This window comes from Methylophilus sp. 14 (assembly GCF_015354345.1).
In the GTDB taxonomy this organism is placed as follows: domain Bacteria; phylum Pseudomonadota; class Gammaproteobacteria; order Burkholderiales; family Methylophilaceae; genus Methylophilus.
On sequence record NZ_JADKYS010000001.1, the window covers coordinates 55,933 to 283,633 of the forward strand.

The 227,701-nt window shown below is 51.4% G+C and carries 240 protein-coding genes, 6 tRNA genes and 2 riboswitches (2 of these 248 running past the window's edge); of the genes, 173 read left to right on the top strand and 73 right to left on the bottom strand.

Features of this window, described 5'->3' with window-relative positions; translation table 11 throughout:
• The 3 genes in view from cobT to cobC are tightly spaced (at most 11 nt apart) and all read left to right on the top strand, a layout consistent with a single transcriptional unit that may run on beyond the window.
• Window positions 1-531 carry the 3' portion of a nicotinate-nucleotide--dimethylbenzimidazole phosphoribosyltransferase gene (gene cobT / locus INP78_RS00290; protein ID WP_194740263.1) on the top strand. The gene continues 516 nt to the left of window position 1, outside the view, so 531 of the gene's 1,047 nt are visible here — the last part of the coding sequence; the start codon falls outside the window, past its left edge; its stop codon occupies window positions 529-531.
• 11 nt (window positions 532-542) lie between these two features.
• Window positions 543-1,334, top strand: coding sequence for an adenosylcobinamide-GDP ribazoletransferase (locus INP78_RS00295; protein WP_194740264.1), 792 nt, complete (start codon window positions 543-545; stop codon window positions 1,332-1,334).
• A complete protein-coding gene (gene cobC / locus INP78_RS00300) occupies window positions 1,331-1,897 on the top strand; it encodes an alpha-ribazole phosphatase (RefSeq protein WP_194740265.1) in 567 nt (188 codons plus the stop codon). Before INP78_RS00295 ends, cobC begins: the two co-directional genes overlap by 4 nt.
• Here cobC and INP78_RS00305 read toward each other — a convergent pair.
• Window positions 1,894-3,303 (bottom strand): PLP-dependent aminotransferase family protein, encoded by a 1,410-nt coding sequence (locus INP78_RS00305; RefSeq protein WP_228522572.1) that lies wholly within the window; start codon window positions 3,301-3,303, stop codon window positions 1,894-1,896. The genes cobC and INP78_RS00305 overlap by 4 nt on opposite strands.
• 105 nt (window positions 3,304-3,408) lie before the next feature.
• Here INP78_RS00305 and INP78_RS00310 point away from each other — a divergent pair, with 105 nt between their 5' ends.
• A complete protein-coding gene (locus INP78_RS00310; RefSeq protein ID WP_194740267.1) occupies window positions 3,409-3,657 on the top strand; it encodes a hypothetical protein in 249 nt (82 codons plus the stop codon).
• Between the two features lie 16 nt (window positions 3,658-3,673).
• Complete coding sequence (locus INP78_RS00315) at window positions 3,674-4,306, top strand: FMN-binding negative transcriptional regulator (protein WP_194740268.1); 633 nt, start codon at window positions 3,674-3,676, stop codon at window positions 4,304-4,306.
• Here INP78_RS00315 and cobD read toward each other — a convergent pair.
• Together cobD and cbiB are read right to left on the bottom strand one after the other, a co-directional pair.
• The gene (cobD, locus tag INP78_RS00320; protein ID WP_194740269.1) at window positions 4,287-5,279 is read right to left on the bottom strand and encodes a threonine-phosphate decarboxylase CobD; all 993 of its coding nucleotides are present in this window, start codon (window positions 5,277-5,279) and stop codon (window positions 4,287-4,289) included. The two genes, INP78_RS00315 and cobD, sit on opposite strands and share 20 nt — an antisense overlap.
• On the bottom strand, window positions 5,272-6,225 hold the full coding sequence (gene cbiB, locus INP78_RS00325) for an adenosylcobinamide-phosphate synthase CbiB (protein ID WP_194740270.1): 954 nt from the start codon (window positions 6,223-6,225) through the stop codon (window positions 5,272-5,274). The genes cobD and cbiB overlap by 8 nt, the downstream gene beginning before the upstream one ends.
• Before the next feature lie 2 nt (window positions 6,226-6,227).
• Between cbiB and INP78_RS00330 the strand changes: the two genes are divergently transcribed.
• Window positions 6,228-7,679 (top strand): cobyric acid synthase, encoded by a 1,452-nt coding sequence (locus tag INP78_RS00330; RefSeq protein WP_194741058.1) that lies wholly within the window; start codon window positions 6,228-6,230, stop codon window positions 7,677-7,679.
• On the opposite strand, the gene INP78_RS00335 is transcribed toward INP78_RS00330, so the two are convergent.
• The 10 genes from INP78_RS00335 to INP78_RS00380 all read right to left on the bottom strand — a co-directional run bounded on the left by INP78_RS00335 (window position 7,676) and on the right by INP78_RS00380 (window position 17,158).
• Window positions 7,676-7,894, bottom strand: coding sequence for an RNA-binding S4 domain-containing protein (locus INP78_RS00335; protein ID WP_194740271.1), 219 nt, complete (start codon window positions 7,892-7,894; stop codon window positions 7,676-7,678). The two genes, INP78_RS00330 and INP78_RS00335, sit on opposite strands and share 4 nt — an antisense overlap.
• A 32-nt stretch (window positions 7,895-7,926) precedes the next feature.
• Complete coding sequence (locus INP78_RS00340) at window positions 7,927-8,742, bottom strand: DUF4198 domain-containing protein (protein WP_194740272.1); 816 nt, start codon at window positions 8,740-8,742, stop codon at window positions 7,927-7,929.
• 15 nt (window positions 8,743-8,757) lie between these two features.
• Entirely contained in the window at window positions 8,758-9,282 is a 525-nt protein-coding gene (gene cobU, locus INP78_RS00345) for a bifunctional adenosylcobinamide kinase/adenosylcobinamide-phosphate guanylyltransferase (RefSeq protein ID WP_194740273.1), read from the bottom strand.
• Window positions 9,279-10,085, bottom strand: a complete 807-nt coding sequence (locus INP78_RS00350; protein WP_194740274.1) for a cobalamin-binding protein — start codon at window positions 10,083-10,085, stop codon at window positions 9,279-9,281. The genes cobU and INP78_RS00350 overlap by 4 nt, the downstream gene beginning before the upstream one ends.
• Window positions 10,082-10,753, bottom strand: a complete 672-nt coding sequence (gene bluB / locus INP78_RS00355) for a 5,6-dimethylbenzimidazole synthase (RefSeq protein WP_194740275.1) — start codon at window positions 10,751-10,753, stop codon at window positions 10,082-10,084. Before bluB ends, INP78_RS00350 begins: the two co-directional genes overlap by 4 nt.
• Window positions 10,750-12,030, bottom strand: a complete 1,281-nt coding sequence (locus tag INP78_RS00360) for a cobyrinate a,c-diamide synthase (RefSeq protein ID WP_194740276.1) — start codon at window positions 12,028-12,030, stop codon at window positions 10,750-10,752. Before INP78_RS00360 ends, bluB begins: the two co-directional genes overlap by 4 nt.
• Complete coding sequence (gene cobO / locus INP78_RS00365) at window positions 12,030-12,635, bottom strand: cob(I)yrinic acid a,c-diamide adenosyltransferase (RefSeq protein ID WP_194740277.1); 606 nt, start codon at window positions 12,633-12,635, stop codon at window positions 12,030-12,032. The genes INP78_RS00360 and cobO overlap by 1 nt, the downstream gene beginning before the upstream one ends.
• A 15-nt stretch (window positions 12,636-12,650) precedes the next feature.
• Window positions 12,651-13,220, bottom strand: a complete 570-nt coding sequence (locus INP78_RS00370) for a hypothetical protein (protein WP_194740278.1) — start codon at window positions 13,218-13,220, stop codon at window positions 12,651-12,653.
• 101 nt (window positions 13,221-13,321) lie between these two features.
• Window positions 13,322-15,187, bottom strand: coding sequence for a TonB-dependent receptor (locus INP78_RS00375; RefSeq protein WP_194740279.1), 1,866 nt, complete (start codon window positions 15,185-15,187; stop codon window positions 13,322-13,324).
• An 84-nt stretch (window positions 15,188-15,271) separates the two neighbouring features.
• Entirely contained in the window at window positions 15,272-17,158 is a 1,887-nt protein-coding gene (locus INP78_RS00380) for a TonB-dependent receptor (protein ID WP_194740280.1), read from the bottom strand.
• 136 nt (window positions 17,159-17,294) lie between these two features.
• Window positions 17,295-17,507, bottom strand: a riboswitch (cobalamin riboswitch).
• A gap of 90 nt (window positions 17,508-17,597) precedes the next feature.
• Between INP78_RS00380 and INP78_RS00385 the strand changes: the two genes are divergently transcribed.
• Window positions 17,598-17,834, top strand: a complete 237-nt coding sequence (locus tag INP78_RS00385) for a hypothetical protein (protein WP_194740281.1) — start codon at window positions 17,598-17,600, stop codon at window positions 17,832-17,834.
• A gap of 2 nt (window positions 17,835-17,836) precedes the next feature.
• The gene (locus INP78_RS00390; protein ID WP_194740282.1) at window positions 17,837-18,139 is read left to right on the top strand and encodes a cell division protein ZapA; all 303 of its coding nucleotides are present in this window, start codon (window positions 17,837-17,839) and stop codon (window positions 18,137-18,139) included.
• 269 nt (window positions 18,140-18,408) lie between these two features.
• Here INP78_RS00390 and INP78_RS00395 read toward each other — a convergent pair whose 3' ends face one another.
• The gene (locus INP78_RS00395) at window positions 18,409-18,768 is read right to left on the bottom strand and encodes a DUF2237 family protein (protein ID WP_194740283.1); all 360 of its coding nucleotides are present in this window, start codon (window positions 18,766-18,768) and stop codon (window positions 18,409-18,411) included.
• Window positions 18,769-18,836: 68 nt separating this feature from the next.
• Here INP78_RS00395 and INP78_RS00400 point away from each other — a divergent pair, with 68 nt between their 5' ends.
• From INP78_RS00400 to INP78_RS00420, 5 genes are all read left to right on the top strand, one after another.
• Window positions 18,837-19,301: an EVE domain-containing protein gene (locus INP78_RS00400; RefSeq protein WP_194740284.1), complete on the top strand. Its 465-nt coding sequence runs from the start codon at window positions 18,837-18,839 to the stop codon at window positions 19,299-19,301.
• Between the two features lie 74 nt (window positions 19,302-19,375).
• A complete protein-coding gene (locus INP78_RS00405) occupies window positions 19,376-20,548 on the top strand; it encodes a diguanylate cyclase (protein WP_194740285.1) in 1,173 nt (390 codons plus the stop codon).
• 52 nt (window positions 20,549-20,600) lie between these two features.
• On the top strand, window positions 20,601-21,476 hold the full coding sequence (locus tag INP78_RS00410; protein ID WP_194740286.1) for an alpha/beta hydrolase: 876 nt from the start codon (window positions 20,601-20,603) through the stop codon (window positions 21,474-21,476).
• Window positions 21,466-23,022 (top strand): cryptochrome/deoxyribodipyrimidine photo-lyase family protein, encoded by a 1,557-nt coding sequence (locus tag INP78_RS00415; RefSeq protein ID WP_194740287.1) that lies wholly within the window; start codon window positions 21,466-21,468, stop codon window positions 23,020-23,022. The genes INP78_RS00410 and INP78_RS00415 overlap by 11 nt, the downstream gene beginning before the upstream one ends.
• Window positions 23,023-23,393: 371 nt before the next feature.
• Window positions 23,394-24,401, top strand: a complete 1,008-nt coding sequence (locus tag INP78_RS00420) for a serine protease (protein WP_228522573.1) — start codon at window positions 23,394-23,396, stop codon at window positions 24,399-24,401.
• A gap of 82 nt (window positions 24,402-24,483) precedes the next feature.
• Here INP78_RS00420 and INP78_RS00425 read toward each other — a convergent pair whose 3' ends face one another.
• On the bottom strand, window positions 24,484-24,633 hold the full coding sequence (locus tag INP78_RS00425; protein WP_154650038.1) for a hypothetical protein: 150 nt from the start codon (window positions 24,631-24,633) through the stop codon (window positions 24,484-24,486).
• Window positions 24,634-24,858: 225 nt separating this feature from the next.
• Window positions 24,859-24,941: riboswitch (S-adenosyl-L-homocysteine riboswitch) on the top strand.
• Window positions 24,942-25,033: 92 nt separating this feature from the next.
• Here INP78_RS00425 and ahcY point away from each other — a divergent pair.
• The 3 genes from ahcY (at window position 25,034) to metF (ending at window position 27,752) form a co-directional block, all read left to right on the top strand.
• Complete coding sequence (gene ahcY, locus INP78_RS00430; RefSeq protein ID WP_194740288.1) at window positions 25,034-26,443, top strand: adenosylhomocysteinase; 1,410 nt, start codon at window positions 25,034-25,036, stop codon at window positions 26,441-26,443.
• Window positions 26,444-26,531: 88 nt separating this feature from the next.
• Window positions 26,532-26,882, top strand: coding sequence for a phage holin family protein (locus INP78_RS00435; protein ID WP_194740289.1), 351 nt, complete (start codon window positions 26,532-26,534; stop codon window positions 26,880-26,882).
• 33 nt (window positions 26,883-26,915) lie between these two features.
• Window positions 26,916-27,752, top strand: coding sequence for a methylenetetrahydrofolate reductase [NAD(P)H] (gene metF, locus INP78_RS00440; RefSeq protein WP_194740290.1), 837 nt, complete (start codon window positions 26,916-26,918; stop codon window positions 27,750-27,752).
• Between the two features lie 57 nt (window positions 27,753-27,809).
• Here metF and INP78_RS00445 read toward each other — a convergent pair whose 3' ends face one another.
• The 3 genes from INP78_RS00445 to INP78_RS00455 form a co-directional block, all read right to left on the bottom strand.
• Window positions 27,810-28,277, bottom strand: a complete 468-nt coding sequence (locus INP78_RS00445; protein WP_194740291.1) for a DUF494 family protein — start codon at window positions 28,275-28,277, stop codon at window positions 27,810-27,812.
• Between the two features lie 65 nt (window positions 28,278-28,342).
• Entirely contained in the window at window positions 28,343-29,458 is a 1,116-nt protein-coding gene (dprA, locus tag INP78_RS00450) for a DNA-processing protein DprA (RefSeq protein WP_194740292.1), read from the bottom strand.
• Window positions 29,459-29,470: 12 nt separating this feature from the next.
• Entirely contained in the window at window positions 29,471-30,505 is a 1,035-nt protein-coding gene (locus tag INP78_RS00455; RefSeq protein ID WP_194740293.1) for a LysM peptidoglycan-binding domain-containing protein, read from the bottom strand.
• A gap of 169 nt (window positions 30,506-30,674) precedes the next feature.
• On the opposite strand from INP78_RS00455, the gene def reads away from it, so the two are divergent.
• From def to INP78_RS00490, 7 genes are all read left to right on the top strand, one after another.
• Complete coding sequence (def, locus tag INP78_RS00460; RefSeq protein ID WP_194740294.1) at window positions 30,675-31,190, top strand: peptide deformylase; 516 nt, start codon at window positions 30,675-30,677, stop codon at window positions 31,188-31,190.
• A 15-nt stretch (window positions 31,191-31,205) separates the two neighbouring features.
• Window positions 31,206-32,126: a methionyl-tRNA formyltransferase gene (gene fmt, locus INP78_RS00465; RefSeq protein ID WP_194740295.1), complete on the top strand. Its 921-nt coding sequence runs from the start codon at window positions 31,206-31,208 to the stop codon at window positions 32,124-32,126.
• A gap of 95 nt (window positions 32,127-32,221) precedes the next feature.
• Window positions 32,222-33,094: a zinc metalloprotease HtpX gene (htpX, locus tag INP78_RS00470; RefSeq protein WP_194740296.1), complete on the top strand. Its 873-nt coding sequence runs from the start codon at window positions 32,222-32,224 to the stop codon at window positions 33,092-33,094.
• A gap of 116 nt (window positions 33,095-33,210) precedes the next feature.
• Window positions 33,211-34,500: a 16S rRNA (cytosine(967)-C(5))-methyltransferase RsmB gene (gene rsmB, locus INP78_RS00475; RefSeq protein WP_194740297.1), complete on the top strand. Its 1,290-nt coding sequence runs from the start codon at window positions 33,211-33,213 to the stop codon at window positions 34,498-34,500.
• The gene (locus INP78_RS00480) at window positions 34,478-35,053 is read left to right on the top strand and encodes a DUF4390 domain-containing protein (RefSeq protein ID WP_194740298.1); all 576 of its coding nucleotides are present in this window, start codon (window positions 34,478-34,480) and stop codon (window positions 35,051-35,053) included. The genes rsmB and INP78_RS00480 overlap by 23 nt, the downstream gene beginning before the upstream one ends.
• A gap of 4 nt (window positions 35,054-35,057) precedes the next feature.
• On the top strand, window positions 35,058-37,220 hold the full coding sequence (locus INP78_RS00485; protein WP_194740299.1) for an ATP-binding protein: 2,163 nt from the start codon (window positions 35,058-35,060) through the stop codon (window positions 37,218-37,220).
• Window positions 37,221-37,229: 9 nt separating this feature from the next.
• A complete protein-coding gene (locus INP78_RS00490; RefSeq protein WP_194740300.1) occupies window positions 37,230-38,492 on the top strand; it encodes a sigma-54 dependent transcriptional regulator in 1,263 nt (420 codons plus the stop codon).
• 45 nt (window positions 38,493-38,537) lie between these two features.
• Here INP78_RS00490 and INP78_RS00495 read toward each other — a convergent pair whose 3' ends face one another.
• Window positions 38,538-38,936, bottom strand: coding sequence for a DoxX family protein (locus tag INP78_RS00495; protein WP_194740301.1), 399 nt, complete (start codon window positions 38,934-38,936; stop codon window positions 38,538-38,540).
• A 101-nt stretch (window positions 38,937-39,037) separates the two neighbouring features.
• Between INP78_RS00495 and INP78_RS00500 the strand changes: the two genes are divergently transcribed.
• From INP78_RS00500 to INP78_RS00510, 3 genes are read left to right on the top strand one after another with little or no spacing between them, the layout of a single operon-like run.
• A complete protein-coding gene (locus tag INP78_RS00500; protein WP_194740302.1) occupies window positions 39,038-39,478 on the top strand; it encodes a GNAT family N-acetyltransferase in 441 nt (146 codons plus the stop codon).
• Between the two features lie 47 nt (window positions 39,479-39,525).
• Window positions 39,526-40,068, top strand: coding sequence for a formaldehyde-activating enzyme (gene fae / locus INP78_RS00505; RefSeq protein WP_194740303.1), 543 nt, complete (start codon window positions 39,526-39,528; stop codon window positions 40,066-40,068).
• A gap of 58 nt (window positions 40,069-40,126) precedes the next feature.
• Window positions 40,127-40,531: an RDD family protein gene (locus tag INP78_RS00510; RefSeq protein WP_194740304.1), complete on the top strand. Its 405-nt coding sequence runs from the start codon at window positions 40,127-40,129 to the stop codon at window positions 40,529-40,531.
• Between the two features lie 9 nt (window positions 40,532-40,540).
• Here INP78_RS00510 and lptG read toward each other — a convergent pair whose 3' ends face one another.
• Window positions 40,541-41,635 (bottom strand): LPS export ABC transporter permease LptG, encoded by a 1,095-nt coding sequence (gene lptG / locus INP78_RS00515; RefSeq protein ID WP_194740305.1) that lies wholly within the window; start codon window positions 41,633-41,635, stop codon window positions 40,541-40,543.
• Window positions 41,632-42,741, bottom strand: a complete 1,110-nt coding sequence (lptF, locus tag INP78_RS00520) for an LPS export ABC transporter permease LptF (protein ID WP_194740306.1) — start codon at window positions 42,739-42,741, stop codon at window positions 41,632-41,634. The genes lptG and lptF overlap by 4 nt, the downstream gene beginning before the upstream one ends.
• A gap of 87 nt (window positions 42,742-42,828) precedes the next feature.
• On the opposite strand from lptF, the gene INP78_RS00525 reads away from it, so the two are divergent.
• The 3 genes from INP78_RS00525 to INP78_RS00535 are packed head-to-tail and all read left to right on the top strand — an operon-like array spanning window position 42,829 to window position 45,700.
• Entirely contained in the window at window positions 42,829-44,310 is a 1,482-nt protein-coding gene (locus tag INP78_RS00525; protein ID WP_194740307.1) for a leucyl aminopeptidase, read from the top strand.
• 6 nt (window positions 44,311-44,316) lie between these two features.
• Window positions 44,317-44,739: a DNA polymerase III subunit chi gene (locus INP78_RS00530; RefSeq protein ID WP_194740308.1), complete on the top strand. Its 423-nt coding sequence runs from the start codon at window positions 44,317-44,319 to the stop codon at window positions 44,737-44,739.
• 22 nt (window positions 44,740-44,761) lie between these two features.
• Window positions 44,762-45,700 carry a hypothetical protein gene (locus tag INP78_RS00535; RefSeq protein WP_194740309.1) on the top strand — a complete coding sequence of 313 codons (939 nt, stop codon included), beginning with the start codon at window positions 44,762-44,764 and terminating at the stop codon, window positions 45,698-45,700.
• Window position 45,701: 1 nt separating this feature from the next.
• On the opposite strand, the gene xth is transcribed toward INP78_RS00535, so the two are convergent.
• A complete protein-coding gene (gene xth, locus INP78_RS00540; RefSeq protein WP_194741060.1) occupies window positions 45,702-46,472 on the bottom strand; it encodes an exodeoxyribonuclease III in 771 nt (256 codons plus the stop codon).
• Between the two features lie 195 nt (window positions 46,473-46,667).
• On the opposite strand from xth, the gene INP78_RS00545 reads away from it, so the two are divergent.
• Window positions 46,668-47,864 (top strand): CynX/NimT family MFS transporter, encoded by a 1,197-nt coding sequence (locus tag INP78_RS00545; protein ID WP_228522574.1) that lies wholly within the window; start codon window positions 46,668-46,670, stop codon window positions 47,862-47,864.
• A 195-nt stretch (window positions 47,865-48,059) separates the two neighbouring features.
• Window positions 48,060-51,773, top strand: a complete 3,714-nt coding sequence (locus INP78_RS00550; RefSeq protein WP_194740310.1) for an EAL domain-containing protein — start codon at window positions 48,060-48,062, stop codon at window positions 51,771-51,773.
• A 30-nt stretch (window positions 51,774-51,803) separates the two neighbouring features.
• On the opposite strand, the gene INP78_RS00555 is transcribed toward INP78_RS00550, so the two are convergent.
• From INP78_RS00555 to dapF, 5 genes are all read right to left on the bottom strand, one after another.
• Window positions 51,804-52,256, bottom strand: coding sequence for a YiiD C-terminal domain-containing protein (locus INP78_RS00555; RefSeq protein WP_194740311.1), 453 nt, complete (start codon window positions 52,254-52,256; stop codon window positions 51,804-51,806).
• A gap of 99 nt (window positions 52,257-52,355) precedes the next feature.
• Complete coding sequence (locus INP78_RS00560) at window positions 52,356-52,940, bottom strand: superoxide dismutase (RefSeq protein WP_194740312.1); 585 nt, start codon at window positions 52,938-52,940, stop codon at window positions 52,356-52,358.
• Between the two features lie 169 nt (window positions 52,941-53,109).
• A complete protein-coding gene (gene xerC, locus INP78_RS00565; protein WP_194740313.1) occupies window positions 53,110-53,991 on the bottom strand; it encodes a tyrosine recombinase XerC in 882 nt (293 codons plus the stop codon).
• Between the two features lie 81 nt (window positions 53,992-54,072).
• Window positions 54,073-54,726 carry a DUF484 family protein gene (locus INP78_RS00570; RefSeq protein ID WP_194740314.1) on the bottom strand — a complete coding sequence of 218 codons (654 nt, stop codon included), beginning with the start codon at window positions 54,724-54,726 and terminating at the stop codon, window positions 54,073-54,075.
• Between the two features lie 21 nt (window positions 54,727-54,747).
• Window positions 54,748-55,578, bottom strand: coding sequence for a diaminopimelate epimerase (dapF, locus tag INP78_RS00575; RefSeq protein ID WP_194740315.1), 831 nt, complete (start codon window positions 55,576-55,578; stop codon window positions 54,748-54,750).
• A 166-nt stretch (window positions 55,579-55,744) separates the two neighbouring features.
• Here dapF and metK point away from each other — a divergent pair, with 166 nt between their 5' ends.
• Together metK and INP78_RS00585 are read left to right on the top strand one after the other, a co-directional pair.
• A complete protein-coding gene (metK, locus tag INP78_RS00580; RefSeq protein WP_194740316.1) occupies window positions 55,745-56,908 on the top strand; it encodes a methionine adenosyltransferase in 1,164 nt (387 codons plus the stop codon).
• 138 nt (window positions 56,909-57,046) lie between these two features.
• Window positions 57,047-58,276, top strand: coding sequence for an HD-GYP domain-containing protein (locus tag INP78_RS00585; protein ID WP_194740317.1), 1,230 nt, complete (start codon window positions 57,047-57,049; stop codon window positions 58,274-58,276).
• A gap of 66 nt (window positions 58,277-58,342) precedes the next feature.
• Here the strand turns inward: INP78_RS00585 and topA are convergent, their stop codons facing one another.
• From topA to INP78_RS00605, 4 genes are all read right to left on the bottom strand, one after another.
• A complete protein-coding gene (gene topA, locus INP78_RS00590; protein WP_194740318.1) occupies window positions 58,343-60,958 on the bottom strand; it encodes a type I DNA topoisomerase in 2,616 nt (871 codons plus the stop codon).
• Between the two features lie 110 nt (window positions 60,959-61,068).
• Window positions 61,069-62,013, bottom strand: a complete 945-nt coding sequence (gene ttcA / locus INP78_RS00595; protein WP_194740319.1) for a tRNA 2-thiocytidine(32) synthetase TtcA — start codon at window positions 62,011-62,013, stop codon at window positions 61,069-61,071.
• 64 nt (window positions 62,014-62,077) lie between these two features.
• A complete protein-coding gene (locus INP78_RS00600; RefSeq protein ID WP_228522575.1) occupies window positions 62,078-62,401 on the bottom strand; it encodes a hypothetical protein in 324 nt (107 codons plus the stop codon).
• Window positions 62,402-62,403: 2 nt separating this feature from the next.
• The gene (locus tag INP78_RS00605; RefSeq protein WP_368667952.1) at window positions 62,404-63,156 is read right to left on the bottom strand and encodes a pteridine reductase; all 753 of its coding nucleotides are present in this window, start codon (window positions 63,154-63,156) and stop codon (window positions 62,404-62,406) included.
• Between the two features lie 42 nt (window positions 63,157-63,198).
• On the opposite strand from INP78_RS00605, the gene INP78_RS00610 reads away from it, so the two are divergent.
• Window positions 63,199-64,368, top strand: coding sequence for a class I SAM-dependent methyltransferase (locus INP78_RS00610; RefSeq protein WP_194740320.1), 1,170 nt, complete (start codon window positions 63,199-63,201; stop codon window positions 64,366-64,368).
• A 721-nt stretch (window positions 64,369-65,089) separates the two neighbouring features.
• Window positions 65,090-65,809, top strand: coding sequence for a tRNA (guanosine(46)-N7)-methyltransferase TrmB (trmB, locus tag INP78_RS00615; protein WP_194740321.1), 720 nt, complete (start codon window positions 65,090-65,092; stop codon window positions 65,807-65,809).
• Window positions 65,810-65,854: 45 nt separating this feature from the next.
• On the opposite strand, the gene yihA is transcribed toward trmB, so the two are convergent.
• Complete coding sequence (gene yihA / locus INP78_RS00620; protein ID WP_194740322.1) at window positions 65,855-66,490, bottom strand: ribosome biogenesis GTP-binding protein YihA/YsxC; 636 nt, start codon at window positions 66,488-66,490, stop codon at window positions 65,855-65,857.
• A 112-nt stretch (window positions 66,491-66,602) separates the two neighbouring features.
• On the opposite strand from yihA, the gene INP78_RS00625 reads away from it, so the two are divergent.
• The 28 genes from INP78_RS00625 (at window position 66,603) to tatC (ending at window position 87,976) form a co-directional block, all read left to right on the top strand.
• Window positions 66,603-67,232 (top strand): cytochrome c, encoded by a 630-nt coding sequence (locus INP78_RS00625; protein WP_194740323.1) that lies wholly within the window; start codon window positions 66,603-66,605, stop codon window positions 67,230-67,232.
• Window positions 67,233-67,456: 224 nt separating this feature from the next.
• The gene (locus INP78_RS00630; RefSeq protein ID WP_194741064.1) at window positions 67,457-69,373 is read left to right on the top strand and encodes a cytochrome c biogenesis protein ResB; all 1,917 of its coding nucleotides are present in this window, start codon (window positions 67,457-67,459) and stop codon (window positions 69,371-69,373) included.
• A gap of 21 nt (window positions 69,374-69,394) precedes the next feature.
• Window positions 69,395-70,534: a c-type cytochrome biogenesis protein CcsB gene (ccsB, locus tag INP78_RS00635; RefSeq protein WP_194740324.1), complete on the top strand. Its 1,140-nt coding sequence runs from the start codon at window positions 69,395-69,397 to the stop codon at window positions 70,532-70,534.
• A gap of 194 nt (window positions 70,535-70,728) precedes the next feature.
• Entirely contained in the window at window positions 70,729-71,370 is a 642-nt protein-coding gene (locus INP78_RS00640) for a type II secretion system protein (protein WP_194740325.1), read from the top strand.
• Between the two features lie 130 nt (window positions 71,371-71,500).
• On the top strand, window positions 71,501-72,304 hold the full coding sequence (locus tag INP78_RS00645; protein WP_194740326.1) for an ABC transporter ATP-binding protein: 804 nt from the start codon (window positions 71,501-71,503) through the stop codon (window positions 72,302-72,304).
• Entirely contained in the window at window positions 72,304-73,098 is a 795-nt protein-coding gene (gene mlaE / locus INP78_RS00650) for a lipid asymmetry maintenance ABC transporter permease subunit MlaE (protein ID WP_194740327.1), read from the top strand. Before INP78_RS00645 ends, mlaE begins: the two co-directional genes overlap by 1 nt.
• 36 nt (window positions 73,099-73,134) lie before the next feature.
• Window positions 73,135-73,680, top strand: coding sequence for an outer membrane lipid asymmetry maintenance protein MlaD (gene mlaD, locus INP78_RS00655; protein ID WP_194740328.1), 546 nt, complete (start codon window positions 73,135-73,137; stop codon window positions 73,678-73,680).
• 26 nt (window positions 73,681-73,706) lie between these two features.
• Window positions 73,707-74,309, top strand: a complete 603-nt coding sequence (locus INP78_RS00660) for a phospholipid-binding protein MlaC (protein WP_194740329.1) — start codon at window positions 73,707-73,709, stop codon at window positions 74,307-74,309.
• Between the two features lie 37 nt (window positions 74,310-74,346).
• Window positions 74,347-74,640: a lipid asymmetry maintenance protein MlaB gene (locus INP78_RS00665; RefSeq protein ID WP_368667953.1), complete on the top strand. Its 294-nt coding sequence runs from the start codon at window positions 74,347-74,349 to the stop codon at window positions 74,638-74,640.
• A 75-nt stretch (window positions 74,641-74,715) separates the two neighbouring features.
• On the top strand, window positions 74,716-75,630 hold the full coding sequence (locus INP78_RS00670; RefSeq protein ID WP_194740331.1) for an ABC transporter ATP-binding protein: 915 nt from the start codon (window positions 74,716-74,718) through the stop codon (window positions 75,628-75,630).
• Window positions 75,627-76,433 (top strand): ABC transporter permease, encoded by an 807-nt coding sequence (locus tag INP78_RS00675; protein ID WP_194740332.1) that lies wholly within the window; start codon window positions 75,627-75,629, stop codon window positions 76,431-76,433. Before INP78_RS00670 ends, INP78_RS00675 begins: the two co-directional genes overlap by 4 nt.
• Before the next feature lie 64 nt (window positions 76,434-76,497).
• Window positions 76,498-76,743 (top strand): BolA family protein, encoded by a 246-nt coding sequence (locus INP78_RS00680; RefSeq protein WP_024930457.1) that lies wholly within the window; start codon window positions 76,498-76,500, stop codon window positions 76,741-76,743.
• 31 nt (window positions 76,744-76,774) lie between these two features.
• Window positions 76,775-77,083, top strand: coding sequence for a Grx4 family monothiol glutaredoxin (gene grxD / locus INP78_RS00685; RefSeq protein ID WP_194740333.1), 309 nt, complete (start codon window positions 76,775-76,777; stop codon window positions 77,081-77,083).
• A 2-nt stretch (window positions 77,084-77,085) separates the two neighbouring features.
• Window positions 77,086-78,351 carry a UDP-N-acetylglucosamine 1-carboxyvinyltransferase gene (murA, locus tag INP78_RS00690; protein ID WP_194740334.1) on the top strand — a complete coding sequence of 422 codons (1,266 nt, stop codon included), beginning with the start codon at window positions 77,086-77,088 and terminating at the stop codon, window positions 78,349-78,351.
• 2 nt (window positions 78,352-78,353) lie between these two features.
• Window positions 78,354-78,995 (top strand): ATP phosphoribosyltransferase, encoded by a 642-nt coding sequence (gene hisG, locus INP78_RS00695; protein ID WP_194740335.1) that lies wholly within the window; start codon window positions 78,354-78,356, stop codon window positions 78,993-78,995.
• A 12-nt stretch (window positions 78,996-79,007) separates the two neighbouring features.
• On the top strand, window positions 79,008-80,303 hold the full coding sequence (gene hisD, locus INP78_RS00700; RefSeq protein ID WP_194740336.1) for a histidinol dehydrogenase: 1,296 nt from the start codon (window positions 79,008-79,010) through the stop codon (window positions 80,301-80,303).
• Between the two features lie 24 nt (window positions 80,304-80,327).
• Window positions 80,328-81,392 carry a histidinol-phosphate transaminase gene (hisC, locus tag INP78_RS00705; protein WP_194740337.1) on the top strand — a complete coding sequence of 355 codons (1,065 nt, stop codon included), beginning with the start codon at window positions 80,328-80,330 and terminating at the stop codon, window positions 81,390-81,392.
• Between the two features lie 217 nt (window positions 81,393-81,609).
• A complete protein-coding gene (gene hxlA, locus INP78_RS00710; RefSeq protein WP_194740338.1) occupies window positions 81,610-82,488 on the top strand; it encodes a 3-hexulose-6-phosphate synthase in 879 nt (292 codons plus the stop codon).
• 159 nt (window positions 82,489-82,647) lie between these two features.
• Entirely contained in the window at window positions 82,648-83,238 is a 591-nt protein-coding gene (gene hisB, locus INP78_RS00715) for an imidazoleglycerol-phosphate dehydratase HisB (RefSeq protein ID WP_194740339.1), read from the top strand.
• A gap of 16 nt (window positions 83,239-83,254) precedes the next feature.
• On the top strand, window positions 83,255-83,899 hold the full coding sequence (gene hisH, locus INP78_RS00720; RefSeq protein WP_194740340.1) for an imidazole glycerol phosphate synthase subunit HisH: 645 nt from the start codon (window positions 83,255-83,257) through the stop codon (window positions 83,897-83,899).
• A gap of 53 nt (window positions 83,900-83,952) precedes the next feature.
• Window positions 83,953-84,696 carry a 1-(5-phosphoribosyl)-5-[(5-phosphoribosylamino)methylideneamino]imidazole-4-carboxamide isomerase gene (hisA, locus tag INP78_RS00725; protein WP_194740341.1) on the top strand — a complete coding sequence of 248 codons (744 nt, stop codon included), beginning with the start codon at window positions 83,953-83,955 and terminating at the stop codon, window positions 84,694-84,696.
• Complete coding sequence (gene hisF / locus INP78_RS00730) at window positions 84,696-85,460, top strand: imidazole glycerol phosphate synthase subunit HisF (protein ID WP_194740342.1); 765 nt, start codon at window positions 84,696-84,698, stop codon at window positions 85,458-85,460. Before hisA ends, hisF begins: the two co-directional genes overlap by 1 nt.
• Entirely contained in the window at window positions 85,457-85,840 is a 384-nt protein-coding gene (hisI, locus tag INP78_RS00735) for a phosphoribosyl-AMP cyclohydrolase (protein ID WP_194740343.1), read from the top strand. Before hisF ends, hisI begins: the two co-directional genes overlap by 4 nt.
• Window positions 85,833-86,150, top strand: a complete 318-nt coding sequence (locus INP78_RS00740; RefSeq protein WP_194740344.1) for a phosphoribosyl-ATP diphosphatase — start codon at window positions 85,833-85,835, stop codon at window positions 86,148-86,150. The genes hisI and INP78_RS00740 overlap by 8 nt, the downstream gene beginning before the upstream one ends.
• Complete coding sequence (locus INP78_RS00745; RefSeq protein ID WP_194740345.1) at window positions 86,147-86,476, top strand: histidine triad nucleotide-binding protein; 330 nt, start codon at window positions 86,147-86,149, stop codon at window positions 86,474-86,476. Before INP78_RS00740 ends, INP78_RS00745 begins: the two co-directional genes overlap by 4 nt.
• A 29-nt stretch (window positions 86,477-86,505) precedes the next feature.
• Entirely contained in the window at window positions 86,506-86,688 is a 183-nt protein-coding gene (tatA, locus tag INP78_RS00750) for a Sec-independent protein translocase subunit TatA (protein ID WP_019881194.1), read from the top strand.
• A 13-nt stretch (window positions 86,689-86,701) separates the two neighbouring features.
• Window positions 86,702-87,217: a Sec-independent protein translocase protein TatB gene (gene tatB, locus INP78_RS00755; RefSeq protein WP_194740346.1), complete on the top strand. Its 516-nt coding sequence runs from the start codon at window positions 86,702-86,704 to the stop codon at window positions 87,215-87,217.
• Window positions 87,218-87,238: 21 nt separating this feature from the next.
• Complete coding sequence (tatC, locus tag INP78_RS00760) at window positions 87,239-87,976, top strand: twin-arginine translocase subunit TatC (protein WP_194741065.1); 738 nt, start codon at window positions 87,239-87,241, stop codon at window positions 87,974-87,976.
• On the opposite strand, the gene INP78_RS00765 is transcribed toward tatC, so the two are convergent.
• The gene (locus INP78_RS00765; RefSeq protein WP_194740347.1) at window positions 87,977-89,131 is read right to left on the bottom strand and encodes a S1C family serine protease; all 1,155 of its coding nucleotides are present in this window, start codon (window positions 89,129-89,131) and stop codon (window positions 87,977-87,979) included.
• Between the two features lie 55 nt (window positions 89,132-89,186).
• Here INP78_RS00765 and INP78_RS00770 point away from each other — a divergent pair, with 55 nt between their 5' ends.
• The 53 genes from INP78_RS00770 to rplQ all read left to right on the top strand — a co-directional run bounded on the left by INP78_RS00770 (window position 89,187) and on the right by rplQ (window position 126,545).
• Entirely contained in the window at window positions 89,187-89,933 is a 747-nt protein-coding gene (locus tag INP78_RS00770; RefSeq protein ID WP_194740348.1) for a Nif3-like dinuclear metal center hexameric protein, read from the top strand.
• Window positions 89,934-90,049: 116 nt separating this feature from the next.
• Entirely contained in the window at window positions 90,050-90,670 is a 621-nt protein-coding gene (gene petA, locus INP78_RS00775; RefSeq protein ID WP_194740349.1) for a ubiquinol-cytochrome c reductase iron-sulfur subunit, read from the top strand.
• A gap of 3 nt (window positions 90,671-90,673) precedes the next feature.
• Window positions 90,674-91,960 (top strand): cytochrome bc complex cytochrome b subunit, encoded by a 1,287-nt coding sequence (locus tag INP78_RS00780; protein WP_194740350.1) that lies wholly within the window; start codon window positions 90,674-90,676, stop codon window positions 91,958-91,960.
• Window positions 91,960-92,670, top strand: coding sequence for a cytochrome c1 (locus tag INP78_RS00785; RefSeq protein WP_228522577.1), 711 nt, complete (start codon window positions 91,960-91,962; stop codon window positions 92,668-92,670). Before INP78_RS00780 ends, INP78_RS00785 begins: the two co-directional genes overlap by 1 nt.
• A 65-nt stretch (window positions 92,671-92,735) precedes the next feature.
• Window positions 92,736-93,335, top strand: coding sequence for a glutathione S-transferase N-terminal domain-containing protein (locus tag INP78_RS00790; RefSeq protein ID WP_194740351.1), 600 nt, complete (start codon window positions 92,736-92,738; stop codon window positions 93,333-93,335).
• A gap of 60 nt (window positions 93,336-93,395) precedes the next feature.
• The gene (locus tag INP78_RS00795; RefSeq protein ID WP_194740352.1) at window positions 93,396-93,809 is read left to right on the top strand and encodes a ClpXP protease specificity-enhancing factor; all 414 of its coding nucleotides are present in this window, start codon (window positions 93,396-93,398) and stop codon (window positions 93,807-93,809) included.
• Between the two features lie 142 nt (window positions 93,810-93,951).
• Window positions 93,952-94,027 (top strand) — tRNA-Thr (locus tag INP78_RS00800).
• A gap of 62 nt (window positions 94,028-94,089) precedes the next feature.
• Window positions 94,090-94,174 (top strand) — tRNA-Tyr (locus INP78_RS00805).
• A 70-nt stretch (window positions 94,175-94,244) separates the two neighbouring features.
• Window positions 94,245-94,320: transfer RNA gene (locus INP78_RS00810), tRNA-Gly, on the top strand.
• 20 nt (window positions 94,321-94,340) lie between these two features.
• Window positions 94,341-94,415: transfer RNA gene (locus tag INP78_RS00815), tRNA-Thr, on the top strand.
• 105 nt (window positions 94,416-94,520) lie between these two features.
• Window positions 94,521-95,711, top strand: coding sequence for an elongation factor Tu (gene tuf, locus INP78_RS00820; protein ID WP_194740353.1), 1,191 nt, complete (start codon window positions 94,521-94,523; stop codon window positions 95,709-95,711).
• Between the two features lie 58 nt (window positions 95,712-95,769).
• Window positions 95,770-95,845 (top strand) — tRNA-Trp (locus INP78_RS00825).
• A gap of 43 nt (window positions 95,846-95,888) precedes the next feature.
• Window positions 95,889-96,236 (top strand): preprotein translocase subunit SecE, encoded by a 348-nt coding sequence (secE, locus tag INP78_RS00830; protein WP_019881208.1) that lies wholly within the window; start codon window positions 95,889-95,891, stop codon window positions 96,234-96,236.
• The gene (gene nusG / locus INP78_RS00835; RefSeq protein WP_194740354.1) at window positions 96,236-96,772 is read left to right on the top strand and encodes a transcription termination/antitermination protein NusG; all 537 of its coding nucleotides are present in this window, start codon (window positions 96,236-96,238) and stop codon (window positions 96,770-96,772) included. Before secE ends, nusG begins: the two co-directional genes overlap by 1 nt.
• Before the next feature lie 89 nt (window positions 96,773-96,861).
• Window positions 96,862-97,293: a 50S ribosomal protein L11 gene (gene rplK, locus INP78_RS00840; protein ID WP_018987686.1), complete on the top strand. Its 432-nt coding sequence runs from the start codon at window positions 96,862-96,864 to the stop codon at window positions 97,291-97,293.
• Window position 97,294: 1 nt separating this feature from the next.
• Window positions 97,295-97,981: a 50S ribosomal protein L1 gene (rplA, locus tag INP78_RS00845; RefSeq protein WP_194740355.1), complete on the top strand. Its 687-nt coding sequence runs from the start codon at window positions 97,295-97,297 to the stop codon at window positions 97,979-97,981.
• Window positions 97,982-98,247: 266 nt separating this feature from the next.
• The gene (gene rplJ / locus INP78_RS00850) at window positions 98,248-98,745 is read left to right on the top strand and encodes a 50S ribosomal protein L10 (protein WP_194740356.1); all 498 of its coding nucleotides are present in this window, start codon (window positions 98,248-98,250) and stop codon (window positions 98,743-98,745) included.
• A 33-nt stretch (window positions 98,746-98,778) separates the two neighbouring features.
• Window positions 98,779-99,156, top strand: coding sequence for a 50S ribosomal protein L7/L12 (gene rplL, locus INP78_RS00855; RefSeq protein WP_194740357.1), 378 nt, complete (start codon window positions 98,779-98,781; stop codon window positions 99,154-99,156).
• Between the two features lie 230 nt (window positions 99,157-99,386).
• Complete coding sequence (gene rpoB, locus INP78_RS00860; protein WP_194740358.1) at window positions 99,387-103,559, top strand: DNA-directed RNA polymerase subunit beta; 4,173 nt, start codon at window positions 99,387-99,389, stop codon at window positions 103,557-103,559.
• 24 nt (window positions 103,560-103,583) lie between these two features.
• Complete coding sequence (gene rpoC, locus INP78_RS00865; RefSeq protein WP_194740359.1) at window positions 103,584-107,843, top strand: DNA-directed RNA polymerase subunit beta'; 4,260 nt, start codon at window positions 103,584-103,586, stop codon at window positions 107,841-107,843.
• A gap of 194 nt (window positions 107,844-108,037) precedes the next feature.
• A complete protein-coding gene (gene rpsL, locus INP78_RS00870) occupies window positions 108,038-108,421 on the top strand; it encodes a 30S ribosomal protein S12 (protein WP_019881215.1) in 384 nt (127 codons plus the stop codon).
• A 98-nt stretch (window positions 108,422-108,519) separates the two neighbouring features.
• Window positions 108,520-108,990: a 30S ribosomal protein S7 gene (rpsG, locus tag INP78_RS00875; RefSeq protein ID WP_019881216.1), complete on the top strand. Its 471-nt coding sequence runs from the start codon at window positions 108,520-108,522 to the stop codon at window positions 108,988-108,990.
• Between the two features lie 55 nt (window positions 108,991-109,045).
• The gene (gene fusA, locus INP78_RS00880; RefSeq protein WP_194740360.1) at window positions 109,046-111,139 is read left to right on the top strand and encodes an elongation factor G; all 2,094 of its coding nucleotides are present in this window, start codon (window positions 109,046-109,048) and stop codon (window positions 111,137-111,139) included.
• A gap of 37 nt (window positions 111,140-111,176) precedes the next feature.
• The gene (gene tuf, locus INP78_RS00885; protein ID WP_194740353.1) at window positions 111,177-112,367 is read left to right on the top strand and encodes an elongation factor Tu; all 1,191 of its coding nucleotides are present in this window, start codon (window positions 111,177-111,179) and stop codon (window positions 112,365-112,367) included.
• Between the two features lie 58 nt (window positions 112,368-112,425).
• Complete coding sequence (rpsJ, locus tag INP78_RS00890) at window positions 112,426-112,734, top strand: 30S ribosomal protein S10 (protein ID WP_018986280.1); 309 nt, start codon at window positions 112,426-112,428, stop codon at window positions 112,732-112,734.
• 136 nt (window positions 112,735-112,870) lie between these two features.
• Entirely contained in the window at window positions 112,871-113,521 is a 651-nt protein-coding gene (gene rplC / locus INP78_RS00895) for a 50S ribosomal protein L3 (protein ID WP_019881219.1), read from the top strand.
• Window positions 113,521-114,147, top strand: coding sequence for a 50S ribosomal protein L4 (gene rplD, locus INP78_RS00900; RefSeq protein ID WP_194740361.1), 627 nt, complete (start codon window positions 113,521-113,523; stop codon window positions 114,145-114,147). The genes rplC and rplD overlap by 1 nt, the downstream gene beginning before the upstream one ends.
• Window positions 114,144-114,458: a 50S ribosomal protein L23 gene (rplW, locus tag INP78_RS00905; RefSeq protein WP_019881221.1), complete on the top strand. Its 315-nt coding sequence runs from the start codon at window positions 114,144-114,146 to the stop codon at window positions 114,456-114,458. Before rplD ends, rplW begins: the two co-directional genes overlap by 4 nt.
• An 11-nt stretch (window positions 114,459-114,469) precedes the next feature.
• Window positions 114,470-115,303 carry a 50S ribosomal protein L2 gene (gene rplB, locus INP78_RS00910; RefSeq protein ID WP_019881222.1) on the top strand — a complete coding sequence of 278 codons (834 nt, stop codon included), beginning with the start codon at window positions 114,470-114,472 and terminating at the stop codon, window positions 115,301-115,303.
• A 5-nt stretch (window positions 115,304-115,308) separates the two neighbouring features.
• Entirely contained in the window at window positions 115,309-115,584 is a 276-nt protein-coding gene (gene rpsS, locus INP78_RS00915) for a 30S ribosomal protein S19 (RefSeq protein ID WP_019881223.1), read from the top strand.
• 10 nt (window positions 115,585-115,594) lie between these two features.
• On the top strand, window positions 115,595-115,933 hold the full coding sequence (gene rplV / locus INP78_RS00920; RefSeq protein ID WP_018986274.1) for a 50S ribosomal protein L22: 339 nt from the start codon (window positions 115,595-115,597) through the stop codon (window positions 115,931-115,933).
• 1 nt (window position 115,934) lies between these two features.
• Window positions 115,935-116,648: a 30S ribosomal protein S3 gene (gene rpsC / locus INP78_RS00925; protein WP_019881224.1), complete on the top strand. Its 714-nt coding sequence runs from the start codon at window positions 115,935-115,937 to the stop codon at window positions 116,646-116,648.
• On the top strand, window positions 116,632-117,048 hold the full coding sequence (rplP, locus tag INP78_RS00930; RefSeq protein WP_018986272.1) for a 50S ribosomal protein L16: 417 nt from the start codon (window positions 116,632-116,634) through the stop codon (window positions 117,046-117,048). Before rpsC ends, rplP begins: the two co-directional genes overlap by 17 nt.
• Before the next feature lie 12 nt (window positions 117,049-117,060).
• Complete coding sequence (rpmC, locus tag INP78_RS00935; RefSeq protein WP_019881226.1) at window positions 117,061-117,255, top strand: 50S ribosomal protein L29; 195 nt, start codon at window positions 117,061-117,063, stop codon at window positions 117,253-117,255.
• The gene (gene rpsQ, locus INP78_RS00940; protein ID WP_305076176.1) at window positions 117,252-117,509 is read left to right on the top strand and encodes a 30S ribosomal protein S17; all 258 of its coding nucleotides are present in this window, start codon (window positions 117,252-117,254) and stop codon (window positions 117,507-117,509) included. The genes rpmC and rpsQ overlap by 4 nt, the downstream gene beginning before the upstream one ends.
• Window positions 117,510-117,700: 191 nt before the next feature.
• Window positions 117,701-118,069 carry a 50S ribosomal protein L14 gene (gene rplN, locus INP78_RS00945; RefSeq protein WP_019881229.1) on the top strand — a complete coding sequence of 123 codons (369 nt, stop codon included), beginning with the start codon at window positions 117,701-117,703 and terminating at the stop codon, window positions 118,067-118,069.
• 19 nt (window positions 118,070-118,088) lie between these two features.
• On the top strand, window positions 118,089-118,406 hold the full coding sequence (gene rplX, locus INP78_RS00950) for a 50S ribosomal protein L24 (RefSeq protein WP_019881230.1): 318 nt from the start codon (window positions 118,089-118,091) through the stop codon (window positions 118,404-118,406).
• An 8-nt stretch (window positions 118,407-118,414) separates the two neighbouring features.
• The gene (gene rplE / locus INP78_RS00955) at window positions 118,415-118,954 is read left to right on the top strand and encodes a 50S ribosomal protein L5 (RefSeq protein WP_019881231.1); all 540 of its coding nucleotides are present in this window, start codon (window positions 118,415-118,417) and stop codon (window positions 118,952-118,954) included.
• Between the two features lie 3 nt (window positions 118,955-118,957).
• On the top strand, window positions 118,958-119,263 hold the full coding sequence (gene rpsN / locus INP78_RS00960) for a 30S ribosomal protein S14 (protein WP_024929371.1): 306 nt from the start codon (window positions 118,958-118,960) through the stop codon (window positions 119,261-119,263).
• Window positions 119,264-119,277: 14 nt separating this feature from the next.
• A complete protein-coding gene (rpsH, locus tag INP78_RS00965) occupies window positions 119,278-119,673 on the top strand; it encodes a 30S ribosomal protein S8 (protein WP_019881233.1) in 396 nt (131 codons plus the stop codon).
• Window positions 119,674-119,684: 11 nt separating this feature from the next.
• On the top strand, window positions 119,685-120,218 hold the full coding sequence (gene rplF / locus INP78_RS00970) for a 50S ribosomal protein L6 (RefSeq protein ID WP_194740362.1): 534 nt from the start codon (window positions 119,685-119,687) through the stop codon (window positions 120,216-120,218).
• Window positions 120,219-120,293: 75 nt separating this feature from the next.
• On the top strand, window positions 120,294-120,647 hold the full coding sequence (gene rplR / locus INP78_RS00975; protein WP_019881235.1) for a 50S ribosomal protein L18: 354 nt from the start codon (window positions 120,294-120,296) through the stop codon (window positions 120,645-120,647).
• Between the two features lie 14 nt (window positions 120,648-120,661).
• A complete protein-coding gene (gene rpsE / locus INP78_RS00980) occupies window positions 120,662-121,168 on the top strand; it encodes a 30S ribosomal protein S5 (RefSeq protein WP_019881236.1) in 507 nt (168 codons plus the stop codon).
• A 2-nt stretch (window positions 121,169-121,170) separates the two neighbouring features.
• Window positions 121,171-121,365 (top strand): 50S ribosomal protein L30, encoded by a 195-nt coding sequence (gene rpmD, locus INP78_RS00985; protein ID WP_019881237.1) that lies wholly within the window; start codon window positions 121,171-121,173, stop codon window positions 121,363-121,365.
• A gap of 2 nt (window positions 121,366-121,367) precedes the next feature.
• Window positions 121,368-121,805 carry a 50S ribosomal protein L15 gene (gene rplO / locus INP78_RS00990; protein ID WP_024929372.1) on the top strand — a complete coding sequence of 146 codons (438 nt, stop codon included), beginning with the start codon at window positions 121,368-121,370 and terminating at the stop codon, window positions 121,803-121,805.
• A 25-nt stretch (window positions 121,806-121,830) separates the two neighbouring features.
• Window positions 121,831-123,144 carry a preprotein translocase subunit SecY gene (secY, locus tag INP78_RS00995; protein ID WP_194740363.1) on the top strand — a complete coding sequence of 438 codons (1,314 nt, stop codon included), beginning with the start codon at window positions 121,831-121,833 and terminating at the stop codon, window positions 123,142-123,144.
• Between the two features lie 2 nt (window positions 123,145-123,146).
• Complete coding sequence (gene infA / locus INP78_RS01000; protein WP_019881241.1) at window positions 123,147-123,365, top strand: translation initiation factor IF-1; 219 nt, start codon at window positions 123,147-123,149, stop codon at window positions 123,363-123,365.
• A gap of 24 nt (window positions 123,366-123,389) precedes the next feature.
• A complete protein-coding gene (rpmJ, locus tag INP78_RS01005) occupies window positions 123,390-123,503 on the top strand; it encodes a 50S ribosomal protein L36 (protein ID WP_081620790.1) in 114 nt (37 codons plus the stop codon).
• 109 nt (window positions 123,504-123,612) lie between these two features.
• The gene (rpsM, locus tag INP78_RS01010; RefSeq protein ID WP_194740364.1) at window positions 123,613-123,975 is read left to right on the top strand and encodes a 30S ribosomal protein S13; all 363 of its coding nucleotides are present in this window, start codon (window positions 123,613-123,615) and stop codon (window positions 123,973-123,975) included.
• Between the two features lie 40 nt (window positions 123,976-124,015).
• Window positions 124,016-124,405: a 30S ribosomal protein S11 gene (gene rpsK, locus INP78_RS01015; RefSeq protein WP_018986256.1), complete on the top strand. Its 390-nt coding sequence runs from the start codon at window positions 124,016-124,018 to the stop codon at window positions 124,403-124,405.
• 47 nt (window positions 124,406-124,452) lie between these two features.
• Complete coding sequence (gene rpsD / locus INP78_RS01020) at window positions 124,453-125,082, top strand: 30S ribosomal protein S4 (RefSeq protein ID WP_194740365.1); 630 nt, start codon at window positions 124,453-124,455, stop codon at window positions 125,080-125,082.
• 56 nt (window positions 125,083-125,138) lie between these two features.
• Window positions 125,139-126,125, top strand: a complete 987-nt coding sequence (rpoA, locus tag INP78_RS01025) for a DNA-directed RNA polymerase subunit alpha (RefSeq protein WP_018986254.1) — start codon at window positions 125,139-125,141, stop codon at window positions 126,123-126,125.
• Window positions 126,126-126,158: 33 nt separating this feature from the next.
• Window positions 126,159-126,545 (top strand): 50S ribosomal protein L17, encoded by a 387-nt coding sequence (rplQ, locus tag INP78_RS01030; protein ID WP_019881247.1) that lies wholly within the window; start codon window positions 126,159-126,161, stop codon window positions 126,543-126,545.
• A gap of 62 nt (window positions 126,546-126,607) precedes the next feature.
• Here the strand turns inward: rplQ and INP78_RS01035 are convergent, their stop codons facing one another.
• On the bottom strand, window positions 126,608-126,847 hold the full coding sequence (locus INP78_RS01035; protein ID WP_194740366.1) for a glutaredoxin family protein: 240 nt from the start codon (window positions 126,845-126,847) through the stop codon (window positions 126,608-126,610).
• 77 nt (window positions 126,848-126,924) lie between these two features.
• Between INP78_RS01035 and mgtE the strand changes: the two genes are divergently transcribed.
• The gene (gene mgtE / locus INP78_RS01040) at window positions 126,925-128,382 is read left to right on the top strand and encodes a magnesium transporter (RefSeq protein ID WP_194740367.1); all 1,458 of its coding nucleotides are present in this window, start codon (window positions 126,925-126,927) and stop codon (window positions 128,380-128,382) included.
• Window positions 128,383-128,388: 6 nt separating this feature from the next.
• Window positions 128,389-129,684, top strand: a complete 1,296-nt coding sequence (locus INP78_RS01045) for a mechanosensitive ion channel family protein (RefSeq protein ID WP_194740368.1) — start codon at window positions 128,389-128,391, stop codon at window positions 129,682-129,684.
• A gap of 62 nt (window positions 129,685-129,746) precedes the next feature.
• Here INP78_RS01045 and rpmG read toward each other — a convergent pair whose 3' ends face one another.
• The 5 genes from rpmG to coaBC form a co-directional block, all read right to left on the bottom strand.
• Window positions 129,747-129,902 (bottom strand): 50S ribosomal protein L33, encoded by a 156-nt coding sequence (rpmG, locus tag INP78_RS01050; RefSeq protein WP_013441158.1) that lies wholly within the window; start codon window positions 129,900-129,902, stop codon window positions 129,747-129,749.
• A gap of 32 nt (window positions 129,903-129,934) precedes the next feature.
• Window positions 129,935-130,171 (bottom strand): 50S ribosomal protein L28, encoded by a 237-nt coding sequence (gene rpmB, locus INP78_RS01055; protein WP_018986249.1) that lies wholly within the window; start codon window positions 130,169-130,171, stop codon window positions 129,935-129,937.
• A gap of 95 nt (window positions 130,172-130,266) precedes the next feature.
• Complete coding sequence (dut, locus tag INP78_RS01060; RefSeq protein WP_194740369.1) at window positions 130,267-130,719, bottom strand: dUTP diphosphatase; 453 nt, start codon at window positions 130,717-130,719, stop codon at window positions 130,267-130,269.
• A gap of 123 nt (window positions 130,720-130,842) precedes the next feature.
• A complete protein-coding gene (locus INP78_RS01065) occupies window positions 130,843-132,939 on the bottom strand; it encodes a TonB-dependent receptor (RefSeq protein WP_194740370.1) in 2,097 nt (698 codons plus the stop codon).
• 102 nt (window positions 132,940-133,041) lie between these two features.
• Window positions 133,042-134,238 carry a bifunctional phosphopantothenoylcysteine decarboxylase/phosphopantothenate--cysteine ligase CoaBC gene (gene coaBC, locus INP78_RS01070; protein WP_194740371.1) on the bottom strand — a complete coding sequence of 399 codons (1,197 nt, stop codon included), beginning with the start codon at window positions 134,236-134,238 and terminating at the stop codon, window positions 133,042-133,044.
• A gap of 100 nt (window positions 134,239-134,338) precedes the next feature.
• On the opposite strand from coaBC, the gene INP78_RS01075 reads away from it, so the two are divergent.
• Window positions 134,339-135,106 carry a hypothetical protein gene (locus INP78_RS01075; protein ID WP_194740372.1) on the top strand — a complete coding sequence of 256 codons (768 nt, stop codon included), beginning with the start codon at window positions 134,339-134,341 and terminating at the stop codon, window positions 135,104-135,106.
• Between the two features lie 12 nt (window positions 135,107-135,118).
• Entirely contained in the window at window positions 135,119-135,793 is a 675-nt protein-coding gene (gene radC, locus INP78_RS01080) for a DNA repair protein RadC (protein ID WP_194740373.1), read from the top strand.
• An 18-nt stretch (window positions 135,794-135,811) separates the two neighbouring features.
• Here the strand turns inward: radC and INP78_RS01085 are convergent.
• Both INP78_RS01085 and INP78_RS01090 read right to left on the bottom strand, forming a co-directional pair.
• Window positions 135,812-135,887 (bottom strand) — tRNA-Val (locus tag INP78_RS01085).
• Window positions 135,888-135,995: 108 nt separating this feature from the next.
• A complete protein-coding gene (locus INP78_RS01090; RefSeq protein ID WP_194740374.1) occupies window positions 135,996-136,208 on the bottom strand; it encodes an ANTAR domain-containing protein in 213 nt (70 codons plus the stop codon).
• A 292-nt stretch (window positions 136,209-136,500) separates the two neighbouring features.
• On the opposite strand from INP78_RS01090, the gene INP78_RS01095 reads away from it, so the two are divergent.
• From INP78_RS01095 to INP78_RS01120, 6 genes are all read left to right on the top strand, one after another.
• A complete protein-coding gene (locus INP78_RS01095) occupies window positions 136,501-138,552 on the top strand; it encodes a carbon starvation CstA family protein (RefSeq protein ID WP_194740375.1) in 2,052 nt (683 codons plus the stop codon).
• 13 nt (window positions 138,553-138,565) lie between these two features.
• The gene (locus tag INP78_RS01100; RefSeq protein WP_194740376.1) at window positions 138,566-138,754 is read left to right on the top strand and encodes a YbdD/YjiX family protein; all 189 of its coding nucleotides are present in this window, start codon (window positions 138,566-138,568) and stop codon (window positions 138,752-138,754) included.
• Window positions 138,727-139,002 carry a TIGR03643 family protein gene (locus tag INP78_RS01105; protein WP_228522578.1) on the top strand — a complete coding sequence of 92 codons (276 nt, stop codon included), beginning with the start codon at window positions 138,727-138,729 and terminating at the stop codon, window positions 139,000-139,002. Before INP78_RS01100 ends, INP78_RS01105 begins: the two co-directional genes overlap by 28 nt.
• A gap of 103 nt (window positions 139,003-139,105) precedes the next feature.
• Window positions 139,106-140,962 carry a dihydroxy-acid dehydratase gene (gene ilvD, locus INP78_RS01110; protein WP_194740377.1) on the top strand — a complete coding sequence of 619 codons (1,857 nt, stop codon included), beginning with the start codon at window positions 139,106-139,108 and terminating at the stop codon, window positions 140,960-140,962.
• Window positions 140,962-141,897, top strand: a complete 936-nt coding sequence (locus INP78_RS01115; RefSeq protein WP_194740378.1) for a D-hexose-6-phosphate mutarotase — start codon at window positions 140,962-140,964, stop codon at window positions 141,895-141,897. Before ilvD ends, INP78_RS01115 begins: the two co-directional genes overlap by 1 nt.
• A 204-nt stretch (window positions 141,898-142,101) precedes the next feature.
• The gene (locus tag INP78_RS01120; protein WP_194741069.1) at window positions 142,102-142,425 is read left to right on the top strand and encodes a c-type cytochrome; all 324 of its coding nucleotides are present in this window, start codon (window positions 142,102-142,104) and stop codon (window positions 142,423-142,425) included.
• A gap of 58 nt (window positions 142,426-142,483) precedes the next feature.
• Here the strand turns inward: INP78_RS01120 and INP78_RS01125 are convergent, their stop codons facing one another.
• From INP78_RS01125 to INP78_RS01160, 8 genes are all read right to left on the bottom strand, one after another.
• Entirely contained in the window at window positions 142,484-143,881 is a 1,398-nt protein-coding gene (locus tag INP78_RS01125; protein WP_194740379.1) for an amino acid permease, read from the bottom strand.
• Window positions 143,882-143,950: 69 nt separating this feature from the next.
• Window positions 143,951-145,255 carry a M18 family aminopeptidase gene (locus INP78_RS01130; protein WP_194740380.1) on the bottom strand — a complete coding sequence of 435 codons (1,305 nt, stop codon included), beginning with the start codon at window positions 145,253-145,255 and terminating at the stop codon, window positions 143,951-143,953.
• 2 nt (window positions 145,256-145,257) lie between these two features.
• Entirely contained in the window at window positions 145,258-146,175 is a 918-nt protein-coding gene (hemF, locus tag INP78_RS01135; protein ID WP_194740381.1) for an oxygen-dependent coproporphyrinogen oxidase, read from the bottom strand.
• Window positions 146,176-146,178: 3 nt separating this feature from the next.
• Window positions 146,179-147,447, bottom strand: a complete 1,269-nt coding sequence (gene purD / locus INP78_RS01140) for a phosphoribosylamine--glycine ligase (RefSeq protein ID WP_194740382.1) — start codon at window positions 147,445-147,447, stop codon at window positions 146,179-146,181.
• Window positions 147,448-147,575: 128 nt separating this feature from the next.
• Complete coding sequence (gene purH, locus INP78_RS01145; protein WP_194740383.1) at window positions 147,576-149,180, bottom strand: bifunctional phosphoribosylaminoimidazolecarboxamide formyltransferase/IMP cyclohydrolase; 1,605 nt, start codon at window positions 149,178-149,180, stop codon at window positions 147,576-147,578.
• A gap of 76 nt (window positions 149,181-149,256) precedes the next feature.
• Window positions 149,257-149,493 (bottom strand): helix-turn-helix domain-containing protein, encoded by a 237-nt coding sequence (locus tag INP78_RS01150; protein WP_194740384.1) that lies wholly within the window; start codon window positions 149,491-149,493, stop codon window positions 149,257-149,259.
• On the bottom strand, window positions 149,493-150,536 hold the full coding sequence (dusB, locus tag INP78_RS01155) for a tRNA dihydrouridine synthase DusB (RefSeq protein ID WP_194740385.1): 1,044 nt from the start codon (window positions 150,534-150,536) through the stop codon (window positions 149,493-149,495). The genes INP78_RS01150 and dusB overlap by 1 nt, the downstream gene beginning before the upstream one ends.
• A gap of 79 nt (window positions 150,537-150,615) precedes the next feature.
• Window positions 150,616-151,242, bottom strand: a complete 627-nt coding sequence (locus tag INP78_RS01160; RefSeq protein ID WP_194740386.1) for a TetR family transcriptional regulator — start codon at window positions 151,240-151,242, stop codon at window positions 150,616-150,618.
• Between the two features lie 201 nt (window positions 151,243-151,443).
• On the opposite strand from INP78_RS01160, the gene INP78_RS01165 reads away from it, so the two are divergent.
• The 5 genes from INP78_RS01165 (at window position 151,444) to lgt (ending at window position 159,520) form a co-directional block, all read left to right on the top strand.
• Complete coding sequence (locus INP78_RS01165) at window positions 151,444-152,625, top strand: efflux RND transporter periplasmic adaptor subunit (RefSeq protein ID WP_194740387.1); 1,182 nt, start codon at window positions 151,444-151,446, stop codon at window positions 152,623-152,625.
• A gap of 75 nt (window positions 152,626-152,700) precedes the next feature.
• A complete protein-coding gene (locus INP78_RS01170; RefSeq protein WP_194740388.1) occupies window positions 152,701-155,835 on the top strand; it encodes an efflux RND transporter permease subunit in 3,135 nt (1,044 codons plus the stop codon).
• Complete coding sequence (locus INP78_RS01175; protein ID WP_228522579.1) at window positions 155,832-157,295, top strand: efflux transporter outer membrane subunit; 1,464 nt, start codon at window positions 155,832-155,834, stop codon at window positions 157,293-157,295. Before INP78_RS01170 ends, INP78_RS01175 begins: the two co-directional genes overlap by 4 nt.
• A 117-nt stretch (window positions 157,296-157,412) precedes the next feature.
• Entirely contained in the window at window positions 157,413-158,678 is a 1,266-nt protein-coding gene (locus INP78_RS01180) for an MFS transporter (RefSeq protein ID WP_194740389.1), read from the top strand.
• A 50-nt stretch (window positions 158,679-158,728) separates the two neighbouring features.
• Entirely contained in the window at window positions 158,729-159,520 is a 792-nt protein-coding gene (lgt, locus tag INP78_RS01185) for a prolipoprotein diacylglyceryl transferase (protein ID WP_194740390.1), read from the top strand.
• Here lgt and INP78_RS01190 read toward each other — a convergent pair.
• Both INP78_RS01190 and INP78_RS01195 read right to left on the bottom strand, forming a co-directional pair.
• A complete protein-coding gene (locus tag INP78_RS01190; protein WP_194740391.1) occupies window positions 159,517-159,795 on the bottom strand; it encodes a YkgJ family cysteine cluster protein in 279 nt (92 codons plus the stop codon). The genes lgt and INP78_RS01190 overlap by 4 nt on opposite strands.
• A 5-nt stretch (window positions 159,796-159,800) precedes the next feature.
• Window positions 159,801-160,541: a molybdopterin-binding protein gene (locus INP78_RS01195; RefSeq protein ID WP_194741071.1), complete on the bottom strand. Its 741-nt coding sequence runs from the start codon at window positions 160,539-160,541 to the stop codon at window positions 159,801-159,803.
• A gap of 184 nt (window positions 160,542-160,725) precedes the next feature.
• Here INP78_RS01195 and INP78_RS01200 point away from each other — a divergent pair, with 184 nt between their 5' ends.
• Window positions 160,726-162,402, top strand: coding sequence for a diguanylate cyclase (locus INP78_RS01200; protein ID WP_228522580.1), 1,677 nt, complete (start codon window positions 160,726-160,728; stop codon window positions 162,400-162,402).
• 21 nt (window positions 162,403-162,423) lie between these two features.
• On the opposite strand, the gene INP78_RS01205 is transcribed toward INP78_RS01200, so the two are convergent.
• The 4 genes from INP78_RS01205 to INP78_RS01220 all read right to left on the bottom strand — a co-directional run bounded on the left by INP78_RS01205 (window position 162,424) and on the right by INP78_RS01220 (window position 163,649).
• A complete protein-coding gene (locus INP78_RS01205) occupies window positions 162,424-162,663 on the bottom strand; it encodes a GlsB/YeaQ/YmgE family stress response membrane protein (RefSeq protein WP_194740392.1) in 240 nt (79 codons plus the stop codon).
• A gap of 118 nt (window positions 162,664-162,781) precedes the next feature.
• Entirely contained in the window at window positions 162,782-163,000 is a 219-nt protein-coding gene (locus tag INP78_RS01210) for a hypothetical protein (RefSeq protein ID WP_228522581.1), read from the bottom strand.
• A gap of 94 nt (window positions 163,001-163,094) precedes the next feature.
• Entirely contained in the window at window positions 163,095-163,370 is a 276-nt protein-coding gene (locus INP78_RS01215; RefSeq protein WP_194740393.1) for a plasmid stabilization protein, read from the bottom strand.
• A 12-nt stretch (window positions 163,371-163,382) separates the two neighbouring features.
• On the bottom strand, window positions 163,383-163,649 hold the full coding sequence (locus INP78_RS01220; RefSeq protein WP_194740394.1) for a type II toxin-antitoxin system Phd/YefM family antitoxin: 267 nt from the start codon (window positions 163,647-163,649) through the stop codon (window positions 163,383-163,385).
• A 289-nt stretch (window positions 163,650-163,938) separates the two neighbouring features.
• On the opposite strand from INP78_RS01220, the gene INP78_RS01225 reads away from it, so the two are divergent.
• Entirely contained in the window at window positions 163,939-164,646 is a 708-nt protein-coding gene (locus tag INP78_RS01225) for a hypothetical protein (protein WP_194740395.1), read from the top strand.
• Here INP78_RS01225 and polA read toward each other — a convergent pair.
• Window positions 164,643-167,408: a DNA polymerase I gene (gene polA / locus INP78_RS01230; RefSeq protein ID WP_194740396.1), complete on the bottom strand. Its 2,766-nt coding sequence runs from the start codon at window positions 167,406-167,408 to the stop codon at window positions 164,643-164,645. The two genes, INP78_RS01225 and polA, sit on opposite strands and share 4 nt — an antisense overlap.
• A 95-nt stretch (window positions 167,409-167,503) precedes the next feature.
• On the opposite strand from polA, the gene INP78_RS01235 reads away from it, so the two are divergent.
• The 4 genes from INP78_RS01235 to INP78_RS01250 all read left to right on the top strand — a co-directional run bounded on the left by INP78_RS01235 (window position 167,504) and on the right by INP78_RS01250 (window position 170,482).
• On the top strand, window positions 167,504-168,229 hold the full coding sequence (locus INP78_RS01235; RefSeq protein WP_194740397.1) for a TIGR00730 family Rossman fold protein: 726 nt from the start codon (window positions 167,504-167,506) through the stop codon (window positions 168,227-168,229).
• 123 nt (window positions 168,230-168,352) lie between these two features.
• Entirely contained in the window at window positions 168,353-168,697 is a 345-nt protein-coding gene (locus INP78_RS01240) for a DUF2782 domain-containing protein (RefSeq protein WP_194740398.1), read from the top strand.
• A gap of 40 nt (window positions 168,698-168,737) precedes the next feature.
• Window positions 168,738-169,664, top strand: coding sequence for a homoserine kinase (locus INP78_RS01245; protein WP_194740399.1), 927 nt, complete (start codon window positions 168,738-168,740; stop codon window positions 169,662-169,664).
• Window positions 169,665-169,696: 32 nt separating this feature from the next.
• Complete coding sequence (locus tag INP78_RS01250) at window positions 169,697-170,482, top strand: BPSS1780 family membrane protein (protein WP_194740400.1); 786 nt, start codon at window positions 169,697-169,699, stop codon at window positions 170,480-170,482.
• A 32-nt stretch (window positions 170,483-170,514) separates the two neighbouring features.
• Here INP78_RS01250 and INP78_RS01255 read toward each other — a convergent pair whose 3' ends face one another.
• The 3 genes from INP78_RS01255 to trmL form a co-directional block, all read right to left on the bottom strand.
• A complete protein-coding gene (locus tag INP78_RS01255) occupies window positions 170,515-172,299 on the bottom strand; it encodes a GGDEF domain-containing protein (RefSeq protein ID WP_194740401.1) in 1,785 nt (594 codons plus the stop codon).
• A gap of 121 nt (window positions 172,300-172,420) precedes the next feature.
• Complete coding sequence (locus tag INP78_RS01260; protein WP_194740402.1) at window positions 172,421-174,601, bottom strand: UvrD-helicase domain-containing protein; 2,181 nt, start codon at window positions 174,599-174,601, stop codon at window positions 172,421-172,423.
• A gap of 1,054 nt (window positions 174,602-175,655) precedes the next feature.
• Complete coding sequence (gene trmL / locus INP78_RS01265; protein ID WP_194740403.1) at window positions 175,656-176,120, bottom strand: tRNA (uridine(34)/cytosine(34)/5-carboxymethylaminomethyluridine(34)-2'-O)-methyltransferase TrmL; 465 nt, start codon at window positions 176,118-176,120, stop codon at window positions 175,656-175,658.
• A gap of 142 nt (window positions 176,121-176,262) precedes the next feature.
• On the opposite strand from trmL, the gene INP78_RS01270 reads away from it, so the two are divergent.
• The 15 genes from INP78_RS01270 (at window position 176,263) to INP78_RS01340 (ending at window position 192,290) form a co-directional block, all read left to right on the top strand.
• On the top strand, window positions 176,263-177,915 hold the full coding sequence (locus INP78_RS01270) for a GspE/PulE family protein (protein ID WP_368667954.1): 1,653 nt from the start codon (window positions 176,263-176,265) through the stop codon (window positions 177,913-177,915).
• Between the two features lie 20 nt (window positions 177,916-177,935).
• Entirely contained in the window at window positions 177,936-179,150 is a 1,215-nt protein-coding gene (locus INP78_RS01275; RefSeq protein ID WP_194740405.1) for a type II secretion system F family protein, read from the top strand.
• Window positions 179,151-179,299: 149 nt separating this feature from the next.
• Window positions 179,300-179,749 (top strand): type II secretion system protein, encoded by a 450-nt coding sequence (locus tag INP78_RS14640; RefSeq protein ID WP_194740406.1) that lies wholly within the window; start codon window positions 179,300-179,302, stop codon window positions 179,747-179,749.
• 9 nt (window positions 179,750-179,758) lie between these two features.
• Window positions 179,759-180,229 carry a prepilin-type N-terminal cleavage/methylation domain-containing protein gene (locus INP78_RS01285; RefSeq protein WP_194740407.1) on the top strand — a complete coding sequence of 157 codons (471 nt, stop codon included), beginning with the start codon at window positions 179,759-179,761 and terminating at the stop codon, window positions 180,227-180,229.
• 33 nt (window positions 180,230-180,262) lie between these two features.
• On the top strand, window positions 180,263-180,883 hold the full coding sequence (locus tag INP78_RS01290) for a type II secretion system protein (protein WP_194740408.1): 621 nt from the start codon (window positions 180,263-180,265) through the stop codon (window positions 180,881-180,883).
• Window positions 180,884-180,899: 16 nt separating this feature from the next.
• A complete protein-coding gene (locus INP78_RS01295) occupies window positions 180,900-181,643 on the top strand; it encodes a prepilin-type N-terminal cleavage/methylation domain-containing protein (RefSeq protein WP_194740409.1) in 744 nt (247 codons plus the stop codon).
• On the top strand, window positions 181,640-182,092 hold the full coding sequence (locus tag INP78_RS01300) for a hypothetical protein (RefSeq protein ID WP_194740410.1): 453 nt from the start codon (window positions 181,640-181,642) through the stop codon (window positions 182,090-182,092). Before INP78_RS01295 ends, INP78_RS01300 begins: the two co-directional genes overlap by 4 nt.
• 13 nt (window positions 182,093-182,105) lie before the next feature.
• Window positions 182,106-185,138, top strand: coding sequence for a DUF6701 domain-containing protein (locus INP78_RS14515; RefSeq protein WP_228522582.1), 3,033 nt, complete (start codon window positions 182,106-182,108; stop codon window positions 185,136-185,138).
• Between the two features lie 276 nt (window positions 185,139-185,414).
• Window positions 185,415-186,353, top strand: coding sequence for a hypothetical protein (locus tag INP78_RS01310; protein WP_194740411.1), 939 nt, complete (start codon window positions 185,415-185,417; stop codon window positions 186,351-186,353).
• Entirely contained in the window at window positions 186,350-187,201 is an 852-nt protein-coding gene (locus INP78_RS01315) for a PilN domain-containing protein (RefSeq protein WP_194740412.1), read from the top strand. The genes INP78_RS01310 and INP78_RS01315 overlap by 4 nt, the downstream gene beginning before the upstream one ends.
• Before the next feature lie 2 nt (window positions 187,202-187,203).
• On the top strand, window positions 187,204-187,920 hold the full coding sequence (gspM, locus tag INP78_RS01320; RefSeq protein ID WP_194740413.1) for a type II secretion system protein GspM: 717 nt from the start codon (window positions 187,204-187,206) through the stop codon (window positions 187,918-187,920).
• A 13-nt stretch (window positions 187,921-187,933) separates the two neighbouring features.
• Window positions 187,934-188,332: a hypothetical protein gene (locus tag INP78_RS01325; RefSeq protein ID WP_194740414.1), complete on the top strand. Its 399-nt coding sequence runs from the start codon at window positions 187,934-187,936 to the stop codon at window positions 188,330-188,332.
• A 78-nt stretch (window positions 188,333-188,410) separates the two neighbouring features.
• Window positions 188,411-190,180: a pilus (MSHA type) biogenesis protein MshL gene (mshL, locus tag INP78_RS01330; protein WP_194740415.1), complete on the top strand. Its 1,770-nt coding sequence runs from the start codon at window positions 188,411-188,413 to the stop codon at window positions 190,178-190,180.
• An 8-nt stretch (window positions 190,181-190,188) separates the two neighbouring features.
• Window positions 190,189-191,079 (top strand): ExeA family protein, encoded by an 891-nt coding sequence (locus INP78_RS01335; RefSeq protein WP_194740416.1) that lies wholly within the window; start codon window positions 190,189-190,191, stop codon window positions 191,077-191,079.
• Window positions 191,080-191,099: 20 nt separating this feature from the next.
• Window positions 191,100-192,290, top strand: a complete 1,191-nt coding sequence (locus INP78_RS01340) for a M48 family metallopeptidase (RefSeq protein ID WP_194740417.1) — start codon at window positions 191,100-191,102, stop codon at window positions 192,288-192,290.
• 19 nt (window positions 192,291-192,309) lie between these two features.
• On the opposite strand, the gene INP78_RS01345 is transcribed toward INP78_RS01340, so the two are convergent.
• Window positions 192,310-193,062 (bottom strand): ComF family protein, encoded by a 753-nt coding sequence (locus INP78_RS01345; RefSeq protein WP_194740418.1) that lies wholly within the window; start codon window positions 193,060-193,062, stop codon window positions 192,310-192,312.
• Window positions 193,063-193,125: 63 nt separating this feature from the next.
• Between INP78_RS01345 and bioB the strand changes: the two genes are divergently transcribed.
• Genes bioB through INP78_RS01375 form a run of 6 tightly spaced genes read left to right on the top strand, consistent with a single transcriptional unit; the run spans window position 193,126 to window position 198,701 of the window.
• The gene (bioB, locus tag INP78_RS01350; RefSeq protein ID WP_194740419.1) at window positions 193,126-194,157 is read left to right on the top strand and encodes a biotin synthase BioB; all 1,032 of its coding nucleotides are present in this window, start codon (window positions 193,126-193,128) and stop codon (window positions 194,155-194,157) included.
• Entirely contained in the window at window positions 194,157-195,341 is a 1,185-nt protein-coding gene (gene bioF, locus INP78_RS01355; RefSeq protein ID WP_194740420.1) for an 8-amino-7-oxononanoate synthase, read from the top strand. Before bioB ends, bioF begins: the two co-directional genes overlap by 1 nt.
• The gene (bioH, locus tag INP78_RS01360; RefSeq protein WP_194740421.1) at window positions 195,338-196,129 is read left to right on the top strand and encodes a pimeloyl-ACP methyl ester esterase BioH; all 792 of its coding nucleotides are present in this window, start codon (window positions 195,338-195,340) and stop codon (window positions 196,127-196,129) included. Before bioF ends, bioH begins: the two co-directional genes overlap by 4 nt.
• The gene (bioC, locus tag INP78_RS01365; protein WP_194740422.1) at window positions 196,129-196,995 is read left to right on the top strand and encodes a malonyl-ACP O-methyltransferase BioC; all 867 of its coding nucleotides are present in this window, start codon (window positions 196,129-196,131) and stop codon (window positions 196,993-196,995) included. The genes bioH and bioC overlap by 1 nt, the downstream gene beginning before the upstream one ends.
• Window positions 196,996-197,004: 9 nt before the next feature.
• Window positions 197,005-197,649 carry a dethiobiotin synthase gene (gene bioD / locus INP78_RS01370; protein WP_194740423.1) on the top strand — a complete coding sequence of 215 codons (645 nt, stop codon included), beginning with the start codon at window positions 197,005-197,007 and terminating at the stop codon, window positions 197,647-197,649.
• Window positions 197,649-198,701 carry a rhomboid family intramembrane serine protease gene (locus tag INP78_RS01375; RefSeq protein ID WP_194740424.1) on the top strand — a complete coding sequence of 351 codons (1,053 nt, stop codon included), beginning with the start codon at window positions 197,649-197,651 and terminating at the stop codon, window positions 198,699-198,701. The genes bioD and INP78_RS01375 overlap by 1 nt, the downstream gene beginning before the upstream one ends.
• Here the strand turns inward: INP78_RS01375 and INP78_RS01380 are convergent.
• On the bottom strand, window positions 198,698-199,831 hold the full coding sequence (locus tag INP78_RS01380) for a glycosyltransferase family 4 protein (protein WP_194740425.1): 1,134 nt from the start codon (window positions 199,829-199,831) through the stop codon (window positions 198,698-198,700). The two genes, INP78_RS01375 and INP78_RS01380, sit on opposite strands and share 4 nt — an antisense overlap.
• 3 nt (window positions 199,832-199,834) lie before the next feature.
• Between INP78_RS01380 and waaC the strand changes: the two genes are divergently transcribed.
• The 5 genes from waaC (at window position 199,835) to INP78_RS01405 (ending at window position 205,999) form a co-directional block, all read left to right on the top strand.
• Window positions 199,835-200,827 carry a lipopolysaccharide heptosyltransferase I gene (gene waaC / locus INP78_RS01385; protein WP_194740426.1) on the top strand — a complete coding sequence of 331 codons (993 nt, stop codon included), beginning with the start codon at window positions 199,835-199,837 and terminating at the stop codon, window positions 200,825-200,827.
• Between the two features lie 128 nt (window positions 200,828-200,955).
• Window positions 200,956-201,489 carry a nucleotide exchange factor GrpE gene (gene grpE, locus INP78_RS01390; RefSeq protein ID WP_194740427.1) on the top strand — a complete coding sequence of 178 codons (534 nt, stop codon included), beginning with the start codon at window positions 200,956-200,958 and terminating at the stop codon, window positions 201,487-201,489.
• 93 nt (window positions 201,490-201,582) lie between these two features.
• Window positions 201,583-203,505, top strand: coding sequence for a molecular chaperone DnaK (gene dnaK, locus INP78_RS01395; RefSeq protein ID WP_194740428.1), 1,923 nt, complete (start codon window positions 201,583-201,585; stop codon window positions 203,503-203,505).
• 117 nt (window positions 203,506-203,622) lie between these two features.
• Window positions 203,623-204,750, top strand: coding sequence for a molecular chaperone DnaJ (dnaJ, locus tag INP78_RS01400; protein ID WP_194740429.1), 1,128 nt, complete (start codon window positions 203,623-203,625; stop codon window positions 204,748-204,750).
• A 457-nt stretch (window positions 204,751-205,207) separates the two neighbouring features.
• Window positions 205,208-205,999 carry a ParA family protein gene (locus INP78_RS01405; RefSeq protein ID WP_194740430.1) on the top strand — a complete coding sequence of 264 codons (792 nt, stop codon included), beginning with the start codon at window positions 205,208-205,210 and terminating at the stop codon, window positions 205,997-205,999.
• A gap of 5 nt (window positions 206,000-206,004) precedes the next feature.
• Here the strand turns inward: INP78_RS01405 and corA are convergent, their stop codons facing one another.
• On the bottom strand, window positions 206,005-207,096 hold the full coding sequence (corA, locus tag INP78_RS01410; RefSeq protein WP_194740431.1) for a magnesium/cobalt transporter CorA: 1,092 nt from the start codon (window positions 207,094-207,096) through the stop codon (window positions 206,005-206,007).
• A gap of 121 nt (window positions 207,097-207,217) precedes the next feature.
• Here corA and aroC point away from each other — a divergent pair, with 121 nt between their 5' ends.
• Both aroC and INP78_RS01420 read left to right on the top strand, forming a co-directional pair.
• On the top strand, window positions 207,218-208,309 hold the full coding sequence (gene aroC, locus INP78_RS01415) for a chorismate synthase (RefSeq protein ID WP_194740432.1): 1,092 nt from the start codon (window positions 207,218-207,220) through the stop codon (window positions 208,307-208,309).
• A 57-nt stretch (window positions 208,310-208,366) separates the two neighbouring features.
• Window positions 208,367-209,539, top strand: a complete 1,173-nt coding sequence (locus tag INP78_RS01420) for an MFS transporter (protein WP_194740433.1) — start codon at window positions 208,367-208,369, stop codon at window positions 209,537-209,539.
• A gap of 60 nt (window positions 209,540-209,599) precedes the next feature.
• On the opposite strand, the gene folE2 is transcribed toward INP78_RS01420, so the two are convergent.
• The 8 genes from folE2 to INP78_RS01460 all read right to left on the bottom strand — a co-directional run bounded on the left by folE2 (window position 209,600) and on the right by INP78_RS01460 (window position 216,855).
• Window positions 209,600-210,406 (bottom strand): GTP cyclohydrolase FolE2, encoded by an 807-nt coding sequence (gene folE2 / locus INP78_RS01425; protein WP_194740434.1) that lies wholly within the window; start codon window positions 210,404-210,406, stop codon window positions 209,600-209,602.
• A 49-nt stretch (window positions 210,407-210,455) separates the two neighbouring features.
• The gene (gene dxs / locus INP78_RS01430; RefSeq protein WP_194740435.1) at window positions 210,456-212,300 is read right to left on the bottom strand and encodes a 1-deoxy-D-xylulose-5-phosphate synthase; all 1,845 of its coding nucleotides are present in this window, start codon (window positions 212,298-212,300) and stop codon (window positions 210,456-210,458) included.
• 2 nt (window positions 212,301-212,302) lie between these two features.
• Window positions 212,303-213,193 carry a polyprenyl synthetase family protein gene (locus INP78_RS01435; RefSeq protein WP_194740436.1) on the bottom strand — a complete coding sequence of 297 codons (891 nt, stop codon included), beginning with the start codon at window positions 213,191-213,193 and terminating at the stop codon, window positions 212,303-212,305.
• 25 nt (window positions 213,194-213,218) lie between these two features.
• Window positions 213,219-213,464 (bottom strand): exodeoxyribonuclease VII small subunit, encoded by a 246-nt coding sequence (gene xseB / locus INP78_RS01440; RefSeq protein ID WP_194740437.1) that lies wholly within the window; start codon window positions 213,462-213,464, stop codon window positions 213,219-213,221.
• An 84-nt stretch (window positions 213,465-213,548) separates the two neighbouring features.
• Window positions 213,549-214,202 (bottom strand): alpha/beta hydrolase, encoded by a 654-nt coding sequence (locus INP78_RS01445; RefSeq protein WP_194740438.1) that lies wholly within the window; start codon window positions 214,200-214,202, stop codon window positions 213,549-213,551.
• A 219-nt stretch (window positions 214,203-214,421) separates the two neighbouring features.
• The gene (locus tag INP78_RS14645; RefSeq protein ID WP_194741075.1) at window positions 214,422-214,775 is read right to left on the bottom strand and encodes a prepilin-type N-terminal cleavage/methylation domain-containing protein; all 354 of its coding nucleotides are present in this window, start codon (window positions 214,773-214,775) and stop codon (window positions 214,422-214,424) included.
• A gap of 458 nt (window positions 214,776-215,233) precedes the next feature.
• Window positions 215,234-215,779 (bottom strand): SRPBCC family protein, encoded by a 546-nt coding sequence (locus INP78_RS01455; protein WP_194740439.1) that lies wholly within the window; start codon window positions 215,777-215,779, stop codon window positions 215,234-215,236.
• A gap of 158 nt (window positions 215,780-215,937) precedes the next feature.
• Complete coding sequence (locus INP78_RS01460) at window positions 215,938-216,855, bottom strand: beta-propeller fold lactonase family protein (RefSeq protein WP_228522583.1); 918 nt, start codon at window positions 216,853-216,855, stop codon at window positions 215,938-215,940.
• 292 nt (window positions 216,856-217,147) lie between these two features.
• Between INP78_RS01460 and INP78_RS01465 the strand changes: the two genes are divergently transcribed.
• On the top strand, window positions 217,148-217,870 hold the full coding sequence (locus INP78_RS01465) for a hypothetical protein (RefSeq protein WP_194740440.1): 723 nt from the start codon (window positions 217,148-217,150) through the stop codon (window positions 217,868-217,870).
• A 151-nt stretch (window positions 217,871-218,021) separates the two neighbouring features.
• Window positions 218,022-218,570: an RNA pyrophosphohydrolase gene (locus INP78_RS01470; RefSeq protein ID WP_194740441.1), complete on the top strand. Its 549-nt coding sequence runs from the start codon at window positions 218,022-218,024 to the stop codon at window positions 218,568-218,570.
• Between the two features lies 1 nt (window position 218,571).
• Here the strand turns inward: INP78_RS01470 and msrA are convergent, their stop codons facing one another.
• A complete protein-coding gene (msrA, locus tag INP78_RS01475) occupies window positions 218,572-219,087 on the bottom strand; it encodes a peptide-methionine (S)-S-oxide reductase MsrA (RefSeq protein ID WP_194740442.1) in 516 nt (171 codons plus the stop codon).
• Window positions 219,088-219,251: 164 nt separating this feature from the next.
• On the opposite strand from msrA, the gene gap (INP78_RS01480) reads away from it, so the two are divergent.
• Both gap (INP78_RS01480) and INP78_RS01485 read left to right on the top strand, forming a co-directional pair.
• Window positions 219,252-220,253, top strand: a complete 1,002-nt coding sequence (gene gap / locus INP78_RS01480; RefSeq protein ID WP_194740443.1) for a type I glyceraldehyde-3-phosphate dehydrogenase — start codon at window positions 219,252-219,254, stop codon at window positions 220,251-220,253.
• Window positions 220,254-220,349: 96 nt separating this feature from the next.
• On the top strand, window positions 220,350-221,543 hold the full coding sequence (locus INP78_RS01485) for a phosphoglycerate kinase (protein WP_194740444.1): 1,194 nt from the start codon (window positions 220,350-220,352) through the stop codon (window positions 221,541-221,543).
• A gap of 25 nt (window positions 221,544-221,568) precedes the next feature.
• On the opposite strand, the gene INP78_RS01490 is transcribed toward INP78_RS01485, so the two are convergent.
• Window positions 221,569-222,558: a diguanylate cyclase gene (locus INP78_RS01490; protein ID WP_194740445.1), complete on the bottom strand. Its 990-nt coding sequence runs from the start codon at window positions 222,556-222,558 to the stop codon at window positions 221,569-221,571.
• Window positions 222,559-222,704: 146 nt separating this feature from the next.
• On the opposite strand from INP78_RS01490, the gene gap (INP78_RS01495) reads away from it, so the two are divergent.
• From gap (INP78_RS01495) to ppa, 4 genes are all read left to right on the top strand, one after another.
• The gene (gene gap, locus INP78_RS01495; RefSeq protein WP_194740446.1) at window positions 222,705-223,766 is read left to right on the top strand and encodes a type I glyceraldehyde-3-phosphate dehydrogenase; all 1,062 of its coding nucleotides are present in this window, start codon (window positions 222,705-222,707) and stop codon (window positions 223,764-223,766) included.
• Between the two features lie 77 nt (window positions 223,767-223,843).
• Complete coding sequence (locus INP78_RS01500; protein WP_194740447.1) at window positions 223,844-224,743, top strand: phosphoribosylaminoimidazolesuccinocarboxamide synthase; 900 nt, start codon at window positions 223,844-223,846, stop codon at window positions 224,741-224,743.
• Between the two features lie 6 nt (window positions 224,744-224,749).
• The gene (locus tag INP78_RS01505) at window positions 224,750-225,046 is read left to right on the top strand and encodes a YkvA family protein (protein ID WP_194740448.1); all 297 of its coding nucleotides are present in this window, start codon (window positions 224,750-224,752) and stop codon (window positions 225,044-225,046) included.
• A 71-nt stretch (window positions 225,047-225,117) separates the two neighbouring features.
• On the top strand, window positions 225,118-225,666 hold the full coding sequence (gene ppa / locus INP78_RS01510) for an inorganic diphosphatase (protein WP_194740449.1): 549 nt from the start codon (window positions 225,118-225,120) through the stop codon (window positions 225,664-225,666).
• An 89-nt stretch (window positions 225,667-225,755) separates the two neighbouring features.
• Here ppa and INP78_RS01515 read toward each other — a convergent pair whose 3' ends face one another.
• Window positions 225,756-227,701, bottom strand: the 3' portion of a protein-coding gene (locus INP78_RS01515; RefSeq protein ID WP_194740450.1) for a sodium-translocating pyrophosphatase. 85 nt of this gene lie beyond the right edge of the window; only the last 1,946 of its 2,031 coding nucleotides appear in the window; its start codon lies beyond the right edge, outside the window — the gene reads right to left on this strand; it ends in the stop codon at window positions 225,756-225,758.

Here is a 227,701-nt window from a genome sequence, read left to right on the forward strand (position 1 = left end):
GGCATAGGCAATACGTCTAGTGCCAGTTGCCTCATGAGTGTGCTGTGTGACTTGCCTATGCATCAGTGCGTGGGGCGTGGCACCGGTTTGAGTGACAAAGGCTTGCAGCACAAGCTCTCTGTGCTGACCTCAGCCTTGCAGATGCATCATGTTGCGGCTGACGAACCGTTGCAGGCGTTGGCGGCATTTGGCGGTTTTGAAATTGCCATGATGGTAGGTGCATTGCTGGCTGCCGCAGAGGCCAGGACAACCTTGCTGATTGATGGCTTTATTGCGACCTCTGCCTTGCTGGTGGCTGCCAAACTGTATCCGCAAGTGATTGATTATTGTGTATTTGCCCATTGCTCTGATGAAAGCGGGCATAGCATGATGTTGTCTCACCTCAAGGCACAGCCTTTGCTACATCTGTCCCTGCGTTTGGGGGAGGGCACTGGTGCGGTGCTGGCGTATCCCTTGTTGCAGTCAGCCGTGGCTTTCCTCAATGAAATGGCCAGTTTTGAAAGTGCTGGCGTGAGTGGGCAGTTGCAGTGAGGCTGGCTGTAGTGAAACTGCAATGGCGCTATTTCGTGTTGGCGGTCGGTTTTTTCACGCGACTACCGGTGCCTGCGGTGGTAGATTTTCAAGAGTCAGACCTCAATCACGCTGCCAGATATTTTCCGCTGGTCGGGTTGTTGATTGGCCTGTTGGCTGCCATCGTCTGGTGGCTGGCCAGTTGCGTTTTTCCACCGGCCTTGGCCGTGTTATGCAGCATGGCGGTGACCATTTACCTGACTGGTGCATTTCATGAAGATGGCCTGGCGGATAGCGCTGATGGTCTCGGTGGTGGCATGGACCGCGCGCGCAAGCTAGAAATCATGCAGGATTCGCGTCTTGGCAGTTACGGCGCGATTGCGCTGGTCGGCGTGTTGCTGTTCAAGTTTCAGGCTTTATCTGCGCTCACGCCTGCCATCTTGCCGTTTGCACTCATCTCCGCGCATGCCCTTAGCCGACTGGCGGCGGTGTATATCATGGCGAGTGCTAGCTATGTGCGTTTTGCCGGTAAGTCCAAACCCCTGGCGACTACACTTTCAAAGCAGGATATCTGGTGTGCCAGTGCCTTTGGCCTGGTGTGCTGGCTAGGCTTTTGCCTGATGCTGGGCGTGAATCATTCTGCGCTGAGTACGATACGCTTTGCCCTGATTACAGGGTTGCCTGTGCTCGCCATCTGGTGGTGGTGGCGTCGCCTGATTCTGCGCCATTTGCAGGGCTACACGGGCGACACTTTGGGCGCGACACAACAATTGACTGAGCTGGCCTTTTACTTGGGGTTATTGGCCTGGGAACATTTAGCATGAAACTGACCTTAGTCCGCCATACCAGTTTGCAAGTCGCCGAGGGCATTTGCTATGGTCAGAGTGATATTGATGTCTCGGTTAACTTTGCCAGTGAGTTATCACAACTCAAGCAGAAGCTGATTCACGAACAAATTGATGCGGTCTATGCCAGTCCGCTGCAACGCTGCAGCAAGCTGGCGCATGCCTTGGGTTTCGACGGCATCACGCATGACGAGCGCCTGAAAGAGTTGCATTTTGGCGATTGGGAAATGCAGTCTTGGAACGATATTCCACGTGAGTTGTTTGATGTGTGGGCACAGAACTACGCCGAGCTGGCGCCACCCAATGGTGAAACGTTTGCCGGGTTGCAGCAGCGCGGTGTGGACTTTTTGCAGGAAGTGCAGGCGCGCCATGCAGGTCAGCATGTGTTGGTGGTCACGCATGGCGGCATGATACGCGCCCTCATCGCGCATGTGCTCAATATGCAGCTCAAAGGCCTGTTCCGCTTTCACGTCGATTACGCCAGCCTGACGCGGTTGGATCTGTCGGGCGCGATTCCCAAAATTGAGTTTGTGAACCGCTAAGCTTTTCTCAATAATTCAAATACCTTGTCATGCTCACAATGCGCCACGTTAAAACGTAGCCACGACGACGGCTGCTGGTAAGGCCGGAACAAGTTGCCTGGCGCCAGCATGATGTTCTGTCTGGATGCTTCGCTGGCCACCTCCGCAGCATTTTTGTCGTTGGCCAGTTTGGCCCACACAAACATGCCACCGGCAGGCTCGGCATGAATGCTCAAACCACATTCCTCCAGGGCACGTATTACCTGCGTTCTTTTCAGTTCCAGCCGGTTACGCACTTTCTCCATATGCTTGCGGTACCGGCCTTCGACCAGAATTTGATACATCACGCGCTGGTTGATTTCTGAGCTAGTGAGGCCGGTGAGCAGTTTGAGGTCGAGCAAGCGGCTGGCCAGTTCGGCTTGGCAAGCGATAAAACCCACGCGCAAGCTGGCCGAAATGGTTTTGGAGTAGCTGCTGACGTAAATCACGCGGTTGAGTTGATCCAGTGCCGCCAGGCGCGGCGCATTTTGCGGATGAAAGTCGCCGTAAATATCGTCTTCCACAATATATAAACCGTATTTTTCTGCTAGTTGTAATATCTGGTGCGCCACCGCCAGGCTGGTGCTGGTGCCAGTAGGGTTATGCAATACGGTGTTGGTGAAAAACAGTTTGGGTCTGTGTTCTTGTAGGAGCTGCTGCAAGGCGCTGACGTCCGGGCCATTCAACAGTCGTGGCACCCCCATAATGCGTGCGCCCATGGATTTTAAAAATCCAAACAAAGTGTAGTAGCCAGGGTCGTCTACCAATACCACATCACCAGGTTTGATGAACAGCCGTGCGACTAAATCGAGGCCATGTGAAGCGCCATTGGTCATCAGGATGTGTTGCGCCTCTGCATGGATGCCAATGTCGGCCAGGTTCTTTTGTGCCAATTGTTGCCGTAATGGTAAGTACCCACTCACATCGCCATAACCGGTTAAAAAATACCCCGATTTTCGTGACAACTCATTCAGGCTTTTTTGAATGACTTTTTCATCCAGCCAGTCTTTGGGTAACCAGCCACAGCCAGGCCGGATGGCATCTGGCACGTCCCTGAAAGTGTTATGCAGCAGCCATAACACATCGTCAGCCCTATCCAGGTAAGAGGTGCTTGCAACGCTTTCTTCAGGCTTGTTGAGCGGCGCCACATAAAAGCCTGAGCCGCGCCGTGACAGCAGATAACCCAGCGCTACCAGGCGGTCATAGGCGTCGACCACCGTAAAGCGACTGATGCCATGTTGCAATGCAAAGTCTCGGATGGAAGGCAGGCGCGTGCCTGTACGCAACACGCGTTGCTCCACCAGTTGTTTGATGCCAATGACAACTTGCTCGACCAGCGGTACCGGGTCTTGCAGGTTGATGGTAATGAGTGATTGCGTGACTGGCATGGTATATGGACCTGTACAGTGCTTTATATTGATATGTAAATTGTACATGTAGTGTACATGTGTGGGGCGATAGTATGTGGTTTATATTTTCAGGATAAACCTTCGATGAAATCCTCGCTTGCGCTCTTCATGTTGGCATTGATGACTTTGCCACTGTTGCTAAACGGTCAACATCATCCAGTGCGTGATGCACGTATGGACGCTGCCAATCAACCGGTATGCCTGAGTAATCTACATGGCATGGAGGCGTGTGATGCCGCGGTAATCTCACCGCAAACCATGCAGCCTGCCAGGCAAAAAACCATGGTGCTGGTGAGAGGGCAGTTGCTGCCACTCCAGCCGGACCATCACTAAATACCGCAATCTTCTCATGTATACCCCCAAACATTTTTCTGCCCCCAGTGAGGCGGCGCTACACGAACTGATACGGGCATATCCATTTGCCACCTTGATCATGACCACAGGCAGTGGTCTGGAGGTGAATCATTTGCCGCTGTATTTAGAGGATCAGGGTGTGTTGAGCGGCCACCTGGCGCGTGCAAACCCCTTATGGCAAGCCGTGCCGGTTGAGCAACCGGTGATGGCGATTTTTCATGGGCCGCATACCTATGTAACGTCGTCGTGGTACGCCACCAAAGCCCAAACAGGCAGGGTAGTGCCGACCTGGAATTATGTGGTGGCGCATGTGCGTGGCACGTTGCGGGTGATCGAGGATGCCCACTGGTTGCGCGCCCACCTGGCAGCGCTGACGGCGCAACAGGAAGCGGCATTTGAGCCACCTTGGCAACTGGAAGATTCGCCCGCAGACTTTATAAATCAACTCATGCAGGCAGTGGTGGGCATTGAAATTGAAGTCACGCAACTGACCGGCAAGTGGAAGGTAAGCCAGAATCAGCCGCTGGAGAATCAACTGGGTGTATTACAGGGGTTGGGTGCGAGTGAGGCCGCGCATGGCCAAGCCATGGCTGAGATTGTCCGGGCAGTCAACCACTTATCGACTTAGAGGCTTTGTCTAGCGCTTGTGCTAGTCGTGACCAGGCGGTGGGTGGCGGTAACCCAAATCGCAGTGCTTGCGGCGCTGCAAAATAACGCGTCCATACGCCTTGCTCGGCCAAGGCCTGCTGCAACGTATGGCTGGCAGGGTGCGGCACATATTGGAATAAATCTGTGCCACCTGTCGGAGTCAGTCCATGCTGGCTAAGTAGTTGTGCTAACTGTGCTGATTGTGTCGGCAGATGTTTGCGCATCTGCTGTTGCCAGTCGTGGTCAGCCAGTGCATGACCGGCGATAAATTGACTGGGGCCAGTGATGGTCCATGGACCGAGCAATGATTCCACTTGCGTCAATGCTTCTGGCTCGCCAAGCAGAAAGCCCACCCGTAGCCCGGCTAGGCCAAAAAACTTGCCCAGCGACCGTAACACCCATAACCCTGCTTGCCCGCTATGGCTGGCGAGGCTATGTTGCGGTGTGGTGTCCATAAACGCTTCGTCTACCACCAGCCAGCCGCCGCGTGCGGCCAGTTGGGTATGCCAGTCCAACAGCGTGTCGGTTGGGTATAAGTACCCGGTGGGGTTGTTGGGGTTACATACCAGCAATACGTCCATATCCTGCAACAGATGGTCATCTGGCATCTGGTCAAAAAATTGCACCTGATGCCCGGCACGTTGCCAGGCATGCGCGTGTTCTTGATACATGGTACGTGGCATGGCGACACGGCATGGCGCGCGTAAGGTGGGCAATGCTTGTAGGGCTGCCTGTGAGCCTGCGCAGGCCAGCAGATGTGCGCAACCATAATAAGCACGAGCTGCAGCCTGTAGCGCATCTGGCGCGGGGGGCAAGCGTTGAAACAGCGCGGGTGCTAATGCTGGAATCGGGTAGTGCTGAGGATGAATTCCGGTAGAGATATCCAGCCAGTCTGCCAATGGCCTGCCGTATTGTTGCGCGGCCTGCTGCAGGTTACCGCCATGCTCAAGCATAAGTGATCGCTCCAAGCAGTACCGCAAGTGCTAGCCAACTCAGGATGCCATTACGTACCAATTGCAAGGCACGGGGAATATCCTCTTTGGTGGGCGCAATGTCGGTGCCCAGGCGCGGGCGCTCATGCCACTCACCGTCATAACGGGCGCGTCCGCCCAATTGCACATTCAACGAGCCTGCCCCGGCGGCCATTACCGGGCCTGCATTCGGGCTATCCCATAACGGCGCTTGTTGCCGCCAGGCTTGCCATGCCAGCCGTGTCTGTCCGAGTAATGCATAGGTGAGCGCCGTCAGCCTGGCGGGGACATAGTTCAGCACATCGTCCAGCCGCGCGGCTGCCCAGCCATAGTAAAAATAACGCGGTGTTTTATAACCCCACATGGCGTCCAGCGTGTTTACCAGGCGGTACGCCAATGCGCCCGGCCCGCCAGCAATAAAAAACCAGAACAATGCCCCAAACACACTATCGCTGCCGTTTTCCAGCACCGATTCAATCGTCGCACTGACGGGTTCAATCGCGTCTACATCACGGCTGACCATATAAGAAGTCGCCTGCTGCGCCTCTTGAAACTTGCCATTGTGCAAAGCATGGTAAACCGCCAGACCATGCTGGCGCAGGCTGCGGTGGCCGATGGCAAAGTATAGTAAATAGATATGCAAGGCGAGCGCTAGCCACATGGATAGCTGCATCGCGTAGATGATCAGCAAGATAGGCGGCAGCACGAGTAAAACCACCCCCAAAGCGCCTGCGAGGCGTTGGCGAGCGTGTGGCTGCTGGCTGGGAGGATTTAGGCGTTTTTCAAGTTGTGTCACCAGCCAGCCAAAGCCCACCAGCGGGTGCAAGCGCCTGGGTTCACCCAGCCAGCTATCAAGCACGACCGCACCACAGGCAAGCCCGGCGAGTGTGAGATAATCGAGTGATGGATAAACAGGCAGTGAAAACATTAATGGTTCAGGGCACCACGTCGGATGCCGGTAAAAGTACGCTGGTGGCCGGGTTGTGCCGCGTATTGTACCGCAGCGGGGTGGCGGTGGCGCCATTCAAGCCGCAAAACATGGCGCTCAACGCCGCCGTGACCGCTGATGGTGGCGAGATTGGCCGGGCGCAAGCGGTGCAAGCCATGGCCTGTGGATTGCAGCCACATACCGATATGAATCCGGTGTTGCTCAAGCCGAATTCAGACACTGGTTGCCAAGTGATTATTCACGGCCAGGTGGTGGGTAACCAGGAAGCGAGCACTTACCACGACTATAAAAAAACGGCCATGCAGGCGGTGCTGCAATCTTATCAGCGCCTGCAACAGCAGTATGACTGTGTGGTGGTAGAGGGCGCAGGCAGCCCGGCTGAAATCAATCTGCGCGCCAATGATATTGCCAATATGGGTTTTGCCGAGGCGGTGGATTGCCCGGTGATTCTGGTGGCCGATATTGATAAAGGCGGCGTGTTTGCACACCTGGTTGGCACCCTGGCTTTACTCAGCGAAAGTGAGCAAGCGCGGGTGGTGGGTTTTGTGATTAACAAGTTCCGCGGCGATATTGCCTTGCTGCAGCCTGGGTTGGACTGGCTGGAACAGCGCACGGGCAAACCCGTGCTAGGCGTGTTGCCCTATCTGCATGATTTGCATCTGGAAGCAGAGGATGCCGTGGCCAGGACGAGTAGCAAAAACACCAGTGCGCAATTAAAGGTCGTCGTGCCTGTATTACCGCATATCGCCAACCATACCGACTTTGACGCGCTGCGCCTGCATCCACAGGTAGACTTGCAGTTTGTGCGCTTGAGTGAGCCTGTGCCCGCCGCGGATTTAATTATTTTGCCTGGCAGCAAGAATGTGCGTGGCGATTTGGCGGCTTTGCGCGAGTCTGGCTGGGAGCCTGTCATTGCGCGGCATTTGCGTTACGGCGGCAAAGTGCTGGGGATTTGCGGCGGCTTCCAGATGCTCGGCCAGCAGTTGCATGACCCCATGGCGCTAGAGGGCGAGGCTGGCAGCAGTGCTGGCTTTGGCTGGTTGCCCATGGATACCACACTGGAAGCACATAAGCAGCTCAAACAAGTCTCTGGCAAGCTGGCTTTTGCCGATGCGGAGTTACGGGGTTATGAGATTCATATGGGCGTGAGTAGCGGCGCCGCATTAACGCGCCCGGCGCATCTCATCGCGGGCCAGGCAGAAGGCGCATTGTCAGTCGATGGCCAGGTCGCGGGTAGTTATGTGCATGGTTTGTTTGATCATCCGCAAGCCTGTGCTGCCTGGTTGCAATGGGCGGGGTTGTCTAATCAGGTAGATTACGACTACATGCAATTGCGCGAACAGAGTCTGGAGCAACTGGCAGACAGTGTGTGCCAGCATATGAACTGGTCCGCACTCGCCTCGCATCTGCCAGCAGGATTTAAGCCAGGTTAGCCTGCCACCACTTTAATCGTCTGCTCAAAGGCTTGCACCACTTGCCCGGCGCGGATTTTGGCGGTTTTTCTGCGCTCAATGGCGCCATCGACCTTAATCAAGCCTTCGGCCACCATAGACTTTCCCTGGCCACCACTGTCGGCCACGCCTTCCAGTTTGAGCAAATCACACAGGGCGATAAATTCGCCTCTCAGTTCAAAAGTCGTCGTTGCCATGGTTAGTCCTGTGTTTAGCTTAAAACGTCATTTTAAGGCTTGTTTGCGGTTTCTGGCGGTAAATTCACTTCCAGTGTCAGTGAGGCATTCTGGCTTTCCCACAGGTGTTCATTCAACTGGTGATGCACGGTGACAAACAGAAAATTCAGCCCGGCTTTTTGCGGATGAAAGCTAAACTCACCTTGTTGGTTGGCGTGAATGTTGGAGGTTCTGACGTTGTCGAGATCGTACAAGTCTTCAACTCTGTGTTTAATAAAATGTTCGTTATCCGTCACCACGATAACGCGCGCATCCGGCACCGGTTTGCCGTTCTCTAGCACACGGAAACTGAGTTCACCACCCAGCAGCAGACCATTGGGTGACGCCAGTGGAATAATCTCCAGGCCTTGGTTAAAGGGCTTGGCGGTGTATTTTTGCTGGCCTTTGAAAATATAAGTGTCAGCATAGCTATAGTAGTTCATGGTAGTCGGCTTACCGGTCACGCGCTTCATATCAGCGGCAAAATACAGTTTTTTATCCGCCGTCTCCACCGCTTTATACACCGGCCCCACGCGTTGGCCGGTGCTGATACGATAAGTGCCTTCCTCTTTTAATTCTGGCTCGAGATACACCGCTGCCTTGGTTTTGGCAATCGGCTTGATCGCAGCCGTTGTGCCGTTAGGCGCCGTGATCGTGAAGTTGGGCGAGTCCATGGCAAAGTCAGCCTGAAATGGAAACTCGGTAAACGCCGACTCAATGGTCAGGCGGTGGTGTGTGACATTGAACTGGTTGGGTTTTAAAAACGGTACATGCGCCTCGGCAGCCAGCGAGGCGACCAAAGCGATCATGGCTAAGCAACACTTTTTCATGGAATTTCTTTCTTGTTATTTAAGCTTTAACGGCAAGCCTGCTGCAATAAAACTAACTTGATCAGCAATGGCTGCCACATGCTGGTTCAAGCGGCCTTGTTCATCCTGAAACTGGCGATTAATTTCGCCTAGCGGCACGATGCCCATGCCGACTTCATTGCTGACTAAAAACACCGTGGCTTGTAATTGCGGCAACGCGTCCAGCAAGGCCTGCTTTTCGGCCTGCCAATCCAGGCGTTCTGGTTTGTCGCAGTCGGGGCAAATGCATTGCGCCAGCCACAAGGTGAGGCAATCAACGATTAAGCAGGTATCCGGTGCATCGTTGTCCAGCAACGTTTGCCCAAGGTTAAACGGCGCCTCTACCAGTGCCCAATAGGGTGGACGGCGTTCTTTGTGATGCGACACCCGCTTGGCAAACTCATCGTCATACACTTGCGCGGTGGCGATATAAGTCACGGGCAACTCAAGCGCAGAAGCCAGCCGCTCTGCATAAGCGCTTTTGCCGCTACGTGCACCGCCTAAAATCAAATGGCTGCTCATGAAATACTCCCATGCTGTTGTTGCCAGCGTTGAATAATGGTTTGCAATTGGGGTAGGCCTTCTGTAAACAATGCGGGGCCGGGCTGCAAAATGTCGACGGATTTGATTTCGTAAAGATGGCCGTCTCGTATGGCGGGCATGGCTTGCCAACCTGCACGTGCAGCCACTTTTGTTGGCTGGAATTTTTTGCCGCACCAGGAGCCAATGATGATGTCAGGCTGCACGGCTAACACTTGTTCTGCCGTCACTTGGCGGTCACGTGCGCTGTGAAACTGGCTTAAATGCGGGAAGCAATCGACGCCGCCTGCGGCTTCAATGAGCTCTGCCGCCCAGCGGATGCTGCACATCATGGGCTCGTCCCACTCTTCAAAATAGACCTTGGGTTTACGTGACCAAGCGGTGGCTTGCTGGCGCGCGTCAGTCAATTGTGCCTGGTAGGTTTCTACCAGTTTCTCAGCTTTGTCGCTGGCTCCAACCAAATCGCCAACGGTGAGTATCATTTGCAAAGTTTCGTCCAGGCTGCGCTGGTTAAACACATGCACCTGGCAACCAGCTTTAATCAGTGAGGCGGCAATGTCGGCCTGCAAATTGGAGAAACACAGCACCAGGTCAGGTTGCAGGGCTAGAATTTTTTCGATATTGGCGCTGGTAAACGCACTGATTTTGGGTTTTTCTTTGCGTGCAATGGCTGGGCGGGTGGTGAAGCCGGAAATGCCGACCAGTCGGTCTTGCTGCCCCAACAGGTATAACACCTCTACCGTTTCAGTGGTCAGGCAGACAATGCGTTGTGGCCAACGCTTCATGGCTGCGCCTCGTGATTGTGCCAGCCGTTTTCCATCAGCATGTCTGAGAGTGGTTTTTCGGTAGCCCAGCCTTGTTCTACCAGCATGGGTGATTTATAAAAGGTATTCACATAGCCCAAGCATAAAATCGCCACCGGTTTGGCATCGGCTGGCATGCCTAATAATTGCGCCAGGGCTTGTGGGTCAAACAGGCTGACCCAGCCCATGCCTATGCCTTCGGCGCGCGCTGCCAGCCACAGGTTTTGAATGGCACAACTGACAGAAGCCAGGTCCATCTCGGGCAGTGTGCGACGGCCAAATACATATTTCTCGCGCTGGTCACACAAGGTGGCGATCAGTAATTCGCCACAGTCCAAAATGCCTTCGACTTTTAGCCGCATAAATTCGGCCATACGCGCCGTATTTTCAACTTCGCCAATGGCTTGCGCCGTGCGTTTGCGTTCTTCATCCACCAGCGCATGGATGCGTTTGCGTAAGTCAGTATCGCTGATACGGATAAAGCGCCATGGCTGCATCAGGCCAACGCTGGGGGCATGGTGTGCAGCCTGCAATAGTGTTTGCAATAATTCAGGCGTAATCGGCGTCGGCAAAAAGTGCCGCATATCGCGCCGCTCGGCAATCACTTTGTAAATCGCCGCTTTGTCGGTGTCTGAATAGGCAAAACTCATGGCAGGAAAAATTGTGCGGCCAGCGCCGGGTTGGACGGGAAATAAAAATGCAGAAAACTGGCGGTGATATTCTGGTGGCGATAGACCGCTTCACCCGCGCCATATTTGCCTTTGCCTTGGGCAATGACCGGCAAGTCAGTCTCGAAGCGGCCATAGTGAAAGGTGTGTGCGCCTATGCTGGCAGCGTCGTCATCCGAGGTTGCAAACGAGGCGTGTTGCGTGCCCAGGCCTTGTAGCTTGGGTTGAATCTCACTGTTGCCTGGCAATAGCCCGAACACAGGCTGGCCATTCAGCGTGTCACCTAGCGCCAGCATGCCGCCGCACTCTGCCAGGATAGGTTTACCCGCTTGGGCGGCGGCGTGTAGCCCGTCGCGCATGCTGTGGTTATGTTGCAGTTGGTCCAGATGTAGTTCGGGATAGCCGCCGGGTAGCCAATAAGCATCTGCGGCAGGTAACTGCGCATCGTGCACAGGTGAAAAAAACGCAATATTGGCACCCAGTGTTTGCAGTAAATCCAAATTCGCTTGATAGGTAAAACAGAACGCGGCATCTTTCGCCACGGCAATGGTTTTGCCTTGCAGCAATGGCGTGACAGCAGACTGCTCTGGCGCTTGAAAGCTCACGGTGGGCGGCAAAGGAATCTCTGGCCCCAGTAATTGCGCAGCGGTTTCTATGCGCTGCTCAATATCGTCAATCTCTTGTGCCAGGTGCAGACCAAGGTGGCGCTCTGGCAAACTCAGCTGTGGGTCATGCTTCATGGCACCCAGCCAGGGGATATCGGCTGGCAAGGCGGCTTGGATCATCTTGGCGTGGCCATCGCTGCCAATTTGGTTGGCAAATACGCCTGCGCGTTTCAAGCTTGGCCTAAACGCGTACAAGCCATAGGCAATCGCGGCAAAAGTTTGCGCCATGGCTTTGGCATTAATCACCAAGCCGACGGCAATGCCAAAACGTTCGGCAATATCGGCACAAGACGGCGTGCCGTCATAAAGCCCCATCACGCCTTCGAGCAAAATCACGTCATTTTGCTGGGCGGCTTGGTAGAGTAAGCGCTGCGCATCGGCTTCGCCGCACATGCCGAGGTCGAGGTTATAGACCGGCTTGCCGGTGGCGACTTGCAGAATCATGCCGTCAATAAAGTCCGGGCCGCATTTAAAGGCTTGCACACGCAGGCCACGGTTGCGGTAAGCGCGTGCCAAGGCGGCGGTGGTCATGGTTTTGCCTTGGCCGGAAGCAGGCGCAGCCATGAGCATGGCGTGACAGCTAGCTGCTTGCATTAGAGGTCTATCCCAGCCTGGGCTTTGATGCCTGCGCGCCAGGCGTGTTTGACGTCCATCAGTTCAGTGACGGTATCGGCCGCATTTCTTAATGCCTCAGAAGCACCGCGGCCAGTAATGACCACGTGCTGCATGGGTGGACGCTTGGCAATGGCGTCCAGCACCATCTGCTCATCTAGATAACCGTATTTGAAGGTGTAAGTGAGTTCGTCCAGCACCACGAGATTGATCGCCGGATCTTGCAGCATTTGCGCCACGATTTGCCAGCCACGCATGGCCGTTTCGGTATCGCGCTGGCGGTCTTGTGTATTCCAGGTAAAGCCTTCGCCCAGCACATGCCAGGTGACGGCAGGATGCTGGCGGAAAAAGGCTTCTTCGCCGGTATCTGAACGACCTTTGATAAATTGGGCCACGCCGACACGCATGCCGTGGCCGAGGGAGCGGGCTACCATGCCAAAGGCAGAAGAGCTTTTGCCTTTGCCGTTGCCGGTGAGAATGAGGAGCAGGCCTTTTTCCTGATTAGCCTGCTCGATTTTTTCGTCAATGACCGCTTTTTTGCGGATCATGCGCGCCTTATGGCGGCTGTCACGGTCATTGGTTTCCATGATGCTGTGTAGAGCTTAAGCGTTTTCGCGGACAGAGCGTTTAGCCAGGCCAAACACTACATGCGCAATCAGTGCGACCACCACCCAGAATGCAATCGCTTCGAGTTGTTTAGGGAAGTATTTCACTACACGTGGCACGAATTCGGCAAAGGTCGGGTCAGGGTAACGGCCACCAAAGAAGTAGAAGCCACCACTGGAGAACAGCTCCGCAATCGCAGAAGCGGCAACCACTACGCCAGTCAATTTAAACAGGCTGCTGAATGCCCAGGTCGTGTTGTCCTCCAGCCAGCGGCCAGCCAGCCACATGGTGCCGTAGGCAGGTAACAAAAAGCCGTAGGCAGGCGTCACACAAAAATTGCTCACGCCGCCCCAGGTCACGGCTGCCATATCCAGGCCAGCGCACAAAGCTAACAGGACAACAAACATGATGGTCGAGCGCAGGTAGTAACCGGCAATCAAAAACGCAGCGTAAGAAGCGCTAGGCAAAAAATCGATAGAAGCGAAATGATGACCGCGCGTCAGGATGACCACCAGTGCAATGACAAATGCGATTGCCAGAGATTGAGTTGAAATTTTACGTGGCATGCCAACGACTCCAAAAATAAGATTAATTACATAAGGTTAATGACTAGGGGTGAATTTTAGCCCAATTCGATCAGGCTTGGGCAAAATCCACCCTTATCGGGTTACTTCATGTCGTAGTTCAGGCTGACGAATACGTTGGTGCCCATGGTGTTGTAATCGACAGTGGATGACACAGCTGCCAATACATAGTTTTTATCCAGGATGTTGTTTGCACGTGCTTGTAAGCGCCAGCTTGGGTTGATTTGATAGGCCAACGTTGAGTTAAGCAAGGCATAGCCACCCAGTGGAATCCGATTGGCTGGATCATTGTAACGTTCAGCTGAGGCAGTTAACTCACTTGACCAATCCCAGGCGCCATTTTTGTATTGCACAATGAGGTTGCCATAGCGTTGTGCACGTCTGGCCAGCAGATTGTCCGTGGCATCTATACGCGGAGATTGTACCGTGAGGTTTGCTGTTACCAGCCACTGTTCTGCAATTGGCATACTGCCTTCTATCGTCACGCCTTGAACTTCAACCTTGCCGACATTGACAGCACAACCACTGGTGAAGCCAGCCGGACAGCCTGATGTCACTGTTTGAATAAAGTTACGAATATGGTTATCAAATACCGTGACTTTGGCTTGTAACTCTTGCCCTTGATAGCGCAGGCTGGCTTCAAGATTGTCTGCTTTCTCTGACGGTAAATCTGGATTACCAAATCTGTCAGCATACAATTGGTTGAAGGTAGGCGCCCTGAAAGATGAGCCATATTGAGCCGTCAATCGCCATGCGGGCGTGAATGCATAACCATAGCCAATGCCGCCAGTCGTATAGTTGCCAAACTGGCTATTATGATCTTCACGTAATGACAATTGAGTGCTGTGTGCGGCATAGTTGCCCACATAACCGAGTACAAACGCATCATTATTACGGCTTCTGTCTAGCGTACGTACACCCGTTGATTCAGTCTGCACATCTTGTTCCAGCCTGTCATAAGCAAAGGTGACTGTGCCATGTGTCAGACTGTAATCATGCTGCCAAGACAGTTGGCGCTGCTCTGTTTCGATATTGCTATTGCGGGTGGCACTGCTGACGCTGAAGGACTGGTCTCGACCAATGCTGTATTGTACTTTGCTGTTCCAGTGTTCGGTCAGTGCATTTTTTAGTGTTAGCCCATATCCTTGCTGATGTCGTTCCAAGTAGTTGCCAATGTAACCGCTGTCATATTGGTTTTTCCCCTTACTTTCCAGATATTGCAGGCCTAGAGAGTGGCCGGGTGAAAATTCGAGATCTGCGTATGCGGAGCCACTAAAGTTGTTGTATCCGTCACGATCTTTGTCTACGGTGGCAGTCGGGTTTTTTCTTGCGCTAATGCCGCGAGTGTCGTAATTGCTGACCTGCGCGCCAAACTTGACTGCTTGGTAAGCAGAGTCAAAGCCAGCATTGCCGCTGTAGGCATCATAACTCCCTGCGCCAAGGCTGCCGTAAACATGTGTTTTATTGCTTTGGCCGCGTTTGGTGAAAATCTGAATAATTCCACCAATGCCGTCAGAGCCATAAAGGCTCGAAGCCGGGCTGCGCACAATTTCAATGCGGTCAATCAACGCTAGCGGAATATTCTCAAAAGCGGTGGTGCCTGTGGTGCCAGAGTTCATGCGTACACCATCAACTAATACAATGAGCTGATTGTCGTTAGTGCCGCGCATGGCAATGTTACTGCTTGTCCCCATGCCGCCATTGGTATAGGTTTGTATCCCAGGTTGCAGTCTTAATAAGTCAGTTAAGGATCCACCACGTAGTCTATTGATTTCTTCTCGGTCAATGACAGTGACGTCGCCCGTGATTGTTTTTGTGGATTGTGGAGTTCTGCTGGAAGTGACCACGATTTCATCAAGTGAATTAATGTTGTCTGCGGCAAATAGGCTGCCAGATATACTTAAGATCAGCCCCATCAAGGGGAGGTGATTTTTGATTGTTATTTTCATTTGTGATTCTCGAATACAACCCTTCTACACCGAACTGGTCGGGTGAGAGGGTCGTATGACTAATTGATGTGATTGATTTAGAGGCTACTTAGGTTCGTAACGAATGTTCACGAACAGGTTGGCACCCGGGGTGTTGTAGGCAAAGCCAGTTGTTGCCGGGTTGCCATCCAATGCCAAACGGTAGTTTTTATCAAAAATGTTGTTGGCGCGTGCTTGTACAGTCCAGTCGCGATGGATTTTATATTGCGCAGTCATATTGAAAATAGTGTAACCACCCATGCGCAAAGTATTGGCAGAGTCGTTGTAGCGAGCAGAAGAAGTCACTAACTCCGTGCCAAAACGCCAGTCTTGTACCGTGTAGCCGAGGTTAAACTGGCCATGCCGATTAGCGCGACGCACCAGCATATTGTCGGTGGTATCGTCACGTGGTGACTGAATGTCGATGCTGCCGCCTATGTCCAAGCTCTCCCACCGCTGACTGGCTGCCAGGGTGACACCGCGTATCTTGGCTTTATTCAGGTTGGCCGGAACAAATGCACTATCTAGAATGATCAGGTCTCGAATTTTGTTTTCGTAGGCTGTCAGCGAGGCGCTGGATGTATCGTCGCGGTAGCGTAAGCTGGCTTCCACGTTGTCTGATTTCTCAGGTTTGAGATTCGGATTGCTGGTTGCGAAGCCAAAAGAGTCCGGAAAGAACAAGTCATTAAAAGTAGGTGCTTTGAATGCAGAGCCATAACTACCGGTAATACGCCAAGCGTTGTTAATGTTGTAACCATAGCCTAAGCCACCGGTCACATTGTTACCAAAGCTTGAGTTGTGATCTTCACGTGCGCTGGCTTGAATGGTATGTGCGCCTATATTCGCGACGTAGCTGGCAACGTAACCTTCATTAGTGCGCTTGGTATTGTTGTAAGCCGTCGTGGAGTTCACTTTGTCTTCCAGTTTGTCATACATCAGAGTTAATACGCCAACTGGCAGAGTAATATCGTTTTGCCAGTTCAATTGATCTTGTTTTGTTCTAAACAGGCTTCTGCTTTCGCTGGTAAATGGGCCGAGGGCTGCGTAATTGACAGACTCATCAAAGCCTTGGCTGATGCGTAAGGTGGAGTGCCAGTTGCTTGTTATCTGATTTTTACTAAACAGTGAGTAGGTGTGCTGTTCAATATCTGCATGGTCAGAAAAGGCCGGATTAAAGGCTGGGGATGTTGCATCAATATTAAACCGGTTGTCGTAGCGGGTTCTGCCTTTGCTGTGCATCAAGGTTAATCCGACTTCATGACCTTCTACAATGGTATGCGAGAGGCTACCAGTCACCGCCAAGTTGCGATAGCCATCGTTGTCGTTCAGGTTGGGGTTGCGGGTATCCAATGCGGAGAATCCGTTGGTTTTGTTCGCGGAAACATTCACTGCGTATGCAGTATCATTGTGTTTACCACGTAAACCAGCTTCTGCCAAAGTTGTATCGTAAGCGCCAAAGCCAAGGTTTGCATACGGGTTGAAACCATCGACACCTTTTTTCGTGAAAATCTGGATGACGCCACCAATCGCATCCTGCCCGTACAGGCTGGTCAGTGGCCCCCTGACGATTTCAATGCGATCAATCTGTTGAATAGGGATATTCTCAAATGTTGTTGTACCTGCTGTGGCCGACTGCACACGCACCCCATCAATTAACACCAAGGTATGGCCGGTGTTGGTACCACGCATGAAAATGCCTGATGTTTTGCCTGCGCCGCCGTTGTTGTTGATTTCAATGCCAGGCTGGCGTTGCAATAGCTCAATCAGTGAGCTTTGACCACCGCGCTTGATTTCTTCTGCCGTAATGACAGAAACATCAGCAATGACTGACTCTTGTTGTTGCGGTGTGCGTGTTGCAGTGACGATGACTTCGTCTAGTGTTGCATTGTCTGCAGCATAGGCGAGTTCGCTTAAAGAAAGGCCGATCAGGCCTTTAAGAATGACTTTTTTCATTATCTTATCCCTGTATCACATGCGTCCCCGCATGTGGGTTGTCTATCAATACCTGGAGTTAGGGATAATGAATAAAGGCCTTGCATTTTGAACTGCAAAGCCCGTACATAATCAGACACCGTCACCCCGCGGTATTGCAAATGGTTGGTTGCGAGGCCGGTCTCCGGGCTTGCAAGTTTTGATCTATCGCCTTCCCAAGCTTGCGCTCAGTGGCATATGGATAGACCCGCACTTGCTTACCGTTGCGGGGGCAGCACAGGCTTTGCGAATGGAGGTCCGCGCACCTGTTTCCCAGTTTCACCTTTGCTGCAGTTAATACAGCAAAGACACCTGACAACTGGGCAACAGTGTAGTCTAAAGTTGGCTTTTTTGCCAGTCGGCGTCTATTCAACAGGCATGCTGAATTTGTTAATTTACTTTGAAAAAATGCGCTTAGCTATTGACCACACTCATTTTTTTAAAAGATAATGGCCCGATGGATGCCGATTTAAAAAGTCTTGAAGAGCGTGTGACGAAGCTGATTGCTTTGTGCGGCCAGCTGCGTGACGAAAACGTGGAGTTGCGTCAGGAGGTCACACGGCTGCATCAGGAGTCGCAATCACTTAAAGTCAATATGACGCAAGCCAGTGTACAACTGGAGCGTTTGTTGTCGGCGTTGCCTGAGGAAGGTCGTTAGTCATGGCAAGTAATCCGATTGATATCGAAATTATGGGTCGCGCGCTCAGCGTGACTTGCACTGACGAAGAGCGTGACAGTTTGTTGCAGGCGGTTGGCTATCTTGATGGTAAAATGCGCGAAATTCGTGATGCTGGCAAAATGGTCAGCGTAGAGCGAATTGCGATTATGGCAGCACTCAATATTACCCATGAGTTGTTGAATACGCGCAGCGGCGGTGTGGATGTGGGCGATGTGAAAAAACGCATTTCAACCATGCAGCAGCAGATTGATGATGTATTATCCGGCCAGCATAAACTGTTGTAATCCGCTTCAATTCACAAAATTTTCATCGTCATTTTTACTAATTGGCGTATCATAAAAACGGTGTGCTAAGGCGTTGCCTGAGTCTAAAATTCCTTGAACTAGTCTTTGTTATAGGTTTCGGCTCATCAGGTGCTGTGCGATCGCACTAAGTTGGGTGGTCTTTTAAGGCTCCCTTGGCGTGTGAACCTAATGTACCTTAGGCTGTTACCACCTGAACTTTTTGGTTCAGGATCTCGGCTCAGGTAACCCCTTAGCACATCCTTCATTTTTCAGCGCAATGCGTGATACATCAGGTCGGCCAGGCTGACCACTTCCAGGCAACTTTCATCACAAGATTCCAAAATCACCGGCGGTGCATAGCCTGCTTCACTGGCATCTAACCAGCGTCTTGCACACAAGCACCAGCGATCGCCTGTTTTGAGGCCAGGAAATCCATATTCCGGCATGGGTGTCGATAAGTCATTACCTTGTGCCTGTGAGAAGGCCAGAAACTCATCTGTCATTTCCGCACACACGGTATGCCTGCCCAGGTCTTCAGGGTGAAATCCGCAACAACCATCACGCATAAAGCCGGTGATCGGGCGCATGCTGCAGGGGATGAGTAGGGTGCCAAGAACGTTTTTTGCCATGATTGTCAGCTGTACTGTAACTTGGTTTATGATACTGGCATTTGTTAGACATAAGAAGGTTTTCAGGCATGGCGCGTTACTGGTTGATGAAATCCGAGCCCTCGGATGTTTCGATTGATGATTTGGCAGGGTTCCCGAACCAGACGGTCGATTGGTATGGTGTACGTAATTATCAGGCGCGTAACTTTATGCGTGATCAGATGAAATTGGGCGATGGTGTGCTGTTTTACCACTCCAACTGTGATGCGCCTGGCATTGTCGGCATTTGTGAAGTCAGCCAGTTGGCTTATCCGGACAAGTTCCAGTTTGTCGAAGGCCATAAATATTTTGATCCAAAATCGACACCGGAAAATCCGCGCTGGGTGAATGTGGATGTCAAGCTGGTGCGCAAAACCCGCTTGCTGAGCTTGAAAGAAATGCGCGAGACGCCAGAGCTGGCTAATATGCGTACACTGCAAAAAGGCAACCGCTTGTCGATCACCCCCGTAGACCCCAAAGAGTGGGCGGTTATTTCGGCGTTGTTGGCTGAATAAGGGCTGGCTTGATGGACACCGTTAGTGTCTTGGTTTGCAGTATTCACGAAGCATTATTCAGATAGAGCAGGTTTATGAACAGACAGCGAAAACATGCCGTGTTGTATATTCTGGTTGCCGGATTTCTGATCGCTTTTGTCGGTGTCGTGCTGTTTGTGTGGATTTATTTTTCCAGCATGCGTGAGATGCATCAAACTACGCGCAAGCTCTACGAGCAGCCTTACGCTGTTGCCAATGCGGCATTAGCCTTGGAGTCAGATTTACACCAGATTCGTGGCAGTTTGCTTTATGCCAGCTTGATTCAGGCGGATCGGCAGCAACTGGCCACGACGGTGGCCTTGATTGAGGCGCGTGAGTCGTCAGCCCAACAAAAGATTGCGGCGATAGCGCGCAGTGATGCCAGCGACTCGCAGCATGTGGCGCAACTTAAACAAACGCTGGCTGCGTTGAATCAAGTGCGCGACCAGATTTTGCAGGCACTGAATACTACCCGCTATGCAGAGGCCAATCGCCTCATCGAAACACAGTGGTCAACCCGCTTTAGCGAGGTGGCACGCCTGAATGAACTGGTGCTTAAAACAGCCAATCAGCGCGCCACCCAATATGTGAGCGAAAGCCAGCAACGCCTGGAAAAGCATACGACGCATGGTTTGATGTATGCCGCATTATTACTGGGCTTGTTTTTGGTTGTTGGGGTATTTGTGGCCTGGCGGATTTATCAACTGCATATTGAGGCAGATAAGTTTGCGTTTACTGACTTTTTAACCGGTATCGCCAATCGTCGGCATTTTATCCACGAGCTGGAGTCAGAAATCCGGCGCAGTCAACGCTATGGCTCGGTGTTTGCGTTTGCCATGGTCGATATTGATCACTTTAAAAAAATCAACGATCAACATGGCCATCACGCGGGTGACCTTATTTTGCAGAACTTCTGCCTGCGTTGCGTGAATGCCTTGCGCACCAGTGATATGGTCGGCCGTCTTGGTGGCGAGGAGTTTGGCATTTTGATGCCGATGACAGACTTGCACGAAGCCGCGCGCGTGATTGAGCGCCTGCGCTCAGAAATAGACCACAGCGTGATGAGTGATCATGGCGAGCATATCCACTACACAGCCTCATTCGGGCTGGTGTCTACTTCACAGCTCAGTGATCAACAAGGCTTGGCGCATCTGATGAAAATGGCCGACGCCGCCCTCTATGCGGCTAAACAGCAAGGCCGTAACCGCGTCTTTCTCGCTAATCACTAAATTTTACTGGCCTGAAGGGAATTTTGGGCCGCCTGCATGGTCATCTTTGGCCATGAGTGAGCCTCTTTTTAATGTTGGGCGACGAAGCTGGATCGCCGGTGCGGTCGCGTCTTTGCTGGCGTCTTGCCGGCCCATTAAAGTGCTTAACGCCGTGATTCCAACGGATGGCATGCAGATCACACGCAATATTGCGTTTGGCCCACATCCCAGGCAGCGGTTCGATATTTATCAGCCGCGCCAACCGGGCGCCAGCCCGTTGCCGGTCGTGGTGTTTTTTTACGGCGGTAGCTGGGACTCTGGTGCCAAGCAAGACTATCTATTTGTGGCCGAGGCGTTAACCGCACAGGGCCTGATTGTCGTCATCGCTGATTATCGTCTTTATCCCGAGTTGAAGTTTCCACAACTGATGCAAGATCCGGCATTGGTGGTGGGCTGGGTCAGGCAGCATATTGCGGATTATCAGGGGGCGCCAACCCGTTTGTTTTTAATGGGGCATTCCGCCGGTGCACATTTGGCCATGATGCTTTCGTTAAATGCGGAGTACTTGTCTGCGGTCGGGCTGGAAACCAGCGCGATTCGCGGTAGCATAGGCTTGGCGGGCCCTTACGATTTCCTGCCCCTCACCTCCGACCGGTTGCGTGCTATTTTTGCGCCGCCCGAGCAAGCATGGATGTCTCAACCGGTTCGATTTGTCAGCGGCCAGCAACCGCCGTTGTTGCTGATGACAGGCTTGAAAGACCGCGATGTCTGGCCCAGAAATGCAATCAATCTGGCACAGGCCGTGCAGGCCAAGGGTGGAGACGTTGTCTTGAAAACCTACTCTGATTACGACCATGCTGATCTGGTCGCCAAGCTTGCCCGGCCGTTCCGTCGCCATAGCCCTTTACTAACAGACATCATGACCTGGATGCACCATCATGGCGCTTGAGCCATTACATGTGGTGTGGTTTAAGCGTGACCTGCGTGTAAAAGACCACGCAGCGTTTGCCGCCGCCTGTGCCGCTGGCAAGGTGCTGCCGATGTTTGTCTGGGCGCCACAAGTGTGGGCGGCAGACGATGCCAGTTTCAGTCAGGCCATGTTTGTGCGTGAGTGCCTGCAAGCACTCGCGGCAGCACTACAGACCTTAGGCCTGCAATTGCATGTGTATCATCATGACCCATTGCTGTTATTAAAACGCTTGCATGAAAAGTATGGCGTGGCCGGGCTATATAGCCATGAAGAAACCGGTAATGACCTGACGTTTCAAATCGATAAGCAAGTGCAGGCCTGGTGTAGGCAACAGAGCATTGTCTGGCAGGAGTGGGCGCAAAATGGCGTGGTGAGAAGGTTGGCCGATCGCCAGCAGTGGCAGTCGCAATGGGAGCGACGCATGCAACAGCCGTTGGTGGCTTTACCCGCGCACTGCGTAGGCGCGCAATTGCCTCACCACGGTTTGGAGCAGTTGCCCAAGGTCGCGGGCATTGAGCAATCTAAACGCCAAATCGGCGGCCTGGGGCGTGCTGAGGCCATGATGTCCGGGTTTTTACAGCAGCGTGTACAGCGTTACCAGGGCGGACTTTCCAGTCCGCTCAGTGCGTCGCAAGCCTGTAGCCGGTTGTCTCCCTACCTCGCCTGGGGCGCGCTCAGTTTACGCATGTTGGTGCAGGCAACGCGGGCCAGCGCGCAAGCGGCTGAACATGCGAATTTGCGCCGAAATCTGCATGGCTTTGAGAGTCGTTTGCACTGGCATTGCCATTTTATGCAAAAGCTAGAAAGCGAGCCGGGCATTGAGTTTGACAGTTTTTACCCTGGTTTTGACGCCTTGCAAGGCGCGTTAGCCGACGCGGATCGGTCGGTCAGGCTGCAGGCCTGGCAGACGGGTCAAACCGGTTGGCCGCTGGTCGATGCCTGTATGGAAATGCTCAATCAAACTGGCTGGCTCAATTTTCGTATGCGGGCCATGCTGATGAGTACGGCCAGTTATTTATTACGCCTGCCCTGGCGACAGAGTGGCTTGCATCTGGCGCGTACGTTTATTGATTATGAGCCGGGGATTCATTGGCCGCAGGTGCAAATGCAATCCGGCACCACCGGCATGAATACTTTGCGCATCTATCACCCGGTCAAGCAGGCATTGGTGCAGGACCCCACTGGGCGTTTTGTCCGCCAGTGGCTGCCTGCCTTGCGCGCCGTGCCTGATAGCTGGATTTTTGAACCCTGGCACATGCCTGCCGAGTTGCAGTTGCGCACTGGCTGCGTGATCGGCGGGGATTATCCTGCACCCATGGTGGATATTGCTGCTGCCATGCAGCTTGCCAAACAAGACTGGTTTGCCGTGCGCCAGCAAATACCGCCAGAGGACATGCAAGCCATGTTGCAGCGGCATGCCTCCCGGCGGTCACGCCATTTCCCCAAGGTGGCGCGAGGCATGCGTCGCAAACGCGATTCAATTATCGTCCCGCAGCGCGAAATCCAGCTCACTCTCGAGCTTTAAACCACACGCAGTCAATCCCATCCGTGCAACGCCTTTTCCTGGGGCGTGCGTCTGTTTGCTCGCACTATTTTGGTGCTCTTTGATGGTGTGGCTGTATCCGCATGCGTTGTCGTGCATGGTTTATCAGGCCTGTCGATGCTTGATATTGCGCTGTTTTTGTCCGTAAAAAATTAACTATCTAATTGATTATTAATGACTATTTTGAATTATTTTGCAAATAGTCTTGGTCTTGCTCTATCTCTTTGCACCGGATGAATGCAGCGGTGCTCAGGTTGGAATATGTCTTGCTAAATTAAACCTGACAGGCTTTCCAGTGAATTACCGGCAAGCGGGTAACACCTCCCACTTGCCGCCATAGATTGGAGCACGACATGACAAAATTATTGATCGGATTATGGTTAGGTTGCATGAGCGCATCGCTTATGGCGGAACCGGCAGAGGCACTGGTACATGATTTAAACAGTCGCGTGCTGCGCGTGCAAGTCGGTTTAAAAAACGGTCAATATGGTTTGGGTTCAGGCGTGGTCGTCGCTGAAAACCAGGTGGTGACTAACTGCCACGTGGTCTCCAATGCCAGCAGTATCAGCGTCGTCAGTGGCGGTGCAGCCTATCATGCGGTCGGCGTGAAAGCTGACTGGGAGCATGATGTGTGCATGTTGCAAATGGAAGATTTGCCACTGTCCCCGGTGACCATGAAATCCAGCCGTGAACTCAAGTATGAACAACCCGTGTTCACCATCGGTTACCCTAGCTTTGTCGCCGCGCCAGTGAGCACCAGCGGCGTGGTGAAGGGGTTGTTTACCATGGATGATTCTGTGATTGTGCGGGCGACCAGCAGCTTTAGACAAGGGGCCAGCGGTGGTGGCCTGTTTGATGACAGCGGTGCGCTGGTGGGATTGATTACCCTCAAGAGCCCAGGCAAAGATGCGTATTACTACTACATGTCCGTGGACTGGGTGCAAGCCCTGATCAGCAAACCCGCTGGCCCGATTGTGGTGAAAAGTGAATTGCCTTTCTGGGGTAAACCTGCCGCCCAATGGCCATACTTCATGAAAGTGGTGTTTCCTTATCTGCACAAGGACTGGCAAGGCCTGAAAGTGATTGCTGAACAATGGACAGCAAAAGAGCCACAAAACACCGAAGCCTGGTTTTACCTGGCAGCGGCTGAATATGAAACCAAAGACTTAACCATGGCAGAGCAGCATCTGCACCGCGTGCTGAGTATGAACGACCAACATAGCCAGGCGTTTTACTATCTGGGCATGATTGCTGAAGCGAGTGGCAAACATGGTGAGGCGATGGCTAGCGTGGATGCCTTGAAGCAACTGGATGCAGAAGCGGCTGAAGCGCTGACAGTGGCAATGAAGAGTCTGCCTTAAGCAGATAGCGGCAAAAGAAAAATAGCCCAATAAAAAAGCGCCCAACCGGGCGCTTTTTTATTTAAATCTGGTGTGTAATCGCTTATGCCACTGCCATGTCCAACTCTTCTACATGGTAGTAATGTTCATCATCCCACAGGGTGAAATCTTGTGCGGTGTAAATCGCTTCCTGAAAATGATGAAAGGTTGCGATGCAATGATTCTCTTCGTCCATCACTTGATACATTGTCATACGAGCCACCTTTCCTGATATTGGTTGTCTGTGTATTGCCGTGATGACATCATGGCACAGGTGTATGACGCTGATTTTGCAGAGCAGCAGGGTGTATTAGGCCTAATTTGAGTGATGGCCTTTTCAGGCCTGCAGAGTACTTATTTACGTGGGATTTAGGCCGCTGTTTCACGCTTGGGCGCGGCTGCTTTTTTGTAAAATGCCCGGGTTGGCGTATAATCCGCAACTTCTGAGGAACGCTGCGAGAGTCATCTGACTCCCAGGCTCAGAGCATTTGCTGCAAAGCATCTCAACGGCGTTCACTTTTCACTGTGCGAGCACGGAAAAAAGGTGAACAAACGTTTCCACCGGTTCTTAGAACTTTTCCTGCTCAGTTTTCATCTTTTTAAGGATTTGAAACATGAATACTGTAGCTGATATCAAAGATTACATCGTGGCCGATATGGGCCTGGCCGATTGGGGTCGCAAGGAAATTGCGATTGCCGAAACTGAAATGCCAGGTTTGATGGCGATTCGCGAAGAATATGCTGCTCAACAACCACTGAAGGGCGCGCGTATTACCGGCTCTTTGCATATGACCATCCAGACCGCCGTGTTAATTGAAACACTGAAAGACCTGGGTGCCGATGTGCGTTGGGCATCCTGTAATATTTTCTCTACTCAAGACCACGCTGCTGCTGCGATTGCGGCGACGGGCACTGCCGTATTTGCCGTCAAAGGCGAAACGCTGGAAGAGTACTGGGATTACACCCACCGCATTTTTGAATGGGCCGACGGCGGCTATTCCAACATGATTCTGGACGATGGTGGCGATGCCACTTTGTTGCTGCATTTGGGTAGCCGTGCCGAGAAGGATTTGTCCGTGGTGGCTAATCCGACCTCTGAAGAAGAAATTTGTCTGTTCAACGCGATTAAAGCCAAGCTGAAAACCAATCCAAACTGGTACTCCGTCCGTTTGGCGGCGATTAAAGGCGTGACCGAAGAAACCACCACCGGCGTGCATAGACTGTATCAGATGCACAAAGAGGGCAAACTGGCTTTCCCGGCGATTAACGTCAATGACTCTGTGACCAAATCAAAGTTTGACAACCTGTATGGCTGCCGTGAATCATTGGTTGACGGTATCAAGCGCGCAACTGACGTGATGATTGCCGGCAAGATTGCCGTGGTCGCCGGTTACGGTGACGTGGGTAAAGGCTCTGCACAAGCATTGCGTGCCTTGTCTGCCCAAGTGTGGGTGACTGAAATTGACCCGATTTGCGCCCTGCAAGCGGCGATGGAAGGCTACCGCGTGGTGACCATGGATTACGCCGCGGAGCATGCGGATATTTTCGTCACGGCGACCGGTAACTACCATGTGATTACGCATGACCATATGGCCAAAATGAAAGACCAGGCCATCGTCTGTAACATCGGCCACTTCGACAACGAAATCGACGTTGCTGGCATTGAAAAATACCAGTGGGAAGAGATCAAGCCACAAGTGGATCATGTGATTTTCCCGGATGGCAAACGTATCATCCTGCTGGCCAAAGGCCGTTTGGTGAACCTGGGTTGCGGCACTGGCCATCCAAGCTATGTGATGAGCTCCAGCTTTGCTAACCAGACCATTGCGCAGATTGAGCTGTTTACGCAAACCGACAAGTATCCGGTGGGCGTCTACACCTTGCCTAAGCATCTGGATGAAAAAGTGGCCATCTTGCAGTTGAAAAAACTCAACGCGCAATTGACCACGCTGACAGACGCGCAAGCGGCCTACATCGGCGTGAGCAAAAATGGCCCATACAAGCCAGACCATTATCGTTACTAAGCTGTTTGCATAAACCCCAAATCTGCGTCAGATGTGCTGGCGCGGGTTTGGGTGTACACTCTGCCCATGTGTATCATGGGGAATCAGCATGTTTAAACTGTTGGTCGTATGGGTGTTAAATGCCTTGGCACTGATGGCAGTGGCTTATCTGGTGCCAGGCATTCATGTCGCGAATTTTACGGCTGCCTTGCTGGCGGCAGTAGTGATTGGTTTTGCCAATGTGCTGGTCAAACCGATATTGGTAATTTTAACGTTGCCGATCACCTTGCTGACACTGGGGCTGTTTTTACTGGTGATTAATGGCTTGCTGTTCTGGCTTGTCGGTCACCTGTTGCAAGGTTTCTCGGTGAATAGTGTGCTGACCGGTGTGATTGGTGCGCTGGTGTATAGCGTGATTGCATGGATATTGAGCGCGATTGTGCTAAATGAAAAAGACTAAGCCTAAGCCTTGGTCGCGCAACATAAATAAAAGATGAAACAAGTGAATCCTAAAACCTCTTACAGTTTTGAGTTCTTCCCGCCTAAAACAGCGGAAGGCATGGCAAATCTGCGCAACGTGCGTGATGAGTTGGCCGCGTTTTCACCAGAGTTTTTCTCGGTGACCTTTGGTGCAGGTGGCTCTACGCGTGACCGCACCATGGAAAGTGTGCTTGAGATCCAGGCCGCAGGCCATGGCGCCGCGCCGCATATTTCCTGTATTTCTTCGAGTAAAGAAGAAATCCGCGAGTTGTTACAAACGTATCAAAGCAAAGGCATCAAGCGTTTGGTGACCTTGCGTGGCGATATTCCTTCAGGTGAAGTGAGCGCAGGTGATTTTAAATACGCTAATGAGCTGGTGAGCTTTATCCGCGCCGAAACCGGTGACTGGTTTCACCTTGAAGTGGCGGCCTACCCTGAGTTTCACCCAGAAGCGGGTTCTGCGCAAAAAGACCTCGACAACTTCAAGCGTAAAATCGATGCGGGGGCAGACTCTGCCATCACGCAGTATTTTTACAATGTGGATGCGTATTTCCGCTTTGTTGAGGCTGCGCAAAAGCTGGGTGTGACCGCGCCGATTATTCCGGGCATCATGCCTATCTATAATTACACACAGCTGGCTCGATTCTCCAATGTGTGTGGTGCCGAGATTCCGCGCTGGCTGCGCCTGCGTTTAGAGGCTTATGGCGATGATCTCGCGTCCTTGCGTGCGTTTGGTGCCGATGTTGTCACGGATATTTGTGCCAGGCTGATTGCTGCGGGCGTGGATAAAATGCATTTTTATACGCTGAACCAGGCTGGGATTATTGGCCAGATTATTCGGCAACTATGATGCGATCAAACAAAAAAGCGCGACCTGTATAGGCCGCGCTTTTTTTACGCTGAAGATTTACTGCAGTGAAAGTCCTTGCGGGTTAAACAAGGCGTCTTCAACAAACAGGTAGTCCTGTTTACGTGTTTCATCCCACAGCACCATCATGGTGATCCAGCGGATATCCTCCATGCTCAGTGTTTCCTGCGGTAGCACCATGGCGCGATCCACAATCAAGTCACGCTCATAGGCGGTGATGATGTCACTGCGTTGCAACAGGGTGAGAAAGTTCAAGCTCTCGTCATTGATTTTGCTACGCTCCATCTCGCAAAAAATGCGGATGGCTGCCGGGTCGTGCAGATATTGCGGTTGTTGTACCGAGCGGCGCAGGTCTTTAACCCAGTCTACCGCATGTAAAATGTCCTGATGATTAAATCCTGCCTGGGATAACTCGTAGGCCATGATGGTTTCGTCGGTTTCTTTCAACTCGAGCGCATCATGTTTATCCCAGTAATTTTGATAAATAAATATCAATACTTCCAACATGTATATAGTCTCCTCAAACACGCTGTTGCATAGACAGCGCTGTTGGGGTGGGCCTAGCTTGATCTTTAAGCGAGTCGCTGGAACTGACCGCTGGCGAGATGGCTGACAACACCTTCTAATTCAAGTAGTGTTAGCATGGTGGAAACTTGTTCGGGCGTCAAGCCTGAGCGGGCTGAGATCTGTTCTGCAAACAGGGGGTCAAATCCCATGCAAACCAAGACAGGGCTTGCTTCGGCGGGTAAATTAGTCCAATCGGGTGATGGCCCGTTCGGGCTAATCGCCAACGCCTGGTTTGATCGGCGGATGTGCCGTAATTCACTCAAAATGTCTTCGGTCGATTCGACCAGTTTTGCGCCCTGCTTAATCAGTGCGTGGCAACCTTTGGCCACCGGTGAGTGAATCGAGCCTGGAATGGCAAACACTTCGCGCCCTTGTTCGATGGCTTGTTTGGCCGTGATTAACGAGCCACTATCAATATTGGCCTCTACCACCAGGCAGCCTTCAGATAAGCCGCTGATAATGCGGTTGCGCCGCGGAAAGTTATGCGTGAGTGAGGGTGTACCCAGCGGGTATTCGGAGAGAATCAGCCCGTATTGCGCAATCTGGTGCGCCAATGCCTTGTGCCTGGCCGGGTACACAATATCCAGCCCGGTGCCGACCACGGCAATGGTGGCACCATCTGCTTTCAGCGCACCCCGGTGCGCGGCGCCATCAATGCCCAGCGCCAGGCCACTCACCACCGCAAATCCGGCACGGCATAAGCTTTCGGCAAAGTTCTCGGCCGTGGCTTCGCCTTGTGGTGTGGCATGACGGCTACCGACAATGGCAAGGCCAGGGCGTTTAAGTGTTTGCAGGTTGCCTTTGGCGTATAGCACTGGCGGCGGTTGGTCTGTATCCAGCAGGCGTTGCGGATAATACGCATCCCCCAAAGTGATCAGGTGGTTGTCAGTTTGCGCCAGCCAGGTCAGTGTTTGCGCGATATGCGGGTCGTCCATGGCGCGCTGGATGCCGTCCGCGACCTCTTTGCTGACCAGATCGCGCAGTGCTGAGTAGGGAGCCGCCAGAATAGCTTCGGGCGTTTTAAACTGGAGTAATAGCTGGCAGTAGGTGACGCTGCCCAGCCCGTCGACCAGGCTGAGCGCAATCCATGGGGCGTTTTGTTCAGTGGTGGCGTTGACCATGTAGTGTGTCGGTCATGGTGTACGCACCACATCTTCTGTGTGTATCGGTTGTGATGCTTGCATCACCAGCGCGTAAGAGAGTTTGGCAAAGGTCTTGAATACCATGACCAGGCCAACCGGTTCGTCTGGAAGCTCGATAGTGACCGGATGTTTAGGATCGGATTCAGGGTCAATCATCCTTGCCCCTTTGCGCAGTACGGATAATACGTGACCACGCTCCAGGCCTTGTTCTTCGCCGCGGTTGAGTACTACCACGCGACCATAGCCAGTTTCGTTAATGCCCTCACTTACGCGTGCAATCTGGCCCTGGATTTGTGCCTCTGGTGCATGTGGAATATACGACGGGCTGAGCTCATCCTCCAGCGCAATCAGCTTGTCTTTCACCGCAATTTCTTCTTTGGCCTGCGTCACCGTCAAGGTGGCTGGCTGGCCCGGGCGTAACAGCCTGGCTTCTCCCAGGTAATGTGCTTCATTGCCCAGGATTTCGCCGTTCTCAGGATTTTTAACCGGCTCGCCTTCGCGGTAAATCGCCCAGGCACTTCTGGTCGATTCCGGCAGGTTCTGTACATAAATATGTGTGCCCGGGCTGAGTATCTCGCGTTCTTCCTGTGCGGCAATAATTCTCGGTGCTGCTTTTAGGTCTTCCGGCGAAATCAGCATGGGTTTGGTTAAAAATGGCAGGATCGTGTTCGGCTGTATCGCTGGAATCGCATCGCCTTTAATCGGCGTCACAATCACGCCGGGTTCCAGCGTTACCGATTCACGCACCAGTTTCAATACCGGTTTGCCACTACTGGTGTCGAGTACAATCACATCGCCGGGGTAAATCCAGTGTGGGTTTTTAATGCGCTCGCGGTTGAGTTGCCAGATTTGTGGCCATTGCCAGGGGTTTTTGAGGAACTTGGCCGAAATGTCCCACAGGGTGTCGCCTTTGACCACCACATGGCGGTCAGGATGTTGTGCACGCAAGGGAATTTCTTCGGCATGTACCAACAAGCTGCTACAAGCCAGTGCAAGCGAGGTTATAATTTGAACAATTTTGGTCATGTGGCGTCTCTGTAATATGCAGTGCAAAAGAGGGGCAGCATCAATGGGGCGCACCATCTGCGCAATATCGACCAATCTAGCATGGGTTTAAAGTTCTTATCAAGGTGAAAAAGCGGGCGTTTTACCCTGTTTTTCCCGCAAACTATTTGAATGGAAAGATTTGTAGAGCATGGCACTACTTCCAATTTTGCAATATCCTGACCCGCGCTTGCACACGGTGGCCAAGCCGGTGCAGGTGTTTGACGACGCATTGCAGCAGCTGGTGAGTGATATGGCCGAGACCATGTACGATGCGCCTGGCATCGGGTTGGCCGCGACGCAAATAGATCGCCACATTCAGTTAATTGTGATTGACCTGAGCAAAGAGAAAGATGATTTACTGGTGCTGATTAACCCGAAAATCATTGCGCAGTCTGGTAGCCAGGACTACGAAGAAGGGTGTTTATCTGTGCCCGGCATTTATGAAAATGTCACCCGTGCCGAATTTATCACCGTTGAAGCGCAGGATGCGACCGGTAAAACATTCAGGCTGGATGCCGATGGTTTGCTCAGTGTCTGTATCCAGCACGAGATGGATCACCTCAAGGGCAAGGTATTTGTTGAATACCTGTCAACGCTCAAACGTAACCGCATTCGCAGCAAGATGGTCAAGCACGCGCGCGAAATCGAACGCAATAGTTACTAAGTACGGGGAATCAGCATGCGAATTATTTATGCCGGAACCCCGGAGTTTGCCGTGCCTGCTTTGCAGGGCTTGATCGATGCCGGTCATGAGATTGTGATGGTATTAACACAACCAGACCGCCCCGCTGGTCGTGGCATGCAGTTGAAAGCCAGCCCGGTGAAACAGCTGGCCCTGCAACATGGCTTGCGCGTGTTCCAGCCCGAGAGTCTCAAGCCTGAAGACGTGCAGGCAGAGGTTGCTGCGGTGAATGCCGATGTCATGATCGTGGCGGCTTATGGCCTGATTATCCCGACTGCGGTACTGAATATCCCCAAGTGTGGCTGTTACAACATTCATGGCTCATTGCTGCCGCGCTGGCGCGGTGCGGCACCCATTCATAGAGCGATTTTGGCTGGCGATGCCGAAACCGGCGTCACCATTATGGAGGTGGTGCCCAAGCTGGATGCCGGTAATATGGTCAGCAAATGGGCGGTCGCCATTACCGAGGCAGATACAACACAAAGCCTGCATGATGCCATCAGCCGCGAAGGTGCGCGCTTGATGGTTGAGTCTATGCACACACTGCAAAGCACCGGTGAGCTCCCTTCTGAAATACAGGATGAATCCCTGGTGACGTATGCGCACAAACTGGAAAAATCCGAATCTGCCATAGACTGGACCCTCTCTGCACAGCAATTGTCACGCCAGGTGCGTGCGTTTAATCCTTTTCCGGTGGCGACTGCCAAATTTAAAGAGCAGGTGTGTAAAGTGTGGTTCGCACAGTCTGCAACAGGCAAAGGCCAGCCCGGGGCGGTGGTGGAAACACAGCCTTTGCGCGTGGCTTGCGGCGATGGCGTGCTGGAAATCCACGAGCTGCAAATGCCAGGTGGCAAGCGCCAGACTGCACAGCAGTTTGTGCAGGGGCAGCATGTGCAGGTGGGTGACCAGTTTTCTTGATTGCGGGTCATATCATGACCGAGAGCAGCCATTGAAAAATCGCTGTCATCACCGCATATTAGGATGGAAGTGTTAAGTGTATTCAAGGAGTAAGTATGTTAGGTAACTGGACCAAAACCTTTGTGCTGATGGCGGCGATTACGGCCCTGTTTGTGGCAGTCGGCGGGGCATTGGGTGGCCAGGGTGGCATGTTGATGGCTTTGTTGCTGGCGGGCGGCATGAACTTTTATGCCTACTGGTTTAGCGATCAGGCCGTGCTAAAAATGTATGGCGCGGTAGAAATCAATGCCGAGAACAATTTTGGTAATGGGCAGTTCCGCAACTATTACAACATGGTCAAAGAGCTTGCCGAGCGCGCCGAGTTGCCGATGCCGCGCGTGTTTGTGATGAACGAGAGTCAGCCGAATGCGTTTGCTACCGGCCGTAATCCGGAAAATGCTGCGGTAGCCGCGACGACCGGTATTATGCAGATTTTGAGTGAGCGCGAGTTGCGTGGTGTGATGGCGCATGAACTGGCGCACGTAAAAAACCGCGATACCTTGATTTCAACGATTTCAGCCACCGTAGCTGGTGCGATTTCATCGATTGCACAATTTGGCCTGATGTTTGGTGGCGGTCACCGCGACGGTGAAGACAGGCCTAACCCCATGATTGGTATCCTGATCATGGTGCTGGCGCCTTTGGCGGCATCCTTGATCCAGATGGCGATTTCACGTTCGCGTGAATATGAGGCCGACCGTATGGGCGCTGACATTAGTCGCGATCCGAAAGCCCTGGCCGCGGCTTTGGAAAAAATCCATAATTATGCGCACCAGATTCCTAACATGACTGCGGAGCAGCATCCTGAAACCGGGCAGATGATGATTATCAACCCATTATCTGGTGCGGATTTGAAAGGATTGTTTAGCACCCACCCGCAAACGGAAGAACGTATTCGCCGCTTGCTGGCGTTAGCCAATCAATATTAACTAGCGTGATGATTAAAAAAAGGCTTTCTGAGGAAAGCCTTTTTTATTGTGCGCGTTTTTCACTGCCTAATTGAGACGCATCAAGTAGAATAGCTTTTTTTGCCCAGAGATGATCGTTGCAAGTTGCCCAGCTCATTGCCGCACATGCGGTGGCCGAAGTATTGGCCGGACATAACCTGACTGTTTCCATGCCCAAGGCCTTGCGCAAGGTCAAAGCAGCCACGCCGCAACAACAGGCTGCTGCGCAGGATTACAGCTACCTGACGTTACGTTTTTATGCAGAAGCAGCGGCCTATCTGCAAGCGTTGACGCCTAAGCCAGTGACAGATGAACGTGTGCATGCTTTATTGCTGGTGGCATTGTCACAGCTGTTGCAGAGCACAGATGATGATTTCACTGTAGTCAACCAGGCGGTAGAAGCGGCCGGTAAAACCGGACAACGCTGGGCCAAAGGCCTGGTCAACGCCGTGCTGCGCAACTTTTTGCGTCAGCGTACGGATTTGCAGCCGCAGATCGCCCAGCGCGAAGAAGTGCAATTTAACTACCCGCAATGGTGGATAGATACCCTGAAGCAGCAATACCCGCAGGATTGGCAGGCGATTCTTCAAGTAGGTAATAGCCATCCGCCCATGACCTTGCGTGTCAATGTGCGCAAGACAGATGCAGCGACTTATCTGCAGTTGTTGCAGTCTGTGGGCATCGCCGCTCGCCATTTGGGTGGCACGGCCATACAGTTGCAACATCCTTTGCCGGTGAGCAAGCTGCCGTATTTTGAAGAGGGTTGGGTCAGCGTGCAGGATGCCGGTGCACAATGGGCTGCGCCCTTGCTTGATTTGCAGCCTGGCATGCGTGTGCTGGATGCCTGCAGTGCACCAGGTGGCAAGACTTGCCACGTGCTGGAAACCAGTGATGTGGAGTTGCTTTCGCTGGATGTAGAGGCTGAGCGTTTGCGGCGTGTACACGAAAACCTGCAGCGATTGGGGCTGCAAGCCAAGGTGATCACAGGGGATGCTGCCCAGTCAGACTGGTTTGATGGCCTGCTATTTGACCGTATTTTGGCCGACGTCCCTTGTAGTGCCTCGGGCATTGTGCGCCGCCATGTGGATATGAAGTGGTTGCGTAGACCTCAGGATCTGGCAACATTTGCCCGTACACAGCAGGAAATTTTATCGAATTTGTGGCAAATGCTGGCAAAAGGCGGTAAATTGCTCTACGTGACATGCTCGATATTCCAACAAGAAAACGAAATGCAAATTCAGCAATTTTTAACCACGCACGCTGATGCGACAAGGTTGCCGGTCGCTTTTGATGTGTCGATATTACCTTGTCAGCATCAGATAGGCGGGCAGTTGCTGCCTGCGGCTGCGCATGACGGATTGTTTTATGCACTTTTGCAAAAACATTAATCGCTGGTTATGGATAGGGCTGTTGTTGAGCCTGACCAGCTGGATGGTGTTTGCTGGCGGCAATCACGCGCATATCCGCAGTGCAGAGTTGGTGCTGCGGGATGAAATATGGACACTGGATGCTGACATTGATATCCAGTTCGGTCGCGCGCTGGAAGAGGCACTGAGTAAAGGTGTCGCGCTGACTTTTTTATATGAATTTCAAATTATTAAACCGCTCAAATACTGGTTTGATGATGAGGTAGTGACTGAGCGCCGCGCCGTGACCCTCAATTACCATGCACTCACCAAGCAATACTTGCTCAATTATCCGCAACAACAAAAAGTGTTTGATAGCCTGGGTGAAGCCAGGCGCGAATTGGGTGCTATTCACGACTGGCGGCTGGTGCCGCATGCCACGCTGGAAAAAAACCAGCCTTACCAGGCGGCACTCAAAATGCACCTGGATACCAGCAAGTTGCCCAAGGCCCTGCAACTGGATGCCCTCGGGGAAAGTGACTGGGAACTGGTCACGCCTACCTTTAGCTGGTGGGTGAAGGAAACCCAGCGCTAGCCTTATGCGTTATGTCCTGATTTTGTCTATTGCGCTGGCAGCAGCCCTGCTTTACCTGCTGTCGCTCGCCAGCGCCAATACTGCCATCAGTGGTGATTACTACCTGGTATTACTCTATATCAACGCTGGCCTGGCCTTGCTGTTGTTGGGCGTGATTGCTTACCAGCTGAGACATCTCTACCGCACCACCAAAGCCAAGCAGGTTGGCAGTAAACTCAACTTCAGGTTACTGGTCACCTTTGCGCTCATGGCGCTCATCCCCGGCATGATTGTTTACCTGGTATCGGTGAATTTCCTCTCGCGCTCGATTGAATCCTGGTTTAACGTCAAGGTAGAGTCTGCGCTGGATGGTGGCTTGAATTTGGGCCAGCGGGCGCTGGATATTATGCTGGGGGATGTGAAGGAGAAGGCGCAAAGCATGGCGGTGTCGCTGTCGCTGCAGCCTGCGCGATCTCATTACAGCCAAATCAACGATTTACGCGAAAAAGCAGGCATCCAGGATGCGGCCTTGCTCAGTGCGCAAGGCGCCATCCTCGCGGTGAGCAGCTCTGACCCCAGCAGTTTTTTGCCTGAGTTGCCGTCGGTGCCACAGTTGCGCCAGGCCAGGAGTGGTGTTTACGGCAAGATTGAGCCGATTCCTGGTAAGGGCCTGTATATGCGGGTGCTCACCCCTGTGGAGCCCCTGGGTATTACCGGTGAATTGCGCATTCTGCAATTGATGCAGCCGGTGCCGAAAGCGCTGTCGAATACGGCTGAGTCGGTGCAGGACGTCTATCGCGAGTATCAAACCCTGTCTTATAGCCGTCAGTCCTTGAAAGACATTTTCATGCTGACGCTGACCATGATTCTGTTGTTGTCTATGTTAGGCGCATTGACCATCGCGTTTGCGTTGAGCCGCCGCATGGCACAACCACTTACCGTGCTGGCAGAAGGTACGCGTCTGATTGCCAGTGGTGATTACTCACAGCAACTGCCTTCGTTTGGTAAAGATGAGCTCAGTGTGCTGGTGAAGTCGTTTAACAGTATGACGCGGCAGTTGCAGGAGGCGAAAAATGCCTCTGAGCAGAGCCGTCAGCATGTGGAGTCTGCGCGCGCTTACCTAGAGGCGATTCTGTCGCACTTGAGCTCAGGGGTAATGACCATTAATGAGCGCGCAGAATTGCGTGTGTATAACCTGGCGGCGACCAATATTCTGGGGATTTCGCTAGTCGGCTTTAAAAACAAGATTTTTACCGAGGTGGCTGCTGAGAACAGGTATCTCAGCCCGTTCACCGAGCTGGTGATGCAGCACTACGAAGATACCTTGCAGTTTGACCATCATGAGCGGCACCTGACTAGCCAGATTGAAATTGAGGGCGTGCATGGTACGCAGATACTGATGCTGCGCGTGACACGTTTGCCGGAAGGCGCAGGGCACGGCCTGGTGGTGGTGTTTGATGATGTGACCGCCATGGCGCAGGCGCAGCGTGATGCGGCCTGGGCGGAAGTGGCCAGGCGCTTGGCGCATGAAATCAAAAACCCGCTGACGCCGATACAGCTTTCGGCCGAACGCTTGCAACTTAAGTTGCAGGACAAACTGGATAGCAAAGATGCCGAGATGTTATTCAAGTCGACGGATACCATTGTGAACCAGGTGCAGGCTATGAAGAACATGGTCAACGAATTTAGTGAATACGCCAGAACCCCGGCCGTGCAGTTGGTAAAACTGGATTTAAATGCTTTAATTCGTGATGTCAGCCGCCTGTATAACGCGTCGGCCGTCAAACTGGTATTGTCCCTGCATGAGCAACTGCCAGAGATACATGCCGATGCGACCATGATGCGGCAGATTTTGCATAACCTGCTGCAAAATGCCCAGGATGCGCTGACGCAAGTGAGTGAGCCGCACATTGTTATCTTGACCGATTATGATGGCGAGCGTATAAAATTAACCGTGACCGATAACGGCAGTGGTTTCCCAACCGATGTGATGGCGAGGGTGTTTGAACCCTATGTCACCACCAAGTCTCACGGGACAGGGTTGGGGCTGGCCATTGTGAAAAAAATGATAGAAGAGCAGCGTGGACAGATTCGCATAGACAATCTGCCACAAGGGGGCGCCAGCGTCACCATCAGCTTGCCGGTAGATAAACAACAACAGCGTCGGCGCGTTGAGCGCATCGTGTAAGGAAGTACCATGGCTTCACGTAATATTTTGGTGGTCGATGACGAAATAGGCATCCGGGAGTTGTTGAGCGACATCTTGCGAGATGAAGGGCATATCGTACGCCTGGCGGAGAACGCACAGATTGCCAGGGACGAACGTCTCAAGCAGCGCCCGGACCTGGTTTTGCTGGATATCTGGATGCCGGATTGCGATGGCATCAGCCTGCTCAAAGAGTGGGCCAATGCCGGATTGCTCACCATGCCAGTGATCATGATGTCTGGTCATGGCACGATTGATACCGCCGTAGAGGCGACACGCCTCGGCGCATTCGACTTTCTCGAGAAGCCCATCGCGCTACAAAAGTTACTTAAAACTGTGGGTGCGGCGATTAAACACACTGAGCACCTCGCGCATACCGAAATCAACCTCTCCAGCTTTGGCAAAAGCGCAGTGATCCAGGAGCTGAAGCAGCGTTTGGAGCAGCTGGCCCGCCATAAAAATACCTTGTTCCTGATTGGCAAAAAAGGTGGCAGTGTGCCTTTATGCGCCAAATTCCTGCGTCCGCATAACACGCCCTGGGTGGCACTCACCGAGTATGAAAAACTCGTGACTGCACCGATGGAAATCCTGGAGCAGGCGCGCGAAGGTGTGGTGTTTGTGGATGAAGTCACCAAGCTGGGCAAGACCGAGCAAAAAGGCCTGAGTTTACTGATTAACAAGTCAGAAAAATATGGCGTACGCGTCATTTGTGCCAGTGAGCATGGCTTGCCGCAACTAATTGAAAAAGCCATGCTGGAGCAGTCTTTATTGCAAACGCTGGCGGGTGCTGCGGTGAAAGTACCGTGCCTTGATGAGCACAAGGAAGATATTCCTGACCTGGTGAGTGCGATGGCGACTTTGATGGTGGAAGCCAGCAAGATTGACTATAAGTCGTTTGATGTCGCGGCGCTGAACGCCTTGCGCAATGCCGACTGGCCGGGGGATCTGGATGAACTGGAGTCTGTGGTGCAAAACCTGCTGATGACCAGCCTGGCCGATGTGATTACGCAAGCGGATGTGCAGCGCGTGCTGGCCAACTTTCAGGGTCAGGCCACCGAGTCAGCTGAGCAGCATATGCCGCTTAATCTCGACCAGCCCTTGCGTGAAGCGCGCGATGAGTTTGAGCGTTTTTACTTTCAGTACCACATGCGCCTGGTCAAAAATAATATGAGCCGTTTGTCTGAGATTTCTGGTCTGGAGCGTACGCATTTGTACCGTAAGCTCAAGCAGTTGGGTATCAAGATCAAAGGATAACTTGAGATTGCTGTCAATAAAAAAGCCGGGATTGTCCCGGCTTTTTTATTGGTGATGATTGCTTATTTTTTTGCGGTTATCCAGGCTGCAAGCCGTGTCAGGATAAATGCTCAGCAGCCACATGCCACCGGCGATGCCCATATAAGCAAAGAACGCGTCCAGTGAAGCCTGGGCCAGGATCACGGCCATAAAAGCTGCCAGTACGCCCAATACACGTGCTGACAGGCGGGTTTTAAAGCCGATGATCAGTAACAGGCCAAAGACAAATTGAACCAGGATCAGCAAAGGGGCAAACACGGCTGGCAGTCCAAACTGGCCCAGGGTCATCTGATATTGCAGGTAACCATCAGGCGTATTCAAAATCGCCATCAGTTTTAAAATCACGACCCCAAAAAACACTAGCCCCAGTAAAATCCTGGCCGCTGCGGTTTGAAAACGACACATAGTTTTTCCTCAAATCCTGTTTTTAATAAAGGACGTATGATGCCTGCGGCTAACTACAATTGCAATACAGGTACAATTGCGATATTTGATCCGGAGGGGCGATGGCCGTACAACGTATTCAGCTCAGTATCCATCATCTGGATAGACATCATCCTTTATGGGCGGAGTGTCGCATGATCCGGCAGCGTGTCTTCATAGAAGAGCAACACGTGCCGGTGGATCTGGAATGGGATGCGGCAGATGAAACAGCCATTCATTTGCTGGCATGCCAGGATGATCAATCCCTGGCATGTGCCAGAGTGTTGCCGGACGGTCATATTGGCCGCATGGCGGTGCTCGCAGAGTGGCGTGGGCGCGGGGTTGGAGAGGCATTGTTATTGCAGGCCATACAGGTTTGCCAGCAGTTGGATGTCAGTCATGCGCGGTTATCGGCGCAAATGCATGCCGTCGGTTTTTACCAGCAAGTAGGCTTTGAGGTGTGCAGTGAACCGTACAGTGATGCCGATATATTACATATAGATATGCAACTTGAACTGGTATAATTGCGGTTTCCGTTTTTCTCCAACTTGCAGACATAAAAGGAATTCTCATGTCAAAAATCGTATTTAAAGCCGGTGAAGCAACCGTGTTTTCTGAAGGTAAAGATGTTACCGCCGCGATGCCGGAAATCTTGATCGGTTCTGTAGATGGCCCAGTGGGCGCTGCATTTGCCAATATGATGGCGCAGACCAAAGGTCACACAGCCATGTTTGCCGTACGTGATATCAACCAGATGGTACGCCCAGCGACTATGATGGTGCCAAAAGTGACATTGAAAGACTCACTGAACATTGAATTGTTCGGCGGCGTGGTGCAAGCCGGTGTGGCTGATGGCATTACTGATGCCGTGATCGAAGGCATTATTCCTAAAGAGCTGGTGAACGATCTGTGTATCGTGGCATTGCTGTGGGTTGACCCGGGCTGTGCTAAAGAAGCCAACCTGGACAAAGCTGACCTGTACAAAAACAACTACGAAGCGATCAAGCTGGCATTGAAACGTGCCTTGAACGACGAGCCTAGCATTGATGAACTGATTGCTAACCGTCACAAAATCAGACACTGTATGTGGGAAGATAGCTGGGATCAGAAGTAATCCTGCTGTTTCTGCCTAACCCCGCAATTGCGGGGTTTTTGTTATGTGGACTTAAAACATGAAGCATTTAATGAAACGCTATCTGGCGGTTGTGTATGAAGCGCTGTTGCTGCTGGCGTTGGCGCTGGCACTGACGGCGGCGTACATCATGATCATAGGCGATGCCAGTCATGGCTGGAAAAGACTGGGTTTGCAGGCCTTGCTGTGGCTGGTGATAGGCGCTTATTTTGTACGTTGCTGGGTGGTGACCGGGCAAACCCTGGCCAGCCAGACCTGGAAGTTAAAAGTGGTCGGTCAGCATGGAGAGTTACTCGACCGGCAACAAGCGATGATGCGTTATCTGTTTGCCAGCGTGCTGCTATTGCCCGCTGGGTTGACCTTGTGGTGGGCATTGCTGGATCGCGAGCAACAGTTTTTGCATGACCGCCTGTTAGGCTCGCGCATCATTGCCTTGCCAGTGTAGGCGTTGAGATTAGCGCCGCTCGACGTAGTAAAGCATGCCAAGTCCGGCTGCTAAAAAGAGTAGCGTCGGACTGATGGCGCTGACCAGTGGAGACCAGTCGTTGAGCACGCCCAGATGCACAAACACGCGGTTCATGATCTGGTAGACCACGCCCAGGAAAATCCCGGCAAAGATTTTGGCACTGATGCCACCCGCGCGTTGTTGTAAAAAGCCAAACGGCAGCGCCAGCATCACCATCACCAGGCAGGCCAGTGGATAGACCAGTTTGGACCACAGCGCGACTTGGTAACGGGTGCTTCTCTGGCCATTCTGGTGCAGATACTGGATAAAGCTGTACAGGTTCCAGGCGGACATTTTTTCCGGCAACACCAGCAGTACATTGAGTAACTCCGGCCGGATCAGCGACTCCCATTTGGTCTGCTTGAAAAATTGCGAGGTGACGGAGTTGTTCTGCGCCGATTTGCTGGTGTGCATTTTGGTTTGAGTCACATTGGACAATATCCAGTGGTCATCTTCAAAATAACCTTTGTCGGCATGGCTGATATTGCGCAAACGGAACTGCGCGTCAAAATCATAAATACGGATATCAACCAGGCTGCTATCCGGCATGACCATCGCGACATTGACAAAGCTGCTGCCATCCTTGATCCACAAGCCGGACTGGAAGTCCTGTGCGACCACTGAGTCTGTGGCCTGGATGCGAATGCGTTGCGCCATTTTTTCACTGATAGGCGCAATGATTTCACCGATCAAAAACGTCACCAGTGCGAATACCAAACCAATACTTAACAGCATTTTTGCGATGGTTTGCAGTGAAATGCCACTGGTGCGCATCACAATCAACTCAGAGCTTGAGGCCATGGCGCCTAATGTGTAGACGATGCCCAAGAGCACGGCCACGGGCGCGACCTCATAAATATGCCCAGGAACACTCAGGCCGACATAAATCAGCATGCTGTTGATGCCATAGTGTCCACGTCCCAGGCTGTCCAGTTCCTGCAGCAGGTCAAAGAAAGAAAACATGGCGAGCAGGCCCAGCAACACCAGCATGATGTTGAAGCTGATTTCTTTCCAGAAATAGCGGTTGAGGATAGTCAGCGTCATGTTTTTACACGCTTGCCCTGGCGTTTAAACCAGTCAGGAATGAGTGGTTTGAGATATTTCCGACGGTGATAGAGATACCAGCCGAGCAGGACGAAAATCAGGTGGACCGGCCAGAGGCCTACCAGAATCGATATTTTTCCCTGGGTGATCCAGGCCTGGAAGATACTCAGCATATTGTTGTAAATGATGAATATCAGGATGGCGAACATGATATTCAGCGACCGTCCGGCGCGCGGGTCAACAAAACTCAGCGGAATAGCGAGCAATACCATGACGATGGTCGAAATGGGAATGGCCAAGCGCCAGTGTAGTTCGGCGTGGTCGGCAGTCGTTGCGCCGCTGAGTAATGACTGGGTTGAACGGGTTTGTGCCGTGCTCGACGCCGGGGCGGCTTCCTTGATTTCCACCCGTATGTCGTAACGCTCAAACTCGGTGGTCATGACTTCCAGGGTGTTGGGCGTGATTTCATAGCGTCTGCCATGCTCCATACGCAAGAAATTGTCACCATTGTCTGCTTTATAGCGACTGCCACTGTTGGCCGTGATGATGCCCGTTTTGCCATTCTGCTTGGATTGCACGAAGATGTTTTTAACCACGTAGCCCAACTTGTCGAAGCTTTCAATAAAGTAAATCCGTTCGCCGTTGTTGGATTCTTTGAATGTGCCAGGACTGATGGAAGACAGTTCGTCGCGTTTTTTCAATTGTGCGCGGTAGTTATCTGCTTTTTCATTGGCCCAGGGCAGGATGATCAGGCTGAACACGCTGATGATCAGCACGATGGGCGCGATAAAGCGCATGATAGGCGATACCCATTGCCGCAAGCTGAGCCCGGCATTCATCCAGATCACCATTTCTGAGTCGCGATGCCAGCGGGTCAGGGTTAAAAGCACCGCCAGGAAAATGGCGAGCGACAGCATCATGGGCATGAACTGCACCAGGCTGAAGGTCAGGATAGTGCCAATGGCATCGTTGGGTAAAATGCCTTTAGATACTTGGCGCACGATGTTACCGGCGCGTTGCGCCACAACAATACCCAGGATAATCAGGAAAATGGCAGAGGCTGAGGACATCAGCTCTGCAGACAATGCACGTTTGAATATTTTCAATTTAAATGCACCGCTTTGAAATCAGCATAAAACACTAGATAATACAACCATCACTCAGGCAAATTGCATGAATCACAAAGGATAAAGATGGAATTTAGCATAAAAAGCGCTGCCCCGGAAAAATTGCGTACGGATTGCTTGCTGGTTGGCATTTATGAAGGCCGGAAACTGACGGATTTAGCTAAATCGCTGGATGCCGTGAGCGAAAAAGCCATTTCGGCCGCACTGAAATCCGGTGATATGGAAGGTAAAACCGGAAGCACCCTGATATTGCGTCAACTGTCAGGTGTCGTGGCTCCTAGAGTCATGCTGGTGGGGTTGGGCAAGGCGGACGATGCGAGCCTGAAAAGCTTGCGTAACAGCTTCCGCGCTGCGGTGAAAGCACTGCCTGCGGGTGTGGAGAATGTGGCGACAGATTTTGTCAGCCTGAGTATCAAAAAAACAACGGTGCAGCAAAAAGCGGCTGCCCTGGCTGAAGTAGCGCTGGACGCCACTTATAAAGTGAATGCGGTGAAAGAGAAATCTGTTGAACCGCATCCGCTCAAGCAAGTGAGTGTGTTGGTGGAAAAAACCGATCAAGCGGCTGCGACTGAGGGCGTGAGTCAGGGTAGCAGTGTAGGGCAGGGCGTGGCCTTGGCCAAAGATCTGGGCAATTTGCCACCGAATATTTGCACCCCTAGCTATCTCGGCAAGCAAGCTGAGAAATTGGCCAAAGAATACGGTTTTAAGGTCGAGGTGCTGGAGCAGGCCGCGATTGAGAAGCTCAATATGGGCTCTTTTTTAGGCGTGACGCGTGGCAGCGAAGAGCCGCCACGCTTTATTGTATTGCAGCATCTGCAGGGTAAAAAATCCCAGAAACCAGTAGTACTGGTAGGCAAGGGCATTACGTTTGATACCGGTGGCATTTCGCTTAAACCGGGCGCCGACATGGATGAAATGAAATATGACATGTGCGGTGCGGCCTCTGTGCTGGGTGTGTTTAAAGCCTTGGGCGAGTTGAAATTGCCGCTGAATGTGGTGGGCTTGATTCCGACCTGTGAAAACATGCCGAGTGGCCGCGCGACCAAACCAGGCGATGTGTTGACCAGCATGTCTGGCCAGACCATTGAAGTGCTAAACACGGATGCCGAAGGCCGTTTGATTTTGTGCGACGCGCTGACCTATGCCGAACGCTTTGAGCCAGCGGCGGTGATTGATATTGCCACCCTGACCGGCGCCTGCGTCATTGCGTTAGGCCACCATGTCAGTGGCCTGTTTGCCAATAATGATGCTTTGGCCAAGGCCTTGCTGGCAGCGGGAGAGCAAGCCAATGACCGTGCCTGGCAAATGCCGTTGTGGGACGATTATCAGGGCCAACTGGACAGTAATTTTGCCGATATTGCCAATATCGGTGGCCGTGCCGCAGGCAGTATTACCGCGGCTTGTTTCTTGTCGCGCTTTGCCAAAAAGTATGACTGGGCGCACCTGGATATCGCGGGCACGGCCTGGAAATCTGGCAAGGAAAAAGGCGGCACAGGTCGTCCGGTCCCATTGCTAGTGACATATCTGCTAGAGCAGGCCGCCAAATAACGCGTCATGACCAAAATCCGTTTTTACACTGATGTCACTGATCCACCAGCATTAATACAACACCTGGTGAGCCAGGCGTTATCACGGCAGCGCAGTGTGACCATTTATGTGCCTGACCGTGAGCAGGCGCAAAGGTTGGGTGATCAGTTATGGCAGCAAACGGCGGACAGTTTTTGGCCGAATACATTGGCTGACGCCGAGTACGCCGCATTGACGCCGGTGCAACTCGCCTGGCAGCCAGAGCAGATTCGCCAGGATGATTTGCTGTTTAACTGCCAGGCGGCCCTGCCTAAGTTTTTCAGCCGTTTTCGCCATGTGTTCGAGTTGATAGGCACCGAAGAGGCTGACAAAATAGCCGGGCGACAGCGGTGGGCATTTTATCGTGACCGTGGTTACGAGATTCAGCACATGAATAAGCAAACGCAATAACAAGCCTTGCAAAGGGGATGGTGTGGATATTTCAGAAATTCCGGTATTAACCAAAGTCGTGCATAAAGGGGCAGCGCCTGCGTTTGACATCGACGAACTGGTGGCGCAGCTTAAACAGGCTTTGTTACCGGAAATCACGCAATTGGTGGCTGCGCAACTGGCCGAGCATAGCGCTGGCACACTTGCCGCCGCGCAGCAATCGCTTGCCGACTACGCCAACACCTTGCAACAAGACGTGCTGGCGAAGGCACAGTCGCAGGTCGGCGATAGCATTCAGGCCATAGAACAGGCTTTCCACGAGGCCATGGGCAATGTCAGCAAACAGCAACTACAAGCATTTGAGGCGCAACTAACGCAGTTGACGGCCACCCAGCAAACGCAAATGCAGTCTGCGGAGCAGTCATTCCAGGCCAGCTTGGAAAATAATCTCCAGCAGCAATCACAGGCGGTGGAGGAAAAACTGGCGCAGTTAAGCGCCACGCAACAGCAGTTGCTGGCAGAGACCGAGCAGTCGCTGCGTGACACGGTGCAAAAAACAGGTGCACAATGGCTGGGCGAGACCCTGTCGCCACTGGCAGATGCGCAACAGGCGCAAATGGAAAGCCGTTTGCAATCTTTGCGTGAGCAGCTTGAACAGGGCCTGGTCGATCATTTGCAACAATTGCAAGAAACCAATCAACAAACCTTGTCTGATAGCCAGGCATCAGCTGCTACCACGCTGGTGGCAGACTACAAGCAATCACTGCAAGAGGCATTTGCCGAGTTAAACGCTGCACAAATTGCTGAGTTTAAACAGAGCATGCAAGCCGAGCTTGCGGCATCCGCGCCTGCCTTGGAGGAAAAAGTGGCAGCAGTGGTCGCAGCGCAATTGCAGGAAATGGAGTCCGAGATGAACAAGCGCCTCAAGTCACGTATTCTGGAAGTGTTGCAGGGCATCAAGTTTGTGATGCCTACCGTTTAATTTACGCGTTTGCCAGTGTCAGCATGACTGGTGTGTGATCGCTGGGGCGCTCCAGTTTGCGTGGCGCCTTGTCTATTACGCAGCTATCGCACAGTGGCTTTAAGGCATCACTGACCAGGATGTGGTCTATACGCATGCCCATGTTGCGGCGGAACGCGGCCATGCGGTAATCCCACCAGCTAAACTGCCCGGCCTCGTCGTTAAACAGGCGGAAGCTATCGTGTAATCCCAAGGCTAATAATCGCTCAAAGGCTTCCCGTTCGGGCTGGCTTACCAGCACTTGCCCTTCCCAGGCGGCCGGGTCATGGCAATCTCTATCATCCGGCGCAATATTGTAATCTCCTAACAAGGCGAGTTTTTCGTGTTGCTTCAACTCGTCCGTCACCCAGTTTTGCAGGGCCGCCAGCCAATTGAGTTTGTATTGATATTTATCTGAATCCAGCGCCTGGCCATTCACCACATAGGCGCAAATCACACGTACGCCCTGTATCGTGGCCGCAATAATGCGCTTTTGTTCATCGGCAAAATTTGGCAGGTCAACATGGACATCTTGCAGTGGATGCGGGCTGATAATCGCCACGCCATTGTAGGTTTTCTGGCCATTATGCACCGCATTAAACCCGGCTTCTTGCAAGGCGGCATAGGGAAACTTGCTATCTTCCTGCTTGGTTTCCTGCAGGCAGAGTACATCCGGCTGGTTGGCAGTCAGCCAGTCCAGCACATGCGGCAAGCGCACAGTCAGGGAGTTGACGTTCCAGGTAGCCAGTTTCAACAAAGTTCTCCACAAAAGAATCAGCAAAATGCGCTTGCAATGCGCCAGGGATCACGCGCATTTTACACGACTCTTTTATCGCTGCCTGCCACTTAGGTGTCGACACGCGCTGCCATATCAGACAAATGGCGTATTTTTCAATCACACGCTCCCCGTTACAGTGACGTTTGCATGGTTTGATATCAGGAGCAAAAGATGAAAAATAGCCAGGGAACCGCTGCGGGTTTCTCTAAAACGGAGTGGTGGTTAGTGTTGGCGATTGTGCTGGTGGCGATAGGCCTGCGGCCGGGGATTGTTTCCATGGGGCCTGCGTTGCCTGCCATCATAGCCACCTTTCAATTGAGTCACGCCATGGCCTCAATGATGACGGCAATCCCTGATGTATTAATGGGCGCGTTGGCGTTGCCTACGCCGTGGCTGGTACGCCGATTTGGTGTCAATAACGTGCTGATGTTTGCGTTGAGTGTGCTGAGTCTTTCAATGTTAGTACGCGCTTACTCTGCGGGAAGTGGTTTGCTCATGACCAGTACCGTCGGTGTGGGGGCGGGTATTGCTGTCGCAGGCGCCATGTTTGCCGGCATCGTTAAAGCCAGTTTTGCCAATCGAGCGGCATTCATCATGGGCATTTATGCCACCGCCTTGTCATTGGGCAGCACTTTGTCGGCCGGGCTGACGGGCTGGATATTGCAAACTGCGGGCTGGCGGGTCGCGACCGGCTTGTGGGCAGTGCTGGGGGTGATCGCTATGGTGGCCTGGTGGCAAGTCATACGCAAATCAGTCACCACGCGCGCAGTCAATGTGACTTCGACACAGGCAGCACCCTCGCGCCTGCCTTTGCGCACCCCCGTAGCCTGGATGATTGCCTTGTTCTTTGCCTGCGTTAACTTCCTGTTTTATGCCATCCTCACCTGGACCGCGGCGATGTATCAGGAAAGTGGCATGCCTGCGGCCGAGGCCGGCGCCGTCCTCGCCAGTTTTACATTTTGCTTTATGTTGGCCAGCCCGGTGGTTGGCATGTATAGCCGACACCCTGATCGACGCGGCTGGCTCGCAGGATGTGCCTTGATATCCACCATTGGCCTGGCAGGCATGGCGACACCTGGTGCCTGGCCGTGGTTGTGGGTGCCGCTGACGGCATTTGGTCTCGGCGGGGCATTTACGTTGGCCATGACCTTGCCGCTGGACCATACACATACGCCGGACGCGGCCAATCGCTGGAATGCGTTCGTATTAACGGTTGGCTATCTGATTGCGGCGTGTGGCCCTTTTATTGTGGGGCGTATGCGTGATGTGAGTGGTCACTTCGAGAGTGGTTTTCAATTGTTATGCCTGGTGTCTTGCATGATGTTTTTGCTTGCATTTACCCTAAAGCCTGGCCAGGCCGCAGGGTAGTGATGAATCACGCATGATGCTTTCAGCACGCGTGATGGATTGAGGCTAAAGCGCATAGTCGTCAATTCGATTGATACAGCTATAAATTGTTGTCTGTTTGCTTAATGCGGTCAGCCTGCTGTGCGGTATAAACACAGTTGGATGAGATTGGTTGTAATCGGCCAATCCAATGTTTTTCACGTTGTTCGGATACTCATGAAGCGCGGATTGATTCTTACATTATGCAAATGGCTGCTGGCATGCGTGTGCCTGGCGATTGCGACTGTGGCCGCTGCGTCCGAGCATATCAAGTTACAACTCAAGTGGCATCACCAGTTTCAGTTTGCCGGTTATTATGCGGCCCAGCAACAGGGCTATTACCGTGATGAAGGGCTGGACGTCGAGATCATCGAAGGCAGCAAGGATAGGCCGCCTTTACAGCAGGTGCTGTCAGGCCAGGCAGACTACTCGATTGGGGATTCAGAGATCCTGGTCTCCCGCGTTGCTGGTAAACCTGTGGTCGCGCTGGCTGCCGTTTTTCAGCACTCCCCTTATGTCATGCTCAGCTTGAATGAAAGTGGCATATACCAGCCTGAAGATCTGATCGGCAAACGCATCATGATGTCTGGCGATCAGGGTGGTTTGCAGTTTAAAGCCATGCTGCTCAAACGCAATATAGATATCAGGCAGATGACCATTTTGCCGCATAGCTGGCGTTTACAAGACTTGATTGATGGCAAGGTGGATGCCATCTCGGCCTACGCCATGGATGAACCTGTGCAATTGCAGCAAATGGGATACTCGCCTGCCATCATTAGTAACCAGGGCTATGGCGTGGATTTTTATGGTGATATTTTATTCACGTCCGAGCGAGAGTTGGCCATGCACCCGGAGCGCGTGGAGGCTTTTCTGCGGGCGACTAAAAAAGGGTGGGCATATGCATTCAATCATAAAGAGACGCTGGTCGAGCAGATTGCCGCGATGCCTGGGGTATCCAAACGCGGGATTACCAAGCAAACGCTGATGCAGGAAGCCCGTTTGATGGTGCCCTATGTGCTGTCAGAAGTGGTTCCCTGGGGGCATATGAATGAAGACCGTTGGGATAGTATTGCCAGCACGTTTGCTGAGCTAGGGCTGATTCCGGCGCAATACAGCCTGAAAGGGTTTGTCTATCAGGGCGATGTGCTGGTGAAACGGCCCTATATGCTGTGGTTCACGCGTGGCGTGGCCATTCTGTTGCTGGTATTAGGGGTGACCTTTCTGTGGAACTTGCAGATCAGGCGGCAAGTGGTCCATCGCACCCAGGCATTGCAAAACGAAATTGACCGTCGTACACAAGCGGAATACCTGCTCAAGGTGGCAGGCAGCGTGGCGAAAATCGGCGGTTGGGTGATAGACCTTAAAACCAACCTCATACATTGGTCAGACGAAGTAGCCATTTTGCATGATATGCCGCCAGGCTACTCGCCGACGGTAGAAGAAGGCTTGAGCATGTTTGTGCCTGAGTATCAGGCATTGATGTGCAGTGCGATTCGACAATGTATCGATGAAGGCATGCCTTATGACCTGGAGATGGAAAAGATCACGGCCAATGGCCGCCGTTTCTGGGTGCGCGCCATGGGGCGGCCGGTGCGTGATAGCGAAGGCAAGATCGTTAAACTGCAAGGATCATTGCAGGATATTACCGCACACAAACAGCTCGCGGCCATTAAACAGGGGCAAGATAGAATTCAGGCCATGATGCTGGCCGATGTGGCATTGCCAGACATTTTGCACGCTGCCGTGTTACTCATCGAACAGCATTTCCCGGATGTCAGTTGTGCCATGTTGCTGCTGGATAAAGAAGGCCAGCATTTGCGCCGCACCGCTTCAGCCAAGCTGCCTGCGGCCTATGCAAAAGCCATTGATGGCCTCGAGTTGGGCACCGGTGGCATTGCCGCGCTGACAGAAGGCCGCGTGATTGCTGAAGATATCAGTACGCATCCCTTATGGCAGACATGCAGTGAACTGGCCATCACCCATGGTTTGCGCGCCTGCTGGACCATGCCTATTTTATCGCGCAGCCGCCGTGTACTGGGGCTGCTGGCCATGTATCGCCAGCAACGGCATAGCCCGCACGTGGCAGAACTGGATTTTATCGACAGCTATGCGCAGATCCTCGGGCTGGCGATTGAGCGTGAACAGTCAGACGAGCAACTGCATTTGTTGCGAAATGGGGTGTCCAGGCTCAATGATATTGTGATGATTACCGAATCGCCGCTGCACGCGCCCATGCAGCAAAAAATCGTGTTTTTGAACGACGCATTTACCCGTATTACTGGCCGCTCAGTCGACTTACTGGGGGGTATTTCCCCGTTTGAGTTATTTCAGGAGGCGACGCCAGGGCGCGAACTGGAGCGCATCAAAGAAGCCTTTCAGCACATGCGACCGGTCAAAACCGAGGTGGTGACCGTGAATGAGGACGGTGTAGGCATTTCACTTGAAATGGATGCACTGCCGTTGCTGGATAAAGGGGGCTTGGTCACGCATTGGGTGGCGGTGCTCAGGGATATTACCGAACGCAAACAGGCCGATGCGCAAATTCGTCAGCTGGCTTATTACGACACCATGACCGGCTTGCCTAACCGCATGTTGTTGCAGGAAAAGCTGGCTTCGCATGTGCGCAAAGCCATGCGCAAGGAAACGGGCGGCGCCTTGCTGTTTATTGATATCGATAACTTTAAAACACTCAATGATACGCATGGCCACGATGTGGGGGATGCCTTGCTGGTTGAAGTGGCCAAGCGCATCAAACAGTCCGTGCGACGCTTTGATACTGTGAGTCGTTTAGGCGGCGATGAGTTTGTCGTCGTGCTCGATAGCTTGCATCATGATGCCGCACAGGCTGAAAAGCAGGCCAGACGCGTGTGCGAAAAGATTCTGGCCGCGTTTAAAAAGCCATTTAACCTCAAGCATTACCAACACTACACCACGCCCAGTATCGGCGTTGTGCTGTTTGATCCGGAACACATGAGTCAGACAGACGAACTGCTGCGCCGTGCGGACATGGCGATGTATAAAGCCAAAGAAGCCGGACGCAATGGCTATCAGTTCTTTGATACACAAATGGAAACCGAGCTGCTCCAACGCGCGGCGCTGGAAGCCGATTTGCACATTGCGCTTGAAAAACAGGAGTTCATCCTGCATTTTCAGCCGCAATACGACCAGCAACATCATATCGTGGGGGCTGAAGCACTCGTGCGCTGGCAGCATCCCGACCATGGCGTCATTATGCCCGGGCAATTTATCAGCTTGGCAGAAAATACCGGCCAGATTGTGGCCTTGGGCCGCTGGGTATTGCAAGAAGCCTGCGGCATGTTGCAGCGCTGGGCCGATCACCCAGTGCTACGTCACCTGGTGCTGTCGGTCAACGTCAGTCCCAAGCAATACTTGCAGCCTGAGTTTGTGGCAGAAGTGCAACATATGCTTGCTGAAACAGGCATCAACCCAGGCAATCTCAAGCTGGAGCTGACAGAAAGCATGCTGGTCGATAATGTGGAGGACATCATTGCCAAAATGGCAGCCCTCAAGCAAACCGGTGTCTGCTTCTCGCTGGACGATTTTGGCACGGGGTATTCTTCGCTGTCCTACCTGAAACGCTTGCCATTTGACCAGTTGAAAATCGACCAGTCTTTTGTGCGCGATATGCTCAACGGCCACGACCACGAAAGTATCGTCAATGCCATCATTTCGCTGGCGCAAAGCCTCAAGTTGGAAATCCTGGCCGAAGGTGTCGAAACCGAAGCGCAGCTCAATGTACTGCAAGACCTGGGTTGCGAAATTTTCCAGGGCTATTACTTTACCAAGCCTTTGCCCTTAGAGATGTTTGAAGCCTGGGTTGCGCAGTCGCAACAGCCTGCCAGGAGCAACGCTGCCTTGCAGGCCATATAAGAGCCATATTCAGCGCCGCGTGAAGGTGACTCAGCTCGGTTGGTATAACACAAACACACCTTGAAACGTGGACGTTACTCTGGTGTCGCACAGAATGTGCGCATTGACGATCAGCTTGGCTCGACCGCGCTGCTGGTAACTGTCCAGGAATAATGGCCAGTCCTGCTCGGATTGCAATGACGCCACGCACTCAAAATCGCTATGTATTGGCAACAGAAACTTGATCTCTTGCTGCTTGATCACCAGGCTTCCTATCAGTCCGGCTTGCTGTATTTTGTGTTGCAGTAATGACCAGGCCGTCGTGATCGAAATGGCGGCAATGCTGCCACCAAATACAATATCCAGATGATTTTTATTCAGCGCATAAGAGCCGCGCACGTGCAACTCAGTGTCTGCAATCTGCGTGATCTGGATACCCAGATTCCTGGTTTGCGGGATCAGTTCAAACAGCTTCTGTTCAAATGTTGCTTCAAGCGTGGTCATGGTGAGTCCTTATGGCGGCTGCTTACAAGTAAAAAGCCTCAAGCAAGGCTTGAGGCTTTTTGAGACTAGCCATTGTTGATTGCTCAACAATAGTCGACATTAAGCCGCGAAATTCTTCGCTGCAAATTCCCAGTTCACCAGGTGATTCAGGAACGTTTCGACAAATTTTGGACGCGCATTGCGGTGGTCGATGTAGTAAGCGTGTTCCCATACGTCGATGGTCAGCAAGGCTATGTCGCCAGTCGTCAGTGGGGTGCCTGCGGCGCCCATGTTGACGATATCAACAGAACCGTCGGCTTTTTTCACCAGCCATGTCCAGCCTGAACCGAAGTTACCCACGGCTGAAGCTTGAAATGCCTTTTTGAACTCTTCGTATGAACCCCATTTGGCGTTAATGGCTGCTGCCAAAGCACCGCTTGGCTCGCCGCCACCGTTTGGAGACAGGCAGTTCCAGAAGAACGTGTGGTTCCAAACCTGGGCTGAGTTATTGTAGATGCCAGCAGAAGATTTTTTGATGATGTCTTCCAGCGCCGCATTTTCAAACTCGGTGCCTTTGATCAGGTTGTTGAGGTTGGTCACATACGCTTGGTGATGCTTGCTGTAGTGGTAGTCAAAAGTTTCTTCTGACATGTGTGGGGCCAATGCATTTTTTGCAAATGGCAAAGCTGGTAAGGCGTGTTCCATGGAATTTCCTTTTTTGGTTTGTTGAAATGGTTGCCTGCTTTTGTAAGCTAAGACGTTGCGACATTAGAGTCACGAGACTGGCAAAGGTTTACCAATTTAGTAGGGTTATTTTGCCATATTTTGCGGTCTAGCAAAACCTTGACTGCGCACATCATTGTGCAGAAGGGGATTATTTCTTGCGTGCACGCGGATGGGCCGCGTCGTAAATTTTACTCAAATGTTGAAAGTCTAGATGGGTGTAAACCTGGGTGGTGCTGATATTGGCATGTCCCAGCATTTCTTGCACGGCGCGCAAATCACCGCTGCTCTGCAAAACATGGCTGGCAAAGCTGTGGCGCAGCATGTGCGGGTGCACATGGTTATGCAATCCCTGTTTGGTGACCCAGTGGTTGATACGGGTTTGCACGGTGCGGGCATGGATGCGGCGGCCTTGCTGGCTAACAAAGACGGCCATTTCTGTCGGGCGTTTCGTGAGCCACAGCGGCCTTATGGCCAGCCAGTCTTTGAGCGCAGAGATGGCTTTGCTGCCCAAGGGCACCATGCGGGTTTTGTTGCCTTTACCAATCACTGTGATCAGGCCTTCTTGCAGGTCCAGTCTGTCGAGATTCAAGCCAACCAGCTCGCTCAGGCGCAGGCCTGAGGAGTAAAACAGCTCCAGCATGGCACGGTCGCGTTGCGTAATCGCTTCATCGCCTTCGATTTCGACCAGTTTGATCGTTTGTTCAATCGACAGTGCATGTGGCAAAGATTTTGGTGCTTTAGGTGCGCGCAAACCAATCACAGGATTGGCCGGAAAATTTTTATGTAACACCAGGTAGCGGTAAAAACCACGCCAACTGGACAAAATGCGCGCGATGCTGCGGCCATGCATGCCCTGGCTGTTGAGGTTGGCTATTTGGCGACGAATGTCTTGCGGGGTGAGTGCCTGCAGTTTGTCTGCATGTTGTTGTAACAAGCGCTCAATATCGCGCTGGTAGTTATTGCGCGTGTGCTCGCTGAGTCCACGTTCAAAGTGCAGGAAGTCGAGGTAGTCATCCAGCATCTCATGCATGATGACCGCCTCTAAGAATGGGCCCTACGCTGACAATTGCCGCAAGAATATCCCTCTTGGCGGAAACCTCAGCGGGGGCTTTCATATAATGTATCTGGCCAGAGACGCGCTGACCAACTCTCCGATACGGTTGAGGAAGAGGGTGCCCATGCCCGCGTAGAAGCGGCTGCGTTGTTCACTGGGGATGGCCATCAGGCCAAAAGTGACTTCCTGGTAGCGCATAGGGATCACCGCCAGTGACGCGGGTGTGTCGGTAAACCAGCCGGCGATATCCATAGTCGGCAAGGTGCCGCAATAAGGCTGGCTCAGGTCTTTAGCCCAGTTTTTGAGTGAGTCTTCTGCGTCTATGAACAGGTGGTCAGCGGCATGACTGTCGTTGACCCAGAGCTTGAGTTGCGCATTGGGTAACTGAAAATGCGTCGCCAGAAACTCCACCAGGTGGGTATGCAGTGCGGCGACATCTTTGGCAAATAACAGTCCAAGTGTCAGCTCGTGCACCTTGTTTGCCGTGGCTTCGTTTTCTTCGGCGGTTAAAATCAGCTCGGTAAAGCGTGATTCGAGTACGCGTATTTTGTCGCGCTGGGCAATCTGCTGACGTTCCGCCAGTGAGATGGTGCCTTTGCCATGTGGGCTGGGTAAAAAGAGCTCTGCCAGCAAGTGGGCATGACTTTCGAAAAAGTCTGGATGCGCCTTGAGGTAGTGCTTGATATCGCTTTCGTTAATGCTTTCTTCCATGATGCTGCTGTTCTTGTCTCTCTAAATCTCTATTTCGCCGTCAAAGACAATCTCTGCCGGTCCTGTCATCATGACCGGCGCGTGATCGCCTGTCCATTGAATGGTTAAAATACCGCCACGGGTATGCACTTTGACCGGGCTTTGCAATGCACCCAGCTGTATGCCACTGACCGCCGCGGCACATGCGCCAGTGCCGCAGGCCAAGGTTTCACCACTGCCACGTTCATACACGCGCAGGTTGATTTCATGCTCGTTAAGCACCTGCATAAAACCCGCATTCACCCGTTGCGGAAAGCGTGGGTGAGATTCGATTTGTGGCCCCAGGATAGCGACTTCGGCCGTGTGTACATTGTCTACCAGCATGACGGCATGCGGGTTACCCATGGATACCGCACTCACGGTCACGGTTTCGTTGTTGAGCGGGAGCTCGTAAGAGGTGGCTTGTGCCTCGGCCTCAAATGGAATCTGCTTGGGGACAAAGCGCGGCGCACCCATGTTGACCGTCACTTGCCCATCATCCTGCAGCATCAGCGTAATCACACCGCTGGCAGTTTCTACTTTAATCTCATGTTTCTGCGTCAGGCCTTTTTCAACCACAAAGCGCACAAAGCAACGCGCGCCATTGCCGCATTGCTCGACCTCACCGCCATCGGCATTAAAAATGCGGTAGCGGAAATCCACACCAGCGGTTTCCGTTGATTCGACCATCAGCAACTGGTCGCAACCGACGCCGAAAAAACGGTTGGCGATATGCTGAATTTGGCTATGAGAAAGCTGTACAGGCGTTTTGGTGGCATCAATCACGACAAAGTCATTGCCTGCGCCCTGCATTTTGGTAAATCGTAATTTCATAGCTCAAGATGATACTCCATCGTGCCGTTGAAGGCATCCATAGAACGAAGATTTATTCCTTGGCATAAATAATCTCAGGTAGAATCTTTGTTCCCAATTTTGGGTGCTGGCTTCAGCCTTTAGTCAGTACCATTTATTAACTTTATTACTTTTCAAGGCGTCAAACATGAGTGAATATCTTTTTACTTCGGAATCCGTGTCCGAAGGCCATCCCGACAAATTAGCTGACCAGGTATCTGATAGCATTCTGGATGCGATTTTAGCCCAAGACCCAACTGCGCGTGTCGCCGCAGAAACCCTGGCCAATACCGGCCTGGTGGTGCTGGCCGGTGAAATTACGACCACTGCCAATGTCGACTACATCAAGGTCGCACGTGATGCGATCAAACGCATTGGCTATGACAATACCGAATACGGCATCGACTACAAAGGGTGCGCGGTATTAGTCGCTTATGACAAACAATCCCCAGATATCGCCCAGGGTGTGGATAACGCGAATGATGATCCGCTGGATCAAGGTGCGGGTGACCAGGGCCTGATGTTTGGCTATGCAGTGAATGAAACCCCGCAATTGATGCCATTGCCGATCTGGCTCAGCCACCGTGTGATGGAGCGCCAGTCCCAGTTGCGTAAAGATGGCCGCTTGCCATGGTTGCGCCCGGATGCCAAGTCACAAGTGACCATTCAGTATGTCGATGGTAAGCCGTTCAAAATTGATACCGTCCTGGTGTCCACACAACATGCGCCAGACATGAGCCTGGACGCGATTCGTGAAGCCGTGATCGAAGAAATCATCAAGCCAACCTTGCCTGCCGAGCTGATTAAAGGCGAGATTAAATACCTAGTGAACCCGACTGGCCGTTTTGTGATCGGTGGTCCGCAAGGCGATTGTGGCCTCACTGGCCGCAAGATTATTGTCGACACCTATGGCGGTGCCGCACCTCACGGTGGTGGCGCGTTCTCTGGCAAGGATCCTTCCAAGGTAGATCGTTCAGCCGCATACGCAGGGCGTTATGTGGCAAAAAATATTGTGGCGGCCGGGTTGGCCGACAAGTGCCTGGTGCAGGTCAGCTACGCCATTGGCGTGGCACAGCCAACCTCTATCATGGTAGAAACCTATGGTACAGGCAAAGTTTCAGATGAGCGTCTGACACAGTTGGTGCGCGAGCATTTTGATCTGCGTCCAAAAGGCATCGTGAAGATGCTGGACCTGTTGCGTCCTATCTATAGCAAAACAGCGGCTTATGGCCACTTTGGCCGTGATGAGCCAGAGTTTAGCTGGGAGGCGACGGATAAAGCAGCTGCGTTGCGCGCAGCCGCTGGCTTGTAAATCTGCTATAACCAGACTGCATGTTAAAACATGCATATAAAAGTAATTTTAAAGAGGGCTTTTAGCCCTCTTTTTTTTCAATTTTTTTCCGATAATCAATTATAAGATGTAAACATTATGCGGGGCAGTCAGGGCGATATGTTAAAAACAATAGCAATTAACGAGGTACGTCTGGGGATGTATATCCATGAGCTAAAGGGCCCATGGATGGATCACCCGTTTTGGCGTACCAAGTTTGTATTGAATGACCCTGTCGATTTGCAGAAGCTTCGCGCCAGCTCTCTGAAGGAGGTGGTGATTGATGCCAGCCAGGGCTTGGATGTGGCAGCTGAGCCTGATACGGCTGATCGCCAGCTCACAGACAAAGAAATGGCCATGTTGGAACTGGATGGCCCGGTGGTTGCTGACAATGCGGGGGACGACAAGTTAAAGCCTGCCACCTTGGAAGCAGAACGCGAGCAGGCCGCCAAGATTATTGCCTCCTCACGCCGGGCAATCGAGTCCATGTTTAAAGATTTGCGCATGGGCAAGGCCATTGAAGCAGAAGCGGTGATGCCGTTAGTGGAAGAGATTTCCGCCTCGGTCACGCGCAATGTGCATGCACTGATTAGCCTGGTGCGCCTAAAAACGGTGGATGATTACACCTATATGCATTCGGTGGCGGTCTGTGCGCTGATGACCGCACTCGCCAAAGAACTTAAATTATCTGAGGCAGAAGTCAAACAGGCCGGATTGGCCGGGCTCATGCACGATATGGGCAAGGCGGGGATTCCCCAGCAAATATTGAATAAGCCGGGCTCGCTGACGGATAGTGAGTTTGATGTTATTCGCACGCACCCAAAACTGGGGCATGACATGCTGGTAAAAGCCAATATCTCGGATACGGTGACTTTGGATGTGTGTTTGCATCACCATGAAAAAATGGATGGGTCTGGTTATCCTGAACATTTGAGCGGCGATCAGATGACCATTTTTGCCAAAATGGGGGCCATCTGCGATGTGTATGACGCCGTGACCTCCACGCGTGCGTATAAACCGGCGTGGGAGCCAGGCATGGCCCTCAAGCGCATGGCAAGCTGGAGCGGTCATTTTGACCCCGAGGTATTTAAAGCCTTTGTCAAAAGCTTGGGTATTTATCCGATTGGCACGGTGGTGATGCTGAAATCAGGGCGCTTGGCGGTAGTCGTCAAGCAAACGCCTGATAGCTTGCTCAAGCCAGTCGTCAAGGCATTCTTCTCGACCAAATCGAAAATCCATATCCCGGTGATAGAGCTTGATTTGTCAAAAGGCATGGATGAGATTATCGGTAATGAGTCGGCGGCAACCTGGGGCGTGGGGAATATCGATCACTTATGGTCTAACCACTAAGGTTGGGTCAGCCACGGATTGAGGGCATTAAAAAAGGAGCTTAGCGCTCCTTTTTTAATGGGTTGTTTATTCTTCTGCTGACTTTTTCGTCCGCTTGCTGGCGGCGGCTTTGGTCGTCGTTGCTTTTTTGGCCGCAGGTTTTTTCACGGCTGTTTTTGTGGCAGTGGTTTTAGGCGCTGCGGCTTTTTTTGCTGCTGGTTTTTTAGCGGCGGGCTTCTTGCTGGCACTTTTTCCACCGTCTTTGGCGGCTTTTTCTGCCAGTAATTCCAGAGCTTGTTCTACGTTAAGCTCTTCTGGCGCCACACTCTTAGGCAAGGTAGCACGGATGCCATTATGTTGCACATAAGGGCCAAAGCGGCCAGAAAATACTTCAATACGGCCTTCGCCTGAAGGATGTTCGCCCAAGTCGGCCAACGGGGTCGGCCCATTGGCAGCCGCCAGTAGTTTCACGGCGCCTTCCAGGTCTATGCTAAATACACTCTCGGTTTTGGGGATGGACTTGAACTTGCCATCATGATTCACATAAGGCCCAAAACGGCCGATATTCGCAACAATTTTCTTGCCGGTTTCCGGGTGTTGGCCCAAGTCACGTGGCAAACTCAGCAGCATGTGCGCAGTGTCGATATTCACCTGGCTCAGCGGAATTTCTTTAGGAATGCTGACACGTTTGGGTTTTTTCTTGTCGCCTTCGACTGGCTGACCCACCTGTAAATAAGGACCATACGGACCATTCATCAGGTAAATGTCTTTTTGGGTGTCGACGTCCTGCCCGATCACCACTGGCTCGCTGGCCATATTGGCTTCGCCATCCAGGTTGCGTTTGTAATCGCATTTAGGCGTCGCGTTATAGCCAGTACAGCCGATAAAACTGCCATAACGGCTCAGTTGTTTCTGCAACTGACGGCCACATTTCGGGCACATTTCGTCTATCAGCTCATTGCCCGGGCGTTCAACGTCGGCCTTGACGATGATCTGCTGGTTGAATCCCTGCCAGAACTTGTCCATGACGGGTACCCAGTCCAGATTGCCTTCGGCGATCTCATCCAGCTCGTTTTCCAGCTTAGCGGTAAAGTCGTAATCCACGTACTGCGTGAAGTGCTCAGTGAGGAATTTATTCACCACGCGGCCGACATCGGTGGGCGTAAAGCGCTTTTTATCCAGCACCACATATTCGCGGTCTTGCAGTGTTGAGATAATGCTGGCGTAAGTGGAAGGGCGGCCAATGCCGTACTCTTCGAGCGCTTTGACCAGGCTGGCTTCTGAATAACGCGGTGGCGGTTCGGTAAAGTGTTGTTCGCCGAAAATCTTTTCAACGGTCAAGACTTCGCCGGTTTCCAGATGCGGCAACTTGGCTTCCGCGTCTTCGTCGTCTTTATCGTCGTCTTTGCCTTCCATGTAGACGGCAATAAAACCCGGGAATACCAGCGTTTGACCCGTGGCGCGGAACAGGTTGGCGTCTGTGCCAACGGCCAGGTCCACACTCACTGCATCATATTTGGCTTGCGTCATCTGGCAGGCCAGGGTGCGCTTCCAGATCATTTCATACAGTTTGAACTGTTCGTCGTTCAAGTACTGGCGCACGCTCGCAGGCGTGCGTGTAATGTCAGTCGGGCGAATCGCCTCGTGCGCCTCTTGCGCATTTTTGGCTTTGGTTTTGTACATGATGGGCGACTTGGGCAGGTAGTCTGCATCAAAGTACTTTTTCACGTAATCACGGATTTGCATCACGGCTTCGGCCGCCAGGCTGAACGAGTCAGTACGCATGTAGGTAATCAAACCGACGGTGCCGCTCCCAACGTCCATACCTTCATATAGTTGCTGCGCCACGCGCATGGCGCGGCTGGTGGTAAAGCCGAGTTTACGCACGGCTTCCTGTTGCAAAGTCGACGTCGTGAATGGTGCGGCCGGGCTGCGGCTGCGTTGTTTTTTCTCTACGCGCGTGACGGTGGTTTTGCCCGCTGAGGCCAATAACAGTTTGCCAACGATATCGGCTTGCTGGTCATGGTTGGTGACCGTGAACTGTTCTACCTTCTGGCCATTGAGTTGCACCAGTCTGGCGTCAAAGCCATGGGCATGCTTGAGCGCGCCCATATGGATGCTCCAGTATTCCTGGCTGGTAAAGGCTTCAATTTCCAGCTCGCGCTCTACAATCAGGCGTAGTGCCGGGCTTTGCACGCGGCCTGCTGACAAACCACGACGGATTTTTTTCCACAGCAATGGTGAGAGGTTAAAACCGACCAGGTAATCCAGCGCACGGCGGGCTTGTTGTGCATTGACCAAATCCATGGAAATATCACGTGGGTGGTCAATCGCGTGTTTCACCGCGGTTTGTGTAATTTCGTTGAACTCTACGCGTTTAATCAGCTTGTTTTTGACCAGCTTTTTTTCCGCCAGGATTTCGGCAATATGCCACGAGATAGCCTCGCCTTCGCGGTCCGGGTCGGTTGCCAGATAGATGCTGTCGGCACTCTTCACTGCTTTGGCAATCGCATCTACATGCTTGCTGTTACGATCGATGATGTCGTACTTCATGGCGAACTGCTGCGTCGGGTCGACGGCGCCATTTTTAGGAATCAGGTCGCGCACATGCCCGTAAGAAGCCAAGACCTCAAAATCACCGCCCAAATATTTTTTGAGGGTTTTGGCCTTGGAGGGTGATTCAACGATCAGCAGTTTTGACATTGAGCGGTCTGTGTAAGAGTTGGCTAGATAATAGCAAGCGTTTTAACAACTAGACAATATATCGGTGCGGAAAGTCATGAATTAAAGCCTTTCCACCCCGAAACATTGTGTTATTCCTCAGTGCTGACTGCAACCGGGAACGGTTTGCGCGCAAATTCAATGCGTTTGTCATCCTGAGAGGCAATCGACAATGCCATGTCGTTGCCAGCAGAAAATTTCTCGTGGTCAAACATCGGGTCTTCGTCTTCGTCCTTGGCCTGGCTCAGGTGCTTGAAGTCATACAGATCAAAGTCAGCCAGGTGTGAAGGTTCCACATTGCCAATGGCGCGGAAAATATTATTGATACGTCCCGGTTGCTCGCGCTCCCAGTTGTTGAGCATATCCTTGATTTTCTGGCGTTGCAGATTTTCCTGGCTACCGCACAAATCACACGGAATAATTGGGAACTGCATGCCGCGCGCATACGCTGCAATGTCTTTCTCAGCACAATAAGCCAATGGACGAATCACCATGAATTCACCACGGTTGGTGGCCAGTTTTGGCGGCATGGCTTTCATTTTGGCGCCGTAAAACATATTGAGGAACAAGGTTTGTACGATGTCGTCGCGGTGGTGGCCCAAGGCGATTTTATTGGCACCCAGTTGTTGCGCAGTGGTGTAAATAATGCCGCGACGCAGGCGTGAACACAGGCTGCAGGTGGTTTTACCTTCTGGGATTTTTTCTTTCACAATCGAGTAAGTGTCCGCTTCTACAATGCGGTACTCCACGCCCAGTTTTTCCAGGTAGGCCGGTAAAATATCTGCCGGAAAGCCTGGTTGTTTCTGGTCCAGATTCATCGCGATCAGTTTGAAATTGATCGGTGCACGCTCTTGCAAAGCCAGCAAAATCATCAACATGGCATGGCTGTCTTTACCGCCGCTCATGCACACGAGCACGGTGTCGCCATCTTCAATCATGTTGTAATCGCCAATGGCTTTACCCGTCGCGCTAATCAACTGATTGCGCAGTTTCAAAAAGTTTTGGCTAACGTCGTCTGGATAATGTTTGATCTTCATAGGCGCGCATTATAGCGGAAAGCAAGGCAAAGTCACGCTAAGTCTTTGATTATTCTGATTGATTTTATTCGGTTAGTGCAACATCAGCATCGCAGGCAGTATTCGCCGCGATCCAGCGTTTGAACAGGCGGCTGGCGGCTGCATTCATGCTTGGCGGTAGCCAGCGTAAAAAACGGGCGGGTTCGCTGACCATGCCACATAAATAACGTTGGGCTGAATCGCTCCAAATCAGCGCCCGGCATGGCGCCTGGTGTGGCCAGAGTAACGCCAGGCTGACCGGGCAAGGCTCGGCAGCACAACACACGCCACACCCGTTACATGTGTCACCCAAGGCGGGTTTCGCTGGTGCCTGTGCGTGAATAGTGATGATTTGGGAGCTGGACCCCATTGCTATAAACTTAAATTGCGACCGCCATCCACCGCCAATACATGACCGGTGATAAACGGCGCATCATCAATCAGGAATTTGACTGCCTTGGCAATGTCGGATGGCTCCCCAGTGCGTTTGAGCAAGGTTTGGTTTACCACTTGCTGGCGGTAACCTTCATCAAATTCCTGGTTATCGTCCGGCCATAGCACCGGCCCCGGGGCGACCGCATTCACACGCACGTCAGGCGCCAGTTCCTGTGCCAGAGACTTGGTCAAACTGACCAGGCCAGCTTTTGCAGCGCTGTAAACAATATAGTGCTTTTTCGGCCGCTCAATATGCATGTCGGTAATATTGACGATGCAGCCCTGACTGGCACGCAAGGCGTCGGCCGCCGCCTGGCTTAGAAATAAGGGCGCTTTCAGGTTGCTGCCCATGAGCTCTTCCCACTGTGCTGCATCAATCTGGCCGAGCTGGGTGGGGTAATAGCTGGAAGCATTGTTGACCAGTGCATCCAGGCGGCCGAAGTGCTGCAGTGCCGTGTCTACCAGTGGCGGTAATGCAGCCAGGTCGAGCAGGTTAGCCTGCGCCACCACCACGCTGCCAGCGCGCATCAGGTTGAGTTCGGCTTGCAGCGCAAGTGCTTCTTTGGCGCTGGTGTGGTAATGCAGCAAGATATTGGCACCCTGGCGGTGCAGCTCGCGGGTGATGGCGGCGCCAACACGTTTGGCACCACCGGTAATCAGCACAACTTTGGGAACGGAATGGAAATTCACGGTGGTCTCTTTATTCTGGACTGGTCACATTATAATGGCTGAATGACTGCTCAACCGAATTCTTCTCGCTTACCGGCATTGGATGCCGCGGCGCAACAGCACAGCGACACATTACTCGCACATATTCAACAGCAGGTGCAGCTACAGGGTGGCTGGATCTCGTTTGCCGACTACATGCAAATGGCGTTGTACACGCCCCTCCTTGGCTATTACAGCGGCGAGGCCAATAAGTTCGGTCGTGGCGGCGATTTTGTCACTGCGCCCGAGATCTCACCTTTATTTTCACAAGCCTTGGCCAATCAGGTCGCGCAGGTGCTGCAGGCGACCACGGGTAATGTGCTGGAGCTGGGGGCGGGCACAGGAAAGCTGGCGGCGGCTGTGTTACAGCGGCTGGCAGCGTTGGAGCAACTGCCACAGCATTACTTTATTCTTGAGGTAAGTGCTAACTTGCGCCAAAGGCAGCAAGAATACTTGCAGGGCTTGTTGCCAGAGGACTTGTTCAGGCGTGTGCAATGGCTGGATCGCTTGCCAGAGGCATTTACCGGTGTCGTGGTTGGTAATGAAGTGCTGGATGCGATTCCGGTGCATGTGGTGGAATGGCTGGCTGGGCACTGGCTGGAACGTGGCTTGAGTGTTGATCAGTCATTAGCCTGGCAAACGCGGCCGCTGCAAGATGTATCATTGGTGACCGATATTGACAGCAGCCAGTTGCCTGATGGCTATATTACCGAAGTCTGTCCGGCGGCCACAGGGTTGATTGCCAGCCTGGCAAACATGCTGCAACAAGGCGTGATACTTATGCTGGATTACGGCTTTTCAGCGCGCGAATACTATCACCCACAACGCCGCCAAGGCACGTTGATGTGCCACTTTCAGCATTATGCGCATGATGATCCGTTGATCTATCCTGGCTTGCAGGATATTACGGCGCACGTGAATTTTACCGCCATGGCAGAAGCCGCATTGGCGCAAGGGATTGATTGTGCAGGCTATACCACACAAGCACAGTTTTTAATGAATTGTGGCATTTTGCAATTGCTACAAATGGTCTCGCCGGAGGATAGTGCGCGTTATTTGCCTATGGTCGCAGCGGTGCAAAAACTACTATCTCCGGCGGAAATGGGGGAGTTGTTTAAAGTGCTGGCGCTGAGTAAAGGGTTGGGTGAGTCTTTGTTGGGGTTTGTGAGTGGGGATAAGCGGCATCAGTTGTAGCCGGTGGGTCTATTTGGGCTTGCTTGGGACGGTAATTGTTGTAAGTTGAGAGGTTGCTTTTCGCTTTTTGGCGAGTTACTTTTCTTTGCTTGCACAAGGTTAATTTATGACCGCTGTGTTTCGCCTTGTCGGCGACCATTCTTTCTTATGCTTGTCCATAAGAAAGAAGGCAAAGAACAAGACACCCCAGCTTCCGCTTGTATCCTGCGTTGCTCGTCAAAATAAGCGGTCACGAAACTCAACCTTGTAGCTCACACAGAACGTGAGCTACTGCGGGATTCGAACAGTCGCTCCCTTTTCCCTTATTTTGCCTGTGCTACTCGGCGCGGCAGATGGGGACCCCGAACACCATGCGACTGCAACCGTTAGCGAATTAAAGAAAAAAGAATCTGTTTTTTTGAACTGTCCAAATCCCGACAAGGTTAGTTTGGCGAGATAAATCCCATCCCATCACGCTGAGTGGCGGAGACAAAATAAGAGTAGAGGGAGCGACTGTGTGAGCTCCGCAACAAGCCACGAAGTGTGTGGCTTGTCAGGGCGAGTTTCGTGACCGGCTTATTTTGTTGAGCAACGCAAGGGAGCCGCAGGCCGTGATGGCTGGGTGTCGTCCTCTTTGGTTACTTTCTGGGGGACAAGCACCAGAAAGTGACTCGCCGAGAGGCGAAATAATCTTTTGGGACTCTTTTGCTATTTTCGAAGGAAAACAAGCTCTTAAAGTATAATGCGCCCCATGACTGAAATCGACCAAACCCCAGACTCTTCCGAAGCGCCTTATCAGCGCCGTATCCGCAGTTTTGTCTTGCGCCAGGGGCGTTTGACTAAAGGCCAGGAGCGGGCCTTGCAAACAGCATGGCCGACATTCGGCATTGAATATACGGATCAGGCACTGGATGTAAACCAGGCGTTTGGCCGCACGGAAAGTAAAAAAATTCTCGAAATCGGTTTTGGCATGGGTGATGCCACGGCCAAGATTGCCCAAACTTTGCCGGATTGTGATTTCCTGGCGGTCGAGGTGCATACACCGGGTGTGGGTAGTTTGCTCAAATTGATGCAAGAAGGTGATATTCACAATATCCGTATCATTCAACATGATGCGGTGGAAGTGCTGCAGAATATGCTGGCAGATGGCTCACTGGATGGCGTGCATATTTTCTTCCCTGACCCTTGGCATAAGAAGCGGCACCATAAGCGTCGTTTGATTCAGGCTGAGTTTGTGAAGTTGTTATGTACTAAATTGAAAGCGGGTGCTTACATTCACGTGGCGACTGATTGGCAGGAGTATGCCGAGTGGGTGCTGGAAGTATTGCAGGGTGAGCCGCAATTGCAAAATACCGCGTCGGATTATGCGGAGAAACCGTCTTACCGGCCGTTAACCAAGTTTGAGAATCGTGGCTTGAAGCTTGGGCACGGGGTTTGGGATCTGGTGTTTAAACGCGTGTAATGGTTTGTGTGCAAAATAAAAAAAGCAGACTAATGTCTGCTTTTTTTATTCGCTGCTAGCTGGTTCGTCCTGTGTGTCGGGGTCGTTGCCAAAAAACCATTCTCCGAGGACTTTTTCTGCTTCATCTACGCCCAGTTTTTTCAGGCTGGAGAACAATTGCACGGTAATTTTATCGCCCCAGCCGGTGTGCAGTTCTTTGCGCACTTTGCCGAGCAGGATGGTGGATTCGCTGCGCGACAGTTTGTCGCTCTTGGTCAGTAGTACGTGCACCGGTTTGCCGGAAGGGCAAAACCAGTCCAGCATTTGTCGGTCCAGTGGGGTGAGCGGGTGGCGGCTATCCATGACCAGTACCAGTCCGGCCAGGCTTTGGCGCTCGCTAAGATAGCGCGATAATACGTTTTGCCAATGCATGCGCATGGCTTCGGGGACCTTGGCGTAGCCGTAGCCAGGCAAGTCGACCAGGTGTTTGTCGTCCCCCAGCGTGAAAAAGTTAATGAGCTGTGTACGCCCTGGCTGCTTACTGACAAAAGCCAGCCGGTTATGGTTGGCCAGGGTGTTTAACGCACTGGATTTGCCCGCGTTGGAACGCCCGGCAAAAGCGACTTCGATGCCACTGGCAGGCGGCAGGTCACGGAGATGATGTGCCGACAGGTGAAAGCGGGCATTTTGAAAAACTGGCATGATTGAATTGAGTTGCCTCAAGGTTTTATGGACTATTCAACTGCGCATGCTATCACGAACAGGGTTTGTTTGATAAAATGACGCCCAATAAAAATGTTGGGGCATTATTATCATGTTGAATAGTTTGAAAGCAGGCTTGTTTGTATTGCTGGCCATGGGCGTGCAGCCTGTATTTGCTGAAGAAGCCGCCTCTGCCGAGGCAGCACCAGCAGTGAATGGGCCAGAAAAGATTGTCCAGAACGTGTGTGCGGCCTGTCATGGCGCAGACGGTAATAGTGTGATTACGACCAACCCGAAACTGGCTGGTCAGCATCCTGAGTATTTGCTCAAGCAGTTGAGCAACTTTAAAGATGGCACGCGTGCTAACCCGGTGATGGCTGGGATGGCTGGCGCGTTAAGCCAGGAAGACATGGAAGGTCTGGCGAAATACTTCTCCAGCCAGAGCATCAAGCTGGCCAAGGCTAAAAGCAACGGCAAGGGTTCTTTAGGTGAGAAGATTTACCGTGGCGGTATTGCGGCAACCCAGGTGCCAGCCTGTGCGGCTTGTCATGGTGCGACAGGTGCCGGTTTGCCTAAACAGTTCCCACGTTTGGCTGGTCAGCACACAGATTACACTGTGCAACAGTTGAGAACATTCCGTACGGGTGAGCGTGCCAATGCGCCGATGATGATGACCATCGCGGCAAAAATGAGCGATGCCGAGATGCAAGCGGTTGCAGATTACATTCAAGGTCTGCGCTAGTGCTTGCTGATTGAAAAAAGGTGGCTGCGGCCACCTTTTTTACTGTAGGCCTATGCAACCTTTTATGGTGGATGTCGTCCACAATTGCGCGTCTTGCGTTGTTGTTATGTTTGACGCATCCAATCAAAACCTTAAAAGCACAACCTTAACTAGTCAATTTTAAAGAGATTGTTTTGAAAGCTCCCATTTCCTTATCGCAGCGTGTGTATGAGCTATTGAGCTCCATGCGCTTTGCTGTGAGCCTGTTGACATTGTTGGGTGTGGCTTCGATTATTGGTACCGTGCTCAAACAAAACGAGCCTTATACCAATTACATCGTCAAGTTTGGCCAGTTCTGGTTTGAGCTGTTTGAAATGCTGGGCTTGCTGGATGTCTATCATGCGGCCTGGTTTTTAATCATCCTGCTGTTCCTGGTGGTGTCGACCACATTGTGTGTGATCCGTAATGCACCGCTTATGATCAAGGAGTGGCAGGTCTATAAAGAGCACGCTACTGAAAAATCGCTACGTTTGTTTGGTCATCAGGCCAGTGTGACAACAACGCAGCCAGTGGCGGCGCTACAAACGCAATTAAGTGACTTTTTAACGGCAGAGCGTTATACCTTTAAAACACGCCAGCAAGATAATGGTGATGTGTTAATTGCCGCCAAGCTGGGGACGCACCAGCGCCTGGGCTATATCTTTACCCATGTGGCGATTGTCGTGATCTGTTTTGGTGGTTTGCTGGATGGTAACCTGCCATTCAAAGTGCAGGAGTTACTCGGTTGGAAAAAAATCGAGACGCGTGATATTTCTTCACGCAAGGTGCCCGCAGAAAGCCGCCTGGGTGTCGATAACCTGTCGTTCCGCGCCAATATGACCTTGCCGGAAGGCGAGCGCGATAATGTGGCGTTTGTGCGTGTGCGTGATGGTTACCTGGTGCAGGATTTGCCATTTACAGTAGCGCTCAAGGATTTTCGCATTGAGCATTACGCGACCGGCATGCCGAAGTCGTTTGAGAGTGATATCGTCATCACCGATTCTGAGTTGAGCAAGCCGATCGAAGCGACGATACGCGTCAACCATCCTTATATCTATAAAGGCATTGCCATTTACCAGTCTGACTTTCAGGATGGTGGCTCTGAACTCAAATTCAAATTATGGGATTTGGCCGCCAGCAACCAGGATGGCTTTGATGTCGATGGCGTCGTGTCGCAAAAAGGCTCGCTGGGCGACGGTGCGCAAAAAATGACAGTGGAATTTAACGAGTTCCGCCAGTTTAATATTTTGAATTTGTCTGCCGATGGCAAAGGCAAACCGCATAATGTAGGCCCCAACACGACCTTGAAACTGCGTAACGCCAGCGGCCAGGCACGCGAGTACATGAGCTATATGCAGCCATTACAACTGGATGGCCGTTCTTATTTTGTCTCTGGTATGCGCGAAACCGTGCAGGATGAGTTCAAATATTTGCGGATTCCGGCAGATGATGCACTGGAAATCAATGGCTTTATGCATTTGCGCCAAACCTTGCGTAACGAGCAGGCGATCCGTGATATTGCCAGTCAGGTGGCCAAGCAAATGCCGGGCGATAATGCGGCGTTGAGGGCTCAGTTTGAGCAAAGCCTGCAACATTTGCTGGTGACATTTAAACAGGGCGGGTACAGTGAGTTATCGCGCATTATTGAAAGTGCTGTCCCGAAAGACCAGCGTGAGCAGGCTGCGCAAACGTATTTGAAGTTGCTGAACCGCGCCGCGCTGCAAGGCTACCAGATGAGCCGCGCCCAGCGCCAGTTGCCACCTGTGCCAGAAACCCAGGAAACGGCGATGTTTATTCAGGATAGCCTGAATGCCATGAATGATTTGTTTTTTTATGGCACGCCATATTATTTCCAGCTCAAGAATTACACGCTGAAACAGGCCAGTGGCTTCCAGTTGACACGCTCACCTGGCCAGAACTGGGTATATTTCGGCTCAGTGATGCTGGTGTTGGGTATTTTTGCCATGTTCTATATCAAGGAACGTCGCCTGTGGTTATTGATCAAACCTGCACAGCAAGAAGTATTGCTGGCAATGTCGTCTAACCGTAAAAATATGGATCTGGATCAGGACTTTGCGCGTGTACAGCAGCAATTGACGGCGCTGCTGCACACGACAGCCTGACGGAATGAAGAGGGGAATACGATGAGTACATTATCAGTGAAGCCAACATCGTTTTGGCAATCATTAAGCAAGTTTGACTGGATTTATGCCGTGCTGTTGCTGGCGGGCGGAATTTTCTCTTACCAGCGTTATGCAGGCTTTATGGATATCTATGAAGTCAGTTTTCTGTTTGGTGCGGTCGCCTTGTTTAGTTACCTGGGCTGGCGCTGGTCAGCGATTGCACGGCTGGTACTGGGCGTGGCCGTATTGAGTTTAATCGGCGTCTATAGCTACCACGGTGACCTGGCGAATGGTGGTCAGCGCTTTCTGCTGAAGTTTTTGCTGGCGAGCCAATCGGCGGTTATGTGGATGAATGTGCTGTTTGTGCTGGCCATGCTGACCTATTGGCTGGCGCTGTTCCAGAAGTCGGCGTTTACGGCAAAAGTGGCGTCTGCACTGACGTGGGCAGCGACTCTGTTCGGTTTTGTCGGTCTCATGGTGCGCTGGTATGAATCTTACCTGATTGCGCCGGACGTCGGCCATATCCCAATCAGCAATCTGTATGAAGTCTTTATCCTGTTTTGCCTGATCACGTCTTTGCTGTATTTGCATTACGAAAAATTGTTCAATACACGCCAATTGGGCGGCTTTGTGCTGGTGGTGATTAATGCCGCGGTGGGGTTTATCCTCTGGTACACCTTTGACCGTCATGCCAATGAGATTCAACCGTTGGTGCCTGCTTTGCAAAGCTACTGGATGAAGATACACGTGCCCGCCAACTTTATTGGTTACGGTGCGTTCTCGCTGGCGGCCATGGTGGCCGGTGCTTACCTGCTGGCAAAGCATGGTGTGCTGACCAGCCGCCTGCCTGCACCGCATGTGTTAGATGATTTGATGTACAAGGCGATTGCGGTTGGTTTTGCATTCTTTACTATTGCCACTATTTTGGGCGCGATGTGGGCAGCTGAAGCCTGGGGTGGTTATTGGTCATGGGACCCTAAAGAAACCTGGGCGTTGATTGTCTGGTTGAACTACGCCGCCTGGTTGCATTTGCGCTTAATGAAGGGCCTGCGCGGCACTGTACTGGCCTGGTGGGCGCTGGTTGGTTTGCTGGTCACGACCTTTGCTTTCCTTGGTGTCAATATGTTCCTCAGTGGTTTGCACTCCTACGGCACGCTCTAAGTATTAATAGTTGATTAATGACGGGCGGATGCGGATGCATCTGCCCGTTCTCTTTTGTTTTTCCTGAACCCCATCCATCAAGTAATATTAATATTTATTAATTAATGTTAATATTTCCCAAGTCGGCTTCGTATGAATGCTGATGCCGGCAAGGTGATGCTTCTTACAATGATTCGGTAACAGGAGGATTCAAAATGAAAAAGCCATTAGGATTTAGCTTGATTGAATTGGCCATCGTGCTGGTGATTGCAGGGTTGTTACTCGCCGGGGTGATGCGAGGGCAAGAGTTGATTGCCAATGCCAAAGTGAAAAGTCTGGCCAGTGATTTCAGAAACATACCCACTTACTTTTATGGCTATCAGGACAGGTTCCGCGTGCTGCCTGGTGACGACCATGCAGCAGCTACACATGTCGCAGGCACCAATGCTAGCACCAATGGACAAACGCAGAATGGCTTGATACAAGGTGGCTGGAACTCGACGACCGATACGGACGAGTCATTTTTGTTGTGGCAGCACTTGCGGCTGGCGGGATTGGCAACTGGTACGACTGATATTACTAACCCGGCGCAATATGTGCCGCGCAATAGCGAGGGCGGTCAGTTGGGAGTCACTAGTGTTGCGGCGCTGGCGGCCGTCACTGCGGGCACCTTTAACACCGCACATGCTATGTGTTCAGATGCTATTCTGGGGCGCTACGCGCTGCAACTGGATACCATGCTGGACGATGGCGCAGGTAATACCGGCGTTATGCGCATACTGGTGAATGGGACGCCGGGTAGTGGGGAGGCGGCTCCTGCGGCGGCAAGCCCATATTTAGTCTGCATGAGTTTTTAGTGTAGAATACAACATAAATTTGACACAAAAGGCCTGATTTTTTCAGGCTTTTTGTTTTATGTCGGATACATTCAACGTTTGAGACACATTCTGTTTTAGAATGGTAGCCGTTTTAGATCACCCACTTCCTATGGCAAACGCAATTGTAGAAATTCAAGACCTGTCTTTTGGGTATAAAGGCCGCTTGTTGCATAAAGGCATCAATATGACCTTTCCTAAAGGTAAGGTAGTTGCCATTATGGGCGGCAGCGGCAGCGGCAAGACCACCTTGCTGCGCCTGATTGGCGGCCAGCTCAAGCCCACCAAAGGTCAGGTGCAGGTGGGTGGCGAAGTGGTCCATCAGCAGGACCGTGAAGGCATTTACCGTTTGCGTCGCAAAATGGGCATGCTGTTTCAACACGGCGCCTTGTTCACGGATTTATCCGTGTTTGAAAATGTGGCGTTCCCGATGCGCGAGCATACCAATCTGCCTGAGAGCATGATTCGTGACCTGGTGTTGCTTAAGTTGAACGCCGTCGGTTTGCGTGGCGCACACGCCTTGATGCCGACCGAGCTTTCTGGCGGCATGGCAAGACGTGTCGCCCTGGCGCGCGCGATTGCGCTGGATCCCAGCATTATCATGTATGACGAACCCTTTGCCGGTTTGGACCCGATTTCAATGGCAGTGATTTGTGATCTGATCCGCAGCCTGAATGACGCGTTGGGCGCGACCTCAATTATCGTGACACACGATGTTGAGGAGACTTTTCAGTTTGCCGACTATGTGTATTTTGTGGCAGATGGCGTCGTGGCTGCTGAAGGCACGCCAGATGACCTGCGCAATTCTGAGTTACCGTTTGTACACCAGTTTGTGCATGGCGAAAAAGATGGCCCGGTGCCATTCCATTATGCGGCGCCTGAATATCACGCCAGTTTGTTAAGAGGGGCGCGTTAATGGTGCTGCATAAATTAAAGCGCATGCTGAGCAAATTAGGCGCAGGCTGCATCAATAAAATCTGGCGACTGGGTGCCGGTGGCCGTTTGTTCTGGCTGACGCTGATTTCATCTGGTGAAAGCTTCCGTCGTTTTAGATTAACTATCCGTGAAGTGTATTTCACCGGCGTATTGTCGCTGATTATTATCCTGGTTTCTGCGTTCTTTGTCGGCATGGTGCTGGCGTTGCAGGGCTATCATACTTTGCAAAAATATGGCTCGTCGGAAGCCATTGGTGTGCTGGTGGCATTGGCGCTGGTAAGAGAACTGGGGCCTGTAGTCACTGCGCTGCTGTTCGCAGGACGCGCCGGGACGGCGATTACGGCAGAAATTGGCCTGATGAAGGCGACCGAGCAGTTGTCTGCCATGGAGATGATGGCAGTGAGCCCGATTGCGCGTGTGATTGCGCCACGCTTTTGGGCGGGTGTGATTGCCATGCCTGTGCTAGCGACCTTATTTTCCATGGTCGGTATTTTGGGCGGCTATCTGGTGGCTGTGCCTTTAATCGGGGTCGATGCCGGTGCATTCTGGTCGCAAATGCAGGCCAATGTTGACTGGGAATACGATATTTTGAATGGCGTATTTAAAAGTGTGGTGTTTGGCGTGGCCTGTACCATGATTGCCTTGTTTGAAGGCTATGACGCACCACCAACAGCGGAAGGCGTGAGCCGTGCTACGACCAGGACAGTCGTGACTTCATCACTGGCCGTATTGGGGCTGGATTTTATATTAACGTCGTTCATGATCGCGGTTTAGCATCAGGGCGTACGGGTTACTCGCGGGGAATAAACAATGGAAAGAACAACAATTGATTTGTGGGTGGGCATTTTTGTTGCGCTCGGATTTGCAGCTTTACTTGGCCTGGCCATGAAAGTGGGTAATCTGACCACCAGCAGTATCGGCCAGACGTATCTGGTAACTGCGAACTTTGAGAATATTGGTGGTCTGAAACCACGTGCGCCAGTGAAAAGTGCCGGCGTGGTCGTGGGTCGCGTGAGTGAAATTGTGTTTGATCCGAAAACTTATGAGGCCGTCGTGAGTCTGAACATCGACACGCGCTACAACTTCCCTAAAGATACATTTGCCAATATCTATACGGCTGGCCTGTTAGGTGAGCAATATATCGGTCTGGAAGCAGGTGGTGACGAGGTTAACCTCAAAAATGGCGACAAGATTTCACAAACGCAGGATGCGGTGGTGCTGGAAAAACTGATTAGCCAGTTTCTTTACAGCAAGGCGACTGAAAGTGATGATAAACCTGGTAAAACGGCAGCTACATCAACCGAATCTGGGGTTGATGCGTTAGATGCCAGTCCATTAGACAAAATTGGTAAGTAATTCAATCAATTGATAAAGGGAACACAATGAAAAAGTGGTGGATGGCAGTTGCCATGTGGCTGTTAAGCAGTGTGGCAATGGCTGGCATGACGCCGGATCAACTGGTGAAAAAAACTGCGGATGATGTGATTGAAGTCATTAAAAATGACAAAGACATCCAGGCGGGTAACCAGCAAAAGATTTTTGCCTTGGCAGAAGAGAAAATCCTGCCTAACTTTGACTTTGAGAAAGTGTCTCGCCTGGTGCTGGGTAAAAACTGGACCAATGCAACACCAGAGCAAAAAACCGCTTTCCAGGCTGAGTTCAAGACCTTGTTGCTGCGTACTTACGCCACGGCTTTGTCTAAATATAAAAATCAGACGATTGAGTACAAGCCTTTCCGTATGGAAGCAGGTGCTGAGTCTGCGACCGTGAAAACGGCGATTCAGCAACCTGGTGGTGATCCAATCAGCGTGGATTACAGCCTGGGTAAAAAAGCAGATGACTGGAAAGTATTTGATATCGTGATTGAAGGTGTGAGCCTGGTCACCAACTACCGTAGCCAGTTTGCGCAGGAAATCCGCCAGAATGGTCTGGACAGCCTGACCAAGAAACTGGCTGATAAAAACAAGGCGGCCACTGGTAAGTAATTACCCGGACGGCATTCAGGCAGACTTGGAGAATTTTGTGGCTCAAATTACGCAACAGGAAAACACTTTGCAGTTTAGCGGTAACTTGCTGATTACGAATGTCAGCGAAACCCTGAACCAGTTGCAAACCTTGCGCCTTGAGCCGCCGTTAACCCTGGATTTTTCCAAGGTGAATGAGGTCGATACCGTCGCTGTGAGTTTGATTCTTGAAATCCAGCGACAACTGCATCATCAGCATACCGAAGCCAGTGCAGTGTCGGTGATTGGGGTGCCGGAAAATCTGCGAAGTCTGATGCAACTTTACGGTGTCGACGGATTCTTGTTGAATTAGTTGAAAATCAAGTCTAACAGCCCCAGCTCTGACGAGGTGGGGTTTCGTTTTTTGTGGGATAGCGAAAGGTCATACGTGGCTGCAGCCATTGAGATTTCAGGCATTACCAAGCGCTTCGGCGAGTTCGAGGCGCTACGGGGCGTCGATTTGCGTATTGAGCAAGGCGAGTTTTTTGCCTTGCTGGGCCCGAATGGCGCGGGCAAATCAACCTTGATTAACCTGCTGGCGGGTTTGTTGCAGCCTACCAGCGGCAGCATACGTATCATGGGCCATGATGTGCAGACTGACTATCAGCGTGCGCGCAGTGCCTTGGGCGTGGTGCCGCAAGAGCTGGTGTTTGACCCGTTTTTTAATGTACGCGAAATGTTGCGCTTTCAGGCGGGCTATTTTGGCCGTGGTCCTGAAAATGATGCCTGGGTCGATGAAGTGATTGAAGGGCTGGGCCTGACGGATAAAGCGCATACCAATATGCGTAAACTGTCTGGAGGCATGAAGCGCCGGGCGTTGATTGCGCAAGCCTTGGCGCATAAGCCGCCAGTGATTGTGCTTGATGAGCCGACGGCCGGTGTAGATGTTGAGTTACGGCAAATGCTGTGGGCGTTTATCCAGAAGCTCAATCAGCAAGGGCATACCATTATTTTGACGACGCATTATCTGGAAGAAGCGGAAACGCTGTGTGAGCGCGTCGCCATGATGAAGCAGGGCAAAATCGTTGCGCTGGATACCACGCGTGCTTTGCTCAAGAGTCATGCCGCCAAGCAGCTTTCCTTGCGCCTGGCGGGTGCGTTGCCAACGCAGTTGCAATCTTTGCTCAAGCAGCAGAATGGTGACGAAGTCGTGCTGGCATTATCCGAGTTGTCGCAGGTGGAGATGGTGTTGAGTGTATTGCGTGAAGCCAATGTGGCCATCCAGGATATGCAATTGCAGGAGGCGGATTTGGAAGACGTCTTTTTAAATCTGGTCGGCAACCAGAAAGGGGTGCAAGCATGAAATGGCTAAATCCTTTCTTCTGGCTGGATGACAAAATCAGTCCGCGCTGGCGCGGGGTGTATACGCTGTTCAAAAAAGAGTTGCTGCGCTTTTGGCGTGTGGCGTTTCAAACCATCGCGTCACCTATCCTGACCGCTTTGTTGTACCTGCTGATTTTTTCGCATGTGCTAGAGTCACACGTCAAGGTATATGACCAAGTCAGTTATACCGCTTTTCTGGTGCCTGGCCTGATGATGATGTCTTTGTTGCAAAATGCCTTTGCCAATAGTTCATCCAGCCTGATCCAGTCCAAAGTGATGGGCAATATTGTTTTCTTGCTGCTGACGCCGATTAATACGCTGGAGTTTTTTGCCGCGTTCCTGGCTGCATCGATGATTCGCGGATTGCTGGTTGGCCTGAGTATTTACCTGGTGGCGTTGTGTTTTGTCAGTGTGCCTACGGTTTATCCCGGCTGGATTTTTGCCTTTGCTTTATTGGGCAGCGCCTTGCTGGGGACGTTTGGCATCATTGCCGGTATTTGGGCCGATAAGTTTGACCAGATGGCGGCTTTCCAGAACTTTGTCATTATGCCGCTGACTTTTTTGTCCGGCGTGTTTTACTCTATTCACTCTTTGCCGCCGTTCTGGCAAGCCGTGTCGCAATTGAATCCGTTTTTCTACATGATAGATGGCTTCCGTTACGGCTTCTTTGGCCATGGTGATGTTTCTCCCTGGCTTAGCCTCGCGGTCGTGGGCAGCTTCTTGCTGGCATTAGCGTGGCTATGCCTAAAGATGTTAAAATCCGGTTATAAATTACGCAGTTAGCTGATTCAGCAGGACACGTCTTCCTGCTGAATCGCTCTGTATTTTGTTGAATAAGTGAGGTTTTGTGTTAACAGCAGCGCAACTTGAAGCATACATCCGCAGCGGACTGGAGTGCGACTACCTGAAAGTGAACGGTGATGACGGCACCCATTTTGATGCGGTGATTGTCAGCCCGGCTTTTGAAGGTAAGCGCATGGTTCAGCAGCATCAGCTGGTCTACGCAGCGTTGGGCGACCGTATGCGTGCCGAGATTCACGCGCTGTCTATGCAAACCTATACCCCGACGCAATGGCAGCAACAGCAAGCCTAGCGTTTTAATGAATATTTTTGGAGTCAGTCACATGGATGTACAAGCAAAAATTAAAGACACCGTCAGCAACAATAAAGTGGTGTTGTATATGAAAGGTAGCCCGAAATTCCCACAATGCGGTTTCTCCAGCGTGGCTGCGCAAATTCTGAGCGCCTGTGGTGCCGAGTATGTGGCGATTGACGTGTTGCAAGACATGGATGTCCGTGAAGGCATCAAACAGTACGCTAACTGGCCGACGATTCCGCAATTGTATGTGGATGGCGAATTTATCGGCGGTGCCGACATTATGCGCAGCATGTATCAAAGCGGTGAACTGCAAACCCTGTTGGCGAAAGCGTAATTTTGGACAAACTGATTATTGAAGGTGGCGTGCCACTGCATGGCGAAATTGTCGTGTCTGGTGCAAAGAATGCCGCGTTGCCAATTTTATGTGCCGGGTTGCTGGCAGAAACACCGTTTACCTTAACAGGTGTGCCTGAGTTGCGCGATGTTGCGTCTACGCTCAAGTTGCTGGATACCATGGGCGTCAAGGTCAGCAAAGACGGTGATCAGGTGACGCTGGATGCAAGCGATGTGGCTTCTTTTGAGGCCACCTATGACATGGTGAAAACCATGCGTGCCTCTATTCTGGTGCTTGGGCCGTTGCTGGCGCGTTTTGGTACGGCACGTGTTTCACTGCCGGGCGGCTGTGCCATTGGCTCACGGCCGGTGGATTTGCACATCAAGGGTCTGCAAGCCATGGGTGCTGCCATGCATATCACGCATGGCTATATCCAGGCCAGTACCTTGCACCTGCCAAACCGCCGGTTGCAAGGCGCCAAGTACTATATGGATGTTGTCACTGTCACTGGCACTGAAAACCTGATGATGGCCGCTGCGTTGGCGCAAGGCACGACAGTACTGGAAAACGCGGCCAAAGAGCCGGAAGTGGTCGACCTCGCAGAGTGTCTGAATAAAATGGGTGCCAAAATCACTGGTGCGGGCACCGACACGATTACGATTGAGGGCGTGGAGCGCCTGACCGGTGCGCAACACCATGTGGTGTGCGACCGCATTGAAGCGGGCACCTATATGGTGGCGGCGGCCATGACCGGTGGCGAAGTGACCTTGAAAAATGCCCGTCCTGACTTGCTGGAAGCCGTGATTGAAAAATTGCGCGAAGCCGGCGCGACCATTAGCCATGACAGCAATAGCATTACGGTTAAAAGCAATGGCAAATTAAAAGCAGTCAATGTGCGTACCGCACCACATCCGGCTTTTCCTACCGATATGCAGGCGCAGTTTATGGCCATGAATACGGTGGCAGAAGGCGTGTGTACGGTGATCGAAACCATTTTTGAAAATCGCTTTATGCATGTACAAGAATTGCAGCGCATGGGTGCCAATATCGACGTGCAGGGCAATACTGCTATGGTGCAAGGCGTGCCTGCGCTGGAAGGTGCCAATGTCATGGCGACCGACTTGCGTGCCTCGGCTGGCCTGGTATTGGCTGGCTTGGTAGCTGATGGCGAAACAGTGATTGACCGCATTTACCATCTGGACCGCGGTTACGAAAAGCTGGAAGAAAAACTGAATCAACTGGGCGCCAAAGTGCGCAGATCGAACTAATCATGATTACTATTGCACTCAGCAAAGGGCGCATTTTTGAGGAAACGACACCGTTGTTGGCGGCGGCTGGCATACACGCGTTGGAGGATCCAGAATCTTCCCGCAAGCTGATTCTGCCGACTAACCGTGATGATGTGCGCCTGGTGATTGTGCGCGCGACCGATGTGCCAACCTATGTGCAATATGGCGCGGCAGATTTGGGCATTGCCGGTAAGGATGTGCTGGATGAGCATGGCGGTGAAGGTTTGTACCAGCCGCTGGACCTGAATATTGCCAAGTGCAAAATGATGGTGGCCGTGCGTGAAGACTTCGACTATGAGGCCAGCATCCGCCAGGGCGCACGCCTGAAAGTCGTCACCAAGTATGTGAAAACGGCGCGCGAACATTTTGCTGCCAAAGGCATGCATGTGGACTTGATCAAACTGTATGGCTCAATGGAGTTAGGGCCGTTGGTTGGTTTGGCAGATGCCATTGTCGACTTGGTCAGCACGGGTGGCACCTTGCGTGCCAACAAACTCAAAGCGGTTGAAGATGTAGGCGCGATTAGCTCGCGTCTGGTGGTCAATCAGGCTTCTTACAAAGTGAATCGCCCGCTGTTGCAACCGATTATTGACAGTTTTGCGCGCGCCATTCGTAAAGAGTAATTGATAGAAATCATGAATATTAAACGTTTAAATACACGCGACACCGGGTTTGATGCTGAATTAAAGGCATTGCTGGCTTTTGAAACTGCGCAGGATGACACCATCGACCAGGTGGTCGCCAATATTCTCAAGGATGTCAAAGCCCGTGGTGATGCGGCGGTGCTCGAATACACCAATCGTTTTGATAAAACCAACGCTGCCAGTCTGGCGGCATTGGAGATTCCGCAGGCCGAATTGCATGCCGCTTTAAATGGCCTGCCAGCGGCGCAACGTGAAGCCTTGCAGGCGGCCGCTGATCGTGTGCGCAGTTATCACGAAAAACAAGTGATGCAATCGTGGCAATATACCGAAGCGGACGGTACGCTGCTCGGCCAGCAGGTGACGGCGCTGGACCGTGTTGGTTTGTATGTGCCTGGCGGCAAAGCAGCCTACCCATCCTCGGTGCTGATGAACGCCATTCCGGCCAAAGTCGCGGGTGTGCAAGAGCTGGTGATGGTGGTGCCAACGCCTAACGGTGAAAAAAATCCGCTGGTGCTTGCCGCTGCGGCTGTTTGTGGCGTGGATCGGGTATTCTGTATTGGCGGCGCGCAAGCCGTGGGTGCCTTGGCTTATGGTACTGAGACTGTGCCGCAAGTCGATAAAATTGTCGGCCCGGGTAATGCGTATGTGGCCGCGGCTAAACGACGTGTGTTTGGCGTGGTTGGCATTGATATGGTGGCAGGCCCGTCAGAGATTTTGGTCATCAGCGATGGCCATAGCAATCCGGACTGGACGGCGATGGATTTGTTCAGCCAGGCCGAGCACGATGAATTGGCGCAAGCGATCTTGCTGTCACCGAGTGCGGAGTTTCTTGACCAGGTGCAGGCAAGTATTGAGCGCCAGGTCGGCGAGATGCCGCGCCAGGAAATTATCCGTACCTCGCTGCAAAATCGGGGCGCCTTGATTCAGGTAAAGGATTTGGCCGAGGCTGCCGAGATTTGTAACTTTATTGCGCCCGAGCACTTGGAATTGTCTATGGATGATGCCTTGACGTTCAGCAAGCATATCAAACACGCCGGTGCGATTTTTATGGGTCGCGATACCTGTGAGGCACTGGGTGATTATTGCGCCGGGCCTAACCACGTGCTGCCAACCTCGCGTACCGCGCGCTTCAGCTCGCCGCTGGGTGTGTATGATTTCCAGAAGCGCTCTAGCCTGATTATGGTGTCATCCGCCGGTGCGCAAACGCTAGGCAAAATTGCCGCCACCCTTGCTTATGGCGAAGGCCTGCAGGCGCACGCCCGCAGTGCGGAATATCGCTTGAAATAACTGGCTGAATTTAAGAGTAATGCGATGAGTCAATATTGGAGTAGCCTGGTACACAACCTGACCCCTTATGTGCCGGGCGAGCAGCCCAAACTGCAAAACCTGGTCAAGCTGAATACCAATGAGAATCCTTATGGGCCTAGCCCAGCGGTGATCGCTGCGTTGCAGGCTGAGGCGGCAGACAGTTTACGTTTATACCCAGACCCGGATTCCAGTCGCCTGAAGGCGGCGATTGCCGAATATCATGGCCTGCAAAGCAATCAGGTGTTTGTGGGTAACGGCTCGGATGAAGTGCTGGCGCATGTGTTCCAGGCTTTGCTCAAACATGATTTGCCGCTGCTTTACCCGGATATCACCTATAGCTTCTACCCGGTTTATTGCGGCCTTTACGGCATTGCGTTTGAAACAGTGCCATTGAATGCGCAGTTTGAGATTGCGATTGACGATTACCTGCGTCCCAATGGCGGCATTATTTTCCCTAACCCCAACGCACCCACCGGTATGCCGTTGGCATTGAGCGAAATAGAACGTTTGTTAAAAGCCAATACGCAATCAGTGGTGGTGATTGATGAGGCTTATGTCGATTTCGGTACCGAATCAGCGGTGGCATTGGTCAATCAATATCCCAATTTGCTGGTGACACATACCTATTCAAAATCACGTTCGCTGGCTGGTTTGCGCGTGGGCTATGCCGTCGGTGATGCGGCCTTGATTGAGGCCTTGATTCGCGTGAAGGATAGTTTCAATTCTTATCCGATTGACCGCTTTGCCGAGGCGGGCGCGATTGCTGCCCTGCAAGACGAAGCCTATTTTCAGCAAACCCGTCAGCAAGTGATTGCATCGCGTGATCAGTTGGTGCTGGATTTGCAAAATCTGGGCTTCGAAGTGCTGCCCTCCGGCGCCAACTTTATTTTTGCACGCCATCCAAATTACGCGGGCGAGCAATTAGCCGCCAGTTTGCGTGCGCAGGCGGTGATTGTGCGTCACTTCAAAAAACCGGCGCGTATTGCCGACTTTTTGCGCATTACGATAGGCAATCCTGCTCAAAATCAGGCCTTGATGCAGGCATTGCGTACCTTTCTGTCGGCTTGATGTCGCTAAAATCAAAGTATTTGCCGTAATTTGCTCGCTAATGTGCTGCAAATGATTGCATTGTGGCGTAAAAAAAATCGTCGCAATATTGTCATTTTTTTGAAAATGCGGTTATGATGCACGCTATTGTACATAATGTGCAGTGAGGGTTGCGTTTGCATAATTGCTGCGCATTGATTCATTGGATTTAAAATAGAGCAAACTCGGAGGAAGAAAAATGGCACAAACCCAGATGGCATTGGACTCATTAGATTTCGACGCAACGATCGCCTTGGCAGCTAAAGTAGCGCCATACGTTGATATTTTGGAAATCGGTACACCTTGCATCAAGCATAACGGTATCGAATTGTTGAAAGCATTGCGTTCAAAATTCCCTAACAACAAAATTCTGGTTGACCTGAAAACCATGGATGCTGGCTTCTACGAAGCTGAGCCATTCTACAAAGCAGGTGCTGACATTTGTACCGTTTTGGGTACTGCAGATATCGGTACGATCAAAGGCGTGATCGACGCTGCCAACAAGTATGGCAAAGAAGCGCAAATCGACCTGATCAACGTTAAAGACAAAAAAGCCCGTACGCTGGAAGTGGTTAAACTGGGTGCACACATTATTGGTGTACACACTGGTTTGGACCAACAAGCGGCTGGTCAAACTCCATTTGCTGACCTGGGTCTGGTATCCGGTCTGAAAACAGGCGCTAAAGTGTCTGTGGCTGGTGGCGTTAAAGCTGCAACCACTAAACAAGTAGTGGACGCTGGTGCTGATATCGTTGTAGCTGGTGCTGCAATCTACGGTGCTGCTGATCCTGCTGCTGCTGCAACTGAAATCACTAAAATTGCTCACGGTGCTGGCACTGCGACTAAAGGTGGTAACAAATTGCTGCCATGGATCATTGCTGCTGTTGCTGCAGTATTGGTATTCTCCCTGTTGGGCAAAAAATCTGAAGAAGCTGCGCCTGCTGCTGAAGCACCAGCTGCGGAAGAAGTTGCTCCAGCCGATGCAGCACCTGCTGCTGAAGCGCCAGCGGCCGAAGAGGCTGCTCCAGCTGAAGCTGCACCTGCAGAAGCTGCGCCAGCAACTGAAGAAGCTAAATAATCGACTGCTATCCTTACGGATCGCTTTCTGATTTAAAAAAAGCAGCCCGTGCGGGCTGCTTTTTTGTTTTTGATAACAGCTTTTTGCCAGTGTGGCAGGACTTGCTGTAAAATGAACGCAATATTTGCAAACTCTCTGTGATCACCTTTCCTCTCTTATATGTCACGTCAAGCTGAAGTCACGCGTAATACGCTAGAAACACAAATTACCGTCTCGATTAACCTCGATGGCACCGGTCAATCCGAGTTGCACAGTGGTTTGGGCTTTTTGGACCATATGCTGGATCAAGTTGCCCGTCATGGTATGGTTGATTTGAAAGTGCACGCTAAAGGCGATTTGCATATTGATGGCCACCACACGGTAGAAGATATCGGCATTACGCTGGGCCAGGCCTTTGCCAAGGCGCTGGGTGATAAAAAAGGGTTGACCCGCTATGGCCACAGCTATGTGCCACTGGATGAGGCTTTGAGCCGTGTCGCACTCGACTTGTCTGGCCGTCCAGGGCTGGCGTTTGATTGCACCTTTACGCGTGCCATGATCGGTGAGTTTGATGTCGATCTGTTCCATGAGTTTTTCCAGGGCTTTGTTAATCATGCCTTGGTGACGCTGCACATCGATAACCTCAAAGGTCATAATGCCCATCACCAGGCTGAGACCATATTCAAAGCCTTTGGTCGTGCGCTGCGTATGGCCGCGACCCCAGATCCACGTATGGCTGGATTAATGCCGTCAACCAAGGGTGCGTTATAACGCCTGATTGCTTATCATGAGTCGCTTGCAAGTTGCCATTGTAGATTATGGCATGGGTAATTTAAGATCGGTGGCCAACGCTTTTAAAGCGGTGGCCCCTTCCATTTCTGTCGCCGTCACCAGCGATCCTGAGCAGATTGCACAGGCTGAGCGCGTGGTGTTTCCTGGCCAGGGCGCGATGCCGGATTGTATCCGTGAGCTCGATGCGCGCCATTTACGCCAGGCCGTCGTCGATGCCACACAGCAAAAGCCGTTTCTGGGCATTTGCATCGGTTTGCAAATGCTGTTTGAGCATTCTGAAGAAGGGGATGTCCCCGGCCTAGGTGTCTACCGAGGTGAGGTCAAGCGCTTTCCTGCAGACAAAATGCATGATGAGCAGGGTGCCAAGCTGAAAGTACCGCATATGGGCTGGAGCCAGGTACATCAAACGCAGGCACACCCGCTGTGGTCAGAGATTCCGGATCTGGCACGTTTCTATTATGTGCACAGTTATTATGTCGCACCAGAAGAAGCTGCGTTAACTGCTGCGACAACGGCTTATCCGTTTGATTATACGGGGGCGATCGCACGCGATAATGTATTTGCAGTGCAGTTTCACCCGGAAAAGAGCGCTAATGCAGGCTTGCAACTTTTGCGTAATTTTGTAAACTGGAAACCCTAAACGGATTTTCAGTCGTTTTAGTCACCACTCGTTATTTATCTATTGAAAACAACATGTTAATTATTCCAGCAATTGATTTAAAAGATGGCCACTGCGTCCGTTTGAAGCAGGGCCTGATGGAAGAGTCCACAGTATTTTCCGAAGACCCGGGCGCCATGGCCAGACATTGGGTAGATAAAGGCGGTAAACGTTTGCATCTAGTGGATTTGAATGGTGCTTTTGCTGGTAAGCCAGTCAATGAGGATGCCATCAAGTCTATCGTTGCCGCAGTGGGTGGAGATATCCCTATCCAGTTGGGTGGTGGTATTCGTGACCTCGACACCATTGAACGCTACCTCGATGATGGCATCAGCTATGTCATTATTGGCACAGCAGCGGTGAAGAACCCAGGTTTCTTGCACGAAGCCTGCTACGCTTTCCCTGGCCAGATCATGGTCGGGCTGGATGCCAAAGATGGCAAAGTGGCCGTCGATGGCTGGTCAAAACTGACAGGGCATGACGTGATTGACCTGGCGAAGAAGTTTGAAGACTACGGTGTCGAAAGTATTGTTTATACAGATATTGGCCGTGATGGCATGTTGACTGGTGTCAACATTGAAGCCACTGTTGCCTTGGCGCAGGCATTGACCATTCCTGTGATTGCCAGTGGCGGCGTGACTAACCTGGATGATGTGCGCAAACTGTGTGCGGTACAGGATGAAGGTATTATCGGCAGCATTACCGGTCGCGCCATTTATGAGGGCACGCTGGATTTCGCAGCGGCACAACAGCTGGCTGATGAGCTGAGCAGTCGATAATGGGTTGTGCCAAACGCATTATTCCTTGTCTGGATGTGACCGATGGCCGCGTGGTCAAAGGCGTGAACTTCCTTGAGTTGCGCGATGCCGGGGATCCGGTAGAAATTGCGCAACGTTACAATGACCAGGGCGCGGATGAGCTGACATTTCTGGATATTACGGCCAGTTCTGATAACCGTGACCTGATCTTGCATATTATCGAGCGTGTTGCCGAGCAGATATTTATCCCGCTGACGGTTGGTGGTGGGGTGCGTAAGGTTGAAGATGTCCGCCGCCTGTTGAATGCGGGTGCGGATAAGGTCAGCATCAATACCACGGCAGTGCTCAATCCGCAGGTGGTTGAAGATGCAGCCAGCCGCTTTGGTTCGCAATGTATCGTGGTGGCGATTGATGCTAAAAAAGTCGATAACCAGCCGTTTGAGTGGGAAGTCTTCACGCATGGCGGCCGAAATGCCACAGGCCTGGACGCCGTGAAATGGGCGCAGAAAATGGTGAGCCTGGGCGCTGGCGAATTGCTAGTGACCAGCATGGACCGTGATGGTACTAAAATAGGTTTCAATAACCCGCTGAATAAAGCGATTAGCGACGCCGTAGATGTGCCGCTGATTGCTTCGGGTGGCGTCGGTAATTTGCAGCACCTGGTGGATGGCGTGACCTTGGGTGGCGCTGATGCCGTGTTGGCCGCGAGTATTTTTCACTATGGTGAATTCACGGTGCAACAGGCCAAAGACTATATGCGCGAACACGGGCTGGAAGTAAGATGAGCTGGCTAGATCAAGTTGCCTGGACTGCGGAAGGCCTGGTGCCTGTGATTGCGCAGGAAAAAGACACCGGCAAAATTCTCATGTTTGCCTGGATGAACCGTGAGGCGTTACAGTTGACGCGCGATACCGGCCACGCCGTGTATTTCTCACGTTCCCGCAACAAGTTATGGCACAAGGGCGAAGAGTCTGGCCATACCCAAATCGTGCATGATATTCGCCTCGATTGCGACGACGATGTTGTTTTAATTACCGTCGAACAACTCGGAGGCATTGCCTGTCATACCGGTCGACACAATTGCTTTTTCCAGCAGTTGCAAGACGATGCCTGGGTCACCGTAGAGCCGGTCATCAAAGATCCGAAAGCGATTTACCATGAGTGATGTATTAAATCGACTGTCCGAGTTGATGGAGCAGCGTAAAGCAGCCGATCCGTCTTCTTCTTACGTGGCTAAACTCTATGCCAAAGGCATGGACAGCATCCTGAAAAAAATTGGTGAAGAAGCCACTGAAACCGTGATTGCAGCTAAAGGCGGCAAAGCGGATGAAATTATTTATGAAACGGCCGATTTGTGGTTTCATACCTTGGTCATGTTGAGTCACGCCGGCCTGAGTGCACAGGATGTGCTGGATGAGCTGGCACGCCGTGAAGGCTTGTCGGGCATTGCCGAGAAAGCGAGTAGAACAGAATGAGTGCGGATTGTATTTTTTGCAAAATCGCTGCTGGCACTATTCCGTCTAAAACGCTGTACGAGGACGACGATGTTATTGTGTTTCATGATATTCGTCCCTTGGCAAAAACACATTTTCTGATTGTGCCTAAAGCACATATCGAAACCTTGAAAGACTGTACTGCAGCGCATCAGTCGCTGTTGGGGAAAATGATGTTGTTAGCTGCCAAGTTGGCTGCTGAACAAGGTTTGGTTGGCTATAAAACCATGATGAATGTGGGTCGCGAAGGCGGACAGGAAGTATTTCATATTCATCTACATGTGTTTGGCGGCGGTGCGGTTGCTTAATATCGCCGGACAAGATAAAGGAGATTATCATGGGTTCATTTAGTTTGTGGCATTGGCTGATTGTGTTGCTGATTGTGGTGCTGGTATTTGGTACCAAGAAATTGCGTAATATTGGCGGCGATGTCGGCGGTGCGGTGAATGAATTTAAAAAAGCGGTCAATGAAGGCAAGGCCGAGTCCAAGCCTGAAGAGTTGTCTGATAAAAACAAATAAGTGCTGACGCATTGTGTTTGATATTTCATTCTCAGAATTGCTAGTCATTGCTTTGGTTGCCCTGGTGGTGATCGGGCCGGAAAAATTACCAAAAGTCGCCCGCACTGCGGGCGCTTTTTTTGGTCGCTTGCAACGTTTTGTCACGCAGGTGAAGGACGAAGTGAATCGCGAAACACGTTTTGCCGAACTGCAAACATTGCAACAGGAAGTGCAGTCCGGCTTGCGGCAGGGCTATGATGAAATTGAGCAAAGCATTTTGCCTGACCCAGTGCCAGAGGCTGTGCCTGCGATCATAGAGGCTGAAGTTGTTGCAGTAAAAAAGCCACGTAAACCACGTGTGCGCAAGGCGGCTCCGCCGGTTGCGGAGAGTGCTGCGCAAGCTGATGAGCCATCGCTAGTGCATACGGATCCACAAGCGCAATTGTTTGCGGTGCCTGTCGATGAGAACAAAAAAGGTCGTCGTGCGCGCAAGACTGTTAAAAAAGACGATGACGTCGTGCCTGCGGCGGAACAAAAGCCGCTTGCTTAAGACTTTCCGGATTGCATGATCATGACCCCCACCGAGAGCTTCATTTCACACCTGATCGAATTGCGTAACCGCTTGCTGCGTGCCATTGTTGGTTGGTTGCTGGTGTTTGTGGCCTTGTTCCCGTTTGCCGATAAACTCTATAGCTTGCTGGCGGCGCCGTTGCTAAGCAAGTTGCCGCAAGGGGCGCAAATGATTGCGACGGCGGTGACCACGCCGTTTTTCGTGCCGATGAAAGTCACCATGTTAACGGCATTCCTGATTGCGCTACCCTGGATGATTTATCAGTGCTGGGCATTTGTTTCCCCAGGTTTGTATACGCATGAGAAGCGCCTGATCCGCCCTTTGCTAGCCGCTGCCATCGTGCTGTTTTTTGTCGGCATGGCGTTCGCCTATTTTGTGGTGTTTCCGGTGGTGTTCAGCTTCCTGGTCGGGAGTGCCCCGCAAGGCGTGACCGTGATGACGGATATTGCCGAATACCTGGATTTCGTCATCGGCCTGTTTGTGGCATTTGGCTTTGCGTTTGAAGTGCCGGTCGCTGTGGTGTTGATGGCGCTCATGGGGTGGGTCACGCTGGCGCAGCTGAAAGAGTCACGTTCTTATGTGATTGTGGGCGCTTTTGTGCTGGGGGCAATTTTTACGCCACCGGATATTGTTTCCCAGTGTATGCTCGCCATCCCGCTGTGGCTGCTCTATGAAATTGGATTGCTGGTGGTGCGCTGGCTGCCGCAAGCGCCAGCCAGCGACTCTGCTAAAAGCTAATTATTGCGGGATCTTGTTGGGTAGTGGGCGCTTACCTACCACCAGCGCGATATTCACTTTTTTACCCGCGCGTATGATAGACAAGGTGGCTTTTTCACGTGGCTTGAGCATGGCAATGATGTTCAGCATGGATTGACTGTCTGCCACCGGCTTGTCATCAATGCCTACCAAAATATCCCCAGGGCGCAAACCGGCATGATCAGCCGGGCTGTCCAGCAATACACCGGCAATCAACGACCCGTTAGCTGATTTCAGGTTAAATGACTCTGCCAGTTCTGGCGTGATGTCTTGTGCTTCAATGCCAATCCAGCCGCGGGTGACGGTGCCGCTGGAACTGATTTGTTCCATCACCTGTTTGGCAATGCTGACCGGAATGGCAAAGCCTATGCCCATGCTGCCGCCGTTGCGCGAATAAATCGCACTGTTAATGCCTATGAGGTTGCCGTTGACGTCTATCAGCGCACCACCGGAGTTGCCAGGGTTGATGGAGGCATCGGTCTGGATAAAGTTTTCAAAGGTATTGATACCTAAATGGTTACGGCCCAAAGCGCTGATAATGCCTTGAGTCACCGTCTGGCCGACGCCGAACGGGTTGCCAATGGCCAGCACCACGTCGCCGACTTTCATCTGGTCGCTATTGCTAAACGTAATCGCTGGCAGGTCTTTACGGTCAATTTTAAGCACTGCCAGATCGGTGTCCGGGTCTGTGCCTACAACCGTCGCAGAAGACTTGCTGCCATCGCTGAGCGCCACCTCAATCTGGTCGGCAGAGCTGATCACATGGTTGTTGGTTAAAATCAGGCCGTCAGCACTGACAATCACACCGCTACCCAGGCTGTTTTCCGGCTGCTCATCTTCCTCTTCCATTTCATCGCCAAAAAAATGACGGAATAATGGGTCATTCTTGAGGGCATGGTGCGGGTCCTGGCTGATACGTGCCGTAGTGAATATATTGACCACTGAAGGCATGGCTTTGCTCACTGCCGTGCGGTAGCCGTTTTTGGCAATGGCGGCCGTGGTGTTGGTTGCGACTTGTTTGCTGGCTGGCTGACTGGCGGGTTGTGTGAGCACGCCAGGGTAAAATAGTTTCAACACAAACAAAATGCCCAGGCAAACGGTGACGGCTTGTGAGAAGATAGACCAGAGATGTCGCATAATTGCAAAAGTAAGTGAATGTCTTAACAATGCCTAGTATATATGAGAGTCAGAGATGGAATTAAATCTTCTTGTCACAGAGCTGGCCAATTTTTTACAAGTTGGCAAATTTCAAGATTATTGCCCAAATGGGTTGCAGGTAGAAGGGCGGCCGCAGGTGCGGCGTATCGTTAGCGGTGTCACGGCCAGCCAGGCGTTGATTGAGGCGGCGATCGCTGCAGATGCCGATGCGATTCTGGTGCACCATGGCTACTTCTGGCGTGGAGAGGCGGCCGAAGTGACCGGGCTCAAGCGCAATCGCCTCAAACGTTTGCTGACGCATGACCTGAGTCTGCTGGCTTATCACTTGCCGCTGGATGCGCATGCTGAAGTCGGCAATAACGTGCAGCTGGGGCACGTATTCGAGTGGCCCATCACACATTATCTCGATGATAAGAATATGCTGCCCATGGCTCAGTTGCCGCAAGCAATGACGCTCGCGCAACTTGGCGAGCATGTGAGTGAGTGCCTGGGTCGGCAGGCGCAATTGCTGGGGGATCCGCAAAAGCAGGTGAAAACGGTAGCCTGGTGCACCGGCGCTGCGCAATCCTATATTCAGCAGGCCGTGAATGCCGGGGTGGATGTGTTTATCAGTGGCGAAGTTTCAGAGCAGACCTGGCATACCGTGTGTGAAACCGAGACCGCTTATATCAGTGCTGGCCATCACGCGACTGAGCGCTACGGCGTACAGGCATTGGGTCAGTGGATCGCCGAAAAATATGGTATAGAACACATTTACGTTGAGCTGGATAACCCCGTTTAATTGATTAATATCAATGACTTATTGAATTAAATTTGGCTTGTTTCTGCGAAAAATGTATAATCGCGACTCAAGTTTTGATCACACTGTTACCCCAAAAGGGTAGATTAAGGAAGCCAATGTCAGAAAACAAAATTGACAACAACTGTTTGTCGTTTTGCCAGCCATCTGAGGTGGATTTGCAAAAACGCGATTTCTTGGTAAAAGCCACCGCTGCTACAGGCGCTGTGGGTGTTGCCGCTGTCGCGGTGCCGTTTGTCGGCAGCATGCTGCCGAGTGAGCGCGCCAAAGCGGCCGGTGCACCCGTCGAAGTGGATATCAGCAAGCTGAAACCGGGTGAAAAAATGACGGCCGAATGGCGCGGTCAGCCGGTATGGATTGTGCGTCGTACCCCAGAAATGCTGGCCAAGCTGGTCAAGCACGACGATCAGTTGTCTGATCCAAACCTGGAAGTGCCACAACAGCCTGAATACTGTAAAAACAAAGATCGTTCGATCAAGCCTGAGTTCGCTGTGATGTTGGGTACATGCACGCATTTGGGTTGCTCACCAAACGACAACTTTGTTGCAACAGCAGAGTGGGATGGCGGTTTTGTCTGCCCATGCCACGGCTCTAAATTCGATTTGTCCGGTCGTGTGTTCAAGGGTTCTCCAGCACCAAAAAACCTGCTGATTCCTCCACACCAATACCTGACAGACACAACGCTGCTGATTGGCGAAGACAAAAAGGCGGAGGCTTAATTCATGGCAACTAATAAAAAAACAATTGCCGCTGGTGTGTTGGACTGGGTTGATGCCAGATTTCCACTGACCAGTACTATCAAGGGACACCTGACCGAATATTACGCGCCAAAAAACTTCAATTTCTGGTATTTCTTTGGTTCATTGGCTTTATTGGTGCTGGTGCTGCAAATCGTCACCGGTATCTTTTTAACCATGAACTACAAGCCAGATGCTGAATTGGCATTTGCTTCTGTTGAATACATCATGCGTGATGTGTTTGGTGGCAACATTATTCGCTACATGCACTCTACCGGTGCCTCCATGTTCTTTGTGGTGGTTTACCTGCATATGTTCCGAGGCATCATTTACGGCTCATACAGAACGCCACGTGAACTGATCTGGCTCTTTGGTGTAGGTATTTTCCTGGTGTTAATGGGTGAGGCTTTCTTCGGCTACCTGCTGCCATGGGGTCAAATGTCCTACTGGGGTGCACAAGTGATTGTGAACCTTTTCTCTACCGTGCCATTTATCGGTCCTGACTTGTCCGAGTGGTTGCGTGGTGACTACCTGGTGTCTGATGCCACATTGAACCGTTTCTTCGCTTTCCACGTGATTGCTTTGCCGCTGGTCTTGTTGGGCCTAGTGGCTGTGCACATTGTGGCTTTGCATGAAGTGGGTTCCAATAACCCTGACGGCGTTGAAATTAAAGCCACGAAAGATAAAGCCACCGGTATTCCGTTGGACGGTATTCCTTTCCATCCTTACTACTCAGTGAAAGACCTAGTGGGTGTGGTGGCGTTCCTGATGGTGTTCTTTGCCATCGTGTTCTTTATGCCTGAAATGGGCGGTTACTTCCTGGAAGCCAATAACTTTGTGCCGGCTGACCCGCTGAAAACACCTGCGCACATTGCACCGGTCTGGTATTTCACGCCTTACTACTCCATTTTGCGTGCTGTGCCGCCGATCGGTATTTCACAATTCCCTGGCGTGGTGGCGATGGGCTTGTCTGTGGTCGCCTTTGCTTTCCTGCCTTGGCTGGACAAGAGTCCGGTGAAATCTATCCGTTATCGTGGCAAATTGTACAAGCGCTGGTTAGCTGCGTTTGTGGTGAGTTTCGTGATCCTGGGTTATCTGGGCACGGTGCCAGGGGATATCTGGGGTCAATTCGGATCGTGGTTAGGTCGTGCTGATCGTGCAACAGTGCTTGCCCGTATTTGTAGCGTGGTGTACTTCGCATTCTTTGCCTTGATGCCTTGGTACACTAAAAAAGATCAAACCAAGCCAGTGCCAGAAAGGGTGACATACTAATGATGAAGAAAATGTTTTTGCAGGCTTTTGCTAGCCTGACACTGCTGGTTTCTGGCGTGGCATTGGCCAACGAAGTGCACATTGACGTGAAAGCGCCAATCAGCATGAGCGATAAGGCCTCTTTGCAACGTGGTGCCAAAAACTTTGTGAACTACTGCTTGAACTGCCATAGCGCGAACTACATGCGTTATAACCGTTTGCAGGACATCGGCCTGACCGACAAACAGATTAAAGAGAATTTGCTGTTTGCTGGTGAAAAAGTCGGTGAAACCATGCGCGTCAGCATGAATCCTAAAGATGCCAAGAAATGGTTTGGTGCTGCACCGCCTGACTTGAGCGTTGAAGTGCGTGCGCGTGGTGCGGACTGGGTGTATGCCTACTTGCGTAGTTTCTACAAGGATGACACCCGTCCAACCGGCTGGAATAACCAGGTGTTTGACAAAGTGGCGATGCCGCACGTGCTGTATGAGTTGCAAGGTGTGCAGGTGCTGGATCATGAAACACACACACTGAAGCTGGAAAGGGCTGGTAAATTGAGCCCTCAAGAGTATGACCAGTTTGTGGGTGATCTGACCAACTTCCTAGCCTTTATGGCTGAGCCAGCCAAACAATCCCGTTTGTGGATTGGTGTCGTGGTGTTGCTGTTCCTGTCTGTGCTGTTCGTCTTGGTGAAGAAAATCAAAACCGAATACTGGAAAGATATTCGCTAACTGCAAACCAAGTCCGACACCAAGGCGTGAGGCCTTGGTGTCTTTTTTTATAGGGAAAATAAATTATGATGAGATTGTATTCGGGTACTGTCGATCCTTACAGTCACCGTTGCCGTATCGTATTGTTCGAAAAAGGCATGGACTTTGAAGTCATTGATGTTGATCTGACCAATAAGACCGAAGATTTGGCCATTTTGAATCCGTATGGTGAAGTGCCGGTGTTGGTTGAGCGCGACCTCGTGTTGTCGGAAGCCAATATCATCAATGAGTATATTGATGAGCGTTTTCCGCATCCGCAGTTGATGCCAGCGGATCCTGTGATGCGTGCGCGTGCGCGACTGTTCCTCTACAACTTTGAAAAAGACTTGTTTAGCCATATCAGGGACATTGAGTCCAGCGATGAAGAAACGGCAGACAAGGCGCGTAAAGTGGTACGTGATAACTTGACGCAACTGGTGCCGATTTTTGGCAAGCAAAGCTACCTGATGGGTGATGAGTACTCCATGCTTGACGTGGCCATCACGCCATTGTTGTGGCGCTTGGGTCACTATGGCATTGAGTTGCCTAACCAGGCTTCACCATTGCTGAAATACGCAGAGCGTCTGTTCTCGCGTCCAATGTACGCTGAAGCCATGACGCCTTCTGAAAAGGCCATGCGTAAATAACGTCAGTCAGTCCCCAGGCAGCGCGAATACCCTTCGCGCTGTTTTTTTAAGGAAAGTCGTATGAGCACTTTGATCCCTACCACCGCTTACCTGATACGCGCCATTCATGAGTGGTGTGTTGATAATGGACTCACGCCACATTTGCTGGTGAAGGTTGATGCGCATACGCGGGTGCCTATGGCTTATGTGAAAAATGGCGAAATCGTACTCAACATGAATTACACGGCAGTGAAAGACTTGCATATCGATAATGATGCAGTGGTATTTTCTGCCCGTTTCAGCGGCGTTGCGCAGCATATTTATGTGCCGATTAACCGTGTCGGCGGCGTGTTCGCCCGCGAGAATGGCCAGGGCATGTTCTTTGAGGTGGTTGATGGTCAGGCGCCCGAACCTAAAACCCGCACGGATGCTGCTGCAGGCGCCGCGCCGGAAGGGCCTGCAGCTAAAAAGTCCCACCTCAAAGTAGTGAAGTAATGCCGCTAGCTTGTCATGCTTTGTGGTGTGATTGGCCTGTGAAGATTGGTCCGATAGCCTTTTTTCAGTAAAAAATAAAAAATTCTTAAAAAGCACTAGATTACTTCTCAAAAAAAGTGATATAGTTGCGCCTTCCTGAAATGCCGGGTTAGCTCAGTTGGTAGAGCAGCGCACTTGTAATGCGAAGGTCATCAGTTCGATTCCGATACCCGGCACCAAATTTATGTTTGCTGACATTGACGTCAGTGGCATTAACCGCGATAATCGCGGTCGATTTTTTGGAGAGGTGGCCGAGTGGTTAAAGGCGACGGACTGTAAATCCGTTCTCTCTGAGTACGCTGGTTCGAATCCAGCCCTCTCCACCAAAAAATGATTGCCTGTAGGTATTGCTGTAAAGCGGGTCGGTGAGAGCCCTCCTTGGGTGTTCTGCATAGTGCGGGTGTAGCTCAGTTGGTAGAGCACTTGCCTTCCAAGCAAGATGTCGCGAGTTCGAACCTCGTCGCCCGCTCCAACAATAACAATAGGCAAAACGCCCATGTGGCTCAGTGGTAGAGCACTCCCTTGGTAAGGGAGAGGTCGCGGGTCCGATTCCCGCCATGGGCACCAGATTTGCTCTGTAGCATACGGGGCTTGGTAAGTAGTCGCGTGCAAGGGTGCTGTCATCCGCGTCGCATAATTGGCTTTATTTAGTACTAATAAAGGAAAAACATCATGGCAAAAGGCAAATTTGAACGTACCAAGCCACACGTGAACGTTGGTACGATTGGTCACGTTGACCACGGTAAGACGACATTGACAGCGGCGATCACCACTGTATTGACGAAGAAATTTGGCGGCGAAGCAAAAGCTTACGACCAGATTGACGCGGCACCAGAAGAAAAAGCACGTGGTATTACCATTAACACAGCGCACGTTGAGTACGAGACAGCCACCCGTCACTACGCACACGTTGACTGCCCAGGTCACGCTGACTATGTTAAAAACATGATTACCGGTGCTGCTCAGATGGACGGCGCTATTCTGGTATGTTCAGCTGCTGACGGCCCAATGCCACAAACACGTGAGCACATCCTGTTGGCGCGCCAAGTGGGTGTTCCATACATCGTTGTGTTCCTGAACAAAGCTGACATGGTTGACGACGCTGAGTTGTTGGAACTGGTTGAGATGGAAGTGCGTGACTTGCTGAGCAAGTATGACTTCCCAGGTGATGACACCCCAATCGTTAAAGGTTCTGCAAAATTGGCACTGGAAGGTGACCAATCAGAAATCGGCGAACCAGCAATTTTCGCATTGGCTGACGCATTAGACAGCTACATCCCAACCCCAGAGCGCGCAATCGACGGCGCATTCCTGATGCCAGTAGAAGACGTATTCTCTATCTCTGGTCGTGGTACTGTGGTTACAGGCCGTATCGAGCGTGGTATCGTTAAAGTCGGCGACGAAATCGAAATCGTTGGTATCAAGCCAACCTTGAAAACTACCTGTACTGGTGTTGAAATGTTCCGTAAACTGCTGGACCAAGGTCAAGCAGGCGACAACGTAGGCGTATTGCTGCGTGGTACTAAGCGTGAAGAAGTTGAGCGTGGTCAAGTATTGTCCAAATCAGGTTCTATCAAGCCACACACCAAGTTCACAGCAGAGATCTACGTGTTGGGTAAAGATGAAGGTGGTCGTCATACACCATTCTTCAACGGCTACCGTCCACAGTTCTACTTCCGTACAACTGACGTGACTGGTGCAGTTGAGTTGCCAGCAGGTACCGAAATGGTGATGCCAGGTGACAACGTATCAATCTCAGTTGCACTGATCGCTCCAATCGCGATGGAAGAAGGCTTGCGCTTCGCTATCCGTGAAGGTGGTCGTACCGTTGGTGCTGGCGTTGTTGCCAAAATCATCGAGTAATAGTTGATGTATGTGAAAGCTGCGCTACAACCCGTGCAGCTTTCGCTTTAAAGAGTACAGGCCAATAGCTCAATTGGTAGAGTATCGGTCTCCAAAACCGAGGGTTGGGGGTTCGAGACCCTCTTGGCCTGCCAAACACCCAGAATAAACTGAGGTGTTAATCATAAAGTTAAGTATATGATCGATAAAATCAAACTGGCTTTATCCCTGTTGTTACTAGCTTTAGGGATCGCCGGTTTTTATCTTTTTGAAGATAAAGCAATGGTTATCAGGATACTTGCCGTTTTGGCAGGTATTGTCGCGTCTGTAGCAGTGGCGTGGACTGCGCCACAAGGCAAGCAGGCGCTAGGCTTTTTTAATGAGTCTGTTGCTGAAGCCAAGCGTGTTGTCTGGCCAACGCGTCAGGAAACCCTGCAAACCACACTGGCGGTTGTTGTGCTGGTCGTGATCATGGCGGCTTTCCTGGCGTTGGTAGATATCAGCTTCGCCTACATGGTGCAATGGATTATGGGTAAAGGAGCTTAATGGCTATGCGTTGGTATGCAGTTCAAGCTTTCTCCGGCATGGAAAAATCCGTGAAAGCCGGTTTGGAAGAGCGCATCATCAGATCTAACTTGCAAGATCAGTTCGGTGACATTCTGGTGCCTGTTGAAGAAGTGGTCGAGTTGAAGAATGGTCAGAAGACTATTTCTGAGCGCCGCCTGTATCCTGGCTATGTCCTGGTGCAAATGGAAATGACAGACGAGAGCTGGCACCTGGTGAGAAGTACGCCAAGAGTGACCTCGTTCATCGGTGGTACGGCGCAGCGCCCAACCCCGATTAAAGATAAAGAAGTAGAAATCATTCTGCGCCGCATGGATGACAGCAAGTCGAATCCAACGCAGAAGATGACGTTTGAAAAGGGCGAAAGCGTACGCGTGATCGATGGCCCATTCAAGGATTTCTCTGGTAGCGTTGAAGAAGTGAATTACGACAAAAACAAACTGCGTGTTTCCGTGGTGATTTTTGGTCGCGCGACACCAGTTGAACTGGATTTTGCACAGGTAGAAAAAGAAGTCTAGTTGTGCATTGTTCGACTGCCGTGAACGGTAGTCGATATTTTTAACGGGGAGCCTGCCTCAGGCGCTATTACCCATTTTAGGAGTCAAACATGGCAAAGAAAGTCATTGGCTACATTAAGCTGCAGATCCCTGCAGGTAAAGCCAACCCAAGCCCACCAGTCGGTCCAGCACTGGGTCAACGTGGTCTGAACATCATGGAATTCTGTAAGGCGTTTAACGCTGCAACGCAAGGTGTAGAGCCAGGCTTGCCAATTCCAGTGGTGATCACTGCATTTGCAGACAAGAGCTTCACGTTTGTGATGAAAACCCCACCAGCGACCGTGCTGATCAAAAAAGCGGCCAAGCTGGAAAAAGGCTCTGCACGTCCTCATACAGACAAAGTTGGTAAGATTACTCGCGCACAAGCTGAAGAGATCGCCAAAACAAAACAGCCTGACCTGACGGCTGCTGACCTGGATGCCGCTGTACGCACCATCGCTGGTAGCGCACGTAGCATGGGTATCGAAGTGGAGGGTGTATAACATGGCTAAAAGAATTGATGCATTGCGTGCAAAAATCGACCGCAACAAATTATATCCAGTGACTGAAGCCCTCAGCCTGGTTAAAGAAGGCGCAAATGCCAAATTTAACGAATCTGTGGATGCTGTGATTAACCTGGGTATTGATCCACGTAAATCTGACCAACTGGTTCGTGGCGCAATCGTATTGCCTAACGGTACTGGTAAAACAACTCGCGTGGCTGTGTTTGCACAAGGCGCGCAAGCTGAAGCTGCTAAAGCGGCGGGTGCTGATATTGTTGGTTTCGAAGATCTGGCTGAGCAAGTTAAAGGCGGCATGCTGGACTTTGACGTAGCGATTGCAACCCCTGATGCGATGCGTATCGTGGGTGCGTTGGGTCAAGTGTTGGGTCCACGTGGTTTGATGCCAAACCCAAAAGTGGGTACCGTGACGCCTGATGCAGCGACTGCTGTTAAAAACGCCAAAGCTGGTCAAGTACAATACCGTACTGACAAAGGTGGTATCGTGCATTGCACAATCGGCCGTGCTTCTTTCACCACGGAGCAATTGCAAGGCAACTTGTCTGCGTTGGTTGATGCATTGAACAAAGCCAAGCCAACCAGCTCAAAAGGAGTCTACCTGAAGAAATTGTCCGTTTCCAGCACCATGGGTCCTGGCGTACGTGTCGATCAAGCATCAGTTGTAGCGTAATTGAAAGCCCCGGACGTCATCGTCCGGGCAAAGAACTTTGGGCTTGAGTGCCTGTGATAAGCAAGCACTCAAGAGCATCAAAGACCGTTGGTGGTTAACTTAATAGAGCGTTGAATGTAAATGGGTGAGCAATCCTCTGTTTGCAGCAATGTGAAACCAACGCAGATGGCGATCCCCAGCACAGGATATTTCCATGCCCTGCACAAGGACGCCGTGAGTGGCCAGGTTATTTGACCTGGCTTTCATTAACGGAAGGAGAACAGACCTTGAGTCTTAATCTTACAGAGAAAAAAGAAGTCGTTGCCGAGGTGGCCGCTCAAGTGGCTAACGCACAAGCAATCGTACTTGCTGAGTATCGTGGTATTGGCGTAGCCAATATGACGAAACTGCGTGCTGATGCACGTAATGCAGGTGTGTATCTGCGTGTGTTGAAAAACACCCTGGTTCGTCGTGCAGTAGAAGGTACGCCTTTTGCAGCATTGGCTGACGACATGGTTGGGCCATTGGTATACGGCATTTCTGCCGATCCAGTTGCAGCTGCCAAAGTATTGAACAACTTCGCTAAAGAAAACGAATTGTTCGTACTGAAAGCAGGCGCAATGCCTAATGAGCGTCTTGATGTTGCTGGCGTACAAGCGTTGGCATCTACATTGAGCCGTGATGAGTTGCTGTCCAAACTGGCTGGCATGCTCAACGAAATCCCAACCAAGTTTGCTCGTGCCGTTGCAGCAGTACGCGACGAACAAGAAAAGCAAGCGGCTTAATTTTTAATCAAACTATTTTAGGAAATTTATATCATGGCAATTTCTAATGCTGACATCTTAGATGCAATCGGTGGCATGACCGTATTGGAACTGACTGCATTCATCAAAGAAATCGAAGAGAAGTTCGGTGTTTCTGCTGCTGCTGTTGCAGTAGCTGCTGGCGGCGCTGCTGCTGGTGCTGCTCCAGCTGCTGCTGAGCAAACTGAGTTCAACGTTGTGTTGAACGGCGCTGGCGACAACAAAGTGAGCGTGATTAAAGCTGTTCGTGAACTGACTGGCCTGGGCTTGAAAGAAGCTAAAGACCTGGTTGACGGCGCACCAAAAGCAGTTAAAGAAGGCGTAAGCAAAGCTGACGCTGAAGCAGCTGTGAAGAAATTGATCGAAGCGGGCGCAACTGCTGAGATGAAATAATTCACAATTGTGAATCTGGCTGGGCTGACGGGAGACCGTCGGCCTTCGCCATTTCTGGCGCATGCAGATTATCAACGCGCTGACTTGCCAGAAAAAATGTTGTAAATCCGGTGTTATGGCCACAATATGTGAAAACTAAGTGGTTGATTTTTAATCGAAGTTAGATGTCAAAACATTGCAGTGGATGAAAAGTGTTTTGTCTTCTACCCTCAAAAATTTCAGGAGACGCTATGAGCTATTCCTTTACCGAAAAGAAACGCATCCGCAAAAGCTTTGCCAAGCGCGACAGTGTTCAAGAGGTACCTTACCTGCTAGCCATGCAGTTGGAATCCTACAAATCATTCCTGCAGGAAAACGTTCCACTCGACCAACGTAAAAACGAAGGTCTGGAATCGACTTTCCGTTCCATTTTCCCTATCGTTAGCCATTCTGAGAATGCACGTCTGGATTATGTGAGCTATCAATTAGGCGCTGAGCCATTTGATGTCAAAGAGTGTCAACAACGTGGTTTGACTTATGCCGTGCCTTTGCGCGTCAAAGTCCGTTTGACCATCATGGACCGCGAAGCGTCCAAACCAACCGTGAAAGAAGTCAAAGAACAAGAAGTGTACATGGGCGAATTGCCGCTCATGACCGAAAACGGTTCTTTCGTGATCAACGGTACTGAGCGTGTGATTGTGTCTCAATTGCACCGCAGTCCAGGCGTGTTCTTTGAGCATGACCGTGGTAAAACCCACAGCTCCGGCAAGTTGCTGTTCTCAGCACGTATCATTCCTTACCGTGGTTCCTGGCTGGATTTCGAATTCGATCCAAAAGATTACCTGTACTTCCGCGTTGACCGTCGTCGCAAGATGCCAGTCACTATTTTGCTGAAGGCCTTGGGTTATAACCCTGAACAAATCCTGGAAACTTTCCACGATACAGACACTTTCCACATTGGCCCGAAAGGCGTGGAATTTACACTGGTTGCTGACCGTCTGCGTGGCGAAGTGGCCAAGTTTGATATTACAGACAAAGACGGTAATGTGCTGGTCGCTAAAGACAAGCGTATTACAGTCAAACACATCCGCGATATCGAAAAAGCGGGCGTGACCACCATGGCTGTGCCGACCGACTTCATGATGGGGCGTGCGGTTGCTAAAAATATCATCGATACAGAAACCGGTGAGTTGATTGCCAATGCCAACGATGAAATTACACCTTCATTGCTGGAAAAACTGGTCGCTGCCAAGATTGCTGAAATCGATACGATTTACACCAACGATCTGGATCACGGTAACTTCATTTCGCAAACCTTGCGCAGTGATGAAATTCCTGACCAGTACAGTGCACGTGTCGCGATTTACCGCATGATGCGCCCAGGCGAGCCACCAACCGAAGAAGCCGTAGAAGCGTTGTTTAAAGGCTTGTTCTTCACAGAAGATCGCTATGACCTGTCTGTGGTTGGCCGCATGAAGTTTAACCGCCGTGCTTACCCAAGCAAGCTGGAAGACCGCACTGCCGCCTGGATGCGCCGTTTCTATGAAAACGTTGGTGCACAAGGCGATACCGGCAGCAATGTGCTGTCTAACGAAGACATCCTGGCCGTGATTGGCGTGTTGATCGAGTTGCGCAATGGTCGCGGCGAAATCGACGATATCGATCACTTGGGTAACCGTCGTATCCGTTCCGTGGGTGAATTGGCAGAGAACCAGTTCCGTGCCGGTTTGGTGCGTGTTGAGCGTGCAGTGAAAGAGCGTTTGTCTCAGGCTGAGTCTGAGAACCTGATGCCGCACGACTTGATCAACGCGAAACCAGTGTCCAGCGCGATCCGTGAATTTTTCGGTTCCAGCCAGTTGTCACAGTTTATGGACCAAACCAACCCATTGTCAGAGATTACGCACAAGCGTCGTATTTCTGCCCTTGGCCCAGGCGGTCTGACACGTGAGCGTGCTGGTTTTGAGGTGCGTGACGTACATACCACCCACTATGGCCGTGTGTGTCCAATTGAAACACCGGAAGGTCCAAACATTGGTTTGATCAACTCATTGGCGCTGTATGCACGCACCAATGAATACGGTTTCCTGGAAACTCCATACCGTCTGGTTGAAGAGAACAAGGTATCCGGCAAGATTGATTACCTGTCTGCGATTGAAGAGAGCCAGTATGTGATTGCACAGGCCAACACCGAAGTGTCTAAAGAAGGTGGCTTCAAAGAAGATCTGGTGTCAGCGCGTTTCCATAACGAATTTACCATGACGCAACCTGGTCGCGTACAGTACATGGACGTGGCCCCAGGCCAGATCGTGTCTGTGGCGGCTTCGCTGATTCCGTTCCTGGAACACGATGACGCGAACCGTGCATTGATGGGTGCCAACATGCAACGTCAAGCGGTGCCATGTCTGCGTGCTGAAAAAGCCGTGGTGGGTACAGGTATTGAGCGTACGGTAGCGGTTGACTCCGGTACTGTCGTGACTGCCCGTCGTGGTGGTGTGGTTGACTATGTGGACTCAGGCCGTATCGTGGTCCGCGTGCATGATGCGGAAGCATTGGCAGGCGAAGTCGGTGTGGACATCTACAACCTGACCAAATACACCCGTTCTAACCAGAACACCAACATCAACCAGCGTCCGCTGGTTAAAGTGGGCGACATCATTTCCCGCGGTGACGTGGTGGCGGATGGCGCATCAACTGACATGGGTGAATTGGCGCTGGGCCAGAACATGCTGGTAGGCTTTATGCCATGGAACGGTTATAACTACGAAGACTCGATCTTGATCTCCGAGCGCGTGGTGGCTGATGACCGTTACACGTCTATCCATATTGAAGAACTGTCAGTGGTTGCCCGTGACACCAAGCTGGGACCTGAAGAGATTACACGCGATATTTCCAACCTGTCCGAGCGTATGCTGGGCCGTTTGGATGACTCCGGTATTATCTACATTGGTGCTGAAGTAGAAGCTGGTGACGTACTGGTGGGTAAAGTGACACCAAAAGGTGAAACCACTTTAACGCCAGAAGAAAAATTGCTGCGTGCGATTTTCGGTGAAAAAGCGTCTGACGTAAAAGACACTTCACTGCGCGTGCCATCAGGCATGACAGGTACAGTCATCGACGTACAAGTCTTCACCCGTGAAGGCATAGACCGCGATGCACGTGCACAGCAGATTATTGACGACCAGTTGTCTCACTACAAAAAAGATCTGGGCGACCAGATGCGTATTGTAGAAGACGATACCTTTGGCCGTATCAGCCGTTTGCTGGCTGGTAAAGTGGCGACCGGTGGTCCGAACAAGCTGAAAAAAGGCGACACGCTGAACCAGGAATACCTGGAAAGCGTTGGCCGTTATGACTGGTTTGATATTCGTTTGAGCGATGAAGAAGCCGCACGTCAACTGGAGCAACTGAAAGACAGCTTGAGCCAGGCACGTGTTGAGTTCGACAACAAGTTCGAAGAGAAGAAACGCAAACTGACGCAAGGTGACGAATTGCCACCAGGCGTACAGAAAATGGTGAAAGTATATCTGGCGGTAAAACGCCGCATTCAACCTGGTGACAAGATGGCTGGTCGTCACGGTAACAAGGGTGTGATCTCCAAGATTTGCCCGGTTGAAGATATGCCGCACATGGCTGACGGTACACCGTTAGACATCGTGTTGAACCCACTGGGCGTGCCTTCACGTATGAACATCGGTCAGATTCTGGAAACCCACCTGGGTTGGGCTGCTAAAGGCTTGGGCAAACGTCTGGGCGACATGTTGCAAGCCGAAGCCAAAGTGGCTGAAATCCGTGGCTTCCTGGACAAGATCTACAACAGCAGCACCGGCAAGAAAGAAGACATTGCTGGCCTGACTGACGTCGAAGTGATCGATTTGGCAACCAACCTGAAACACGGTGTGCCATTTGCAACGCCGGTGTTTGACGGTGCTGCCGAGTCTGACATTCGCGCCATGCTGGATCTGGCGTTCCCGGATGAAGACGAACACACCAAGAAATTGCAGTTCCATGCAGGTAAAACACAGGTCAAACTGTTTGACGGCCGTACTGGTGATGCCTTTGAGCGTCCGGTCACCGTTGGTTACATGCACGTACTGAAACTGCACCACTTGGTCGACGACAAGATGCACGCACGTTCTACCGGTCCTTACAGCCTGGTGACACAACAGCCGTTGGGTGGTAAAGCCCAGTTCGGTGGTCAGCGCTTCGGTGAGATGGAAGTTTGGGCACTGGAAGCGTATGGTGCGTCATACACCTTGCAAGAGATGTTGACAGTGAAATCAGATGACGTGAATGGCCGTACCAAAGTGTACGAAAACATCGTCAAAGGTGAGCACAAAATTGATGCGGGTATGCCTGAATCATTCAACGTGTTAGTGAAAGAAATCCGTTCACTGGCCATTGATATTGATTTGGACCGTAACTAATTCCCGCCATTAAGGAGAGTCTCTATGAAAGCGTTATTAGATTTATTTAAGCAGGTTACGCAAGAAGAAGAGTTTGACGCGATCAAGATCGCGCTGGCTTCACCTGAAAAAATCCGTTCATGGTCCTATGGCGAAGTGAAAAAGCCAGAAACCATCAACTACCGTACCTTCAAGCCTGAGCGGGACGGTTTGTTCTGCTCCAAAATCTTTGGCCCGATCAAGGATTACGAGTGCTTGTGCGGTAAATACAAGCGTTTGAAACACCGCGGTGTGATTTGTGAGAAGTGTGGCGTTGAAGTCACCTTGAGCAAAGTGCGTCGTGAGCGTATGGGCCACATTGAGTTGGCCTCACCAGTCGCGCACATCTGGTTCCTGAAGTCCTTGCCTAGCCGCTTGGGGATGGTGCTGGATATCGCCCTGCGTGACATCGAACGCGTGTTGTACTTTGAAGCATTTATCGTTATCGATCCAGGCATGACGCCACTGACCCGTGGTCAGTTACTGACTGAAGATGACTACCTGGCTAAGGTAGAAGAATACGGTGATGAGTTCAATGCTGTGATGGGTGCTGAAGCCGTACGCGAATTGTTGCGTACGATGGACATCGAGCGCGAAATCGAAAGATTGCGTAGCGAATTGTCTGCCACCAGCTCCGAAGCGAAAATTAAGAAAATCGCCAAGCGTCTGAAAGTACTGGAAGCATTCCAGAAATCTGGCATCAAGCCAGAGTGGATGATCTTGGAAATCTTGCCAGTCTTGCCACCAGAGTTGCGCCCATTGGTGCCACTGGATGGCGGCCGTTTTGCGACGTCTGACCTGAACGATCTGTATCGCCGCGTGATCAACCGTAACAACCGTTTGAAGCGTTTGTTGGAGTTGAAAGCCCCGGAAATCATCGTCCGTAACGAAAAACGTATGTTGCAAGAAGCGGTAGACTCACTGCTGGACAACGGTCGTCGCGGTAAAGTGATGACTGGCGCTAACAAGCGTCCGCTGAAGTCTCTGGCTGACATGATTAAAGGTAAGGGCGGTCGTTTCCGTCAGAACTTGCTGGGTAAACGCGTGGACTACTCCGGTCGTTCCGTGATTGTAGTGGGTCCAACCCTGAAACTGCACCAGTGCGGTCTGCCGAAGAAAATGGCGCTCGAGCTGTTCAAGCCATTCATTTTCCACAAGCTGGAAGTATTAGGCCTGGCGACAACTATCAAAGCCGCCAAGAAGAAAGTGGAAGAAGAAGGACCAGAAGTCTGGGATATCCTGGAAGACGTGATCCGCGAGCATCCGGTGTTGTTGAACCGTGCGCCTACGCTGCACCGTCTGGGTATCCAGGCCTTTGAACCAGTCCTGATCGAAGGTAAAGCGATCCAGTTGCACCCATTGGTGTGTTCAGCCTTTAACGCCGACTTTGACGGTGACCAAATGGCGGTACACGTTCCATTGAGCCTGGAAGCACAAATGGAAGCACGCACCTTGATGCTGGCTTCTAACAACGTGCTGTCTCCAGCCAACGGTGAACCAATCATCGTGCCGTCACAGGATATCGTGTTGGGTCTGTACTACATGACCCGCGAGAAAGTGGCTGCACGCGGTGAAGGCATGATCTTCAGTGACATTAAAGAAGTGCAACGTGTCTACGATCAAGGTTTGATCGACCTGCACGCTAAAGTCACTGTGCGTATCCGTGAGTTTGAACTGGATGTCGCAGGTCAAAAAGTTGAAAAAATCAACCGTTACACAACGACCGTTGGCCGTGCCTTGCTGTCTGAAATCTTGCCACCAGGCTTGCCATACAGCTACATCGACAAAGCGCTGAAGAAAAAAGAAATTTCACGCCTGATCAACGCCAGCTTCCGTAAAGTGGGCATCCGTGAAACAGTAATTTTTGCTGATAAACTGATGTACACCGGTTACTCCTACGCGACCAAAGCTGGTATCTCTATCAGCATCAACGATATGTTGGTGCCACCAGAGAAAGAGCAATTGATCGCAGCGGCAGATGCTGAAGTGAAAGAGATCGAAGACCAATACGTCTCCGGTCTGGTGACACAAGGTGAGCGTTACAACAAGGTGGTCGACATCTGGGGTCGCGCCGGTGACAAAGTGGCTGATGCCATGATGAAACAGTTGCGTGAAGAAGATGTAAAAGACAGCGACGGCAATGTGGTGACTAAAGACGGTAAAGCCGTCCGTCAGGAATCATTTAACGCGATTTACATGATGGCCGACTCCGGCGCCCGTGGTTCTGCGGCGCAGGTACGTCAGCTGGCTGGTATGCGTGGCCTGATGGCGAAACCGGATGGTTCCATTATTGAAACGCCAATTAAGGCGAACTTCCGTGATGGCTTGAACGTGTTGCAATACTTTATTTCTACCCACGGTGCGCGTAAGGGTCTGGCCGATACGGCGCTGAAAACAGCGAACTCCGGTTACCTGACACGTCGTCTGGTAGACGTGACGCAAGACTTGGTGGTGACCGAGCATGATTGCGGTACGGTTGAAGGCTTGGTCACCAAGGCTTTAGTCAAAGGCGGTGAAGTGGTTGAGCCGTTGCATGACCGTATCTTGGGTCGTACTTCTGCGCTGGATGTGATCCATCCTGAAACGCAAGAAGTGGTTTTCCCGGCTGGTACATTGCTGGGTGAAGACGAAGTCGAGAAAATCGATGCCCTGGGCATTGATGAAGTGAAAGTACGTACTGCGCTGACTTGCGATACCCGTTACGGTATTTGTGCCAAGTGTTACGGTCGTGACCTGGGTCGCGGCAAGCTCATCAGCATGGGTGAAGCCGTGGGCGTGATTGCGGCGCAATCCATTGGTGAACCGGGTACACAGCTGACCATGCGTACGTTCCACATCGGTGGTGCGGTATCGCGTGCAGCGTCCGTCTCACAAGTGGAAAGTAAATCTAACGGTATTGCCAGCTTCACTTCTACCATGCGTTACGTGACGAACTCACGTGGCGAGCAAATTGTGATCTCCCGTAATGGTGAAGTCATTATTGCGGATGATAATGGTCGTGAGCGTGAGCGTCATAAAGTGCCTTATGGTGCGACATTGACAGTCACCGACGGTAAAACAGTGAAAGCCGGTCAAGCTTTGGCTACCTGGGATCCACATACCCGTCCGATTATTACCGAGTACGCTGGTCGTGTGAAATTCGAGAACGTCGAAGAAGGCGTGACCGTGGCCAAGCAGGTGGATGAAGTGACTGGCTTGTCTTCACTGGTGGTGATTGATCCTAAGCAACGTGCGGGTTCAACCAAAGGCTTGCGCCCACAAGTGAAACTGCTGGACGCGAATGGCGTGGAAGTGAAAATTGCTGGTACCGAAACACCAGTCAACGTGACCTTCCAGCTGGGTTGTATCATTACCGTGAAAGATGGTCAGGAAGTGGGCGTGGGTGAAGTGCTGGCACGTATCCCGCAAGAATCTTCCAAAACCCGTGATATTACCGGGGGTCTGCCACGCGTGGCCGAGCTGTTCGAAGCCCGTTCACCAAAAGACGCCGGTATGCTGGCGGAAGTGACTGGTACGGTTTCGTTCGGTAAGGACACCAAAGGTAAGCAACGTCTGGTCATCACTGACTTGGACGGTATTACCAGCGAGTTCCTGATTGCCAAGGACAAGCACGTGACTGCGCATGACGGTCAAGTGGTGACCAAAGGTGAAACCATTGTCGACGGTCCGGCAGATCCGCAAGATATTTTGCGCCTGCAAGGTCGTGAAGCATTGGCCCGTTACATCATCGACGAAGTGCAAGACGTTTACCGTTTGCAAGGCGTGAAGATTAACGACAAGCACATCGAAGTGATCGTGCGCCAGATGCTGCGTCGCGTGAAAGTACAAGATGCGGGTGACACCGGCTTTATTCCTGGTGAGCAAGTCGAACGTGCTGATCTGTTGACAGAAAATGAACGCGTGATTGCCGAAGACAAACGTCCGGCAACTTTCGAGTACGTGTTGCTGGGTATTACCAAAGCATCGCTGTCTACCGATTCGTTCATCTCTGCGGCATCGTTCCAGGAAACGACGCGCGTGTTGACCGAGGCGGCTATTTTGGGCAAACGCGACGATTTGCGTGGCCTGAAAGAAAACGTCATTGTGGGTCGCTTGATTCCAGCCGGTACCGGTTTGGCTTATCACGAGTCCCGCAAGCGTGCAGCCGTGGCTTCACTGACACCAAATGCAGCAGAGCCATCTGAAGCATTGTTGGCAGCAGAAGCGATGTTTGCAACAGAAGACGTTGTTGAGGAAACCGCAGTAGACGATCAACCGAACGAATAATTCGATCACTGTTGTCTCTGTGTGCAAGGGGTGTCAAGTATGAATAATGCTTGACACCCCTTGACTCATTTATTAAAATGCCGGGTTTCTCAGAATAGCCTTATTGTCTCAATAGGGCGTTATTGTTGATATGCCGCCAAACTTGAGTCTTCCTGCTCAAATGGTGGTTTTTTAAAGGTGAAGAGGTTAAGGCAATGCCAACCATTAATCAGTTAATACGTAAGCCACGCGTTAAAGTGGTTACCAAGAGCAAGGTTCCAGCCCTGGAAGCTTGTCCTCAAAAGCGTGGTGTATGTACTCGTGTATATACAACAACGCCAAAAAAACCAAACTCCGCGTTGCGTAAGGTTGCTAAAGTGCGCCTGACCAACGGTTACGAAGTAATTAGCTACATCGGCGGTGAAGGCCACAACCTGCAGGAGCACTCTGTTGTGCTGTTGCGCGGCGGTCGTGTAAAAGACTTGCCGGGTGTGCGTTACCACATGGTGCGCGGTAGCTTGGATACGGCTGGCGTGAAAGATCGTAAACAGTCCCGTTCCAAATACGGTGCTAAGCGTCCTAAAGAAGCTAAAGCTTAATTTATTAGGTGCAAGCGGACAGTTTGTCCATTTTTATAGCGGCTGAAATGCCTTGCGAGTGTCATTGCTAGCAAAAATTTAATTGAAAAGAGAATCATATGCCTAGACGTAGAGAAGTCCCCAAACGTATTATCTTGCCGGATCCAAAATTTGGTAGCCAGGAAGTATCCAAGTTTGTAAATGTGCTGATGACAGGTGGTAAAAAATCTGTTGCCGAGCGTATCATTTACGGTGCCTTTGATCAGGTGGCCAGCAAGAGCGGTAAGGACCCGCTGGAATTATTCACCACAGCGTTGAATAATCTGCGTCCTGTGGTTGAAGTGAAGAGTCGCCGTGTGGGTGGTGCAAACTACCAGGTGCCTGTTGAAGTGCGTCCTAGCCGTCGTAGCGCGTTGGCAATGCGTTGGTTGCGTGATGCTGCCCGTAAGCGTGGCGAAAAGTCTATGGGTCTGCGTTTAGCTGCCGAGTTGATCGAAGCTTCTGAAGGCCGTGGTTCTGCAATGAAAAAACGTGAAGAAGTTCACCGTATGGCAGAAGCTAACAAGGCTTTCTCACACTTCCGTTTTTAATTAAACGACCTCGTTCTTTAATAATTAGTTGAATTGATAGCAAAGGTAAAGCATCGTGGCACGTAAAACCCCTATTGAACGCTACCGTAACATTGGTATTTCTGCGCACATTGACGCAGGTAAAACAACCACGACAGAACGTATTCTGTTCTACACTGGTGTAAACCATAAGATTGGTGAAGTGCACGACGGTGCAGCGACCATGGACTGGATGGAGCAAGAGCAGGAGCGTGGTATTACCATTACTTCTGCAGCGACGACCTGTTTCTGGAAAGGTATGGACCTGTCTTTGCCTGAGCATCGATTCAACATTATTGATACCCCTGGGCACGTTGACTTCACGATTGAAGTTGAGCGCTCTATGCGTGTGCTGGATGGCGCTTGCATGGTGTACTGTGCGGTAGGCGGTGTACAGCCTCAGTCTGAGACTGTTTGGCGTCAAGCAAACAAATACAAAGTGCCACGTCTGGCCTTTGTGAACAAAATGGACCGTTCCGGTGCCGACTTCTTTAAAGTAGTAGACCAGATGAAAACTCGCCTGCGTGCGAGCCCGGTGCCTATCGTGATTCCAATTGGTCGCGAAGATACTTTCACTGGCGTGGTTGATCTGATCAAAATGAAAGCCATCATCTGGGATGAGGCTTCACAGGGGATGAAATTCACCTACGGTGATATTCCTGCGGATCTGGTGGAGACTGCTGCAAAATGGCGTGAGCAGATGGTTGAATCTGCTGCTGAAGCCAGCGAAGAGTTGATGAACAAGTACCTGGAAAATGGTGATCTGGAAGAAAAAGACATCGTTTTTGGCATCCGTACACGTACGATTGCTGGTGAAATTCAGCCAATGTTGTGCGGTTCAGCATTTAAGAACAAAGGTGTGCAACGGATGTTGGACGCGGTTGTTGACTTCTTGCCATCTCCGATCGACATTCCTGATGTTACCGGTGAAGATGATGATGGTAAACCAGCTAGCCGTAAAGCCGACGACAAAGAAGGTTTCTCTGCACTGGCATTTAAATTGATGACAGACCCGTTTGTTGGTCAGCTGACATTTATCCGCGTTTACTCTGGCGTGTTGAACAAAGGTGATACTGTGCTCAACTCTGTGAAGGGTAAGAAAGAGCGTATCGGCCGTATCGTACAGATGCACGCTAACAACCGTGAAGAGGTTGAAGAGGTGTTGGCAGGTGACATCGCCGCCTGTATCGGTCTGAAAGACGTGACTACAGGTGAATCCCTGTGCTCACCAGACAAGCCTATCATTCTGGAGCGTATGGTGTTCCCAGAGCCAGTGATTCACGTGGCTGTAGAACCAAAAACCAAGAGCGACCAGGAAAAAATGGGCTTGGCATTGGGCCGTTTGGCACAAGAAGACCCTTCTTTCCGTGTGCGTTCGGATGAAGAGTCTGGCCAGACCATTATTTCCGGTATGGGTGAATTGCACCTGGAAATTCTGGTAGACCGTATGCGTCGTGAGTTTAACGTTGAAGCCAACGTAGGTGCGCCACAAGTGGCTTACCGTGAAGCGATCCGCAAATCTGTTGAAGTTGAAGGCAAGTTCGTTAAGCAGTCCGGTGGTAAGGGTCAATACGGTCACGTATGGCTCAAAATGGAGCCTAACGAAGCTGGTAAAGGCTTTGAGTTCGTTGATCAGATTAAAGGTGGTACCGTGCCACGTGAATTCATTCCAGCGGTTGAAAAAGGTCTGCGTGAAACCATTCCTGCAGGTATCCTGGCTGGCTTCCCGGTCGTTGACGTAAAAGTAACGTTGTTTGATGGTTCATACCATGACGTTGACTCCAACGAAAACGCCTTCAAGATGGCTGCTTCTATCGGCTTTAAAGATGGTATGCGTAAAGCAGATCCAGTCTTGCTGGAGCCTATGATGGCCGTTGAAGTTGAAACGCCTGAAGAGTACATGGGTGATGTGATGGGTGACTTGTCATCTCGTCGCGGTATCATCCAGGGCATGGATGACATGCCTGGCGGTGGTAAAGCGATTAAAGCTGAAGTGCCACTGTCTGAAATGTTTGGTTACTCCACTGTAGTGCGTTCCTTGTCACAAGGTCGCGCCACTTACAGCATGGAATTCAAGCATTACGCTGATGCGCCGAAAAACGTTGCTGATGCAATCATCAACAAAAAATAATTGATCTATTACAGTATTGAATTAAAGGAAAACAATCATGGCAAAAGGCAAATTTGAACGTACCAAGCCACACGTGAACGTTGGTACGATTGGTCACGTTGACCACGGTAAGACGACATTGACAGCGGCGATCACCACTGTATTGACGAAGAAATTTGGCGGCGAAGCAAAAGCTTACGACCAGATTGACGCGGCACCAGAAGAAAAAGCACGTGGTATTACCATTAACACAGCGCACGTTGAGTACGAGACAGCCACCCGTCACTACGCACACGTTGACTGCCCAGGTCACGCTGACTATGTTAAAAACATGATTACCGGTGCTGCTCAGATGGACGGCGCTATTCTGGTATGTTCAGCTGCTGACGGCCCAATGCCACAAACACGTGAGCACATCCTGTTGGCGCGCCAAGTGGGTGTTCCATACATCGTTGTGTTCCTGAACAAAGCTGACATGGTTGACGACGCTGAGTTGTTGGAACTGGTTGAGATGGAAGTGCGTGACTTGCTGAGCAAGTATGACTTCCCAGGTGATGACACCCCAATCGTTAAAGGTTCTGCAAAATTGGCACTGGAAGGTGACCAATCAGAAATCGGCGAACCAGCAATTTTCGCATTGGCTGACGCATTAGACAGCTACATCCCAACCCCAGAGCGCGCAATCGACGGCGCATTCCTGATGCCAGTAGAAGACGTATTCTCTATCTCTGGTCGTGGTACTGTGGTTACAGGCCGTATCGAGCGTGGTATCGTTAAAGTCGGCGACGAAATCGAAATCGTTGGTATCAAGCCAACCTTGAAAACTACCTGTACTGGTGTTGAAATGTTCCGTAAACTGCTGGACCAAGGTCAAGCAGGCGACAACGTAGGCGTATTGCTGCGTGGTACTAAGCGTGAAGAAGTTGAGCGTGGTCAAGTATTGTCCAAATCAGGTTCTATCAAGCCACACACCAAGTTCACAGCAGAGATCTACGTGTTGGGTAAAGATGAAGGTGGTCGTCATACACCATTCTTCAACGGCTACCGTCCACAGTTCTACTTCCGTACAACTGACGTGACTGGTGCAGTTGAGTTGCCAGCAGGTACCGAAATGGTGATGCCAGGTGACAACGTATCAATCTCAGTTGCACTGATCGCTCCGATCGCGATGGAAGAAGGCTTGCGCTTCGCTATCCGTGAAGGTGGTCGTACCGTTGGTGCTGGCGTTGTTGCCAAAATCATCGAGTAATTATCGTTATGAGCGGCAGGGTTATCCTGCCGCTTTTTGCTCTTTTTAAGGAAAAAACATGGCAGCTCAAAAAATTCGTATCCGTCTGAAAGCATTTGACTATCGTTTGATCGACCAATCTGCTTTGGAAATCGTAGATACTGCGAAACGTACTGGTGCAGTTGTTAAAGGTCCAGTGCCATTGCCAACACGTATCGAGCGCTTTGACATTCTGCGTTCACCACACGTGAACAAAACTTCCCGTGACCAGTTTGAAATCCGTACCCATCAGCGTTTGATGGACATCGTGGATCCAACAGACAAAACTGTTGATGCATTGATGAAGCTGGATCTGCCAGCTGGCGTGGATGTAGAAATCAAGCTTTAATTTTAAAGCTGATATTGCAATAAACCTTTTCGAAAGAAAAGGTTATTGTCAAATCTAGAATAGTTCGGTATAATCCGCGCTCTTCGGTGGACGGTCAATTGTAATCGTCCACTTTAACTATTATAAGGAACTGATCATGAGCTTAGGGCTTATTGGTCGCAAAGTGGGCATGACCCGCATTTTTACAGATGAAGGCGCAAGCATTCCTGTAACAGTGCTGGAAGTGATTCCTAACCGCGTGACACAAGTTAAGACAGTCGCAACGGATGGCTATACAGGCCTGCAGGTTGCTTACGGTGAGCGTCGTGCCAGCCGTATCAACAAAGCGTTGACTGGTCACTTTGCCAAGGCTGGCGTAACTGCTGGTGCTGGTATCAAAGAATTCAATGTGGCTGAAGATGTATTGGCTAACTTCCAAGTAGGTGGAAATGTCACTGTTGATATTTTCTCTGTTGGTCAGTTGGTTGATGTGACAGGTACTTCCATCGGTAAAGGTTTTGCCGGTGCGATCAAGCGTCATAACTTCTCCTCTAACCGTGCTTCTCACGGTAACTCACGTTCGCACAACGTACCAGGCTCTATCGGTATGGCGCAGGATCCGGGTCGAGTATTCCCTGGTAAGCGCATGCCTGGCCATTTGGGTGATGCTAAAGTCACTACCCAAAACCTGGAAATCGTTCGTGTAGACGCAGAGCGTAACCTGTTGTTGATTAAAGGTTCCGTACCTGGCTCCAAAGGTGGCAATGTCGTTGTACGTCCAGCCATCAAAGCGAAAGGGGCTAAATAATGGAATTGAAATTAATCGATCAAAACGGCAAAGTAGCTAAAAAAGGCGTTGATGCGTCTGACGTTACTTTTGGTCGTGAGTTTAACGAGTCTTTGGTGCATGAAGTGGTTGTTGCCTACATGGCAAATGCCCGTACTGCGACTCGCGCACAAAAAACACGTGCTACCGTTGCTCACACGACACATAAGCCATATGCACAAAAAGGCACTGGTAACGCCCGTGCCGGTATGGCATCCAGCCCGATCTGGCGCGGAGGCGGTCGTGCATTCCCAAACAGCCCTAACGAAAACTACAGCCACAAAGTAAACCGTAAGGCTTACCGTGCTGGCATGCAGACTATTTTGTCTGAGTTGGTTCGTCAGGACCGTTTGAAGGTAGTAGACAACTTTACAGTTGATACGCCTAAAACAAAACAATTCGTACAAAAAATCAATGCTCTGGGCATCGATGGCGGTGTATTGCTGTTGACTGACGGTTTTGATGAGAACTTGTACTTGTCTTCCCGTAACCTGCCAAACGTATTGGTGGTTGAAGCGCAGTATGCTGATCCAGTAAGTCTGGTGCGTTTCCCTAACGTTTTGGTCACAGCCAATGCTGTGAAAAAACTTGAGGAGATCTTGGCATGATTACCGCAGCAACTAAAACACAAGATCGTTTATTGCAAGTGATTTTGGCGCCTCAGATTACTGAAAAAGCAACTTTCATTGCTGACAAACATCAGCAAATTGCTTTCAAGGTACGCACTGACGCGACTAAGCCAGAAATTAAAGCGGCTGTTGAACTGGTGTTCAAAGTCGAAGTGGCTTCTGTATCTGTGATTAACGTCGCAGGTAAAGTGAAGCGTGCTGGTCGTCGTATCGGTAAGCGTAACGACTGGAAGAAAGCTTATGTAAGCTTGAAACCAGGTCAAGAAATTAACTTTGCAGCTGGCGAATAAGGAGAGAAGACATGGCATTAGTTAAAGTCAAACCAACTTCCCCCGGTCGTCGCGGTGTATTGAAAGTTGTTACACCAGATTTGCACAAAGGCAAACCTTACGCGCCACTGTTGGAAAGTCAAAGTAAAAACGCAGGTCGTAACAACAACGGCCGCATTACAACCCGTCACCAAGGTGGTGGTCATAAGCAGCATTACCGTATTGTTGACTTCCGTCGCAATAAAGATGGTATCCCTGCGACTGTTGAGCGTATTGAGTACGATCCAAACCGTACGGCGAACATTGCACTGTTGTGCTACGCCGATGGTGAGCGTCGTTACATCATTGCACCACGTGGCATTGCTGCCGGTGCACAGTTGATCAGCGGTTCTGAAGCGCCTATCCGTGCTGGTAATGCATTGCCTTTGCGCAACATTCCAGTGGGTAGTACGATTCACTGCATCGAAATTCAACCAGGCAAAGGTGCTCAAATCGCCCGTTCAGCAGGTACTTCAGTACAGTTGCTGGCGCGTGAAGGTTCCTACGCTCAGTTGCGTTTGCGTTCCGGTGAAGTTCGCCGTGTGCACGTTGACTGCAAAGCCACATTAGGCGAAGTAGGTAACGAAGAGCACTCACTGCGCTCTATCGGTAAAGCTGGTGCAATGCGCTGGCGCGGTGTTCGTCCTACCGTTCGCGGTGTGGTGATGAACCCGGTTGATCACCCACACGGTGGTGGTGAAGGCCGTACAGCTGCTGGTATGAACCCTGTGTCACCATGGGGTCAGAAAACTAAGGGTTATCGTACTCGTAAGAATAAGCGTACTGATAACATGCGTGTAAGTCGTCGTCCGAGAAATGTAAGGTAATCGCTATGGCACGTTCTATTAAAAAAGGTCCATTTGTGGACGCTCACTTGGCTAAGAAAGTCGAAACTGCCACTGCGAACCGCGACAGAAAACCAATCAAAACTTGGTCTCGTCGTTCGACTGTATTGCCAAACTTTATTGGTTTAACCATCGCAGTGCACAACGGTAGACAGCATGTGCCTGTGTTGATTTCTGAAAACATGGTTGGTCACAAACTCGGTGAATTTGCGTTGACACGTACGTTCAAGGGTCACGCGGCTGATAAAAAAGCGAAGAAGTAAGGGGCTGATTATGCAAGTTACTGCAGTTTTAAAAGGCGTACACCTTTCTCCGCAAAAAGCGCGTCTGGTGGCTGACCTGGTCCGTGGCAAAAAAGTAGATCAAGCACTGAACATTTTGGCATTCACTCCTAAGCGTGGTGCCGAGATCATCAAAAAAGTGGTTTTGTCTGCGATTGCTAACGCCGAACATAACAATGGTGCTGATATCGACACATTGAAGGTCACTTCAATCTATGTGGATAAAGGCTTGGTGATGAAGCGTATCCGTGCACGTGCAAAAGGTCGCGCTGGTCGTATTACGAAACCAACCTGTCATATTCATGTGACAGTCGGTGACTCAAAGGAATAATATGGGACAGAAAATTCATCCAATTGGGTTCCGTTTGAGCGTTCAGAAAAACTGGGCCTCACGTTGGTACTCTAATAGCCAGAACTTCCCTGCGATGTTGCAAGGCGACATCAAAGTGCGCGAGTTCTTGAACAAGAAACTGGCAAGCGCTGCTGTGAGCCGTATCGTGATTGAGCGTCCTGCTAAAAACGCTAAAATCACGATTCACAGTGCACGTCCAGGTGTTGTGATTGGTAAGAAAGGCGAAGATATCGAATCTTTGCGTTCTAGCCTGCAAGGCCTGATGGGCGTGCCAGTGCACCTGAACATCGAAGAAGTGCGTAAACCAGAATTGGACGCTACTTTGATCGCACAATCCATTGCTCAGCAATTGGAAAAACGCGTGATGTTCCGCCGTGCCATGAAACGTGCCATGCAAAACGCAATGCGTTTGGGCGCACAAGGTATCAAGATCATGAGTTCCGGTCGTTTGAACGGTATCGAAATTGCACGTACCGAGTGGTACCGTGAAGGCCGTGTGCCTTTGCATACACTGCGTGCTGATATCGACTACGGTGTGGCTGAAGCTTCAACCACCTATGGTATTATCGGAATTAAAGTTTGGGTATTCAAAGGCGAGATCTTCGGTGACAACGCTGCTAACGCTGCCGTTGCTGATGCTGAGCCAGAGAAAAAAGTAAGAAAGCCGAGGGCTAAAGATGCTGCAACCAGCTAGACAGAAATACCGTAAGATGCAAAAGGGTCGCAATAAAGGTATTGCGACTACTGGTAACAAGGTGAGCTTTGGTGAATTTGGTTTGAAAGCGATCGGTCGCGGTCGTTTGACAGCACGCCAGATTGAAGCTGCACGTCGTGTGATGACTCGTCACATTAAACGTGGTGGCCGCGTTTGGATTCGTGTGTTCCCGGATCAACCGATCTCTAAGAAACCTGCTGAAGTACGTATGGGTAACGGTAAGGGTAGCGTGGACTACTACATCGCCCAGATTCAGCCAGGCAAAATGCTGTACGAAATGGATGGCGTGAGCGAAGAGCTGGCACGTGAGGCTTTCAGATTGGCTGCTGCCAAGCTGCCAGTCGAAACTACATTCATGACCCGTCAAATTGGCAGTTAAGGAGTAGTAACGATGAAAGCTTCTGAATTGAGAGCAAAGTCAGCAGATGAGCTCAACAACGAGTTGGTTGAGTTGCGCCGTGCGCAGTTTTCTCTGCGTATGCAAGTAGCCACCCAACAATTGAACAAAGTAGATCAGCTGGGTAAAGTGCGCAAGGATATCGCTCGCGTGAACTCTGTATTGGCTGAGAAAGCGAAACAGGCATGATGACTGAAAAAGCGAAAGTAGTACGCAGTTTCACGGGTCGCGTGGTAAGCAACAAGATGGATAAAACCGTGACTGTGCTTGTCGAGCGTAAAGTGAAGCATCCTCTGATTGGTAAAGTGGTTGTTAAATCGAACAAGTTCCATGCACATGATGAAGCAAATGCATGCAACGAAGGCGATGTAGTAACTATCACAGAGACCCGCCCATACTCCAAGACTAAAACTTGGATTGTAAGCAAAATCGAAGCTAAATAAGGCTTCACTCTATAAAACCGGAAAAACGCTTGTCACAAGCGTTTTTTTGGTTGTATAATGTTGGACTTTTCGGTGCCCGCCTTAGTTGGCATGTAGCTGGCACCCCAATACTGACCGTGGTCTATTGGCCGAAATTGTGAAAGCAAGCGGCTGGTAGTGGTTATAACGGATTAAGTTGGAGATTATTTCTCATGATTCAAATGCAATCTCGGCTGGAAGTAGCCGACAACACTGGTGCGCGTTCCGTTCAGTGTATCAAAGTCTTGGGTGGTTCCAAGCGTCGTTATGCCAGCATTGGCGACATCATCAAGGTCAGCATTAAAGATGCTGCGCCGCGTGGTCGCGTCAAGAAAGGTGAAATCTACAACGCTGTGGTTGTGCGCACTGCTAAAGGTGTTCGCCGTCCAGACGGTTCGTTAGTTAAATTTGATGCCAATGCTGCAGTCTTGTTGAATAACAAGCTTGAGCCTATTGGTACGCGTATTTTTGGCCCTGTGACACGTGAATTGCGTAGTGAGCGCTTCATGAAGATTGTTTCACTGGCGCCTGAAGTGTTGTAATCGGCTTGGAGACAATCAAATGAGCAAAATTCGCAAAGGTGACCAGGTCATTCTGAATACAGGTAAAGATGCAGGTAAAACAGGTGCTGTTTTAAGCGTCTTGCCAACAGGCCATGTAGTGGTTGAAGGTTTGAATGTGGTTAAAAAACACACTCGCCCAAACCCGATGCGTGGTATCACTGGTGGCATCATCAGCAAGGAAATGCCGGTAGACGGCTCCAATGTGGCAATCTTCAATGCTGCAACACAAAAAGCTGATCGTGTTGGTTTCAAGGTACTGGAAGATGGTCGCAAGATTCGTGTATTCAAATCTAGCGGCGAGTCTATCGACGCATAGGATAATATATGGCACGTTTAAAACAGTATTATAACGATAGCGTGGTTGCCAAATTGACAGAACAATTTGGTTACACCTCAGCAATGCAGGTTCCACGTATCGAAAAAATTACCCTGAACATGGGTGTGGGCGAGGCTGTGGCTGACAAGAAAGTCATGGAAAACGCAGTGGCTGACATGCAGAAAATTGCAGGTCAAAAACCAATCGTTACCAAGGCTAAGAAGTCGGTCGCTGCATTTAAAATTCGTGACGACTATCCTGTTGGTTGCAAAGTAACGCTGCGTCGTGAGCGCATGTACGAATTCCTGGATCGCCTGATCACTGTGGCAATTCCACGTATTCGTGACTTCCGTGGTATCTCTGGCAAGTCTTTTGACGGCCGTGGTAACTACAACATGGGCGTGAAAGAGCAAATCATTTTCCCAGAAATCGAATACGATAAAATCGATGCGCTGCGCGGGATGAACATCACGATTACTACAACTGCGAAAACAGACGAAGAAGCGAAAGCTCTTTTGGCTGCGTTCAGTTTCCCTTTCAGAGGTTAAGTCATGGCAAAAGTATGTATGACAGAGCGCGAGCAAAAGCGTCGCGAAACCGTTAAAAAATATGCAGCTAAACGTGCTGAATTGGTTGCTGCTAGCAACGATCAGTCTGCCAGCGTCGAAGATCGCATGGCTGCACGTTTGAAGTTGCAAAGTCTGCCACGCAACTCCAGTCCTGTTCGCACACGTAACCGTTGTGCTTTGACTGGTCGTCCACGTGGTGTGTTTAGTAAATTTGGTATCGCACGTAACGAGTTGCGTAAATTGATGATGGCTGGTCACGTGCCAGGTGTCACCAAGGCCAGCTGGTAACGGAGGAATAGAACATGAGTATGAGTGATCCGATTGCCGATATGTTGACCCGTATTCGTAACGCGCAACGTACGAATAAAACAACCGTTTCAATGCCTGCTTCTAAAGTAAAAGGCGCGATTGCAAACGTGTTGAAAGATGAAGGTTACATCGATGATTTCAACGTTCAAAACAATGACGGTAAGCCAGTTTTGAACATTAGCCTGAAATACTATGCCGGTCGTCCAGTAATTGAGAAGATCGAGCGCGTATCCAAGCCAGGTTTGCGTATTTATAAAGGTAGTCAGAATCTGCCTAAAGTGATGAACGGTTTAGGTGTGACTATCGTTTCCACTTCTAGAGGCGTGATGACTGATCGTAAAGCACAAGCTGCCGGTATCGGTGGTGAAGTTTTGTGCATCGTGGCCTAAGGAGAATCAATATGTCACGTGTTGCTAAAAACCCGATTGCGATTCCTGCGAAAGTGGAAGTTGTAATTTCTGCTTCAGAGATCTCCGTGAGCGGTCCTCTGGGCAAATTAAGCCAAGCACTGGTTTCAGAGATTTCTGTTTCCCGTGAAGGTGAAGAGTTGTTGGTAAAAGCGAACAGCGAAACACAACACGCAAGAGCGATGTCAGGTACGACGCGCGCCTTGCTGGCCAATATGGTCGTAGGTGTTTCTACTGGCTTTACCCGTAAATTGTCACTGATTGGCGTTGGCTACAAAGCAAATGCTCAAGGTTCTACCCTGAACCTGGAGTTAGGCTACTCTCACCCGATTAACCACAAAATGCCTGAAGGCGTGACTGTGCAAACACCTACTCCTACAGAGGTGATTTTGACTGGCGCTAACAAGCAAGTGGTTGGTCAAGTGGCTGCACAGATTCGTGCTTACCGCGCACCAGAGCCATACAAAGGCAAAGGTGTTCGTTACGCTGATGAAGTGGTCACCATTAAAGAGACCAAGAAAAAATAACTAAGGCACTTGCAGCTTAATGCTGCAAGGTTAGACACTGGCCTTAACAGTGAATCAACATTAAAGGTAAATTCAATGAAAAACGTAAATAACCGCTTGCGCAGAGCACGTAAAACCCGTGCCAAAATCGCCGAGTTAAAAGTTACACGTTTGAGTGTACATCGCACCAATACCAATATCTACGCACAGATCATTGCTGAAACTGGCGATCGCGTATTGGCGAGTGCATCCACCGTTGAGGCTGAAGTGCGTCAACAACTGAAAAATGGCGGCAACATCGAAGCTGCAACCCTGATTGGTAAGCGTATTGCTGAAAAAGCAGCACAAGCTGGCATTACCACTGTTGCATTTGATCGTTCAGGCTACAAGTATCACGGTCGTATCAAGGCTTTGGCCGAAGCTGCCCGTGAAACCGGTCTCAAATTCTAAGGGTGAGATAAAGAATGGCTAAAGATATTGAACAGCAGCAAACCGACGGTTTGCGCGAAAAGATGATCACCGTTAACCGTGTAAGTAAAACGGTTAAGGGCGGTCGTATCATGAGCTTCGCTGCATTGACCGTGGTTGGTGATGGTGATGGTGCCGTTGGTATGGGTAAAGGTAAAGCACGTGAAGTGCCAGTGGCTGTACAAAAAGCCATGGACGAAGCCCGTCGCAACATGGTTAAAGTCAACCTGAACAACGGTACATTGCATCACGCAGTGACTGGCGTTCACGGTGCAGCCAAAGTGCTGATTCAGCCAGCTTCTGAAGGTACTGGTATTATCGCCGGTGGTGCTATGCGCGCGATCTTCGAAGTGATGGGTGTGACTAACGTGGTTGCAAAAAGTATTGGTTCTACCAATCCTTACAACCTGGTTCGCGCAACTTTGAACGGTTTGGCATCCATGAATACGCCGGCTGAAATCGCCGCTAAACGTGGTAAGACCGTAGAAGAAATCAGAGGTTAATCATGGCTAAAGCAAAAAAAGAAAGCGCTACTTTAAAAGTAACGTTGGTTAGAAGTTTGATTGGTCGTATTGAAGCACACAAAGCCACTGTGCGTGGTCTGGGTCTGCGTCGTATGCACCACACTGTAGAAGTGCAGGACACTCCTGAAATTCGCGGCATGATCAATGCAGTGAGTTATCTTTTGAAGGTTGAATAATCATGCAATTAAACACGATTAAGCCTGCTGCAGGCGCAAAAAAAGCACCTCGTCGTTTAGGTCGTGGCATTGGCTCTGGTTTGGGTAAAACTGGTGGCCGTGGTCATAAAGGTCAAAAATCCCGTGCTGGCGGTTTTCATAAAGTCGGTTTCGAAGGCGGTCAAATGCCTTTGCAACGTCGTCTGCCAAAACGTGGTTTTAACTCACTGACACAAGCTGACACTGCACGTATCCGTACGAGTGAGTTGGCTTTGGTAGATGCTGAAGTGATCGATATCTTGTCTCTGAAAGCAGCCAAATTGGTACCAGTTTCTGCAAAAGCAGTGAAGGTTTACCTGTCTGGTGAAGTTGCTGCCAAAGTACAGGTTCAAGGGTTGTTGTTGACTAAAGGTGCTCAAGCTGCCATCGAATCTGCTGGCGGAAAAGTACTGGAAGTGTAATCAGTTGTAAGAAAAGAGTATCAGCTTGGCACAGGATAATATCTTAAGTTCCGTAAGCAAACTTGGCGAATTAAAAAGCCGTTTGTGGTTCTTGTTGGGCGCATTGGTGGTTTACCGCTTAGGTGCGCATATTCCAGTGCCAGGCATTGATCCAACTGTTTTAAAGCAGTTGTTTGATACGCAGAAAGATGGCATTTTGGGCATGTTTAACATGTTCTCCGGTGGTGCGTTGTCACGCTTCACCGTGTTTGCCCTCGGCATCATGCCTTACATTTCTGCCTCAATTATTATGCAGTTGCTGACAGTGGTTTCACCACAGCTGGAGCAACTGAAAAAAGAAGGCGAAGCTGGCCGTCGTCAGATCACCAAATACACCCGTTACGGTACGGTGTTGTTGGCAACTTTCCAGGCATTAGGCATTGCCATTGCGCTGGAAGGCCAGGCTGGTCTGGTATTGGATCCAGGCTTTGCATTCCGTATTACTGCCGTGACCACCTTGGTGGCTGGCACAATGTTTTTGATGTGGTTGGGTGAGCAGATTACCGAGCGTGGTATCGGTAACGGCATCTCAATCATTATTTTCGCGGGTATCGTGGCAGGTTTGCCGCACGCGATTGGTAGTACGCTGGATCTGGCAAAAACCGGTGCATTCTCCATTCCATTGGTGATGTTCCTGTTTGTAGCAGTGATTCTGGTGACTGCGCTGGTTGTGTTTGTTGAACGTGGCCAACGCAAGATTACCGTGAACTACGCCAAGCGCCAGGTAGGTAACCGTATTTATGGTGGTCAGTCTACGCACTTGCCACTGAAGCTGAATATGTCAGGTGTGATTCCACCGATTTTCGCTTCAAGTATTATTTTGTTCCCGGCCACATTGGCTGGCTGGTTTGGTAGCAGTGAACATATGTACTGGTTGAAGGATGTGAGTGCAAAACTCTCCCCAGGCCAGCCTTTATACATCTTGTTATTTGCTGCCGCGATTTTGTTTTTTGCCTTCTTCTACACGGCATTGGTATTCAATCCGAAAGAAACGGCAGATAACCTGAAGAAGAGTGGTGCGTTTGTCCCGGGGATTCGTCCTGGTGATCAAACCGCTAAATACATTGATCGCATCATGGGACGTTTGACGCTGATTGGTGCGCTGTACATTACGCTGGTTTGTTTGTTGCCAGAGTTTTTAGTGTTGAAGTTTAATACCCCGTTCTATTTTGGTGGTACTTCATTGTTGATTATCGTTGTCGTGACGATGGACTTTATGACGCAGGTGCAATCACATCTGATGTCACAACAGTATGAGGGATTGCTGAAAAAAGCCAATTTTAAAGGAACGGGCAAGTAGCAATGGCACGAGAGGATCGCATTGAGATGCAAGGCGAGATTCTTGAAAACTTGCCCAATGCAACTTTTAAAGTGAAACTTGAAAACGGTCATACTGTGCTTGGTTATATTTCAGGCAAGATGCGCATGCACTACATACGTATCTTACCTGGTGACAAAGTCACAGTAGAAATGACCCCATATGATTTAACCCGTGCGCGAATTACATTCCGCGCAAAGTAAGTGAATTAAATAAAGGAAAGTAAGATGAGAGTTCGCGCATCAGTTAAAACATTATGCCGTAACTGTAAAGTAGTAAGACGTCGCGGCGTTGTTCGTATTATTTGTACTGACCCACGTCATAAACAACGTCAAGGTTAATGGTAAAACATTTGCTTGTGAGAGTATTGATTGGCTGATATAATATGCGGCTTTTCTTTTCTACGCACAAGTTTGATCGTTAAAAACGATTGATTATTGGAGTTTAAGTATGGCTCGTATTGCCGGGGTAAATATCCCAAACCACAAACATGCAGAAATTGCTTTGACCTCTATTTACGGTATTGGTCGCGATACTGCGCAGAAAATCTGTGCTGCGGCTGGTGTACTGACAACAGCAAAGGTAAAAGACCTGAGCGACTCAGAAGTTGAAAAGCTGCGTGACGAAGTGGCTAAATACACTGTAGAAGGTGATTTGCGTCGTGAAGTAACCATGAACATCAAGCGTTTGATGGACTTGGGTTGCTATCGCGGTATTCGCCATCGTCGTGGCTTGCCAGTACGCGGTCAGCGTACCAAAACCAATGCGCGTACTCGCAAAGGTCCGGTTAAAGCCATCAAGCAAGCTAAATAATCTTTTATTGAACATCAGTAGATATTAAGGACAGTACAACATGGCAAAAGCTAATGTACGCGTTAGAAAAAAAGTTAAAAAGAATATTGCCGAGGGTATCGCTCACGTGCACGCTTCTTTTAACAACACGATTATTACGATTACCGATCGTCAAGGCAATGCGTTGTCATGGGCTACTTCCGGTGGTCAAGGTTTTAAAGGTTCACGTAAAAGTACTCCATTTGCTGCACAGGTAGCTTCTGAAGTGGCTGGTAAAGCTGCTCAGGAATCCGGTGTGAAAAATCTGGAAGTGCGTATCAAGGGTCCAGGTCCAGGTCGTGAATCCGCTGTGCGTGCGTTGAATGCTGCCGGTTTTAAAATCACCAGCATTACTGATGTGACCCCGGTGCCACATAACGGCTGCCGTCCACCGAAAAAACGCAGAATTTAATTCATTTCGCTTCGATAAATTAGCGAATCGATTACTGGAGAACTATTTTGGCTAGAAATTTAGACCCTAAATGCCGTCAATGCCGTCGTGAAGGTGAAAAACTGTTTCTGAAAGCAGAAAAATGCTTTACAGACAAATGCGCAATTGAAAAGCGCAACTTCGCACCAGGTCAGCATGGTCAGCGCCGCAACTCACGTCTGTCTGACTACGGCGTGCAATTGCGCGAGAAGCAAAAAGTACGTCGTATTTACGGCGTTCTGGAAGGTCAATTCCGTACTTACTACGCTGAAGCTGATCGTCAAAAAGGCATTACTGGTGAGAACCTGTTGCAATTGCTGGAGTCCCGTCTGGACAACGTAGCATATCGCATGGGTCTGGCTGGTTCACGTTCTGAAGCACGTCAAGTAGTGCGTCATAACAGCATTTTGGTTAACGGCAAGCGCGTAAACATCCCTTCATATCAAGTGAAGGCAGGTGACGTGATTACTGTGGCTGATAAATCAAAAACACAATTGCGTATTAAAGCTGCGGTTGAAGCGGCTGAACAACGTGGTTTCCCTGAGTGGTTGGAAGTCGACGTCAAAGCATTGTCTGGTAAGTTCAAGGCTAAACCTCAGCGTGATGAGCTGCCTGCTACCATCAATGAATCATTGATCGTTGAATTGTATTCCAAGTAATCGCTTAGCTTAGGCTAAGGATTACTTGTTACTACCCAATTACTTCAAGGAGTTGTATGCAAAATAACCCTACAGATTATTTGAAGCCACGTGTTGTGGACGTTGAAGTGATTACTCCACTGCGTGCACGTGTGACTTTAGAGCCAATGGAACGTGGCTTTGGCTATACCTTGGGTAATGCGTTGAGAAGAGTGTTGCTTTCTTCCATCCCGGGTTTTGCCATTACTGAAGTAAAAATTGATGGTGTTGTACATGAGTACTCCACCATTGAAGGCGTACAGGAAGACGTTGTTGACATCTTGCTGAACCTGAAAGGTGTTGCCTTAAAGCTGCACAACAAAACCGAAACCATTTTGGTATTGAACAAATCTGGTGAAGGCATTGTAACTGCAGGTGACTTTGAAGTTGGTCATGATGCTGAGATCGTTAACCCGAACCACATTATTGCTAACATCACCAAAGGTGGCAAGTTGAACCTGGAAGTGAAAGTTGAAATGGGTCGTGGCTACCAGCCAGTGCCAGCCCGTCAAAAAGCCAACGATGAAGATCGTGTATTGGGCTTTATGATGGTGGATGCTTCTTTCAGCCCGATCAACAAAGTGAGCTACCATGTTGAGAGCGCACGCGTTGAGCAACGTACTGACCTCGACAAACTGATTATGGATGTTGAGACTAACGGCATTATTGAGCCTGAGCAGGCGATTCGTGATGCTGCACGTATCCTGATTGGTCAGTTGTCCGTGTTTGCAAATCTGGAAGGTGCTTCTGCTGATGTTGAAGTGAAAGCGGCTCCACAGGTAGATCCTATCCTGTTGCGTCCGGTTGATGACCTGGAATTGACAGTACGTTCTGCCAACTGCCTCAAAGCAGAAAACATTTTCTACATTGGTGATCTGATTCAGCGTACAGAAAACGAATTGCTGAAAGCGCCTAACCTGGGTAGAAAATCATTGAATGAAATTAAAGACGTGTTGGCCTCTAAAGGCCTGACACTGGGAATGAAGCTGGAAAACTGGCCACCTGTTGGTCTGGAAAAAGCTTAATTCCTGATCAGATAAATACTTAAGGAAATTACTATGCGTCACGGTAATAGCAATCGTAAATTGAACAGAACCAGCAGCCACCGCGCAGCCATGTTCCGCAACATGGTGACCTCTTTGCTGCGTCACGAAGTGATCAAAACAACTTTGCCTAAAGCAAAGGAACTGCGTAAATATGCAGAGCCATTGATCACGCTGGGTAAAACACCTACCTTGGCAAACCGTCGTCTGGCTTTCAGCCGTCTGCGTGACCGTGACATCGTTGGTAAATTGTTCGGTGAACTGGGTCCACGTTACAATGCACGTAATGGCGGTTACCTGCGCATTTTGAAGTGTGGTTTCCGTCAAGGTGACAATGCTCCAATGGCGTTCGTAGAGTTGGTTGATCGCCCAGAAGTGGCAGAAGCACCAGCAGCAGAATAAGGCATGACGCATGTATAAAAAAGCCAGCGAAAGCTGGCTTTTTTATTTTCTAAAGTAGCTATTTAGTTGCTCTCAAGCCAATGGCTAATCGTATCCGCGGTGAATGGCCAATACAGCTCTTTTGCGTTGCTGGGTGACTTCTGCATGAGCACGGGAATGCTGATTTCATAGCGCTGTAGCAATTTTTCGTCATCAATGATGTCTAGGTATTCATAAGGCAGGTTCAGTGCCTGTAACAGTTGCTCAGCATCCTCACAGAGATGGCAACCTTGGGTGCCGAATAATATCAATTGGTTTTGCATAAAACTCTAGGTAGTGTCATCAACGCTTTGTACAATGATACCTGCAAAAATAACGCCTGCTCAACATTGGATAATGCATGACAGAAATTCACGAACAAGATGAGAAAGTGACCGAAGGCAAGGAAAGCCTGAGCGAGACTTTGCAACAGGTGATCCACTTGCTGGATAAGCACAAGCTGGTTGAGCATGTCGTGCATAGGCAGGATATGCCTAAGCATGATCTGGTCGAGAGCCTGGTTCACAAGCAAAACCTGAGTATTCTGCAGCACAAGCTGGATCAGTTGCATCCGGCTGACGTGGCCTACATCCTGGAATCCTTGCCATTAGATGATCGTTTAATGGTGTGGGATCTGGTGAAAGCTGATCGTGATGGCGAGATCCTGCTGGAAGCTTCCGACGCAGTTCGCCAAACCCTGATCGCGGACATGGATAGTGACGAGTTGCTGGCTGCTGCCGAGCAATTGGACACTGACGAGCTGGCGGACTTGGCGCCTGACTTGCCAAAAGACGTATTGCAGGACTTGCTGTATAGCCTGGATACGCAACACCGCGAACGCTTGCAATCGGCACTGTCTTATCCTGACGATACGGTGGGCTCTATTATGGATTTCGATATCGTGACCATCCGTGACGATATCACGCTGGAAGTTGTGTTGCGTTACCTGCGCCGGCTGCCAAAATTCCCCGACCATACCGATAAGTTATTTGTCATTAACCGCGATGACATCCTGCAAGGCGTGTTGCCACTTAAACGCATTATTCTTAATGACCCGGAGACGCGGGTTGGCGACATTATGTCTAGCGATGCGGTGGTATTTCATCCAGAAGACATGGCCGACCAGGCGGCGATGGCGTTTGAGCGCTATGACCTGGTGACGGCACCGGTGGTCGACAATAACCGTAAGCTGGTCGGGCGCATTACCGTGGATACGGTCATGGATATTATCCGTGAAGAAGCTGAGGCGGACATGTTGTCCTTGGCCGGTTTGCGCGAAGAAGAGGACTTTTTTGCCTCGATCTGGAAGTCAGTGCAAAACCGTTGGGCCTGGCTGGCGATCAACCTGGTCACCGCATTGGTGGCTTCGCGTGTGATTGGTCTGTTTGAAGGCAGTATCGAGAAAATCGTGGCGCTGGCTGCGCTGATGCCGATTGTTGCCGGCATTGGCGGAAACTCGGGTAATCAAACCACCACCATGATTGTGCGTGGTTTGGCCCTGGGGCAAATTTCCGGCTATCACATGAAGTCATTGCTGCAAAAGGAGATGGGGGTTGCCTTGCTCAATGGTCTGCTCTGGGGTGGGGTGTTGGGGCTGATTGCATACTGGTTGTACCATAATGCGGCATTGGGCTTGGTGATGATGGCAGCGATGGCGCTCAACTTGTTGTTGGCGGCGATTATCGGCGTCATGATCCCGCTGGTCATGAACAAATTGGGCCGTGATCCGGCAGTTGGCTCAAGTGTGTTGATTACTGCCTTGACCGACAGCGGTGGTTTCATGATCTTCCTTGGCCTGGCCACAATCTTTTTGTTGTAAAACGCTATGATGGATAACGATATTAATATTCTCTGGAAAGAAATTGTTCAGGACCTGAGTACGGTGTCTGCCTTGTGGCAGTTGTTTGTATTTAGTGTGATTCTGGCTGTGAGCGGTTTGCTTAATTGGCACCTGCGCAAGCAGATTGCAGCAGGCAAAGTGAACACCGTTTATAAAATGCTGTTGGGTGGCATTGAGCGCCTGTTTTTCCCGTTTGTGGCTTTTCTGTTGTTGGTGATTGCGCGCTATTCGCTTGGAGGCTTTATGCATGTCGGCTTGTTGCGGCTAGCAGCGCGCATGCTGCTGGCGATGGTCATTATCCGCAGCCTGGTTTATGTGTTGCGTTATGTATTCTCGCCCAGCGCCTGGTTGCACTCGTTTGAGCGCGTGATTGCCTGGTGCGTATGGGTGGTGGTGGCGTTGCATATCAGCGGCTTTCTCGATCCTGCCTTGCAGATTCTGGAAGATGTGAAGTTTAGCGTTGGCAAACAGAAGTTGAATCTGTTGTTACTGATCCAGGGCGGGCTGACCATCGTCATTACCATGTTGGTCGCCTTGTGGTTAAGCCGAATGATTGAGTTGCGCTTAATGGCGTCGACCAATATCAATAGTAACTGGCGCGTGATTATGGTCAAGCTGGTGCGTATGGTGGCCATTGTCATTGCTCTGCTAATGTCTATGGCAGCAGTTGGTATCGATATAACGATGCTGTCGGTGTTTGGCGGGGCGCTTGGCGTAGGTTTGGGCTTTGGTCTGCAGAAAATTGCCAGCAATTATGTCAGTGGATTTATTATTCTCATGGATAAGTCTCTGCATATGGGAGATATTGTCACAATCAGCAGTCATTACGGTATCGTGAAAGAGTTGCGTTCACGTTATATGATCCTGCGTAAGCTTGATGGAACTGAGGTAATTATCCCTAACGAAACCATGATTACAGACGTGGTGATAAACCATACCTCTGCTGCTCATAAAGCAAAAGTGCCTATTCCCATTCAAGTGTCCTATGAAAGTGATTTGGATGTGGCCATCAAGATTCTCAAAGAGGTTGGGCAGTCGCATCAGCGTACAATGAAAGAGGATTCTGCTGTAGATGTGATTATTAAAGCCTTTGGAGATAATGGAATCGATTTGCAACTCTCTGTTTGGGTGGCTGATCCAGAGGAAGGTTCGGCAAAACTGCAAAGTGAGATCTACTACGCTGTCTGGCAGCGCTTTAAAGCTGAAAATATTCAGATTCCATACCCACAGCGCGATGTGCGTATTATTTCCGCCCAAGGCGCATCAGTTGCTGCTGGTTAGTGGGAGATGACAATAAAAAAGCCCGCATAGGCAGGCTTTTTTATTAATGCTTAAAACTAAAATTATTTCAATTTAGTTTCTTTGTACATCACATGCTTACGAGCAACTGGGTCAAATTTCTTGATCTCCATTTTCTCAGGCATAGTACGTTTGTTTTTTGTGGTGGTATAGAAATGACCTGTACCAGCACTGGATTCCAATTTGATTTTTTCACGCATGATATTGTCCTTTTATCGACTAATGTCGCGAGTTAGATTTTTTCGCCAGCAGCGCGCAAATCAGCCAACACAGCGTCGATACCATTTTTGTCGATCGTACGCAAAGCAGCGTTGGTAATACGCAGGCTTACCCAGCGGTTTTCGCTCTCAACCCAAAACTTACGGTTTTGCAAGTTAGGCAAGAAACGACGTCTTGTTTTGTTTTGTGCGTGAGAAACATTGTTGCCCACCATTGGTTTTTTACCGGTTACCTGACATACACGTGCCATGGTTGTCTCCAAATACTTTTATCTTTTCAGAAAGAGCGAGATTATAGATTGAATCGTATACACAAATCAAGCGATTATTGTCATTTTTCAAACAATTAGTGCTTGCCTGTGCTGCCAAAGCCACCTTCACCACGTTCGCTGCTGGTAAATTCGTCCACAATATGAAAATCTGCCTGCACCACAGGCACAATCACCATCTGCGCCACACGCTCCATCGGGTTCAAAATAAATGGTTCTTTGCTGCGGTTCCAGCACGAGACCAATAACTGGCCTTGATAGTCAGAGTCGATCAGCCCCACCAGGTTGCCCAGCACAATGCCGTGCTTATGGCCCAGGCCTGAGCGCGGCAGAATCATGGCCGCATAATAAGTATTGTCGATGTGTATCGCCATGCCGGTCGGAATCATAATAGTCTCGCCCGGCTGTATGGTTTGCGTGTGCTCAATACAGGCGCGTAAGTCAAGGCCAGCAGAACCTGGCGTGGCGTAGCTAGGCATCATGTGATGCAAACGGGGGTCAAGAATCTTGAGGTCTACGGTAATCGACATGCTGCATGCTCCAGAAAAATATTGCGCTATTAAACACGAAATATGGCTGAAAATCACTGATTACGATAATTAGTCAGCAACAAAAAAGCCAGCAGCTGCTGGCTTTGCAAATAAGGACAATATTTAGAATTTATATTGCGCGCTTAAACCAAGTAGGTAGTTGCGGCCGGCGGCAGGTTCGAAGAAGCGTTGGTTGCCATCATTGATGCGGACAGAGCCAATGTATTCTTTATCAGAAAGGTTTTCGATACGAACATATTCTTTGAAATACCAGTTTTTCAGTGTTTGCTCAAAACCAGCTCTAATATTGAATATGGTATATGACGAAGCTGCATCTGTATTTCTATCATTGACGTAGACCTTGCTGTTGTAGCGAGTTTCAAACGCCGTATGAAATCCCAATGGCTCATATCTCCAGCGAACTTCACCGTAAGCTTGATTGCTATATGTCCCTGGAATGCGATTGCCAGATTCAATCAGGCCATTTGCACCTGTGAAGTCAGAGTCAAACTTTGCGTTTAATAATGTATACGCAAAGTAGGTGGAAATATTATTTTCAAAGGTTGAGTCGATAGATAGTTCTGCACCCTTTCTTACGGTTTTGTTGGCGTTACTAAAGATGCTTCTGTTGAAAGCATCTGTAAAACTTGCCACAATTTCATCATCTGTCTTGATGTAGTAAAGCGCTAAGTTTGCACGTGTGTTATCAGTGATATATGCTTTTGTGCCGATTTCAAAGTTTTCGCTAGTGCTCGGTTTTAAACTTAAATTGGGTGTTGCACCACTTGTGGTGGAATTATAAGCGGCCTCAACGAACGTTGGAGTTTCAAAACCCTTGCCGTAGTTCGCATAAAAATTCAATTCAGGTTTGGCTTTCCAAATGATGCCAATGACCGGGTTGGTTTTGTTGTAAGACACGGAGCCGCTATTGTCACCAAACCCGCTGAAGTTATCCTTCACTTTAAGGTTAACTTTAGTTCTTCTTAAGCCGGCATGAATATCGATTGAGTCTGTCGCCGATAGGGTACCTTGCATGTAGCGGTCGTAATTCGTTGAGATATTTTCTTCATCGCGATTCAGCGTGTTGTTGATGACGCCATTGGTTGTATTAATGTCCAATCGATCGTCACTGGACTTTCCATAGTTCGCGCCAATATGGAAGTTATATTTTTTTCCTAATATTTCACCATTGTTGTTCCAACGTAAATCAGTCCCCCAAAATTCACGTGAGATTTGACTGGCGCGACCAGCAGCAGTGGTTGCACTGGTCGATAAGTATTGCAGGTTTTCTCTTGTGCCCACGTAGTTTACAAGGTTGATAGAGTTGTTCTCGTTGAAGGCGTGCTCTAGGTTGAAGCCTACTTGTGTATGGCTACGACTAACGCGTGTGTTAGCCCGTAATGCACTATTTGGTACAGCTTTCGGGTTGCTAAAGGCTGATGGATCATTTGCCGTTGCATCACGACGCAAACCAAGCGGATCCTGAGCATCTTGTTCAAACCAGTTCACAAGTGTTGTCAGCTTGGTGTCTTCGCTAATGTTAAATTTAAACTTTGCCGTCGCCATTTTTTTGTCACTGATACTGTGATCACGGTAACCATTTGATTCAAAGTTTGAAACGTTGAGTAAGTATTCAACGCCCTCGGATTTGCCTGCAGCTTCCAACACATTGCGCTTGGTGTCATAACTCCCAAACATGGTCGTGGCGCCTACTGTAGGGGTAGCAGGCGCATCTTTAGTGAACATCTGAATCACACCGCCAGACGAGTTGCCGTACAGGGAAGAGAACGGGCCGCGCATCACTTCTATGCTTTTAATCGATGATAAATCGACAACGCCAGGTTGGCCTTGGCCATCGGGCATGGTGAGTGGAATGCCATCAACATACACGCGGATGCCGCGCACACCGAAGGATGAACGTGAGCCGAAGCCGCGGCTGGAAATTTGCGGGTCTTGTGCTTGTTGGGTCCGGTTTTGTGCCGTGAGGCCAGGCACGCGAATCAGGCTTTCAGACAGGTTCATTTGCAACTGGCCGTCTTTGATGTTTTTTTGTTCAACGACATCAATGGCGACTGGCAAATCAAAGCTATTTTGGGCCTGGCGGGTGGCAGTGACTACCACTGGCGACAGCGTGATTGTCGTCTCTTCATCGGCAAATGCCGGAGTATTGAATGCCGTGGAGATGGCAATATAAATAGGTGCAAGGCGTAACGCGCGCATGATGATTCTCTATACATTGAAATTTGACCGCGCGATTGTAAGCTGAGTGTAAGCTTGGGCCGCTCAGTATTTTCATGAAAATACTGAGAAATACCGATTTAATTATTTTGGATCAAATTGGCTTTTAAGGTGGGTTAAGAGTTTGAACGCAATGTTAATTTTATCGTCTATGCCCAAGGCATATTCACCGTGTTCGTCGATGATGGTGACGGTGTTTTGATCGCTGCCCATGGCGGTGTTAGCGTGGTTGGCCACAATCAGCGGGATACGTTTCGCCAGCCGTTTTTGTTTTGCATATTCTATAACCTGTTCGGTTTCTGCCGCAAACCCAACACAATAGGGCGGGTTGGGTAACGAGGCAACATCCGCCAGAATGTCTTTGTTTTTGACGAGTGTCACTGTGAGTGACTCCTCACTTTTTTTGATTTTCTGTGCAGAGGAAACATCTGGCCTGTAGTCGGCGACAGCCGCGACGCCTATGAAAATGTCCTGGCTGGCAATATGCTGCATTACGGTTTGGTACATGTCTTGCGCGCTGCTGGCAAAGTAGGCGTGGCTGGTTGCCGGGCGCGTGGCACTTGCGTGACCGTGCACTAATGTCACTTCTGCGCCCATGCGCATGGCGACCTGGGCCAGCGCATAGCCCATTTTTCCGCTACTCAGGTTGGTGATGCCGCGTACTGGGTCTATTTTTTCCAGCGTGGCGCCAGCGGTGATGAGTATCTTTTTGCCTGCCAGCAGCTTGGGCGTAAAAAAACTATTTAACGCTTCTAGTAAATCTGTGGGTTCCAACATTCGGCCTTGACCAACCTCACCGCAAGCCTGTTCTCCGCTATCGGGGCCTAATGTGCTGATGCCGTCCTGTTGCAATTGCACGATGTTACGTTGTGTCACCGGGTTCTCCCACATTTGCCGATTCATTGCTGGCGCAACCAGTAGTGGGCACTCACGTGCAAGGCATAATGTAGAGAGTAAGTCGTTGGCAAAGCCATGTGCCAGTTTGGCGATAAAGTCTGCACTGGCAGGTGCCACTAAAATGGCATCGGCTTTGCGGCTGAGTTCGATGTGTGGCATGCCGTTGGGGATACGTTGATCCCAGCTATCGACAAACACCGGATTGCCGGACAGCGCCTGTAACGTGGTGGGGGTGATGAAGTGGGTCGCTGCTTCTGTCATCACCACTTGTACGCTATGGCCTTGTTTGACCAGTAAGCGAACCAGTTCTGCCGTTTTATAGGCGGCAATGCCGCCAGTCACGCCGAGCAGTAGATGACGAGAATGTGAGTGCGTTGGAATCATGGCTGCATTTTAACTGTAAAGCGTCTGTAATTGCCATTTCTCGGCTATGTGGCATTTTCTTTAAAAATGTTAACATTGAGTCATCAATGGGGTGGAGCGCATGATAAAGTTAGTCAGGATTCTTTTCTGGGTGGTTGTAGTGCTGACTGCATTGATGCAGCTGTGGCAAGAGTATCAAACCCTGCAATGGCGCAAGCCTTTGAATGTCGCGGTGTACCCGATCAATGCCGATGGTACGCCTGTGGTGGATGCCTATATTGCCAGTTTGCGTGCCCAGGACTTCGACATGATTGCGCAGTTTTTCTCGCGCGAAGCCTTGAAATACCAGTTGCCTTTGCGTCGCCCGGTGACGATTTACTTAGGCCCTGAAATTCACGATATCCCGCCCGCGCCGCCTGCGGTTAATGGCCAGTTACTGGATATCATCCTGTGGAGCCTCAAGTTCAGGTGGTTTAGCTGGGGCCATCAGCCTGAGGTCGGCGTGCCTATTGATATCAAGTTATATCTGTTGTACCACGACCCGTCCCAGCACCGCCATTTATTACACTCCACCGCTTTGCACAAAGGCCGCATTGGCCGAGTGAATCTGTTCGCTGAAAAAAGCCAGCATGCGACCAATGCCATTATTATCAGCCACGAGTTGCTGCATACCTTAAGTGCCTCTGATAAATATGACTTGAGCACAAGCCTGCCGGTGTTCCCGCAAGGATACGCCGAGCCTTATGCGCAACCGCTCTACCCGCAGGCCATGGCTGAGGTGATGGCGGGTAAAGTGCCACAAACCGCACAAAAAGCGCGCATGGCCAAAGACCTAGACGCCGTGGTGATCGGTAGGCCAACCGCGCGTGAAATTGGTTGGTCAAAATAAACGGGAGGCGTGATGGCAATCACCGATTGGCCAGAACAGGAACGACCCCGCGAGAAGCTGATGCGTGCTGGTGCCGCGGCGCTGTCGGATGCGGAGTTGCTAGCCATTTTTCTGCGTGTCGGCATGGCAGGCAAAACCGCGGTGGATCTGGCGCGCGACCTGTTACAGCATTTTCAAAGCTTGAATGGTGTTTTTTCGGCGGATGTGCAACAGATGACGGCAGTGCCAGGCATGGGGGAGAGTAAATACTGCCAGTTGCAGGCCGTGCTGGAGATGAGCAAGCGTGCGCTGGGTGAAACTCTGCAGCAAAAAGATAGTTTCCGTTCGCCTGCCCAGGTCAAAGACTATTTGCAATTGCAATTATCGCACCTGCAACGTGAGGTGTTTGGCATCATGTTTCTGGATGCACAGAATCGCCTGATTGCCTATGAAACCTTATTTGAGGGCAGTTTGATGCAAACCAGTGTTTATCCGCGAGAGGTTGTAAAGCGCGCGCTGGCCTTAAATGCGGCGGCCCTGATCTTGAGTCATAACCATCCTGGCGGCACGGCGGTGCCCAGTCGTGCCGATGAGCAATTAACCATTAGCTTGAAAGACGCATTAAACCTGGTGGATATCAAGGTGCTGGATCACATTATCGTGGCCAGGCAGGAAACGTTTTCGTTTAGTGAGCGGGGATTAATTTGAGCGGTGCAGGCAGGGAGGTGGTGGGTGCTAACGGGGTCGAACCGCTGACATTCGCCTTGTAAGGGCGACGCTCTACCAACTGAGCTAAGCACCCGTGCCTTGCAACGAAGGGCGCATTATACCGAAACTCTTTTTTACTGCAAGAGCCCGTTGATAAATTGTTTGCGTAGCGGTGATTGTCCTGGTTAAAACCGTCAATCGTTTAAACCGTCAATCGTTTGGTGATGTTGATTAATTGCAGTGAAATATCTGCCATGCCGGTTTTACGCTTGTCCGCCATTTCTGAGAGTAGAGAATACGCTTGCTCCTCACTCAGGTCGCGCTGATGCATCAAAATCTCTTTGGCAGAGTCGACCAGTTTCTGGTCTTCCGTGCTAAGGATGATGTGCGGTTTGGTGAAAGCTGAAGCTGACATGTTGGGGGCGGCGGGTCTCATTACTTAATCATTGAAAAATTTGCTATTACAATTTAGCAATCTGCATGCCAATTGGTGAGTTTTTGTTAATGTGATGATTTTAAACAATAATTCTTCTGATTCTTGCGATGGTGGGCTGCTGTGCGCCGGTGTTTCTGTGCACCACGGCAGTGCCGTTGCACCACAGCAACGGATGTCGCTCACCTATGGCATTTTTGTGGTGTTTTTTGCGCATGGTGAGCCTTTTTGTTACAGTGCGAATCATTAAAAAACAGGAAAGAATTTCATCATTATGAAAGCTTTTGCGAGTCGTGCAGGCTGGGCCGCGTTGGCCTTGCTGGGGGCAGCTGCGTTGGCACATGTCGCCATGGCGCGGGGGGAGACATTAAATGCACTGTGGCTGATTACGGCCGCGGTGTGTGTGTATTTGATTGCTTATCGCTTTTATGCGGCCTGGATTGCGGCCAATGTGCTGGCCATTGATGCCACGCGGGCGACGCCAGCGGAGCGCTTGAATAATGGGCGCGATTATGTGCCGACCAATCGCTGGGTGGTGTTTGGTCACCATTTTGCCGCGATTGCAGGGCCTGGGCCATTGGTCGGGCCGACCCTGGCGGCGCAATTTGGTTACCTGCCAGGCACCTTGTGGATATTGATTGGTGCGGTGCTGGGCGGCGCTGTGCAAGATATGGTCACGCTGTTTTTGTCTACGCGGCGCAATGGCCGCAGCCTGGGGCAAATGGCGCGTGACGAAATTGGCGCCATTGGCGGCACGGCAGCAATGATAGGGACTTTTCTCATCATGATCATTCTGATTGCCGTGCTGGGCCTGGTGGTGGTGAATGCGATGAAACACAGTCCGTGGGGCACCTCTACCGTGGCGGCTACCATCCCGATTGCCATGCTGGTGGGCGTGTATATGCGCTACTTGCGCCCTGGCCGCGTGCTCGAAGCCTCGCTGCTGGGAGTGGTTTTATTACTGGCATCGGTTGTATTTGGTGGCTGGGTAGATCACCACCCTGTGCTCGGTGCACTGTTTGACCATGAAGGTTTACCGCTGGCATTTGGCGTGATCGTCTATGGTTTTGCGGCGGCGGTGTTGCCGGTGTGGTTGTTGTTGGCGCCACGTGATTATTTGTCCACATTTATGAAACTGGGCACGGTATTGATGCTGGCGATTGCGATTTTATGGTTGCGGCCGGAAATCCATATGCCTGCCATCACGCCTTTTATTGATGGCACTGGCCCGATTTTTGGCGGAAAACTTTTTCCGTTCGTGTTTATCACCATTGCCTGCGGTGCGATTTCTGGTTTTCATGCCTTGATCGCCAGCGGCACGACGCCAAAATTGATCACCAGTGAATGTGATATCCGCATGATCGGCTATGGCGCCATGTTGCTGGAAAGCTTTGTCGCGATTATGGCCATGATTGCCGCCACGGTGCTGGAGCCAGGCGTCTATTTCGCCATCAACAGCCCGGCCGGTGTGGTGGGGAAAGAGGCACTGGATGCGGTGAATACCATCAGTAGCTGGGGTTATGAGGTGACCGTCGCACAAATGCAGCATTTAGCCAGTGCCATGGGCGAAAACACCTTGTTTGCCCGCACGGGGGGCGCGCCTAGCCTGGCCGTAGGCATGGCCAGCATTCTGGGCACTGTCTTTGGTGAGCACTTACTCGCATTGTGGTATCACTTTGCGATTATGTTTGAAGCGATTTTTATCCTCACCACGCTGGACGCAGGCACTCGTGTCGGCCGCTTTATGCTGCAGGATATGCTAGGCAACCTGCATCCCAAGCTGGGTGAAACCTCTTATACGCCTTCTGTCATATTGACCAGTGCGCTGGTGGTGGCTGGCTGGGGCTACTTCCTTTATATCGGCGTGATTGACCCGAACGGTGGTGTCAATATCCTGTGGCCCTTGTTTGGCATTGCCAACCAGATGCTGGCCGCGATAGCCTTATCGGTTGCGACCGGTGTGCTGATTAAATCCAGCAAGTTGTCCAAAGCCTGGATGACAGGGATGCCATTGATGTGGTTGCTCACGATCACGACCACTGCCGCCTATGAAAAAATTTGTAGTGACGATGTGCGTGTCGGTTTTTTTGCGGCGGCGAATGATTTGTCATACAAGTTGTCTAGTGGTTTATTGCCGCCAGAAAAAGCGGCGGTGGCACCGCAGTTGATTTTTAATCAGCAACTGGATGCCTGGCTCACGCTGTTTTTTGTGCTCATGTTGTGGGTAGTGGTGCTGGATATGCTGCGAATGAGCTGGCGAACTCTCACCGGCCAGTCGGTGTTACCGAGCAGCGAGACGCCGTATGTTGTCAGCCGTTTAAACTAGTCGAGGGGGACTCATGACGCGCCCGTTAACCCTTTTTTGGCAGAGAATCCGCCAATTGTCTGGTGATGATGCCTATGAGCGCTATCTGGCCCATTATGCTGAGCACCATGCTGACGCTGGTGCGCCGGCACCGCTGACGCGGGCGGCTTTTTTCAAACAGTGGCAGGATCAGAAATGGACAGGCATAAAACGTTGCTGTTGAGTGAGGGCGATATTTCACGCATCATCGAAATGGCGTGGGAGGATCGCACACCATTTGAGGCGATTGAGCATCAGTTTGGCCTTAGGCAGGCTGAGGTGATCGCGGTAATGCGTCAGCATTTGAAACGCGGGGCCTTTATCTCCTGGCGTACCCGTACGCGTGGTCAACAGACCAAACACAAGGCATTACGCCATCCTGACGTGAACCGTCACTGTTCATCATTTCAGCACAAGCAAGTGCGGCCTTAGCATTTTTTATCGCCAGCGCCGAATGTAACAAACCTGTTTCAGGCGCGCATGCGGCTGCGGATTCAGTTAAAATAAGATTTTAACGACAATCCTAGTGTTTCTCATGCCTAAATACCGTTCTCACACGACGACCCAAGGTCGTAACATGGCTGGTGCTCGCGCGTTATGGCGTGCCACCGGTATGAAAGATGAAGACTTCTCCAAGCCGATTATTGCGGTGGCTAACTCGTTCACGCAGTTTGTGCCTGGCCATGTCCATTTGAAAGATATGGGTCAACTTGTCGCCCGTGAGATTGAGAAGGCGGGCGGGGTTGCCAAAGAATTTAATACCATTGCCGTCGATGACGGTATTGCCATGGGCCATGGCGGTATGCTGTATAGCCTGCCAAGCCGTGACCTGATTGCGGACAGCGTGGAATATATGGTCAATGCCCACTGTGCCGATGCGCTGGTGTGTATCTCCAACTGCGACAAAATCACCCCCGGCATGCTGATGGCCGCTTTGCGCCTCAACATCCCGGTGGTGTTTGTGTCTGGCGGCCCGATGGAAGCTGGTAAAGTGAACTGGCAAGGCAATGTACGCAAGCTGGACTTGGTTGATGCCATGGTGGAAGCGGCTGATAGCCATGTCAGCGATGCGGAAGTGGCTGAGATCGAACGTTCTGCTTGCCCAACCTGCGGCTCTTGTTCTGGCATGTTTACTGCCAACTCGATGAACTGCCTGACCGAGGCGCTGGGTTTAAGCTTGCCAGGGAATGGTTCGACGTTGGCGACGCATGCCGCGCGCAAACAGTTGTTCCTGCAAGCTGGTCGCCTGATTGTAGAGTTGGCCAAGCGTCATTACGAGCAAGACGATTACAGTGTATTGCCGCGCAGCATTGCGACCATGCAGGCTTTTGAAAACGCTATGAGCCTGGATGTGGCCATGGGTGGTTCAACCAATACCGTGCTGCATTTGCTGGCAGCCGCGCATGAAGCCGGTGTGGATTTCACCATGAAAGATATAGACCGTATTTCACGCCAAGTGCCTTGTGTGTCTAAAGTGGCGCCTGCGACCAGCAAATATCATATGGAAGATGTACACCGTGCCGGTGGGGTGATGGGCATTTTGGCGGAACTCAATCGCGCTGGTGTCATCCATACGGATGTGCCAACCGTTCATAGCCCTAGTATGGGCGATGCCTTGGCCAAGTGGGACATCGTCACCACGCAAGATGAAGAGGTGAAGAAGTTTTACCGTGCCGCGCCTGGTGGTGTTGCCACGACCATTGCATTCAGTCAAAGCATGTTATGGCCAACCTTGGATGATGACCGTGAAAATGGCTGTATCCGTAACAAGGCACATGCTTATTCACAAGATGGTGGCTTGGCTGTGCTCTACGGCAATATTGCGCTGGATGGCTGTATTGTGAAAACGGCGGGTGTGGATGACAGTATCCTCAAATTTAACGGTCGTGCCCGCGTGTATGAGAGCCAGGATGCGGCCGTTGAAAGTATTTTGAATGATGAAATTGTCGCTGGTGACGTGGTCGTGATTCGTTATGAAGGCCCACGCGGTGGCCCTGGCATGCAAGAAATGCTGTATCCCACCTCATACCTGAAGTCTAAAGGCTTGGGCAAAGCCTGTGCCTTGCTCACCGATGGCCGTTTTTCAGGCGGCACCTCTGGCTTGAGTATCGGCCATGCCTCACCAGAAGCGGCAGAAGGTGGCGCGATTGGCCTGGTGCAAGAAGGCGATACGATTGAGATTGATATCCCTAACCGTACCATACACCTGGTGATTACTGACGAGGAAATGGCGCACCGCCGTGGCCAGATGGAAGCCAGAGGTAAAGATGCCTGGAAGCCATTGAGCCGTGAACGTGTGGTTTCGCCAGCCTTGCGTGCCTATGCTGCCATGAGTACCAGCGCTGCCAAAGGTGCGGTGCGTGATGTGGCACAGATTGAGAGAGGGAAATAATGAGCGACGAATGTAGTGTCCTGGCCAAGACGATGGAAATGACCAAGCGCATGACTTTGCATGCGCATGTCACCCAGTGGCAGGATGAAAATGGCTTGCAGTACCTGGAGATTGATAATCCGCTGGCCACAGGCAAAATTGCTCTGCAAGGCGCACATGTGATGCAGTGGCAACCTAAATTCCTGTCGAATCCGGTGCTATGGTTGTCCAGCAATGCACGCTATGTCAAAGGCCGCTCTATCCGTGGTGGCACGCCGATTTGCTGGCCATGGTTTGGCGCACACCCGACTGACAGCACCTTGTGTCCGCACGGCTTTGCGCGCGTGATCCCCTGGCGCGTGATGGATATTGATGCCACGCCGACTGGCGCGACGCGCATTATCCTTGAAATGCAGCAAACACCAGAAGCGCAACGCCAGTTGTCTTACCCGTATGAGCTGACCCTGACCATCACCATAGGCCGCCGCCTGCGTATTGACCTGGCCACGACCAACCTGGCTGAGCACCCGTTTGTGATCAGTGAGGCGTTCCATACATACTTTAATGTCAGCGATTTATCGAACGTTAAAATCACCGGCATGCAAGACCTGGTCTACCTGGACAAATTGCTCAAATACGAGCGCAATGTAGAACACAACGCGCTGACATTTGACGGCAAAGAGTATGACCGTGTCTATGTGCATCACAGCTCCGATTGTGCCATTCACGACAGTGGCTTCAACCGCATTATTCATGTCTCCAAATCTGGCAGCGATACCACCGTGGTGTGGAATCCTGGCGCAGAAAAAGCCGGTGCGATGGGCGATATGGGCGTTGGCGAAGAGTGGCGTAAAACCATTTGCGTGGAAACCACCAACGCCATGGATAACATGGTGGTGATCAACCCGGGACGCAAGCATATCCTCAGTGCGGAATACTCGATCGAGACCTTGTAACGTTATTGTGACGCCTGTCAACCGTAGCGTTGCACGTGCGTTTTTAGCTTGTTGGCAAAACGCTAAACCGGTTGAAATTATATAAATCACCGTTGCTTTTCACGGTTTTTCTATTGTAGATTTTGTCTGGTCAGGTAATATGCCACATGCATGAGAATTGCATTACGGGGTTCTATTTGTTTAGAGGATATTCAAGGAGATCGCATGAAAGTTTTATTATCCGCAATCGCAGCAGCGACTTTGTTGATGGCTGGTTCAGCACAAGCTGCAGACGCAGCAGCGGCTAAAGCATTGGCTCAAAAAAGTGGTTGTTTGGCATGTCACAGTGTTGATGCAAAAGTATTGGGCCCAGCATACAAAGATGTTGCTGCCAAATACAAAGGCGACAAAACTGCTGAAGCTAAATTGATTGAAAAAGTGAAAAAAGGTGGCGCTGGTGTTTGGGGTAATATCCCTATGCCTGCAAACAGCCCACAAGTGAAAGACGAAGACATCAAGACCATCGTTGAGTGGGTATTGTCTCTGTAATTTCAGCTTCGCTGTGATTCGAAAAAGCCGACTTGTTAGTCGGCTTTTTTATTGCTGCTTATGCGCGTAATTTGCTGTGTCGCAATGAGTAGGCAAAGTAAAAGATGACGCCTACGATTGCCCAGGTGATAAAGCGATGCCAGGTTTCTGCGGGCAAAAAGGAAATCAGTGCCGCGCATGAAATGATGCCACCAACCGGGATCAGAGGGTTAAACGGATTCTTGAATGGCCGCGCGAGTTCAGGGTGGGTTTTGCGTAAGCGCATCACGCCAAAGCACACCATGATAAAGCTGGCCAGGGTGCCAATATTGACGGTTTCTGCCAGCTCACCCAGGGGAATAAAGCCTGCTACGATAGACACGACGATGCCGCACATCAGGATAATTTTACTTGGGGTTTGGCGCTCAGGATTGACTGCTGAAAAAATGGGCGAAATCAAACCGTCGCGGCTCATGGCAAATAAAATACGCGTCAGGCCATAGAGTAGCACCAGTAACACCGTAATCAGTCCGGCCAATACGCCAGTCGCGACCAGTGTGGATGACCAGGTGTAACCCAGCTTGGTCAGGGCATAAGCCACCGGGGACGATGTGTTGAGCTCTGTATAAGGAATCACGCCAGTCAGTGTGCCAGACACGATGATATAAATAATGGTGCAAAAGGTCAGCGATGCAATCAAGCCGATGGGCAGGTCGCGTTGCGGTTGCTGGCATTCCTCAGCCGCAGTAGAGACTGCATCAAAGCCAAAATAGGCGAAGAATACCAGTGAAGCACCTGCCAGTACGCCAATATTCTTACCATTATCCAGCGTTTCAAACCAGCCGAATGGCATGAATGGTTGCCAGTTGGCCGTGCTGATATGGCCGACAGACAAGGCCAGGAAGATGGCAATGGTGGAGAGTTTGATAATCACCATGATATTGTTGGCACGCGCACTTTCCTTGACGCCGACCATCAGTAGCAATGTCAGTATCCAGATAATGGCAAAGGCGGGCAGGTTGATGGTGCCGCCAAGCACTGGCGCCTTGGTCAGATGCTCGGGTAGATGCCAGCCAAGATTATGCAAGGTATTCACAAAGTAACCTGCCCAGCCATTGGCTACCGCAGCGGCGCCTACGCCGTATTCCAGTAATAGCATCCAGCCCATCATCCAGGCCGCAAACTCGCCAAACGCCACGTAGCTATAGCCGTAAGCGCTACCTGATCCGCCAATCGAAGACGAGAGCTCTGCATAAGACAGTGCGGCAAACCCCGCGGCGATGGCAGCAATAATGAATGAAAGTACGACGGCAGGGCCAGATTGCGTGGCGGCGGCGATGCCGGTGAGCACAAAGATGCCTGTGCCGATGGCGCCGCCTATGCCTAATAAGGCCAGGTCAAAGGCGGTTAAACATTTTTTGAGGCCGGTGTGCGCATGTGGTTGAATTGGTTTTTTGCGCAATAATTGCTCTAACATTGATTGATTCTCCCCTTGTTCGACAAGGGTAAAGCAATCGTTATACCAGCGTCAATGCTGACGCGGAATTTAGCTGGCGTAATGTTGTGACAACGTTGCAATCATGTAGCTGTGGTCTAGCACGCCAGCGCTTTCGCGTATGCTGTGCATGGCCCACATCGGGTTGCCGACATCTACCGTGGCGATACCTAGTTGCGCTGCCATGATGGGGCCTATGGTGCTGCCGCAACCCAGATCTGTGCGATGTGCATATTGCTGGTGCGGTACCTTGGCCTGTTCGCACAATTGGATAAAGCGCGCCGCAGTAACGGCATTGGTGCTGTAACGCTGGTTGGCGTTGGTTTTAATGACCGGCCCGTGATTGATTTGCACGTGGTGGCAGGGCTCATAACTGCCCGCATGATTAGGATGAAAAGCATGCGCCATATCTGCGCTGATGAAAAAGCTGTTGGCAAAACTACGCAACTTGTCTTCTGGCGACACCCCGCTTGCGTGGCAAAGGCGCTCAATCACATCCAGCAAAAAGCTGCCGCCAGCGCCGGTGGCACTTTCAGAGCCGACTTCTTCGTGATCAAACAATGCACAAATAGCGGTCGCCTGCGGTGTTTCGGTGCTTAATAAGGCCTCTAATGCCGCATGGCAAGAGGCCAGGTTGTCCAGTTGGCTATTGGCGATAAACTCCTGCTCTATGCCCCAGAAACTACCGGTTTGCGTATCATATAACGCCAGATCCCAACTGATAATGGCTTGGGCGGGCACGGCCAGTTTGCCAGCCAGGGTCTCTGTCAGTAATTGTCTGGCAGAATCCGTGTTCGCTGCGTGTCCAAAAATAAGTGGCAGTCCGGTTTGCTTGTTGAGTGCCAGCCCCTTTTCATTGACCTCACGGTTCATGTGGATGGCCAGGTTGGGCAGGCGTGCAACAGGCTGATCCAGCCTGACCAGTCGCGCTTCCATGCCTTGCGCGGTACGGATGATTACCCGTCCGGCCAGGCTTAAGTCGCGATCAGTAAAGGTGGCCAAAATCGGGCCGCCGTAGACCTCTACACCCAGTTGTGCCAGGCCTTCGGTGATGTAAGCCGCTTTGGGTTTGAGGCGTAAACCGGGAGAGTCAGTATGCGCACCGACGATGCGGAAACCGCTGTCTGCCATGGCTTGCTGGCCAGCGACAAAAGCAATGATGGAGCCGCCATCACGCACCACAAAATATTTGCCACCTGCGTTGAGTTGCCACGCTTCGTTTTCGTGCAGGTGTATAAAACCATGCGCTTTGAGTTGCGCGGCAACTGTTTCCACGGCATGCCAGGGGCTGGGGCTGCGATCAATAAATTCCAGCAGGGCTTGCGCTTGTTGTCTGGCTTCTATTGAAACTTGCATGTTTATACCCAGTCTTTCTCAATCAAAAAGTCACTATAAAGTTTGGCTTCTGCGCTATTGGTTTCCGGCTTCCAGTCGTAGCGCCATTTCACAATCGGCGGCATGGAGAGCAATATAGATTCGGTACGGCCATTGGATTGCAGGCCAAAAATGGTGCCGCGGTCAAAAATCAGGTTGAATTCGACATAACGACCACGGCGGTAGGCCTGGAAGTCGCGCTCGCGTTCGCCGTAAGCGGTGTCTTTGCGACGCTGTACAATGGGCAGGTAGGCGTTGATAAAGGCATCGCCGACGGCACGTTGCAAGGCAAAGCTTTTCTCAAAGCCTAATTCGCTAAAGTCATCAAAAAACACGCCGCCAATGCCGCGTGGCTCTTTACGATGCTTGAGGAAAAAGTATTCGTCGCAGTGTTTTTTAAAGCTGCGGTAGTAGTCGGCGCCAAACGGTGCCAATGCTTCTTTGTTCACACGGTGAAAGTGGATGCAGTCATCCTCAAAGCCATAATAAGGTGTGAGGTCCATGCCGCCGCCAAACCACCAGATATCTTCCTCACCTGCGTGTTGGGCTTTGGCAACAAAGAAGCGTACATTCATATGCACCGTAGGCACGTAAGGGTTGTGCGGGTGAAACACCAGCGAGACCCCCATGGCTTCCCACGGTCTGCCAGCTGCTTCAGGGTGGGCGACACTGGCTGCCGGCGGCAATTTGTTGCCGAGTACGTGCGAAAAACCAACGCCAGCGCGCTCAAACACGTTGCCGCCTTCCAGCAAGCAAGAGTTGCCACCACCGCCTTCAGGCCGTTGCCAGCTGTCCTGCAAGAATGTTTTACCGTCGACCAGTTCTATGGCTTCGACGATGCGTGCTTGCAAGCCTTGCAGGTAATCGTAAACGGCAGCGGGCTGGATCTGGTCTGTCGTCATGATTTAGTTCTTGATGGCGCGGTAGCCAATGTCTTTACGGTATTGTGCGCCGTCGAACTGGATTTGCTCCAGAATCTTATAAGCCTGTTGTTGCGCAAACTTCACGGTTTCACCTAAGGCAGTCACGCATAATACGCGGCCACCGCTGGTGACCACTTTGCCATCTTTGAGTGTGGTGCCTGCGTGAAACACATGGCCGTCTTGTACGTCTTTTGGCAGCCCGGTAATTTCATCGCCCAGCTTAGGTGTTTCCGGATAATTGGCACTTGCCATGACGACGCCCAGCGCAAAGCGCCAGTCCCATTCGGCCTTGGCCTGGTCCAGTGTGCCATCCACGGCGTGCTCTGCCAGCTCAACCAGGTCTGATTTCAGGCGCATCATGATAGGCTGGGTTTCAGGGTCACCCATGCGACAGTTGAATTCCAGTGTTTTGACCTCGCCGCTGGGGCTGATCATCAAACCGGCATACAAAAAGCCGGTATAAGGAATGCCGTCTTTGGCCATGCCTTCAACGGTAGGCACAATGATTTCGCGCATGGCTTTGGCGTGGATGTCTGGAGTCACCACTGGCGCAGGTGAGTAAGCACCCATGCCGCCGGTGTTCGGGCCCTGGTCGGCATCCAGCAGGCGTTTATGGTCCTGACTGGTGGCCAGCGGCAAGATGTTTTTACCATCGACCATCACCATAAAGCTAGCTTCTTCGCCGGTTAAAAACTCTTCAATCACCACGCGCGCGCCTGCGTCGCCGAGCTTGTTGTCAGACAGCATGGCGTCGACGGCGGTATGGGCTTCTTCCAGCGTCATGGCGACGACTACGCCTTTGCCAGCAGCCAGGCCGTCGGCTTTGATCACAATCGGCGCGCCATTGGCGTCGATGTAAGCGTGGGCTTCTGCGGCATCGCTAAAGGTTTGGTATTTAGCCGTTGGGATGTTATGGCGCACCATAAACGCCTTGGCGAAGTCTTTGGAGCTTTCCAGCTGTGCCGCCGCCTTGGTCGGGCCAAAGATTTTTAAATCAGCCGCGCGGAAAGCATCGACCACGCCTTGTGACAGTGGTGCTTCCGGGCCAACGATGGTCAGTGCGATTTGCTCGTCTTCAGCAAATTTCACCAGTTCATCAATTTTGGTGATAGGCACGTTGACCATGTCCGGGTTAGTGGCAGTGCCTGCGTTACCTGGCGCGACATAGACGCGGCTCACCTCTTTGTTTTGTGCTACCTTCCATGCCAACGCGTGCTCGCGGCCGCCGCTACCAATCACTAAAATTTTCATATTTATCACATGCCTAAAGTTATAGCCACAGAGGGCACAGAGGGCACAGAGTGAATATACAGCCAGTGGTCTTTTTTGCTAGCTGCAGTTCTCTGTGTCCTCTGTGATCTCTGTGGCAATTAGAATTATTAATGTCTAAAGTGACGAATGCCTGTCACCACCATGGCCAAACCACGTTCGTCAGCCGCGGCAATCACTTCTTCGTCGCGCATGCTGCCACCCGGATGGATAACGCAGCTGGCACCGGCGTCGGCCAATACATCTACGCCATCCCGGAACGGGAAGAAAGCGTCAGAGGCAACCACAGAACCTTGCAGGCTAAGGCCGGCATTTTGTGCCTTGATGGCAGCAATTTTGGTGCTGTCGACGCGACTCATCTGGCCTGCACCTACGCCCAGCGTCATGCCATTGCCACAGAAGACGATGGCATTAGATTTCACGTATTTGGCGACGTTCCAGGCAAACAGCAGGTCCTGCATTTGTGCTGGTGTTGGTTGCAATTTTGTCACGACCTTGAGGTCGGCCAGTTGCATTTCATGGTTGTCGGCCGATTGCAGCAAAATGCCGGAACCCACGCGCTTGGAATCTACCGCGTTGCGGCCTTGCTCCCAAGCGGTGTTGCCGCCCTGTGGCAAGGCAATCTTCAATACGCGCACATTGGCTTTTGCTGTGAAAATGGCCAGCGCTTCTGGCGTAAAGTCAGGTGCAATCAATACTTCTACAAACTGTTTGGAAACAGCTTCGGCCGCAGCGCCATCCAGGATGGTATTAAAAGCGATGATGCCGCCAAAGGCAGAAGTGGGGTCGGTTTTAAAGGCCTTGCTGTATGACTCAAGCGCATTGATGCCAACCGCCACGCCGCATGGGTTGGCGTGTTTGACGATCACACAAGCTGGGCCGGTGAACGATTTCACCGCTTCCCAAGCCGCATCGGCGTCAGCAATGTTGTTATAGCTGAGCTCTTTGCCTTGCAGTTGTTGTGCGGTGGCAAGGCTGCCGGGGGCAGGGTAGAGGTCGCGGTAAAACGCCGCTTGCTGATGGCTGTTTTCACCGTAGCGCAGGTCTTGCACTTTGACAAAGTTGCTGTTCATCTGTCCTGGGAACTGGCTCAGCACTGGCTTGCCAGCAGATTCAGTTTCGGCGAAATCAATCGCAGACAGGTAATTGCTGATCGCTGCATCATATTGTGCGATACGGTTAAACGCCGCCACTGACAGTTTGAAACGCGTCGCCTTGGATACGCTGCCGTTGTTGGCTTGCAGTTCACTCACCACGTCAGCGTACTGTGCTGCGTCGGTCAATACCGCGACGTCATTCCAGTTTTTGGCTGCAGAGCGCACCATGGCTGGGCCGCCAATGTCGATATTCTCAATCGCGTCTTCCAGTGTGCAGTTGGCTTTGGCAACAGTGGCTTCAAATGGATATAAATTCACCGCCAGCAAGTCGATGTTCTCAATGCCATATTGCTGCATGGCAGCAACGTGCTCAGGCAAATCACGGCGGCCCAGTAGCCCGCCATGCACTTTCGGGTGCAGGGTTTTGACGCGGCCGTCCAGCATTTCCGGGAAGCCGGTGAAATCACTGACTTCCTTGACTGGAATCTGGTTGTCGCGGAACAGTTTGGCGGTGCCGCCAGTAGAAAGGATTTCTACACCAAGCTGGTGCAGGGATTGTGCCAGTTCGAGCACACCGGTTTTATCGGAAACACTGATAAGCGCGCGTTTAATCGTCATAATGAATGTGAGTGGAGTTGCGTGATAAAGAAAATGAAAAGGCCTGATGATGAAGTGCCATCAGGCCCGGTGTAATTTATTCCAGGCCGTAGGCGGCCATCTTTTTTCTCAGGGTATTGCGGTTAATGCCCATCATGTCTGCGGCTTTGCTTTGGTTGCCGCCAACTTTATTGAGGACGTATTCCAGCATGGGCTTTTCGACACAGCTGAGTACCATATCGTAAATGGCATGGGGTGGTTGCCCGTCCAGGTGCGTGAAATAGTCGTCCAGTGACTCGCGCACGGCGAGGCTTAATTTACTATCGTTTTGCATTACGCCGCCAACTCCTCGTTGCCATTGTTTTCGTTATCAGAGTCGTCGTTGTCGACATAAACCAGTCGGTCATTTTTTGCTTTGAGTTCGGCAAAAAAGTCATTAATGGCCTGCAACTGTAATTCTATGGTTTGCAAGGTGTTCATGTTGTGGCGGAAAGCCGCAGAACCTGACAAGCCTTTGGTGTACCAGGAAATATGTTTGCGGGCGACACGCATGCCAGTCAGGTCGCCGTAAAAGTCGTACAAGTCATGCAGATGCTCCAGCATCACCTGGTGAATTTCATCCACGGTGGGCGGCAGCATGTGTTCGCCTGTTTTGAGGAAGTGCTCGGTTTCACGGAAAATCCACGGGCGGCCTTGGGCGGCACGGCCTATCATCGCGGCATCGGCCTTGGTGTAGTCGAGCACGAATTTGGCTTTTTCCGGCGTGGTAATGTCGCCGTTGGCAATCAATGGAATCTTGATCGCTTGTTTGACCGCGGCAATAGTGTCGTATTCTGCATCGCCGTGGTAGAGGTCGTTTCGTGTGCGGCCATGAATGGTCAATGCCTGCACGCCAATGTCTTCGGCCATTTTGGCGATCTGGATGGCGTTTTTGTTTTGTCTGTCCCAGCCAGTGCGGATTTTGAGGGTCACTGGCACATCCACCGCGTTGACCACGGCCTTGAGGATTTGTGACACCAGTGGCTCATCGCGCAGCAATGCAGAGCCAGCCATCACGTTACAGATCTTTTTGGCCGGACAGCCCATGTTGATATCGATGATTTGTGCACCGTTTTCCACGTTGTGTCTGGCGGCTTCGGCCATCATGGCGGGTTCGGCACCGGCAATTTGTACCGAGATCGGGCTCACTTCGCCTTCGTGGTTGGCGCGACGCTTGGTTTTTTCACTGCCATATAACAAGGAGTTGGACGTGACCATCTCGGACACAGCCAGGCCAGCGCCCATTTTTTTGCAAAGCATGCGGAATGGACGGTCTGTGACGCCTGCCATAGGCGCGACAACCAGGTTGTTCTTTAATTGATGTGGTCCGATTTGCATGCTTGGGTAAGTCAGTGAAAAGACTGACTATTTTAACTGCAAATCGCAGATCAGGGAATGCGTAAACAGGAATTTTTGCTTATTTTTTACGCAGATTGATATGTGTGTCTATCAGTTGCAAGGCGCGGTCACGGAATAATGTGCCCTCGGTATCCTTGACCCACATGTGCAATAAGCCGGAAAAAAACAGGTGGGTATCCATGGCGAGTTCGGCGGCGGTGAGTTGGGTGCCTACCTGGCCAATTTCCTGGGCTTTGGCATAAGCCTGTTCCATTTTATGCACGAGTCCGCTACAGTTACTTAAAATTGATTTCAATACATCGGCAAACTCGTCGACATATTCGCACTTGGTCATCATGACTTCATAGGTGGCGCGTGTCGTCTGGTCATCGTCCAGGATTTGGATGGTACTTGCCAAGTGTTTGCGGATGCGGCCTAGCGGGTCGATATTGGACTCTTCGGCGTTGCCCAGCAGGGTATCATCCATACGGTCAATCAGGGGCAGGTAGACCTCTTCGCGCATGGCATGAAACAGTTCCGCCTTGTTCTGAAAGTGCCAGTAGACGGCGCCACGTGTGACGCTGGCGTGTGTGGCAATTTGCTCAAGGCTGGTGCGGCTAACGCCTTTTAGCAGGAACATCTCCCGCGCAGCATCAATAATACGTTGACGGGTGATGGCGGCATCTTCTTTGGTTTTACGTACCATAAGTCTCTATCGCTCTTTCAGGGTTCATTAAAGTTTGTTGCATTAAAAGTTTCATGTAAGTAGGGTATTTTACCAGTAGTCCTGGTGAGGCCATTTGGCAATTTTTTTGCAAAACCCATTTACATACATTCGTGTTTGTATATAATATACATCCAAGAATGTATGTAATCAAGTCTATTTATAAAATTTTTTGAGGATAACATGTTGATTTCACAGACTATCCAACCTCGTCGTACACTGGTTTTACTGGCTTTAGCCTCAGCATTGGCCGCTTGCGGCAAATCTCCTGAAGGGCAAAATCCTGCTGCGGGTGGCATGCCAGCCATGCCGGTGACCGTGCAGGCAGTGTCAGCGGAGACGGTTCCAATTCAAACAGAAGTGGTTGCACAAACAGAAGGTGCCAAGCAGATTGAAGTCCGTCCACGTGTGGGCGGTATTGTGCTTAAGCGCCTGTATCAAGAAGGTGAAACGGTGAAAGCTGGTCAGGATATGTTCCTGATTGACCCGGTGCCTTTCCAGTTGCAAGTGGAGCAAGCTAGAGCACTGATTGCACAGCAAAAAGCCCGTATCGAACAAACCGCACGTGAAGCGCAACGCCTGAAAGGCTTGCTGGAGACTAAATCCATCAGCCAGCGTGAATATGACAACGCCGCTTCTGATAACTCAGTCGCTGCCGCGACCTTGCTGCAATATCAGGCGCAGTTACGTGAAGCGGAGTTGAATTTGTCTTATACACACGTCAAGGCGCCTGAGGGTGGTATTGGCGGCCGTTTTGTCTTGTCTGAAGGCGCGCTGGCTACTGCCAATAGCACACTGTTAAGCACCATTGTGCAAGTGTCGCCTATCTGGGTACGTTTCAGCTTGTCCGAGTCTGAGTTGCAGGCATTGGGCGGGCATTTACGTCCGGGCAAAGTGCAAGATGTACGTTTGGTGCTGGCCGATGGTAGTGAGTATCCACTGTCAGGCAAAATCAACTTCTCTGCCAGCCAGATCGACCCGGCATTGGGCACACAGCAGTTGCGTGCCGAGTTCCAGAACCCGGACAGCGCATTGTTGCCAGGCCAGTTTGTACGTGTACGCCTGACCACAGGCAAGCGTGACGGCGTGTTCCTGATTCCGCAAACGGCGGTATTAACCGGCCAGCAAGGCAAGTTTGTGTTTGTGGCAGACAAAGACAAAGAAGGCAAAACCGTGGCTGCCGTCAGACCGATCACCGTGGGTGGCTGGTTCGGTGAGCGCTGGAGCGTATTGGATGGTTTGAAAGCCGGTGACCAGGTGATTACCGATAACCTGATCAAAGTGCGTCCAGGTGCCCCTGTTGCACCACATGCGCCCGATGCTGCTCCAGCAGGTGCGCCAGGCCAGGAAAAGCCTAAGTCTTAAGACGCAATCTCAGAAGTTTATATTATGTGATTCACGGCCTGAACGTCGATTCAGGCCGATTTCAGGAAAAACGATATGACCCGATTTTTTATCACACGCCCGATTTTTGCCAGCGTGCTGTCTATCATCATCGTGTTGTCTGGTTTGGCAGCGGCATTCAAGCTGCCCATTGCGCAATATCCGCAAATTGCACCACCAACCGTGATCATCACTGCCAGCTATCCTGGCGCCAGTGCTGAAACATTGTCCAAAACCGTGGCTGCCCCGATTGAGGAGCAGTTAAGCGGCGTGGAAAACCTGCTGTACTTTAACTCCAGCTCAGACAGTAGCGGTACTTTGACCATTACGGCGACGTTTGATATTGGTACCAACGTTGACCAGGCTACTTTTAACGTCAGCAACCGCGTGAATATTGCCTTGCCACGTTTGCCGGAAGACGTACGCCGGACTGGTGTTGTGGTGCAAAAACGTTCCAACGACATCCTGCTGGTGGTGATGCTGATCTCCAGCAAAAAAGAGCATGACCGTCTGTTCCTGAGTAACTACGCCACCTTGAATGTGCTGGATGAGTTCAAGCGTATTAAAGGCGTGGGTGATGTCACCATCTTTGGTGGTCAGGATTACTCCATGCGTATCTGGTTGCGTCCTGACCGTATGGCGCAACTGGGCGTGTCTACCAGCGATATTTCTGCGGCCATCAGTGCACAAAACGCGCAATACGCTGCAGGTAAGATTGGTGCAGAACCCGCGCCAGCCAGCCAGCAACTGTCATTTACGGTGACCGCAAAAGGCCGCCTGATTGATCCGGAAGAGTTCGGTAACATTATTGTGCGTGCGCAAGGCCCTAACGGTGTGCTGCGCCTGAAAGATGTTGCGCGTATTGAGTTGGGCGCACAGAGCTACAACGTGGCGTCTGCGTTAAATGGACAACCAGGTGTAGCGCTGCCTATCTTCTTGCAGAGTGGCGCCAATGCGCTGGAAACTGCTGAAGCCATCAAGGCCAAAGTCAACGAGTTGAAACTCAAGTTCCCAGAGGGCATGGACTACAACATCCCTTACGATACCAGTGACTTCGTGAAAGCGACCATCAAAGAAGTGTTCCATACCTTTGGTGAGGCGCTGGTGCTGGTGGTGCTGGTGGTGTTCCTGTTCCTGCAAAGCTGGCGCGCGACCCTGATCCCGATGATTGCGGTGCCAATTTCGATTATCGGTACCTTTGCCGGCTTGTATCTGTTCGGCTTCTCTATCAACCTGCTGACACTGTTTGCCATGATTCTGGCGATTGGTATCGTGGTGGATGATGCGATCGTGGTGCTCGAAAACACCGAGCGCCTGATGAAGGAGGAAAACCTCAATCCATTGCATGCGGCGATTAAGTCTATCGCCCAGGTGCAGGCGGCCGTGGTGGCGATTGTGCTGGTGCTGTGTGCGGTGTTCGTGCCCGTGGCGTTCCAGGGCGGTATTGCCGGTGAGTTGTATCGTCAGTTTGCGGTGACCGTGGCCATTTCAGTGGTGATTTCAGGCGTGGTGGCGTTGACCCTGACCCCGGCCTTGTGCGCGATGATTTTGAAAAATGGCCATCATGAGAATGCGTTTTTCAGGAAATTTAACCAGGGCTTTGACCGTTTAACCAAGCTGTATACCGGCACGGTCAACCTGACGTTGCATCATAAAATCATTGGTGCCGTGGTGTTTGGTGGCATGTTGATCGTGATGATCTTCCTGTTCCGTACCGTACCGGGTGGTTTTGTGCCGCCAGAAGACCAGGGCTATGTGATCAGTATCGTGGTGATGCCGGATGGCGCCACCTTGAAGCGTACTTCACAGACTACAGAAAACATCCGTGCAGCGATTGCCAAAGATCCGGCCACTGCGCATGAGTTTGCGGTGAACGGCTTTGAGTTGCTGACTGGCGCCAACAAAACCAATGCAGCGACCATGTTCGTGCGTATGAAAGACTGGGATGCACGGACCACCAATGCTGACCAGATGGTGGGTAAGTTGATTGGTATTGGTATGAGTCAGCCAGACGGTTTGAGCTTTGCCGTCAACCCGCCAGCGATTCGTGGCTTGGGTTCAGCCGGTGGTTTTGAGGTGTATGTACAAAGCCAAGGTGATACCGACCCGATCAAGTTGGCACAGGTGATGAACAACTTTATGGATGCGATGCGTGCTAACCCGCAGTTGACCGGTATCAACAGCTTCTTCCGCCCAACCGTGCCGCAATTGTTTATCGAGGTCGATGAAGCCAAGGCGTTGTCACAGAATGTCAAAATTTCAGACATTTATGCCACGCTGCAAAGCACCATGGGCTCACTGTATGTGAATGACTTTAACCGTAGCGGCCGTACCTACCGCGTGCAGTTGCAGGCAGAGGCTGAGTACCGCATGAAGCCTGAAGACCTGGGCAAAGTGTATGTGCGCAGCCAGCCAACGGCCGACAGTCCGGATGGCAATATGATCCCGATGTCTGCATTGGCTAAAGTGAGCAATATTGTCGGTGCCGAGCAGTTGGAGCGTTACAACGGCCTGCTGTCTGCCAAGGTGTTTGGTAGTGGCGCGCCAGGCGTGAGCTCAGGCGATGCGATCAAGCTGGTGGAAAAAATTGCCAAGGAAAACATGCCCGATGGTTACCAGATTGCCTGGACCGGCCAGGCCTACCAGGAGAAGCGTACTGGTTCAGCGGCGCTGGTAGCGTTTGGTTTTGCGACCATCATGGTGTTCCTGATCCTGGCAGCGCAGTTTGAAACCTGGGCCTTGCCACTGGCAGTGATTATGGCGATTCCGTTTGCCATGACCGGTGCCTTGATTGCGGTGCTGACACGCGGCATGAACAATGACATTTACTTCCAGATCGGCTTGATTACGCTGATCGGTCTGGCGGCGAAAAACGCGATTCTGATCGTGGAGTTTGCCTCACAGAAAATGGAAGAAGGCATGCCATTGGCTGAAGCTGCACTGGAGGCTGCACGTCTGCGCTTCAGACCGATTGTGATGACGTCGATGGCGTTTGTGCTGGGGATTATTCCATTGGTATTCGCCACCGGGGCCGGTGCGGCAGCGCGCCAGTCCATGGGTACCGGCGTGTTCGGCGGTATGTTGCTGGCGACTTTTATTGCCACCATCTTTATCCCGTTGTTCTTTACCTGGCTGACCAATGAGAAAAAAGTGCGTCACCATGGGCATATTGTAGAAGAGGAATCGGTATGAAACCGACAATGAAGTTTGCATTAAAACCGTTACAGCAGTCATTGCTGCTGGGCTTGCTGACCTTGTCCATGACAGGTTGCCAGATGCTAGGTGATTTGTATTCGCGTCCTGCACCACAGTTGCCTTCACAATATGGCACCGCCGGTGCCAGCGAGCTCAGCGCCGAGCAGCAACTGGCCTTGCAGCAATGGTGGACATTATTTAATGACAGCCAGTTAAACCAGCTGGTAGACACTGCACTCACCAAAAACAATAACGTGCAACTGGCGGTGGCACGCATTGAAGAGGCTGATGCGCAAATGCGTGAAATTGGCGCCAACCTGTTGCCAACAGTGACCGCCACCGGTTCCGGTTTGCGTAATCGTGTCACCGAGTCTGGTGTGTTCCCGGTGTTTGGCAATAACCCGCGTAAAACCTACAAAGTTGGTTTGAACGGTAGCTATGAGCTGGACTTGTGGGGCAAGCTACGCCGTGCCAATGAAGCCGCACGTGCGCAGTTATTGGCGACACGTTATGCCAAAGAGGCAGTGACTTGGTCATTGTCCAGCCTGGTGGCTAATCATTATCTGATGATACGCAGCCTGGATGCACAGTTGCTGGTCAACGCGCAAAACCTTAAAACGGCGCAAGACAGCCTGGACCTGGCCAAACGCCGGGTTGAAGGCGGCGTCTCTACCATTCTGGATGCACACCAGGCAGAGTTAGTGGTGACCACACTGCAAACGCAAACGCTGGAACTCAAGCGTCTGCGTGCCTTAAGTGAGCACCAGCTTGGCTTGCTGACCAATGACCTGGGTCTGAAAATTGCCGCAGGTGATCTCATGGCCATGCCAACACCACCGGTTGCGCCAACCGGTTTGCCATCTGCGCTCATGGAAGCAAGACCAGATGTGCGCCAGGCAGAACAGGACATGGTGTCAGCCAATGCCAATATTGCGGTGGCCCGCGCGGCGTTTTACCCAAGTATTTCGCTCTCTACCACTTACGGTGGCGAGAGTATCGCGCTGAATAACCTGCTGAAATCGCCAGCACGTGTCTGGTCACTGGGCCTGGATATCAGTCTGCCGATTTTCAACGGCGGCCGCTTGAACGCACGTTTAGATCAAGCCACTGCGCAGCAAAAACAAGTGCTGGCGACCTATCAAAACACCCTGCAAACGGCCTTTACCGAGGTCAGCGATGCACTGGTGAATGCACAGCAATACCGTGAGCAGGAAGCCTTGGCTGTGTCCAAGGAAAAAACCACGGGCGATATCCTGCGTGTGGCTAAAAATCGCTACGAAGCAGGCTATACCAGCTACCTAGAAGTGCTGGATGCACAGCGTAACCACAATGAGGCGACACAGGCTGTGGTGCAGAGCCGCCAGAATACGTTGACCGCATCGGTAGACTTGTTCAAGGCACTGGGCGGTGGCTGGAAGCCGGAAAGTGTTGCGGCTGAAGCGCAAGCTAAAAAGTAATTCTTTGCATGTGATGTGTGAGCTAGCCGGGGTGACGAGCAATCGTTACCCCGGTTTTTTTATGGGCGCAGCAACCTCAAGTGGCGTTGTTCATCGGTGTACATGTAAGATGCGGACATGACGACACCTTCATTAAAGCATATTGCCTTCGCCAGTTTTATCGGCACCGCCATCGAGTTTTACGATTTTTATATTTATGCCATGGCGGCTGCGCTGGTGATCGGACAGGTATTCTTCCCGGCCAGTGATCCGGCCATCCAATCTTTAAACGCCTTGCTCACGTTTGGACTAGCCTTTATTGCGCGCCCAGTAGGCGCAGTGCTATTCGGCCACTTTGGTGACCGCATTGGCCGCAAATCGACGCTGGCGGCGTCATTGCTGGTAATGGGCGGCTCTACATTTCTGATTGGTTTGCTGCCAGGCTATGCCAGCTGGGGTGTTTGGGCGCCGGTGCTGTTGTGCCTGTTACGCTTTGGTCAGGGCATAGGCCTGGGTGGCGAATGGGCCGGGGCGGCCTTGCTGGCCACCGAGTATGCGCCAGCCAACAAACGTGGCTGGTATGGCATGTTTCCACAGCTTGGGCCTTCCATTGGCTTTTTACTGGCGACCCTGACCTTTCTTGGATTAAGCCTGCTGTTAAATGAGTCACAATTTGCCCAGTGGGGCTGGCGGGTGCCGTTTATCATCAGTGCGGCCCTGGTCATCGTCGGCTTGTATGTGCGGTTTAAACTGGCCGAAACGCCAGTGTTTGCACAAGCGCAATCGGCACAGCATTTACACCGCTGGCCGTTAAAAACGCTGTTGTGGCAGCATGGGCGGGCGATTGTATTGGGCGCACTGGCGATGGCGGTGTGTTATCACCTGTTTTATACCGCCACCGTGTTTTGCCTCAGTTATGGCACACAAACATTGCAGATTGCCCGGCCTGTATTTTTGGGCTGGCTGTGTGTGGCCATTCTGGGTATGGTCATTGCCACGCCGCTCGCAGCCTGGTCGGCTGATCGTGTTGGCAGGCGCCCCGTGCTGCTCTGTGGGCAAGTGCTGGCCGTGCTGCTGGGCTTTGCCTTGGCGCCTATGTTGGGCAGCGGCCACTGGTTATGGATCGTGTTGTTTTTGTTTGTTGCGCTGTTTTTGATGGGCGTGACCTTTGCCCCCATGGGCGCGTTTTTGCCCGAGCAGTTTCCGGTGGCGGTGCGCTATAGCGGTGCGGGATTAAGCTATCAGCTAGGCGGCATTCTGGGGGCTTCGTTTGCGCCTGCGATTGCCCAGGCGTTGGTACAGCAGGGCGGTCTGACCTGGGTGGGTTACTATATGTCGGTCGTGGCTGTCATCAGTGCAGTAGCAGTCTGGCAAATGCCATCGGCGCCAGTATTAGAGGACTGAACTTGCCGCTGCGAGCAGGTATAATGCAACTTTTTTCACGGTGACACGGTATGTTTACCCATCCGGGATTTAACCCCATCGCATTACAAATCGGCAGTTTTGGTATCCACTGGTATGGGCTGATGTACCTGGTCGGCTTTTTTGGCGGTTTGTGGCTGGGGCAATATCAGGTCAAGCGCCTGCGTAAGCTGGATCCAGCCTCTCCCTGGCAGGAGCGTGACCCGGACGATATGTTGTTTTACATCGCCTTGGGCGTGGTGCTGGGTGGGCGTTTGGGGTATGTGCTGTTTTACCAACCTGCTTACTTTTTTCAGCATCCGCTGGAGATTTTTGCGCTTTGGCAAGGCGGTATGTCGTTCCATGGTGGCTTTATTGGTGTCATGGTGGCCATGGCCTTGTTTGCGCGCAAGCGTGGCGTCATTTGGCTGCAACTGATGGATTTTGTCGCGCCGCTGGTGCCAATCGGCCTGGGAGCAGGGCGATTGGGCAATTTTATCAATGCCGAGTTGTGGGGCCGCCCGACCAATGCTGATTGGGGCATGGTGTTTCCTGCGGTCGACCACGTGGCGCGTCATCCATCGCAACTGTATGAGTTTGCGCTGGAAGGCATTGTGCTGTTTTTGTTGTTATGGACCTTCGCCGGTAAAAAGCGCCCCATCGGTGCCGTCTCTGCATTGTTCCTGCTTGGTTATGGCAGCTTCAGGTTTATTGTCGAATTTACGCGTGAACCGGACAGCTTTTTAGGCCTGTTGTCGCTGGGCTTGAGCATGGGGCAGTGGTTATGCGTGCCCATGATCCTGGTCGGGCTGGGCATGATGCGCTGGGCGTATCGCAAGCATTAATGTTTTTTAAAAGCTGGCTGGGTCGCTAGTTCCAGTGCACTCAGCCAGCGTATGGCATATTCACGCGACTGTTGCGCATCGCCGCACATCTCCAGGCTGGGCTGCAAGCCGCCACAAAAATCCGGCCGTTCGGGTTTACCAAACAGTTTGCACTTGAATAACTCATCTAATTGAATACAGGCGACGCCAGCAGGCTTACCCTCAGGCATGCCTGGGATGGCGCTGGTAATCGACGGTGCAATACAACAGGCACCACACTGCGGACGGCAATCCATCGCGTTTATACATCGACCCAAGGGTAGCCCAGCGCTGACACCCCAGCTTTTAAATCCTGCATCGCCTGTTTGACCAACGCACTTTCGCCTTTCATGCCAACTTCTGTGGTGCGGCGCTGATTAGTACGCGGCAAGCTGAACAGTTTCAGCGCCGGATACTGGCTAAGCATCTCGTTCATTAAATCAATCAGGTCACTCTCACCTGCCTCGGTGATGACGATCGCCTGTTCCAGGTAGTCTGCGGTATTAAATAGCTGGCTGTAGTAAGTTTCTAGCACCCATTCCACCATGGGATGGGCCATTTCAGGGAAGCCGGGCACAAAATAATGCTGATTGAGGCTAAATCCAGCAACGCGGTTTACCGGGTTAGGGATCAGGTCGCAGCCTTGCGGAAAGTCGGCCATCAATACGCGCTTGGGATAAGCCGCCTCGCCATACTGGGCCTCAATATTGGCCACCGCCCCGGCATGGCGCTCAATCGGCACCCCGGCCGCGGCTGCTGCGCATTGGCGGGTATGGTCATCTGGCGTGGCCCCTATGCCGCCAAAGCTGAAAACGACATCGCCACGGGCCATACTGGCTTTGAGGTGACGGGTGATCTGGTCGGGAATATCGCCAATAAAATGCGCCCAGCTCAGTTGTAAACCGCGTGCTGACAGCAGAGAAATGACCTTGCTCAGGTGTGCGTCCTGGCGTTTGCCAGACAGAATTTCATCGCCGATGATATAAATGCCAAATTGATGCATGGTTAATTTGCGTAAATGTGTTTTGAAAGTGTTTTTCAAGGTCATCATAATACCAGCACGCGCTTTTTAATATGAGCTTGCTGTGAGGGATACCCCACAAAACTTAATCTAGCGCCATCATGTGAGCGTCAATGCAGTGACGCCACCCCTGACGAAGTCACTCTGTGTGATTGGATACAAGCAATTGACAAACTTTTTGTTTGATTTTGTGCGTCCGGCAGGTGCCATCCTTCTCTCCCGTTATGAGGAGTGGATCGTCGTTTTGTCGTATATTATTGCCGCCGTCGCCTCTATTCTTGCCATGCATCTGGCCGACCAGGCCAAACAGTTCCAGTTAACAAAAGATCAAAAGTTTGCGCTGCTGAGTGGCGCGATTGCTTTAGGCGCCGCGGTCTGGAGCATGCACTTTTTAGGCATGCTGGCCTTCGAACTCTGCGTCACCGTCAAGTATGCGCCACTGCCCACCCTGTTATCGATTTTGCCTGCGTTTGTCGCTGCCTGGGCGGCGATGCGCTGGATCTCGCAATCCGCCCGCGGCATGCGGCATTTATGGCTAGGAGGCATCATTATTGGCCTGGGTATTGGTGTGATGCATTACAGCGGCATGTTAGCCATGCGCACTGCCGCGGTGATGACGTTTAAACCATGGTGGGTTGCCATGTCTGTGGCGGTGGCGGTGCTGTTGGCCGTGCTCGCTTTATGGTTTCGCCAGCAATGTGAGGGGCTGCAGCGGCTGCGTGCGTGGCGTCACGTGGTGAGCGGTGCGGTGATGGGTGCTGCCATTACCATCATGCATTATGTGGGCATGGCTGCCGCCACGTTTGTCGGCTTGGCCGAATTTGCGCAGCCAGTGCCGACGGTGGACCGCTGGTATCTATCCACACTCGTCACCTTGGGCGCGATCACCTTGATTGGCGCTGTGATCGCACAAAACATGATTGTCAGGCAACGCCAGCTTGCGCGTGATTTGCAGTTCAAGGAACACCAAATGCGCGTGATTTTTCAAAATGCGATTGATGCCATTGTCATCACCGATGCCAAAGGCTTTATCCAGACAGTCAATCGCGCCTTTGAGGGCATGTTTGGCTATCAGGCGCAACGTATCACTGGTAAACATATTTCAAAAATGATCCCAGACTGGAAGCAGTTAAATGCCTATGCCAAAAAACGCAGGCAACTGGATACGACTGAAAAAATGGTGGCCGAGCGTCAGGGATTCCATGCCGATGGTCACGAAATTCCGCTCAGGATTGCACTGACCAGGGTGGTTGAAAACGAGTCAACCTTTTGCATTAGTTTTTTGATGGATATGACCGCATTTCACACCCAGCAAAACGCACTGGAAAAATTGCTGACCGAAGACCCGCTGACTGGGCTGTTTAACCGCCGCGGCTTAATGAGCCTGATGCGTGGCATTGCCAGCGGCGCGCAGGCGCACAACCTTAACCGAGGCATGATTTTATTGTTTCTGGATTTGGATGGTTTCAAGTCTGTGAACGACACACTGGGGCACGCCGCTGGCGACGAGGTGTTAATCACCTTGTCGCAACGTATTCCCGGTGTGTTGCGTGAAGAGGATATGGTGTGCCGGTTTGGCGGCGACGAGTTTGTGATTTTGCTAACGTTTACTGAGCATCCGAGGCTGCTTGCCAGCAAAATCGCCGATAAACTGATCGAGCGTATTCAACAGCCTATCCGTTTACAATCCGGCCAAGAAATCACAGTGGGGTGCAGCATAGGCGTGGCCTTTGCCTGGCCCAAAAAGAAAGAAGAAATAGAAGCGTTGCTAGAGAAAGCCGATGCTGCCATGTATCTGGCTAAAAAAGGCAATGCTGGAAAAGTTGTGTTTTCCAGCATTTAATGTGTACACCTTGCGGTGTGACTAGGCTTTTCTGAGCAGGCGCGAAATAAAAATCAGGAACACGGCACCAATCGTGGCGACGATAATGCTGCCGACCACACCGCCACTGGCACTTAAGCCCAACAAGCCAAACAGCCAGCCGCCGACAACCGCCCCAGCAATGCCCAGAATCAAATCCCAGATCAGGCCAAAGCCATCACCTTTCATAATCAAACCAGCCAGCCAACCGGCGATAATACCCACGATAATTGTCCAAAGCATGTGAATCTCCCTTGTTGTTGTGATGAAACCGTATGCTAACCAGAACGGATGATGCGATCTGTCAGTGTGTGTAGGAAAAGCCTGTCAGAAATGACTGGCAAGACCAAACTGGTGGAGACTATTTTTTCAGGCCGACCAATACCATGGCGACGCCAGCGACAAGCACGATAATACTCAAGGCTTGTGGCACCTCAACATCTTTGGTGATTTCTGCACTGGCTTCCAGCGAGCCGATTTTAGCCACGGTCTCTTTGCTCTCGTAACTAAAGCCTTTAAACACCAGCCCGGCGGTGCCGAGCGCAATCAGAATAATGCCTATCATGAGGGATGATTTCATTGTTAATTCTCCTGTGAGCTAAGTGGGCGATGTATTACCTTAACATAGCAAAGGGGTGATGCGTTATTCGCGAGAGCGTTATAGCCGCCCGAAATCAATAGACCGCATCATAATCACCCACATTCACAGGAATGATTTCTGCATCCTGAATGATCAGTTCTAAGGTGATACGGTAAGCCAGATTGATGGAGACTGAATGTAAGCCAGTTAATTTGCCACTGAGCGCATGTAACCTGAGTGAGGGATGATGTGGATTCGCCTCAAGTAGCTGTAATGTCTTTAGGTATTGTGAGCGTAGCTCGGGATGGCGTTTTAAAAAACGGGCTGCACGTTTGTTATATTGCTCGGTAAAAACTAAGTTGAACGTCACTTCAGTTCACCCTTATTCAGGCTGAATGAGTTTGTCCAAACGTGTCAAATGTGCCTCAGCCGACTCTTTGACAAACTTGCCCTCAGCCAAGTTAGCACGGCTTTCAGCCAGCGCAGCCTCCAGTTCACACTCGCGCAAATAGTGGTAATGCGCCAAATCCATCACCACATATTTATCTTTGCCACGCACAGAAACAACCACTTCTGTTTGTCCCTCCAAAGAAGCTTCAATCGCGGCAACGCCTTTGGTTTTTAAATCATTTGCTGTGAGATGTTGCATGATTAATCTCTTTTTGAGTGTGACTAATAGCATTCTAAATGATGTTATTAAAAATACTATAGTATTTTCTGACGTAAGATATGTCTCATCTGGTTGCGCATACTTCTCCTGCTTTTAGACTTGATTTCCATCTGTCATAAACAGGTTTTTTAGCGCTAGTTATCAGTTTCTGAATTTACTGTATTAGCTCATCTGATGAGTCAGCTTTTATCAGTTCCCAAGTTTTGCGCATAAGCAATCGCATTTTGATTACAGTTGGAAAATATTAATTATTAATTGGGATGATTCTATGGAGCATATAGTTCTTTCTGATAAAAGCGATCTGGATAATTTTGACCAAATCGACATTAGTCATGTATTTTCAGGTAAGAAAGTATATGAGCGTCATTTGATTGGGGTTTGGTTGAAGAGCGAGGCCTTATTGACTGGGAATGAGTTCCCTGTAGACCTCATACATGATGACAAACCTGATTTTTACTTTAAGTCTAAGGAAAGTAATCAGTGGGTTGGTGTGGAGGTCACTCGGGCCTGCAATATGGCGCAGAAGGAAGTTAAATATAGATTAGACAGCAGTGATCAGGCTTATTGCTATTCAGCTAATTCATTTACTCCGTTTATGACCAAGAAAAAGGCTAAAGAGTTGGTGAATGCGATTTCGGCTGGTGATGAGGTTCAAGTCGGGCCGCTTATGGGGGATGAGCCGGAGCGCCGATGGGCGGCATATCTGCAGCAGACTATGTATAAAAAGAAAACTGATTTTAATAAAGCAAACTTTAAGAAATTTTCTAAAAACATATTATTAATCAATGTTGAGATTCCCGGCATGGTAGCTGTTAGAGATTTTGATGTTGCCTTAAGCTGTCTTAGCGCTGGTTTATTTGATTTTTGGCACGAGCAGCCCACATTCGACTCTGTTTTCATACTTCATGATGATCTAGTCATTGAGATTGATGCAACATCTGTGGTTATTCATCAGACTCTACAAACCGTAAGTTAATGCGCGCTTTCCCAGTTGCTGCCACTGCCCACTTCAGCCAACAACGGTACATCCAGCGTGGCAACACTTTGCATGAGTTTGGGCAGGTTTTTCTGAATCAGCGCCAGTTCTGCATCCGGCACTTCCAGTACCAGTTCATCGTGTACCTGCATGATCAGTTTGGCTTGCAGTTTCTCGGCTGTCAGCCATTGGTCGACGGCAATCATGGCCAGTTTAATCAGGTCAGCGGCGGTGCCTTGCATAGGCGCGTTAATGGCGGCGCGTTCAGCGCCGTTGCGACGTTGCACATTGGCGCTGTTGATTTCTGGTACCCACAGGCGGCGGCCGAAAATGGTTTCCACATAGCCTTGTTGCTTGGCCAACTCACGCGTGTCGTTCATGTACTGGCGTACACCTGGGTAGCGGGCGAAGTAGCGTTCAATGTAATTGGCGGCGGCGCTACGCTCGATATTGAGGTTTTGTGCCAGGCCAAAGGCACTCATGCCGTAAATCAGGCCAAAGTTAATCACCTTGGCATACCGGCGCTGTTCGCTGTCGACAGCGGCACGTTCCACGCCAAAAATTTCGGCGGCCGTGGCGCGGTGAATGTCCTCATTGTTGGCAAATGCGCTGAGCATGCCTGCATCTTGTGACAGGTGTGCCATGATACGTAATTCAATTTGCGAATAGTCAGCAGACACAATATGCGCACCTGGCGGCGCGATAAAGGCTTCGCGGATACGGCGGCCCTCGGCCGTGCGCACGGGAATATTCTGCAAGTTGGGGTCCGAGCTCGCCAGGCGGCCGGTGATGGCCACGGCCTGGTTGTAATTGGTATGTACACGCCCAGTCTGCGCATTGATCATTTTGGGCAGTTTGTCAGTGTAGGTCGATTTCAGTTTGGCCAGGCTGCGGTGTTCCAGGATCACTTTAGGCAACGGGTAATCCAGCGCTAGCTCTTGCAATACGTCTTCGTCGGTTGAGGGCGCCCCGGAAGGCGTCTTTTTCAATGGCTTGATGCCCAGTTTGCCAAACAGAATCTCTTGCAGTTGCTTGGGGCTGCCGAGGTTAAATGGTTGCTCGGCCAGCTCGAATGCCTGTTTTTCAATCTCCATCAGGCGCAAGCCGATCTCATTGCTCTGACGGTTAAGCATATGGCTGTCAATGAGTACTCCATTACGCTCCATGCTTTGCAGCACCAGCATGCTGGGTAATTCAATTTTTTCATAAATGAAATTGAGTTTGTCAGAGGCGGTGACTTGCGGATGAAGTGCTTGGTGTAATTGCAGTGTGATATCAGCATCCTCAGCGGCATATTCAGCCGCTTGTTCCACAGTCACCTGGCTAAACCCGACTTGCTTGGCGCCTTTGCCTGCCACCGTTTCGTAGCTGATGGGCGTGATGCCGAGGTGGCGCTCGCTGAGCTCATCCATGCCATGGCCTTTGTGGCTCTCGAACACGTAAGATTCGAGCAGGGTGTCGTGCGCCACGCCTTGCAAATGAATGCCATGATTGGCCAGCACATGCATGTCATATTTCAGGTTCTGGCCGACTTTTTTAATCGCAGGATTTTCCAGGATGGGCTGCAATTTGTTTAACGTGGCCTGCAAAGGAAGTTGCTCTGGCGCATCAAAGTAATCGTGGGTGAGCGGCACATAAGCGGCTTCGCCCGGCGTCACACTAAACGACACGCCGACAATTTTTGCCTGCATGGCATCCAGCGAAGTGGTTTCGGTGTCAAAACAGATCAGCGCGGCTTGCTGTAATTGAGCAATCCAGATATCCAGGTCAGCGTTATTCAAAATGGTCTGGTACTGGCGGCGGGTATCTGGTGTGTAACTAGGCAGCGTTGGTTTATCGGCCTGGCTGGCCGCGGCAACTGTAGAGATGCTGGCAGAGCCTGCGGTCGATCCATCAGGCAGTTTGTCCAGTTCGCGTTTCCAGCTGCGGAATTCAAAGTGGTCAAACAAGGCCAGCAGTTTTTCTTTGTCTGGCGTTTGCGTCGTCAGTTGGTCAAAGCTTTCGCATAAGCCCACATCGCAGCGGATAGTAATCAGTTCTCGCGCTGTTGGTAGCCAGGGCAGGGCCTTGCGCAGGTTTTCACCCACCACGCCCTTGATATTGTCGGCATTGGCAATAATGTTATCCAGCGTGCCGTATTCGGTCAGCCATTTGACGGCAGTTTTCGGGCCCACTTTTTCCACGCCGGGGACGTTGTCTGCCGTGTCGCCGACCAGGATCAGGTAATCAATGATTTTGCTGGGCGGAATGCCAAACTTGTTTTCTACGCCAGCAATATCCAGCACGTCATCGGTTTTGCGGAAGGCATCGCGCATGGTATTTACCACGGTGATATGCTCGTTCACCAACTGTGTGATGTCTTTGTCGCCGGTGGAGATAATGGTTTTGATGCCTGCTTTTTCGGCTTGCTTGGCCAGTGCGCCAATGACGTCGTCGGCTTCCACACCTTCTTCGATAATCAGTGGCCAGCCCATGGCGCGTATGGTTTCATACAGCGGCTCGATTTGCGCACGCAGGTCGTCCGGCATGCTGGCGCGGTTGGCCTTGTATTCAGGGTAGAGGTCGTCACGGAAGGTTTTGCCTTTGGCATCAAACACACAGGCGCTGTAATCGGACGGATAGTCTTTGTGCAGGCGGCGCAGCATGTTGAGCACGCCCTGAATCGCACCTACCGGCTCATTGGCCGAATTGCGCAAATCCGGCATGGCGTGAAAGGCGCGATAAAGGTAACTGGAACCGTCTACCAGAAGCAAGGTTTTCATTGTGCGTTCTCGTGAATCAAATCAATGGCGTATTTTACGCATTTCAAAGCGACTTCATGTACACTAATTTGCTGTGTCATTTGAAAGATCGATGTATGAATAGCAGAAAGCTACCAAGCATGGTAGAGCCTGAATTGTTAGATGGCGATGATGTCACGCATGAATCCTGGCGCGCATTTGAGATCATGGCCGAGTTTGTCGGCGCCACCGAAAACCTCAAAGCCATTATGCCGGCGGTGTCTATTTTTGGCAGTGCGCGGACCAAGCCTGACCATCCTTATTACCTGCTCACCGAAGAAATTGCGCGCTTATTGTCTGATTCAGGCTTTAGCGTCATTTCTGGTGGTGGTCCCGGCATTATGGAGGCTGCCAACAAAGGCGCGTTCCCCGGCCGTGGGGCTAGCGTCGGCCTCAATATCAAATTGCCATTCGAGCAACACGGTAATCCCTACCAGGATATTGGCATCAGCTTTAAATACTTTTTTATGCGCAAGGTGATGTTTGTGAAGTATGCCAGCGCGTTTGTGGTGATGCCTGGCGGATTCGGTACGCTGGACGAAGTGATGGAAGCGATTACGCTGGTGCAGACTGGCAAGAGCCGCAAAATCCCGATTATCCTGGTTGGTAGCCAGTTTTGGGCCGGTTTGGTCGACTGGTTGCGCAATACGCTGGTGGCAGAAGGCATGGCCTCGCCTGAGGATATGGACCTGATCCAGATTATTGATGAGCCGCAGCAGATTGTGGATGCGATCTTCAAGCATTATGAAACCACCGGCTTTGAGTTGACCCCGGCCGAGCGCAAGATGCAGCTGTATTTGTAATTGTGTGGTTTGGCGTGCCCGGCGCAGTGTGTCGGGCGCGATTTTAGAAGTTTATTATGTGTGCAGTGACCGCCAGCGCGTGGGTTTTTGCTAGAATAGTCGTTAATGACTAAGGAGTCTTCCATGCGTGATTTTTCCCGTTTATTGCTGGCAGGTATCTGCATCGCTGCGATTGCGATGCCGGTGTGGGCTGCTGCCCCCAACAATGCTGAGTTGCTAGAAGAAGTACCATCGCCCCCCAAGGTGATTGAAGGGCAGCCGATTGACCAGCCCAGCGTGAATAAACGCAAAGATGGCGAAAATGACATCGAGGAATATAGCCTGAATGGTGAGGTCTATATGGTCAAGGTGACGCCACCGAGTGGCAAATCCTACTACCTGCATCGTGAAGACCGTAATGGTGACTGGGTGCATGATGGCCCGACCCGTCCACTGTCTGTTCCTAAATGGATCCTGTTCCGATTCTAATCCTGATCGCCTGTCTTGACTGGCAGGCTAGCCAATAATTATGTCTGTTTTTACCACCCTGAGTTTGGATGAAGTGCGCCAGTGGCTGGCGCCTTTTAATGTTGGCGAGTTGCATACCCTGCGCGGCATTGCTGCCGGCATCACCAATACCAATTATTTCGTTGAAACCAGTCAGTCACGTTTTGTACTGACTGTGTTTGAAAAGAACGACTTTGATGAGTTGCCGTATTTCGTGCATTTGATGACGCATTTGTCACGGCACGACATTCCTTGTCCCAAGCCCGTCACGGACCAGAATAACATTGCCTTGCACCGCATTCATGGCAAGCCAGCCTTGATGGTGAGTTGCCTGAAAGGCAGCGATGTTAGCCAGCCCAATGTCAAACAGATTGAAGCCGTGGCCAGGACATTGGCGCGCATGCATGTGGCCGGGCTGGACTTTCATGAGCAGTCGCACAATCAACGTGGGCAAGGCTGGCGCGCGATGACCGCGCAGCAAGTCATGCCCAAGCTGGCACCGGTGCAGCAACATCTGCTGCAAGAAGAACTGGAGTTCCAGCATAGCCTGGATTTGTCACGTTTGCCACATGGTGTCATTCATGGCGATCTGTTCCGTGACAATGTGTTGTTTGATGGCGACACTCTTGGTGGCTTTATTGATTTTTACTACGCCTGCCACGATGTGCTTGCCTACGATGTCGCGATTGCTGCCAATGAGTGGTGCGTAGATGCCGCTGGAAACTTTGTCGATGAGAAGCTGGCGGCGTTCATGAATGCTTACCAGTCCGAGCGCCCGTTTACCGTGGCGGAGAAGACCCACTGGCCTGCCTTGCTGCGCCGTGCGGCCTTGCGTTTCTGGTTATCGCGCCTGTATGATTTTTATTATCCGGTGACCGGCGAACTGACGCATGCCAAAGATCCTGCGCATTTCGAGCGGGTATTGCTGAATCGTAAAGTGTTGACTTAAATAAGTAGTAGAAACATAAAAAAGGGATACTCATGACAGAAACAGGGAGCCAGCGCGGTGTACGCTGGGTGAAAGAAAGTCTGGCCTTGTTCCGCACACAGCCGCATGTCTGGATGCTGTGCTCACTGGCCTATATCGTGATTTTCATGGTGCTGCCTTCATTGCCCATGCTCGGGTTCCTGGGCCTGGTGTCGGTGGTGATCTGGCCGGTGTGCATGGCTTTGATTGTGATGTTATATCGACAAGTGGATTTGCAGGGCAGCATGTCACCGCCAGCCGTCTGGCAGCAATTACAACAGAATTTCAAGCCCTTGGTGCTGCTGGGCGCAAGCTGCCTGGTCTATGCCGTGCTGGCGACCTATTTGCTCAGTAGCGAGTTGGCATCCCTGATTTCGCATGCGCCGACCAAAGCGGGCATGACGGAGTCGCAAATGACACTGTTCCTGGAGAACACGCTGTCTTTTATCGTCAAGGTGTTGCTGCTGTTACTGCCATTGTTTATTGCGACCTGGTTTTCCCCCATGCTGATTGCCTTGAATGGCTATCCTTTGCTCAAGGCCATTAAATCCAGTATTGCCGGCATGCTGCAATATACGGTGCCCATGAGCGTTTCCTGGCTGGTGATGACGGTGGGGATGCTGGTGGTAATGCTTGGCCTGGGGCTGGTCATCGGTATCCTGGGGGCGTTAATCCCTATGCTGGCACAACTGCTGATGCCCTTATTGGTATTTGCCGCCTTGCTGGTGATTAATGCCCTGATGTTTGCGTTCCAATATATCAGCTACAAGGATGTATTCAGGGCTGCGCCACAAGTCTAAGTGCGCCACAAGTCTAGGCCTGATTCAACACGTTAAGCGCTTGCCGATTGCTTGTTTCTACGCTCGGTAAACAGGCTGTTGCCTATGGTCTTTTTGGCCTGTTTTTTAGCGTTGCTCATGGCGCCAGCCACTTCGTGATGGCTGGCAAAGCTGTCCGAGCAAGCCCGCACGGCGCCAATGGACAAACTGCCAAACGGATAAAAATGCTCATTGCCCAGGCGGTCTTCGATGCGGATGCCGCCCAGCTGCACGTCTTTCAAGTCATAAAAATCTGGCATCACCTTGGCAATCGTCTCCAAGATGTCATGACAAATCACTTCCCAATCCTCGCTTTGAAAAATCAGCACAAAGTCATCGCCGCCAATATGGCCGACAAAATCATGTTCGTTATTGACCATACTGCTCAATAAGCGACCGACAAACTGAATGACTTCGTCACCACGGCGGTAGCCATAGGCATCGTTAAATGGTTTGAAGTGGTCCAAGTCACAATAGCACGCCACAAACGGGATGCGGCGCTCCAGCAGCTTATCAATATGGGCATTGATGGGCACATTGCCCGGCAGCAAAGTGAGCGGGTTGGCGTAGCGCGCGGCATGAATTTGCATATTGGTGACTTCGCGTAGCAAGGCATGCCCGCTGCCCATGCCGACATAGCGCTCACCATCCACAATCATAAAGCCGTTGAGCAGGTATTTGGGGTCTGCCGCCAAAATCAGCTCACTCAGCGCCAGAATCGTCATGTCTTTTTGCACCATCAGGCAGTGGGTATCCATAAAGGTGGTGCAAGATTTTTTGCCATGCAGCTCTTTTTGGTAACGGCGCGCAAACCGGTCTATGGTGTCGTAGCGGCTGATCAGCCCCAAGGGGATGCCTTGCTGATTGATCACTGGAATCGAATTGAGCGTGGTGTCGCTGTTAAACCAGTTGTAGACCTCTTCATTGCTCATTTCCGGGAAGGCGGCCGGTTGGTAGCTGGTTAAACCAACCACCGTGGCCTGCTTGGACGCATGGCTTTGCTGGTCAGCAAACAGGCGGACGATGTTTTTATTCAGCAGGTTATGGACTTCTTCGGTGAGCGCGTATTGAAACTTGGGGAACGGCCGTCCAAACAGATAGCCTTGGGCAAAGTCTATTTTCAAGTCTTTGATGACCGCCAGTTCTTCCTTGGTTTCAATACCTTCAGCAATGGTCAGCGTATTCGATTCAACCGCGATTTTCTGGATGCCGCGCACAAACTCCAGCTTCATGGGGTCGTTGTGGATATTGGCAATAAAATGCTTGTCTATTTTGACATATTCCGGCGACAGCTCAGACCACAACCGCAAGCTGGACGTCCCTTCACCCAGGTCATCCAGTGCGATTTTGAACCCCATTGCCTTAAAGCGCAGAATCGCATCGCGGAGTTCGGCATAATCGCGGATGGTCGAGCTCTCGGTGATTTCAATCACGATATCGCTGGCTCGCAGTCCGCATTTTTCCAGCTGCGTTAAGCCAAACGACAAGTGCCCCTCGTTTAATAGCAGGCAGTCCGGGCTGAAATTCACAAACAATGGGTGTGAACGGTCTGTGCGGCTATATTCGGTAAAAATCACTTCACGCGCCGCATATTCCATGTCTATATTCAGGCCACACAGGCTGGCGGCATTAAACAGCGCAATTGGCGAATGCAACCTGGATTCCACCGGGCCACGGATTAGCGCCTCATGCGAGAACACGCGCGCCTGTTTGAGATCGACGATAGGTTGAAACAGCGGCAGCAAATTGCGCTGCGCCAAAATGGCTTCAACCTCTAGCTGTGGCGGGGCATATATCATGCCAGCAGTATCGACTGTTTTAACTGCTTCTTGATTAAGTTGTGCAAATGGTGGATGAAATATTTATGACAGTCCCCTGCCAATCATCGTTGGCATGGGACTCAGAGGCTGACAGTATAGATTAGAGTTTTTCCAGTTTGGCGTATTCCAGCATTAGCGTTTTCAGGCCAGCACTACCAAAATTTACTTTAATGGTCAGGTCGCTGTTGTTGCCTTCGTAGCTCACCACCACGCCCTCACCAAATTTGCCATGACGCACACTCTGGCCAATCTTGAACGGGTAATTGGATTGTGCGCTGCTGGCTTGTGCCACTGGTGCGTGGTATTGACCACCTGCGGCATAAGGCTTGGCCACTGGTTTGCTGTTCAGGCGCTTGGTCAGCTCGGCCGGGATTTCATCAATAAAGCGCGAGGCAATGCCATAACGCACCTGCCCATGCAGCATACGGCTTTGCGCGTAAGTCAGGTAGAGGCGTTGGCGCGCGCGCGTGACGGCAACATACATCAAGCGGCGCTCTTCTTCCAGGCCGCCATTCTCGTAGGCGGCCTGCTCATGTGGGAACAAGCCTTCCTCTACACCGCCGATAAACACGCTATGAAACTCCAGGCCTTTGGCGGCGTGCACCGTCATCAGTTGCAAAGCCTCATGGCCAACATCTGCCTGGTGGTCGCCTGCTTCCAGGCTGGCGTGGTTTAAAAACTGTGTCAGCAGGTCGGCGTCTTCTTCCATATTATGGTGATTGCCCAGATCCCGGTTGCTAAACGCCACCGCAGCCGTGACCAGTTCCTGCAAGTTCTCAATGCGGTCTTCACCCTCTTTGTCGTTCTGGTAGTGCGCCATCAGACCACTGAGGTTGATGACCATTTCTGCCATTTCACCCAAGGTGATACCGTAGCCCTGATCAACCATTTGGCGAATCAGCGCAACAAAACCATCCAACCCTTTGCTGCCGAGCTTGCCTTCGCCGACTTTATTTGTCGCGGCTTGCCATAAGCTGCACTCGTTTTGGCGGGCGGCTTCTTGCAGTTGTTCCAGGCCTCGCGCACCGATGCCGCGTGGCGGAAAATTCACAATACGCAACAGCGCCGTGTCGTCGTTCGCATTCGCAATCAGGCGCAAATAAGCCAGTGCGTGCTTAATCTCGGCGCGCTCAAAAAAGCGCAGGCCGCCATAGACGCGGTAGGGGATGTTGGCCGAAAATAACGTGTGCTCAAGAATACGTGACTGCGCATTGCTGCGATAGAGTAGCGCCATGTCGCCCAGCGGCACGCCTTCTTTTTGCAGCATGTTCACTTCGTCGACAATAAACTGCGCCTCGTCGGTATCGTTGTAGGCTTCATAAATACGAATCGGCTCGCCTTTGCCTGCCGAGGTCCACAGGTTCTTGCCCATGCGGTTACGGTTGTTGGTGATGATGGCGTTGGCCGCATCTAGAATATTGCTGTGCGAACGGTAGTTTTCTTCCAGCTTGACGATATTCTGCACATTAAAGTCGCGCTGAAAGTCGTTCATATTGCCGACGCGCGCGCCACGGAAAGCATAAATACTCTGGTCGTCGTCCCCCACCGCAAAAATGCTGTTATGCGCGCCACCCAGCAGCTTTAACCATAGATATTGCAGGCGGTTGGTATCCTGGAACTCATCCACCAAAATATATTGAAAGCGCTGCTGATAATGGGCACGGATATGCGGCTCGCGCTCCAAAAGCTCGTAGCAACGCAATAACAATTCAGCAAAATCGGCCACGCCTTCGCGGTTGCATTGCAGGTCATAAGCTGCATAAATCTCACGCAATTTCTGGCTGTGGCCGTCATACGCATCCACCGTCTCGGCGCGCAAACCTTCTTCTTTGCAGCTATTGATATAACCCATCACCTGCTTGGGTGGATATTTCTCATCGTCGACGTTCATCGCCTTCATCACGCGCTTGATCGCAGACAACTGGTCTGAGGTATCCAGAATCTGAAAAGTACTTGGTAAACGTGCTTCGCGGTAATGCGCGCGCAACATACGGTTACACAAACCGTGAAATGTGCCCGCCCACATGCCGCGTGTATTAATCGGCAGCATGCTGGTCAAACGCGTCAACATTTCCTTAGCCGCTTTGTTGGTAAAGGTCACCGCCATCAGCCCCATGGGTGAGGTTTGACCGGTTTGAATCAGCCAGGCGATACGGGTTGTCAGTACCCGGGTTTTGCCGCTGCCCGCGCCTGCCAGAATCAGTGCCGAGACATGCGGCAGGGTGACCGCTTGCAGTTGTTTATCGTTGAGACCCTGAAGGAGATTGGTTTCAGATTGCATGCGGGTATTATCGCATGATGTGCAGGGTAATTTTACGGATGGGGTGCTTGTTTTGTGTGTTGCGGTGACCTTCGTCATTCCGGCGTCGGCTGGAGTCGAGGCGTGGTGAGATTGCAATAAAAGATTGTTCTTTAGATTGGTTGTTGTAGGGGGGGGCATGAATGCCCACGCGGTTGTGGGTGTTTGTGTGGTTGCCTTTCGCCTTTATGGCGAGTTACTTTTCTTTGCTTGCCCAAAGAATAAGTAACCAAAAGAAATGCACCCCAGCTTCCGCTTATTTCCTGCGTTGCTCGTCAAAATAAGCGCTCGCGAAACTCATCCTAGCGGCCTGCAAAAAACGCAGGCCACCGCGGGATTCGGACAGCCGCTCGCTTCATCTTATTTTGCCTGCGCTACTCGGCGCGGCAGATGGGGACCCCGAACACCATGCGACTGCAACCATCGATGGCTTTAATACAAGAATTACTTTTTTGAATCGTCCAAACTTCGGCGATGTGAGTTTGGCGAGAATAATCCCATTCATCACGCTGAGTAGCGGAGACAAAATAAGAGTAGAGGGAGCGACTGTCTGAGCTCCGCAACAAGCCACGAAGTGTGTGGCTTGTCAGGGCGAGTTTCGTGACCGGCTTATGCCTAAGTCCAGCAAAGCATCGGACGAAAGTCCTAAGCTGAGCAACGCAAGGGAGCCTTTAGGCCGTGATGGCTGGGTGTCGTCCTCTTTGGTTACTTTCTGGGGGACAAGCACCAGAAAGTGACTCGCCAACAAGGCGAAACGAAGCGCCAAAATAATCAGCAAATGCTGGAGTATCCGGATAAGACTCACCAAAGAATTACTTTGTCCTGCATTCGGAGTACGGTGGTCATGCACCTCTGTGTCAAATTAAATTGACGCAAATAAATTATCGGAACTTTTCAAAAGACCTAATACTCATATCAGCACGATGATGATGAATCATCTTTCCGCTTCTTTCCTCCCTGAGCGGAAGCCTTTACGATGAGGCCTGTTGCCCCGATTTACCCCTTAATCGGGGCTTTTTTTGCCTATCGTTTTTGATTACACGCCGCCGGGGAACCCTGTTTGACGCCAGGCTTCATAGAGCAGAATGGCGGCGGAGTTGGATAAGTTGAGGCTGCGGCTGTGTGGCAGCATGGGTAGCCTGACGCGGTGTTCTGGCGCAAACTGGGCGCGGATGTCTTCTGGCAGGCCGCGGGATTCTGGGCCAAACACAAATACATCTTCATCTTGAAATTGTAAGTCGGTATGCCGCGTGCTGCCTTTGGTGGTGAGCGCAAACATGCGTTTGCCATGCAGTGCTTGCTGGCATTGGGCCCAATTTTCATAGACCTTTAGCTCGGCGTATTCGTGGTAGTCCAGCCCGGCGCGTTTGAGGTGTTTGTCTGATAGCTCGAAGCCTAAGGGTTTGACTAAATGCAGTTTTGCACCAGCGTTGGCGCATAAGCGTATGATATTTCCCGTATTCGGCGGAATTTCTGGTTCGAAAAGCACGATATGAAACATTTTTTGCGGCTTGTTTACAAACGTAAGGTTAGAATGTTGGTGATATGATAGACGAGAAAAGTCTATATAGATAAATAATTACAACGCCATGGCTCGTCCCGAGAAAATTAGATTAGGTGAAATTCTGGTCAGACAGAATTTCATGACCCAAGCTCAGCTTGATCAGGCGCTGGAAGAACAGCGCAAGACAGGTCGACGTCTGGGCCGCGTGATTGCTGAAAAAGGCTACGCCAATGAGCGGCAGATTGCCGAGGCGGTGGCTTCTCAGTTGAATATCCCATTTTTGGACCTGGGCCAGTATGAGCTGGACGTGAAGCAGGTTCAAAAACTCCCCGAAGTTCAATCGCGCCGTTTCCGCGCTATTTTGCTCGAAGAGCGTCCCAACAGTTTCCTCATCGCGATGGTGGATCCATCGGATGTATATGCGTATGACGAGTTGGTCAGGCTGCTTAAACGCGAGATTGATATTGTCGTCGTGCAGGAAAGTCTGCTCATGCAGACGATTGACCGCTCTTACCGTCAGACTGAGCAGATCTCATCATTAGCCCTAGAATTGCAAGAGGATCTGGCCGACAGCAATGCCGACCTTGCTAGCCTGATGGGCGTTGACTTGGGCATTGACGATGCGCCCGTGGTCAAGTTGCTGCAGACCATTTTTGAAGATGCGGTACAAGTGCGTGCCTCGGACGTACATATTGAACCACAAGACAATAAGCTGCTGATCCGATTCAGGATTGATGGTGTGATGCATTTTCAGACGCAGGCGGATATCAAGATTGCCACTGCGCTGGTGATGCGTCTCAAGATCATGGCGGGTCTGGATATTTCTGAAAAACGTCTGCCGCAGGATGGTCGATTTGGCTTTACGGTCAAAGGCCGTGCGGTAGATATGCGTATCTCCACCATGCCAACACAGTATGGCGAAACGGTGGTGATGCGGTTGCTGATCCAGAATACTGCACACTTCCAGCTAGACAATTTGGGCATGCCGCCAGACTTGCTGGCGCGTTTCCGCAAGATGATCGGCCGCCCAAGCGGCATGGTGCTGGTGACTGGTCCGACCGGTAGTGGTAAAACAACGACTTTGTATTCTGCCCTGAGTGAGTTGAATACGCCGGAAACCAAGGTGATTACCGTTGAGGATCCGGTGGAATATCGCTTGCCTGGCATTATTCAAACGCAAGTCAACGAAAAAATCGAGCTCGACTTCCCTAAACTGTTGCGTGCCATTTTGCGTCAGGATCCAGACATTGTGCTGGTGGGCGAGATGCGTGACGAAGAAACCGCACAAACCGGCTTACGTGCTTCGATGACGGGCCACTTGGTGCTATCCACTTTGCACACCAATGATGCCTCTACCGCGCCTGTGCGTTTAATTGACATGGGTGTGCCGCGGTTTATGGTGGCGATGTCTTTGCTGGGTGTGCTGGCACAACGGCTGGTGCGACTCATTTGTCCGCATTGTGCCGTAGAACACACACCGACTGAATCTGAGTCAGTCTGGTTAAAACAGGTGATGCAGCAGCCCGATACCGTGACGCATTTTCGCCATGGCAAAGGCTGCCAGCATTGCAACCGCACCGGTTATTTAGGCCGTGTGGGCTTATACGAATTTTTAGAGATGACTGATGAACTGGCCATGGCAGCCAATATGCCCGATACCAATGTATTCATCAAAAAAGCGCGCGAGCGACTCAAGGGCAAAACCCTGCGCGACCAGTCATTGCAACTGGCCATAGACGGCAAGACCACGCTGGACGAAATCATGCGCGTGGATAACCAGTTTGAAGAGTAACCCTTTAAAAAGTCACGCCTATGCCAATGTTTGAATATAAAGGACGTACCGACGATGGCATGATGGTCAGCGGTGTACAAGAAGCGGCTGATCTCGACGCATTGGGCGCTGCGCTCATCCTCTCCAAAATTACTCCGATTGAAATCAAGCAAAAAGCAGCGGGCGCTGTTGCTTTTAATTTGTTTGAAGAAAAAGTCACCAGTCTGGATGTGATGCTGTTTAGCAAGCAGATGTACACCTTGCTCAAGGCTGGTATCCCGATTATGCGCGCCTTGGCGGGCATACAAAGCTCGGTGGGGAATGCCACACTGGCGCAGGTCGTGGGTCAACTTCGCGTGAGCCTGGATTCAGGCCGTGAATTGTCAGTCGCCATGACTGAGCATCCTAACGTGTTCGATAGCTTTTATATCAGCATGATCCGTGTCGGTGAAGGTACGGGTAACCTCGACAATATATTTTTACGCTTGTCCGAGCACATCGAGTTTGAGCGCTTTATGCGTGGCCAAATCAAGTCTGCTTTGCAATATCCAACGTTCGTATTGATTGCCATGGCGATTGCGATTGTTGTGATTAACGTCATGGTGATTCCGCAGTTTGAAAAAGTATTCGCTAGCATGCATGCTGATTTGCCACTGATCACCAAAATATTGATTGCGTTTTCCAGTTTTATGCGCAATTACTGGTTTGTGCTGATTGGCATGATTGTAGGCGTGGTCTGGATGTTCAAATCGTACACAAGAACAGATGCCGGGCGTGCTCAATGGGATCGTTACAAGATGCGTATCCCAATTGCAGGAAAAATTATTTTTAAAGGCACCATGGCCAGGTTCGCGCGCACCTTTGCATTGTCGACTCGTAGTGGTTTACCGATTCTTTCGGCTTTACGCCTGGTTTCGCAGACGGTTGAGAATGATTACCTCGGAGCTAAGATTCTGAGTATGTCTGCCGGGATTGAGCGCGGTGAGACCATTTTAAGAACCGCCACGCAAACCGGCGTGTTTAATCCACTGGTGTTACAAATGATTGCTGTGGGTGAAGAGTCAGGCTCTTTGGATGATTTGATGCAAGAAGTTGCTGATATGTATCAAGCTGACGTCGAATATGACGTTAAAACATTGGGTGCGCAAATCGAGCCTATTTTGATTATCTTTTTAGGTGCTTTGGTGCTTGTGTTGGCCTTGGGCGTATTTTTGCCTATTTGGGATATGAGTTCGGTGATGTTGAAAGGTAGTTAATCGTTTGTCGGGCACATGAGTGGTTTGCAACCCTTGATGGATATGGACCAAAATTGTCTGGCATAGTTTTTGCTGTTGAGTAATTAACGCAGTTATAACCTGCCGCTGTGATGATAAGGGCAGGGATTTTTTGATTAGGAGTCTGAGTAATGAAAAAACAAGCTGGTTTTACATTGGTTGAATTGGTAGTGGTGATTGCAGTACTTGGTATTTTGGCAGCAACCGCATTGCCACGGTTTGTGAATGTGCAGGCTAATGCGCGAGCGGCAAGTGTCAATGGCTTGGCAGCATCAGTGCGATCTGCCGCGAATATGGCGCGCGCTGCTTGGATCGCAGGTGGTCAGCAAGGTGCGCAGGTGATGATGGACAATAACGCCGTGGCCGTGGGTGGTATGGGTTGGCCCACAGCGGCTGATGCCGGGATTGTGGCTGCTTTGCAAAACCTGGATGGCAACGCTTTTCAAGCGCAGCATAATAACGGAGTCACTACTTTCAGGGCTTTAGGATTCAATAACTGTTCTTTTACTTATACTCAGGCTGATGGTGTTGTGAATACTAACAACCTGGCTGCGGCGAATATCCAGCAGAATTGTAACTAAATAAGTTGTATGAGAGCATTGTCAGGATTCACGCTTGTTGAATTAGTAGTGGTGATCGCTCTGACTGGAATCATGGTAGCAGTCGCCGCCCCCAGATTTGCTAATGGCGACATCTTCGAAACCCGCGGTGACGCGGGTTTACTTTCTTCTACGCTGCGTTATGCGCAAAAAACGGCCATCGCGCAGCGCAAGAGTGTGTTTGTGATACACAACGATGCGGTCGAGCCTAATACGGTCAGTTTATGTTTTGACCCTAATTGTGGCGGAGCGCAGGTGGTAATCAACCCGGAAACTGCTGGGGCGTATGTGCTCACTTTTTCGCGCAGTGTTGTCGTTCAATCTTCTAATAAAGGGTTGGGGTTTGATGGCTTGGGCCGGGCGGTGCCCAATGAGCTGGCTACTTATACCGTGACTAATCGCAATAATGCCTTGCAATCTGTGGGCATTTCGGTAGAAAAAAATACGGGTTACGTACACTAAATAAACCACCTGGTGAGCAGCCAGGTGATGCATATGACTAAAACAGGTAAACACAAGAATAATAAACACGCGCCAACCAGCAAACGAAACCTTCGCGGTTTTTCGCTGGTTGAAATGGTCGTGTTTATTGTCATTGTGACCACGGCGATTGCCGGGGTGATTGGTGCACTGGCATTTATGAGCGGGCGCTCTGCCGACCCGCTTGTGCGCAAGCAGGCGATTGCGATTGCTGAATCGCTGATGCAAGAAATCCAGCAGATGCCTTTTACATTTTGTGACCCGGATGACCCGAATGCATCTACGGCTAATGGCACGGCAGATTGCACCACGTCACAAGCCAACCTGGGTGGCCCTTCTCCGGCTGGAGAGAGTCGCTACGCTGCGACTAACCCCTTTGATAATGTGGCCGACTATAGCGGTTTTACCATGCCGGGTGGCGGTTGTGCGGGGATTTGCCGTATCGGGGATGCCACTGCACTGGCAGGTTTGGATGCCTATTCAGCCTCAGTTGCCATTGCTCAGGCTGGCGGTGCAGGTGCTTTTGCCGGGTTGCCCGGCGATGCCGTGTTGCAAATTGTGGTGACCGTGAACGGGCCAGCCAACACTGTGATTCGCCTGACTGGATTTAAGGTTCGCTATGCGCCGAAAATTTAAGCAGTCTCGCTTGGCGATGTCTGGTTTCACCTTGGTGGAGCTGGTCATTGTCATTGTCGTCATGGCTATTTTGGGCGGTATCTCAGTCAGTTTTATTAAAAACTCTGTCCTGGCATATGTGAATTCTGAAGCTTATTACGAGCTGGCTGACCGTGCCGATATTTCCCTGCGCCGCATGTCGCGCGATATTCGTAATGCATTACCTAACAGCGTGTGGGTGCCGGGTGGCTCCGGTAGTTATGTGCAGTTTGTGCCGATTAAAGCGGGTGGCCGTTATCGGCAAGACGATTTCGATGCGGGTCGGCTCACATTAGATGTGTTAGGGCCGATGGTGAATGTGGATGTCGGTGACCAACTGGTGATTTATAACATGGGCATAGCGGGGGCTGATGTGTATGAGGGCAACAATATCCGGCCAGTCGTTGCTAATGCAAATACGGTCACATTTGCGGGCGCACTTTTTCCTTTTGCATCACCGGGTAGCCGTTTTTATGTGGTCAACGGCGCCGTGATTTATGCCTGCGATCTGCCTAATCGCCGCTTGCTCATGTATTCAAATATTGCGATCGCCGCCGGGCGTGTGGCTAACTTTAATGGCCTGGCGGCCAATGTTGTTGCCGAGGATGTGACCGAGTGTAGTTTTACCTATACGGAAGGCGTGATGCAGCATTCCAGCGTGGTCACTGCGCAACTCACGCTCGCCAAAAACGGCGGCGTGGCCAGGTTGGTTAACTTGATTAATGTGGTGAATTCGCCATGAAAAGTATTGCTTATCGCGCAAAGGGTTTTATGTTGCCTGTGGCAATATTTTTACTGGTGACTCTTGCAGCACTGGTGGGATATTCCATGCGCTTGTCGTTGCTGGCGCAAATGGGCACGATTCAGGACGTGCAAGGTGCCAATGCTTATTTGGCCGCCAGAGCAGGCGTAGAGTGGGCCGCTTTTCAGGTACTCTCACCCGGCTCAGTCGGGATGCAGGGGTGTGTCGCCTCACCAACGACACTCACCATTAATAACTTTACGGTATTGGTGACGTGTGATCAGACTGTGCTACAGGATAAAGGCGCTACACAGGATATTGGCATTTACAGTATCACCTCAACCGCCTCGGTAGGGGCAATAGGTGCACAAGATCGTATAGAGCGACAAATTGCTGTCACACTTAGCCGGTGCTTGTATAGTGGCCCGCCAGTTGAGGAATGCAACTAACAAGGAACAGGTAGTGAGCGGATTCACTAAAAAAATATTTTTGTGCTGTGTGTGGTGGCTGTGTTGGGCTAACAGTCTGCACGCGGCCGTGGTGCAGCTCAATTCAACGGGTGGCTCAAATGCTACCAATGGTTTGCGCATCTATATTGATGAAACCACTGAAATGCAGGTGCGCCGCTTGAATAACTCCGGGCAGTTATATAGCCCTTCGGTGGTTCCAAGTAACAATAACCTCGATAACGGAATTTATTTACGGGCCAATAATACAATCTATGGCCCACGTCATTTTGCTTATACCGCTTCTACTGAGTATTCCAATACCAGCCTCAGTAATCCAAGCCCAACCACCGTCTCTCAGGGCGTAGTTCAAAGCACGACGGCCCGTTTTGGCACACCACAATACAGTTTGCTGGTGCCTGGCCCCTCTGTGACCGTCAACTGGAAATACACTTATCCTCTGGATTACATCACCGCTGAAGTGACTCTGGTGGTGCCATTAGGCTATCCGGTCAGTAGTAGTAACCCTGTGCGCTACTATCATGCAATTGATACCTATCTGGGAGGCAGTGATAATGGTTGCGGTGTGCGTTATGTGGACACTAACGGCAAGCAAGTCGTAGGGACTTATCCTTTAACTTCCGGTAACTGTCCCTCTAGCAACTCGCTACCTGCTAACCTCGACGTGGTGGAGTCGTTTCGTGAGCGCAACCGGAAATTTGACCATTATTGTGTCGGTTTCTGGAATACGTTTTGGAGTAACTCGAGTAGCAATGCCTGTGCAATTGGTAAGACAGGCAGTCTGAGTGACTCTGTTTCTACCACCTATCAGGATACCGGTGCGGCGATTGAATATGACTTTACTTCCGCTGGTATTTACACCTTTAGTTACGACTTTGTGATTGGCTCCACGTTTGTGCCTAATTACGATCATCTGGAAATCCGCCACGCTGGCAGCGCCACCCTGTGTCCCGCTGAAGTGAAAGTATTGGCTTGCCTGTCATCTGCGGTACCGTGTCCAGACGACCAATTGGTGAGTACCGGCAGCCTGACCGGCAGCCTGACGTTTAGTCCAACTTCTCCGGTAGTCACCGAGAGTCCTGAAACGTTTGATATCGGCACCACTGGCCCAATCGGGACCGTCACCATTCAGGGCACCGCCGCTGGAACCTATGCCATGGGTGCCACCGGGTTGAGTAAAGCGCCGCTGAGTGGCGTCAAGTGTTGGAACACTGCCACCAGTTCACAGAGTTGCAGTTTTACGTTTACCAACACGCCTTGCGTAAATACGTTTGAGTGTATGGAAAGTGGGCTGACCTATAATAATTTGTCAGCAGTGACCAACAAACGCAATCCCATTTATACCAAGCTGACTCGCAGGGCGTTCGATCTGGATGTGTACGCATTGCTGGCCAGCGGTGTTCAGGCGGCCGCCTATGTATCTGCTGCGAACGGGGTGACAGTTGAGCTAGTCAATGACACTGGCAGTGGCTGCGGGACGACTGTGGTGGCTACTAAAAAGATTTCATTTTCCTCTTCTTTGACTAACCCTGGTAAGCAAACCGTGTCATTTAGTGATACCGATGTACTTAACTCCTACCCGAGTTTGAGGTGTCGGGTCACTGATACTAGTGTAGGTAAAGTAGGATGCTCTACAGATAATTTCTCGGTGCGCCCACAGTCATTCACTGTGACCTCTTCAAACGCAACGCCTGCTTCTCCGGGGCCAACGGCTACGCCGGTTTTTGTCGCAGGTACTAGCACCTTTAATTTAAAGGCCGTGACTGGGGAAAGCAATTATACCGGCACTCCAAAAGCTGTGCCGGTTGCCCATTCTGGGGCACTTGCGGCCGGGGTGATCAGTTATACCGTTGGTGTAGGTGTGAATGCTCAAACGATAACAGGCACTTTACCCGCTGCCATTAGTGGTGTCAGCACAGCAGACAATTTTACGTATAGCGAAGTTGGTCTATTCCAGTTTCCGGCTGCGGCTACAGCCGGCGTTTACGATGATACGTTTACTGCAGTCGATAGAGTAAATGGGGATTGTGATACAGCAACAGTTGATAATGCTGGTGGTAGTGGAACTGTAAAATTTTATGGATGCACCATAGGTAGCACTAGTGGTTACTTCGGACGGTTTATTCCCCAACGGTTCGATATTACGACAGGTACCGTGACAAAAGCCTGTGGAGCGTTTGCCTATTACGGGCAAGACACCACTAATCAAGCTGCCTTGGATACTCAGTTCACTATTACGGCTAAAAATGGGCTTGGAGCAACGACTCAAAACTATATAGGCAGCTATGCCAAATTTGACCCTTCAACCTGGAATAACTTTAACTTTACGACCAACCCTGCATTAACTACTGTTGCATTAACCCGCAGCACGGCAAATAACTCTCTGACGGGCAGTTGGGTAGCTGGCGTTGCCGCGATGACTGCCAAGTTTTATGTGCCTCGCGCAAATGCACCGATTAACGAACAAATAGTGACGGTGCGCACACAAATACAAGATTCAGATGGTGTTACGACCACGACGTCTCCATTTCCTATCGCTAGTACTGTACCGTTCCGTTATGGGCGTCTTGCCATCACCCCGGTGCATGGGTCTGAGCTGCTGCCGCTCACAGTGCCGCTTGAAGCACAGTTCTGGGGCGGAAACGGCTACAGGCGCAGCACCGACGATAGTTGTACCACTTTTGATATCAAGACCATTGCGATGCGGAATTACAGGGGTAACTTAAATGCCTGTGAAACGGTGTTGAGTGGAAGCACTCCCATTTCCATTATTCAAGGAAAAGCGAGTTTGCGGCTAAGCGCCCCTGGCGTGTCGGGCAACACGCCTAACACGGGCAGTGTGGATCTGGGTATTAACTTTGATAGCATCACTGCTGGAGATCAAACCTGTGTTGGTCCAGGCACTACGCAATCAAATGCAATCGCTGGGACGGCAGGCATGCGCAACTGGTTTGGGGCAGACCCTGTGGGGCGTGCCACCTTCGGGGTCTACAAAGCCCCCATTATCTATATGCGAGAAAACTTCTAGCGATAACAAAACCACCTAAATCAGGTGGTTTTGTTCTTTTTATCCTCGCTTTAAACCAGCAAGGCAGGCACTAAAGTTGCTGGTAATAATATCGAAAATCTATCGTTCATACTGCGGGCTGCCAGCGCTTGATCAAGCATCAGTCATTGTGCGCACATCATGATGTCTTGGATGGTTGGTTTTTTGTGTATACTAATTTATGATAAAGCTTGAAGTTGTCTTTGTTATACTTTGATTTTAAATAAAAAAATTATTTAGAAAGACAGATGCGCATCTATGGAATGGTTTAAACGACAAAAGAACAAACAGCAAGTGGGTGTCAGTTACACTGATATGCATGTAAGTACTGTCGCCTTGATGCCACCATCCGAAGGCGCAAAGCCGGTCGTCTCATTGGCCGCAGTTGAGCAGGTGCCCTTACATGCAACGTCCATATTACGTCACTTTGTGACCAAAAATGACCTGAAGACCTCGCCCTGCAATCTGGTTTTAAATGTGGATCAATACAATATTGTACAAATTGACAAGCCCAACATGCCGGACGCAGAGATCAAACCTGCCTTGCGCTGGAAATTGAAAGGCCTGCTGGATTATTCGGTAGAACAAGCGGTGGTTGATGGTATCGATGTGCCGGTTGATCCGACCTATGCCAATCGCCAGCCATTAATGTTAGCCATCTGTGCCAAAAAAGCGGTGGTGTCTGCGGTCGGTAATCAATTATCCGAAGCCGGGTTTAACGTGAAGTCGGTCGATGTGCATGCGCTGGTGCAGCGCAATATTGCGCATTTGCTGGAGCATGAAGACCGTGCGCTGGTGATGCTGAGCATTTTGCCGCGGGGATGCTTGCTGACCTTCACTGCCAAAGGTGAGTTGTATCATGCGCGTCTGATCGAGCTGGACCGCGACTTTTTGAATGATCGCGGTGACTTGTTTAAAAGTAACTTTGACAAGCTGGTACTGGAGTTGCAACGCTCGTTGGATAGTTTCGACCGCCAGTTCCCGTATTTAAGTTTGAATCGCCTGGTGGTCGCGCCAGTGGCTAATCGCGATTACCTAGTCAGTGGGTTGAGCGCTAGCCTCTATGTGCCGGTGAATGTCTTTAATCTGGAAGACATTGTCGATTTGCCTGCCGATCAGGACTTCTCTAGCCTGGAAAAACAAGCCATGCTGTTGCCAGCCTTGGGTGCTGCGTTACGCCAGGAGATGGCCGCATGAGTCAGCAGATTAACCTGTTTGAAGGTGGGCTGGTTAAATCCAGGGACTGGTTTAGCCTGCCGATGGTGGCTGGCGTTTATGTGCTGGCGGCTGCCGTGATGTTTTACCTGTTTACAGGCCTGCAGGCAGAAAACGCCCAGTTACAAGTGCAGCGTAACCAGGCGGTGGCCCAGTACGAAACCATGCAGAAAAAGGTCAATGAGTTTGCCCAGCGTGCGACGCCGATTGATAACAGTCAGTTGGAAAGTACGCTTAAAAACCTCCACGCCCGGTTTGAGATGCAGTCACAGATTCTGGCCATCTTCCAGCAGTCACTGTCAGTGTCGGCTTATCACCTGATTGATTATATGCGTGCATTCACGGCACAACAGCAACCTGGGCTGTGGTTGACCGGTTTTAGAATCGAGCCGGGCTCGCAACACCTGTCACTGAGCGGGCAGGCATTGCGGTCAGAGGATATTCCGCTGTATCTGGATATGTTATCTGCCCAGCGCGTGTTTGAAGGCACGCAATTCTCCGGCATTCAGTTCAAACAAGTAGAGTTGCATCAAAACCAGGCCGCAGCAGCAGTGCCTGTGGCGCCTCCCGTGCCTGTGCCTGCCAGCGAGCCTGCAGTTTCTGGTAAAAGCGGTGCTGAGAACGGCTCCAGCCCGGCCCCCGCTGCGGTAGCCGCCGCTCCGGCAGCCAGTGTGCCAAGCACTGCCGCAGCCAGCCTGAAGGTGTATGCCTTTGAGGTTAAGGGGCAGGATGTACAGAATAAAGCCAAATTGCTGAACACGGTGAGTTGGGATGAGTTTGTGCGCCAAACCACGCAGTCATCGCCTTTAGGACAGCCTCGGAAAGAATAACCATGCAATTTGAACAATTACAAACAATGGTGAATAAGTGGCAAGTGCTTTCCAAGCGCGAGCGCTGGATGATTTTTGGTGCCGGATTGTTTGCCGTAGTGGGATTACTAGATACTTTTTTGCTGGAACCGCAACGTGTGCAACTGGCTGCGACCCAGCAGGAGATTGTCAAAATCCAGAATGATACGACCAGCCTCACCGAGCAGATGACCACGATTGCTGCACAAGCGGCGCCGCAGCCTGCCAGCAATGCGTTTCAGCACGACATCGACGAGACCAACCAGAAGATCAACAGCCAGTCCGCTGAACTGGTCACAGTGTCTTCTTATATGGTGCCACCGCAAGACATGGTGGCATTTTTAAAGAAACTACTGCAACAGCATGCGGATGTGCAGGTGATTGAAATGCAATCGTTACCCGTGGTCGATTTTATCGACAAGCAAAGAAAACTGCTGCAATCGGCCACCAGTAGCGAAGCTGGCAGCACGCAAGCCAGTGCTGAAGAGGTGTGGAAGAATGTGCCGCATGTGTACCAGCATGCGGTCAAAGTGCGGCTCAAAGGCAAGTATTTTGCATTGATGGCTTATGCACAATCATTAAAAGCCATTGGCCAGAAACTGGCCTGGGAAAATGCTGAATTGAAGGCCGACTATCCGGAAAGTGAATTGACCGTGCAGGTCTATACCTTGAGTGGTGAAAATGCATGGTTGGGGATTTAGCATGCGTAGCTTAATGACAGCAATATTAGGGATCTGCCTGCTGCAAGTGGGTGCGGCAACTGCCGATGGCATGGTGGACCCAACCAAGCCACCAGCAGCGGTGATGGAATATTTACCACACGGTGAGGCACAACTGGAACGGCCCTGGGAGCTCAGCGCGATACAGGATAACGGTAAGAACGGTTTTGCGGTGGTGAACGGCCAAATGGTGGCTGTGGGCGGGTATTACGAGGACTTTAAATTGACCTCGGTGAAAAACCAGAAAGCCGTGTTTATCAGCAAGCTTGGCGAGAAGAAAGTGGTGGGCATGGGCTTGGCCAGCGTGATTGAGCCTGTAAAACCAGCGGCCAGTATTAAAAAGGCAGGCCAGCCAAAAAGATTAAAACATCAGCCTAAAAAGACTGAAAGATAACGATTGAGAAATAAAGTGACAAACACTTGCCGACTTCACCTCGTGAGGCAGCAAGGGAAAATCAATAGAGAGACTGCTATGAAAACTTTAGTGAATACCTTGGGGTTAATGATCATCGGTACCGGGTTGGTCGGTTGTACCAGCAACCCGTTTGCGCCAACCAATCCATCGATTAATCCTAAAATTCAGAACGAATTGGCGGCCTCTGCAGCCAAGGCGCAAGCGCAGGTATCGCCTCCACCCAAGGAAATCACTGATGAGTTGTTTGAGCCGCTCAAAATTGAGCCGCCCAAAGCACTGGCCAAACGGGTCGAACCCCGCTTTGACCTAGTGGTGAACAAGGCGCCAGCGGCGCAGGTGCTCATGGGTATTGTCTCCGGCAGCCCATATAGCATTGCCTTGAGCCCTGAGCTCAAAGGCGAGATCTCTATCAACCTGCGAGATGTCACCCTGTTTGAAGCGCTCAATGCCCTGCGCGATTTGTATGGCTATGAGTACAAAATGAATGGCAAGCAGATTTTTGTTGAACCGCAAACGATTCAAACCCGCGTGTTTCAAGTCAACTATATCACCGGTGCACGTAAAGGCACCTCGGCGACCCGCGTGACCTCTGGCACCGCCAGTGGCTCAGGTGCTGGCGGCGCGGCGGGTGTAGCAGGGCAGGCAGCGGCCATGGGTGGGGCGACCGGCATAGGCACGGGTACTGGCACAGGTGCAGTGGGGGCGACGGGCGCTTCTAACCTGCAAGTGTATGCTTCGGATGTGAGCATGCGGACCAATAATGATTTCTGGGACGAAATCGCGGGCTCCCTGAGCAGCCTGATTGGCGAAGAAAACGGCCGTAAAGTAGTGATTAACGCGCAATCTGGCCTGATCATGGTGAAGGCTATGCCGAAAGAAATCCGTCAGGTTGAGAAGTTTCTGAGTCTGATGCAGGTGACGGTAGACCGCCAGGTGATTCTGGAAGCAAAAATCATTAAAGTGCAGTTAAACCGCAACTCGCAACAAGGCATCAACTGGGCCGCTGCCAGACATACCCGTGGCCGTGATGTGACTTTTGGTAACATCAATGGGAATGCGTCATTAAGTGAAACCGGTGACCTGACCAATGGGGTTGTCACCACGACAGAGCCAGGCGCATTAAGCAATAACGCTGTGACTTCGCTGGGTGGCTCAATGTTTGCGCTGGCCGTGCAGGGCAAAGGTTTTTCAGCGCTGCTGAACTTCCTGGAGACACAAGGTAATGTAGAGGTGCTGTCCAGCCCGCGTATCGCTACGATTAACAACCAGAAAGCCGTGCTCAAAGTGGGTAACGATGCCTTCTACGTGACGAACGTGAAAACCAACGTGACCACCACTACTGGCGGTGCGATTGTGACGCCGGATATTCAACTGCAACCTTATTTCTCTGGTATTTCACTGGATGTGACACCGCAAATCGATAGGGATGACAATATTATCCTGCACGTGCATCCCTTTATCAGTGATGTGACGCAGGTGAACCGGACGGTGACCTTATCTAGTGCTAACGGTGGGACCTATACAATCCCAACCGCATCCTCTAATATTAATGAGACCGACAGTATTGTGCGCACCAAAGATGGCAGCGTGATTGCCATTGGAGGCCTGATGTCGGAGACAGTCGACAATACACGTACCAAGGTACCTGGCCTGGGGGATGTGAAGTTCCTGGGTAACTTGTTCCGCCAGAAGGATCAAGCCAGCACCAAAACCGAACTGGTGATTTTGTTGAAGTCTACCGTGGTACGCAGTGGTGAAAACTGGGCGCAAGATATGCTTGAAAGTCAGGACCGGGTTGAGAAGCTGAAGAGCGATAGTAGTTTTTAGGAGCGGGTATGTACCTGCAGCATTTTGGGTTGAAGGAATATCCGTTTACCATCACCCCGGATACCAGTTTTTACTACGCCACACGCAGCCTGCAAGAGGCGCTGAATACACTATTGATTGCGATTCAGTCTGGTGAAGGCTTCGTGAAAATTACCGGCGAGGTTGGCACCGGCAAAACCCTGCTGTGCAGGCGTCTGCTCAAGGCGCTGGAGTCCAGTTGCATGGTGGCTTTTATTCCCAACCCTTACCTGGATCCGCACGCTTTATTGATGACGCTGGCCAACGAGTTTGGTGTGGCGTTCAAGCCTGATTTTACCCACCACGATATGATAGATGCGCTGAACCGCAAATTACTCACTTTTGCGGACGAGGGGCGGCACGTGGTGGTGTGCCTGGATGAAGTGCAGGCTATGCCATTGGAAACACTGGAAGCCTTGCGCTTGTTGAGTAACCTCGAAACTGAAAAACGCAAGTTGATTCAGGTGGTGATTTTTGGCCAGCCCGAACTCGAAGAACGTATCAATCATCCTTCTATCCGCCAGTTACGCCAGCGCATAGGCTTTGAATATCACCTTAAAGGTCTGCAATGGTCCGAGTTGGGTTTTTACCTGAATCACCGCATGCATATTGCCGGTTATCAGGGCGGCATGATTTTTACGCCTGCCAGCATGCGTTTGCTCTACCGCTATGCCAATGGCATACCACGCTTACTGAATATCCTGGCGCATAAGTCCTTGTTGTCAGCGTTTGGCCGCGGCCAGCAAGGCGTATCAGCCGAAGATGTGCGGGCGGCGATTATGGATACGCAAGCCAGTGTTAAGGCACAACACCGTTGGCTGGGGCATGGTTTTAAATGGTGGCTGACGCTGCATACAGCTCTGGCAGGTCTGGGCCGTTAGTCTGAATATTGGGGAAGCTCTTGAGCTTAATTAATCAGGTATTACAAAACGTTGAGGCCCGTCAGGGCGGCGCAGCTACGGATGGTTGGGCCGGGCAGGTCAAGCCTGTGTTGTCGCATCAATCGACTTCTGGTGGCTGGGTGAAGCGCTTAGTGTGGGGCCTGGTATTGCTGGCGTTGGCTGGCTGGTTGTTGACAATCAATTGGCCTATGCTGGCCGCCCGACTTCATACTGGCCAACAGACAGTTTCGTCGCAGCAACCGACGGTTGTTGCCGCTTTAAAACCTGCGGAGCCTGTGCGGGATGCCGCTACGCCGGATGTGCATCCTGCCTGGACACCACCGCAACTCACCAAGTCATTATTTAGTGCATGGCAATCTGAAACTGCCAGCCCGGTGGCTACGCGTGCCAAGTCAGTCACGCCTGCCCCGCCAGTGCCTGCTAAAACCGGCGTCGCGCCGCAAATAGAAGGCGAGTTTACGATCAAGCCTGCCGCCCAGGCGGCTGGCAATCCTGTGGTGTCTGCCATTGAGCCACCTTTGGATGTGGCCAATGCGCTCAAGCCTGGTAGAACCGAGGACGAATCTGGCCCGAAAGGCATCGTTAACAAGCAGATACGCCCGGAACAGGAAGTGAATGTGCAGATTCAGCGCGCGGTAGACCAGGAGCAGAAAGGGCGCCTGAATGAGGCGCTGGGGATATTGCGTCAGGTGTTGAATACTTCGCCACAATCCGAGGATGCGCGGCAACTCTTGGCGGCCTATTTGTTCGAGTCTAAGCAAGAACAGGAAGCGGTCGCGGTCTTGCAAAGCGGGATTAAACAATTCCCCGGCCAAATCGGTTTGTCCAAGTCGCTGGCCAAGTGGCAGATGGCACGCGGTCAGTCAGAAGCGGTATTGCAAACACTGAAACCAGCCGCCAACCTGTTCATACAAGATGCCGAAGTGCAATGGATGCTGGCCATGGCCTATCAGCAAACTGGCCAGCACGCGGCCGCCTTGCCTCACTTTGAGCGTGCGATCACGCTACGCCCTGGGCATGCACCGTGGATTGTGGCGTATGCTATTTCCCTGCAAGCGGCAGGCCAGCCTGCGCAAGCCTTACAACAACTGCAACAGGCGTATAACCTGCCTTTAAGCGACCGGCTGTCAGAGTTTGTCGGGCAACGTATCCGCCAACTGGGCGGCACGGCCGTCGTACGTAGCGAATGAGGTCACGCAGCGAATAAGGTTATTCATGCTTCAGGGTGCGCGCCAGCACCACGGCGGTCACCCGCGTCGCCCCTGCCTGCTTTAATATCTTGGCCACCGCGTGCATGCTGGCGCCCGTCGTCATTACATCATCCACAATCACCACATGTTGACCTTGCCATGATTGCTGCGTGGCAAATGCGCTACGCAGGCTGCGGGTTCTGGTTTTCATGTCCATGCCAGCCTGGGTCGGGGTATCAAGCACACGTATGCATCCTTCACTATCTAGTGGAATCCGCCATTGCTGTTGTAACTGTTTGGCTAGCTCCAGCGCATGATTAAACCCGCGTTCTTTGACGCGGTTGAGATGCATGGGCATAGCGATCACGACTTGTGGTGCTGGTATTGGCAAGCGCGGTAATTGCGCCAGCAAGGCATTAGCCAGCAAGTGTCCCAGGGAGAGTTGTTGATGGTATTTGAATTGATGTAATAGCCGGTCTAAGGGATACGCATAGCGGAACGGTGCGAAGGTATGGTCGAACGCGGGTGCATGTTGCAGGCACACACCGCACAATGCCCCCGATATATTAGGCAGTGCGCATTGCGGGCAGCGTGGCGACTGGTACCAGGGCAATAAATCAAAGCAATGACTGCAAAGCGGGAGAGAGGTGCGACTGTGTGCACTGGCTGGCGCATCACACAGCACACAGGGCAGGGTGGATCCTAGCCAGCGCTGACACTGGCGATAAAAACGAGTTTGATTAAATTTTAATCTATTGTAAAAATTTTTCACGTCATATTTTAAACAACATATAATTCGCCCGGATTATTCATACAATTTTATTGCGTGGTATTTATGGAACAACATACTTCTGCTGCCGGTTGTAGCAGCGAAATACAAACCTCTGTTATTAACCTCGATGGCTTGAAACCGTCATCTGCCTGCCATCCTACGGTAGAGCGCTGGCAGGTAGCAGACATCATGGCACTGTTTGAGTTGCCATTCAATGACTTGCTAGATCGGGCACACACCGTGCACAGAGAACACTTCGACCCGAATGCGGTGCAAGTGAGTACCTTGCTGTCGATTAAAACCGGCGGCTGCTCTGAGGATTGTGGCTATTGCCCACAAGCTGCGCGCTATCACACCGAGGTGGAAAATGAGCCGTTGATGAAACTGGACGACGTGTTGGCGGCGGCCAAAGCGGCTAAAGACAGTGGCGCCAGCCGTTTCTGTATGGGCGCCGCCTGGCGTGGCCCTAAACAGCGTGATCTGGAACCTGTGCTGAAGATGATTTCTGAAGTGAAGGCGATGGGGCTGCAAACCTGTGCCACGCTGGGGATGCTCAAAGATGGCCAGGCTGAGCAATTGAAAGAGGCCGGGTTGGATTATTACAACCATAACCTGGACACTGCACCAGAGTTTTACGGCGACGTGATTACCACCCGCACTTACCAGGACCGCCTGGATACCCTGGACCGTGTGCGCAGCATGAATATCAATGTGTGTAGTGGCGGCATTATTGGTATGGGTGAAACCCGTGCCCAACGCGCAGGCCTGGTGGCGCAACTGGCGAATATGGAGCATCCGCCAGAGAGCGTACCGATTAACTTGCTGACCCAAGTGGAGGGCACGCCATTGCATGGTACGGATCCACTGGATCCGCTGGAGTTTGTGCGTACCATCGCGATTGCGCGTATCACCATGCCAACCAGCTTTGTGCGCTTGTCCGCAGGCCGTCAGAGCATGGGCGAGGCCGTGCAGGCGCTATGCTTCCATGCCGGTGCCAACAGTATTTTCTACGGTGAGAAATTACTCACGACCGGCAATCCTGAAGTCGAGTCAGATAATGCCTTGTTTGCCAAACTGGGCCTGAAGAAAATCTAATGAGCGATTTGCTGGAGTCCTTACGCGCCGACCTCGACAAGCGGCAAACACTGGGCCTGATGCGCCAGCGCCGTTTGCTGGACTCGCCGCAGGCCGAGCATATTACGGCCAACGGTCAGCCATTTCTGTCGTTTTGCAGCAATGATTACCTGGGCCTGGCCAACGATGCCGCGCTGGTCACTGCGCTGCAAGCCGCAGCGGCTGAGGCGGGCGTGGGCAGTGGCGCCTCCAATTTAATCACTGGTCATCACCGTTACCACGACCAGCTGGAGCAGGCATTGGCGACGTTTGTCGGTCAACCGGCCGCCTTGCTGTTTTCGACCGGCTATATGGCCAATATCGGCGTCGTCAGTGCCTTGATGGGCCGTGACGATGCCGTGTTTTCCGATAAGCTCAACCATGCCTGCCTCAATGATGGCGCCTTTTTATCACGTGCTACGCATCACCGCTTTGCGCACAATGATGTGGCCGCGCTTGAAAAGTTACTGCAAGCCAGCACGGCGCGCCACAAACTGGTGACTGCCGATGCCGTGTTCAGCATGGATGGCGATCTGGCGCCCTTGGCCGCTTACCTCGAACTCTGTGAACGCTACGATGCTTATCTTTACGTGGATGATGCGCACGGGTTTGGCGTGCTGGGCCCGCAAGGCCGTGGCTCGCTCAAGCACCTGGGCTTGCAGTCACCGCGCCTGATCATGATGGGCACACTGGGCAAGGCCGCGGGCGTGGCTGGTGCGTTTGTCGCCGGTGAAAAAATTGTTATCGACTACCTGATTCAATACGCCAATAGTTATATCTACACCACCCCGGCGCCACCACCGTTGTCAGCCGCATTGCTGGCTTCAGTCAAGGAAATTGAACACGGCGATGCGCGCAGAAAGCAATTGTTTGACATGATTGCCTTGCTCAAAAGTGAGCTGTCACTCTCTCGTTGGCATTTGTTGCCGTCAGAAACGGCGATTCAGCCCTTGGTCGTGGGCGATACCCATGAGGCGTTGGCACTGAGCCAATACCTGCAGGCACGTGGCATTCTGGTGCCTGCTATTCGTCCGCCCACCGTGCCTGCCAATACCTCGCGTTTGCGTATTTCTTTGTCTGCAGCGCACAGTGAGGACAATGTACGGGCACTGATTGCCGCTTTGCATGCCGCCGAGCGCGACATTCCGCCCGGGGCGCAGGCATGAGTTGTTTTATCGAAATCATGGGCCAGGGTAAACCATTGGTCTTGCTGCATGGCTGGGCCATGAATAGCGCGGTCTGGGAACGCGTGGTCAAACGCCTGTCTGCCAGCTATCGCTTGTTTCTGGTCGATTTGCCCGGCATGGGCCAAAGCCGGGCCGTCTACCCTTATCATTTACACAGCCTGGCCGAAGCCGTGGCCGAAGAGATTCCTGGCGTGTCTACGATCCTGGGCTGGTCACTGGGTGGCCTGGTGGCGCAACAGATTGCGCTAAACCAGCCGGATCGTGTCGAGAAGTTAATTCTGGTCGGGACTAACCCTTGTTTTGTCAGCAAGCCTGATTGGCCAAACGGCATTGCCGCCAGACATTTTGAGCAGTTTAATCAGCGTTTTGAGCAGGACTTTAACGCGACCCTGTTGAATTTTCTGACCCTGCAATGCATGCACGCCAAAGATGCCCGCGCGACCGTGCGTCAGTTACGCACTGCGTTCGCTGCCAAACCAACGCCGACGCAGGACAACCTGAACCAGGCGCTGGATATTTTGCTGCAAACTGATTTGCGTGAAGAGGTGGGCCGGATATTCCAACCGACCTTGCTGATACACGGTGACCGTGACACGCTGGCGCCGGTGGCCGCCGCACATTGGCTGGCCATGCATTTGCAGCGCGCGCAGTTGCGCGTGATTGCCGGGGCGGCGCATGCGCCATTTTTGTCACATGCAGATGCGTTCTGCGAATCCGTCGAAGCATTTATGGCCGATGACCCGTCCGAACAGCAAGTGAGTCACTAATGCAGGATGTTTACCAGATCGACAAGTCGCGTATGCGGCAGTCGTTTCACCGCGCCGCCAAACAGTATGATGCCGCCGCCATTTTGCAGCGCCAGGTGCGTGAAGAAATGCTCAGCCGCTTGGACGTGGTTAAGCTGGAGCCAGCCGTGATTCTGGATGCAGGCTGTGGCACTGGCCACGGTTTGCACGCCTTGCTCAAGCAGTTTAAACAAGCACAGGGCATTGCGCTTGATATCGCCGAAGGCATGCTGGCACGTAGCCGTGCCTTATTCCCCTGGTATCAGTTCTGGCGGGCGAAACCACGCTTTGTGTGTGCTGATATTGAGTCACTGCCCTTGGCGACCGCCAGTGTCGATATGGTGTGGTCCAACCTGGCGGTGCAGTGGTGTAATGATCTGGACGCCGCCTTGCAGGAATGGCGCCGCGTGTTGCGCCCGAATGGCCTGCTGATGTTTGCTACTCTGGGGCCGGATACGCTCAAAGAATTACGCGCCGCGTCTGGCGCCGACCATACGCATGTCAGCCGGTTTATTGATATGCATGATATTGGCGATGCCCTGACGCGCGCTGGTTTCAGTGCGCCAGTGCTGGACGTGATGCATTACACCTTAACGTATGACACAGTGGAATCCCTGATGCGTGATCTCAAGGCCATAGGCGCACATAATGCCACCGCTGGCCGTGCCAAGGGTCTGAGCGGAAAAGGATTTTTACAGCAACTGCGGCAGGGCTATGAAGCGTTCCGCCACGAAGGCAAACTGCCAGCCACTTATGAAGTCGTGTTTGTCCATGCCTGGACTGGCAGCCAGCCTTATACTGCGCCCGGCACCAGCCCGGTCCAGTTTATGCCACGCAAAGGCAGTTAAAGGGAAGGTATGCACGCGCTGCCACGTCATTTTTTTGTTACCGGCACCGATACCAGTGTGGGCAAAACGACGGTTACTGTACGCCTGATGCAGCAGTTGGTGGCGCAAGGCTTGACCGTCATTGGCATGAAGCCGGTGGCGTCTGGTTGTGAGTGGGTGGATGGGCGTTGGCAAAACGACGACGTATTGCAGTTGACCGCCGCTTCTAATGTCGGCGCGCCCGCTGAGTTGATCAACCCCTATTGTTTTGAGCCCGCTATTGCGCCGCATATCGCCGCCGCCCAGGCTGGCGTGGAGATCGACTTTAACGTGATTCTGGCGGCCTATGCGCAACTCACGACCATGGCCGATGTGGTGATTGTGGAAGGGGCTGGCGGTTTGCTGGTGCCACTTAACGCTACTCAAACCATTGCTGATTTAATTCAGGCACTCAGTCTGCCTGCGCTGGTGGTGGTGGGCATGCGGCTGGGCTGTATAAATCATGCCTTGCTCACGGCGCAGGTGCTCAAGCAACGCAATATCGACTTTTGTGGCTGGGTGGCGAACAATATAGACCCGCAGATGTCAGTGCCACAAGAAAACTTGCAGAGCCTGATCACTGGCTTGCAACAGCCCCCGGTGCTGCAAGTCCCATTTCAGGAGTCGTTTCACTGATGGATCAGTCATTACTCACCCGCATTGAGTTGCGCGCGCCGGTACCGCCGATGACACGCTTGCTGATCACATTAAACGTGCTGGTGTTCGTGGTCATGCTGTTTGGTGGGGCAGGTTTTTGGCATTCACCGAATACCGTACAACTGACCTGGGGCGCCAATTTTGCCCCGGCCACTGCCGATGGCCAGTGGTGGCGCCTGGCGAGCGCGATGTTTCTGCACTTTGGCGCCTTGCATCTGGGCATGAATATGCTGGCCCTGTGGGATGGCGGCAAACTGGTCGAACGCATGTTTGGTGCCGTACGTTTTGTGGTGATTTACCTGGTCAGCGGTGTCGGCGGTAACCTGTTGTCACTGGTCATCCAAGGCAATGATGCCGTGTCTGGTGGCGCTTCCGGCGCTATTTTCGGGATTTATGGTGCGCTGCTGGTGTATGTCTGGTTTGGCAGAAAGCAAATGCAGGCACAGGAATTCCGCTGGCTGTTCTGGGGTGCGTTGCTGTTCTCCGCGCTGACCATAGGCATGGGCTATATCATTCCTGGCATTGATAATTCGGCCCATATTGGCGGCTTTGTCACCGGCATGGTGATGGCAACGCTGTTGCTACCGGTCACCATCGTGCCCAGTAAACAATTAACACTGACGCAATGGCTGGCGGCCGTATCATGGGTGATTGCGCTGTTTGTCTTGGTGACCCATTTGCCTACGCCCAAATATCGCTGGCAGCAAGAAATCGCGATACAAAAGCAGGTGCAAAAGCTCAATCAGGTGGACCAGAAAGCACAGCAGAAATGGCGGCAGATCATATTGGAAGGCCGTGAGGGTAGTGTCAGCTTTGATGATATGGCGGCGCAGATTGATGCACAGGTCGCGACGCCTTATGAAGAAAGCTTTGAAAAGCTATCAGCGTTGCCGGAAGATCCTAACCTGCCGTCTGCTGCCTTGCTGGAACAGGCCAAAGCCTATGCCTTGCAACGCAGTGAAGCCAGCAAAGCGGCCGCAGACAAATTGCGTAACGTGCCGTTTATGCCGGGTAAGCCTGCGACGCCCTAAGCGCGTGAGCCGCTAGGCGGTGTGGCTGCAATCACCCTGGCTTCAGGATAGCTGACTTGTGTGGCCGCCATTTGCTGCACGAAGGCCTTGGCATTGGCTGCCCAGGGTTGTGTCGTCAGGTTTTCCAGCATCTCTTGCAGGGCGTGGTTCATGGTGGCCTGGCTGAATGGTGAAGCTAATACCTTGCCCGCCTGTGCTGCCGTGATATAGCTGGCATAACCACAGACTTCGGTCACCAGTAATGGCAGGCCTGCCGTCATCGCTTCAATCAATACGATCCCGGCCAGTTCCGAGCGTGCTGCATGCACCAGCAGGTCGCAACCCAGCATCAGGGCCGGGATATCCGGACGCCCACCGGCTTCTATGCAACGGTCAGCCACACCACGTTGTTCGGCATAGGCCCGCATATTGCTGCTGGATTCAAACTCACCCACTGCGAGTAACCAGCAGCGCTGTTTCAACGGCGCAGGCAGGCTGCTCAATGCGTCTATGGCGCGGTCTACGCCTTTACGTACAAAGGCTGAGCCAACCGTGAGTAACACCATGGCGTCTGCTGGCAGGTTGAACGTTGTGCGTACATAGGCGCGATAATCCTGTGCTGGCAAGCTGGCAAACCGTTGTAGCGGAATGTTGGGCGGCATCAGGTGGAAACGGGCGTGATCGGTACCATACCAGTGGTGAAAAACGGTTTGATCATGCTGGTTAAGCAGCAGGATATGTGTGGCAGACGTTGCGCCAAACACCGCTTGTTCCATCGCAGAAAAGAAGCGATAGCGACCGGACAGCTTTTTATACCAGGGCTCATGGTGCATGCGTTTGGCATAGCAGGGGTCTGCCGCAAAATACACATCCAGCCCCGGCATGCGGTTAAAACCGACCACGCGGTCAAAATGTCCTTGCGCCACGGCTTGCTGCATTTGCCGGATCAATGACTGATGGCGGTGATGATTAAGCCAGCCACTGGCTTTTAACAAGTGGACATCAATGCCTGGTGGCAAGTCGCCACGCCATTCACCGGTAAAAATCGTGACCTCATGGCCGAGGGTGACGCAGTCTCTGGCAATGCGCAGCATATCGCGCTGCACACCGCCGTAAGGAAAGTATTTGAATATGAGAAACGCAAACTTCATGCGATGGCATTGTATGCGAAAATAGCGGCCATGAAACGCATCCTGATTGTCAAAACCACCTCCATGGGCGACGTGATCCATGCCCTGCCTGTTGTTGAGGATATCCTGCAGCATTTTCCTGATGCGCACATCGACTGGCTGGTAGAAGAAAGTTTTGCCGATATTCCCCGCCTGCATCCGCGTGTGCAGCAGGTGTTTACCGTGGCCGTGCGCCGCTGGCGCAAACAGTGGTGGCGCCGCCAGGTCTGGCGCGAAATTGCTGCAGTCAAACAGGCGGTTGCTGGTCAGCCCTATGATGTCGTTCTGGATTTACAAGGCTTGGTGAAAAGCGCCGTCATGGCGACGTGGGCGCGTGGACCACGTCATGGTTACGACAAGCACTCCATTCGCGAGCCATTGGCCAGCCGTTTTTACCAGCATCAGTATGCCATCCCTTATCGCCAGCACGCGGTGGTGCGTATGCGCACACTGGCGGCAATGGCACTCGGTTATGCCGTGCCGCAAAACAAGCCTGCTTATGGGCTGGCAGGTGTGGGGCAACACGCGCAGGCGGCGGCTTTTTTGGCGCTGCATGCGACCAGCCGCGATAGCAAATTATGGCCTGAAGAACACTGGGTCGCTTTAGGACAGCACTATGCCACGCAAGGCTTGCATATGTGGTTGCCTTGGGCCAGCGATATTGAAAAAGCGCGTGCTGAACGTATTGCGGCGCACGTGCCGCAAGCCCTGGTGCTGCCCAAGTTGGGCCTGCAGCAGTTAGTCGGCCAGATGCCACAAGTACGTTTTGCGGTGGGAGTGGATACCGGGTTGTCACACCTGGCTGCCGCACTGGATATTCCTGTTGTTGCCCTGTATACCGATACCGAGCCTGCATTGACGGGTGTGGCGGGCGGGCGTGTGGCGCCTGCGGTTAATTTGGGCGGCAAGGCGCAGGTACCTGAGGTGGCCACTGTGATTGCGCAATTGTCAGCGATGCGCGTGACTGTCAGCATTTAAAAAATCATACACAAATTCACGCTTTACCCTTGAAATCAGTAGGGACATCCCCAACATTGGAAAAATATTGAAATGGTTTCGGTGAAACTGTCTCAGGATGAACAGTATTGAATAAGAAGGGGAGCTTCATGCAAGAACCAAATACACCTTCCGAGGTGAACACCAATGATCCGGCTGTGAACGACGCAGCCCAGGCTAGTCCGGCAGATACCAACGAAGCGCGCATTGCCGAACTGGAAGCTGCGCTGGAAGAAGCCAAGGCGCAAGTGCTCTATGTGAAAGCCGAAGGTGAAAATATCCGCCGCCGTGCTTCTGATGATATTGATAAGGCACGCAAGTTTGCGCTGGAAAAATTCAGTGGTGAACTGCTGGCGGTGAAGGATAGCCTGGATGCGGCTTTGGCCGTAGAAAGCAACGAAGTCGCCAGCTATAAAAATGGCGTAGAGTTGACCGCCAAGCAATTATTGAGCGTGTTTGAGAAGTTCAATATTGCCGAGATTAACCCGGTGGGTGAGAAGTTTGACCCGAACAAGCATCAGGCCATCAGCATGGTGCCCGCCGAAGGCGAGCCGAACACGGTATTGAGCGTGCTGCAAAAAGGTTACAGCCTGAATGAGCGTGTGCTGCGCCCGGCATTGGTGACCGTGATACAGGCAAAATAAACCATAGCAAGAATAGGGACTTGAAATCTGATCAGGTATCCCAATTATTAGAACATCGGTATTGAGATCAACGAATTGTAAGGATTAAACAATATGGCAAAAATTATTGGTATTGACTTGGGGACAACCAATTCCTGCGTCGCAGTGATGGAAGGCGGCAAACCACGCGTGATTGAAAACGCAGAAGGCGCACGTACCACGCCTTCTATTATCGCTTATCAGGAAGATGGCGAAATTTTGGTCGGTGCACCGGCAAAACGCCAGGCTGTGACCAACCCTAAAAACACTTTGTTTGCGGTGAAGCGTTTGATTGGTCGCCGTTTTGACGAAAAAGAAGTGCAAAAAGACATCGACCTGATGCCTTACACCATTGCCAAAGCTGACAACGGTGACGCATGGGTAGAAGTGCGTGGCAACAAACAGGCGCCACCGCAAATTTCTGCTGAAGTATTACGCAAAATGAAGAAAACCGCCGAAGACTACCTGGGCGAAGAAGTGACCGAGGCCGTGATTACCGTGCCTGCTTACTTTAACGATAGCCAGCGTCAGGCGACTAAAGATGCAGGCCGTATTGCTGGCCTAGATGTGAAACGTATCATTAACGAACCAACTGCAGCAGCGCTGGCGTTTGGTATGGACAAACAAGAAGGCGACCGCAAGATTGCGGTGTACGACTTGGGTGGCGGTACGTTTGATATTTCGATTATCGAAATTACTGAAATCGACGGCGAACACCAGTTTGAAGTGTTGTCTACCAACGGTGACACTTTCCTCGGCGGTGAAGACTTCGATAACCGCATCATCGACTTTTTGGCCGATGAGTTCAAAAAAGAAAACGGTTTGGACTTGCGTAACGACTTGCTGGCCAAGCAGCGTTTGAAAGAAGCTGCTGAAAAAGCCAAGATCGAATTGTCTGGCGCACAGCAGACTGAAGTGAACCTGCCTTACATCACGGCAGATGCCAGTGGTCCTAAGCACTTGGTGGTGAAAATCACCCGCGCCAAACTGGAATCATTGGTTGAAGAGTTGATCGAGCGTACGATTGCGCCTTGTAAAACCGCCTTGAAAGATGCGGGCGTGTCTCCGTCTGAGATTTCTGACGTGATTTTGGTTGGCGGTCAAAGCCGTATGCCAAAAGTGCAAGAAAAAGTGAAAGAGATTTTTGGCAAAGAGCCACGTAAAGACGTGAACCCGGACGAAGCTGTGGCGGTTGGTGCTGCGATTCAGGGTGGCGTATTGAAAGGTGACGTCAAAGACGTGTTGCTGCTGGATGTGACGCCTTTGTCACTGGGGATTGAAACCCTGGGCAGCGTGATGACCAAGCTGATCAAGAAAAACACCACGATTCCGACCAAGGCATCACAAGTGTTCTCGACTGCTGAAGACAACCAGAACGCCGTGACTATTCACGTGCTGCAAGGCGAGCGTGAAATGGCGTCTGGCAACAAGAGCCTGGGCCAGTTTAACCTGAGTGACATTCCACCATCACCACGTGGCATGCCGCAAATTGAAGTGACATTTGATATTGATGCCAACGGTATTTTGCACGTGTCTGCTAAAGACAAAGCCACTGGCAAAGAGAACAAAATCACCATCAAGGCTAACTCTGGTTTGTCTGAAGAAGAAATTCAACGCATGGAAGAAGATGCGGCGAAATATGCTGACGAAGACAAGAAGCTGCGTGAGTTGGTCGATGCCCGTAACCAGGCTGACAGCGTATTGCACAGCGTGAAAAAATCACTGGCTGAGCACGGCGACAAGATTGAGGCAGATGAAAAAGCCAAGATCGAAGACGCGATTAAAGACCTGGAAGCGGTCGCCAAGGATGGCGATGATAAAGAGGTGATTGAAGCCAAAACCAATGCCTTGATGGAAGCGTCGCAAAAACTGGGTGAGAAAGTTTACGCTGAGCAACAGGCGCAGGCGAACACCGAGAGTGCGCAGCAACCAGAAGGTGAAAAAACGGTTGAAGGCGATGTGGTGGATGCCGAGTTTGAAGAAGTGAAGAAAGACTAAGCGTGAAAGCGGCGGGTATTAACATGCTCGCCCTTTTTTTAATGATGCCGGCAAACACACTACGCTGATCGCGGGTGTGTTTGTCTTTATGGCGCAAGCGCATTAAACGGAAAAACTATGGCAGCTGCAAAAAAAGATTATTACGAAGTGTTAGGTGTAAACCGCGACGCCAGCGAAGAGGAAATTAAAAAAGCCTTTAAAAAGCTGGCCATGAAGTTTCACCCTGACCGTAACCCGGATAACCCGAAAGCCGAAGAAAGTTTTAAAGAAGCCAAAGAGGCTTATGAGATTCTGAGCGACGACCAGAAACGTGCAGCCTATGACCAATACGGTCACGCCGGGGTAGACCCCAGCATGGGTGGCGGTGGTTTTGGCGGCTTTAACTCTGGCAACTTCAGTGACGCGTTTGGCGATATTTTTGGCGACATTTTTGGTGGCGCACGTAACCAGCGTTCGAATGTCTACCGTGGCGCTGACTTACGTTACAACCTGGAAATTTCACTCGAAGATGCCGCCAAGGGCACAGAGACCAAGATTCGTATCCCGGTGCAAACCAGTTGCGAAACCTGTCATGGCTCGGGCGCACGCCCAGGTACCTCACCGGTGACATGTACCACCTGTAACGGTCATGGCCAGGTGCGCATGCAACAGGGCTTTTTCTCTGTGCAGCAAACCTGCCCCAAATGTCATGGCACCGGCAAGATGGTCAAAGAGCCTTGCCCGACTTGCCACGGTGGTGGCCGCGTGAAGCAAAACAAAACGCTGAACGTTAAAATTCCGGCTGGTGTGGATGAAGGCGATCGTATCCGCTTGAGCGGTGAAGGCGAAGCCGGTGTCAATGGTGGGCCAACCGGTGATTTGTACGTGGTCGTGCATCTCAAAGAGCATCCGATTTTCCAACGCGAAGGCGCAAACCTGCATTGCGAAATGCCGATCAGCTTTAGCACGGCGGCCTTGGGTGGTGAAATTGAAGTGCCGACCCTGGATGGCGCCGCCAAGATGAAGATCCCTGCTGAAACACAAACGGGTAGCGTATTCCGTTTGCGTGGTAAAGGTATCAAACCGTTGCGCTCCAGCGAGCATGGCGACCTGATGGTGCATGTGGTGGTAGAAACGCCGGTGCGTTTAACCGAGAAACAGAAAGACCTGCTGCGCGAGTTTGAAAGCAGTACGCAAGCCGATGCAGGTAAGCATAGCCCTAAGAACAAAAGCTGGGTCGATAAAGCACGCGACTTTTTCAGTTAATTCCTTATGAGGTTGGGGCCAATAGTCTGGCAGATAGAATTCTGCTAGACTATTGGCCGTTTTCTTTTTTTACCGTTTTGCGTTAAGCGGTGTCTGCAAGTTGTTGTTTTTATTAAAGTTACAATTTAATAACAATTGAATTTGGGCTTTTACAATTCAGTTACAGCTTGGTCAAATTACTGCAATAACTCCTCCCTATACTGGACTCATCTTTAAACGAAACACAAAATGTTTTGTTTGATGGCTGGTTTAGTTGATTTTCAACGACTAGCATTGATTTCCTCCTGATCCAAACCCCCTTTTAACCCGCATTAGCGGGTTTCTTTTTTTATACCTGTGCTTTTTCATTGGTCATGGCTCACCGAGCGGGGTGGTCTAGGCTGGCAACATCGTTTATGATGACATGCATCGCTTGCAAGATTTGATGTTTAAAACCGTTTTTTGAGCACACTTGATCATGTTGAAAATTGCCATTTTTAATCAGAAGGCAGGGGTAGGGGCCACCACCACGGCACTCAACCTGGCGGCTGCCAGTCAGCGTAAAAAGCGTCAGGTGGCCTTGCTGGATATGGATCCACAGGCGAGACTCACCGAAATCTACAAGCATTCAGGACTGGATATGCAGCAGCATTTGTTCCGGTTTTATCAGGAGGCGACACCGCTGGATGCCTTGTGCCAGCCGTTGCGTAATGGCCTGCAATTAATTCCAGCCACTTCTGAGTTAATGAAGGTGGATTCACAGTTTGGTCGCGGCCCAGCTACATTAAGCAAGCTGGGACAAGGCTTGCTTGCCTTGGAAGCCGCACAACCGGCGCTAGAGGTATTTATGGATTGTTGCCCGTGTGTCGGGGTGATTTCGCTGAGTGCGGTGTTTGCCAGTGACCTGGTGCTGATTCCAGTTTCAACCGATTATTTGTCGATTAACTCCGCCGTCAAAATGGATAAGGCACTTAATGCCTTACAGCCAGTGTTAAAACGCAAAATACAGCGTCGCTACTTACTGACGCGTGCGGATAAACGCAAGGCCATGACGACGGAAGTTGATCAGGAAATGCGTCGCCTGTTTGGTAGTGAGGTCTTGCTAAGCAAAATCCATGAGCATGCCGCCCTGAACGAAAGCGCGCGCATGGGGCAGCACGTGTTTGAGTATGATGCCGACAGTGCTGCCGCACAAGATTACATGGCGTTGTACTTTGAGCTGCAAGATGTTGTTAAACAATTACCTCGCCCCGAGCGATTAGCCGCTTGATCTTCTTAAGACTCGCGGCGGCTACTCAGCCACTGTCGCCGCCAGAATACCAGCAGCATAGCCACGGCAATCAGCAACATCATTAATATTGCCCACCAAAAGCCATTGGGCTCTTTTAGCCACGGCATTTCGTTAAAATTCATACCAAAAATACCGGCAATCAAGGTGGCTGGCATAAACAGCATCGCCACCACCGTCAGCGCACGTACCTCGAGGTTCACGCGCTGGCTCAGGCTGGTCATGTAAATATCCATCAGGCCGCTTAAGGTGTCACGAATCGCTTCCAGTGATTCTGTGAAATGCACGGTATGGTCGTACAGGTCACGCAAATAAGGCACTGTTTGCGGGCTGAAGAATCCGTGTTCGTTACGGATCAGGCTATTCAGCACTTCGCGCAACGGCCAGACTGCGCGCCGCAGTTGTATGGTGACATGCTTCAGGCGGTGAATATTCTGTAAGTCTTCCGGGCTGGGTCGGTCCAGCAGCTGATTCTCAAGCTGTTCGGCATCGTCATTAATCGCTTCCAGCACCTGAAAGTAACGTTCCATCAAGCTATCCAGCAAGGCGTAGCATAAATAGTCTGGGCCACTTTGGCGTAGCAATGCCTGACCCTGGCGCAGCCGTTCACGCACCGGTTCAAAGCTGCCAGAAGGTCGCTCCTGGAAAGTAAGCAGCCACTCACGTCCTAGCGCCATGCTGATTTGCTCGGAGCTCACGCTCATGCTCTCGGTGTCGTAGTAAAACAGGCGCGTTTCCAGAAACAGGTAATCTGGGTAGGTGTCGAGTTTGGGTCGCTGTTCGGTATTCAAAATATCGTCCAGCACCAGCGGGTGCAGTTTGAAACGGCGGGCAACGGCTTGTAACAAGGGGATATCAAGCACACCATGCACATTAATCCACGCCACATGCCCGGCTGGCGGCTGCCAATCGACAATCTCCTGCATGGTGAGCTGCTGGGACACTATGTCTTGCACGTTGTAACAAATTTTATGGATACAAGCCACGGGCAAGGGCGGGCCTGCGGGTGTTTCCACGAGTGCCGGGCTCTCGGTGCCCAGCAGTCTGTGCTTGCGGTGCGTATGTTTACGTTTTGCCATTACTATCTCAGCTGAAAATGCCGTTCCAGCATAAGCGTTCACTGGCCGGAAATCAACCCGCGAGCAGGTGGCTGGCCAGTCTATGCTAAAATAAAGAAAATTCTTGAGTGGGAAAAAACGCATGTCTGGCAATACCATCGGCACCTTGTTTACCTTGACCTCGTTTGGCGAGTCACACGGCCCTGGCATTGGCGGCATTGTCGATGGTTGCCCACCGGGCCTGGAGTTAACTGCGGCCGATTTGCAAATCGACCTCGACCGCCGTAAACCTGGTACGTCACGCCATGTGACCCAGCGCGCCGAAGCCGACGAAGTTGAGATTTTATCTGGTGTATTTGAAGGCAAAACCACAGGCACACCGATTGGTTTGCTGATCCGCAATACCGACCAGCGCTCGCAGGATTACAGCAAGATCATGGATACTTTCCGCCCTGGTCATGCAGACTATACCTATACACAAAAATACGGCATTCGCGATTACCGCGGCGGTGGCCGCTCCAGCGCTCGCGAAACTGCCGTACGCGTGGCGGCGGGGGCCATTGCCAAAAAGTGGCTCAAGCAGCAATACGGCGTGCAGATTCGCGGCTACTTAAGCCAGATTGGCGAAATTAAAGTGCCGTTTGTGAGCTGGGAGGCCTTGTCACAAGAAGGCAATGCCTTCTTCTCGCCGAATGTCGAGATTCTGCCGCAACTGGAAGCCTATATGGACCAAATCCGCAGCGAGCGTGACTCCGTTGGTGCGCAGATTACTGTGGTCGCAGAAAAAGTACCCGTTGGCTTGGGCGAGCCGGTGTTCGACCGCCTGGATGCGGATATTGCGCATGCCATGATGGGTATCAACGCGGTGAAAGGCGTGGAAATCGGTGCCGGATTTGATGCGATTGCGCAGCGCGGTAGCGTACACAGTGATGAGTTGACGCCAGACGGCTTTGCCACCAACCATGCCGGCGGCATTTTGGGCGGGATTTCCAGTGGCCAGGACATTGTGGTCAACGTCGCGTTCAAGCCGACTTCCAGCATTCCGCAACAACGTCACTCTATCAATCAGGCGGGTGAGCCGGTGATGATGCAAACCACTGGCCGTCACGACCCCTGTGTGGGCATCCGCGCAACGCCGATTGTCGAAGCCATGCTGGCGCTGGTGCTGATGGATCATGCCTTGCGTAACCGTGGCCAGAATGCGGACGTGCATTCCAAGGTGCCAACACTGTAATTTCCTTCATCGCCCAAGACTGGTCTTGGGCGATGTTCATTCACGCGCGAGTATGTCATGAGTCACGCCTTACACTTCAATCTCTCGCGTTTCTATTTTATCTACTACTTTTTTGTCGGTGCATTTGTCCCTTACTGGGGCTTGTACCTGACGTCTGAATCCTTTTCCCCGGCCGATATTGGCATCCTGATGTCGCTGTTTCAACTCAGCCGCATTATTGCGCCTAATTTGTGGGGCTGGCTGGCAGACCATACGCGGCAACGCGTGCGCTGGATACGCACCACGGCTTTTCTCGGCTTGTTAGGCTTTATCGCCATTTTCTGGGCGCACGACTTTACCACCATGTTTGTGGTGATGATTGCCCTCAGCCTGTTTACCAGCTCGACCTTGCCGCTCTCCGAGTCTTTGGTGCTCGCACATCTGGCCAGCACCAATGGCCATTACAGCAAAATCCGCTTGTGGGGTTCATGGGGGGTTATTGTGGCCTCTGTGCTGCTAGGTTATTTAACCGACTGGTTTGGTATCGGCAGCCTGCTCTGGTTTATTTTACTGGTGCAATGCACGCTGTTCGGGCTGACGTGGAAGCTGCCAGAGGCGCACGTGCCGCCGCATGCGCATGATGACTTTTCAGTCTGGCAAATCTTAAAGCAACCGGCGGTGCTATCGCTGCTCATAGGTTGCGCGATGATGGTGACGGCACATGGCCTGATGTATAACTTTTACTCCATCTACCTGGCTGAGCATGGCTACAGCAAAGGCATGATAGGTTGGTTGTGGGGGCTGGGCGTGATTTGCGAGATCGGTATTTTTATGAAAATGCCGTGGATCATGGCGCGCTTTAAGCTCAAAACTATTTTGCTTGCAAGTTTACTCATAGGCGTGGTGCGTTTCACCATGATGGGTCAGGTGCCGGATCAGCTCTGGCTGTTATTGCTGGCGCAAACCATGCATGCGTTTACCTTTGGCAGTTTCCATGCGGCGTCGGTCGAGGTGGTCACGCAATACTTTAATGGCCGCCACCAGGCCAAAGGGCAAGCCATTTATAACAGCGTGGCGTATGGCGTTGGCGGTGCATTGGGGGGATTGTTAGGCGGTTTTGCGCTTGAGTATTTAGGTGGGCAGCTCACGTTTACGCTGGCGGCGTTGTTCCCGTTATTGGGCGCGATTGTGGTCGCAGTGGGTTTGCGTTTGTCGCAGCCTTACGCACGTCAGGGGATGTTTAGTCATTAAGATTAATCAATAAAAAATAGCCCGCATGCGGGCTATTTTTTATGGGATGACATCACTGAATTAATTGACGCGTTTATCGCGTTCAATCAAAGCATAGGCGCTGTGGTTATGGATGGATTCAAAGTTTTCTGACTCGACCACATATTTCACAATGCGTTTTTCATCGTTGAGTTGTGCTGCCACGTCGCGCACCATGTCTTCGACAAATTTTGGATTGTCATAGGCGCGTTCAGTCACAAACTTCTCGTCCGGGCGTTTGAGCAAGCCATACAGCTGGCAAGAGGCCTGGTCTTCAATCAGCGTAATCAGGTCTTCCAGCCACATAAATTCATTGAGCAGGGCCGTCACGGTCACATGTGAGCGCTGGTTGTGCGCGCCGTAGTCTGAAATCTTCTTGCTGCATGGGCACAGGCTGGTGACTGGCACCATCACTTGCACAGTGATTTCAAACTGGCCGTTTTTGATTTCGCCAATAAAGGTCACTTCGTAATCCAGCAAGCTTTTCACGCCGGAAACAGGCGCTGCCTTGTTGATAAAGTAAGGGAAGCGCATTTCCACGTAGCCGGACTCTGCTTCCAGGCGCTCGACCATCTGGCGCAAAATGGTTTCGAAGGAGTCGATAGAAATCGCATGCTCGTTCATGTTTAAAATCTCGACAAAACGAGACATGTGCGTGCCTTTGAAGTTGTGCGGCAAGTGCACATACATATCAAACATGGCAACAGTATGCTGCTCACCACCGGTTTTGTCTTTGACAATCACTGGGTGACGTATGGATTTGATACCGACTTTGTTGATATCCAGTCTACGCACGTCTGGCGTATTCTGTACATCTTCAATCGTTGTTGGGATCACGGGTTGATTCATCAGGGTTCCATCGCGGGGTTTCCCGCCTGTTAATTAATAGTTGAGTTTACTACTCGGAAATTAATTTCTCAATAGCAGAGAGGATTCCGTTTTTGTCTAGACCACATTCGGCCAGCATAGTTTCGTGGCTGCCATGTTCAATAAACTGGTCAGGCAAACCCAGGCAGCGCACAGGTTTAACCAGGTGATGTGCCTGTAAGCATTCCATCACCGCCGCACCAGCGCCACCCATGACAGCATTTTCTTCCACCGTGAGCAGATAATCATGCGTGCGGGCGATTTCCAGCACCATGGCTTCATCCAGCGGTTTGATAAAGCGCATATTAATCACGGTGGCATCACAGGTTTCTGCGGCCTGCAACGCTGGTTGCAACATACTGCCAAGGGCTAGGATGGCGATTTTCTTACCCTGGCGCACGAGTTGGGCTTTGCCGATAGGCAGGGATTCTAATGCGGTTGAGACACTGGCGCCAATGCCGCTGCCACGCGGATAACGTACCGCAGCCGTGCCAGGATAATGGTAGCCAGTGGTCAGCATCTGGCGGCATTCGTTTTCATCGCTAGGTGCCATCAACACCACGTTAGGGATACAACGCAAAAAGCTTAAATCAAAGCTGCCTGCGTGTGTCGGGCCATCAGCGCCGACCAGACCGGCACGGTCTATCGCCAGCAAGACGTCCAAATCTTGCAATGCAATATCATGCACCAACTGGTCATAAGCGCGTTGCAAAAAGGTCGAATAAATCGCCACCACCGGCTTCAGGCCATCACAGGCCATGCCTGCCGCAAAAGTGAGCGCATGCTGTTCGGCAATGCCGACGTCAAAATAGCGTTGCGGATAGGCCTCGGCAAAGCGATTGAGGCCGGAGCCGTCACACATGGCGGGCGTGATGCCGACCAGTTTGTCGTCTGTAGCGGCCATATCGACCAGCCAGTCGCCAAAGATTTGCGTATAAGTGGGCCGCTCGTTGTGGCTCAGGCTATGGCCATTCTGTGGGTCAAACTTGCTGACGCCATGATATTTATTCGGGTTGTCTTCGGCCGGGCTGTAACCTTTACCTTTTTGCGTCACCACATGTAAAAACTGTGGGCCTTGCAGTTGGCGGATATTGCCCAGCGTATCAATCAGCGTGTCGATATCGTGGCCATCAATCGGGCCGATGTAATTGAACCCGAACTCTTCAAATAGCGTCCCTGGAGTGACCATGCCTTTGGCGTGCTCTTCGGCGCGGCGCGCAAATTCTTTGACCGGCGGCATAATATCCAGCACTTTTTTACCGCTACGACGTACGCTGTCATACAGTTTGCCGGACATTAAGCGGGCAAGGTAGTTGTTGAGCGCGCCGACATTGTTGGAGATGCTCATGTCGTTGTCATTGAGAATCACCAGGATGTTGGTATCCATATCGCCAGCATTGTTCAAGGCTTCAAATGCCATGCCAGCGGTCATGGCACCATCGCCAATAATGGCGACGCTACGGCGGTTGGAGCCTTGGGCTTTCGCAGCAACTGCCATGCCTAAGGCAGCAGAAATCGAGGTGCTTGAGTGCCCGGTGCCAAAGGTATCGTATTCGCTCTCATCGCGCTTAGGAAAACCAGCAATGCCACCTGCTTTGCGCAGGCCTGCCATCGCTTCACGGCGACCTGTCAGTATTTTGTGCGGATAAGTTTGGTGGCCAACATCCCATACCAGGCGGTCGTCTGGCGTGTTGTAGATGTAATGCAGTGCGATTGTGAGTTCAATCACGCCCAAGTTAGACGATAAATGGCCGCCCGTTTGCGAAACACTTTGAATCAGGAAGGCGCGTAATTCTGCAGCCAGCACTTTGAGCTGCGAGCGCTCCAGCGTGCGGAGGTCGGTCGGGGAGTCAATGCGGGACAGCAGCGAAGTCATGATTAAAATGGGCGCTCACAAATAAATTTGGCAATGCCGCGTAGCGGGTCTGCCTGCGGGCCAAAGCCCGCCAGTAACTGCAATGTTTGCGCGTATAAACTGTTTACCAGCGCTTTCGCCTCTTCTAACCCAAGCAGGCTGACGTAGGTTGATTTCTCTTGCAGGGCATCTTTGCCAGCGGTTTTACCCAGGGTTTGTGTATCAGCAGTCGCGTCCAGAATGTCGTCGACCACCTGAAACGCCAGCCCCATATGTTGACTGTATTGTGTCAATGTATTGATCAATGGCAGGTCTGTGTGATCCGCCGCATAAGCGCCCAGTAACGCCGCCGCTTCAATCAGGGCGCCGGTTTTGTACTGGTGCATGGTTTCCAGTGCCTCGCGCGACAAGAGTTTGCCTGTGCTTTGCAAGTCTATGCTCTGGCCGCCACACATCCCGCGTGAGCCAGTGGCTTTTGCCAATACTTGCACTTGTTTTAACGCTTGAGGAGCACTGGTGCTCGCCAGGCACTCAAAGGCCTGGCTTTGCAGTGCGTCACCCACCAGCAGGGCAGTCGCATCGTCATATTGTTTATGGCAACTTGGTTTGCCGCGGCGCAGGTCGTCATCGTCCATGCACGGCATATCATCATGCACCAGTGAAAAGGCGTGGATCAGTTCTACGGAGGCAGCGGAAGCATCTGCCGCGTCTGGGCTTGCCCCAGCCAGTTCGGCGGCGGCATAACTCAACAAGGCACGCACACGTTTGCCCCCGCCCAGCACCGCATAGCGCATGGCTTCATGCAAACGTCCTGGTGAGGTGTTTTCGCTGGGCAGCGTGCGTGACAATACTTCTTCAACGCGTTGCTGATGTGCGCTGGCCCAATGATCAAAAAAAAATGGAGGCTGAGTCATGACGAAAGACAAAAAAGCAGGCGCGTTAATTGGCCTCAAAAGGTGTCAGCTGTTGCTGCTGGTTCAGGATCATCACGGTTTGCTCGGCTTGTTGCAGTGATTCCTGACAAACCTGTAGCAGTTGCATGCCTTCTGTGTAAGCGGTTAATGCAGCTTCCAGCGGAAGCTCACCGGACTCCATGCTTTTGACGATGGACTCCAGCGCTGACAGTCGCTCAGCAAAGGTTTGTGGGTCGCTCACCGCGGACGGTGACTGTTTGGAAGCACTCATGAAAATTAGCCTGTGAAAACGCCAGCTATTTTAACAAAACTCCCCCTGCTTGCGGGATTATTCTCAGTGGGGCGAGAGAATGGATCAGGCAGGCAAAACACGCAGCAGGAATTGGCGAATATCGTCAATTTCGGCTTCACATACGCTGTGCGGCATATCGTATTCATGCCACTCCACCGCATAACCCGCAGCTTCCAACGTTTGCTGGGATGATTGTGACGTGGCTAGCGTAATCACACTGTCTTGTCGCCCGTGCGCCATCCAGATTGGCAATGGTTTGTTGGCGGGATGCTGCTTTTCTTTGAGCTGATTCTTTAATGGCAAATAAGTAGAGAGCGCCAATACGCCCGCCAAGGGGTGATCAAAACGCGTTGCCGTATGCAAAGCCATCGCGCCCCCCTGTGAAAAGCCAGCCAGCAAAATACGTTGCGAAGGAATGCCGCGCGCTATTTCTGCTTCAATCATGGCATTTATCGTTGTTTGCATGCTGTTGATGCCAGCCTCGTCTTGCTGGCTCTCTGATTGCAGCCCAAAAATGTCATACCAGGCACGCATCTCATAGCCGTTGTTTAAGGTGACAGGGCGATAGGGCGCGTGTGGCAGAATAAATTTGATATTTGGCAGATTGAGCATCTGCACCACGGGCTCAAAGTCGTGACCGTCGGCGCCTAGGCCGTGTAGCCAGATGATGCATGATTGTTGATGACCGTTAGCATTTACAGTGATGTTTTCTAGCATGACTTACGCTTGAAGTTGCAGTTGGCCTAATCATAATTCATTGCTGAGGTCTAAATGATGATGGCTAGTCGGATTTTTTAAATTTTTGAGAATATTCTTCCTTGTATTCTCTCAACGCTATCAATGGCATGGGGTGGGTGTTTGGAGTAGGAGTTGATTTGTTCTGTCACAATAAGCGAAAAGCCCCATTGCGGGGCTTTCGCTTATACCATTAGAGGATTAAGGCGCAGCAGCAGCTCTGGTGCATGTTGCACCTTGAGTCATATCACATGTGATTACTCTGCCTGTACCAGCGTTATTGGCTGGAACAGGGTTGAATTGTTGGGTTGCAATTGTAGGTGTTGCAATCACCTGGCAAGCTGATGGTCTGTGATCGTTTACTGGGCGATTGACAGTCAGAGCGGCCAGCGAGCTTTTTGCATATGCACTGGCTTCAGCCAAACATGCAGAGTCAGCAGCTTCGCGGGTGTAATCTTGATAAGCCGGAATCGCTACAGAAGCCAAAATACCAATAATGGCCACAACGATCATCAATTCAATCAGGGTAAAACCTTGTTGTACGTGTTTTTTCATCATGTTTTCCTTTTGAGTCAAGTTTAAAGTGAACATCTACTGTTTCATTCACTGCTTTTCCAACAGTGTTCGCTAAACCCTAAAGCAACAGGTGTGCCAGCTCTGTTTTATTATCTATAACTTATTGAAAAATATGAATTAAAGGGTTTTTATGCTTTATTTCTTCGATTTGAATTGGAGGTTTTTTGACTAGGGTGACAAAATGAGAAATGACGTAAAGTGACAGCACTCGTCAAACTTTGGCAATGCAGGTGATGTTTTTGGTCAGGTGATGATGAGGTGGTGCAGAATGCAAAAAAGGGATTGTGTGGTACACAATCCCTTTATTTGGTGACAGTGTTTAGCTTTTGGCCAAAACTGCATTTGCAAAAACGAATGTTGTTTACAACGTAAGACTTACCAGAACTTCCACCAGGGTTTACTGTTGCCTTGCGATTTTTTTCCAGAACCCTGGCTAATTACTTTCCCGATTCGGCAACCTTTTTCAGGCTTTCCAGACCGGCGTCAAAATAATCGTTCACTGCTTTGGTGGCAGCGTCGTCATTTTGTTCAGGTTTTGGGATGTTTGAAGAGTCGGCACGTGTGTAGCTGCCTTTCACCGTGACCACTGATTCATTGCCGCTGCCGGTTACAGTGATGCCTGGGTAAAAGTTAGACACTTGCAAAGTGCTTTTTTCAAGCACGTATTCATATTTCAGGCGCATGCCTGCATCGTCAGCAGAGCGCAGTTTTTCGTACATCACGCCGCCGTTTTTCAGTTTGACAGTGCGATAAGTCGCGTCATCGCCGTTTTCGTCTTTTTTCTGCTCAATAGTGGTTGATTCAACGCCTGCGTGCCACGCTTGTACATTGCCAAAGTCTTTGAGCAATGCCCACACTTTTGCCGGGGCTGCTTTGATGGTGACGGTTTTCTCAAAACGTAACGCAGCCGCACCGTGTGCGCCAGCAGTCAGAGGGATCAACGGCAATAAAGAAACAGCAATAATGCCTAGAATTTTTTTCATTACATTTCTCCTGATATTTACAGACTTTCAAAACTAAAAGATAAGCGGTACTTGATAAAAGTAGGCGGTCTTGGCGTTTTAAAAACAACCCGAGACTTTACCTAAAAAAAGCGTTCTTTGCGACTAATTCATGGGTCATCCTGTGAAAAAAACAAATTTTATTTGGCCTGCAGTATAAATTGCCCAAATGACCGGCACAGTTTGGGGCTGGCAATGGTGTGTGTGACGGTATTGGTGTGTGCATCAATCAGCGAAACGGTATCCGAGCCCCAGTTGGCAACGACGACTTGATTGGTTGTTTTGTCATACTCAATGCCTTCTGGAAACTCGCCGACGGTGATCGTTTTCACAGTTTTGCCATTGCTTAAGTCAATCACTGAAACGCTTTCTGCATGATTGTTGCTGACGTAAGCCCAACGGCTATCTGGGCTGATGGTCACACCATAAGGATGTTGCCCGGTTTTGACTGTGCTGGACTGGTAAGTGTCTACGTTTAACAAAGTGAGCGTGTTGCTGACAACATTGACGACGAATAAGGTACGCGCGTCCGGGCTGAGGGTTAGTGCAAAGGGATGTAGCCCAACTGGAATTTGCGCAATGGTTTTGAGTGTCCTGGTGTCTACCACTGTGACATCATTGCTGTCGCGATTGGCAATAAACAGTTTTTTGTCATCTGCACTCACCAGCAGCCCCGAAGGCGTTTTGCCTGCCTTGAAGGCTTTTTGTTTTTCCGGGTGCGCGGTGTCGACCGCAATCACCTGTTCACCACCCCAGTCTGCAACATAGAGGGTGTTTTCGTCGCGGCTGAGGGCGATGCCGACGGCTTGTACGTGTACGGGGATGTCATACACTTTTTGCTGGGTTGTGCTGTTGATGACTGAAACCGTCTGGCTATTGGCGTTGCTGATGTAGATGCGCTGTTGTTTGGTGGCAATGGCGACACCTACGGGTGCTTTGCCGACCTCAATCGTGTGTGTGACCTGTTTTTTTTGCGTATCCAGCACGGAGACCGTGTCATTGCCCTGGTTGGTGATGTAAGCCAGGTTGCCAGCATATGATTGGGGGATCCATGCCAATAATGCTAGCCAAAAAAACGCTGTCGAAGCTTGTTTTCGTAATTTGATGGCAGAGGTGAAAAGCAGGTGCATAACCGACAAACGATTGTGAGTGTATAAGGTTGACAGCATTATTAATTATATAACCATAAATTTATTGTGGGGATTTTGCGGTTTTTTTGTAAATATATGAAAAGAAACAGGATATTTCCCTGTGACCCTAATGGACTATTTTATACCGGTAGCCGTTTGACTTAAAATCACCATGAAAATTTAACTTTATTAAACTTTGAATGAAACCAAGGGAGTCACAATGAAAAAAATAGTTGATGCTGGCCTTAAGTTGCTGTTGTCGTTTTCGATGCTGGCAACGGCGCAGTCTGCCTTTGCCTTGACCACAGGTACCGTGGTTGGTAGCAATTTTGTGGATGGCCAAACCAGCTATTCCACGAGCTTTGCTGATGGTACAACCGCTACTTTTGTTGGTAGCAATGCATTCAAGCAAAAAAGTCAGGCAGGGATCACTGGTGTGGGTATCGCTGGTGGCAGAACAAATGACGAAATTGATATTGGTGAAACATTGACCGGTACGTTCTCTAAAGAAGTGATCGTGTCTTCCATCAACCTGGCATTGCTGTTTGACGGTCCAGAGTACAGCGACGTTAAAGAAGTGGCAAAAATGCTGGTGAGCTTTGCTGACGGTGGAACAGGTGTTTACTACCTGACAGCCACTGGCGTGCACACAGCGGCCTGGACTGGCGAAGGTTCAGTCGTGTCCATCGGTAGTGGTGCTGTTGATGGCGGTACAGGTGCATGGCAGTTGAACAATCCGTTTGGTTTCCGTTCTATAGACAGCATTGTGTTCACTGCAGTCAAAGGCTATCCTGACTCACATTGTAAAAAATGTGATAACCAGTCTGATTACACTTTTGTCAACATGACCGTGATTCCAGTGCCAGAAGCAGATAAGTCTGCCATGATGTTTGCTGGCCTGTTGGTTGTGGGTGGCTTGGCTGCACGTCGCATGAAATCCTGATCTTTTCAGGGCATCAGTAAAAAAGCTCACGCATAGTGAGCTTTTTTTTTGCGCAAAACACGCATACTTTTATGGCAGACGCATGATGGTTGTCCTTTCATTAAAGGGCAAAGTGTGAAAAAATTGCAGCAAATATTGAAGGCAGTTTTTTATGTTAGATCGTGATGGATACCGTCCGAACGTTGGGATTGTGCTTTGCAATGCACATAACCAGGTGTTTTGGGGCAAGCGTATCAGAGAGCATGCGTGGCAGTTTCCGCAAGGCGGCATCAAATATGGTGAAACGCCGGAGCAAGCCATGTATCGTGAGCTGATGGAAGAGGTGGGCCTCAAGCCTGAGCACGTCAAAATTTTGGGCCGTACGCGCGACTGGCTGCGCTATGAAGTGCCTACCAGTTGGATCAAACGTGAATGGCGTGGCAGTTACAAGGGCCAAAAGCAAATCTGGTTTTTATTGCGCCTGACCGGCCGCGACTCAGATGTGTCGCTACGTGCGACTGAGCATCCTGAGTTTGATGCCTGGCGTTGGAGTGAATACTGGGTGCCACTCGAAGACGTGATTGAGTTCAAGCGCGAGGTTTACCAATTGGCGCTTAACGAGTTGGCAACCTTTTTGCATCATTCCGGCCGCAGGACTGGCGGCAAGCCGCGCAAACCTGCGCCCGCAAGCAAATTGCCACCCGCTGTCACCCCTGAATAATCTATAGCCACACGGCTGCTGCGCGGTCTTGTGGCAAAATCCAGTCCAGTCGCAAGCCATGGCAGGTGTAGCCGGTTGGATATTTCACTAAGTAATCCTGATGTTCAGGCTCAGCTAGCCAAAAGTCGCTGACAGGCGTGATCTCGGTCACGACTTTGCCGGGCCAGATGTGTGTGGCATTCATCTCGGCAATCAGTTGTTCTGCCGCCGCTTGTTGTGCCGCGTTAGCATAATAAATGGCAGAGCGGTAAGATGGCCCCAGGTCGTTGCCTTGGCGGTTGAGGGTAGTCGGGTCGTGAATCTGGAAAAAGAACACCAGCAGCTGCCTCAGGCTGATCTGTGACGCATCAAATTCGACTTCTATCGCTTCTGCATGGTTGCCATGATTGCGATAAGTGGCGTGCGCAACCTCGCCGCCGGTATAGCCTACGCGGGTGTCGATCACGCCGGGCAAGCGTCGAAACAGGTCTTGCATGCCCCAAAAACAGCCGCCAGCGAGTGTGATAGTGTCGTGCATTTTTCCTTCTTTCCAGAATATCTGAGGGTAAACAAGCGAGAGTAGCCTGCTTGCAGTGGCTTTTCTGCTTTGTCGTGTATCAAATCAAATACTTACAATCTGTCCAGTATAGGTGGTTTAGGTTAAAATACTGAGCTTTAGTTCTAAGCAATGTTGGGGAGCATATGGCAGTCAAGGTAGGCATTAACGGGTTTGGGCGAATTGGCCGTATGGCGTTGCGTGCGGCGATTGAGCAAGCAGAGTTCAGCAATATCGAAGTGGTGGCAATTAATAGTTCATATGATGTTGAATACATGATGTATTTGCTCAAGTATGACTCTGTGCATGGCCGTTTTAATGCCAAGGTTGAAGCCGACAATGGCGCGCTGGTGGTCAATGGCAAGCGCATTCACCTGACTGCAGAACGTGATCCTAACAATATCGACTGGCGCAAAGGCGGCGCTGAGGTTGTGATTGAATCTACCGGCGCTTTTTTAACCCAGGACACCTGTCAGTCACACGTGAACGGCGGCGCTGTTAAAGTGGTGCAATCTGCACCGGGTAAAGATGATACGCCGATGTTTGTGTACGGTGTGAATCATACCGAATACGCTGGCCAAGCGATTATTTCTGCCGCTTCCTGTACCACCAATGGCCTGGCGCCGTTGGCTAAAGTGCTGCATGACAGCTTTGGGATCAAACGTGGTTTGATGACGACGATACATGCGGCGACAGCTTCACAATTGACGGTAGACGGCACCTCGAAAAAAGACTGGCGCGGTGGCCGCAGTGTGTTTGAAAACATTATTCCTTCCAGCACCGGCGCTGCCAAGGCGGTGGGTAAAGTGATTCCATCCCTCAACAAAAAACTGACCGGCATGGCTATGCGTGTGCCTTCCGCCGATGTGTCTGTGGTAGATCTGACCGTAGAGCTCAACACCGAAACCACCTATGAAGCGATTTGCGCGGCCATGCAACAAGCGGCCGATGGTGCGTTGAAAGGCGTGCTGGAGTTTACTAACGAAAAAGTGGTGTCCAGCGACTTCCGCAGCAGTGCAGCGGCTAGTGTGTTTGATGCCGATGCAGGCATTATGCTGGACCCGACCTTTGTCAAAGTGGTAGGCTGGTACGATAACGAATACGGCTATACCTGTAACCTGCTGCGTCTGGTTCAACACATTGCTTAATCATGCACGGGGCTTTATGCCCCGTTTGCATATGTCACACATACATACCTTACCAGTTTATATTCAAGCGGCGGCGACCGCTCAAGGGAGACCTTCATGAAATTCATCAAAATGACCGACCTCGACTTGCGTGGCAAGCGGGTGTTTATCCGTGCCGACCTCAACGTGCCGGTAAAAGATGGCGTGGTGACCAGTGATGCCAGAATTGTGGCCAGCATGCCGACCATTGAGTATGCCTTGAAGGCGGGCGCCAAAGTGATGGTGACTTCGCATCTGGGGCGCCCGGAAGAAGGTGTGTACAGTGAAGAGAACTCATTGCAGCCGGTCGCCGATGTGATGAGTAAATTGTTGGGGCAACCAGTGCGCCTGGTGAAGAACTGGCTGGCGCCCAATGCGCCGGAAGATAGTCTGACCACGCAGGACGGTCAACTGATTTTGCTGGAAAACTGCCGCTTTAATGTCGGCGAAAAGAAGAACAACGATGAGTTGGCTAAAAAATATGCCGCGTTGTGTGACGTGTTTGTGATGGATGCGTTTGGCACTGCACACCGTGCCGAAGCCTCTACGCATGGCATTGCCAAGTTCGCGCCAGTCGCCTGTGCAGGTATTCTGCTGACGCAAGAGCTGGATGCATTAAGCAAAGCCTTGCTGGCACCTGCGCGCCCGCTGGTGGCCATCGTGGGTGGTTCCAAAGTGTCAACCAAGTTGACCGTTCTGGAAAGCTTGTCTGATAAGGTTGACCAGTTGGTGGTTGGCGGTGGCATCGCCAACACCTTCCTCAAAGCGTCTGGTCAGGAGGTCGGCAAGTCCTTGTGTGAGGATGATTTGATTGGCACGGCGAAATGCCTGATGGACAAGATGTCTGCGCGTGGTGCCTGCGTGCCAATTGCCAAAGATGTGGTAGTGGGCAAGCAATTTGATGCCAATGAACCTGCGGTGAAAAAGTCGGCAACGGATGTGGCTGCTGATGAGATGATTTTTGATATTGGCACGCAATCAGCCGCTGAGCTGGTGGATATCATCATGAAAGCAGGCACCGTGGTCTGGAACGGCCCGGTGGGCGTGTTTGAATTTGACCAGTTTGGTGATGGCACGAAAACCATTGCCAAGGCCATTGCTGAAACCAAAGCCTTTACACTGGCGGGTGGTGGCGACACGATTGCAGCGATCCAGAAGTATGATATTTACGACAAAGTGTCTTATATCTCAACCGCGGGTGGTGCGTTTCTTGAGTTCCTTGAAGGCAAAACCCTGCCAGCAGTAGCGATTCTGGAAGAGCGCGCTGCCTAAAATACATGCAGGCTGAGGGTTGTCGCTACACGGAGAGCGGCACCGTCAGCCTGTGATGTTTGTCGTAGACTTCTACCCGGTTGCGGCCCTGTTTCTTGGCCACATACAAAGCTTTGTCGGCCTGTTCTATCAATAAATTACCGTCTTCACTGAAATTAAGCCACTGGTTACGCGCGTGCTGCTCTTTGTGTGATTGTGATTGCTGAAGGCCCAGTGAAGCCACGCCTATGCTCACGGTCATCAGACGGTGACCTGCAAAACGGATATCCAGTGCCATGACTTTCTGCCGGATGCGTTCGGCGATTTTGGCCGCTTCCTGTTGTGTGGTCTGCCCCAGCACCAATACAAACTCTTCACCACCATAACGCGCTGCCAAGTCGCCCGGGCGATTGCTGTAACGTTTTAATATGCCTGCCAATTGGCGCAGGCACTCGTCTCCCGCCCCATGCCCCATGCTGTCATTCAGCTGCTTGAAATGGTCGGCATCGACCATCATCACGCTCAGGCTGGATTGATGACGGATGGCGCGCGACCATTCGTCACGCATGAATTGTTCCAGCCGCCGACGATTGGCCAGCCCGGTCAAAGGATCGGTCAAGGTGAGGGCCGAGATGCGGTCCTCAGTCTGTTTGTGGTGGGTGATATTCGTGAGCGAGAGTAAAAATAATTTACCATCGGCCAGTGTGGTTTGCATCGGTTGCAGGTTGAGTGTCAGCCAGGTAGGTTCCTGGGTGGGGGTGTGACACAAATAGTCAGTCGTGAAATGCGCCATGGAGCCGCTGAGTACGCGCTCGATACCGTCCAGTAGTATGGGTTGATTGGTATCTTCGTTGGCACGGCAGAGTTCCAGGTAGGCAATGCCAAACCAGTCTGTTTCGATGGCCAGGCCATAAAGTAGCCCAAATTGGCGCCAGGCCTGATTGACGTAAATAATGCTGCTGGTCTCATCAATCACTGCAATTTGCAGGGGTAATGTGTCCAGGATACCACTCAGTAATTGTTCTGCGATGTTCACAAAATATCCGATGGCCAGTTGCTTGCAACATTCAAAAGATTCAACTCTATTCTATTCAAGGCTTTGGCGCCTGTCTAATGCTAATTGTTGAAAATTAGCATCAAAATTGCTTGTTTTTACCCTATCCAGAGACGAAGGAGTCAAAAATGGGCATTCGGGTGGGGATTAACGGTTTTGGTCGTATTGGCCGTATGGTGCTGCGCGCCGCATTAAATCAGGCTGAGTTCAAAGATATGGAGGTGGTGGCCATTAACGGCATCGAAGAACCGGACCATATGTTGTATATGCTCAAATATGATTCCGTGCACGGCAGGCTGGCACAGGATGCACATTTAGAGGGCGATTTCCTGGTAGTGAATGGCAAGAAAATCCGTCTCACCGCGCATACCAAGCCTGCCGACATTGATTGGCTATCGGCGGAAGTCGATGTGGTGATTGAGTGTACTGGCGTGTTCCTGACCCAGGAGACCTGTGCTGCACATATTGCGGGTGGCGCACGTATCGTGGTGCAGTCTGCGCCAGGCAAAGACGATACGCCCATGTATGTCTACGGTGTCAATCACTACCATTATCACGGTGAAGATATCGTCTCGGCGGCGTCGTGCACCACCAACGGGTTGGCGCCCATCGTGAAAGTGTTACACGACAACTTTGGTGTCAAACGTGGCTTGATGACGACTATTCATGCCGCGACTGCGACACAAAAAACCGTGGACGGTACTTCCAATAAAGACTGGCGCGGCGGCCGCGGGGTATTTGAAAACATTATTCCATCCAGTACCGGTGCGGCCAAGGCTGTAGGCAAAGTGATTCCGGCGCTCAATAAGAAGCTCACAGGCATGGCTATGCGCATTCCCTCGGCGGATGTATCCGTGGTCGACTTAACTGTGGAGTTACAGCAAAAAACCAGTTACGAAGAGATTTGTGCGGTGATGAAATATGCGGCTGAGCGCGACCTCAAAGGCGTGTTGGGTTATACCGAGGAGGCAGTGGTCTCCAGCGACTTCCGTGGTTTCCCGGCGGCTAGTGTGTTTGATGCGGGTGCGGGCATTATGCTGGATCCGACCTTCGTTAAATTGATCGGCTGGTATGACAATGAATACGGCTATACCTGCAACCTGCTGCGCCTGACCCGTTATGTCGGCTATGCCAAGTTGTCGATGACCAATTTGCCTGTGGTTGAGGAGGATGAGGCCGTCGCTGCTTGATGTGTTAAGCATCAATTTATTCGCCAGCAATCGCGTCACGCATTTATAATGCTGTTTTTACTTGTGTGATAGACATTATGCGTGCGCCTTTGCTCGAAACTTCCATCAAAAGCCTGAAAAAACTGCACCAGGGTAAGGTGCGTGATATTTACGATATCGACGCCAAAACCATGTTGCTGGTGAGTACAGATCGCTTAAGTGCTTTTGATGTGATTTTGCCGACAGGGATTGCGCACAAAGGCGCCATGCTGACGCAAATGGCTGATTTCTGGTTTGAGCAGTTACAGGATGTCGTGCCTAACCATTTAACGGGCATTGCGCCTGAGTCTGTGGTCGCCCCTGATGAGGTTGAACAGGTCAAAGGCCGCGCCGTGGTAGTGAAAAAGCTTAAAGCCTTGCCATTGGAAGCGATTGTGCGTGGTTATCTGGTCGGCAGTGGCTGGAAAGAGTACAGCGCCAAGGGCACCGTCTGCGATATCCCATTGCCCGCCGGACTGCAATTGGCGCAGCAATTACCGAAACCGTTATTCACACCGTCAAGCAAGGCAGCCGTCGGCGAACATGACGAGAATATCAGCATTGCCCAAGTCGAGGCGCTGATTGGCAAAGACATGACCGCCCAGGTGGAAAGAGCCGCCATTGCCTTGTACACGCGTGCGGCGGAATATGCACGCACCAAAGGCATTATTATTGCCGACACCAAGTTTGAATTTGGCGTCGACGAGCATGGCGTATTGCATGTGATGGATGAGGCATTAACCCCGGATTCTTCGCGTTTCTGGCCTGCTGACCAATATCAGATTGGCAGTAATCCACCCAGTTATGACAAGCAATACGTGCGCGACTGGCTGGAAAGTTGCGGCTGGAACAAGGTTGCGCCAGGCCCTGAATTGCCTGCCGATGTCGCACAACGTACTTCTGATAAGTATATGGAAGCGTTTGCCAAGTTGACAGGTCGTACCTTAAAGGTCGATTAGCACCGCATGGGATTGCGCGCGCAATTGGCAACCCTGGCCAGCCGCTTTAAGCAGGAGGTGGCTTTTTACCGTGCCTTGCATGCGCATCCGCAAACGCCCTGGCTGGCCAAGGCCTTGCTCTGGCTGGCACTTGCTTATCTGGTGCTGCCGTTTGACCTGATCCCGGATTTTATCCCGGTGATAGGCCAACTGGATGAACTGGTGATTATTCCCTTATTGCTTTACCTGGCACTCAAGCTGATCCCGGTGGCTGTTCGGCAGTCTTGCCGTGATTCGGTGGCAGTTGTGCCGGATCAAAAATAGTGCTGTTTGCCAGCAAATGTTCATATTATTCGCCTATAATGGCGCTTTTTTGTTGAAATGGGTTTGAGAAGATGTCTTTGAATTTGGTGCCAAGCGGCAAAGATTTGCCCCACGACTTTAACGTCATTATCGAAATTCCGGCCAACGGCGACCCGGTTAAATACGAAGTAGATAAAGAAAGTGGCGCGCTGTTTGTGGATCGTTTCATGGGGACATCCATGCAATATCCATGTAACTACGGCTATATTCCACACACTTTGGGTGATGATGGAGACCCGGTTGATGTGCTGGTGATTACACCCGTGCCATTGTTGCCAGGTGTGGTGGTACGCTGCCGCGCATTGGGTATGCTGAAAATGACGGACGAAGCCGGTGGTGATGCCAAAGTACTGGCTGTGCCTATCGAGAAAGTATGCGGCCTGTATGCTTATCAGAAAACCTTGAGCGATGTGTCACCTTGGCGTTTGGACATGATTGCCCACTTCTTTGAGCACTACAAAGACCTGGATAAAGGTAAATGGGTGAAAATCGAAGGTTGGGAAGGCATTGAATCTGCGCATAAAGAAATCACTGATGGCGTTGTGCGTTACAACGAAGCAGAAGTGAAACCAGCGTTTTAGTCTGACGTTTTAAGCAGGCGTTTTAATCAGAAACGTGATGCACAAAAAAGCCGGGTCTTTTACCCGGCTTTTTGTTTGTGAATGGCTTGTTAATGTAATAGCGGCACGATCAGCAGCGCCACAATATTGATGATCTTGATTAATGGATTCACTGCCGGGCCAGCCGTATCCTTGTAAGGATCGCCGACCGTATCGCCCGTCACTGCCGCTTTGTGCGCATCCGAGCCTTTGCCGCCGTGATGACCGTCTTCAATATATTTTTTGGCGTTATCCCAGGCGCCACCGCCTGTACACATCGAAATCGCCACAAACAGGCCGGTGACGATGGTGCCCATCAATAAGCCTCCTAAGGCAACCGGGCCCAGAAACAAGCCTACCAAAATCGGCACGGCAACCGGTAATAATGATGGCAACATCATTTCCTTGATGGCGGCACTGGTCAGCATGTCGACAGCTTTGCCATATTCCGGTTTGGCAGTGCCTTCCATAATGCCTTTGATTTCGCGGAACTGGCGGCGCACTTCTTCTACCACGCTGCCCGCGGCACGGCCGACCGCCTCCATCGCCATGGCGGCAAACAGGAACGGAATCAGGCCGCCAATAAACAGGCCGATAATCACTTTTGGATCGCTTAAGTCAAAACTGGCGGTAATGCCAGCCCCTTCCAGTTTGTGTGTGTAGTCGGCAAACAGCACCAGCGATGCAAGGCCTGCGGAGCCAATGGCATAACCTTTGGTGACTGCTTTGGTGGTGTTGCCTACCGCATCCAGCGGGTCAGTCACATCACGCACGCTGCTGGGCAATTCTGCCATTTCGGCGATGCCGCCTGCATTATCGGTAATCGGGCCGTAGGCATCCAGCGCGACCACAATGCCTGCCATGCTCAACATGGCCATGGCAGCAATCGCCACGCCATACAGTCCCGCCAGGTGAAAGGCGACGTAGATGGCGATACAAACCGAAATCACCGGCAGCGCGGTCGATTTCATGGACACGCCTATCCCGGCAATAATGTTGGTGGCATGGCCAGTGGTCGAGGCTTGTGCCACGTGTTTGACTGGCGCGTAGTCAGTGCCCGTGTAGTATTCGGTGATCCACACCAGCGCTGCGGTTAATACCAGGCCCACTGCACAAGCGCCGAATAGTGCCTGACTGGTGACGGTGACTTCACCATGCGTATAGCCTTGCGGAAACACATACTGCGTCACAAAATAGAATGCAATCAGAGAGAGTGTGCCTGCGACGGCCAGGCCCTTGTACAGTGCTGGCATGACGTTTTTCATGCCGGGCGAGGCCTTGACGAAGAAACAGCCAATAATGGATGCGACGATTGAAACTGCGCCCAGCAATAAGGGGTAAATGACACCGTTGGCGCCTGCTTCTGCCGCCATCAGGCCGCCGAGCACCATGGTAGCGATCAATGTCACGGCATAGGTTTCAAACAGGTCGGCGGCCATGCCTGCGCAGTCGCCCACGTTGTCGCCCACGTTGTCGGCAATCACTGCAGGGTTACGCGGATCATCCTCAGGGATGCCTGCTTCCACCTTACCTACCAGGTCGGCGCCAACATCGGCCCCTTTGGTGAAAATGCCGCCACCCAGCCGGGCGAAGATAGAAATCAATGAAGAGCCAAATGCCAGGCCGATCAGTGGATTCAGGTCTGTCGCCTGTTCGGCGCCGAGATAGGCATAAAAGCCAGCCACGCCTAATAGGCCCAGGCCCACCACCAGCATGCCGGTAATGGCGCCACCTTTAAAGGCCACATCCAGCGCTGCGCCTATGCCGTTGGTGGCCGCCTGTGCCGTGCGCACATTGGCCTTGACCGAGACATTCATGCCAATAAAGCCACAGGCGCCGGATAATAAGGCGCCGATGACAAAGCCGACGGCGGTTTGCGCGCCTAAAAATACGCCAATTAAAATAGCCAGTACTATACCTACCAGTGCGATGGTTTTGTATTGCCTGGATAGATAGGCGGCTGCGCCTTGCTGAATGGCCCCGGCAATTTCTTGCATGCGGGCATTGCCCGCGGGTA

Coding starts and splice junctions, on each gene's coding strand:
- INP78_RS01300 (WP_194740410.1), top strand. CDS start 181,640: ATGAAAAGTATTGCTTATCGCGCAAAGGGTTTTATGTTGCCTGTGGCA.
- INP78_RS00600 (WP_228522575.1), bottom strand. CDS start 62,401: ATGGGGTCCAGCTCCCAAATCATCACTATTCACGCACAGGCACCAGCG.
- INP78_RS00495 (WP_194740301.1), bottom strand. CDS start 38,936: ATGTGTCGTTTTCAAACCGCAGCGGCCAGGATTTTACTGGGGCTAGTG.
- gspM (WP_194740413.1), top strand. CDS start 187,204: ATGCAATTTGAACAATTACAAACAATGGTGAATAAGTGGCAAGTGCTT.
- INP78_RS00790 (WP_194740351.1), top strand. CDS start 92,736: ATGATGAGATTGTATTCGGGTACTGTCGATCCTTACAGTCACCGTTGC.
- ccsB (WP_194740324.1), top strand. CDS start 69,395: ATGAGTACATTATCAGTGAAGCCAACATCGTTTTGGCAATCATTAAGC.
- INP78_RS01240 (WP_194740398.1), top strand. CDS start 168,353: ATGCGTGATTTTTCCCGTTTATTGCTGGCAGGTATCTGCATCGCTGCG.
- INP78_RS00745 (WP_194740345.1), top strand. CDS start 86,147: ATGAGTGCGGATTGTATTTTTTGCAAAATCGCTGCTGGCACTATTCCG.
- INP78_RS00645 (WP_194740326.1), top strand. CDS start 71,501: ATGGCAAACGCAATTGTAGAAATTCAAGACCTGTCTTTTGGGTATAAA.
- INP78_RS01205 (WP_194740392.1), bottom strand. CDS start 162,663: ATGCTTTGGACAATTATCGTGGGTATTATCGCCGGTTGGCTGGCTGGT.
- folE2 (WP_194740434.1), bottom strand. CDS start 210,406: ATGAATCAACCCGTGATCCCAACAACGATTGAAGATGTACAGAATACG.
- INP78_RS01285 (WP_194740407.1), top strand. CDS start 179,759: ATGAGAGCATTGTCAGGATTCACGCTTGTTGAATTAGTAGTGGTGATC.
- rplV (WP_018986274.1), top strand. CDS start 115,595: ATGCAAGTTACTGCAGTTTTAAAAGGCGTACACCTTTCTCCGCAAAAA.
- rpmC (WP_019881226.1), top strand. CDS start 117,061: ATGAAAGCTTCTGAATTGAGAGCAAAGTCAGCAGATGAGCTCAACAAC.
- rplX (WP_019881230.1), top strand. CDS start 118,089: ATGAGCAAAATTCGCAAAGGTGACCAGGTCATTCTGAATACAGGTAAA.
- tuf (WP_194740353.1), top strand. CDS start 94,521: ATGGCAAAAGGCAAATTTGAACGTACCAAGCCACACGTGAACGTTGGT.
- purH (WP_194740383.1), bottom strand. CDS start 149,180: ATGACGATTAAACGCGCGCTTATCAGTGTTTCCGATAAAACCGGTGTG.
- INP78_RS01245 (WP_194740399.1), top strand. CDS start 168,738: ATGTCTGTTTTTACCACCCTGAGTTTGGATGAAGTGCGCCAGTGGCTG.
- bioB (WP_194740419.1), top strand. CDS start 193,126: ATGGAACAACATACTTCTGCTGCCGGTTGTAGCAGCGAAATACAAACC.
- INP78_RS00795 (WP_194740352.1), top strand. CDS start 93,396: ATGAGCACTTTGATCCCTACCACCGCTTACCTGATACGCGCCATTCAT.
- nusG (WP_194740354.1), top strand. CDS start 96,236: ATGGCTATGCGTTGGTATGCAGTTCAAGCTTTCTCCGGCATGGAAAAA.
- INP78_RS00610 (WP_194740320.1), top strand. CDS start 63,199: ATGACTGCTCAACCGAATTCTTCTCGCTTACCGGCATTGGATGCCGCG.
- INP78_RS01160 (WP_194740386.1), bottom strand. CDS start 151,242: ATGGTACGTAAAACCAAAGAAGATGCCGCCATCACCCGTCAACGTATT.
- rpsK (WP_018986256.1), top strand. CDS start 124,016: ATGGCAAAAGCTAATGTACGCGTTAGAAAAAAAGTTAAAAAGAATATT.
- INP78_RS01445 (WP_194740438.1), bottom strand. CDS start 214,202: ATGCTAGAAAACATCACTGTAAATGCTAACGGTCATCAACAATCATGC.
- INP78_RS01315 (WP_194740412.1), top strand. CDS start 186,350: ATGAGTCAGCAGATTAACCTGTTTGAAGGTGGGCTGGTTAAATCCAGG.
- INP78_RS01505 (WP_194740448.1), top strand. CDS start 224,750: ATGGGATTGCGCGCGCAATTGGCAACCCTGGCCAGCCGCTTTAAGCAG.
- INP78_RS00510 (WP_194740304.1), top strand. CDS start 40,127: ATGAAGCATTTAATGAAACGCTATCTGGCGGTTGTGTATGAAGCGCTG.
- INP78_RS01035 (WP_194740366.1), bottom strand. CDS start 126,847: ATGCAAAACCAATTGATATTATTCGGCACCCAAGGTTGCCATCTCTGT.
- dusB (WP_194740385.1), bottom strand. CDS start 150,536: ATGCAAATCGGACCACATCAATTAAAGAACAACCTGGTTGTCGCGCCT.
- INP78_RS00390 (WP_194740282.1), top strand. CDS start 17,837: ATGGCAAGTAATCCGATTGATATCGAAATTATGGGTCGCGCGCTCAGC.
- dnaJ (WP_194740429.1), top strand. CDS start 203,623: ATGGCAGCTGCAAAAAAAGATTATTACGAAGTGTTAGGTGTAAACCGC.
- rpsE (WP_019881236.1), top strand. CDS start 120,662: ATGGCTAAAGATATTGAACAGCAGCAAACCGACGGTTTGCGCGAAAAG.
- INP78_RS01500 (WP_194740447.1), top strand. CDS start 223,844: ATGCGTGCGCCTTTGCTCGAAACTTCCATCAAAAGCCTGAAAAAACTG.
- INP78_RS01115 (WP_194740378.1), top strand. CDS start 140,962: ATGAGCGACGAATGTAGTGTCCTGGCCAAGACGATGGAAATGACCAAG.
- INP78_RS01045 (WP_194740368.1), top strand. CDS start 128,389: ATGATGGATAACGATATTAATATTCTCTGGAAAGAAATTGTTCAGGAC.
- INP78_RS00625 (WP_194740323.1), top strand. CDS start 66,603: ATGTTGAATAGTTTGAAAGCAGGCTTGTTTGTATTGCTGGCCATGGGC.
- rplD (WP_194740361.1), top strand. CDS start 113,521: ATGGAATTGAAATTAATCGATCAAAACGGCAAAGTAGCTAAAAAAGGC.
- INP78_RS01075 (WP_194740372.1), top strand. CDS start 134,339: ATGATAAAGTTAGTCAGGATTCTTTTCTGGGTGGTTGTAGTGCTGACT.
- lgt (WP_194740390.1), top strand. CDS start 158,729: ATGTTTACCCATCCGGGATTTAACCCCATCGCATTACAAATCGGCAGT.
- dut (WP_194740369.1), bottom strand. CDS start 130,719: ATGTCGATTACCGTAGACCTCAAGATTCTTGACCCCCGTTTGCATCAC.
- rplW (WP_019881221.1), top strand. CDS start 114,144: ATGATTACCGCAGCAACTAAAACACAAGATCGTTTATTGCAAGTGATT.
- INP78_RS01180 (WP_194740389.1), top strand. CDS start 157,413: ATGACGACACCTTCATTAAAGCATATTGCCTTCGCCAGTTTTATCGGC.
- INP78_RS01435 (WP_194740436.1), bottom strand. CDS start 213,193: ATGACTCAGCCTCCATTTTTTTTTGATCATTGGGCCAGCGCACATCAG.
- INP78_RS00785 (WP_228522577.1), top strand. CDS start 91,960: ATGATGAAGAAAATGTTTTTGCAGGCTTTTGCTAGCCTGACACTGCTG.
- INP78_RS01485 (WP_194740444.1), top strand. CDS start 220,350: ATGAAATTCATCAAAATGACCGACCTCGACTTGCGTGGCAAGCGGGTG.
- INP78_RS00525 (WP_194740307.1), top strand. CDS start 42,829: ATGGAATTTAGCATAAAAAGCGCTGCCCCGGAAAAATTGCGTACGGAT.
- INP78_RS00570 (WP_194740314.1), bottom strand. CDS start 54,726: ATGGAAGAAAGCATTAACGAAAGCGATATCAAGCACTACCTCAAGGCG.
- INP78_RS00585 (WP_194740317.1), top strand. CDS start 57,047: ATGTTAAAAACAATAGCAATTAACGAGGTACGTCTGGGGATGTATATC.
- hisH (WP_194740340.1), top strand. CDS start 83,255: ATGAGTCGCTTGCAAGTTGCCATTGTAGATTATGGCATGGGTAATTTA.
- cbiB (WP_194740270.1), bottom strand. CDS start 6,225: ATGTTTTCACTGCCTGTTTATCCATCACTCGATTATCTCACACTCGCC.
- hxlA (WP_194740338.1), top strand. CDS start 81,610: ATGGCACAAACCCAGATGGCATTGGACTCATTAGATTTCGACGCAACG.
- dnaK (WP_194740428.1), top strand. CDS start 201,583: ATGGCAAAAATTATTGGTATTGACTTGGGGACAACCAATTCCTGCGTC.
- INP78_RS00305 (WP_228522572.1), bottom strand. CDS start 3,303: ATGCCAGTCACGCAATCACTCATTACCATCAACCTGCAAGACCCGGTA.
- cobD (WP_194740269.1), bottom strand. CDS start 5,279: ATGCTTGAGCATGGCGGTAACCTGCAGCAGGCCGCGCAACAATACGGC.
- INP78_RS00530 (WP_194740308.1), top strand. CDS start 44,317: ATGACCAAAATCCGTTTTTACACTGATGTCACTGATCCACCAGCATTA.
- mgtE (WP_194740367.1), top strand. CDS start 126,925: ATGACAGAAATTCACGAACAAGATGAGAAAGTGACCGAAGGCAAGGAA.
- yihA (WP_194740322.1), bottom strand. CDS start 66,490: ATGCCAGTTTTTCAAAATGCCCGCTTTCACCTGTCGGCACATCATCTC.
- INP78_RS01130 (WP_194740380.1), bottom strand. CDS start 145,255: ATGCAAGTTTCAATAGAAGCCAGACAACAAGCGCAAGCCCTGCTGGAA.
- rplL (WP_194740357.1), top strand. CDS start 98,779: ATGGCAATTTCTAATGCTGACATCTTAGATGCAATCGGTGGCATGACC.
- INP78_RS01105 (WP_228522578.1), top strand. CDS start 138,727: ATGGACAGGCATAAAACGTTGCTGTTGAGTGAGGGCGATATTTCACGC.
- mlaE (WP_194740327.1), top strand. CDS start 72,304: ATGGTGCTGCATAAATTAAAGCGCATGCTGAGCAAATTAGGCGCAGGC.
- INP78_RS00545 (WP_228522574.1), top strand. CDS start 46,668: ATGAAAAATAGCCAGGGAACCGCTGCGGGTTTCTCTAAAACGGAGTGG.
- hisD (WP_194740336.1), top strand. CDS start 79,008: ATGAATATTAAACGTTTAAATACACGCGACACCGGGTTTGATGCTGAA.
- INP78_RS00375 (WP_194740279.1), bottom strand. CDS start 15,187: ATGAAAATAACAATCAAAAATCACCTCCCCTTGATGGGGCTGATCTTA.
- ahcY (WP_194740288.1), top strand. CDS start 25,034: ATGAATACTGTAGCTGATATCAAAGATTACATCGTGGCCGATATGGGC.
- waaC (WP_194740426.1), top strand. CDS start 199,835: ATGGCATTGTATGCGAAAATAGCGGCCATGAAACGCATCCTGATTGTC.
- INP78_RS00330 (WP_194741058.1), top strand. CDS start 6,228: ATGGTTCAGGGCACCACGTCGGATGCCGGTAAAAGTACGCTGGTGGCC.
- fmt (WP_194740295.1), top strand. CDS start 31,206: ATGCGAATTATTTATGCCGGAACCCCGGAGTTTGCCGTGCCTGCTTTG.
- INP78_RS00765 (WP_194740347.1), bottom strand. CDS start 89,131: ATGCGACATCTCTGGTCTATCTTCTCACAAGCCGTCACCGTTTGCCTG.
- cobU (WP_194740273.1), bottom strand. CDS start 9,282: ATGAGCAGCCATTTGATTTTAGGCGGTGCACGTAGCGGCAAAAGCGCT.
- INP78_RS01260 (WP_194740402.1), bottom strand. CDS start 174,601: ATGCAATCTGAAACCAATCTCCTTCAGGGTCTCAACGATAAACAACTG.
- INP78_RS01420 (WP_194740433.1), top strand. CDS start 208,367: ATGAGTCACGCCTTACACTTCAATCTCTCGCGTTTCTATTTTATCTAC.
- INP78_RS00395 (WP_194740283.1), bottom strand. CDS start 18,768: ATGGCAAAAAACGTTCTTGGCACCCTACTCATCCCCTGCAGCATGCGC.
- tatA (WP_019881194.1), top strand. CDS start 86,506: ATGGGTTCATTTAGTTTGTGGCATTGGCTGATTGTGTTGCTGATTGTG.
- dxs (WP_194740435.1), bottom strand. CDS start 212,300: ATGACTTCGCTGCTGTCCCGCATTGACTCCCCGACCGACCTCCGCACG.
- msrA (WP_194740442.1), bottom strand. CDS start 219,087: ATGCACGACACTATCACACTCGCTGGCGGCTGTTTTTGGGGCATGCAA.
- INP78_RS00350 (WP_194740274.1), bottom strand. CDS start 10,085: ATGAAGCGTTGGCCACAACGCATTGTCTGCCTGACCACTGAAACGGTA.
- INP78_RS01455 (WP_194740439.1), bottom strand. CDS start 215,779: ATGAAAAAAATTCTAGGCATTATTGCTGTTTCTTTATTGCCGTTGATC.
- INP78_RS01335 (WP_194740416.1), top strand. CDS start 190,189: ATGTACCTGCAGCATTTTGGGTTGAAGGAATATCCGTTTACCATCACC.
- bioH (WP_194740421.1), top strand. CDS start 195,338: ATGAGTTGTTTTATCGAAATCATGGGCCAGGGTAAACCATTGGTCTTG.
- cobO (WP_194740277.1), bottom strand. CDS start 12,635: ATGGAAACCAATGACCGTGACAGCCGCCATAAGGCGCGCATGATCCGC.
- INP78_RS00555 (WP_194740311.1), bottom strand. CDS start 52,256: ATGACCACGCTTGAAGCAACATTTGAACAGAAGCTGTTTGAACTGATC.
- htpX (WP_194740296.1), top strand. CDS start 32,222: ATGTTAGGTAACTGGACCAAAACCTTTGTGCTGATGGCGGCGATTACG.
- hisI (WP_194740343.1), top strand. CDS start 85,457: ATGAGCTGGCTAGATCAAGTTGCCTGGACTGCGGAAGGCCTGGTGCCT.
- INP78_RS01225 (WP_194740395.1), top strand. CDS start 163,939: ATGGAGCATATAGTTCTTTCTGATAAAAGCGATCTGGATAATTTTGAC.
- rplN (WP_019881229.1), top strand. CDS start 117,701: ATGATTCAAATGCAATCTCGGCTGGAAGTAGCCGACAACACTGGTGCG.
- grxD (WP_194740333.1), top strand. CDS start 76,775: ATGGATGTACAAGCAAAAATTAAAGACACCGTCAGCAACAATAAAGTG.
- rplC (WP_019881219.1), top strand. CDS start 112,871: ATGAGCTTAGGGCTTATTGGTCGCAAAGTGGGCATGACCCGCATTTTT.
- rpmB (WP_018986249.1), bottom strand. CDS start 130,171: ATGGCACGTGTATGTCAGGTAACCGGTAAAAAACCAATGGTGGGCAAC.
- fae (WP_194740303.1), top strand. CDS start 39,526: ATGTCAAAAATCGTATTTAAAGCCGGTGAAGCAACCGTGTTTTCTGAA.
- INP78_RS01065 (WP_194740370.1), bottom strand. CDS start 132,939: ATGCGCGCGTTACGCCTTGCACCTATTTATATTGCCATCTCCACGGCA.
- INP78_RS01470 (WP_194740441.1), top strand. CDS start 218,022: ATGTTAGATCGTGATGGATACCGTCCGAACGTTGGGATTGTGCTTTGC.
- INP78_RS01405 (WP_194740430.1), top strand. CDS start 205,208: ATGTTGAAAATTGCCATTTTTAATCAGAAGGCAGGGGTAGGGGCCACC.
- INP78_RS01290 (WP_194740408.1), top strand. CDS start 180,263: ATGACTAAAACAGGTAAACACAAGAATAATAAACACGCGCCAACCAGC.
- INP78_RS01165 (WP_194740387.1), top strand. CDS start 151,444: ATGTTGATTTCACAGACTATCCAACCTCGTCGTACACTGGTTTTACTG.
- tuf (WP_194740353.1), top strand. CDS start 111,177: ATGGCAAAAGGCAAATTTGAACGTACCAAGCCACACGTGAACGTTGGT.
- polA (WP_194740396.1), bottom strand. CDS start 167,408: ATGAAAACCTTGCTTCTGGTAGACGGTTCCAGTTACCTTTATCGCGCC.
- INP78_RS01090 (WP_194740374.1), bottom strand. CDS start 136,208: ATGTCAGCTTCAGCTTTCACCAAACCGCACATCATCCTTAGCACGGAA.
- INP78_RS00675 (WP_194740332.1), top strand. CDS start 75,627: ATGAAATGGCTAAATCCTTTCTTCTGGCTGGATGACAAAATCAGTCCG.
- INP78_RS00335 (WP_194740271.1), bottom strand. CDS start 7,894: ATGGCAACGACGACTTTTGAACTGAGAGGCGAATTTATCGCCCTGTGT.
- rpsM (WP_194740364.1), top strand. CDS start 123,613: ATGGCTCGTATTGCCGGGGTAAATATCCCAAACCACAAACATGCAGAA.
- INP78_RS00445 (WP_194740291.1), bottom strand. CDS start 28,277: ATGTTGGAAGTATTGATATTTATTTATCAAAATTACTGGGATAAACAT.
- INP78_RS00370 (WP_194740278.1), bottom strand. CDS start 13,220: ATGCCACGTAAAATTTCAACTCAATCTCTGGCAATCGCATTTGTCATT.
- petA (WP_194740349.1), top strand. CDS start 90,050: ATGTCAGAAAACAAAATTGACAACAACTGTTTGTCGTTTTGCCAGCCA.
- bluB (WP_194740275.1), bottom strand. CDS start 10,753: ATGAGTTTTGCCTATTCAGACACCGACAAAGCGGCGATTTACAAAGTG.
- aroC (WP_194740432.1), top strand. CDS start 207,218: ATGTCTGGCAATACCATCGGCACCTTGTTTACCTTGACCTCGTTTGGC.
- hisC (WP_194740337.1), top strand. CDS start 80,328: ATGAGTCAATATTGGAGTAGCCTGGTACACAACCTGACCCCTTATGTG.
- ppa (WP_194740449.1), top strand. CDS start 225,118: ATGTCTTTGAATTTGGTGCCAAGCGGCAAAGATTTGCCCCACGACTTT.
- topA (WP_194740318.1), bottom strand. CDS start 60,958: ATGTCAAAACTGCTGATCGTTGAATCACCCTCCAAGGCCAAAACCCTC.
- INP78_RS00550 (WP_194740310.1), top strand. CDS start 48,060: ATGAAGCGCGGATTGATTCTTACATTATGCAAATGGCTGCTGGCATGC.
- INP78_RS00380 (WP_194740280.1), bottom strand. CDS start 17,158: ATGAAAAAAGTCATTCTTAAAGGCCTGATCGGCCTTTCTTTAAGCGAA.
- xseB (WP_194740437.1), bottom strand. CDS start 213,464: ATGAGTGCTTCCAAACAGTCACCGTCCGCGGTGAGCGACCCACAAACC.
- dprA (WP_194740292.1), bottom strand. CDS start 29,458: ATGGTCAACGCCACCACTGAACAAAACGCCCCATGGATTGCGCTCAGC.
- rplR (WP_019881235.1), top strand. CDS start 120,294: ATGAAAAACGTAAATAACCGCTTGCGCAGAGCACGTAAAACCCGTGCC.
- hisB (WP_194740339.1), top strand. CDS start 82,648: ATGTCACGTCAAGCTGAAGTCACGCGTAATACGCTAGAAACACAAATT.
- purD (WP_194740382.1), bottom strand. CDS start 147,447: ATGAAAATTTTAGTGATTGGTAGCGGCGGCCGCGAGCACGCGTTGGCA.
- ilvD (WP_194740377.1), top strand. CDS start 139,106: ATGCCTAAATACCGTTCTCACACGACGACCCAAGGTCGTAACATGGCT.
- INP78_RS00455 (WP_194740293.1), bottom strand. CDS start 30,505: ATGACCAAAATTGTTCAAATTATAACCTCGCTTGCACTGGCTTGTAGC.
- hisG (WP_194740335.1), top strand. CDS start 78,354: ATGATTACTATTGCACTCAGCAAAGGGCGCATTTTTGAGGAAACGACA.
- ttcA (WP_194740319.1), bottom strand. CDS start 62,013: ATGAAGATCAAACATTATCCAGACGACGTTAGCCAAAACTTTTTGAAA.
- INP78_RS00485 (WP_194740299.1), top strand. CDS start 35,058: ATGCGTTATGTCCTGATTTTGTCTATTGCGCTGGCAGCAGCCCTGCTT.
- INP78_RS01190 (WP_194740391.1), bottom strand. CDS start 159,795: ATGGATTGCCGTCCGCAGTGTGGTGCCTGTTGTATTGCACCGTCGATT.
- INP78_RS00420 (WP_228522573.1), top strand. CDS start 23,394: ATGACAAAATTATTGATCGGATTATGGTTAGGTTGCATGAGCGCATCG.
- INP78_RS00435 (WP_194740289.1), top strand. CDS start 26,532: ATGTTTAAACTGTTGGTCGTATGGGTGTTAAATGCCTTGGCACTGATG.
- rpmD (WP_019881237.1), top strand. CDS start 121,171: ATGGCTAAAGCAAAAAAAGAAAGCGCTACTTTAAAAGTAACGTTGGTT.
- INP78_RS01275 (WP_194740405.1), top strand. CDS start 177,936: ATGCCAATGTTTGAATATAAAGGACGTACCGACGATGGCATGATGGTC.
- rpoC (WP_194740359.1), top strand. CDS start 103,584: ATGAAAGCGTTATTAGATTTATTTAAGCAGGTTACGCAAGAAGAAGAG.
- rplQ (WP_019881247.1), top strand. CDS start 126,159: ATGCGTCACGGTAATAGCAATCGTAAATTGAACAGAACCAGCAGCCAC.
- rplP (WP_018986272.1), top strand. CDS start 116,632: ATGCTGCAACCAGCTAGACAGAAATACCGTAAGATGCAAAAGGGTCGC.
- INP78_RS00360 (WP_194740276.1), bottom strand. CDS start 12,030: ATGCAAGCAGCTAGCTGTCACGCCATGCTCATGGCTGCGCCTGCTTCC.
- INP78_RS01465 (WP_194740440.1), top strand. CDS start 217,148: ATGAAAAAAATAGTTGATGCTGGCCTTAAGTTGCTGTTGTCGTTTTCG.
- INP78_RS01195 (WP_194741071.1), bottom strand. CDS start 160,541: ATGCATCAATTTGGCATTTATATCATCGGCGATGAAATTCTGTCTGGC.
- lptG (WP_194740305.1), bottom strand. CDS start 41,635: ATGACGCTGACTATCCTCAACCGCTATTTCTGGAAAGAAATCAGCTTC.
- hisF (WP_194740342.1), top strand. CDS start 84,696: ATGGGTTGTGCCAAACGCATTATTCCTTGTCTGGATGTGACCGATGGC.
- cobC (WP_194740265.1), top strand. CDS start 1,331: ATGAAACTGACCTTAGTCCGCCATACCAGTTTGCAAGTCGCCGAGGGC.
- bioF (WP_194740420.1), top strand. CDS start 194,157: ATGAGCGATTTGCTGGAGTCCTTACGCGCCGACCTCGACAAGCGGCAA.
- INP78_RS00480 (WP_194740298.1), top strand. CDS start 34,478: ATGCACTTTTGCAAAAACATTAATCGCTGGTTATGGATAGGGCTGTTG.
- INP78_RS00400 (WP_194740284.1), top strand. CDS start 18,837: ATGGCGCGTTACTGGTTGATGAAATCCGAGCCCTCGGATGTTTCGATT.
- bioD (WP_194740423.1), top strand. CDS start 197,005: ATGCACGCGCTGCCACGTCATTTTTTTGTTACCGGCACCGATACCAGT.
- rpsL (WP_019881215.1), top strand. CDS start 108,038: ATGCCAACCATTAATCAGTTAATACGTAAGCCACGCGTTAAAGTGGTT.
- grpE (WP_194740427.1), top strand. CDS start 200,956: ATGCAAGAACCAAATACACCTTCCGAGGTGAACACCAATGATCCGGCT.
- INP78_RS01270 (WP_368667954.1), top strand. CDS start 176,263: ATGACCCAAGCTCAGCTTGATCAGGCGCTGGAAGAACAGCGCAAGACA.
- INP78_RS00405 (WP_194740285.1), top strand. CDS start 19,376: ATGAACAGACAGCGAAAACATGCCGTGTTGTATATTCTGGTTGCCGGA.
- rpsJ (WP_018986280.1), top strand. CDS start 112,426: ATGGCAGCTCAAAAAATTCGTATCCGTCTGAAAGCATTTGACTATCGT.
- radC (WP_194740373.1), top strand. CDS start 135,119: ATGGCAATCACCGATTGGCCAGAACAGGAACGACCCCGCGAGAAGCTG.
- INP78_RS00315 (WP_194740268.1), top strand. CDS start 3,674: ATGTATACCCCCAAACATTTTTCTGCCCCCAGTGAGGCGGCGCTACAC.
- rpoA (WP_018986254.1), top strand. CDS start 125,139: ATGCAAAATAACCCTACAGATTATTTGAAGCCACGTGTTGTGGACGTT.
- rpsH (WP_019881233.1), top strand. CDS start 119,278: ATGAGTATGAGTGATCCGATTGCCGATATGTTGACCCGTATTCGTAAC.
- hisA (WP_194740341.1), top strand. CDS start 83,953: ATGTTAATTATTCCAGCAATTGATTTAAAAGATGGCCACTGCGTCCGT.
- rpsG (WP_019881216.1), top strand. CDS start 108,520: ATGCCTAGACGTAGAGAAGTCCCCAAACGTATTATCTTGCCGGATCCA.
- rpsN (WP_024929371.1), top strand. CDS start 118,958: ATGGCAAAAGTATGTATGACAGAGCGCGAGCAAAAGCGTCGCGAAACC.
- hemF (WP_194740381.1), bottom strand. CDS start 146,175: ATGACGACAGACCAGATCCAGCCCGCTGCCGTTTACGATTACCTGCAA.
- metF (WP_194740290.1), top strand. CDS start 26,916: ATGAAACAAGTGAATCCTAAAACCTCTTACAGTTTTGAGTTCTTCCCG.
- INP78_RS00415 (WP_194740287.1), top strand. CDS start 21,466: ATGGCGCTTGAGCCATTACATGTGGTGTGGTTTAAGCGTGACCTGCGT.
- INP78_RS01375 (WP_194740424.1), top strand. CDS start 197,649: ATGGATCAGTCATTACTCACCCGCATTGAGTTGCGCGCGCCGGTACCG.
- bioC (WP_194740422.1), top strand. CDS start 196,129: ATGCAGGATGTTTACCAGATCGACAAGTCGCGTATGCGGCAGTCGTTT.
- INP78_RS14645 (WP_194741075.1), bottom strand. CDS start 214,775: ATGAAAAAACACGTACAACAAGGTTTTACCCTGATTGAATTGATGATC.
- rplE (WP_019881231.1), top strand. CDS start 118,415: ATGGCACGTTTAAAACAGTATTATAACGATAGCGTGGTTGCCAAATTG.
- rpsQ (WP_305076176.1), top strand. CDS start 117,252: ATGATGACTGAAAAAGCGAAAGTAGTACGCAGTTTCACGGGTCGCGTG.
- rplA (WP_194740355.1), top strand. CDS start 97,295: ATGGCTAAAAGAATTGATGCATTGCGTGCAAAAATCGACCGCAACAAA.
- INP78_RS01235 (WP_194740397.1), top strand. CDS start 167,504: ATGAATAGCAGAAAGCTACCAAGCATGGTAGAGCCTGAATTGTTAGAT.
- INP78_RS01325 (WP_194740414.1), top strand. CDS start 187,934: ATGACAGCAATATTAGGGATCTGCCTGCTGCAAGTGGGTGCGGCAACT.
- INP78_RS00660 (WP_194740329.1), top strand. CDS start 73,707: ATGAAAAAGTGGTGGATGGCAGTTGCCATGTGGCTGTTAAGCAGTGTG.
- secE (WP_019881208.1), top strand. CDS start 95,889: ATGATCGATAAAATCAAACTGGCTTTATCCCTGTTGTTACTAGCTTTA.
- trmL (WP_194740403.1), bottom strand. CDS start 176,120: ATGTTTCATATCGTGCTTTTCGAACCAGAAATTCCGCCGAATACGGGA.
- INP78_RS00740 (WP_194740344.1), top strand. CDS start 85,833: ATGAGTGATGTATTAAATCGACTGTCCGAGTTGATGGAGCAGCGTAAA.
- INP78_RS00560 (WP_194740312.1), bottom strand. CDS start 52,940: ATGGAACACGCCTTACCAGCTTTGCCATTTGCAAAAAATGCATTGGCC.
- tatC (WP_194741065.1), top strand. CDS start 87,239: ATGACCCCCACCGAGAGCTTCATTTCACACCTGATCGAATTGCGTAAC.
- INP78_RS00410 (WP_194740286.1), top strand. CDS start 20,601: ATGAGTGAGCCTCTTTTTAATGTTGGGCGACGAAGCTGGATCGCCGGT.
- rpmJ (WP_081620790.1), top strand. CDS start 123,390: ATGAGAGTTCGCGCATCAGTTAAAACATTATGCCGTAACTGTAAAGTA.
- INP78_RS00630 (WP_194741064.1), top strand. CDS start 67,457: ATGCGCTTTGCTGTGAGCCTGTTGACATTGTTGGGTGTGGCTTCGATT.
- corA (WP_194740431.1), bottom strand. CDS start 207,096: ATGGCAAAACGTAAACATACGCACCGCAAGCACAGACTGCTGGGCACC.
- INP78_RS01310 (WP_194740411.1), top strand. CDS start 185,415: ATGGAATGGTTTAAACGACAAAAGAACAAACAGCAAGTGGGTGTCAGT.
- INP78_RS01250 (WP_194740400.1), top strand. CDS start 169,697: ATGACAGAAACAGGGAGCCAGCGCGGTGTACGCTGGGTGAAAGAAAGT.
- def (WP_194740294.1), top strand. CDS start 30,675: ATGGCACTACTTCCAATTTTGCAATATCCTGACCCGCGCTTGCACACG.
- dapF (WP_194740315.1), bottom strand. CDS start 55,578: ATGAAATTACGATTTACCAAAATGCAGGGCGCAGGCAATGACTTTGTC.
- INP78_RS01100 (WP_194740376.1), top strand. CDS start 138,566: ATGACGCGCCCGTTAACCCTTTTTTGGCAGAGAATCCGCCAATTGTCT.
- INP78_RS01220 (WP_194740394.1), bottom strand. CDS start 163,649: ATGCAACATCTCACAGCAAATGATTTAAAAACCAAAGGCGTTGCCGCG.
- INP78_RS00310 (WP_194740267.1), top strand. CDS start 3,409: ATGAAATCCTCGCTTGCGCTCTTCATGTTGGCATTGATGACTTTGCCA.
- INP78_RS00500 (WP_194740302.1), top strand. CDS start 39,038: ATGGCCGTACAACGTATTCAGCTCAGTATCCATCATCTGGATAGACAT.
- rplF (WP_194740362.1), top strand. CDS start 119,685: ATGTCACGTGTTGCTAAAAACCCGATTGCGATTCCTGCGAAAGTGGAA.
- gap (WP_194740446.1), top strand. CDS start 222,705: ATGGGCATTCGGGTGGGGATTAACGGTTTTGGTCGTATTGGCCGTATG.
- infA (WP_019881241.1), top strand. CDS start 123,147: ATGGCACGAGAGGATCGCATTGAGATGCAAGGCGAGATTCTTGAAAAC.
- INP78_RS01380 (WP_194740425.1), bottom strand. CDS start 199,831: ATGAAGTTTGCGTTTCTCATATTCAAATACTTTCCTTACGGCGGTGTG.
- INP78_RS01170 (WP_194740388.1), top strand. CDS start 152,701: ATGACCCGATTTTTTATCACACGCCCGATTTTTGCCAGCGTGCTGTCT.
- INP78_RS01150 (WP_194740384.1), bottom strand. CDS start 149,493: ATGCAAAACGATAGTAAATTAAGCCTCGCCGTGCGCGAGTCACTGGAC.
- INP78_RS01125 (WP_194740379.1), bottom strand. CDS start 143,881: ATGTTAGAGCAATTATTGCGCAAAAAACCAATTCAACCACATGCGCAC.
- INP78_RS00490 (WP_194740300.1), top strand. CDS start 37,230: ATGGCTTCACGTAATATTTTGGTGGTCGATGACGAAATAGGCATCCGG.
- mlaD (WP_194740328.1), top strand. CDS start 73,135: ATGGAAAGAACAACAATTGATTTGTGGGTGGGCATTTTTGTTGCGCTC.
- INP78_RS01295 (WP_194740409.1), top strand. CDS start 180,900: ATGTCTGGTTTCACCTTGGTGGAGCTGGTCATTGTCATTGTCGTCATG.
- rpsC (WP_019881224.1), top strand. CDS start 115,935: ATGGGACAGAAAATTCATCCAATTGGGTTCCGTTTGAGCGTTCAGAAA.
- INP78_RS01120 (WP_194741069.1), top strand. CDS start 142,102: ATGAAAGTTTTATTATCCGCAATCGCAGCAGCGACTTTGTTGATGGCT.
- gap (WP_194740443.1), top strand. CDS start 219,252: ATGGCAGTCAAGGTAGGCATTAACGGGTTTGGGCGAATTGGCCGTATG.
- rplO (WP_024929372.1), top strand. CDS start 121,368: ATGCAATTAAACACGATTAAGCCTGCTGCAGGCGCAAAAAAAGCACCT.
- INP78_RS00425 (WP_154650038.1), bottom strand. CDS start 24,633: ATGACAATGTATCAAGTGATGGACGAAGAGAATCATTGCATCGCAACC.
- INP78_RS01095 (WP_194740375.1), top strand. CDS start 136,501: ATGAAAGCTTTTGCGAGTCGTGCAGGCTGGGCCGCGTTGGCCTTGCTG.
- xerC (WP_194740313.1), bottom strand. CDS start 53,991: ATGCATGAGATGCTGGATGACTACCTCGACTTCCTGCACTTTGAACGT.
- metK (WP_194740316.1), top strand. CDS start 55,745: ATGAGTGAATATCTTTTTACTTCGGAATCCGTGTCCGAAGGCCATCCC.
- trmB (WP_194740321.1), top strand. CDS start 65,090: ATGCGCCCCATGACTGAAATCGACCAAACCCCAGACTCTTCCGAAGCG.
- rpsS (WP_019881223.1), top strand. CDS start 115,309: ATGGCACGTTCTATTAAAAAAGGTCCATTTGTGGACGCTCACTTGGCT.
- rplK (WP_018987686.1), top strand. CDS start 96,862: ATGGCAAAGAAAGTCATTGGCTACATTAAGCTGCAGATCCCTGCAGGT.
- INP78_RS01210 (WP_228522581.1), bottom strand. CDS start 163,000: ATGAAATCATCCCTCATGATAGGCATTATTCTGATTGCGCTCGGCACC.
- rpmG (WP_013441158.1), bottom strand. CDS start 129,902: ATGCGTGAAAAAATCAAATTGGAATCCAGTGCTGGTACAGGTCATTTC.
- INP78_RS01175 (WP_228522579.1), top strand. CDS start 155,832: ATGAAACCGACAATGAAGTTTGCATTAAAACCGTTACAGCAGTCATTG.
- mshL (WP_194740415.1), top strand. CDS start 188,411: ATGAAAACTTTAGTGAATACCTTGGGGTTAATGATCATCGGTACCGGG.
- INP78_RS00770 (WP_194740348.1), top strand. CDS start 89,187: ATGGAATTAAATCTTCTTGTCACAGAGCTGGCCAATTTTTTACAAGTT.
- coaBC (WP_194740371.1), bottom strand. CDS start 134,238: ATGATTCCAACGCACTCACATTCTCGTCATCTACTGCTCGGCGTGACT.
- rpoB (WP_194740358.1), top strand. CDS start 99,387: ATGAGCTATTCCTTTACCGAAAAGAAACGCATCCGCAAAAGCTTTGCC.
- INP78_RS14640 (WP_194740406.1), top strand. CDS start 179,300: ATGAAAAAACAAGCTGGTTTTACATTGGTTGAATTGGTAGTGGTGATT.
- INP78_RS00640 (WP_194740325.1), top strand. CDS start 70,729: ATGAAAAAGCCATTAGGATTTAGCTTGATTGAATTGGCCATCGTGCTG.
- INP78_RS00780 (WP_194740350.1), top strand. CDS start 90,674: ATGGCAACTAATAAAAAAACAATTGCCGCTGGTGTGTTGGACTGGGTT.
- INP78_RS00340 (WP_194740272.1), bottom strand. CDS start 8,742: ATGAAAAAGTGTTGCTTAGCCATGATCGCTTTGGTCGCCTCGCTGGCT.
- INP78_RS01255 (WP_194740401.1), bottom strand. CDS start 172,299: ATGATATATGCCCCGCCACAGCTAGAGGTTGAAGCCATTTTGGCGCAG.
- rplB (WP_019881222.1), top strand. CDS start 114,470: ATGGCATTAGTTAAAGTCAAACCAACTTCCCCCGGTCGTCGCGGTGTA.